206 protein-coding genes and 2 tRNA genes (2 of these 208 only partly in view) are annotated in these 230,686 nt (G+C 33.9%); 114 read left to right on the forward strand and 94 right to left on the reverse strand.

Translation table 11 applies throughout. The annotated features are described in order from the left end of the window. From AAYQ19_RS17895 to AAYQ19_RS17915, 5 genes are all read left to right on the forward strand, one after another. Positions 1 to 878, forward strand: the 3' portion of a protein-coding gene (locus tag AAYQ19_RS17895) for a GH39 family glycosyl hydrolase (protein ID WP_343538132.1). It extends 688 nt beyond the left edge of the window; only the last 878 of its 1,566 coding nucleotides appear in the window; its start codon lies beyond the left edge, outside the window; the stop codon is at positions 876 to 878. 277 nt (positions 879 to 1,155) lie between these two features. After that, complete coding sequence (locus AAYQ19_RS17900; protein ID WP_343538133.1) at positions 1,156 to 3,393, forward strand: glycoside hydrolase family 3 C-terminal domain-containing protein; 2,238 nt, start codon at positions 1,156 to 1,158, stop codon at positions 3,391 to 3,393. Between the two features lie 90 nt (positions 3,394 to 3,483). Further along, complete coding sequence (locus tag AAYQ19_RS17905) at positions 3,484 to 4,986, forward strand: cellulase family glycosylhydrolase (protein WP_343538135.1); 1,503 nt, start codon at positions 3,484 to 3,486, stop codon at positions 4,984 to 4,986. 110 nt (positions 4,987 to 5,096) lie between these two features. After that, the gene (locus AAYQ19_RS17910) at positions 5,097 to 7,043 is read left to right on the forward strand and encodes a sialate O-acetylesterase (protein ID WP_343538136.1); all 1,947 of its coding nucleotides are present in this window, start codon (positions 5,097 to 5,099) and stop codon (positions 7,041 to 7,043) included. Between the two features lie 114 nt (positions 7,044 to 7,157). After that, on the forward strand, positions 7,158 to 9,566 hold the full coding sequence (locus AAYQ19_RS17915) for a glycoside hydrolase family 95 protein (RefSeq protein ID WP_343538138.1): 2,409 nt from the start codon (positions 7,158 to 7,160) through the stop codon (positions 9,564 to 9,566). A gap of 299 nt (positions 9,567 to 9,865) precedes the next feature. On the opposite strand, the gene AAYQ19_RS17920 is transcribed toward AAYQ19_RS17915, so the two are convergent. From AAYQ19_RS17920 to AAYQ19_RS17930, 3 genes are all read right to left on the reverse strand, one after another. Beyond that, positions 9,866 to 10,540, reverse strand: a complete 675-nt coding sequence (locus AAYQ19_RS17920; protein ID WP_343538139.1) for a hypothetical protein — start codon at positions 10,538 to 10,540, stop codon at positions 9,866 to 9,868. 7 nt (positions 10,541 to 10,547) lie between these two features. After that, the gene (locus AAYQ19_RS17925) at positions 10,548 to 11,534 is read right to left on the reverse strand and encodes an alpha/beta fold hydrolase (RefSeq protein ID WP_343538141.1); all 987 of its coding nucleotides are present in this window, start codon (positions 11,532 to 11,534) and stop codon (positions 10,548 to 10,550) included. Between the two features lie 189 nt (positions 11,535 to 11,723). Next, complete coding sequence (locus tag AAYQ19_RS17930; protein WP_343538143.1) at positions 11,724 to 12,824, reverse strand: helix-turn-helix domain-containing protein; 1,101 nt, start codon at positions 12,822 to 12,824, stop codon at positions 11,724 to 11,726. A gap of 199 nt (positions 12,825 to 13,023) precedes the next feature. Here AAYQ19_RS17930 and AAYQ19_RS17935 point away from each other — a divergent pair, with 199 nt between their 5' ends. After that, complete coding sequence (locus AAYQ19_RS17935) at positions 13,024 to 13,482, forward strand: Panacea domain-containing protein (RefSeq protein WP_343538146.1); 459 nt, start codon at positions 13,024 to 13,026, stop codon at positions 13,480 to 13,482. Between the two features lies 1 nt (position 13,483). Then, positions 13,484 to 13,843: a hypothetical protein gene (locus AAYQ19_RS17940; protein WP_343538148.1), complete on the forward strand. Its 360-nt coding sequence runs from the start codon at positions 13,484 to 13,486 to the stop codon at positions 13,841 to 13,843. A gap of 10 nt (positions 13,844 to 13,853) precedes the next feature. Here the strand turns inward: AAYQ19_RS17940 and AAYQ19_RS17945 are convergent, their stop codons facing one another. After that, on the reverse strand, positions 13,854 to 14,396 hold the full coding sequence (locus AAYQ19_RS17945; protein WP_343538149.1) for a CvpA family protein: 543 nt from the start codon (positions 14,394 to 14,396) through the stop codon (positions 13,854 to 13,856). A gap of 201 nt (positions 14,397 to 14,597) precedes the next feature. On the opposite strand from AAYQ19_RS17945, the gene AAYQ19_RS17950 reads away from it, so the two are divergent. The 3 genes from AAYQ19_RS17950 (at position 14,598) to AAYQ19_RS17960 (ending at position 16,596) form a co-directional block, all read left to right on the forward strand. Next, on the forward strand, positions 14,598 to 14,954 hold the full coding sequence (locus tag AAYQ19_RS17950) for a hypothetical protein (protein ID WP_343538151.1): 357 nt from the start codon (positions 14,598 to 14,600) through the stop codon (positions 14,952 to 14,954). Positions 14,955 to 15,087: 133 nt separating this feature from the next. Further along, the gene (gene pheS / locus AAYQ19_RS17955; RefSeq protein ID WP_035652981.1) at positions 15,088 to 16,107 is read left to right on the forward strand and encodes a phenylalanine--tRNA ligase subunit alpha; all 1,020 of its coding nucleotides are present in this window, start codon (positions 15,088 to 15,090) and stop codon (positions 16,105 to 16,107) included. An 81-nt stretch (positions 16,108 to 16,188) separates the two neighbouring features. After that, the gene (locus AAYQ19_RS17960; RefSeq protein ID WP_343538156.1) at positions 16,189 to 16,596 is read left to right on the forward strand and encodes a hypothetical protein; all 408 of its coding nucleotides are present in this window, start codon (positions 16,189 to 16,191) and stop codon (positions 16,594 to 16,596) included. Between the two features lie 151 nt (positions 16,597 to 16,747). On the opposite strand, the gene AAYQ19_RS17965 is transcribed toward AAYQ19_RS17960, so the two are convergent. The 3 genes from AAYQ19_RS17965 to AAYQ19_RS17975 form a co-directional block, all read right to left on the reverse strand. Further along, positions 16,748 to 17,743 (reverse strand): NAD(P)H-dependent glycerol-3-phosphate dehydrogenase, encoded by a 996-nt coding sequence (locus AAYQ19_RS17965; RefSeq protein ID WP_343538157.1) that lies wholly within the window; start codon positions 17,741 to 17,743, stop codon positions 16,748 to 16,750. A gap of 334 nt (positions 17,744 to 18,077) precedes the next feature. Next, positions 18,078 to 19,235 (reverse strand): iron-containing alcohol dehydrogenase, encoded by a 1,158-nt coding sequence (locus AAYQ19_RS17970; protein ID WP_343538159.1) that lies wholly within the window; start codon positions 19,233 to 19,235, stop codon positions 18,078 to 18,080. 182 nt (positions 19,236 to 19,417) lie between these two features. Further along, positions 19,418 to 20,179 carry a type 1 glutamine amidotransferase domain-containing protein gene (locus tag AAYQ19_RS17975; RefSeq protein ID WP_343538161.1) on the reverse strand — a complete coding sequence of 254 codons (762 nt, stop codon included), beginning with the start codon at positions 20,177 to 20,179 and terminating at the stop codon, positions 19,418 to 19,420. Positions 20,180 to 20,264: 85 nt separating this feature from the next. Here AAYQ19_RS17975 and AAYQ19_RS17980 point away from each other — a divergent pair, with 85 nt between their 5' ends. Further along, entirely contained in the window at positions 20,265 to 21,170 is a 906-nt protein-coding gene (locus tag AAYQ19_RS17980) for a LysR family transcriptional regulator (protein ID WP_343538162.1), read from the forward strand. Between the two features lie 96 nt (positions 21,171 to 21,266). On the opposite strand, the gene nadD is transcribed toward AAYQ19_RS17980, so the two are convergent. The 5 genes from nadD to AAYQ19_RS18005 form a co-directional block, all read right to left on the reverse strand. Continuing rightward, on the reverse strand, positions 21,267 to 21,848 hold the full coding sequence (gene nadD, locus AAYQ19_RS17985) for a nicotinate (nicotinamide) nucleotide adenylyltransferase (RefSeq protein WP_343538163.1): 582 nt from the start codon (positions 21,846 to 21,848) through the stop codon (positions 21,267 to 21,269). Positions 21,849 to 21,958: 110 nt separating this feature from the next. Continuing rightward, positions 21,959 to 22,531: a guanylate kinase gene (gmk, locus tag AAYQ19_RS17990; RefSeq protein WP_343538164.1), complete on the reverse strand. Its 573-nt coding sequence runs from the start codon at positions 22,529 to 22,531 to the stop codon at positions 21,959 to 21,961. 15 nt (positions 22,532 to 22,546) lie between these two features. Continuing rightward, positions 22,547 to 23,152 (reverse strand): hypothetical protein, encoded by a 606-nt coding sequence (locus AAYQ19_RS17995; protein ID WP_343538165.1) that lies wholly within the window; start codon positions 23,150 to 23,152, stop codon positions 22,547 to 22,549. Between the two features lie 2 nt (positions 23,153 to 23,154). Further along, positions 23,155 to 24,015 (reverse strand): YicC/YloC family endoribonuclease, encoded by an 861-nt coding sequence (locus tag AAYQ19_RS18000; RefSeq protein ID WP_343538167.1) that lies wholly within the window; start codon positions 24,013 to 24,015, stop codon positions 23,155 to 23,157. 93 nt (positions 24,016 to 24,108) lie between these two features. Next, positions 24,109 to 24,456 (reverse strand): arsenate reductase family protein, encoded by a 348-nt coding sequence (locus AAYQ19_RS18005; protein WP_343538169.1) that lies wholly within the window; start codon positions 24,454 to 24,456, stop codon positions 24,109 to 24,111. A gap of 80 nt (positions 24,457 to 24,536) precedes the next feature. Between AAYQ19_RS18005 and AAYQ19_RS18010 the strand changes: the two genes are divergently transcribed. After that, positions 24,537 to 24,992 (forward strand): DinB family protein, encoded by a 456-nt coding sequence (locus AAYQ19_RS18010; RefSeq protein ID WP_343538171.1) that lies wholly within the window; start codon positions 24,537 to 24,539, stop codon positions 24,990 to 24,992. A 30-nt stretch (positions 24,993 to 25,022) separates the two neighbouring features. On the opposite strand, the gene AAYQ19_RS18015 is transcribed toward AAYQ19_RS18010, so the two are convergent. From AAYQ19_RS18015 to uvrC, 16 genes are all read right to left on the reverse strand, one after another. Beyond that, positions 25,023 to 25,505: a septal ring lytic transglycosylase RlpA family protein gene (locus AAYQ19_RS18015; protein WP_343538173.1), complete on the reverse strand. Its 483-nt coding sequence runs from the start codon at positions 25,503 to 25,505 to the stop codon at positions 25,023 to 25,025. Between the two features lie 83 nt (positions 25,506 to 25,588). Further along, positions 25,589 to 26,011: a hypothetical protein gene (locus AAYQ19_RS18020; RefSeq protein ID WP_343538175.1), complete on the reverse strand. Its 423-nt coding sequence runs from the start codon at positions 26,009 to 26,011 to the stop codon at positions 25,589 to 25,591. 105 nt (positions 26,012 to 26,116) lie between these two features. Further along, a complete protein-coding gene (locus AAYQ19_RS18025) occupies positions 26,117 to 28,951 on the reverse strand; it encodes a TonB-dependent receptor (RefSeq protein ID WP_343538177.1) in 2,835 nt (944 codons plus the stop codon). Positions 28,952 to 29,263: 312 nt separating this feature from the next. Then, positions 29,264 to 30,907, reverse strand: a complete 1,644-nt coding sequence (gene pgi, locus AAYQ19_RS18030) for a glucose-6-phosphate isomerase (protein WP_343538179.1) — start codon at positions 30,905 to 30,907, stop codon at positions 29,264 to 29,266. 130 nt (positions 30,908 to 31,037) lie between these two features. Continuing rightward, the gene (locus tag AAYQ19_RS18035; RefSeq protein WP_343538181.1) at positions 31,038 to 31,796 is read right to left on the reverse strand and encodes a hypothetical protein; all 759 of its coding nucleotides are present in this window, start codon (positions 31,794 to 31,796) and stop codon (positions 31,038 to 31,040) included. Positions 31,797 to 31,902: 106 nt separating this feature from the next. Then, positions 31,903 to 32,421 carry a hypothetical protein gene (locus AAYQ19_RS18040; RefSeq protein ID WP_343538183.1) on the reverse strand — a complete coding sequence of 173 codons (519 nt, stop codon included), beginning with the start codon at positions 32,419 to 32,421 and terminating at the stop codon, positions 31,903 to 31,905. Further along, entirely contained in the window at positions 32,400 to 32,564 is a 165-nt protein-coding gene (locus tag AAYQ19_RS18045) for a hypothetical protein (protein WP_343538185.1), read from the reverse strand. Before AAYQ19_RS18045 ends, AAYQ19_RS18040 begins: the two co-directional genes overlap by 22 nt. A 51-nt stretch (positions 32,565 to 32,615) precedes the next feature. After that, a complete protein-coding gene (locus AAYQ19_RS18050) occupies positions 32,616 to 33,236 on the reverse strand; it encodes a hypothetical protein (protein ID WP_343538188.1) in 621 nt (206 codons plus the stop codon). Positions 33,237 to 33,271: 35 nt separating this feature from the next. Next, entirely contained in the window at positions 33,272 to 34,492 is a 1,221-nt protein-coding gene (locus tag AAYQ19_RS18055) for a M23 family metallopeptidase (RefSeq protein WP_343538190.1), read from the reverse strand. 35 nt (positions 34,493 to 34,527) lie between these two features. Further along, positions 34,528 to 35,460: a tryptophan 2,3-dioxygenase family protein gene (locus AAYQ19_RS18060; RefSeq protein WP_343538192.1), complete on the reverse strand. Its 933-nt coding sequence runs from the start codon at positions 35,458 to 35,460 to the stop codon at positions 34,528 to 34,530. Further along, positions 35,460 to 36,230: a DUF3108 domain-containing protein gene (locus AAYQ19_RS18065; protein WP_343538193.1), complete on the reverse strand. Its 771-nt coding sequence runs from the start codon at positions 36,228 to 36,230 to the stop codon at positions 35,460 to 35,462. The genes AAYQ19_RS18060 and AAYQ19_RS18065 overlap by 1 nt, the downstream gene beginning before the upstream one ends. 294 nt (positions 36,231 to 36,524) lie before the next feature. Next, entirely contained in the window at positions 36,525 to 37,685 is a 1,161-nt protein-coding gene (hppD, locus tag AAYQ19_RS18070) for a 4-hydroxyphenylpyruvate dioxygenase (RefSeq protein WP_343538194.1), read from the reverse strand. A 189-nt stretch (positions 37,686 to 37,874) separates the two neighbouring features. Beyond that, the gene (locus AAYQ19_RS18075; RefSeq protein ID WP_160783022.1) at positions 37,875 to 39,032 is read right to left on the reverse strand and encodes a homogentisate 1,2-dioxygenase; all 1,158 of its coding nucleotides are present in this window, start codon (positions 39,030 to 39,032) and stop codon (positions 37,875 to 37,877) included. Between the two features lie 314 nt (positions 39,033 to 39,346). Beyond that, positions 39,347 to 41,629, reverse strand: coding sequence for a patatin-like phospholipase family protein (locus AAYQ19_RS18080; protein WP_343538197.1), 2,283 nt, complete (start codon positions 41,627 to 41,629; stop codon positions 39,347 to 39,349). Between the two features lie 51 nt (positions 41,630 to 41,680). Then, complete coding sequence (locus AAYQ19_RS18085; protein WP_343538198.1) at positions 41,681 to 42,118, reverse strand: XAC2610-related protein; 438 nt, start codon at positions 42,116 to 42,118, stop codon at positions 41,681 to 41,683. Positions 42,119 to 42,199: 81 nt separating this feature from the next. Beyond that, the gene (gene uvrC / locus AAYQ19_RS18090; protein ID WP_343538199.1) at positions 42,200 to 43,999 is read right to left on the reverse strand and encodes an excinuclease ABC subunit UvrC; all 1,800 of its coding nucleotides are present in this window, start codon (positions 43,997 to 43,999) and stop codon (positions 42,200 to 42,202) included. A gap of 133 nt (positions 44,000 to 44,132) precedes the next feature. Here uvrC and AAYQ19_RS18095 point away from each other — a divergent pair, with 133 nt between their 5' ends. Beyond that, complete coding sequence (locus tag AAYQ19_RS18095; protein WP_343538201.1) at positions 44,133 to 45,110, forward strand: succinylglutamate desuccinylase/aspartoacylase family protein; 978 nt, start codon at positions 44,133 to 44,135, stop codon at positions 45,108 to 45,110. Further along, positions 45,097 to 45,666 (forward strand): 5-formyltetrahydrofolate cyclo-ligase, encoded by a 570-nt coding sequence (locus tag AAYQ19_RS18100; protein ID WP_343538203.1) that lies wholly within the window; start codon positions 45,097 to 45,099, stop codon positions 45,664 to 45,666. Before AAYQ19_RS18095 ends, AAYQ19_RS18100 begins: the two co-directional genes overlap by 14 nt. A 180-nt stretch (positions 45,667 to 45,846) precedes the next feature. Here the strand turns inward: AAYQ19_RS18100 and AAYQ19_RS18105 are convergent, their stop codons facing one another. The 8 genes from AAYQ19_RS18105 to AAYQ19_RS18140 all read right to left on the reverse strand — a co-directional run bounded on the left by AAYQ19_RS18105 (position 45,847) and on the right by AAYQ19_RS18140 (position 55,263). Continuing rightward, positions 45,847 to 46,590: a tetratricopeptide repeat protein gene (locus AAYQ19_RS18105; RefSeq protein ID WP_343538205.1), complete on the reverse strand. Its 744-nt coding sequence runs from the start codon at positions 46,588 to 46,590 to the stop codon at positions 45,847 to 45,849. 15 nt (positions 46,591 to 46,605) lie between these two features. Then, positions 46,606 to 48,360, reverse strand: a complete 1,755-nt coding sequence (locus AAYQ19_RS18110; RefSeq protein ID WP_343538206.1) for a BatD family protein — start codon at positions 48,358 to 48,360, stop codon at positions 46,606 to 46,608. Between the two features lie 108 nt (positions 48,361 to 48,468). After that, complete coding sequence (locus AAYQ19_RS18115; RefSeq protein ID WP_343538207.1) at positions 48,469 to 49,242, reverse strand: tetratricopeptide repeat protein; 774 nt, start codon at positions 49,240 to 49,242, stop codon at positions 48,469 to 48,471. A gap of 129 nt (positions 49,243 to 49,371) precedes the next feature. Then, positions 49,372 to 50,406 (reverse strand): vWA domain-containing protein, encoded by a 1,035-nt coding sequence (locus tag AAYQ19_RS18120; RefSeq protein WP_343538208.1) that lies wholly within the window; start codon positions 50,404 to 50,406, stop codon positions 49,372 to 49,374. Positions 50,407 to 50,541: 135 nt separating this feature from the next. Next, positions 50,542 to 51,543 carry a vWA domain-containing protein gene (locus tag AAYQ19_RS18125; protein WP_343538209.1) on the reverse strand — a complete coding sequence of 334 codons (1,002 nt, stop codon included), beginning with the start codon at positions 51,541 to 51,543 and terminating at the stop codon, positions 50,542 to 50,544. Continuing rightward, positions 51,543 to 53,174, reverse strand: a complete 1,632-nt coding sequence (locus tag AAYQ19_RS18130) for a phenylalanine--tRNA ligase subunit alpha (RefSeq protein ID WP_343538211.1) — start codon at positions 53,172 to 53,174, stop codon at positions 51,543 to 51,545. The genes AAYQ19_RS18125 and AAYQ19_RS18130 overlap by 1 nt, the downstream gene beginning before the upstream one ends. A gap of 134 nt (positions 53,175 to 53,308) precedes the next feature. Beyond that, on the reverse strand, positions 53,309 to 54,172 hold the full coding sequence (locus AAYQ19_RS18135) for a DUF58 domain-containing protein (protein ID WP_343538213.1): 864 nt from the start codon (positions 54,170 to 54,172) through the stop codon (positions 53,309 to 53,311). Positions 54,173 to 54,258: 86 nt separating this feature from the next. Next, positions 54,259 to 55,263 carry an AAA family ATPase gene (locus tag AAYQ19_RS18140; protein WP_026728274.1) on the reverse strand — a complete coding sequence of 335 codons (1,005 nt, stop codon included), beginning with the start codon at positions 55,261 to 55,263 and terminating at the stop codon, positions 54,259 to 54,261. A gap of 224 nt (positions 55,264 to 55,487) precedes the next feature. On the opposite strand from AAYQ19_RS18140, the gene AAYQ19_RS18145 reads away from it, so the two are divergent. The 3 genes from AAYQ19_RS18145 (at position 55,488) to AAYQ19_RS18155 (ending at position 58,472) form a co-directional block, all read left to right on the forward strand. Further along, positions 55,488 to 56,360, forward strand: coding sequence for an aldo/keto reductase (locus AAYQ19_RS18145; protein ID WP_343538216.1), 873 nt, complete (start codon positions 55,488 to 55,490; stop codon positions 56,358 to 56,360). Between the two features lie 105 nt (positions 56,361 to 56,465). Further along, the gene (locus AAYQ19_RS18150) at positions 56,466 to 57,221 is read left to right on the forward strand and encodes an SDR family NAD(P)-dependent oxidoreductase (RefSeq protein WP_343538218.1); all 756 of its coding nucleotides are present in this window, start codon (positions 56,466 to 56,468) and stop codon (positions 57,219 to 57,221) included. Between the two features lie 105 nt (positions 57,222 to 57,326). Beyond that, positions 57,327 to 58,472: an ATP-binding protein gene (locus AAYQ19_RS18155; RefSeq protein ID WP_343538219.1), complete on the forward strand. Its 1,146-nt coding sequence runs from the start codon at positions 57,327 to 57,329 to the stop codon at positions 58,470 to 58,472. Between the two features lie 91 nt (positions 58,473 to 58,563). Here the strand turns inward: AAYQ19_RS18155 and AAYQ19_RS18160 are convergent, their stop codons facing one another. Then, the gene (locus tag AAYQ19_RS18160) at positions 58,564 to 59,307 is read right to left on the reverse strand and encodes a PdaC/RsiV family protein (RefSeq protein WP_343538220.1); all 744 of its coding nucleotides are present in this window, start codon (positions 59,305 to 59,307) and stop codon (positions 58,564 to 58,566) included. Between the two features lie 199 nt (positions 59,308 to 59,506). Between AAYQ19_RS18160 and AAYQ19_RS18165 the strand changes: the two genes are divergently transcribed. Beyond that, positions 59,507 to 60,649, forward strand: a complete 1,143-nt coding sequence (locus AAYQ19_RS18165; RefSeq protein WP_343538222.1) for a cystathionine gamma-synthase — start codon at positions 59,507 to 59,509, stop codon at positions 60,647 to 60,649. 86 nt (positions 60,650 to 60,735) lie between these two features. Here AAYQ19_RS18165 and AAYQ19_RS18170 read toward each other — a convergent pair whose 3' ends face one another. Then, complete coding sequence (locus AAYQ19_RS18170; RefSeq protein WP_343538223.1) at positions 60,736 to 61,527, reverse strand: THC0290_0291 family protein; 792 nt, start codon at positions 61,525 to 61,527, stop codon at positions 60,736 to 60,738. A 326-nt stretch (positions 61,528 to 61,853) separates the two neighbouring features. On the opposite strand from AAYQ19_RS18170, the gene gdhA reads away from it, so the two are divergent. The 5 genes from gdhA to AAYQ19_RS18195 all read left to right on the forward strand — a co-directional run bounded on the left by gdhA (position 61,854) and on the right by AAYQ19_RS18195 (position 70,382). Beyond that, the gene (gene gdhA / locus AAYQ19_RS18175) at positions 61,854 to 63,197 is read left to right on the forward strand and encodes an NADP-specific glutamate dehydrogenase (protein WP_343538225.1); all 1,344 of its coding nucleotides are present in this window, start codon (positions 61,854 to 61,856) and stop codon (positions 63,195 to 63,197) included. Positions 63,198 to 63,327: 130 nt separating this feature from the next. Further along, on the forward strand, positions 63,328 to 65,610 hold the full coding sequence (porZ, locus tag AAYQ19_RS18180; protein WP_343538227.1) for a type IX secretion system anionic LPS delivery protein PorZ: 2,283 nt from the start codon (positions 63,328 to 63,330) through the stop codon (positions 65,608 to 65,610). Between the two features lie 135 nt (positions 65,611 to 65,745). After that, positions 65,746 to 66,459, forward strand: coding sequence for a DNA repair protein RecO (recO, locus tag AAYQ19_RS18185; RefSeq protein WP_343538228.1), 714 nt, complete (start codon positions 65,746 to 65,748; stop codon positions 66,457 to 66,459). A 130-nt stretch (positions 66,460 to 66,589) separates the two neighbouring features. Beyond that, positions 66,590 to 69,991, forward strand: coding sequence for an isoleucine--tRNA ligase (ileS, locus tag AAYQ19_RS18190; RefSeq protein WP_343538229.1), 3,402 nt, complete (start codon positions 66,590 to 66,592; stop codon positions 69,989 to 69,991). A 10-nt stretch (positions 69,992 to 70,001) separates the two neighbouring features. After that, the gene (locus tag AAYQ19_RS18195) at positions 70,002 to 70,382 is read left to right on the forward strand and encodes a TraR/DksA family transcriptional regulator (protein ID WP_012022792.1); all 381 of its coding nucleotides are present in this window, start codon (positions 70,002 to 70,004) and stop codon (positions 70,380 to 70,382) included. 249 nt (positions 70,383 to 70,631) lie between these two features. Here AAYQ19_RS18195 and AAYQ19_RS18200 read toward each other — a convergent pair whose 3' ends face one another. Both AAYQ19_RS18200 and AAYQ19_RS18205 read right to left on the reverse strand, forming a co-directional pair. Then, positions 70,632 to 71,012 (reverse strand): hypothetical protein, encoded by a 381-nt coding sequence (locus AAYQ19_RS18200; protein ID WP_343538237.1) that lies wholly within the window; start codon positions 71,010 to 71,012, stop codon positions 70,632 to 70,634. 34 nt (positions 71,013 to 71,046) lie between these two features. After that, positions 71,047 to 71,403 (reverse strand): roadblock/LC7 domain-containing protein, encoded by a 357-nt coding sequence (locus AAYQ19_RS18205; protein ID WP_343538238.1) that lies wholly within the window; start codon positions 71,401 to 71,403, stop codon positions 71,047 to 71,049. A gap of 177 nt (positions 71,404 to 71,580) precedes the next feature. Between AAYQ19_RS18205 and AAYQ19_RS18210 the strand changes: the two genes are divergently transcribed. The 6 genes from AAYQ19_RS18210 (at position 71,581) to AAYQ19_RS18235 (ending at position 81,523) form a co-directional block, all read left to right on the forward strand. Next, positions 71,581 to 71,796, forward strand: a complete 216-nt coding sequence (locus AAYQ19_RS18210; RefSeq protein WP_343538240.1) for a hypothetical protein — start codon at positions 71,581 to 71,583, stop codon at positions 71,794 to 71,796. 123 nt (positions 71,797 to 71,919) lie between these two features. Beyond that, positions 71,920 to 72,525 carry a lipoprotein signal peptidase gene (locus AAYQ19_RS18215; protein ID WP_343538242.1) on the forward strand — a complete coding sequence of 202 codons (606 nt, stop codon included), beginning with the start codon at positions 71,920 to 71,922 and terminating at the stop codon, positions 72,523 to 72,525. Positions 72,526 to 72,685: 160 nt separating this feature from the next. Beyond that, complete coding sequence (locus tag AAYQ19_RS18220) at positions 72,686 to 75,844, forward strand: UvrD-helicase domain-containing protein (RefSeq protein ID WP_343538244.1); 3,159 nt, start codon at positions 72,686 to 72,688, stop codon at positions 75,842 to 75,844. A 79-nt stretch (positions 75,845 to 75,923) separates the two neighbouring features. Continuing rightward, on the forward strand, positions 75,924 to 77,117 hold the full coding sequence (gene kbl / locus AAYQ19_RS18225) for a glycine C-acetyltransferase (protein ID WP_343538245.1): 1,194 nt from the start codon (positions 75,924 to 75,926) through the stop codon (positions 77,115 to 77,117). 113 nt (positions 77,118 to 77,230) lie between these two features. Continuing rightward, positions 77,231 to 78,694 carry an OmpA family protein gene (locus AAYQ19_RS18230; protein WP_343538247.1) on the forward strand — a complete coding sequence of 488 codons (1,464 nt, stop codon included), beginning with the start codon at positions 77,231 to 77,233 and terminating at the stop codon, positions 78,692 to 78,694. A 63-nt stretch (positions 78,695 to 78,757) separates the two neighbouring features. Next, positions 78,758 to 81,523, forward strand: a complete 2,766-nt coding sequence (locus AAYQ19_RS18235; protein ID WP_343538248.1) for a PD-(D/E)XK nuclease family protein — start codon at positions 78,758 to 78,760, stop codon at positions 81,521 to 81,523. 485 nt (positions 81,524 to 82,008) lie between these two features. Here AAYQ19_RS18235 and AAYQ19_RS18240 read toward each other — a convergent pair whose 3' ends face one another. Together AAYQ19_RS18240 and AAYQ19_RS18245 are read right to left on the reverse strand one after the other, a co-directional pair. After that, positions 82,009 to 82,785: an alpha/beta fold hydrolase gene (locus AAYQ19_RS18240; RefSeq protein WP_343538250.1), complete on the reverse strand. Its 777-nt coding sequence runs from the start codon at positions 82,783 to 82,785 to the stop codon at positions 82,009 to 82,011. Positions 82,786 to 82,965: 180 nt separating this feature from the next. After that, positions 82,966 to 83,772 carry a TIGR00266 family protein gene (locus AAYQ19_RS18245; RefSeq protein ID WP_343538492.1) on the reverse strand — a complete coding sequence of 269 codons (807 nt, stop codon included), beginning with the start codon at positions 83,770 to 83,772 and terminating at the stop codon, positions 82,966 to 82,968. A 123-nt stretch (positions 83,773 to 83,895) separates the two neighbouring features. Here AAYQ19_RS18245 and AAYQ19_RS18250 point away from each other — a divergent pair, with 123 nt between their 5' ends. Both AAYQ19_RS18250 and AAYQ19_RS18255 read left to right on the forward strand, forming a co-directional pair. Further along, positions 83,896 to 84,306, forward strand: coding sequence for a hypothetical protein (locus tag AAYQ19_RS18250; RefSeq protein ID WP_343538251.1), 411 nt, complete (start codon positions 83,896 to 83,898; stop codon positions 84,304 to 84,306). A gap of 89 nt (positions 84,307 to 84,395) precedes the next feature. Beyond that, positions 84,396 to 84,914 carry a ferritin gene (locus AAYQ19_RS18255; protein ID WP_343538252.1) on the forward strand — a complete coding sequence of 173 codons (519 nt, stop codon included), beginning with the start codon at positions 84,396 to 84,398 and terminating at the stop codon, positions 84,912 to 84,914. A gap of 62 nt (positions 84,915 to 84,976) precedes the next feature. On the opposite strand, the gene AAYQ19_RS18260 is transcribed toward AAYQ19_RS18255, so the two are convergent. Next, the gene (locus tag AAYQ19_RS18260) at positions 84,977 to 86,269 is read right to left on the reverse strand and encodes an aminopeptidase P family protein (protein WP_343538253.1); all 1,293 of its coding nucleotides are present in this window, start codon (positions 86,267 to 86,269) and stop codon (positions 84,977 to 84,979) included. A 493-nt stretch (positions 86,270 to 86,762) separates the two neighbouring features. Here AAYQ19_RS18260 and AAYQ19_RS18265 point away from each other — a divergent pair, with 493 nt between their 5' ends. The 6 genes from AAYQ19_RS18265 to AAYQ19_RS18290 all read left to right on the forward strand — a co-directional run bounded on the left by AAYQ19_RS18265 (position 86,763) and on the right by AAYQ19_RS18290 (position 90,303). Further along, entirely contained in the window at positions 86,763 to 87,614 is an 852-nt protein-coding gene (locus AAYQ19_RS18265; RefSeq protein ID WP_343538255.1) for a tetratricopeptide repeat protein, read from the forward strand. A 24-nt stretch (positions 87,615 to 87,638) separates the two neighbouring features. Next, on the forward strand, positions 87,639 to 88,076 hold the full coding sequence (locus tag AAYQ19_RS18270; protein ID WP_343538257.1) for a GNAT family N-acetyltransferase: 438 nt from the start codon (positions 87,639 to 87,641) through the stop codon (positions 88,074 to 88,076). A gap of 143 nt (positions 88,077 to 88,219) precedes the next feature. Next, positions 88,220 to 88,960: a LytTR family transcriptional regulator DNA-binding domain-containing protein gene (locus AAYQ19_RS18275; RefSeq protein WP_343538259.1), complete on the forward strand. Its 741-nt coding sequence runs from the start codon at positions 88,220 to 88,222 to the stop codon at positions 88,958 to 88,960. Positions 88,961 to 89,082: 122 nt separating this feature from the next. Then, entirely contained in the window at positions 89,083 to 89,613 is a 531-nt protein-coding gene (locus tag AAYQ19_RS18280) for a hypothetical protein (RefSeq protein WP_343538261.1), read from the forward strand. A 61-nt stretch (positions 89,614 to 89,674) separates the two neighbouring features. Beyond that, positions 89,675 to 90,046 (forward strand): hypothetical protein, encoded by a 372-nt coding sequence (locus AAYQ19_RS18285; RefSeq protein WP_343538263.1) that lies wholly within the window; start codon positions 89,675 to 89,677, stop codon positions 90,044 to 90,046. Positions 90,047 to 90,123: 77 nt separating this feature from the next. After that, entirely contained in the window at positions 90,124 to 90,303 is a 180-nt protein-coding gene (locus AAYQ19_RS18290; protein WP_343538264.1) for a hypothetical protein, read from the forward strand. 298 nt (positions 90,304 to 90,601) lie between these two features. Here AAYQ19_RS18290 and AAYQ19_RS18295 read toward each other — a convergent pair whose 3' ends face one another. Continuing rightward, the gene (locus AAYQ19_RS18295) at positions 90,602 to 91,963 is read right to left on the reverse strand and encodes a hydroxymethylglutaryl-CoA synthase family protein (RefSeq protein WP_343538266.1); all 1,362 of its coding nucleotides are present in this window, start codon (positions 91,961 to 91,963) and stop codon (positions 90,602 to 90,604) included. Between the two features lie 335 nt (positions 91,964 to 92,298). Here AAYQ19_RS18295 and AAYQ19_RS18300 point away from each other — a divergent pair, with 335 nt between their 5' ends. The 4 genes from AAYQ19_RS18300 (at position 92,299) to AAYQ19_RS18315 (ending at position 96,943) form a co-directional block, all read left to right on the forward strand. Next, complete coding sequence (locus AAYQ19_RS18300; protein WP_343538494.1) at positions 92,299 to 92,964, forward strand: succinate dehydrogenase cytochrome b subunit; 666 nt, start codon at positions 92,299 to 92,301, stop codon at positions 92,962 to 92,964. 15 nt (positions 92,965 to 92,979) lie between these two features. Then, positions 92,980 to 94,980 carry a fumarate reductase/succinate dehydrogenase flavoprotein subunit gene (locus AAYQ19_RS18305; RefSeq protein WP_343538268.1) on the forward strand — a complete coding sequence of 667 codons (2,001 nt, stop codon included), beginning with the start codon at positions 92,980 to 92,982 and terminating at the stop codon, positions 94,978 to 94,980. Between the two features lie 94 nt (positions 94,981 to 95,074). Next, the gene (locus AAYQ19_RS18310; RefSeq protein WP_343538269.1) at positions 95,075 to 95,821 is read left to right on the forward strand and encodes a succinate dehydrogenase/fumarate reductase iron-sulfur subunit; all 747 of its coding nucleotides are present in this window, start codon (positions 95,075 to 95,077) and stop codon (positions 95,819 to 95,821) included. Between the two features lie 105 nt (positions 95,822 to 95,926). Continuing rightward, a complete protein-coding gene (locus AAYQ19_RS18315) occupies positions 95,927 to 96,943 on the forward strand; it encodes a hypothetical protein (protein ID WP_343538271.1) in 1,017 nt (338 codons plus the stop codon). A 60-nt stretch (positions 96,944 to 97,003) separates the two neighbouring features. Here the strand turns inward: AAYQ19_RS18315 and AAYQ19_RS18320 are convergent, their stop codons facing one another. Then, positions 97,004 to 99,298, reverse strand: coding sequence for a family 20 glycosylhydrolase (locus tag AAYQ19_RS18320; RefSeq protein WP_343538273.1), 2,295 nt, complete (start codon positions 99,296 to 99,298; stop codon positions 97,004 to 97,006). A 157-nt stretch (positions 99,299 to 99,455) separates the two neighbouring features. Here AAYQ19_RS18320 and AAYQ19_RS18325 point away from each other — a divergent pair, with 157 nt between their 5' ends. Together AAYQ19_RS18325 and AAYQ19_RS18330 are read left to right on the forward strand one after the other, a co-directional pair. Beyond that, positions 99,456 to 100,232 carry a DeoR/GlpR family DNA-binding transcription regulator gene (locus tag AAYQ19_RS18325; RefSeq protein WP_343538275.1) on the forward strand — a complete coding sequence of 259 codons (777 nt, stop codon included), beginning with the start codon at positions 99,456 to 99,458 and terminating at the stop codon, positions 100,230 to 100,232. Between the two features lie 37 nt (positions 100,233 to 100,269). Beyond that, the gene (locus AAYQ19_RS18330; RefSeq protein ID WP_343538276.1) at positions 100,270 to 101,040 is read left to right on the forward strand and encodes a nitrilase family protein; all 771 of its coding nucleotides are present in this window, start codon (positions 100,270 to 100,272) and stop codon (positions 101,038 to 101,040) included. 5 nt (positions 101,041 to 101,045) lie between these two features. On the opposite strand, the gene AAYQ19_RS18335 is transcribed toward AAYQ19_RS18330, so the two are convergent. Both AAYQ19_RS18335 and AAYQ19_RS18340 read right to left on the reverse strand, forming a co-directional pair. Beyond that, positions 101,046 to 101,483 carry a cytochrome c oxidase assembly factor Coa1 family protein gene (locus AAYQ19_RS18335; RefSeq protein WP_343538278.1) on the reverse strand — a complete coding sequence of 146 codons (438 nt, stop codon included), beginning with the start codon at positions 101,481 to 101,483 and terminating at the stop codon, positions 101,046 to 101,048. Between the two features lie 14 nt (positions 101,484 to 101,497). Next, positions 101,498 to 103,186, reverse strand: coding sequence for an Ig-like domain-containing domain (locus AAYQ19_RS18340; RefSeq protein WP_343538280.1), 1,689 nt, complete (start codon positions 103,184 to 103,186; stop codon positions 101,498 to 101,500). A 253-nt stretch (positions 103,187 to 103,439) separates the two neighbouring features. Between AAYQ19_RS18340 and AAYQ19_RS18345 the strand changes: the two genes are divergently transcribed. From AAYQ19_RS18345 to AAYQ19_RS18365, 5 genes are all read left to right on the forward strand, one after another. Beyond that, positions 103,440 to 104,345, forward strand: a complete 906-nt coding sequence (locus AAYQ19_RS18345; protein WP_343538282.1) for a hypothetical protein — start codon at positions 103,440 to 103,442, stop codon at positions 104,343 to 104,345. Continuing rightward, positions 104,305 to 106,662: a hypothetical protein gene (locus AAYQ19_RS18350; RefSeq protein ID WP_343538284.1), complete on the forward strand. Its 2,358-nt coding sequence runs from the start codon at positions 104,305 to 104,307 to the stop codon at positions 106,660 to 106,662. The genes AAYQ19_RS18345 and AAYQ19_RS18350 overlap by 41 nt, the downstream gene beginning before the upstream one ends. 10 nt (positions 106,663 to 106,672) lie before the next feature. Beyond that, positions 106,673 to 107,077, forward strand: coding sequence for a methylmalonyl-CoA epimerase (gene mce / locus AAYQ19_RS18355; protein ID WP_343538286.1), 405 nt, complete (start codon positions 106,673 to 106,675; stop codon positions 107,075 to 107,077). 148 nt (positions 107,078 to 107,225) lie between these two features. Continuing rightward, positions 107,226 to 107,299 (forward strand) — tRNA-Ile (locus AAYQ19_RS18360). A 177-nt stretch (positions 107,300 to 107,476) separates the two neighbouring features. Further along, positions 107,477 to 107,695, forward strand: coding sequence for an Fjoh_0651 family PID-CTERM protein (locus AAYQ19_RS18365; RefSeq protein ID WP_343538288.1), 219 nt, complete (start codon positions 107,477 to 107,479; stop codon positions 107,693 to 107,695). 29 nt (positions 107,696 to 107,724) lie between these two features. Here AAYQ19_RS18365 and AAYQ19_RS18370 read toward each other — a convergent pair whose 3' ends face one another. After that, positions 107,725 to 108,315 (reverse strand): riboflavin synthase, encoded by a 591-nt coding sequence (locus AAYQ19_RS18370; RefSeq protein ID WP_343538289.1) that lies wholly within the window; start codon positions 108,313 to 108,315, stop codon positions 107,725 to 107,727. A gap of 57 nt (positions 108,316 to 108,372) precedes the next feature. Here AAYQ19_RS18370 and pdxA point away from each other — a divergent pair, with 57 nt between their 5' ends. The 13 genes from pdxA (at position 108,373) to AAYQ19_RS18435 (ending at position 117,099) form a co-directional block, all read left to right on the forward strand. Further along, a complete protein-coding gene (pdxA, locus tag AAYQ19_RS18375; protein ID WP_343538291.1) occupies positions 108,373 to 109,422 on the forward strand; it encodes a 4-hydroxythreonine-4-phosphate dehydrogenase PdxA in 1,050 nt (349 codons plus the stop codon). Positions 109,423 to 109,527: 105 nt separating this feature from the next. Beyond that, a complete protein-coding gene (locus AAYQ19_RS18380; RefSeq protein ID WP_343538292.1) occupies positions 109,528 to 110,070 on the forward strand; it encodes a YceD family protein in 543 nt (180 codons plus the stop codon). Between the two features lie 9 nt (positions 110,071 to 110,079). Further along, positions 110,080 to 110,274 carry a 50S ribosomal protein L32 gene (rpmF, locus tag AAYQ19_RS18385; RefSeq protein WP_008465217.1) on the forward strand — a complete coding sequence of 65 codons (195 nt, stop codon included), beginning with the start codon at positions 110,080 to 110,082 and terminating at the stop codon, positions 110,272 to 110,274. 173 nt (positions 110,275 to 110,447) lie between these two features. After that, the gene (locus tag AAYQ19_RS18390; protein WP_343538304.1) at positions 110,448 to 111,446 is read left to right on the forward strand and encodes a beta-ketoacyl-ACP synthase III; all 999 of its coding nucleotides are present in this window, start codon (positions 110,448 to 110,450) and stop codon (positions 111,444 to 111,446) included. Between the two features lie 23 nt (positions 111,447 to 111,469). Next, positions 111,470 to 111,955, forward strand: coding sequence for an acetyl-CoA carboxylase biotin carboxyl carrier protein (accB, locus tag AAYQ19_RS18395; protein WP_026728324.1), 486 nt, complete (start codon positions 111,470 to 111,472; stop codon positions 111,953 to 111,955). Positions 111,956 to 112,040: 85 nt separating this feature from the next. Then, positions 112,041 to 113,387, forward strand: a complete 1,347-nt coding sequence (gene accC, locus AAYQ19_RS18400; RefSeq protein ID WP_026728325.1) for an acetyl-CoA carboxylase biotin carboxylase subunit — start codon at positions 112,041 to 112,043, stop codon at positions 113,385 to 113,387. Between the two features lie 289 nt (positions 113,388 to 113,676). Continuing rightward, positions 113,677 to 113,973 carry a hypothetical protein gene (locus AAYQ19_RS18405; protein ID WP_343538309.1) on the forward strand — a complete coding sequence of 99 codons (297 nt, stop codon included), beginning with the start codon at positions 113,677 to 113,679 and terminating at the stop codon, positions 113,971 to 113,973. A 50-nt stretch (positions 113,974 to 114,023) separates the two neighbouring features. Beyond that, complete coding sequence (locus AAYQ19_RS18410; protein ID WP_343538311.1) at positions 114,024 to 114,320, forward strand: hypothetical protein; 297 nt, start codon at positions 114,024 to 114,026, stop codon at positions 114,318 to 114,320. 49 nt (positions 114,321 to 114,369) lie between these two features. After that, positions 114,370 to 114,669 (forward strand): hypothetical protein, encoded by a 300-nt coding sequence (locus tag AAYQ19_RS18415; protein ID WP_343538312.1) that lies wholly within the window; start codon positions 114,370 to 114,372, stop codon positions 114,667 to 114,669. A 23-nt stretch (positions 114,670 to 114,692) separates the two neighbouring features. Further along, positions 114,693 to 114,980 (forward strand): hypothetical protein, encoded by a 288-nt coding sequence (locus AAYQ19_RS18420; protein ID WP_343538313.1) that lies wholly within the window; start codon positions 114,693 to 114,695, stop codon positions 114,978 to 114,980. A gap of 20 nt (positions 114,981 to 115,000) precedes the next feature. After that, positions 115,001 to 115,297, forward strand: a complete 297-nt coding sequence (locus AAYQ19_RS18425) for a hypothetical protein (RefSeq protein WP_343538314.1) — start codon at positions 115,001 to 115,003, stop codon at positions 115,295 to 115,297. Positions 115,298 to 115,315: 18 nt separating this feature from the next. Continuing rightward, positions 115,316 to 115,609 carry a PepSY-like domain-containing protein gene (locus AAYQ19_RS18430; RefSeq protein ID WP_343538315.1) on the forward strand — a complete coding sequence of 98 codons (294 nt, stop codon included), beginning with the start codon at positions 115,316 to 115,318 and terminating at the stop codon, positions 115,607 to 115,609. Between the two features lie 137 nt (positions 115,610 to 115,746). Continuing rightward, on the forward strand, positions 115,747 to 117,099 hold the full coding sequence (locus tag AAYQ19_RS18435; RefSeq protein WP_343538316.1) for a sigma-54-dependent transcriptional regulator: 1,353 nt from the start codon (positions 115,747 to 115,749) through the stop codon (positions 117,097 to 117,099). Here the strand turns inward: AAYQ19_RS18435 and AAYQ19_RS18440 are convergent. Next, entirely contained in the window at positions 117,096 to 119,537 is a 2,442-nt protein-coding gene (locus tag AAYQ19_RS18440; protein ID WP_343538318.1) for a hybrid sensor histidine kinase/response regulator, read from the reverse strand. The genes AAYQ19_RS18435 and AAYQ19_RS18440 overlap by 4 nt on opposite strands. 179 nt (positions 119,538 to 119,716) lie before the next feature. Next, positions 119,717 to 121,618 (reverse strand): S9 family peptidase, encoded by a 1,902-nt coding sequence (locus AAYQ19_RS18445; RefSeq protein WP_343538319.1) that lies wholly within the window; start codon positions 121,616 to 121,618, stop codon positions 119,717 to 119,719. 295 nt (positions 121,619 to 121,913) lie between these two features. Here AAYQ19_RS18445 and AAYQ19_RS18450 point away from each other — a divergent pair, with 295 nt between their 5' ends. The 4 genes from AAYQ19_RS18450 to AAYQ19_RS18465 all read left to right on the forward strand — a co-directional run bounded on the left by AAYQ19_RS18450 (position 121,914) and on the right by AAYQ19_RS18465 (position 125,374). Then, positions 121,914 to 123,026, forward strand: coding sequence for an NAD(P)/FAD-dependent oxidoreductase (locus AAYQ19_RS18450; protein WP_343538321.1), 1,113 nt, complete (start codon positions 121,914 to 121,916; stop codon positions 123,024 to 123,026). Beyond that, entirely contained in the window at positions 123,026 to 123,799 is a 774-nt protein-coding gene (gene mtgA, locus AAYQ19_RS18455; RefSeq protein ID WP_343538323.1) for a monofunctional biosynthetic peptidoglycan transglycosylase, read from the forward strand. Before AAYQ19_RS18450 ends, mtgA begins: the two co-directional genes overlap by 1 nt. Then, entirely contained in the window at positions 123,786 to 124,745 is a 960-nt protein-coding gene (locus tag AAYQ19_RS18460; protein WP_343538324.1) for a lipid A deacylase LpxR family protein, read from the forward strand. Before mtgA ends, AAYQ19_RS18460 begins: the two co-directional genes overlap by 14 nt. A 452-nt stretch (positions 124,746 to 125,197) precedes the next feature. Beyond that, a complete protein-coding gene (locus AAYQ19_RS18465; protein ID WP_343538326.1) occupies positions 125,198 to 125,374 on the forward strand; it encodes a hypothetical protein in 177 nt (58 codons plus the stop codon). Positions 125,375 to 125,515: 141 nt separating this feature from the next. On the opposite strand, the gene AAYQ19_RS22050 is transcribed toward AAYQ19_RS18465, so the two are convergent. Together AAYQ19_RS22050 and AAYQ19_RS18470 are read right to left on the reverse strand one after the other, a co-directional pair. Further along, positions 125,516 to 125,719, reverse strand: a complete 204-nt coding sequence (locus AAYQ19_RS22050; protein ID WP_445709702.1) for a GIY-YIG nuclease family protein — start codon at positions 125,717 to 125,719, stop codon at positions 125,516 to 125,518. 117 nt (positions 125,720 to 125,836) lie between these two features. Further along, positions 125,837 to 125,910: transfer RNA gene (locus AAYQ19_RS18470), tRNA-Ala, on the reverse strand. Positions 125,911 to 126,014: 104 nt separating this feature from the next. Here AAYQ19_RS18470 and AAYQ19_RS18475 point away from each other — a divergent pair. The 4 genes from AAYQ19_RS18475 (at position 126,015) to AAYQ19_RS18490 (ending at position 128,357) form a co-directional block, all read left to right on the forward strand. Beyond that, complete coding sequence (locus AAYQ19_RS18475) at positions 126,015 to 126,779, forward strand: enoyl-CoA hydratase/isomerase family protein (protein WP_343538328.1); 765 nt, start codon at positions 126,015 to 126,017, stop codon at positions 126,777 to 126,779. An 81-nt stretch (positions 126,780 to 126,860) separates the two neighbouring features. Continuing rightward, the gene (locus AAYQ19_RS18480; protein WP_343538329.1) at positions 126,861 to 127,037 is read left to right on the forward strand and encodes a hypothetical protein; all 177 of its coding nucleotides are present in this window, start codon (positions 126,861 to 126,863) and stop codon (positions 127,035 to 127,037) included. Positions 127,038 to 127,070: 33 nt separating this feature from the next. Beyond that, positions 127,071 to 127,523, forward strand: coding sequence for a 6-pyruvoyl trahydropterin synthase family protein (locus tag AAYQ19_RS18485; RefSeq protein WP_276171901.1), 453 nt, complete (start codon positions 127,071 to 127,073; stop codon positions 127,521 to 127,523). 90 nt (positions 127,524 to 127,613) lie between these two features. Continuing rightward, the gene (locus tag AAYQ19_RS18490; RefSeq protein WP_343538332.1) at positions 127,614 to 128,357 is read left to right on the forward strand and encodes a UDP-2,3-diacylglucosamine diphosphatase; all 744 of its coding nucleotides are present in this window, start codon (positions 127,614 to 127,616) and stop codon (positions 128,355 to 128,357) included. 6 nt (positions 128,358 to 128,363) lie between these two features. On the opposite strand, the gene AAYQ19_RS18495 is transcribed toward AAYQ19_RS18490, so the two are convergent. The 8 genes from AAYQ19_RS18495 to AAYQ19_RS18530 all read right to left on the reverse strand — a co-directional run bounded on the left by AAYQ19_RS18495 (position 128,364) and on the right by AAYQ19_RS18530 (position 136,648). Further along, positions 128,364 to 129,569, reverse strand: a complete 1,206-nt coding sequence (locus AAYQ19_RS18495) for a cytochrome c3 family protein (RefSeq protein WP_343538334.1) — start codon at positions 129,567 to 129,569, stop codon at positions 128,364 to 128,366. A gap of 83 nt (positions 129,570 to 129,652) precedes the next feature. After that, the gene (locus AAYQ19_RS18500) at positions 129,653 to 130,009 is read right to left on the reverse strand and encodes a hypothetical protein (RefSeq protein WP_343538335.1); all 357 of its coding nucleotides are present in this window, start codon (positions 130,007 to 130,009) and stop codon (positions 129,653 to 129,655) included. Positions 130,010 to 130,175: 166 nt separating this feature from the next. Continuing rightward, positions 130,176 to 130,532 carry a hypothetical protein gene (locus AAYQ19_RS18505; protein WP_343538336.1) on the reverse strand — a complete coding sequence of 119 codons (357 nt, stop codon included), beginning with the start codon at positions 130,530 to 130,532 and terminating at the stop codon, positions 130,176 to 130,178. A gap of 727 nt (positions 130,533 to 131,259) precedes the next feature. Next, the gene (locus AAYQ19_RS18510; protein ID WP_343538338.1) at positions 131,260 to 132,543 is read right to left on the reverse strand and encodes an MFS transporter; all 1,284 of its coding nucleotides are present in this window, start codon (positions 132,541 to 132,543) and stop codon (positions 131,260 to 131,262) included. Next, on the reverse strand, positions 132,530 to 134,233 hold the full coding sequence (gene recJ, locus AAYQ19_RS18515; RefSeq protein WP_343538340.1) for a single-stranded-DNA-specific exonuclease RecJ: 1,704 nt from the start codon (positions 134,231 to 134,233) through the stop codon (positions 132,530 to 132,532). The genes AAYQ19_RS18510 and recJ overlap by 14 nt, the downstream gene beginning before the upstream one ends. Before the next feature lie 223 nt (positions 134,234 to 134,456). Then, on the reverse strand, positions 134,457 to 134,801 hold the full coding sequence (locus AAYQ19_RS18520) for a HopJ type III effector protein (protein ID WP_113676677.1): 345 nt from the start codon (positions 134,799 to 134,801) through the stop codon (positions 134,457 to 134,459). 91 nt (positions 134,802 to 134,892) lie between these two features. After that, positions 134,893 to 135,612 carry a 16S rRNA (cytidine(1402)-2'-O)-methyltransferase gene (gene rsmI / locus AAYQ19_RS18525; protein ID WP_343538342.1) on the reverse strand — a complete coding sequence of 240 codons (720 nt, stop codon included), beginning with the start codon at positions 135,610 to 135,612 and terminating at the stop codon, positions 134,893 to 134,895. 49 nt (positions 135,613 to 135,661) lie between these two features. Next, positions 135,662 to 136,648: a DUF8457 domain-containing protein gene (locus AAYQ19_RS18530; RefSeq protein WP_343538343.1), complete on the reverse strand. Its 987-nt coding sequence runs from the start codon at positions 136,646 to 136,648 to the stop codon at positions 135,662 to 135,664. 245 nt (positions 136,649 to 136,893) lie between these two features. Between AAYQ19_RS18530 and AAYQ19_RS18535 the strand changes: the two genes are divergently transcribed. Together AAYQ19_RS18535 and AAYQ19_RS18540 are read left to right on the forward strand one after the other, a co-directional pair. Next, entirely contained in the window at positions 136,894 to 137,493 is a 600-nt protein-coding gene (locus tag AAYQ19_RS18535; protein ID WP_320570076.1) for a thymidine kinase, read from the forward strand. Between the two features lie 22 nt (positions 137,494 to 137,515). Then, positions 137,516 to 137,953 (forward strand): DUF8479 domain-containing protein, encoded by a 438-nt coding sequence (locus AAYQ19_RS18540; protein ID WP_343538346.1) that lies wholly within the window; start codon positions 137,516 to 137,518, stop codon positions 137,951 to 137,953. A gap of 296 nt (positions 137,954 to 138,249) precedes the next feature. Here the strand turns inward: AAYQ19_RS18540 and rpoN are convergent, their stop codons facing one another. The 4 genes from rpoN to AAYQ19_RS18560 all read right to left on the reverse strand — a co-directional run bounded on the left by rpoN (position 138,250) and on the right by AAYQ19_RS18560 (position 144,578). Next, positions 138,250 to 139,710, reverse strand: coding sequence for an RNA polymerase factor sigma-54 (rpoN, locus tag AAYQ19_RS18545; protein WP_343538348.1), 1,461 nt, complete (start codon positions 139,708 to 139,710; stop codon positions 138,250 to 138,252). A 137-nt stretch (positions 139,711 to 139,847) separates the two neighbouring features. Beyond that, a complete protein-coding gene (gene asnS / locus AAYQ19_RS18550; protein ID WP_343538350.1) occupies positions 139,848 to 141,293 on the reverse strand; it encodes an asparagine--tRNA ligase in 1,446 nt (481 codons plus the stop codon). Positions 141,294 to 141,531: 238 nt separating this feature from the next. Continuing rightward, positions 141,532 to 141,951 carry an FEKKY domain-containing protein gene (locus AAYQ19_RS18555; protein WP_343538352.1) on the reverse strand — a complete coding sequence of 140 codons (420 nt, stop codon included), beginning with the start codon at positions 141,949 to 141,951 and terminating at the stop codon, positions 141,532 to 141,534. A gap of 260 nt (positions 141,952 to 142,211) precedes the next feature. Further along, positions 142,212 to 144,578 (reverse strand): efflux RND transporter permease subunit, encoded by a 2,367-nt coding sequence (locus tag AAYQ19_RS18560; protein ID WP_343538354.1) that lies wholly within the window; start codon positions 144,576 to 144,578, stop codon positions 142,212 to 142,214. A 241-nt stretch (positions 144,579 to 144,819) separates the two neighbouring features. Here AAYQ19_RS18560 and AAYQ19_RS18565 point away from each other — a divergent pair, with 241 nt between their 5' ends. The 4 genes from AAYQ19_RS18565 (at position 144,820) to AAYQ19_RS18580 (ending at position 149,425) form a co-directional block, all read left to right on the forward strand. Beyond that, the gene (locus AAYQ19_RS18565) at positions 144,820 to 145,512 is read left to right on the forward strand and encodes a hypothetical protein (RefSeq protein WP_343538356.1); all 693 of its coding nucleotides are present in this window, start codon (positions 144,820 to 144,822) and stop codon (positions 145,510 to 145,512) included. A gap of 19 nt (positions 145,513 to 145,531) precedes the next feature. After that, on the forward strand, positions 145,532 to 146,293 hold the full coding sequence (locus AAYQ19_RS18570; protein WP_343538358.1) for a sensor histidine kinase: 762 nt from the start codon (positions 145,532 to 145,534) through the stop codon (positions 146,291 to 146,293). Next, positions 146,256 to 146,975: a LytR/AlgR family response regulator transcription factor gene (locus tag AAYQ19_RS18575; protein ID WP_343538360.1), complete on the forward strand. Its 720-nt coding sequence runs from the start codon at positions 146,256 to 146,258 to the stop codon at positions 146,973 to 146,975. Before AAYQ19_RS18570 ends, AAYQ19_RS18575 begins: the two co-directional genes overlap by 38 nt. A gap of 179 nt (positions 146,976 to 147,154) precedes the next feature. Then, complete coding sequence (locus tag AAYQ19_RS18580) at positions 147,155 to 149,425, forward strand: cation:proton antiporter (RefSeq protein ID WP_343538362.1); 2,271 nt, start codon at positions 147,155 to 147,157, stop codon at positions 149,423 to 149,425. Between the two features lie 181 nt (positions 149,426 to 149,606). Here AAYQ19_RS18580 and AAYQ19_RS18585 read toward each other — a convergent pair whose 3' ends face one another. The 3 genes from AAYQ19_RS18585 to pyrH all read right to left on the reverse strand — a co-directional run bounded on the left by AAYQ19_RS18585 (position 149,607) and on the right by pyrH (position 153,561). After that, positions 149,607 to 152,102, reverse strand: a complete 2,496-nt coding sequence (locus AAYQ19_RS18585) for a DUF5686 family protein (protein WP_343538364.1) — start codon at positions 152,100 to 152,102, stop codon at positions 149,607 to 149,609. Between the two features lie 119 nt (positions 152,103 to 152,221). Then, positions 152,222 to 152,785: a ribosome recycling factor gene (gene frr, locus AAYQ19_RS18590; protein WP_026728365.1), complete on the reverse strand. Its 564-nt coding sequence runs from the start codon at positions 152,783 to 152,785 to the stop codon at positions 152,222 to 152,224. Positions 152,786 to 152,853: 68 nt separating this feature from the next. After that, positions 152,854 to 153,561 carry a UMP kinase gene (gene pyrH / locus AAYQ19_RS18595; RefSeq protein ID WP_142451631.1) on the reverse strand — a complete coding sequence of 236 codons (708 nt, stop codon included), beginning with the start codon at positions 153,559 to 153,561 and terminating at the stop codon, positions 152,854 to 152,856. 190 nt (positions 153,562 to 153,751) lie between these two features. Between pyrH and AAYQ19_RS18600 the strand changes: the two genes are divergently transcribed. Beyond that, positions 153,752 to 154,369, forward strand: coding sequence for a thioredoxin family protein (locus AAYQ19_RS18600; RefSeq protein ID WP_343538371.1), 618 nt, complete (start codon positions 153,752 to 153,754; stop codon positions 154,367 to 154,369). 370 nt (positions 154,370 to 154,739) lie between these two features. Here AAYQ19_RS18600 and truB read toward each other — a convergent pair whose 3' ends face one another. The 8 genes from truB to AAYQ19_RS18640 all read right to left on the reverse strand — a co-directional run bounded on the left by truB (position 154,740) and on the right by AAYQ19_RS18640 (position 163,536). Next, entirely contained in the window at positions 154,740 to 155,429 is a 690-nt protein-coding gene (gene truB / locus AAYQ19_RS18605; protein ID WP_343538373.1) for a tRNA pseudouridine(55) synthase TruB, read from the reverse strand. Further along, positions 155,429 to 156,226 carry an undecaprenyl-diphosphate phosphatase gene (locus AAYQ19_RS18610; RefSeq protein ID WP_343538375.1) on the reverse strand — a complete coding sequence of 266 codons (798 nt, stop codon included), beginning with the start codon at positions 156,224 to 156,226 and terminating at the stop codon, positions 155,429 to 155,431. The genes truB and AAYQ19_RS18610 overlap by 1 nt, the downstream gene beginning before the upstream one ends. Before the next feature lie 109 nt (positions 156,227 to 156,335). Further along, a complete protein-coding gene (locus AAYQ19_RS18615) occupies positions 156,336 to 156,587 on the reverse strand; it encodes a DUF3098 domain-containing protein (RefSeq protein WP_343538377.1) in 252 nt (83 codons plus the stop codon). 89 nt (positions 156,588 to 156,676) lie between these two features. Beyond that, entirely contained in the window at positions 156,677 to 157,552 is an 876-nt protein-coding gene (locus AAYQ19_RS18620) for a cell division protein FtsX (protein WP_343538378.1), read from the reverse strand. 261 nt (positions 157,553 to 157,813) lie between these two features. Next, positions 157,814 to 158,407 (reverse strand): molybdopterin-dependent oxidoreductase, encoded by a 594-nt coding sequence (locus AAYQ19_RS18625; protein WP_343538380.1) that lies wholly within the window; start codon positions 158,405 to 158,407, stop codon positions 157,814 to 157,816. Positions 158,408 to 158,425: 18 nt separating this feature from the next. Continuing rightward, positions 158,426 to 160,429 (reverse strand): TonB-dependent receptor plug domain-containing protein, encoded by a 2,004-nt coding sequence (locus AAYQ19_RS18630; RefSeq protein WP_343538382.1) that lies wholly within the window; start codon positions 160,427 to 160,429, stop codon positions 158,426 to 158,428. Between the two features lie 88 nt (positions 160,430 to 160,517). Beyond that, positions 160,518 to 163,073, reverse strand: coding sequence for a TonB-dependent receptor (locus tag AAYQ19_RS18635; protein WP_343538383.1), 2,556 nt, complete (start codon positions 163,071 to 163,073; stop codon positions 160,518 to 160,520). Between the two features lie 115 nt (positions 163,074 to 163,188). Further along, the gene (locus AAYQ19_RS18640) at positions 163,189 to 163,536 is read right to left on the reverse strand and encodes a winged helix-turn-helix domain-containing protein (protein ID WP_343538384.1); all 348 of its coding nucleotides are present in this window, start codon (positions 163,534 to 163,536) and stop codon (positions 163,189 to 163,191) included. A gap of 228 nt (positions 163,537 to 163,764) precedes the next feature. On the opposite strand from AAYQ19_RS18640, the gene AAYQ19_RS18645 reads away from it, so the two are divergent. The 7 genes from AAYQ19_RS18645 (at position 163,765) to AAYQ19_RS18675 (ending at position 173,020) form a co-directional block, all read left to right on the forward strand. Continuing rightward, positions 163,765 to 165,405, forward strand: a complete 1,641-nt coding sequence (locus AAYQ19_RS18645) for a WG repeat-containing protein (RefSeq protein WP_343538385.1) — start codon at positions 163,765 to 163,767, stop codon at positions 165,403 to 165,405. A 5-nt stretch (positions 165,406 to 165,410) separates the two neighbouring features. Further along, a complete protein-coding gene (locus tag AAYQ19_RS18650) occupies positions 165,411 to 166,919 on the forward strand; it encodes a toxin-antitoxin system YwqK family antitoxin (RefSeq protein ID WP_343538386.1) in 1,509 nt (502 codons plus the stop codon). Between the two features lie 153 nt (positions 166,920 to 167,072). Then, the gene (leuS, locus tag AAYQ19_RS18655; protein ID WP_343538387.1) at positions 167,073 to 169,937 is read left to right on the forward strand and encodes a leucine--tRNA ligase; all 2,865 of its coding nucleotides are present in this window, start codon (positions 167,073 to 167,075) and stop codon (positions 169,935 to 169,937) included. 363 nt (positions 169,938 to 170,300) lie between these two features. Further along, a complete protein-coding gene (locus AAYQ19_RS18660; protein WP_343538388.1) occupies positions 170,301 to 171,146 on the forward strand; it encodes an alpha/beta fold hydrolase in 846 nt (281 codons plus the stop codon). 5 nt (positions 171,147 to 171,151) lie between these two features. Next, complete coding sequence (locus AAYQ19_RS18665; RefSeq protein ID WP_320569014.1) at positions 171,152 to 171,625, forward strand: RNA polymerase sigma factor; 474 nt, start codon at positions 171,152 to 171,154, stop codon at positions 171,623 to 171,625. Beyond that, entirely contained in the window at positions 171,612 to 172,205 is a 594-nt protein-coding gene (locus tag AAYQ19_RS18670) for a hypothetical protein (protein ID WP_343538391.1), read from the forward strand. The genes AAYQ19_RS18665 and AAYQ19_RS18670 overlap by 14 nt, the downstream gene beginning before the upstream one ends. A gap of 128 nt (positions 172,206 to 172,333) precedes the next feature. Next, positions 172,334 to 173,020 (forward strand): zinc metallopeptidase, encoded by a 687-nt coding sequence (locus AAYQ19_RS18675; protein ID WP_343538495.1) that lies wholly within the window; start codon positions 172,334 to 172,336, stop codon positions 173,018 to 173,020. Positions 173,021 to 173,429: 409 nt separating this feature from the next. On the opposite strand, the gene AAYQ19_RS18680 is transcribed toward AAYQ19_RS18675, so the two are convergent. From AAYQ19_RS18680 to AAYQ19_RS18690, 3 genes are all read right to left on the reverse strand, one after another. Then, complete coding sequence (locus tag AAYQ19_RS18680; RefSeq protein WP_026728380.1) at positions 173,430 to 173,900, reverse strand: Lrp/AsnC family transcriptional regulator; 471 nt, start codon at positions 173,898 to 173,900, stop codon at positions 173,430 to 173,432. A gap of 174 nt (positions 173,901 to 174,074) precedes the next feature. Further along, positions 174,075 to 174,824, reverse strand: a complete 750-nt coding sequence (locus AAYQ19_RS18685) for a uroporphyrinogen-III synthase (protein WP_343538393.1) — start codon at positions 174,822 to 174,824, stop codon at positions 174,075 to 174,077. A 14-nt stretch (positions 174,825 to 174,838) separates the two neighbouring features. Next, the gene (locus tag AAYQ19_RS18690) at positions 174,839 to 175,528 is read right to left on the reverse strand and encodes a DUF4271 domain-containing protein (protein WP_343538394.1); all 690 of its coding nucleotides are present in this window, start codon (positions 175,526 to 175,528) and stop codon (positions 174,839 to 174,841) included. Positions 175,529 to 175,635: 107 nt separating this feature from the next. On the opposite strand from AAYQ19_RS18690, the gene AAYQ19_RS18695 reads away from it, so the two are divergent. From AAYQ19_RS18695 to AAYQ19_RS18705, 3 genes are read left to right on the forward strand one after another with little or no spacing between them, the layout of a single operon-like run. After that, the gene (locus AAYQ19_RS18695) at positions 175,636 to 176,361 is read left to right on the forward strand and encodes a polyprenol monophosphomannose synthase (protein WP_343538395.1); all 726 of its coding nucleotides are present in this window, start codon (positions 175,636 to 175,638) and stop codon (positions 176,359 to 176,361) included. Between the two features lie 10 nt (positions 176,362 to 176,371). Beyond that, positions 176,372 to 177,712: a dihydroorotase gene (locus AAYQ19_RS18700; RefSeq protein WP_343538396.1), complete on the forward strand. Its 1,341-nt coding sequence runs from the start codon at positions 176,372 to 176,374 to the stop codon at positions 177,710 to 177,712. 9 nt (positions 177,713 to 177,721) lie between these two features. After that, on the forward strand, positions 177,722 to 178,192 hold the full coding sequence (locus AAYQ19_RS18705) for a DUF4296 domain-containing protein (RefSeq protein WP_343538398.1): 471 nt from the start codon (positions 177,722 to 177,724) through the stop codon (positions 178,190 to 178,192). On the opposite strand, the gene AAYQ19_RS18710 is transcribed toward AAYQ19_RS18705, so the two are convergent. Beyond that, positions 178,186 to 179,193, reverse strand: a complete 1,008-nt coding sequence (locus tag AAYQ19_RS18710) for an NAD-dependent epimerase/dehydratase family protein (protein WP_343538399.1) — start codon at positions 179,191 to 179,193, stop codon at positions 178,186 to 178,188. The genes AAYQ19_RS18705 and AAYQ19_RS18710 overlap by 7 nt on opposite strands. Positions 179,194 to 179,330: 137 nt before the next feature. Beyond that, a complete protein-coding gene (locus tag AAYQ19_RS18715; protein ID WP_343538400.1) occupies positions 179,331 to 180,566 on the reverse strand; it encodes a porin family protein in 1,236 nt (411 codons plus the stop codon). A gap of 198 nt (positions 180,567 to 180,764) precedes the next feature. Between AAYQ19_RS18715 and tyrS the strand changes: the two genes are divergently transcribed. Next, positions 180,765 to 182,060 (forward strand): tyrosine--tRNA ligase, encoded by a 1,296-nt coding sequence (tyrS, locus tag AAYQ19_RS18720; protein WP_343538401.1) that lies wholly within the window; start codon positions 180,765 to 180,767, stop codon positions 182,058 to 182,060. Between the two features lie 131 nt (positions 182,061 to 182,191). Here tyrS and AAYQ19_RS18725 read toward each other — a convergent pair whose 3' ends face one another. The 4 genes from AAYQ19_RS18725 to AAYQ19_RS18740 all read right to left on the reverse strand — a co-directional run bounded on the left by AAYQ19_RS18725 (position 182,192) and on the right by AAYQ19_RS18740 (position 187,951). After that, positions 182,192 to 183,172 (reverse strand): LuxE/PaaK family acyltransferase, encoded by a 981-nt coding sequence (locus AAYQ19_RS18725; RefSeq protein ID WP_343538497.1) that lies wholly within the window; start codon positions 183,170 to 183,172, stop codon positions 182,192 to 182,194. Between the two features lie 136 nt (positions 183,173 to 183,308). Next, positions 183,309 to 183,647: a T9SS type A sorting domain-containing protein gene (locus AAYQ19_RS18730; RefSeq protein ID WP_026728389.1), complete on the reverse strand. Its 339-nt coding sequence runs from the start codon at positions 183,645 to 183,647 to the stop codon at positions 183,309 to 183,311. Between the two features lie 106 nt (positions 183,648 to 183,753). Further along, entirely contained in the window at positions 183,754 to 184,947 is a 1,194-nt protein-coding gene (locus tag AAYQ19_RS18735; protein WP_343538402.1) for a beta-helix domain-containing protein, read from the reverse strand. A 199-nt stretch (positions 184,948 to 185,146) separates the two neighbouring features. Then, a complete protein-coding gene (locus tag AAYQ19_RS18740; RefSeq protein ID WP_343538403.1) occupies positions 185,147 to 187,951 on the reverse strand; it encodes a TonB-dependent receptor in 2,805 nt (934 codons plus the stop codon). 233 nt (positions 187,952 to 188,184) lie between these two features. Here AAYQ19_RS18740 and AAYQ19_RS18745 point away from each other — a divergent pair, with 233 nt between their 5' ends. The 3 genes from AAYQ19_RS18745 (at position 188,185) to AAYQ19_RS18755 (ending at position 191,656) form a co-directional block, all read left to right on the forward strand. Beyond that, entirely contained in the window at positions 188,185 to 188,868 is a 684-nt protein-coding gene (locus AAYQ19_RS18745) for a response regulator transcription factor (protein WP_155103223.1), read from the forward strand. A gap of 246 nt (positions 188,869 to 189,114) precedes the next feature. After that, positions 189,115 to 190,194 carry a sensor histidine kinase gene (locus AAYQ19_RS18750; RefSeq protein ID WP_343538405.1) on the forward strand — a complete coding sequence of 360 codons (1,080 nt, stop codon included), beginning with the start codon at positions 189,115 to 189,117 and terminating at the stop codon, positions 190,192 to 190,194. A 166-nt stretch (positions 190,195 to 190,360) separates the two neighbouring features. Further along, entirely contained in the window at positions 190,361 to 191,656 is a 1,296-nt protein-coding gene (locus tag AAYQ19_RS18755; protein WP_343538406.1) for a porin, read from the forward strand. A 66-nt stretch (positions 191,657 to 191,722) separates the two neighbouring features. Here AAYQ19_RS18755 and AAYQ19_RS18760 read toward each other — a convergent pair whose 3' ends face one another. The 6 genes from AAYQ19_RS18760 to AAYQ19_RS18785 all read right to left on the reverse strand — a co-directional run bounded on the left by AAYQ19_RS18760 (position 191,723) and on the right by AAYQ19_RS18785 (position 199,367). Continuing rightward, positions 191,723 to 192,805, reverse strand: coding sequence for a glycosyltransferase (locus AAYQ19_RS18760; RefSeq protein ID WP_343538407.1), 1,083 nt, complete (start codon positions 192,803 to 192,805; stop codon positions 191,723 to 191,725). Positions 192,806 to 193,028: 223 nt separating this feature from the next. Beyond that, positions 193,029 to 193,607, reverse strand: coding sequence for a hypothetical protein (locus AAYQ19_RS18765; RefSeq protein ID WP_343538408.1), 579 nt, complete (start codon positions 193,605 to 193,607; stop codon positions 193,029 to 193,031). A 63-nt stretch (positions 193,608 to 193,670) separates the two neighbouring features. Beyond that, on the reverse strand, positions 193,671 to 197,102 hold the full coding sequence (locus AAYQ19_RS18770) for a DUF8818 domain-containing protein (RefSeq protein WP_343538409.1): 3,432 nt from the start codon (positions 197,100 to 197,102) through the stop codon (positions 193,671 to 193,673). An 84-nt stretch (positions 197,103 to 197,186) separates the two neighbouring features. Further along, a complete protein-coding gene (locus AAYQ19_RS18775; RefSeq protein ID WP_343538410.1) occupies positions 197,187 to 197,444 on the reverse strand; it encodes a DUF5808 domain-containing protein in 258 nt (85 codons plus the stop codon). Positions 197,445 to 197,556: 112 nt separating this feature from the next. Continuing rightward, the gene (locus AAYQ19_RS18780; RefSeq protein ID WP_343538411.1) at positions 197,557 to 198,816 is read right to left on the reverse strand and encodes an aspartate kinase; all 1,260 of its coding nucleotides are present in this window, start codon (positions 198,814 to 198,816) and stop codon (positions 197,557 to 197,559) included. Between the two features lie 62 nt (positions 198,817 to 198,878). Then, positions 198,879 to 199,367, reverse strand: a complete 489-nt coding sequence (locus AAYQ19_RS18785; RefSeq protein ID WP_343538412.1) for a GNAT family N-acetyltransferase — start codon at positions 199,365 to 199,367, stop codon at positions 198,879 to 198,881. Positions 199,368 to 199,538: 171 nt separating this feature from the next. On the opposite strand from AAYQ19_RS18785, the gene fbp reads away from it, so the two are divergent. After that, entirely contained in the window at positions 199,539 to 200,543 is a 1,005-nt protein-coding gene (gene fbp / locus AAYQ19_RS18790) for a class 1 fructose-bisphosphatase (RefSeq protein WP_132987485.1), read from the forward strand. A 68-nt stretch (positions 200,544 to 200,611) separates the two neighbouring features. Continuing rightward, the gene (locus AAYQ19_RS18795) at positions 200,612 to 200,986 is read left to right on the forward strand and encodes a hypothetical protein (protein WP_343538415.1); all 375 of its coding nucleotides are present in this window, start codon (positions 200,612 to 200,614) and stop codon (positions 200,984 to 200,986) included. 123 nt (positions 200,987 to 201,109) lie between these two features. Here the strand turns inward: AAYQ19_RS18795 and AAYQ19_RS18800 are convergent, their stop codons facing one another. Beyond that, the gene (locus AAYQ19_RS18800) at positions 201,110 to 201,541 is read right to left on the reverse strand and encodes a TerB family tellurite resistance protein (RefSeq protein WP_026728403.1); all 432 of its coding nucleotides are present in this window, start codon (positions 201,539 to 201,541) and stop codon (positions 201,110 to 201,112) included. Positions 201,542 to 201,710: 169 nt separating this feature from the next. On the opposite strand from AAYQ19_RS18800, the gene AAYQ19_RS18805 reads away from it, so the two are divergent. The 5 genes from AAYQ19_RS18805 (at position 201,711) to AAYQ19_RS18825 (ending at position 205,104) form a co-directional block, all read left to right on the forward strand. Further along, positions 201,711 to 202,304: a HupE/UreJ family protein gene (locus AAYQ19_RS18805; RefSeq protein WP_343538419.1), complete on the forward strand. Its 594-nt coding sequence runs from the start codon at positions 201,711 to 201,713 to the stop codon at positions 202,302 to 202,304. A 5-nt stretch (positions 202,305 to 202,309) separates the two neighbouring features. Continuing rightward, positions 202,310 to 202,741, forward strand: coding sequence for a deoxycytidylate deaminase (locus AAYQ19_RS18810; protein WP_132987561.1), 432 nt, complete (start codon positions 202,310 to 202,312; stop codon positions 202,739 to 202,741). Then, the gene (locus AAYQ19_RS18815) at positions 202,742 to 204,325 is read left to right on the forward strand and encodes a S41 family peptidase (protein ID WP_343538423.1); all 1,584 of its coding nucleotides are present in this window, start codon (positions 202,742 to 202,744) and stop codon (positions 204,323 to 204,325) included. It begins immediately after the preceding gene. 11 nt (positions 204,326 to 204,336) lie between these two features. Continuing rightward, positions 204,337 to 204,702 (forward strand): nuclear transport factor 2 family protein, encoded by a 366-nt coding sequence (locus AAYQ19_RS18820; RefSeq protein ID WP_343538425.1) that lies wholly within the window; start codon positions 204,337 to 204,339, stop codon positions 204,700 to 204,702. Positions 204,703 to 204,789: 87 nt separating this feature from the next. Beyond that, positions 204,790 to 205,104: a hypothetical protein gene (locus AAYQ19_RS18825; RefSeq protein WP_343538427.1), complete on the forward strand. Its 315-nt coding sequence runs from the start codon at positions 204,790 to 204,792 to the stop codon at positions 205,102 to 205,104. A 107-nt stretch (positions 205,105 to 205,211) separates the two neighbouring features. Here AAYQ19_RS18825 and AAYQ19_RS18830 read toward each other — a convergent pair whose 3' ends face one another. From AAYQ19_RS18830 to AAYQ19_RS18840, 3 genes are all read right to left on the reverse strand, one after another. Continuing rightward, positions 205,212 to 205,817 carry an FAD-dependent oxidoreductase gene (locus tag AAYQ19_RS18830; RefSeq protein WP_343538428.1) on the reverse strand — a complete coding sequence of 202 codons (606 nt, stop codon included), beginning with the start codon at positions 205,815 to 205,817 and terminating at the stop codon, positions 205,212 to 205,214. A gap of 2 nt (positions 205,818 to 205,819) precedes the next feature. Further along, the gene (locus AAYQ19_RS18835; RefSeq protein ID WP_132987565.1) at positions 205,820 to 206,023 is read right to left on the reverse strand and encodes a hypothetical protein; all 204 of its coding nucleotides are present in this window, start codon (positions 206,021 to 206,023) and stop codon (positions 205,820 to 205,822) included. A 100-nt stretch (positions 206,024 to 206,123) separates the two neighbouring features. Next, positions 206,124 to 206,702, reverse strand: a complete 579-nt coding sequence (locus tag AAYQ19_RS18840; RefSeq protein ID WP_320568975.1) for a MarC family protein — start codon at positions 206,700 to 206,702, stop codon at positions 206,124 to 206,126. A 294-nt stretch (positions 206,703 to 206,996) separates the two neighbouring features. Here AAYQ19_RS18840 and AAYQ19_RS18845 point away from each other — a divergent pair, with 294 nt between their 5' ends. The 17 genes from AAYQ19_RS18845 to AAYQ19_RS18925 form a co-directional block, all read left to right on the forward strand. Next, positions 206,997 to 207,782 carry a hypothetical protein gene (locus AAYQ19_RS18845; RefSeq protein WP_343538430.1) on the forward strand — a complete coding sequence of 262 codons (786 nt, stop codon included), beginning with the start codon at positions 206,997 to 206,999 and terminating at the stop codon, positions 207,780 to 207,782. A gap of 88 nt (positions 207,783 to 207,870) precedes the next feature. Then, positions 207,871 to 208,440, forward strand: a complete 570-nt coding sequence (locus AAYQ19_RS18850; protein WP_026728413.1) for a DUF3109 family protein — start codon at positions 207,871 to 207,873, stop codon at positions 208,438 to 208,440. A 336-nt stretch (positions 208,441 to 208,776) separates the two neighbouring features. Further along, on the forward strand, positions 208,777 to 209,754 hold the full coding sequence (locus tag AAYQ19_RS18855; protein ID WP_343538431.1) for a ribonucleotide-diphosphate reductase subunit beta: 978 nt from the start codon (positions 208,777 to 208,779) through the stop codon (positions 209,752 to 209,754). A 265-nt stretch (positions 209,755 to 210,019) separates the two neighbouring features. Further along, positions 210,020 to 212,410: a ribonucleoside-diphosphate reductase subunit alpha gene (locus AAYQ19_RS18860; protein ID WP_343538432.1), complete on the forward strand. Its 2,391-nt coding sequence runs from the start codon at positions 210,020 to 210,022 to the stop codon at positions 212,408 to 212,410. Positions 212,411 to 212,498: 88 nt separating this feature from the next. Beyond that, positions 212,499 to 213,422 carry an AbiTii domain-containing protein gene (locus AAYQ19_RS18865; RefSeq protein WP_343538434.1) on the forward strand — a complete coding sequence of 308 codons (924 nt, stop codon included), beginning with the start codon at positions 212,499 to 212,501 and terminating at the stop codon, positions 213,420 to 213,422. Positions 213,423 to 213,735: 313 nt separating this feature from the next. Next, positions 213,736 to 215,133, forward strand: coding sequence for a DUF1800 domain-containing protein (locus AAYQ19_RS18870; RefSeq protein ID WP_343538436.1), 1,398 nt, complete (start codon positions 213,736 to 213,738; stop codon positions 215,131 to 215,133). A 13-nt stretch (positions 215,134 to 215,146) separates the two neighbouring features. Next, the gene (locus tag AAYQ19_RS18875) at positions 215,147 to 216,310 is read left to right on the forward strand and encodes a DUF1501 domain-containing protein (protein ID WP_343538438.1); all 1,164 of its coding nucleotides are present in this window, start codon (positions 215,147 to 215,149) and stop codon (positions 216,308 to 216,310) included. A gap of 580 nt (positions 216,311 to 216,890) precedes the next feature. Then, on the forward strand, positions 216,891 to 217,718 hold the full coding sequence (locus AAYQ19_RS18880; RefSeq protein WP_343538439.1) for a prephenate dehydratase: 828 nt from the start codon (positions 216,891 to 216,893) through the stop codon (positions 217,716 to 217,718). Positions 217,719 to 217,811: 93 nt separating this feature from the next. After that, on the forward strand, positions 217,812 to 218,957 hold the full coding sequence (locus AAYQ19_RS18885) for a pyridoxal phosphate-dependent aminotransferase (RefSeq protein ID WP_343538441.1): 1,146 nt from the start codon (positions 217,812 to 217,814) through the stop codon (positions 218,955 to 218,957). Between the two features lie 45 nt (positions 218,958 to 219,002). Further along, positions 219,003 to 219,860, forward strand: a complete 858-nt coding sequence (locus tag AAYQ19_RS18890) for a prephenate dehydrogenase (protein WP_343538442.1) — start codon at positions 219,003 to 219,005, stop codon at positions 219,858 to 219,860. Between the two features lie 12 nt (positions 219,861 to 219,872). After that, positions 219,873 to 220,955 (forward strand): chorismate mutase, encoded by a 1,083-nt coding sequence (locus AAYQ19_RS18895; protein WP_343538443.1) that lies wholly within the window; start codon positions 219,873 to 219,875, stop codon positions 220,953 to 220,955. Positions 220,956 to 221,272: 317 nt separating this feature from the next. Next, entirely contained in the window at positions 221,273 to 224,626 is a 3,354-nt protein-coding gene (locus AAYQ19_RS18900) for a DUF2135 domain-containing protein (protein ID WP_343538444.1), read from the forward strand. Between the two features lie 143 nt (positions 224,627 to 224,769). Further along, positions 224,770 to 225,747, forward strand: a complete 978-nt coding sequence (rsgA, locus tag AAYQ19_RS18905; RefSeq protein WP_343538445.1) for a ribosome small subunit-dependent GTPase A — start codon at positions 224,770 to 224,772, stop codon at positions 225,745 to 225,747. Positions 225,748 to 225,887: 140 nt separating this feature from the next. Next, positions 225,888 to 226,340, forward strand: a complete 453-nt coding sequence (gene dtd, locus AAYQ19_RS18910; protein ID WP_343538446.1) for a D-aminoacyl-tRNA deacylase — start codon at positions 225,888 to 225,890, stop codon at positions 226,338 to 226,340. A gap of 63 nt (positions 226,341 to 226,403) precedes the next feature. Continuing rightward, a complete protein-coding gene (locus AAYQ19_RS18915) occupies positions 226,404 to 228,311 on the forward strand; it encodes a DUF3858 domain-containing protein (RefSeq protein ID WP_343538447.1) in 1,908 nt (635 codons plus the stop codon). 26 nt (positions 228,312 to 228,337) lie between these two features. Further along, positions 228,338 to 230,347 carry a DUF3858 domain-containing protein gene (locus AAYQ19_RS18920; RefSeq protein ID WP_343538448.1) on the forward strand — a complete coding sequence of 670 codons (2,010 nt, stop codon included), beginning with the start codon at positions 228,338 to 228,340 and terminating at the stop codon, positions 230,345 to 230,347. A gap of 1 nt (position 230,348) precedes the next feature. Next, positions 230,349 to 230,686, forward strand: partial view of a DUF3858 domain-containing protein gene (locus tag AAYQ19_RS18925; protein ID WP_343538449.1) — the beginning only. 1,654 nt of this gene lie beyond the right edge of the window; 338 of the gene's 1,992 nt are visible here — the first part of the coding sequence; the start codon lies at positions 230,349 to 230,351; the stop codon falls past the right edge of the window.

The following is a 230,686-nucleotide window of genomic DNA, read 5'->3' on the forward strand; positions in this document are numbered from 1 at the left end:
TAGATTTTTGTGCAAAAAATAAGGTTCCAATGGATTTTGTTTCTACACATACCTACGGAGTGAAACAAGGATATTTGGATGAATTCGGTACTTCGGGAACGGTTTTAAATCAGGATGAATGGAGCGTAAGCGGTGAAATTATCAATTCAAGAAAATTAATTACCAATTCGGCTAAACCCAATTTGGAATTGCATTACACGGAATGGAGTTCATCATACACGCCAGCAGACCCAATTCACGACAGTTATCATTCGGCAGCGTATATTTTGCAGAAAATAAAACAAGTTGGAAATGCAGCAAATTCCATGTCATATTGGGTTTTCACTGATATTTTTGAAGAAGCTGGACCAAGATTTACGCCTTTTCATGGCGGTTTCGGATTGTTGAATACGCAGGGAATAAAAAAACCAGCTTATTTCTCTTATTATTTAATGAATAAATTGGGAGAAACAGAACTTCAAAATTCTGATAAAGCTTCGTGGACTTCAAAAAATGCAAAAGGCGATGTTCAGGTTTTATTGTGGGATTTTACGAATACACATCCTGGCGATAAAGTATGGAATCAAACCTATTATGTTCAGGATTTGCCTTCTAAAGAAAAAGGAAAAGTCAAAATTGAAGTAGACGGAATGCAGAAAGGAAAATATGTATTAGAAATTTATAAAGTGGGCTATAAAGTGAATGACGCTTACGCGGATTATCTGGCGATGAATAAGCCAAATCAATTAACACGTGAGCAAGTAAATTCGATAAAAGAGAAAAATAACGGAGCACCGATTTCGACAGAAAAAATTACAATTGACGGAAAAGGAATTTTCAGCAGAGAATTCAAAATCAATGAAAATGATGTTGTAATGCTGAATTTAATCAAACAATAACAGAATTAAATTAACACATAGAAACATAGGTTTTATTGCTTCTGTTTAAGATTACAGAAAAAGCAAGCTTTAACACATAGTTCTATGTTTATTATTCTAAGTGAAACGCCTTTAGTAAATTTCTAAAAGCTATGTTTCTATGTGTTAGAAATAATTTCACACAGTGGATAAAACAATAATTTTAGATAAAAACCACAAAAAACAATAAATATTAACCGCATTTAAAGAGCTGTTGTGAGGAACAAAATCTTTAAATCCAAAAAACAACTAACTATCTATGAAAAACAAAATGATATTCTTGTCGGCGGCACTGGCTTTTGTATTATTTGCTTCTTGTAAAAATGATGCAAAATCTGAGGTTTCAGGAACGGCACAGACAGAAGAATACAAAGGAAAAGAAATCGGTTCCGAGTTTGACGGTGAGATCGATAAACTGGTTTCTCAAATGACTGTTGAGGAAAAAATCGGTATGCTGCACGGAAACAGTATGTTCAGTACAGGAGCAGTAGAACGTTTAGGAATTCCAGAATTAAAAATGGCTGATGGACCGCTTGGAGTTCGTGAGGAAATTTCGCGCGACAGTTGGGCACCAGCCGGATTGACAAATGATTTTGCAACCTATTATCCAGCGGGTGGCGGTTTAGCAGCAACTTGGAATGCTGAAATGGCACATACTTTCGGAAATAGTTTAGGAGAAGAATTGCGTGCACGCGATAAAGACATGTTGCTTTCGCCAGCAATTAACATGGTGAGAACACCACTTGGAGGAAGAACTTACGAATACATGTCTGAAGATCCTTTTTTAAATAAAAAAATTGCAGTGCCTTTGATTGTTGGTTTACAAGAAAAAGATGTAATGGCTTGTGTAAAACATTACGCGGCAAACAATCAAGAAACAAATCGTGATTTTGTAGATGTGCAAATTGACGAGCGTACGCTTCGCGAAATTTATCTTCCAGCATTTGAAGCTTCGGTAAAAGAAGCGAAATCATATGCGATAATGGGCGCTTACAATAAATTTAGAGGCGAATATTTATGTGAAAATGATTATATGCTGAATAAAATTCTTCGTGACGAATGGGGATTTAAAGGTGTTGTAGTTTCAGATTGGGCCGCGGTTCATTCAACAGTAAAATCACTAAAAAGCGGATTAGATATTGAAATGGGAACTCCAAAACCATTCAATGAATTTTTCTTGGCCGATAAATTAATCGCTGCAGTAAAAGCAGGGGAAATTTCGGAATCAGAAATCGATTTGCATGTAAAACGCATTTTAAGAGTATTGTTCCAAGTAAAAGCGATGGGCGGAAAAGCGCGTGAAAAAGGAAGCATTGCTACCGAAGCGCATTATCAAGATGCTTATAAAATTGCAACGGAAGACATTGTTTTGCTTAAAAATGACAACAATGCTTTGCCATTAAAATTGGATGGAGTTAAATCTATTGCGGTTATTGGAAACAATGCAATGAAGAAAAATTCGCTTGGTGGATTTGGTGCTGGAGTGAAAACAAAAAGAGAAGTTACACCACTTGAAGGCTTGAAAAACCGACTTCCATCTTCAATAAAAATTAATTATGCCGAAGGGTATTTAGAGCGTTACGATGAGAAGAATAAAGGAAAACTCGGCGATATTACTTTAAATGGCCCAGTAACTATTGACGAATTAGATCCGGCAAAAGTTCAGGAAGCAGTAGATGCAGCTAAAAAATCGGATGTTGCGGTGATTTTTGCAGGTTCAAATCGTGATTATGAAACCGAAGCTTCTGATAGAAGAGATTTGCATTTGCCATTCGGACAAGAGGAATTAATCAAAAAAGTTTTGGCAGTAAACCCGAGAACAATTGTGGTGTTTATCGCTGGAGCGCCTTTTGATATTGGAGAAATTACTCAAAAATCACCTGCTGTTGTTTGGAGCTGGTTTAACGGATCTGAAGGCGGAAATGCTTTGGCTGATGTCATTTTAGGAAAAGTAAATCCGTCAGGAAAATTGCCTTGGACAATGCCTAAAAATATTATGGATTCACCTGCGCATGCTACAAAAAGTTTCCCAGGAGGAAAATCGGTTAATTATGCTGAAGGTCTTTTGATTGGTTATCGTTGGTTTGATACTAAAAATATTGCACCATTATATCCTTTTGGTTACGGATTGTCATACACGACTTTTGCTTTGGAAAATGGCAAAACAGATAAAACTTCTTATGCGTCAAACGAAACAATTTCGGTTTCTGTTGAGGTGAAAAACACAGGAAAAGTCGATGGAAAAGAAGTTGTACAAGTATATGCTTCAAAATCCGATTCAAAAGTTGCCCGTGCATCAAAAGAATTAAAAGGTTTCAAAAAAGTATTAGTGAAATCGGGCAATTCAGAGACTGTGACGATTCAGATTCCGGTTAAAGAATTGGCTTATTATGATGTTTCGGCTAAAAAATGGACCGTTGAACCTGGAAAATATACCTTGAAAATAGGAAACTCATCAAGAGATATCAAAAAAGAGATTGCCATAACAATTCAGTAATAAGATTGTTATTTTTTATAATAAGTTGAATAATGAATGAAGTGAATTGAAAGTCAATTTGCTGTTGCTTAATTTTTTAAATTATTTGAAATGAAAAAAACAATACAGAATTATATCATTAGCATGTTGTCATGCATAACTTTTTTTGGAGTTTTGGCTTGTAGTGCCGATAAAGAAACACCGCAGAATACAACTATAAATTCATTAGCTGTAAATAAAACAAGTATTGAAGCTAATAATATGGAAACAACAACCGATATAATCATCAATACAGATGTTACAGCGTGGTTGATGAACAGTGATAATGCAAGCTGGATAAAATTCAGTCAAGCTGGAGGAACTGCAGGTTCTACAACAGTTAAAATAACAGTTTTAGAAAATACAGGTGTTGCAAGAACAGGGAAAATTACCTTGACTTCTGGTCAGGCAGAACCGGTTGAAATTGCAATTTCACAAAAAGCGGCTCCTGTAGAAACTGGATTTCCAAGTTACAACAAAAATCCACTTCCGGCAGATGCTTCTGGAATGGGAAGCACGGCAGTTCAATTGGCAGCAAAAATAAAATTGGGTTGGAATATTGGAAACACAATGGAAGCAACAGGTGGTGAAACAGCTTGGGGAAATCCAAAAATCACCAAACAGCTTATTGATTTAGTTAAAGCAAATGGTTTCAATGCGATCAGAATTCCGTGTTCTTGGAATCAGTATTTGGCAAACGCAAAAACGGCTGAGTTAAAAGCAGAATGGCTGAACAGAGTTAAAGAAGTGGTTCAATATTGCGTGGACAACGACATGTATGTTTTGGTAAATATTCACTGGGACGGCGGTTGGCTGGAAAACAATGTTACTGAAGCCAAAAAAGATGAAAACAATATGAAGCAAAAAGCATTCTGGGAACAGATTGCAACAACTTTGCGTGGTTTCGATGAGCATGTTTTATTTGCAAGTGCCAATGAACCAAATGTAGAAAATGCGACACAAATGGCCGTTTTGAATTCGTATCATGAAACTTTTATTGATGCTGTTCGTTCGACTGGAGGTAAAAATGCGTATCGTGTATTGGTGGTTCAAGGACCATCGACAGATATTGAAAAAACGAATAAATTGATGTTGACTTTGCCTACAGATAAAGTAGCAAACAGAATGATGGCTGAGGTGCATTTTTACACGCCGTATCAATTTTGTTTGATGGATAAAGATGCAGATTGGGGAAAAATGTTCTACTATTGGGGAAGCAGTTTTCACTCAACAACTGATGCTTCGAGAAATGCAACTTGGGGAGAAGAAGCTGATGTAGATAAACTTTTCAAATCAATGAAAACACAATTTGTTGATAAAGGAATTCCAGTTTTATTGGGAGAATTTGGGGCAATCAGAAGAACAACATTGACAGGTGCCGATTTGACTTTGCATTTGGCATCAAGAGCGTACTTTTTGAAATATGTGGTAAAACAAGCTACTGCAAACGGAATTTTACCATTCTACTGGGATGCTGGAAATACAGGAAACAACGGATCAGCTATTTTTGACCGATCAAATAATACTGTTTTTGATACGCAAGCTCTAAATGCAATGAAAGAAGGATTGCAGTAAAAAAACTTTTAAAATCATATAAGTGATATAAGTTAAAATAAGTTTTCATACATTGGGGCTTAAATTTACTTATATCACTTTTGTCGTTTTAACTATCTAAAATTAAAATAATGAAAAAATATTTAGCCTTACTCTTTTTGCTTTTTGCTTTGATTTCCAATGCAAATGTCAAAATGCCGTTGCTGTTTTCAGACGGAATGGTTTTGCAACGAAACAAAGCAATTCCGGTTTGGGGTTTCGCTGACGCCAATGAAAAAGTAGAAATTCATTTTAACAAACAAATCAAAAAAACACAAGCTGATAAAAACGGAAAATGGACTGTAAATTTAGATGCTGAAAAAGCTGGTGGGCCTTTTGAATTACAAATTATCGGAAAAAATAAAATTACGATTAAAAATGTTTTGGTTGGTGAAGTTTGGATTTGCAGCGGACAATCAAATATGGAATTTCAGGTTTTCAAAACGATGAATGCTGATAAAGAAATGAACAATGCCGATTATCCGATGATTCGTCATTTTGGTGTTGCGCAAGATTTAAGCGGAAAACCAAAAGACGATTTAAAAGCTGGGAAATGGGAAGTTTCAAGCAAAGAAACTGTTGGAAATTTCACTGCTGTTGGATTTTATTTTGCACGAAAATTATATTCAGAATTAAAAATTCCAATTGGAATTATCAATACATCTTGGGGTGGAACCAATGTCGAAACCTGGACAAGTCGTGAAGCTTTTCAAAATAGTGCTGAATTCAAAAATATGATTGCCGATGTTCCGGTAATGAATGTCGATTCTATTTCTGTTTTATACGCAAAGCGAATGAAAGAAAGAGTCGAAAAAATTCAAGGAACTTCGGTAAGTACTGCAAATGAAAATACGTTCAAAGATTTTTCTTTTGATGATACTTCTTGGGGTGAATTAAATACGCCAAGTTTATGGGAAAACCAACCTTTAGGCGATTTAGATGGTGTGGTTTGGATGCGAAAAACCATTACGCTTTCTGCAGAAGATATTAAAAACAAAGCCATTTTAAGTTTGGCAAAAATTGACGACGAAGATATTACTTATGTAAACGGAGTTGAAGTGGGTAAAAACACGCTTTACGATGTGAGAAGGATTTATCAAGTTCCAGACGGAATTTTAAAAGAAGGTAAAAATGTCATTGCAGTCAGAATTGTTGATAATACTGGAGGTGGCGGAATTTATGGAGAAGCCGAAGATTTAAAACTAACTGTAGGAAGCAAAGTTATTCCGCTTGACGGGAAATGGAAATTTAGAGTAATTGTGGTAAAAACATCTTTATCGCCAAACAGTTATCCGTCATTATTGTACAATGCAATGGTGAATCCGTTGGTTCCTTATGCAATCGAAGGCGTTTTGTGGTATCAGGGTGAAGCAAATGTTTGGAGAGCAAATCAATACAAAAAAGCTTTTCCTTTGATGATTACAGATTGGAGAAATAAATTCAAACAAAGTGATTTCCCTTTTTATTTCGTGCAATTATCCACTTTTGATGAAACGGGAGGAAACAGCAAAAAAGGAAGTCGTTGGGCAGAACTTCGTGAAGCACAATCTGAAACTTTAAAATTGAAAAATACAGGAATGGCCGTTACCACAGATATTGGAAATGCAAAAGACATTCATCCAACCAATAAACAAGATGTTGGTTTGCGTTTGGCGGCAATTGCACTAAACAATGTTTATGGCAAAAAACAAGTTTTCAGTGGGCCAACTTATAAATCTCAAGAAATAAAAGGAAATCAGATTATTTTAACTTTCGATAATATTGGTAGTGGATTATCAACGCCAAATAACGATGAATTAAAAGGCTTTGAAATCGCCGGCGCCGACAAAGTTTTTCATTCGGCGAAAGCCATAGTAAAAGACAACAAAGTAATTGTTTCAAGCGATCAAGTTCAAAATCCAGTTGCTGTGCATTACGGTTGGGCGGATGACGACACGCAGATTAATCTTTATAATAAAGAAAAATTCCCTGCATCGCCGTTTAGAACTGATAATTGGGAAATGATTACGGCAAACGAATTTTATAAGGTAAGTAAATAGTGAAATGTAAAATGTTCCGGTCAGAGCAAAATATCGGCAGCAACAGATTTTAATCCGTTGAAAATAGGAACATCAGATTGTTTAAATTAGCATCAAATAAAAAAATAACCGCCCATGAATTCAAATTTCATAAGAAAAACATTTTTCATCTTACTTCTCACCTTTTATGGAGTAAACATTTCAGCACAATCGAATCATGTTTTATGGTACAAACAACCTGCAGAATTTTTTGAAGAAAGCTTAGTTTTAGGAAATGGAAAAATGGGGGCAACGGTTTATGGAGGCGTAAATTCCGAGAAAATTGATCTGAATGATATTACGCTTTGGTCAGGTGAGCCTGTAAACGCTAATATGAATCCGGAAGCGTACAAAAATATTCCAGCGATTCGTGAAGCATTGAAAAATGAAAACTATAAACTTGCTGAGGAGTTAAATAAAAAAGTTCAGGGGAAAAATTCTGAAAAATATGCCCCTCTAGGAACTTTAGAAATTAATAATTCTGAAAAAGGAAAAGCAACGAATTATCATAGGGAACTTGACCTGTCAAATGCAATTTCAAAAGTAAGTTACGAATTGGATGGAGTTAAATACACGAGAGAATATTTTGTATCGGCACCAGACCAAATTATGATTATTAAATTGACAAGCAGTGAAAAAGGAGCTTTGAATTTTGATGTTAGTTTAAAAAGTCTGCTAAATTCAGAAGTGGTAGTCAGAAACAATATGCTGATGTTGAATGGTGCTGCGCCAATTAATGAACAAGCGGGTTATGTTGCTCCTTCAAAATATTTACAAATAAAAGAAAGAGGTACAAAATTTACGGCTTTACTTCAAATCAAAAAAACAGATGGACAATTAACGAGTGTTGGTTCGACGTTGACGGTTAAAAATGCATCTGAAGTTTATATTTATGTTTCAACGGCGACGAGTTTCAATGGATTTGATCGAAATCCAGCGACAGAAGGTATTGATGATATCGCTCTCGCAGTACAAAACTTAAATAAGGCCGTTGCAAAATCATTCGATAAATTAAAAGAAAATCACATCGCTGATTATCAGAAATTCTACAATCGCGTCGATTTGAATTTAGGAAAAACCACTGCACCAGATTTACCAACAGACGAACGATTATTACGCTACGCTGATGGAAAAGAAGACAAAAATCTGGAAATCCTTTATTTTAATTTCGGACGTTATTTATTGATTAGTTCTTCAAGAACAATTGGTGTTCCTGCGAACTTGCAAGGGATTTGGAATCCGTATGTGAATCCGCCTTGGAGCAGTAATTATACCATGAATATTAATTTGGAAGAAAATTACTGGCTGGCAGAAAATACCAATCTTTCAGAAATGCATTTGCCTTTGTTGAGTTTTATAAAAAACCTTTCGGTAACAGGAAAAGTGACGGCAAAGACTTTTTACGGTATTAATGAAGGTTGGGCTGCGGCGCATAATTCAGATATTTGGGCCATGACAAATCCGGTTGGGCAATTTGGAAAAGAGGAACCAATGTGGGCGTGCTGGCCAATGGCAGGTGCGTGGCTGAGTACGCATATTTGGGAACATTATACCTTCACTCAAGATGTTTCTTATCTAAAAAAAGAAGGTTATCCATTAATGAAAGGTGCAGCCGAATTTTGCTTAGGCTGGTTGGTAACTGATAAAAACGGAAATTTAATTACTTCACCTTCAACATCACCAGAAAATCAATATAAACTGGCTGATGGTTTTGTTGGCGCGACACTTTATGGAGGAACAGCTGATTTGGCAATGATTCGTGAATGTTTTGATAAAACCATAAAAGCATCAAAAGTCCTGAATACAGATGCTGCTTTCAGAGATAAATTAGAAAAAGCATTAGCTAAACTTCGTCCCTATCAAATTGGCAAAAAAGGAAATCTTCAAGAATGGTATTTTGATTGGGATGATTTGGATGCAAAGCACCGCCACCAATCGCATTTATTCGGACTTTTTCCGGGAAATCATATTACACCATTAAAAACACCAGATTTGGCCGAAGCTTCGAGAAAAACGCTTGAAATAAAAGGCGATGAAACAACAGGCTGGTCAAAAGGTTGGAGAATCAATCTTTGGGCAAGGCTTTGGGATGGAAATCGCGCTTATAAAATGTATCGCGAGTTATTGCGCTACGTAGATCCAGACAAAAAGAAAACCGATAAACCAAGACGAGGAGGAGGAACATACCCGAATTTATTCGACGCACATCCTCCGTTTCAAATTGATGGAAATTTTGGTGGTGCCGCAGCAGTTGCTGAAATGTTGGTACAATCTGATGAAAATGAAATTCGTTTGCTTCCTGCTTTGCCAGATGCTTGGGAAGAAGGCTCTGTAAAAGGAATTTGTGCCAGAGGCGGATTTGAAATTGAAATGAATTGGGCGAATAAAATGATTCAAAAACTGATAATTTCATCTAAAATTGGAGGAAAAACAACGTTGATTTTTGGCGATAAAAAACAGGAAATTGTTTTGAAAAAAGGAGAAAAGAAAGAATTAAGCTGGTAATTTTAAATCTTGCTTCTGAAAACGAATGTCGCCCTGAGCGAAGTCGAAGGCTAGATTTACGTTAAAGGACTTCGACTCCGATCAGCCTGACAACGCATAGTAAACCCGACAGGTTTTTAAAACCTGTCGGGTTTATCTTTATCTGTAAAATTTTAACACATAGTAACATAGTTTTCTTGCGTCTAAAAAAAGGCATTTCATTTGTTTTAATAAACATAGCTATGTGTGAAAATATAATTTTCCTAAGCTTTCTAGGAATACATAAAATAAAAATTCTATGTCTCTATGTGTTTAAAATATCAATCCAATTTATAACTATATCCAATCTGCAAATAAAACGGAATCAGTGGTTCTGTTTTAAAATCTTCTGTAATTACTTTTCCGGCTCTTAAAGTCAAATCGCTTTTGATAAAAGAATAACCGCCTTGAATTCCGAAATTGACATTTCCTCCTGTTGTGGGTTCAAACCAGCCGTTTTTAACATCGGGGTAAACCTCTTTATAAATTTCGCTGTGTTTAAAATGCGTTACAATGGCTTGGTCAAAACCAAATTCTCCAGCAACAAACCATTTTGGCTTATAATAACCAATTGTCGTTGAAGCATCGGTACCAAAATTCTGCAATGTCACAAGCGGATTTGCATAACGCCTATAAATGGCGTGAATGGCTGCATTAAAACGAAAATCTTGAATTTGATATAAACTAATTTGTGCACCAATTTTGGTTTTAAAATCATCAAAAACAACTTCGCCAGAGGCAATTGAAAAGGAACTTTCCAAAATAATCGGCAATTTGGTTTTTAGATGATAACCGTAACCTAAGCCATAAACAAAACTGTATTCCCAGCCTGTATTTGCATTTAAAATGTGTTTTTCTTCAGGTTTTAGATTTTGCCAATTGAGGGTTTGAGATTGTAAAATGTTAGATGTGAAAAGTGAAATCAGAAAAGTGATAAAGACTATTATTGCTTTCATGGTTGTATTATTTTAGGTTATTTAAATAATTCAACACTAGCGGATGCACATTTTCCCATTTGAAATAAATCATTTCATGGCCAGTTCCTTTCACTTCGGCGATTTCTGAATTTGGAAAATAAGCGGCTTCTTTCTGGGCAAAACTCAAACCATAGGATTCGTTCAATTCTCCATACAAAAACAAAACTTTTGTATGATATTGATTAAGATTTGTGGTAAAATCAAAACCATCATTTTCGGCAATATTAGTAAAACTTTCCAAAACAGTTGTTCCAATTCTCCAAAATGGTGAAGGTCCGGGAATGCCTTCTTTATTTCCTTTGGCATAGGAAAAACTGGAAGAAATACCATATTTATAATCGAGAATTTCATGTTGATTTTCTTTTCCCGTTAAAAATTGATCAACATATAACAGATTGCTGGTCACTTCAGAAAAGATGTTGATTTTTCGGCTCATTTCGCCGTAGTCATCTAAAAGTTGTTTGTTGAGTCCGCCCGGTTCTGCGAGAATCAATCCATCGATTTTATCGGGATATGAATTGACGTAAGCCGTTCCTAACATGGCACCCCAAGAATGTCCGAAAAGGAAAACTTTTTGATTGGCAGAAGTGCGGTAGTATTTAATAACTTCCGTAAGATCATCTAAAACCAATTGAATCGAATAACTGTTTTTGTCGTGCCTTTTTGATAATCCAGAGCCACGTTGATCATAAAAAATGACATAATAACCTTCGTTGGCAAGTTGCTGTACATTTAATCCGTTTCGATAATCAGAACCGGGACCGCCGTGCAGAAAGACCAACATCGGGTTATTTGAATTTCCGAATGTTTCTGCGTGCAATTGTGTTCCGTTTACAAAAATGGATGGAAGCGATGCATCTTGATCGACCGTTTTTGGAACTAAGTTTCCGACTCCGTCAATTTCATTATCATTTTCACATCCAAGAAAAAAGAAAATTGAAATTAAAGCCGAATATAACATCTTATTTTTCATTGCATAATTTTTAAAAGTTTATGCAAAGATGTTGTTCAGACTAATGGTAATCGCCCCAACTTGTAAGGTGGGTCTTTTTTTTAAAGAGGCTAAGGTACTAAGTTTTTTCTGCCACAGATTTATAAGATTAAAAATGATTAAAAAAAAATCTGTTTAAATCTGCTAAATCTGCGAGAAACAAAAAAAAACTTACCTCAAATACTCAGAAGGAGAAAGCCCAGTCGCTTTTTTGAAATTTCGATTGAACGCGGTTTTCGAATTAAAGCCGCATTCAAAAGCAATCGAAAGCAAAGTGAATTTTTCGTTTTCGGGCAAAAGAATCAGTTTTTTAAATTCATCTACTCGTTGCGAATTGATATAATCGTAAAAGTTTTTTCCTTCGGCCGAATTGATAACCTGAGAAAGAACATTAGAATGAATATTTAGCTTTTGCGATAAGTCAGCTAAAGTCAAATCTGGATTTTTATACAGTTTTTCATCCACCATAATTTCGGTCAATTTTTGATGAAGAAGATTCAGATCGGAATTGGTTAAAGCTGATTTTTCGTATTTGATTTTTTCAGAAGAATTAGGTGTTTCGGTATTTTCACCAGAAGAAATTTCAGCAATTTTGTTTTCAGAAAGAGTTTGATTTGTAAAAATCCCAACTTGTTTGATCCCGAAATATCCAATGAAAATAACGTAAAAAACCACAAACGTAAAAATGTATTCGTCATTAAATAAAATAACAACAATCCAAATAATACTAGAACCCAAAATCAAATATTGAAGCCAGCGCAGATTGATTTTTTCGGTAGAAGAAAATGCTTCTGAAATGTTTTTTCGATGTTTTGAAAGTTTTCGAAGCGAAAGCAAAGCATACGATATTCCTGAAATTAAAATGGCACTGTATAAAATCAGAATTATATTTTCATAACCTTTTCCTTCATTCTGAAAAACGTTTAATTTTTCTTCGAAAGAAAGACTGAAAAACGGAATCAGAATTACAAAAGCCAAAACAAAAGGCAAAAAATGCAAAAGATTGAATTTCCTGTTCTGATTTTGATTTGTCAAAGCCGAAGTGTACAAAAACAAAAACGGACCTTGAAGCAAAGGCATCGGAAGCTCAAAGCCTAATAAATATGGAAACGAAGCAAAGTCTTTTTTATAGTGCAGATAATACAAAAACAAATGAAATCCGGTAAAAAATAGCCAAAATGCTAGAATTTTATCAGCTTCGCTTTTGTCTTTTTTGCTTGCTAGAATAACAACCAGAAAAAAGGTAATTATTATGCCAATCAAGTACAACATACGGTTTTGATTTTTGGTTAAATCGGTTGTTGAAAATAGAAGGCAAGATAATTTATTTTGATCAATTTTTTATAGCTGGTTTATTGCTAAAAAGTAAAGTTTTTAAAGTAAAATCATTCATTTACACTAGAATAACTTTTCTGAAATTTTGATGGGAAATTATTTTAAGTAACTTTGGAAAAACAATAATTCTAAGACAATGGCTTATAATCCTACGACAGTAGCGAATTATTTTATTGGGAAATATTCCAAAACAGGAAATTTGACGCCGATGAAAATAATTAAACTGACCTACATTGCTTATGGCTGGTATCTTGCGCTTACGAATAAAGAAGAACGATTAATTGACGAAAAACCGATTGCCTGGGATTTTGGGCCCGTTTTTCCGTCCTTATATTACAGCATCAAGCAATACAAAAAGAATATTATTACAGAACGAATTCCAAATCCGGTTAAAAATGAAAAAATTTCGACCGATGATGAGAAATTTTTGGACAAAATCTGGGATTTATATGGAAGATTTGACGGAATTTATTTGAGCGCTTTAACGCATGCAGAAGGCGCACCTTGGACGAAAGTCTATCAAAAAGACACGAATGCCGTGATTTCTGACGATGATATTTACGACCATTACAAAACCAAACTTAAACCGATTTAAGATGGCCCTAGATCTTAACCGAATTTCAATTGACAGTTATTCAGCCCTAACTCCCGAAGATTTAACCAATGCCAGAACCCAAAATCAGATTTTGGAAGATCGTTTGGGAAATGCTAAAGTGGGCCGATTTTTAGAAGACACAAAGTTGAGAAGACATCTGACTTATATTTTCTCGTTTATCATTTTTTTGTGGCTGGCTTCGGTAATTTCGATTTTATATTTTAATGGACATTTGCTGCATCTTAATCTTTCTGAAAATGTTTTGATCACTTTGCTGACAACATCATCTGTAAATGTAATTGGAATGATGCTGATTATTTTGAAGAATTTATTTCCAAAACCAATCGGTGATTCCGAATAAAATTTTACAATTATTCTTTTTCAGTTTCTGAGTTTTCAGGCTTTTTTGTGTGATCTTTTTTGAAAGAATCGTACCATTTTTCAATAGAAGGATATACAAAAGCAGCAACTTTTTTCACCGGATTATAAAAAATCGATTTGTCTAAAGTTTCTTGTTTGGCGAAAGTATTATTGAAGTTTATTTTTTCGAACAAAGCAATAAAAATGCTCAAGATCAAAATGGTTTTTAAAACTCTGAAAAACCCGCCACCAAGTTTATTCATCCAACCCAACATGGCAAAATCTGCGATTCCGGTCAATATTTTGGCTAGAAAATAAACGCCAATTACGACCAAAATAAAAGTCAGGATAAAAGCCGTAATCTGAATATTTGTCGGGTTCCAAGAAACATGTTTTGAGATCATTCCGGTCATTAAAGATGAAAATTTAATTGCCAGATAAATTCCTAATAGCAACGAAATAAAAGAAGCCACTTCTACAAAAAGTCCGTTTTTAATACCCTTATACAAACTATATCCTAAAAGTGCGCCAACAATAATATCAAAAAAACTCATGTTTTGGTTTTGTGTTAAAATGAGGCGCAAAGATAGGTCTTTTTTTAGGTTCAAAGTAGCAAAGTAACAAAGGGACAAAGGTTTTATCTTGTAGGTGTTTAATATTTTTAGGCGCATTGAATTTGAAGTGCGTATCTTTGCGAACTAAAATTTATGTTTTGAAATTTATAATTTACAATTCATAATTCACAATTATAAAAAATGTCCAGAGATACACAACTTAAAGAGCGATGGGAAAAGCTCGTTGATATACTTTCAAATCAGTTTTCGCAAGGTGAAGATTTAGATTTGGATGCCATAATTTACCTTATTGGCGTTCAGGAATACGGAAAAGTACACCGCGAATACAAAAAAGATGAAAAACTGAATTTAATGCACATCGCAATCTGCCGATTGTTAGAGCCTTACGGATTTTACGAATTCGAATATTTTGACGAAGAAGGATGGCCACATTATAAAGTAAAAGAACAATTACCATCATTAAAAGCAGGAGAACAATCTGTATTGATGAAAGAAGCAATTGTAAGTTATTTTTTAGAAAGAAAGCTGATTGACTAAAAATTTCAGATTTAAGGGTGTAGATTTTAGATTTTGGAACGAATTTCTTCTTGACTTTTGAAATACTTCTCGCATCTCACTGGTCACATCTCACTTTTTTATTTAAATTTGTATTCTCAAGAACCGAAGGAAAATGATAGACAAGATAAAAGTACATATAGAGGAAGCAAAAGCCTTTAATGAGAAAAATAAAGAATCTTTAGAACAATTCCGAATTAAATATTTAGGAAGTAAGGGGTTATTAAAAGAACTTTTTACTGAGTTTAAAAATATTCCAAATGATCAGAAAAAAGATTTTGGACAAGTAATCAATACCTTAAAAGCTGTTGCTGAAGAAAAAGTTAGAGTTATTCAGGAAGAGCTTGAAAGCAAAGAAGAAGTTAAAGGTGCATTTGGTGATTTGACTCGTGCTGCTGAGCCAGTAATCGTAGGATCTCGTCACCCTATTTCAATTGTTAAAAATCAGATTATAGATATTTTTGCTAATATCGGATTCAACGTTTCTGAAGGTCCAGAAATTGAAGACGATTGGCATAACTTTACTGCATTGAACTTGCCAGAATACCATCCGGCGCGTGATATGCAGGATACATTTTTCATTCAAACAAATCCTGATGTGTTATTGCGTACGCATACATCATCGGTTCAGGTGCGTTACATGGAAAATCATAAGCCGCCAATCCGTACGATTTCTCCTGGACGTGTTTTCCGTAATGAAGCAATTTCATCTCGTTCACACTGTATTTTCCATCAAGTGGAAGGATTGTACATTGACAAAGATGTTTCTTTCGCCGATTTGAAGCAAACATTGCTTTATTTCACAAAAGAAATGTTCGGAAAATCAAAAATCCGTCTTCGCCCTTCTTATTTCCCATTTACAGAGCCAAGTGCTGAGATTGATATCTATTGGGGATTAAAAACAGAAACCGATTACAGAATCACAAAAGGAACAGGTTGGTTAGAAATTGGAGGTTGCGGAATGGTAGATCCAAACGTTCTTAAAAATTGTGATATCAACCCAGATGAATACAACGGATTTGCTTTCGGAATGGGAGTAGAGCGTATCGCAATGCTTTTATACCAAATTGGAGATATTCGTATGTTCTATGAAAACGATGTTCGTTTCTTAGAGCAGTTCAAATCAAATATTTAAAAAAAAAGTTATTTAATGAATAGTGATTAGTGAGAAGCTTTCTTTCTAATCACTATTTACTTTTTACTAATTACTAAAAAAATGAAAAAAGATATAGTAATTCCAGAAGTTGAAAACGTATTTCTTGCCGCAGTGCAGGAATGGAGCGACGATTTTATGGAAAAAGTGTGGTACGCTTATTTAGTTAATGACAGTGATTTTAACTTAGACAGCGTAATGGTAGTTTCGAAAGCATTTGGAACTATTGATGGCGAAATGAAAAAAACTTCGATTTTACGCCATGCTTTTGTTGAAGTGCCTTCTGTTTCTGTTGTAAAGATAGAATTAGTAGAGAAAAGCCTTTTAGCGCTTAATAACGAGTTTATGGTGACTTTCTTCATCGGAAATACTTTGTACGATAAGAAATTCATTTTTAAAGCCAATTCAATCAATGAAAATGACACAGAAGAAGTGCCGATTTTGTTTGTTGAAGGGATAATGGTGAAGTAGATTTTTAAGAAGAAAGAAGCAAGAGGAAAGACTTTTAGAAATAGAATAAAACAGAAAGAGCCAAGACTGAATTTCAGTTTGGCTCTTTTTTTATTTCATTACAATAGAAAATCTTTCCTCTTGCTTCTTTCTTTATATTTGGTCTAAAAGATTAATCCAAAGACTCCGTCAATTTTTTGAAAACCGTTTTAGCATCTTTTCCATCATACAAAACAGCGTAGACAGCGTCAATAATTGGCGTTTTAGCACCGTAACCTTGATTTAGTTTATACGCGCTTTTTGTTGCATAATAACCTTCGGCAACCATGCTCATTTCCATCATAGCGCTTTTTACAGTGTATCCTTTTCCAATCATATTTCCGAACATTCTATTTCTTGAGAAAACGGAATATCCTGTAACTAATAAATCGCCCAAATAAGCAGAATCATTAATGTTACGTTTCATTTTATGCACTTTTCTGATGAATTTCTTCATCTCGCGAATCGCATTACTCATTAAAACTGATTGGAAGTTGTCGCCATAACCTAAACCATGAGCAATTCCGGCAGCAATAGAATAAATGTTTTTCAGCATTGCAGCATATTCAGTTCCGATAATATCGTCTGAGATTTTTGCTTTGATGTAGTTTCCAGAAAGAGATTTTGCAACATTGCACGCTTTTTCAGGATCACCACAAGCAATTGTCAAATACGAAAGTCTTTCAAGAGCAACTTCCTCTGCGTGGCAAGGCCCAGTAATTACACCAATATTGTAATATGGAATATCATATTGAATATGGAAATGCTCTCCAACAATTAAGCTTGTTTCAGGAACGATACCCTTAATTGCCGAGAAAATAATTTTATTTGACAAAGAAACCGTCATGTTTTTCATTTCGGCATCTAAAAAAGCAGATGGGATAGCGAAGATCAAATAATCTGCATATTCAATTGCTTCATTGATATTGTTGGTCAATTTAAGTTTTTTGGTGTCAAATTCCACCGAACTTAAATAGTTTGGGTTGTGTTTGTATTTCTGAATGTGCTCTATTGCAGCGTCATTGCGCATATACCACGCAATTTCAGATTGATTAACGCATAACATTTTTGCAATTGCCGTTGCCCAGCTTCCTCCTCCAATTACTGCAAATTTCAAATTTTCGCTCATTATTTTAATAATTTAAAACAAAAGTACTTAATAATGTGCTAATAAAGCAAAATCTCATTTAAGAAATTTGTAAAACTCCCTTAAAAACAGCGGTTTTCAGGAGGTTAGAAAAAGAAATAAAAAAATATTTTGCGTTACACACAATAAAATTACAAACCCGACGTTGTAACTGATTATAAATTAAAATTTTAATGAATTTAATAAAAATTGAGTTAGTTAGTTTTGTTTTAGTATTGTGAAAAGGCGTTCCTAAATAGTTTAAGAACGCCTTTTTTATTAAATTCCAATTTAATTGAGAAAAGGATTTATATAAGATTGGAATTTGGAATTTTATTTAGTATGAAAGTTCAACAATTGACTTCACTTTGTCTAAAGTAACCAATTGATTTTCGCCTAAACCTTTCCAGCCTCTTTCATCAAAACGTTTTATGATAAAATCTGCTGTTTCGGCGTAGTCATTTGTGTATTGCGAAAGTTTAGTGTCCATTCCCATTGTGTGGAAAAATTCAACTGTTTTATTGATGGCTTCTTTTGCCACTTCTTCATCTGAACCTGTTAAGTTGAAGATTCTTCTTCCGTATTGAGCCAATTTGCCTTTTTTGGTTTCAAACATTACTTTGTATAAGCTTGGACCAATAATAGCCAAAGTTCTGGCATGATCAATTTCGTAAAGTGCTGTCAATTCATGGCCGATCATGTGCGTTGCCCAATCACTCGGAACACCTTTTTGAATCAATCCATTTAAAGCCATTGTACAGCTCCACATAAAGTTGGAAGCCAAAGTATAATCAGTTGGGTTTTTGACAACACCTGGACCAACTTCAATTAGAGTTTGTAAAATTCCCTCAGCAATTCGGTCTTGTAGAAAAGCATCGTGCGGGTATGTCAAGTATTGCTCCATAACATGTGTGTAAGCATCTACGACTCCATTTTCGATTTGTCTTTTTGGCAAAGAGGAAATTACTGTTGGGTCACAAATAGAAAATTTAGGAAATAAAGCACTTCCGCCAGAAGCTAGTTTTTCTTGAGTTGCTTCTATGGTTACCACATATCCCGAATTCATTTCGCTTCCTGTTGCCGGAAGCGTCAAAATGGTTCCGAAAGGCATTGCATTTTCTTTAATCAAGATTCTTTTTTGAAGAATATCCATCGGGTTTCCTTCAAAATTTACTGCAGCAGAAATAAATTTCACGCCGTCGATAACAGAGCCTCCACCGACAGCAAGAATAAAGTCTATTTTTTCTGCTTTAATCACATCAACAGCTTTCATCAAAGTTTCAAATCTTGGATTTGGCTCAATTCCGCCAAATTCTACGATTTCAAAACCTTTCAAATTTTGGATTACTTGATCGTAAATTCCATTTTTGAAAATACTTCCACCACCATAAGCCAATAGAATTTTAGCATCTTTTGGCACTAACGTCGAAAGTTTTTCAATTTGTCCTTTTCCGAAAATTAAATTCGTCGGATTGTATAATTCAAAGTTTAGCATTTTTTTTAAGGTTCTAAGATGCTAAGCTACTAAGGTTCTGAGTTTTTTTTCTTTGAACTTAATTAGAAGACTTAGCATGGTTGTTTTTAATTTTTTTATTCAATTAGTAAGTGGGCATGAAGCGTTCAGTTGCCAAGATCAAAAGCTTAGAACCTTAGCAACTTAGAACCTCAGTCCCTTTTTTACTTAATTTTTTGCAATAACTTTCCAGCTACCAATTTAGATGATGCTGGGTTTTGGCCTGTAATTAAAAGTCCGTCTTCAACTGCATAAGGTTGCCAGTTTGGTCCTTTAGAGAAAATTCCGCCGTTTGAAGCTAAAGCATCTTCTAATAAAAACGGAACTACTTTTGTCAAACCAACTGCTTCTTCCTCTTCATTTGTAAAACCTGTGATCTTTTTGCCTTTCACTAAATATTGACCGTTTACTTTTACGTTTTTCAAAACTGCTGGGGCGTGACAAACAAAAGCTACTGGTTTGTTATGCGTATAAAATGATTCGATCAATGCGATTGAACTTTGGTCCTGAACCAAATCCCAAAGCGGACCGTGACCTCCCGGATAAAATACAGCATCATAATCTTTTTGATTAACGGTCGAAAGTTTCAATGTATGTTTTAATTTTTCTTGTAAAACTTTATCTGCGTCAAAACGTTTTGTGTCTTCGGTTGCTGATGAAGGATCAGCACTTTTTGGGTCAATAGGCGGCTGACCTCCAAGTGGAGATGCAATTGTGATTTCAACACCTTGATCTAATAATTCGTAATATGGTGCAGCAAATTCTTCAGACCAAAATCCTGTTTTTTCTCCTGTGTTGCCCAGTTTATCATTGCTGGTCACAACAAATAATACTTTTTTCATACTTTTTTTATTTGATTTTTGAGCCAAAGCTGATGTGCTAACAGCTGCAAATGCAATTATTGCGAGTAATGCTATTTTCTTCATAAGATTAAATTTTCAACAAATTTACGGCTTAGATGATATCAGTAAAAATAAAATAAACTATGTTTGTTATAAATAAATTTATGTCATGGTCAATTTAGAATGGTACAGAACATTTAAAGCGGTTTATAAAAACGGAAATTTTTCAGTTGCCGCCAAAGAGTTATATATGAGCCAGCCAGCTGTTAGTCAGCAAATTTCTATGCTTGAAGCTCATGTTGGAAATAAATTATTTATTAGGAAGTCAAAGGGCGTTGAACCAACAGAATATGCTAAGTTACTGAATAATTTGATTATAGATGCGCTTGAACGTCTTGAAAATGTGGAAACTAGCTTTAGGACAAAAGCTGAAGATGCTAATCGACTGATATCAGTCGGGATTTCAAAGCATCTTTTCGATTGTATTGGCGATCTTTTGATTTCTAAATTCGATTTAATCGATTTTACTTTTGCCGAAAATGACGAACTTTTTGCATTGGTAGATGCCAAAAAACTTGATTTTGCTATTACGACAAAAAGATTTGATACGTTTGATACGACTTATGAAATTGTTGGAAAAATCAAATTGATTCTCGTTGCTCCAACAAGTTTGGATATAACAGAATTCCGCCAGCGATTAAAATCGGATAATTTTACGGAAATAGAGCAATGGTTGAACGGACAAAAATGGTACAGCCATGATGCGCGCATTCCGCATATAAAATTATTCTGGTTGCATGCTTTCAACAAAAAACGACCATCGATGGTTCCGAATTATATTATTCCTTCAGAATCAGAAATGCTTCGACTTTTAGCTAAACATGAAGGAATCGCTGCAACATGGAATTGCAATGCTCGAAAACTGATTAAAGAAGATAAATTACAATTGGTTTGGAACAGTTTTCATGTACCAGAAGAATTTGTTTATTTATTGGTGCCCAAAAACAATAATTTGAATTCGTTTTTTGAGATTATTGCCAAAGAATTGAAGCTGTTTTTTGGAAATAGAATGTAAGTTTTGTTTTATTCGTTTTAATTTGAATTGAAATCCCATTCGGCTCCGCTCGAGCTATTGATAAAAAAAGCCTGAATTTTAAATTCAGGCTTTTTTTTATTTCTTATAAAAATTATTATGATCGATATATTCCCAAACTTTTGGAGGAAGTAAAGGTTGTATATTTTTCCCTTCTTTGATATTGTTTCGAATAAAAGTCGAAGAAATTTCTACAATCGGTGCATCGATCACATGAATTTTTGGATGCGATTTTAATTCCGCATTTTCTGGTTCATCTGAAATTCTTGGGTACACATAAATATCATGGTTTTCTAGAATTGTATAATAGTTTCTCCATTTATGAAACGTTTTCAGATTGTCCTCACCCATAATTAACGAAAACTCATTGTTTGGATATTTTTCTTGTAAATGAGCGAGCGTGATAACCGTATAACTCGGTTGAGGTAATTTAAACTCGATATCAGACGGTTTTATTTTCGGATAATCTTCTGTTGCCAGAAAAACCATTTGCAAGCGTTGCTGATCGTCTAAAAGCGTTGCTTTTTTCTTCAATGGATTATGTGGAGTAACCACCATCCAAATTTGATCTAAACCGGCATATTCTGCCATATGATTGGCAATAATTAAATGACCAACGTGAATGGGATTATAAGTTCCGAAATAAAGACCTATTTTCATTTTGTACAGTTTCGTAGAGAGTCGCTAAGATAGCACAAAGATTCGCAGAGTTTAAAAAAAGCTTTGCGAATCTCGGTGTTTTTTTTGTGGGTATCTCTGTGGAATAAAAATTATTTACTTATGAAATCTTTCACTAACTGATGTGCTTCTTCTAAAGCTACAGGCAGATCATAATTTTTGATGATCACATCGAACTGAGGCGCTGTTGCCAATTCTACAGATGCTTTTGCAATACGCATATTGATTTTGTCATCACTTTCTGTAGAGCGTTCTTTTAGTCTTCGTTTCAATTCGTCAACACTTGGTGGTTTTACGAAAACCGCTAAAGTTTGTTCTGGAAATTTGTGTTTGATTCTTAATCCGCCTGCAACATCAATGTCAAAAATCACGTTTTTTCCTAAAGCCCAGATTCTTTCGATTTCTGATTTCAAAGTTCCGTAGAAGTTATCACGATAAACTTCTTCCCATTCCAAGAAATCCTCTGCTTTAATGTGCTTTTTGAATTCTTCCAACGAAATGAAATAATAATCCTTTCCGTGAACTTCTTCACCACGGGGGTCACGCGATGCTGCTGAGATTGAAAATTCCAGATTTAAGTCTTCTTGTCCTAATAAGTGTTTTACGATAGTTGTTTTTCCCGATCCTGATGGTGCCGAAAAAACAATTAATTTTCCTTTGTTCATTTTGTATGTGTGTGATCAGTCATTTTCAAGATTAAACTCTTTATTTATGACTGATAATAATTCATTGTATGCGATTAATTCATCAACTGTTGGATAATGTTTTAGATAAGATTCTGGATTGTCAAATTCAAAACTGTTTTTGATTTTTCCGTTTCTAATATAGATTTTGTATCCAACTCCATCTAAAATGTATTTCACATTTTTGACAATTCCTCGTTCACCTCTGTCGAAATCAATTTTAGGCTTGCCAAATTTGTATTTTATCTTTTCCATGTCAGGAAGAAATTCAATATTTGTAATAAGTAAATTAAGCCAAATTAATTCTGCATCTTTTGGTTTTAATTTTCCACTAGTTTCTTTTGGAAAACGGATCTCATCAATTTTAGTCACACTTTTGAAATTCTTAGAATACCAAAATTTATAAACAATCCACTCATTGTTCTCATTTTTAAACATTCTAAAAAAGACTATTTTATTTCCAATAGAATAATCTTTATAAATGCGAACCTCTTGTTGATACTGTAAAGAATCTGGTATTCTTAAAACTTTATTTAATTCAGATACTTCTTGACCAAAACAGTTGAATACAGTTAGAAAGAAGAAAATGTAATAAAATTTCATTTTTACAGTACATTCAATACCTGCTCCTTAATTTTCTCCAATTCATCCTTCATCATCACAACCAATTTTTGCATTTGCGCATGATTCGATTTCGATCCCATTGTGTTGATTTCGCGCCCCATTTCTTGTGTGATAAAACCAAGTTTTCTTCCATTAGCTTCAGTTCCGTTTAAAGTTTCAAGGAAATAATCCAAGTGATTCGTTAAACGAACTTTCTCTTCGGTGATATCTAATTTCTCTAAATAATAGATTAATTCTTGCTCAAAACGATTTTCATCAACATTAACCTGCAATTCTGAAATCGCAGCTTGTAAACGGTCTTTTATTGCTTGAATACGTTCAGAATCCAAAGCCAAAGTGTCATTCATATATTGACGAATGTTCGAAATTCGAAGGTTGAATTCTTTTTCTAGAGCTTCGCCTTCATCTTTTCTGAAGCCTAAAATATTTTGCAGCGCTTCATCTATGGCTGTCTGAATTTGATCCCAATCATTTTCATCAATTTCTTCGCGTTCTGTTTTTAATGTGTCAGGCATACGAACGGCCATTTTCATTAATTCAGTTACGTCGGCATCTGGATAAACTTCTTGCAATTGTGCGATATAATTTTTTACGACAGGAACATTTACTTTAGTTGAAGTCTGTTCAGCGGTACTTTCAATATAAATGCCGAAATCAATTTTTCCTCTTTCAAGTTTAGTCGAAATTAATGTTCGTAAACCTAATTCCATTTCACGGTAAAGTGACGGCATTCTCACATTCAAATCTAAACCTTTGCTGTTTAGCGATTTTACTTCAACCGTAATTTTTTTTGTAGGCAATTGCAAAGAAGCTTTGCCAAACCCTGTCATAGATTGTATCATATAATTGAGTATAAAGGCGCAAAGATAACTAAAAGTTTGCTGCTTTGTGTTGTAAATTGTTAATCAGTTTCGTACAGCAAGATTTTTATTTTCTTACGATAATGCTTTGATCACTTCTGCTACATTTTTTTGGCTGTTGCCAATATAGATTTTGCCGTCAATAATAAAAACCGGACGGCTTAAGAATGTATAATGTTCCAAAATGTATTTTTTAAAATCGGCCTCAGTCAGATTTTTGTTTTTTAAATCCATCGACTTATACAATTGTGCCTTTTTACTAAATAAAGCCTCATAGCTTCCAGAAAGCTTGTACATTTCTTCTAGTTCTGTTTCTGTTATCGGATTTTGTCTGATATCTTGAAAAACCAAATTGTTTTCAGGTAAACTTTTAATGATTTTGCGACACGTATCACAAGATGCTAAATAATATATTTTGTTCATTTTTTATCTATTTTGTTCAGAATACAAAGAAAATTCATTTGAAGCTTAAAATTGCCTAATTTTAGAAAAAAAATAGAAATATGAATTCAGTTTTTGAAGTACAAAAAACCATTAGGGAGATTCTTTTGAAGGTTTTAGATAATCATTCATTAGAACAATTGAATAAAATTCCAGAAGGATTTAGCAATAACCTGATTTGGAACATCGGACATTGTGTGTCATCACAGCAAGTTTTGATTTATAAATTATCTGGTTTGCCAACATTAGTTTCAGAAGAATTTATTGCAAAATATAGAAAAGGCACAAAACCTGAAGGCGATGTTTCACAAGCCGAAGTCGACGAAATCAGAAATCTGCTTACATCAACATTAGTGCAAGTTGAAAAAGATTTTGAAGCAGGTATTTTTGTCAATTATAATGAGTATACGACTAGTTTAGGTTTTACTTTGAAAAACATACACGGCGCTTTGGATTTCAATAATTATCACGAAGGAATTCATACCGGAATAGTAATGAGCATTAGAAAGTTCGTATAAATAAAAAATCCCGCTCAAAGCGGGATTTTTTTATTCTATAATAGTCTCGATGGTCACTTTCATTGCGCCGGCACCTTTGCTTTTTGTGATTTCCATAAAAGCTCTTTTCGAAAGATCTATTTCGCGAGTTTTTACAAATGGGCCTCGGTCGGTGATTTTTACAATTACAAATTTTCCATTAGCTTCATTGGTTACTTTAACACGTGTTCCAAAAGGGAGCTTTTTGTGAGCTGCAGTGTATTTGCTATTGCTGAAACGGCTTCCATCAGCAGTTTTTTTTCCATTAAAACGATCGGCATAGTAGGAGGCGTGAGCGTTTTTTTTGTAAACTTTTAATTTTAATCCTTTATCTGTAAAGACCGAATCTGTAGGTAAAGGAATAATTGTCGGTTTTGTTATAGTGTCTTGAGTTTTTGGCTCAATAACGGGCTTTGTTTGGCTTATAACGTAGGTAAAGCAACATATAAAGGTTGCTGTAAGCATTGTGAGTATAAAGTTTTTTTTGTTTCTCATGGGTTATTTTTTTCAGACTTGGGGAGTTTGTACAAATAATATGCCATTATAAAAAAAGTCCTACAAAATTAGGACTCTTTTATTTAGAACCAAAGGTTCCAAGGAATTCTGCTTAAAATAAGCAATAATCCTAAACCGTAAAAAATAGCAAAGGTTTTGAATTTTGCTTCGCTGTTTATTAGTTTTTTATGTTTAGACCACCCAATTGTGATTAAGGTGATGGCAATAATGTTAATAAGCGGGTGCTCTAGAGAGGTAAGTCTCAACTCAGCATTACTCATTTCTCCAAAAGCAGCTTTCCCAAGTGGAGAGACAAAATAAAGAATAAGACCAACTAATAATTGCGTGTGAGTTCCGATAAGAGCAAATAATGAAATTTTGCGGTCTTTGGCTGTAAATTCTTTTTTAGAGTTTAATCCTATCAAAGCATTTATAACTGCAACTAACAGAAGCAATAAAGCTAAATAAGCCCAGCCAGAATGAAATTTTTGTAGAAAATGATACATAAATTGTGTTTTTTGTTTAAAACAAATATAGCAAAAAAGGGTATAAAAAAACGGCATTAAACTAAAAGTCAATGCCGTTTTTATTATTTATTAAGATTCTAAATTTTAGAAATCATAACGTAATGAGAAGTTCCAAGTTCTTCCGAATCCAAAGAATACTTGGTTAGCATCAGCTACTCCTTTGTATAATCTGTTATTAGAAGCATAAGTTCCTAAAGCTGGGTTTGTTGAGCTTACATTATCATCAGCGAAAATGTTTGTTCTAGACTCAGCGATGTAAGTTCTGTCAAATACGTTGTTGATGTTTAATCTGAAGTTTACAGATTTGTCTTTGTTTTCACCAACTAACATTTTGTATGACCAACCAGCATCTACTAAACCATAAGCAGGTAATTGTAATGAACCTTTGTTTGTTGGAGAAGTAAAGTTAATTGGGTTGATTCCAGCATATAAATTGTCATTATAGTTGAAGTTAGCATCTAAAAAGAATCTTGTTAAAACTTCGTAAGAAGCTCCTAAAGATGCTGTCATTTGAGCTGCGTCACCAACTTTTACTCCATCCATATAGATTTGAGTTGCAGTGTATCCAGCAACTGGAGTGTTGTCAGCTGTATAATAAGCATTTACAGTAGCATTTCCTTTGTATTCCCAGATTCCGTAAGAGAACATACCTGTAATTTTTAATTTGTCAGTAATGTTTGAACTACCTTCAAATTCAAATCCTGAGTGAACCTCGTTAAGACCTACATACTCTGTATAAGTTGTGTTAGCAGGAAGACCAGGAACTGCGTTAGCTGGAAGAGCGTTACCTCTTAAGTATCTGTCATCCCAGTTTGTGTTGTAAAGGTTTACGTTTGCAGTAAAGTATTTAGAACGGAATCCGTAACCAGCTTCAAATCCTAAGATTTTCTCGTTAGTTAAGTTAGGGTTGACTGTAGATCTGTTGTTAGGGTAAACTGAGTTAAAGAAAGGTTGTTTTGAGTAGTAACCAGCATTAACAAAAACATTGTGTTTTTCGTTGATGTTATAGTTTGTACCTGCTTTAACGTTTCCTCCTAATACATTTTCGTATGGAGTTGATCTTAATGGATCTCCTGTTTTGTATACGAAATCATCTTCTCTTTTGTAACCTTGATTAGAGATAGCTCCTTGTACAAAAGCACTTAAGTTATCTTTAGAGTACTCCAATTGAGTAAATAAACCGTACCATTTTACGTTACCTGTACTATTGAAAGCAATTTTTTCATAGTTTTTGTCTTGGAAAGGATTCCATTGAACATTTGTATTGTAAGTTGTAGTAAGGTGTCTTCCGTTTGGTTTTAAATCAGCGATAGTATTATCGAAATACTCTCCACCACCTAATAGGTCATTTAAAACTGTATAGTGGTATCCTTTGTAAGTTCTTCCGTCAAAACCGAAATCTAAAGTTAAAGTATTAGATAGTTTTTTGTTTAAGTTGATTACAGCACCATACCAGTCATGAGAGTTGATAGATGAAGTTTGAGAAATACCTGATGTATTTGTAGAAGTACTTGCGTTGTAATCAGCATTAGATCCACTGAAATAAGCACTGTTTTGGTAAACTCCTCCAATTTGTGTTCTTGTCTGAGGACCAGTAAGACCTCCAATTGTAACAGTTTTTCCTGAGTTGTAAGCGTAGATTTTATCGTAGTCTACTAAACCGTCAGGTCTTCTAAAAGCCAATAAGTCATTGTATGCTTTTCCTTTGATACCTCCAGTTGCACTAGCTCCAGCACCACGTCCCCAAGAAGCGTACAATACTGTAGAAAGTTTTGTAGTCTCGTTGATTGCGTAATCCCAGTTAAGAGATGCGATTGGTTTGTGGTAGTAGTTTTTTCTGATGTTGTATTCTTCACCATTCAAATATCCTGTATCAGCATTGTATCTTGTGTTTGGATCTTCTTTAGTTCCATACTGTTGGTAAGTTGCAATTGTTGATGCAGTAGATCTTTGGTTGTGCCATTGTGGAGCACCAGTTACAGTTAACTGAATATCGTGTTTGTTGTTTTTAGTAGTATATCCTAAAGCAGCGAAGTAATTTGATCCTTCAAATTGTGTACCTTGGATGTATCCATCTCCCATTGTTTGAGATAACAAAATAGATGCAGAAAATCCATTGCTTAATTTTCCTGTACTGTATGAACCTTGAATTTTGAAGTTTCTAGCATTTCCAAATCCAGAAGAGAAAGATCCTCCTTCTTTTCTGTCAGAAGTTCTAGTGATTACGTTGATTGTTCCTCCAACAGAAGGTGTAGCAAGTTTAGAAGCTCCTAAACCTCTTTGAACTTGAATAACAGATGCAACATCTGATAAACCAGCCCAGTTACTCCAGTAAACAGAACCATTTTCCATGTCGTTAACTGGCATACCGTTAATCATAACAGCGATGTTGTTTTGGTTGAAACCACGAATGTTAACTCTAGCATCTCCAAAACCACCACCTGATTTAGTTGCATAAACTGAAGGAGTGTTTTTTAAGATCTCTGGAAACTCTTGAGTTCCAAGTTTTTGCTGAATTTCAGCAGCTTTAATTGTAGATACAGCAACCGGAGTTTTTCTGTCTTTAGCAACGTCAATTACAGTGCTTTTTACTACAATTTCGCTTAATTCATTTGAGTTAGATGTTAAAACAATCTCTCCCAAATTTGTAGTTGATCCATTTGTTACTGTAAATTTTACAGTTTTACTGTCGTAACCTAAGAAAGATACAACGATCTCTCCTGAACCTGATGCATTAAGGGTAAATTTACCATCAAAATCAGTTGAAGTAGCTGTAGACGTTCCTTTAATCGCTACGTTTGCTCCTGGTAATGAGCCCGATCCGTCGGTAACTGTACCAGTAACTTTTCCTTGAGAAAATACGGTTGAAACTATCATAAAAAATAGTCCAGTAAGTAACCAATTTTTCATTTTCTTCATTTGTTATTTAGTTTATTGTTTTTGGCAAAATTATAACAATAAAATCAGATAATGTTATCAAAATGTTAAGAAAAATTAGTTTTACGTTTTCTGCTGCGCATTAAAATGATTTTTTCTTTTTTCATTAAAAAAAATAACGTTTTTTTTAATTTAGAATAGTGTTTTTTGTTAAAACGGCAAGGAATTTCGTAATCGTGTAGCGGGAAACTTGCAAAACACATCCTTTTTTGATTGTTTTTGTGCTCTTTTATACGAAAAAACGCCTTAATTTTCATTAAATCAAGGCGTTCCAGTTTGTTATAAAATTGTGAATTATTTGTTTTTCAAAAAGTGATTCAATAAAAATGTCGTCGAGCTATCGTGGCTCTTAACAGTTTTAGAATTTATTTCGTCTAAGATTGAATTTGCTAACTGTTTTCCTAATTCTACTCCCCATTGGTCAAAACTGAATATGTTCCAGATGATTCCTTGAACAAAAATTTTGTGCTCATATAATGCAATTAATGATCCTAAACTTTTTGGGGTAAGTTTGTCAATCAAGATTGTATTAGTCGGTTTGTTTCCTGTGAAAACTTTAAAAGGCAATAAATAAGATGCCTTTTCTGCAGAAAGTCCTTGTTTGTCAAATTCAGCTTGAACTTGAGCTGGAGTTTTTCCATTCATCAAAGCTTCAGTCTGTGCGAAGAAGTTTGACATCAATTTATCATGATGATCTTGGTTTCCGTAAAGTGGTTTTACAAATCCAATGAAATCTGTAGGGATTCTTTTTGTTCCTTGGTGAATTAATTGGAAGAAGGCATGTTGCGAATTTGTTCCTGGCTCTCCCCAAATAATTGTTCCTGTTTGGTAATTAACTGGTTTTCCGTCGCGACCTACACTTTTTCCGTTACTTTCCATAGTGGCTTGTTGCAAGTAAGGAGCCAATTTTGATAAATATTGTGTGTACGGAATTAAAGCTTCGCTTTCTGCACCATAAAAATTATTGTACCAAACGCTCAACAAAGCTAGAATCACTGGGATGTTTTGGTCAAATTCTGCCGATATGAAATGGTTGTCCATATCATGAGCTCCAACTAATAATTGGTTGTAATTATCAAAACCAATTGCTAAAGCAATACTCAAACCAACAGCACTCCAAAGAGAAAATCTTCCTCCAACCCAGTCCCACATTGGGAAAACATTGTCAGGATTGATTCCGAATTCAGTTACTTTTTGAATGTTTGTTGAAACTGCCACAAAATGTTTTGCGATATCTTCTTGAGAAGCTGATTTCAAAAACCATTCTTTAATAGTTTCAGAGTTTGAAAGTGTTTCCTGAGTTGTAAAAGTTTTAGAAACAATTAGAAATAAAGTCGTTTCTGGATTCAGTTTTTTGATGATTTCGTTTACGTGATCACCGTCAACGTTTGAAACGAAATACAAATTCAAATGATTTTTGTAAAACTGCAAAGCTTCAACAGCCATAACAGGTCCAAGATCAGAGCCTCCAATTCCGATATTTACAATATCAGTAAAAGCTTTTCCAGTGTATCCTTTTCTTTCTCCCGTAATTACTTCGTTCGTAAAGTTTTTGATTTTATTTTTTACTTCGTAAACTTCTGGAATTACGTTTTCTCCATCAACAGTAATAATTGCCGATTCTGGTGCGCGCAATGCTGTATGCAAAACAGCGCGATTTTCTGTTTTATTGATTAATTCTCCTCCAAAATAATCAGCAATTGCATTTTTTAAACCGATAGAATTTGCTAATTCTAATAAAAGAGAAAGCGTTTCTTGTGAAATATTATTTTTTGAATAATCAACTAAAAAGTCATTCCATTGCAAGTTGAATTTTTCAGCACGAGCATTGTCTTGTTGAAATAATTCTTGTATCGTAGTTTCGTGAATTGCATTATAGTGGTTTTGCAGATTTTTCCACGCCTCAGTCCCAGTTGGGTTTGTAGTGTTTAAAGCCATTTGTATTTTATTATGTGGTTTGTTTTTTTTAGAAACACAAAAATACTGAAATAACTTGTAATACCTTAATGGTTCACGATTATATAACAATTAGTTACGAAAACGTTTTATAGGATATTTATAGAAAACTTTATTCTATTTTTAGTTTCTTCCACGAAGCAATTATTTTTCCTTCGGCATCAATATCACTTATCTCAAAATATTTTAAATTGTTTTTGGATATTTTTTTAAATAATTTTTTAAAGTCTCTATCAATGTAATATTCATCATTTAGAGCAAATGGAATAGTTTTTATTTCTTTCCATTTGTTGTTTTTTAAGCTGTAAATTGTAATGGATTTAAATCTGCTTGCGCAAGACGAATAATATTCGGCAATTTCTGCTTGTCCATCTTCATCAATATCGCCAATATTTAGAATGTTTGATGAATGGCAACAATTAGAATCGGTTAGGATTCTTGTAATAGAGTTGTCTGTAAAATAGTAAGAGTCACCTTCTTCGCAATAATTCAAAGCATGGAGAACAAATACGAAGTCGTCTTTTTTATCTCCATTTAAATCGCCTAAATTGTTGAAACCTTCGTTGTAAAATTCATTAAACATTTTTTTTGGGAGTCTAATTGGAAAACATTCTTTCTTTTTGCTTTCTGCTTCATACTTTGAAATGTCTAATTTAAATTTTCCTTTAAGAATAGAATCATTAATAAATTGAATATCATTTGACAAAATTGAATCTTTCGATGTTCCTTTTTTAATCGCTTCTAATTGCTCATCAAATGAAAGTTTTTGAGTCTGAGGTTTTATATTTATTTCTTTTGGCTCAGTTTTTTCGATTTCTTTTTTGCAAGAGATCAGATTGAAAAGAAGCAATAGAATGATTATTTTTTTCATTTAAATTCTATTTGTTGAAGTTTAGTTTACCATATTTTTCACCAAGGCTTTTTATTGATTGAGATGATTTTCTTTGATATGTCAACATCAATGCGATTTAAGATTCTTATAATTTATCTGCACTTAAAATTCTGATTAAAAGTGCCACTGGAAAAACGATCGCTCCTATAATAAAGATGGTTTTTCCGTGTTTTCGATCGGCTTCATTATAAGAATAAATGCGTTGGCCGTTTGGCAATGTTTTTTTGGAAGTCCAAAGAAGGTAGCCAATTACGATTCCCAATGCGCCTCCTAAAAAGGAGAATATGTAGCCAATATTGATCCAAGATTTTTGAGGTTCTTCTGGTTTTGCCAAAGTTTGCAGACGCTCTTTTTTTAAAAATGCCAACATTTCAGAATCAATGTTTTTGCCTCTTTCTTTTAAAATTTTTTGAGCTAGTTTATAATCAAAAACGTTCCATTCATCTGATTTTAAAAGAACATCATAAAGTTCATCATCTGAAAAACTTAAAAGATAATAATCGCTATCCACTTCCGTCAGAATATTTTCAGTCGCTTTTTCCAAAATTGCTTCTGCCTTTTCAAAATTAATTGGATCAATCTTTATTTCGTATTGATTTTGCAAAGTGCTTCCTGAAAAGTAATGTCAACTGGAGCAATATTGTCCCCTAAAACCGATTTTATATTATTTTCTGCTAATAATATTTCAAGTTCTTTGGCTTGAATTCGAGTCGGAAACTTTTTGAAAGTGATAAAATGTTCGGTCATTTTTAGAGGTATGTTTTGGGGTTGGTTAGTTCAAAAGATGAAAATCGGGTTTTACCAAAATTTCCACCAAGGTTTTTTGTTAATCGCTATAATTTTCTTGGTTATATCAACATCAATTCTTTTTGGCGATTCAATTTTGATTTTAGAATCATCAAAAAATAATATTCCGTTCTCGTCCATTCCGAGTGGAAGTTTGGTTCTTTCTTTCCATTCTTCGGTTTGTAATTCTGGAATTAAGACGGCATCGATTTTTTCGCGAAAGCGTTTTTGCGCTTTTTCTATAATTTCTTCTTCTAAATTTGAAGATGAATTTTTGAAAAGCGAAATCGAATTGTCTGGAATATTTAAAAGAAAAATTTGTGTTTTGTCCTCAATTTTTTGAATGTCCAATACTTTGAAATAAGCAATTGAATCTAAAAGAAAATGACCAATTTTTGCTGAATCAGGATTGAATTTTGACAAATCCTTTGCGTGAGAACTTGCAATTAAATATCGAAGATTTCCTGAGATTCCTCCGCTAAGCGAACTCATATCGGTAAAACCTTTTTCTTGGATGATCTGTCCGACTTTATAATTTAAAATTAAGTTTTCAGAAAGATTAGTGTCCCTGTAAAATAATTTTAAGCCAGAAAAAGTTTCATTGTAAAGGGTTCGTAAACGTTCATTTTTCATGATTTCAATTCAAAATGATTTCAAAATGGGGTTATTTACAGATTGCCAATGCTATCCAATTCTCTTTTCAAAGGCTCTATTTGTTTGGCAAAACGAGTTTTGTCATTTCCAGTCAAGGATTCTCCGGTTGGTAAATTCAAACGAAGCGCATCAACTTGAACGCCGTTTTTCCAAAAACGATAACAAACGTGAGGCCCAGAAGCTAAACCTGTACTTCCAACTAATCCAATAGTTTGTCCTTGCGTAACGCGCTGCCCGCGACGAACCAAGATTTTAGACATGTGTAAATATTGAGTAGAGTAGGTTCCGTTGTGTTTTACTTTTACAAAGTTTCCGTTTCCTGCGGTATATCCAGTAGCTTCCACAACTCCAGATGCAGTCGTAGAAATTGGTGTTCCGGTTGGAGCAGCATAATCGGTTCCTTTATGCGCTTTCCAAGTATGTTGAACCGGGTGAAAACGATTCATGGTAAATCGTGAAGTGATTCGGCTGAACTTAATCGGAGTTTTTAAGAAAAAGTTTTTAAGCGTTCGTCCTTGATCATCATAATATTCCACTTTTCCAGAAAGTGTGTCTTTTTCAAAAGGAAAAGCATAAACGATTTTTCCTTTATATTCAAAAAATGCCGCTTCAAGTTCTTCAACTCCGTCATATGTTTTTCCGTTGATGAATCTTTCTGTGAAAATTAATCCGTAGCGATCGCCTTTTTTAAGTTTGAAGAAGTCAATTGACCATGAAAAAACTTTTGTGATTCGACTCGCCAAAGCAGTTTCGACACTTTCGTTTCCTAAAGTTTCAGATAAAGAGCTTTTTAGGACACCACCAATAATTTTTCTTTTTAGAGTTACCGGTTTTATTTTTTTATATGCTTTTGCAATGCTGTCTCTCAAATCAACAACATAATAAGTTAGCGCGTCTGGCTGATAAATGAAAACCTCAAGATTGTTGGTTTTGTTTTTTGCGCGAAGCAATGTAAAAGGTTTGCCGTAGCGAATGGTTCTAACATTAAAAGAATCTTTGACTTGCTCCACAATGTCAAATACTTTTTTGTCGCCAATATTTTGACTTTGAACAATTGATCCAAAAGAATCTCCTTTTGAGATAGTGTCATTTACAACATTAAAGTCTGCGTAATTAAATCCGAATTCTACTTTTTTGGTTTTAGGTTTGGTAATTTTGTTTTCAACTACTTCCTCTTTTTTGTTACAAGAGAAAACAGAAAACAAGACTATTAAAATTACGACTGCTTTTTTCAAACTTTTTAAATTTTTCTGGGAAAGTAAATTTTGGATTATTCATTTCCCCAATTGGACAATTCTTCTTCGGTCCACAATTTAGGAAAAAAGATGCGTCTTTGGTATTTTGGATGCATATATTTTTGCCAATCACTTCCTCCAGTCGCTTCTCCGTTGCCTTTTCCGCTTTCTAAAATGTATTTTCGTGCAGTATTAAGGTGTTGCATTACCCACGTAATGTTTACTGTTTTGTCATAATGACGCATTGCATCAACTAATTCTGCGTTTTGTTGATCTTCAAGAGGCAATTGAATAAATTTTTGCCAAAGGTTTTTTGTCTTAAACGATGACATTTGTCTTAAAAACTGCTCTTTGTATTTTTTCTCAAATTCATTTAGCAAATATGATTTTTCGCCAGTTTGATAATCTTTTCCGGCAGCTTGCCAATATAAATGTTCGAAACTTGTTTCTAAATCGGTGTTTTCGTCAAAATTTGCTTTGTATCTTCTGTCTGTTAAATTGATGACATCTGTTGATGCAAATTCGATCATTCTATATTGTGCACTCTGGAAACCGCTTGCAGGTGTAAGCGTATTTCTGAACTTCATATATTGATCAACGTCCATTCCGTTTTCCATAATGCTGAATGAATTCGTCAGCATGTCAAAATATCGGGTGATTCTTGAAAGTCTTTCGCTGAAAAATTCAACTTGAATGTTTTCAGTTTCAGCAATTTGATCAATTTCCCACAAAATCATTTTGAAAATCAATTCATTGACTTGATGGTACATAATAAAAACCATTTCGTCAGGAAGTGTGGTACGTTGTATTTGTAGATTTAAAAGTGCATCGGTTTGAATGTAATCCCAGTATGTAATTGGTTTAGACCAAAGCAATCCTTCTAACTGAACCTCAGTTTTTTGATTTATAGCTTGGAATTTTTGATCAATTTCGTTTAAAATTGATTCAGAATGATCAGTAAGGTTCATTATTTTTTTGCTTTAAATGGATTTTTTAATCCTTTATATTCATCAAGATCTGCTTTCAGTGATCCAACCGCAAGTTCTGCTTTAATTCTGATTGGAACTTTATTGTCGTCGTCTGTTATCCAAAGTGTTAAGCTTTCTTGTTCTTTAAAAACTCTTCCGGTTTGCACAAGAGGCCTGAAAACCATCGTAGAAACGGTTCCAAATTTAGTCGTAATATCTTGACGGCCTATATATTTTAACTTAAATTTTGTGATTTCATCATCAAAAAACATGTCGATTGTGATGGCTTCTCCAGATTTTAATTTGTCAATATTTGGATGGTTTCTTAAAAAGTAAAACGAAGAAACGATATCTTGCACATTGTCAGTGGTTACAATGGTTTTTTCAGATTTTCGTTTGTAATCTTTTACTAAAACCCGATTTTCAGCTTGATTAAAAAAACCTTCTTGATTTTTGGTATAACCGCCTTCGTCAATTTTACGAACATAACGATAAGGGCTTCCCGTTTCTTTGTCAAAATAACTTTCGTACAAATCTTCTACTTTGAAGAAAAACTTTGACATTCCGGTTGTGTAACCTTTACCCACCGCATGATAGACTTTTTTGTTGTTTATTGTTGCATCTTTTACTTCAAGTGTCGCGTATCCGGCGTTTATGATTCCGTAATGAATTCGGAACTTAAAAAACTCTCCCGTATCGAAAGCGTCTTCTTTTTGTGAGTCAAAACTAAAGGCTGTGAGGATGAATATAGTGAGGATGAATTTTTTCATAGTACTGTTTTACAAATATTTATGAGGATAATTGCAAATTCTATTCCAAATGTACCAAAACAAAAAAACTCAGTCAAGGAATGACTGAGTTTTTATGCTATTAACTAACCAAAAAACTATAAATTATGAAATTTATATCAATTCAGAAGGAAACCACCCCTTCTTGATTTGCGAGTGCAAAGATATATAGAAAGTTCAAAAAATAAATAGCAAAAGGCAAGTTTAACATAACATTTGCATAAAAATCAACGTTTTACAGAGAATTTTTCTGCATAATGTAAAAATTCAGCGTTTTTATAATGTTCCTCTCAATTCTTGCTCTCTTTCTATTGACTCAAAAAGAGCTTTAAAGTTCCCTGCACCGAATCCTTTTGCACCCATTCTTTGGATAATTTCGAAAAACAATGTTGGTCTGTCCTGAACTGGTTTGGTAAATATTTGTAATAAATAACCATCTTCATCGGCATCAACCATAATGGCTAATTTTTCAATTTCATTTATATCTTCTTTCATCATATTCATGTGAACACCCAATCTTTCTGGGATTGCTTCATAATAAGTATGAGGAGGAGCTGATAAAAATTCAACGCCACGAGCTCTTAGTTGCGATACGGTTTTAATAATGTCATCTGTTGCAATGGCAATATGCTGAATTCCAGGTCCGCCATAGAAATCTAAATATTCTTCAATTTGAGATTTTTTCTTTCCTTCCGCTGGCTCATTAATTGGGAATTTAATTCTGCCGTTTCCGTTAGACATTACTTTACTCATTAAAGCCGAATATTCTGTAGTAATTTGTTTGTCATCAAAAGATAAGAAGTTTACAAATCCCATAACGTCTTCGTAGAATTTTACCCAAGTATTCATTTCATTCCAACCTACATTTCCAACCATATGATCAATGTATTTTAATCCAGTTGGTTCTGGATTGTAGTCAGATTTCCATTCCTTATAACCTGGAAGGAAAACCCCATTGTAGTTTTTTCTTTCTACGAAAATGTGAACAGTTTCTCCGTAAGTGTAAATTCCAGAACGAACTACTTGACCAAATTCATCTTCTTCAACAGTCGGTTCCATGAAAGAACGTGCGCCACGTTTCATAGTTTCTTCGTAAGATTTTGTTGCATCTTCAACCCAAAGTGCCGCAACTTTTACTCCGTCGCCATGTTTTTTCAAATGTTCGTTGATTGGAGAATTTGCTGTTAAAGGCGTTGTCAACACAATTCTTATTTTGTCTTGTTTTAAAACATAAGAGGCTTTGTCTTTTACTCCAGTTTCCAATCCCGCGTAAGCTAAAGATTGATAACCAAAAGCAGTCTTATAATAATGTGCAGATTGTTTTGCATTTCCAACATAGAATTCTACATAATCTGTTCCTAATAATGGAAGGAAATCTTGTGCTCCTTCAAATATTTTCTCTAATCCGTATTCTACTGATTTTACTTCTTTTGACATGATGTTTATTTGTTTAATCGGTTGATCGTTTAATTGATTGAAACCGAAGTGTTAGTGTTGTGTTTATTTTTTTAACCGCAAAGAGCGCAAAGGTAAAACGCAATCCCGATTGCTATCGGGAGCAAAGTTTTTCATAGCGATCTTTGCGTAAAATCCTTGCGGACTTTGCGGTTAGATCGAAAAGTGGATTTACTCAGTCCAAGATTTATAGTACTGACCATCATCCAATCCCATAGCTTCTTCGGTAACCATTAATGGACGGAAAGTATCCACCATAACGGCTAATTCTTGAGTTTCTTTGTGACCGATGCTGCGTTCCATTGCGCCTGGCGCTGGTCCGTGCGGAATTCCTTTTGGGTGTAAAGTGATGTGACCTTGTTCGATATTGTTACGGCTCATAAAATCGCCATCAACATAATATAGAACTTCGTCAGAATCGATATTGCTGTGGTTGTACGGCGCTGGAATCGCTTTTGGGTGATAATCGTAAAGTCTTGGGCAGAATGAACAAACAACAAAAGTTGCTGTTTCAAAAGTTTGGTGAACTGGAGGTGGTTGGTGTACACGACCAGTTATAGGTTCAAAATTGTGAATTGAAAATCCGTATGGAAAATTGTAGCCATCCCAGCCCACAACGTCAAATGGATGTGTGGCATAAACCACTTCGTGCATCATTCCTTCTTTTTTGATTTTAATTAAAAAATCACCTTTTTCGTCATGCGTTTCCAATTCGTTCGGTAAAATAAAATCACGCTCACAAAATGGAGAATGTTCTAAATGCTGACCTGATTGGTTTTTATAACGTTTTGGCGTATAAAAAGGAGAATACGATTCTACATAAAAAAGTCTATTGTCTTCTGTTTCGAAATCAATTTGGTAAATAATGCCTCGCGGAATAATTAGATAATCGCCATATTCAAAGGGAATATTTCCCAACATGGTTCTTAATTTCCCTTTTCCTCTGTGAATGAAAAGCATTTCATCGGCATCGGCATTTTTGTAGAAATAATTTCGAAGCGATTCTTTCGGCGCAGCCAAACCGATAATGCAGTCTTTATTGACAAGCATTGCTTTTCGGCTGTCCAAAAAGTCGTTTTCTGGTTTTAATTCAAAACCTTTAAAGAGTAATGATTTTATGTTTTTTCCGATTGCAATTTTTGGTTCAACCGAATAAGAGTTTAAAATTTCTTTAACCTGCGTAGGTCTGTGTACATGATACGACAATGACGAATGCCCATGAAAACCTTCGGTTCCAAACAATTGTTCGTAATAAAAACCTCCGTTTGGTTTTTCGAATTGGGTGTGTCTTTTTTGCGGAAAATCTCCAAGTTTATGATATAATGGCATGGCTTTTCAATTAGATAATTTATGAATTAGATAATTCGAAAATTTGAATTGCGTGAACAGACAATTAGCTCAATTTTAGTATTGACTAATTATCTCAATTCGATAGCTTCACTCAGGATTTCTCTTGATGAGGAATTGAAGATACTCTAATAAACCTGTCCAATTTGTTTTCATTATAACAAATGTCGTAATTTTTGCCGAGTAAAATTATAAATTATATTATTTATAACACTAATTATTTTAATTTTTTTCGAGATAAATTTTTGAAAGCAAAAAAATAGCGCGATTTTATTGAAGAATTCTTTGTTTAAACGCTAAAATAAAAACCCAATGCTAAACCATGTAAAGCTTTTTGACATTTCTGGAGACCAAGATTGTTTGACTTCAATTGGGCCAATAATGGTTTCTAATCCATAACCTAATGCATAACCAGTATATTTTGGCATTGAAATCCAATCCACTGTTGTGAAAATATCATCGCCCAGATTAGCAAAGTTAGCAGAAAAGTTAATGTGATTTTTTTTGAAAATTTCGTAGTCCAACGTAATATCAGTTTTGATGTAGCTGTTGCCAGAAATACTTAGAAAATCATAACCATAGAAATAATTGAAATTATTGATTTTGCTATAACCGTAACCTCCTAAGATATAATCGAAAAATGGTACGCTGTCACTTCCAATATTAAATCCGGCATCGGCGCCAATTTTCAAAGTTGCTCGTCTGAATAGTGTTTTTGCAAATCCAATTTCGGCTTTCGCCATCGAAAACGGTTTGAATGAATTGGTATAATCTGACGATGCTAAATAGGTTTGTACGTCGCCAGAAAAATATAATCCTGAACGCGGAAAAGTTTTCTTGTCTAAAGAATCGTATTTCAAATATCCAAAAACACTGAAATAATTACTTTTGTCAATGATGTTGCCTTCGTTTGCAAGCGTTGGCGTGTTGATTTTTAAATATTTATATTCTAAACCACCGCCCATCAGGAATTTTTGGACAAATATGGTTTGAAAATAAGCCTGGTTGCTAAGGTCAAGAAAATCAACATTGATAAGATTGACATCAGGATTTGATTGCTCGAGTTTGCTGATGCTTGTCGTTACATTTCGATTGAACTGATTTAGTCTTGAACGAAAACCAAAACTGATATTGAATCCGTTTTCGATATAATAATTAAAGTCGTATCTGAAGTTGTCTCCTAAAATAATATCCAAGGAGGTAACGTCATTTTTCATGAAAGTCTTTTTGTGCGTCAAATTTAATAAGATCGCACTTTTGTAAAGACCGTCATAATGCAGGCCAAGTTTTAAATATGTCTGCGTTGGATTTTCTTTTAGTACAAGATCTAAATTGTCTTTGTTTTCGTCACCCGGTTGAAGGCAATATGAAATGGTACTGAAGTTTTGAGTAGCATCCAAATTATTCATTCCCGTTTTCAAATCATCATACGTGATCGTGCTTCCAGGTTTGAAACGCAGTTTTCCGTTAATATATTCTTTGGTATAATTGTCTAATTTGTCAACGTTGATTTTTTGAATTTCTAAAGTATCACTGTCGACTTTTAGTTTTGGCTTTTTGTAAAACGTCTCTTCAGTTACTAATGTTTTGATTTTTTCATAAACGGCAAAAGTTGCTTCTTCACCTTTTCGGATGATCTCCTCGCCACGGTCAAATGAAATTACGCCAAAATCGCGAATATCTGGTTTGATGTAAATGTCGGTTTCCTTTCTTTTGGTTTTCATTTTCTCGATCGACTGCAGATTGGTAATCTGAACCAAAATTCGGGTTGCATTTTTCAAGCCTTTTCTATTCTGCAAATCATCTTGTACATCTACGCCAATAATAAGGTCTGCGCCAAGATTGCGCACTTCTTGAATCGGATAATTATTTACTACACCACCATCAACTAAAAGTTTCCCATCAATTTCAACTGGAGTAAATAACGACGGAAATGCGGCACTTGCCATCATGGCTTGAACCAAATTTCCTTTGTTGAGCAAAACTTCTTCGCCGGTTTCAATATTGGTTGCCATACATAAAAATGGAGTTGGCAAATTGTTGAAATCTCTAACATGACGCACATTTCTGGTCAAACTGCTTAAAAGATTGTAATTGTACATTCCTTTTGAAAGTGCTTCTGGAATTCCGATTCTGAAATTACTGAAAGGCAGTGTAACGGCATATAGTTCGTCATTCTTTTTGCCATAAAAGTTTTTTGATGAACGCGGAATGTAATCGTTGATTAATTCATCAAAATTGGTTTTTTTGAAAATAGAATCAATTTGTGTCGCGTTATAACCTGTAGCATAAAGTCCACCAATTACAGCTCCCATACTAGTTCCTCCAATATAGTCGATTTTGATTCCAGCTTCTTCCAAAACTTTCAAAACGCCAATATGCGCAAAACCCTTAGCGCCACCGCCACTTAAAACCAAACCAATTTTTGGTCTTTTAACACTGTCTTGTTTTATGTCCTGTGAAAATGATTTTTCGGGAAGAAAAAGGAATGCAAAAAGTACGAGCGCTGCGTTCCAAATAAAATTGGAAATAAATCTTTTTGACCGAGTATTTGAAATGTACAGCTTTTTTAGGCACATATACTATTTGCTAATTGGTTATGTAAAAGTCGGCAATTTTTTGGGTTTATACTAATATGATTTTGTTTGAAAAAGGATTAATTTCTTGTTTTTGTCATATTTCCAGATATCCGTATGATTTCGTGCGCCACCCCTGCAATTTGATTCAAGCGTTTTTTTGATTTTATCAATTTTTACATCGCAAAACATATCGCATTTAGGATTAAAGTTTGATGGAAATTCTAATGTTTTAAATTGTTTAGTATTTGGATTAAAAATAAAAATCTGATAAATCGAGTAAACTCCCATGCCATCGTCTATATGATATAAAGCGAAGTCTGCAAAACCATCAAAATTATAATCGTTTATTTCCAGATGGGAAGGTTTGTCAGTGATAGAAACTTCTAGATTGTTGATCGTCTGAATATGTTTTGTTCGGGAATTCTTTATTTTTAATGTCTCAAAGCCATCTGCAAAACTTATTTTGAATTCACTTTTGTCTTTTTGCATAACAGTGATTTCATTTTGGCTATAGGAAATAGAAAAAATGAATAACAGGAAAATATGTAAAAAGTGTTTTTTCAAAATGAATTAGTTTTCTTTCGCATGATAAAATTCAACAATTTTTTTTGCTTTCGAAACTCCAATAACCGCAGAAATTTCACTTTCGGTTGCTAATTTTAATCTTTTAACACTTTTAAAATGCTGAATTAGAGTCGTCATGGTTTTTTCTCCAATTCCAGGAATGCTCTCAACAGATGAATTCAGCGCGGCTTTGCTACGTTTGTCACGATGAAATGTGATTCCGAATCTATGCGCCTCGTTACGCAATTGCTGAATCACTTTTAAAGTTTCAGATTTTTTATCCAAATATAACGGAATCGAATCTCCTGGATAAAAAAGCTCTTCAAGACGTTTTGCAATTCCAATAATGGCAATTTTTCCGCGCAAACCTAATTCGTCTATACTTTTTAATGCAGCCGAAAGTTGTCCTTTTCCACCATCAATAATTATAAGTTGTGGCAAAGGCTCATTTTCTTCTAATAATCTTTTATAGCGTCGGCCAACGATTTCAGTCATCGAAGCAAAATCATCAGGACCTTCAACCGTTTTTACATTAAAATGTCGGTAATCTTTTTTGCTTGGTTTTCCATCCTTAAAAACCACACAAGCCGCCACCGGATTTGTTCCTTGAATATTCGAGTTATCGAAACATTCTATATGACGCGGCTCGACTGGCAAACGCAAATCTTTTTGCATTTGGGCCATGATTCGGTTCGTATGTCTATCTGGATCTACAATTTGCAATTGCTTCAATTGTTCAATTCTGTAGAATTTTGCATTTCGAATCGATAAATCTAGAATCTGTTTTTTGTCGCCAAGTTGCGGAACAGTAGTTTTGATGTTTTCGCCCAAATCAATTTCAAACGGAACAATGATTTCTTTTGATAATAATTCAAAACGTTCACGAAGTTCAATAATCGCTAATTCCAATAACTCCTCATCGCTTTCATCCAACTTTTTCTTCATTTCTAAAGTATGCGAACGAATAATTGATCCATGAGAAATCTGCAGAAAGTTTACATAAGCGGCACTTTCGTCAGAAACAATTGAGAAAACATCAATATTGGTAATCTTCGGATTGATGATCGTAGATTTGGATTGGTAATTCTCCAAAACTTCAATCTTTTCTTTGATTTTCTGCGCCTCTTCAAATTGGAGATTCTGCGCATAATTATTCATTATTTTTTTGAAATCTTTCAAACTTTCTTTGAAGTTTCCTTTTAAGATTTCACGAATCGCATTGACTTGTCTTTGATATTCTTCAAGCGGTTCTAAACCTTCGCATGGCCCCTTGCAATTGCCAATGTGATATTCCAAGCAAACTTTGAATTTGCCAGAATTAATATTCGATTCGCTCAAATCATAATTGCAAGTTCGCAATGGGTACAATTCTTTAATCAATTCCAAAATCGTATGAACCGTTTTGAAATTGGTGTAAGGACCAAAATACTCAGAACCGTCTTTGACCATTCTTCGAGTTGAAAATATTCTCGAAAAAGGTTCTTTTTTAATACAAATCCAAGGATAACTTTTATCATCACGCAATAATACATTATAACGTGGCTGTAAAGTTTTGATTAGATTGTTTTCGAGTAAAAGTGCATCGGTTTCAGTAGGAACGACGATATGCTTTATGGTTACGATTTTTTTAACCAAAACATTCGTCTTGGCGGTATCGTGAATTTTATTGAAATAGGAGGAAACCCTTTTTTTAAGATTTTTGGCTTTCCCAACGTATAAGATCTTCCCATCTTTATCGTAATATTGATAAACGCCCGGATTGTCAGGCAAGGTAATAATTTGAAGATCTAAGGACGATTTTTGCATTCTGTTTTGTTTCTGAAGATTGTGAAAAACGTTTCAAAATCACTTCAGATTCTGAAAAAAGCTTAACACTGATTTAGAATCAAATTTACGAAATCAAAAGAATAATTTCTATATTTAGCTTTTATAATTCTACATGAAAAATAGTAAGCCCTTAGTTATTTTCGACGAAACAATTTTGCCGGGAGAAAGCAGAACGATAAACGTTGAAATTGCAAGATTGCACACCACAACAAAACTCAATATTCCGGTAATTGTACGCCGTTCAAAAATTGAAGGCCCAGTCGTTTTATTTTCAGCCGGAATTCACGGCGACGAAATAAACGGAGTTGAAATCGTAAGGCAAATTATCAGCAAAAAAATAAATAAACCGGCTAAAGGAACTATTATTTGTATTCCAATTATCAACATGTACGGTTTTGTAAACAAGTCGCGCGAGTTTCCTGACGGGCGTGATTTAAACCGAGTTTTTCCAGGAAGCAAAAAAGGTTCGCTTGCAAGTCGTTTTGCCTATCATATTGTGGAAGAGATTTTGCCGATTCTGGATTATGCAGTTGATTTTCATGCCGGAGGCGCCAGCCGATTCAACGCACCGCAAATTAGAATTACTGAGAATAATCCCGAATTAAGAGTTTTGGCAGATGTTTTTAATGCGCCTTTTACATTGTATTCTAAAAACATCAATGGTTCGTTTCGAAATACTTCAGAAAAAGCAAATGTAAAAATGTTGCTTTTTGAAGGCGGAAAATCTTTGGATATCAATAACGATATTGCCAATGAAGGCGTTATGGGCACAAAACGATTGTTGAATTATTTGGGAATGTTGGATTCAAAACAACTTGTTGAAGCAGCGCCGATGCCTTCAATTTATATAAAAAATTCAGTTTGGCTTCGTGCAAAATGCTCTGGTTTGTTGCATGATTTTAATTTGATTGGGAGATTTGTAACCAAAGGAACTATTTTAGCAATTATTACAGATCCATTTGGGAAATTTGAGCAAAAAGTAAAAGCACCTCATGATGGATTTGTAATCAATGCCAATCATTCGCCGATTGTTTACGAAGGCGATGCAATTTATCATATATCAAAAAGTCCTGAGAATGCCGACGAATAAAAAAGAAATACGAATTCATTATAAAAACCTTCGAAAAGAGCTTTCTGAAGAAGCTATTGAAGAAAAAAGTTTGGCTATAGCCAATAATTTAATTCAGCTACCAGTTTGGGATAAAACCTATTTCCACGTTTTTCTTCCCATTGTTGAACACAAAGAAGTGGACACCGAATTTATTTTACATCTGCTTTCTGGAAAAGACAAAGAAATTGTGATTTCGAAAAGCGATTTTGAAACACGAACAATGACTCATTTTCTTTTGACCGATAATACAAAAATCAAAAAAAACGAATTTAATATTCCGGAACCTGTAAACGGACTCCAAGTTCAGAGTTCAAATATTGATGTGGTTTTTGTGCCACTTTTGGCTTTTGATAATTTTGGAAATCGCGTGGGTTACGGAAAAGGCTTTTATGATAAATTCCTAGCGGAATGCCGACCAGAAACAATAAAAATCGGACTTTCTTTTTTCGAATCCGTAAATCAGATTGATGATGTTTTTGAATCGGATGTAAAATTGAATTATTGCGTGACGCCTTTAAAAACATATACTTTTTAAAATTTAACAACATAAGTGATATAAAGATAATTTAACTTACTGCTTTTTTGAAATAAATTTTTATTATATCAGTGCTCCATAATTTGAAAAAAAACCGACTAAAACAACATCAAAAAAAATCCCAGACTCCAGCTTGAAAATTGGAATTTGGGATTTTTGTATTTTAATATTTTAAGAACTTTATTTTACTTCTTTTATAGTCGAAGCATCAAGCCAACCTTCAGTGCCATCTGTTAATTCTACTTTTTTCCAAGTTCCTAGCGTTTCAGTTACATAAACTTTTGCACCTTCATGCAATAAGAAAATTGCTGCTCCGCCTTTTTGTGGTTCACTACGAACTTCGCTTATTTCTGAGAAAACAATTGCTGGACGGTCATTGTCAAAATGACTTTTTTCAGACATTCCTGCTGAAATGCTTAAAGCCAAAGCCACAAGAAGTATAAACATTCCAACGAAATAAATTCTTTTTGAGAGTGTAAGCTGTGAAAAGTAGTATCCTATAAAACTCAACAAGAAAAGAAACGCAATTGCAACCGAAATTTTAGCCCAAGTATTGTAATCAAAAATGCCTGTGAAATTTTGAATCAATTTTGCAAAACCAACTTTTGGAACTTCTTTGATTTCGTCGATGGTCAGTTTTTTGGCAAATTTTAAATTGTTCAGCGTTTCCGGATCATGAGGTTTTAAAACTAAAGCTTTCTCATAATTGTAAATTGCCGGAGCGACTTTATTCAGTTTATAATAACTATTTGCCAAATTAAAATATAATTCAGCCGATTCTTGTTTGTTTTCTTTTATAACACCTTCATAAGCCTGAATAGCTTCCTGGTAATTGCCTCTTTGGTACATGGCATTTCCTTTTTCAAAGCTTTGAGCAAAGAAAACCTGTGTGATGAATAAAAAGGTATATACTATGTTTTTCATTATGTTTTCTTTAAACTAAACAATCTGTTTTTCTAATTCTGAAATAATCAAAACAGCCTTATCAAAATCTTGCTGAATCGAAGCACTTGATGCCGGCGCATATCGCGCAAATTCGCAGTTTTCAGTCAAATTAATAAAACTTTGAACGGATTCTGGATTTGCATTTCTAGACAACAACAATTCGCGAATATTGTCTTTGCTCATTTCTGAGGTTTCAATATGCAGTTTTGCTTTCAAGAAATTGTGCATTGCTTTTTCTAGTGCAATATAAAATGCCTCTTTATTGTTTAGCTGTTTTTTAGCCTCAGATAAATATTTCTTCGCCAGCTTATTGTTCATTTTGATTCGGTTTCCAGCTACATCGCCATCGATTGCTTCTTTTTTCTTCTTAGCAATAATAATAATTGGCAAAATGATGAAAGGCGCAAACAATAATGCATAGTACAAGTCAGAACCATAAAAATCATTTTTAGCAATCGAAACCAAAGTAGTTTTTGGTTTGATATATTTAAATTGATCTGTTTTCGAAATCACATTTTTAGCTGCATTTGCCGTACTATTTGCTTCAGCTTGCATTGGTCCGTCTAAAACATCAATCGCAATTTCTTGCGAAGTAATTGTTTTGTATGAACCTGTACCTAAATCGAAATACGAAAACTGCATTGGTTTAATAATGTATTTTCCTTTGTATTGAGGCACAATAGTGTATTTGTCCGATATTCTTCCAGACATTCCAGTTAACGAAGTTGTCACTTTTTCGTCGTGAACAGGATCGTACATTTCTAATGCATTTGGTACAACTGGTTTTGGCAATGTAAACAATTTCATGTTTCCAGATCCGGAAGCGCTTACGATCAAATCTAAACCTTCTCCGCTTTTCACGCTTGTTTTAGATGGTGTTACAATAAAGTTGAATTTTCCAACAGCGCCACTGAAATCTGCTGGTTTTCCAGTTTCAGGAAGTGGCCTTACGTTTATCGTTTTGGCTCCAGCCGAAACTACTTTATTGTCCATCGTCGTGATCATTTGACCAAACATATTACGACGATCTGTTGGCAACTCAACACCGATGTCTAATGAAAGAGGTTCGATAGTTAATTTGCCTGATTTTTGTGGATAAAGAATTGTCTTTTTCAAGATCACAAAATAGCATCTTTGACCCTGAAAACTTCCTTCTTCGATTGACAATTGTTTGATGTCAATGTTCTGATTCCAGAAATCATTATATTTTGGTTTTGCCAATTCTTTAAATCCAGTAACGCCAATATTGTTGAAATACAGTTTATAAACCACGGTAATTGGTTCGTTCAAATACGGATTTGTTTTTGAAATTTCAGCAACAAGATTCAGTGTTTCACTGCCTTGACCTCCTTGTTGTTGTCTGTCACTTGGATCTCTTTCTTGAGCAACAGCATTTGTAACCACAACTTTTATAGGTGATGTTTTGTAAATCTGTCCGTTGAACTCAATAGCGGCCTGTTTGATGACAACATTTCCTTTTTGAACGGGTTGCAGTATATAAGAATAGATTTTTTGAAAAGAACTACGTCCGTTTATCCAAGATTGGCTTATTTGCTGACTTGGCCCAGCTACAACTTTAAATCCATCAAAATTAGGCTGTTCAAAGTTGTCTCCATCAACGTTCATGATGAAGTCAATTCGAATTCGCTCATTAAGCCCAAGAGTATTTTTGCTGACTCTGGCTTCAAATTGAACTTGAGCCAAAAGTCCTTGAAAAGTGAATAGAAATAAAATTAAATATCTTTTCATTAAATTGTTTAATCGTTGTTAATGTTTAATCGTTTAACCATTTTTTGTTTAATCGTATTTTTTTGAATCAAATAAACAAATTAACGATTAAACGATTAACCAAAATTTTTACCAGTCTTTTTCTGTTTTTTTCGGACTTCCTTTTACTTTTTGCGCGTTTACTTTGTCTTGAATTTTTTTCTCTTCATTGTTAACGGCATCTAGTAAATTCTGAACACGTTCTTTTGAGATTCCTCCAGGCTGTGGCTTTGGTTGTCCATTATTATCCGATTTGTCGTCTTTTTTAGGATCCTTGTTGCCATCTTTTTTATCCTTGTCTGGATCGCCTTTGTCGTCTTTTTTATCTTTGTCTTTGTCCTTGTCCTTGTTTTTATCCTTGTCTTTGTCCTTATCTTTATTTTTATCCTTGTCCTTGTCTTTATCCTTGTTTTTGTCTTTGTTGTCGTTTTTAGGAGGATTTTCTTTTAGCTTTTGTTTGGCCAAAGCATAATTGTATCGTGTTTCATCATCGGTTGGATCATTTCGCAATGCTTGTTTGTAGGCTTCGACAGCTTGCGTATAATCTTTCTCTTTCATAAAAACATTCCCTAAATTATGATAAGCTTTGTGTTTTTCAGGTCTTGTTTTCGCGTTTTTTATCGCTTTCGCGTAAGCAAATTTGGCTTCTGCAATTTGGTTTTGTTTGTAAATTGTATTTCCTAAATTATATGAAGCGGTTGCTTTTTTTGGAAATTTTGATTGCGAAATTCTATAGTTCGCTTCAGCATCAACAAATTTATTCTGTTTATATTCTTCGTTCCCGTTCGGCAATGCTTTGTCTTTTTCCTGAGCAGAAACTGCTAAAGAAAACGTTAGTAAAATATAAAGAAGTAAATTTTTCATTCTAAATTTTTGTTTTTTTATTTGCCACGAATGGCGCTAATTATCACTAATTAATTGTCTTTGATGGTTGAATTTTGCGTCTTTTATTAAATATAATTCGTGTCAATTTGTGTAATTAGTGGCAACTTTTTATTTCTTTTCGTTAAATAAATTCAACTCTTTTATCCAATTTGTTTTTCTTTCCAAAAGGAAAATATCTACGAATAGCAATAGAAAAGCAAAACCAAGGAACCATTGAAATTGTGATTGAAATTCAGCCATTTGCGTAGCTTCAAATTCTGTTTTTTGAATGTTGTTTAAGGCATTTTTTATGTATTCCAAAACTTCTTTCGTATTTCCGCCGTAAACATAGCCTCCTTTTGTTGCTTTTGCAATTGTTTTTAGGCCTTCTTGATTCAGTTTCGTGATAACAATTTCTCCGTTTTGATCTTTCTGATGATTTCTAACAATGCCATTTTCTTTTAAAGGAATTGTACCTCCTTTTTCAGTTCCAATACCAATGGTAATGATTTTCATTCCAATTTTGTTTGCTTCTTCGGCAGCAGCGGTTGCGCCTTCCGAGTGATCTTCTCCATCAGAAATCAAGATAAGCAATTTGCTTGTTTTGCTTTTTTCGTCAAAATAAGTCGATGATAATCGGATTGCTTCATCAAGTGAAGTTCCTTGAGAAGAAACCATATCTGGACTCATGCTTTGCAAGAACATTTTTGCAACGCTGTAATCAGAAGTAATTGGCAAAACTGGGAAAGCGCTTCCTGCGTAAGCTACAATTCCAATTCTGTCGCTTCCTAACTGATTGATGATTTGCGAAACGATTTGCTTGCTTTTTTCCAAACGACTTGGTGCAACATCTTCGGCAAGCATACTTTTTGAAACGTCGACAGCAAAAACGATATCAATACCTTCACGTTTTACCGTTTCCATTTTTGTTCCAATCTTCGGATTCACTAATCCGATAATCAAACAAGCAAGCGCTAAAAGTATAATTGATAATTTTAAAATTGGCTTGAAAACAGAACTTTCTGGGCTCAGTTTTTTGACCATTTCCAAATCACCAAACTCGCGTTGTTTTTTTCTTTTCCAATATACATTGAAAAGAAAAATACACACCACGATTGGCAGCAAGAATAAAAGGTATAAATATTTTTTTTCGTCTAATTCCATAAATGTTTTAAAATTCCAATCCCATCTTTGAGAGGATAAATTCCAAATTCCAAATTTTGCTTTTTTGAAATTCCAATATTAAAATTCCAAATTCCAATTCTTTGCTTTCGTGCTAATTTTTTGATTTTGAAAAAATCAAATAAAGCTTCTATAAACTGTATTTCTTAAACCAACTTCCAGTAACAATAAAAAGACTGCCAATGCTACGAACATTCTGTATTTTTCGTCGTAATCGTAGAATTTCAATTCTTGGATTTCTGTTGTTTCTAATTTATTGATTGAGTTGTAAATCTGAGCTAATCGGTCATTGCTTGTTGCTCTAAAATACGTTCCGTCCGTTTTACGGGCAATGCTTTTCATTAACTGCTCATCGATTTCTACTTTTTGCATTTTAAACAAGAAACCTCCATTTGGTCCGTATGCATAAGGTGATTCAGCCATTCCGTTTGTTCCTAAACCAATAGTGTAAACTTTGATTCCGTATTGTTTTGCAATATCTGCGGCAGTTTCAGGCTCAATAAATCCTGCATTATTTACACCATCTGTCAATAAAATAATAACACGGCTTTTTGCTTTACTGTCTTTTAAACGGTTTACGGCAGTTGCCAATCCCATTCCAATTCCAGTTCCGTCTTGTAAAGCGGTGTCGTATTTGATTTCCTTAATTGCTTCTAAAATAATCGCTTTATCACTTGTAACGGGCGTTTTTGTATACGCTTCTGATGCATATAAAACCAAACCAATTCGGTCATTTGGTCTTTCTCCAACAAAATCTGCGGCAACTCTTTTTAAAGCTTCCATACGGTTTGGCTTTAAATCTTTTGCCAGCATACTTCCAGAAACGTCAATTGCCATTACAATGTCAATTCCTTTTGTTGTTTTGGTTTGATTGCTGATATCTACCGTTCTTGGTCTCGCTAAAGCAATAATCAAAGAACATAAGGCAATAATTCTAAAAACGTATAAACAAGGTTTTAATTTCGTCAACAGGGATTCACTGTTTTTGAAACCTTGCGTCGAACTCATTTTTAAAGTAGCTGACTGCTGGTTGCGTTTCCAGAAATACCAAGCAATTACAACTGGAATCAGTAGAAAAAGCCAAAAGAATTCTGGATTTAAAAAAGTGATCTTTCCCATTAGTTGCTTGCTTTTTTAAGTTCAACCGAATTTAAAATTCGATCTGTAATTGTGTTGGCATACGTGTCACCTTCTTCATGCATAATAACAATCTGTTGTAAACCTTGTTCTTGCTTGAAAATAAGAATTTCATAGTACACTCGTGAACTGGTTTTTGTAGCAGGATTTATCACCGTCATTGTGCCGTATCCTTTTATACCTTGTACGCCTTCATTTGTCTGATAATCCTCCTGCTTTACAATAATATTTTGACCGCCTTGCGATTCAATAACTTTTAATGAACCTTCTAAAGCTTTTGATAAATCAATTTCGGTTGGTGTTTTAAATTTACTGGTTGAAACCGCTACATAGAAATTTTCAATCATACTTCCATAAACAAAAAGCTGCATTTCTTTAATTAAAGCCATAGCATCTTTCGGAAGTACTTTTTGAGTATCCATACGTTTTAAAACTTCCGGTGTTTCGATTAAAACACCTGGGTTTCCATACTCACTTTTTATCCATTCGCGCTCTAAAAGACGCTTAGTTGGATGCATTAAAACAGTATCTTTTACATTTTTAAAGCCTTTAACAGCAATCAAGACAGCTGTTGTTGCAATTAGTAATCCAAAAACAGATCCAGTAGCAATTGCAATTCTTCTGTTTTTTTGTTTTTTCAATTGAAGCTTGATTTGCTTTTGTCTTTGTGCTTCGTTCAACAATTGATCTTCTTCAGATGGAACTTCTGTCGGAATTGCATTGTCCAATGTTAAAATTACTTTCTGAATTTTGTTTCTGTCTTCAGTAATTTCAAAATCAAGAGGTTTTGATTTCGCAAATTTTACCAAATCCGCTTGACGCAAAACACGCTCTAAATGCTCAACCGTTTCTGGCGTCAAAGTCATTTTCTTCTTCGTTGATGCCGTTTTGATTGCTGCAATCAACTCCGATGTTGTGCTTTCCATTGCTGGAATATGAATTGCCTCTTCAATATAATTTCGGGCAATATCAGTCAATTCACTATAATATTCTTTGATTTCACCTTTTTGAATCAACTCTTTTGATTCTAAGCTATTCAGTAAACTTGTTGCTTTTTCAATAGGTGTTTTATAAACTTCTTCTTCAATTTTTTTCTTCTGACGTTTTTTAGTGTCCCAATAAACGTAGGTGCCGATTCCAAGAATAAGTATCAGAAGTACTGCATATAACCACCAATTTCCAAAACTACTTTCTGCTGTAGAAATGTCTTTGATGTCGTACATTTTTTGTTGCAAAGTATCCACTTTTACAGCTGCAACTTCAACTTTGATCGAATCTGAGAAATACGGTTTTTTGTCAATTAAAATTTGAACTGGCGAAATCGTATATTTTCCCGAATCAAATTGCGTTAAACCATATTTCTTAATCAATTCATACGTGTCATTTTTCTTAACTGTATCAATTGGATAAGATTGAATAACCTCTAGAGAACCAATTGTTTTTGGCTGAGGGAAAACAACTTTCGATTTTGAGCTTACAACTGTTTTAAGCGTAAGTTTAAACTCAGCACCAATTTTGTTTTTTGTAGTATCAATACTTGTTTCTACCTGTTTTTGCTGCGCAAAAACCGCCGATGTAAGCAAAAATAGAAATATGTAAAATTTTAATTTCATTTGATTTTTGATTTCAGATTCTAGTCTAAAATTATTGCTTAAAAATGGAACACAGATAACGCAGATTTAAGCGGATTTTTATTTTTGGATTATTTAAAATCTAATATTCTAATGATCTAAGAAGTCTAAAAATCTTAGCGTGATTTGAAATAGCCTAACAATTTCGTTACATAATTTTCATCGACTCTGGTATTTACAACGCCAGCGCCAGATTTGCTGAAAGTTTCTTTGAAATAATTTACTCTTTCGTGATAATGTTTTTCGTAATTCATTCGAACCGCTTTTGAACCCGTATCAACCAACATTGTTCTTCCGGTTTCGGCATCAAGCATATTGACTATTCCAAGATTCGGAATTTTTTCTTCGCGAATGTCATACACGCGAACTCCAGTCAAATCATGTTTTTTGGAAGCAATTTTCAAGGTTTGCTCATAATTTTCAGACATGAAATCTGAAATCATAAAAACAATGGCTTTCTTTTTTTGAGTTCCCGATAAAAATTTCAAAGCTTCAGAAATATCGGTTTTATGGCTTTTTGGTTCAAATTCGATCAATTCTCGAATGATTCTTAAAACGTGTGAACGTCCTTTTTTTGGCGGAATGTACAATTCGACATTATCCGAAAATAAGATCAATCCGATTTTGTCATTGTTTTGTGTAGCCGAAAAAGCCATCGTTGCCGCAATTTCGGTTACGATGTCTTTCTTAAATTGGCTTTTTGATCCAAAACCTTCTGAACCCGAAATATCAACCATCAAAACCATGGTCAGTTCGCGTTCTTCTTCAAAAACCTTAACGTGAGCTTCGTTATAGCGTGCGGTTACGTTCCAATCGATGTTACGAATATCATCTCCGTATTGGTATTGACGCACCTCGCTAAACGTCATTCCTCGTCCTTTAAATGAAGAGTGGTATTCTCCCGAAAAGATATGATTGCTCAATCTTTTGGTCTTGATTTCTATTTTCCGTACTTTTTTTAAAAGCTCTTTTGTGTCCATTTCTTTAAGGCTGTAGGCTTTAGGCTTTAAGCTTTAGGCAATAACAAGGCTTGCGCCTATTGCATAAAGCTTACGGCATAAAGCTTTTAAGGTACTTCAATCTCGTTAACGATTTTGTTGATAATGTCTACAGAAGTGATGTTTTCAGCTTCGGCCTCATAAGTAATTCCAACTCTGTGGCGTAATACATCGTGAACAACTGCACGAACGTCTTCTGGAATTACATAACCGCGACGTTTGATGAAAGCGTAGCATTTTGCAGCATTAGCCAAGTTGATACTTCCACGTGGAGAAGCCCCAAAACTGATAAGCGGTTTTAGATCGGCTAATTTGTATTTCTCTGGGTAACGAGTCGCAAAAATGATATCTAAGATGTATTTTTCGATTTTTTCATCCATATAAACTTCACGAACCGCTTCTTGCGCGCGCAAAATTTGATCTACAGAAACTACTGGATTTACTTTTTCGTAAGTTCCTTTTAAGTTTTGACGAATTACAAAACGCTCTTCATCAATTTTTGGATAATCAATTACAGTTTTAAGCATGAAACGGTCAACTTGCGCTTCAGGCAATTGATATGTTCCTTCTTGTTCAACTGGGTTTTGTGTTGCCAATACTAAAAACGGACGATCTAATTTGAAAGTCGTGTCGCCAATTGTTACTTGTTTTTCCTGCATCGCTTCCAAAAGTGCAGATTGTACTTTTGCAGGAGCACGGTTGATCTCATCGGCAAGTACGAAATTGGCAAAGATTGGTCCTTTTTTTATTGAGAATTCGTTTGCTTTAATATTGTAAATCATTGTTCCGATAACATCGGCAGGCAATAAGTCGGGTGTAAACTGAATACGGCTGAAAGAACCTTGAACCGCTTGAGAAAGCGTGTTGATTGCTAAAGTTTTGGCTAAACCAGGAACTCCTTCAAGCAAAATGTGTCCTTGTCCTAATAAACCAATTAATAAACGTTCGACCATGTGTTTCTGGCCCACAATAACTTTGTTCATTTCCATTGTAAGAAGGTCTATAAAAGCACTTTCTCTTTCAATTTTTTCATTGATCGCTCTAATGTCTAAAGTCGTTGTATTTTCTTCCATATAAATGTTTTTAAAAGCTTTTTTAAACTCTTGATTTTTACGCCCGGTTTTTGAGAGTGCAAATTGAATATTTTTTGAGAAGTAAGATGTTAAAGAATGGTTAAAACTTCGACCAATCACCTAATTTTAAGGACGAATTGTGAATCTATTTTTATATTTTTAAGAACTTTGATGTGCATGTTTTTAAAAAGCATATTTATTACCAAAAATAACGCAATATAACCATGAGCAAAACAACATTATCGCCTATTATTTCGGGCACTATGAATTGGGGAGTATGGGACAAAAACCTTTCAACTAAAGAAATGGAAAACTTGATACAAATCAGTATCGAAAATAAAATTACCACTTTTGATCATGCCGATATTTACGGCGACTATACTACCGAAGCTGAATTTGGAAATGCATTTAAAGCAACTAAAATTTCCCGCGAAAAAATACAGTTAATCACAAAATGCGGTATTCAGCTAGTTAATGAAAGTCGTAAAACAAAAATCAAACATTATGATTATTCTAAGGAGTACATAATTTGGTCGGCAGAAGAATCATTGAAGAAACTCAAAACAGATTATATTGATGTTTTTTTGTTGCACAGGCCAAGTCCGTTGATGCAAGCGGATGAAATTGCAGAAGCAGTTGAAAAATTAAAATCAGAGGGAAAAATTATAGATTTCGGACTTTCGAATTTCACAAGTTCTCAAACTGAATTAATTCGCCAAAAAACAGAAGTAAGTTTTAATCAAGTGCAATTTTCGGCAACGCATTTTGAACCAATGATTGATGGCAGTTTGGATTATATGCAAACTCACGGAATTCGTCCATTATCATGGAATCCTCTTGGAACTGTTTTTAGAGAAGATACCAAAAAAACACGCCGATTGAAAAAGCTGTTTTCAACTTTATTAGAGAAATATCATCTTGGTGCTGACACACTTTTGTTGGCATGGATTTTAAAACATCCTGCAGGTGTTATTCCAATTGCAGGAACGGTGAATGTTGCCAGAATTCAGGCATTGTTAAAAGCAGTTGAATTGGATATGGACAAAGAAGATTGGTTCGCCATCTGGACAGAAAGTATGGGAGACGACGTTGCTTAAATAAAAATATTGGCGCACAGATTTTACGGATTAAACAGGTTTGAAAAATTACAGTGTAAATCTTTTTAATCTGTAAAATTCGTGGGCAAAAACAAATACTTAATAATGAAAAAAACAGCTTTAATTACTGGAGCCACGAGCGGAATTGGAAAAGCAACCGCTCAAATATTAGCAAAAAATAATTATAAGGTGATTCTTTGCGGAAGAAGAAAAGACCGTTTAGAAGAACTTGAAAAAGAACTTTCAGTTTTTACAGAAGTACATTCTTTGTCTTTTGATGTTAGAGATAGGGATGAAGTCTTTGCAAACATTAATGCATTGCCAGCCGATTTTTCGGTTATTGATGTTTTGATCAACAATGCAGGAAATGCGCATGGTTTAGATCCAATTCAAAATGGAGATATTGACGATTGGGATGCAATGATTGATATTAATGTAAAAGGACTTTTGTACGTTTCAAAAGCGATAATACCACAGATGATTGAAAGAAAATCAGGTCATATTATCAATATTGGATCAATTGCTGGAAAAGAAGTTTATCCAAACGGAAATGTGTATTGTGCTTCAAAACATGCAGTTGATGCCATCAATAATGGAATGCGAATGGATTTGAATCCGTATGGAATCAGAGTTGGGGCAATTCATCCAGGAATGGTTGAAACCGAATTCAGCGAAGTTCGTTTTAAAGGCGATGCTGACAGAGCTTCGAATGTGTATAAAGGTTTAGATGCGTTGCAAGCTGAAGATATTGCTGACATTATTCATTTTGTGGTTTCAAGAAAATACCATGTGAATATTGCAGATTTGATTGTTTACCCGACTGCACAAGCATCGGCGACAATTGTCAATAAGAATATTTAAAAATTAGATAGTTGGACTTCTTAGATTTATGATCTTTAGATTATCTTAGGAATCTGAAAATCATAAATCTAAGAAGTCTAAATTTCTAACCAAGCCCTAAAGAAGATGATTAATAAGCGCCTTTTAATTAAAAATCTCCTCGCTCATAATGACGAAAGCAGTTTTTATGACAAAAAAAGGCAGTTGAATCTTCATTCGCGCGAAGGGAAAGGGAAGTTCTTAAAACATATTTGCGCGTTATCCAATTCCAATCCAAATAATAATTCTTATATCGTCGTTGGTGTAGAAGACCAAGACAACGAAATTGTTGGCGATGATTTTTTTGATGACAGCCGAATTCAAAATCTTGTCAATGCTTTTTTGGAAAATCCTCCAAAAATTCAATACGAAAATGTCCCTTTTCCAAATCTTCCAAAAGACAAAGTAATCGGTCTGGTAACCATAAAGCCTAAAAGTAAAATCTCATATTTTAAAAAAGGAATTCATACCATTCTTGCCAATAGTATCTTTGTGAGGCGTGGCAGTAATTCTACGCCTTTAGAAGAGCACGAGGAAATTGAAAAAAACAATCAGAATACAGAAACAGTAATCGGAATTGAAAATAGTTCTCGAAACAGTATTCAATATACTTTAGACGGTGTTATTGATTTTATGAATTTTAGGCATAAAGATATGTCGCCAAAATATCGAGTCTTTAAAGAATTATTTGTGATTTGCTGGGCAGGAGTTGCTAAAAAATCTCGTGATAAAACGTTTCTTTCCAGAGTAGATATTGAATTGATCAATGAACAAATTAAGCTGTTTTATTCTGCGCAAGATGTTGTTACTATTGAATATAACGATGACACTTTTACCATTACAGAATATGTTCCGTTAGGATTAAATGACAAAACAAGTTTTTATCCTTTGGAAAAGCAAACCATACATTTTTTTGATAATGGATATTATAAGATTGATCGCGAAATGCTTTTTCACCCACCAGAGTTTAATCGAAAAATGTTATACCATATTTACAATTCAAATATGGCTTTGCTTCAAAAACTACAAAAAGGATTTGCTTTGTCTCCAAGAGAATTAGCAGATCTTGAAAACCTTCCTTCAACTTTTATGATTTGTTATTTGAACGGTTTTGATGAGGCCAAGCAAAAGTTAATTGATTCAAAATTATTGCTGAAGCCTTTTCCTGCTGTTTATTTATCTTTTAAAGAAGCACTCCGAGTTTTGAGAAAGATGAAGTATGATGTTCAATAAAAGGGACAAAGTTACATAGGGACAAAGGGCAAAGGTTTTCTTTTGAAACCTATTTTGTAGAGATGCACTGCTGTGTATCAATTTTGTCGTTTTAATGAAATTTCAAATATTTATTTACTTCATCATACGGAAATAGGATTTCTTTTGGGCCATCGGCATAAGATGCAGCTTCATAGGAGTTGTAATATAAAAGCAAACCATCTTCTGTGTAAAAAATATTCTGTGACAATTGGAATTTGTCATTTTCAAACATTAATCCTGTTGCATTAATATTGGCTTTAGCTGGGATTTTATATTTTTCTCGGAATTTTTTTTCGGCGAAAGCCTTAAATTCTTTTTCATTAGTGAACAATTGATCCATAAAAATTGTTTTTCCAGTTTTAGGATTAAATAATAATGATTTAAAACCTTGATAACCGTGCGCGCCTCCGGTAAAAGTATAATGATCGATTTTTATGTTCAAAATTTCATCAGACTGAAATTCTACATTTCCAATAATTTTCCCTTCCCAACCAAAAGTCTCAGTGGGAAATTTTTTGTGCATTTCTTCATATGATTCAATAAATGATTGTGCCAGAATATTGTAATCTGTTGCTTTTTTAGGGTCTTCGCCAAAATAGACAATTTCTTTTATGACCGAGAAAACCTTTTTATTAATGCTGTCTGCGGTAATTTTTGCATTTTTAGCAATTGGGATTTCAAGAGTAATTTTTGGGCAATCGCTTTTGCAAGGGATGGCAGATTCTTTTTCAAATGTTTCATTATCAAATGAGAGCTCTTTGTTGCAACTTGTGAATATTAAAAACAAAAAGACTAAAAAAGTATAATGTTTCATATATGTAAAGTTATTTGTTAATGATTGAATGTAGGATCGCAATTTATTTGTGAGGTTTTGCTTTTGCAAAGTTCTAGCCAGTAGCGATTTCAGATCAAAAAAGTGTTAATTATATACAAAGGTAAGAACTTGTGTCAGGATTAGAATAAATTAAACGGTAAATTTGTACAAGATTTAAGGATTTAAAATTTGTAACTATATGAAATTCAATACAAAAGTAATACATGGTGGCCAACATCATGATCCAAGTACTGGAGCAGTAATGCCTCCGGTTTATCAAACTTCAACATTTATTCAAACAAGTCCGGGGAAACCTTTGGCAGATTATGAGTATAGCCGTGCGTCGAATCCAACTCGTACAGCTTTAGAAAATGCTTTGGCAAGTATTGAAAATGGTACAAGAGGATTGGCTTTTTCGTCTGGATTAGCAGCGACAGATTGTATTTTAAGATCTTTTAAGGCCGGTGATGAAATCATCGCAATGGATGATTTATATGGAGGAACTTATAGAATGTTCTCTAGAATTTACAAAGATTCTGGAATTAAGTTTCATTTTGTTGATATGACTGATATCGAAAAATTGAAATCATTAATCAATGAAAATACTAAATTGATTTGGGTGGAAACCCCAACAAATCCATTAATGAAATTGGCGGATATTGAAGAAGTGGCTAAAATCACAAAAGCAAATAATATTTTATTCGCTGTTGATAATACTTTTGCAACGCCATATTTGCAAAAACCTTTGGACTTAGGAGCTGATATCGTAATGCACTCTGCAACAAAATATTTAGGCGGACATTCTGATGTTATTGCTGGCGCTTTAATTGTAAAAGATGAAGCATTAGGCGATCAATTGCATTTTCAGCAATTTGCAACAGGGGCGACATTAGGACCAATGGACAGTTTTTTAGTTTTAAGAGGAATTAAAACACTTGCATTACGCGTTCAAAGACATTGCGAAAACGGAGAAAAAGTAGTGGAGTTTTTAAGTAACCACCCAAAGATTGATACGGTTTACTATCCAGGATTGCCAAACCATCCTTTTCATGAAATTGCTAAAAAGCAAATGAAGGCTTTTGGCGGAATGGTTTCTTTCACTTTCAAATCTGGAAAAAAAGAAGATTCGATTGCATTTTTAGAGAAATTAAAAGTGTTTACTTTGGCAGAATCTTTAGGCGGAGTTGAATCTTTGGCAAATCACCCGGCTTTGATGACGCATGCATCGATTCCTGCTGATAAAAGAGCTGAAGTTGGTATTACTGATGATTTGGTTCGATTAAGTGTGGGTATCGAAGATGCATCAGATTTAATAGCCGATTTAGAACAAGCTCTTTCTTAACGAAAGAAATTCCAATAAAAAAATCCCAAATTCCAGTTTTAAGCATCTTGGAATTTGGGATTTTTTATATTGTGGCCTTTCTGGTTTTAGAATTCTAAATAGTAGATATATCCAAAGTTAAACCATACTTGCCAGTCGTTCGACTTGTTTTCCTTATAAATATCTTTATTCGGATTTAGACCATCAATCCAGTCATTGCTATACATCTGAAAACGAGTTTCAAACATCAAATCGTCCATTTTTGTCAGTTTGTAATGCACTCCTAGACCTCCTGTTGCTGATACAACAATTCCGTCTTCTGTAGAAAATCCGTGAGGTCTTCCATCTGAAGGAGTCAAGTATTTTCCGATTGTTACGTTTGGAAGCGTGATGTCTCCTAAGTGGGAACCAACTTTTGCAGAATAATAATTTACCTGAAATCCTAAACTAAGATACGGGCTTAAACTACCAACTGAGTTTTCAAAATCATGTATTTTAATAAATGAAAACTCTAATTGAGATCCTAATCCTACTGTAGTTGAACTAGCATTCATGTTTTTAAGCATCGTGACAAAAGGAGTTTCTGGCTTTTTGTCAACCCATCTTCCATAATGTTTTAATTGAGTATGACTAAATGAAAGTTCAGATCGTACTTTGAAATGTTCTGTAAAAAAACTTTCATGATTGTTGGCGGCTGAAAAGTTGATAAAATGCATAAGACCAACTCCAAATCCAGTGTTCCCGACATTGGTATCAAAATTGTTTCTTTGTCCAAAATCTGACTGCAGTGTTACAGGTCCTGCGAATATTCCTATTTCTTGTGCAAGATCAGATTGAGCGTTTGCAACAGAGCTAATTCCAAGAATGGCAAATAGCGTGATAATTACGGGTTTGAGCATAGTATTTGGGCTTTGAAATCTAGGCAAATATATAAAAAACCTAGTCTAAACAAAATATTAAATACTGCTATTAAAAAATTAGTAACAAAACACTTAATTTTCTGACTTTAAGTGTTGTGATTTGACCTAAAATCGGAGGCTTAAAATCCTATTTTTATTTTTGTTTAAAAATAACACAATTCTTCTCGAAAAACGAAAAAAAATAACAATTCATGATTGTTTTGCCTTATCTTTGCTTGTTGATACGAAAACGTTTTCTTAGAAGATTTTTGCGTACTTTAATTTGATTTTAAGCTAAAACTATTATTTGAATAATTTATTTAAAAATGGAACAAAAAATAAATGAATTTATGGCTCTGGTTGAGTCAAAAAATCCAAACGAGCCAGAATTTCTTCAAGCTGTTAGAGAATTTGCAGAAACAGTTATTCCGTTTATTGCAGAAAGAAAAAAATACGATGGGAAAAATTTACTTCTTAGAATAGCTGAACCAGAAAGATCTGTAATTTTTAGAGTTCCGTGGGTAGATGACAAAGGAGAAATTATTGTAAACAGAGGATTTAGAATTCAAATGAACTCTGCAATTGGACCATATAAAGGAGGGATTAGATTTCATCATACAGTAAACTTATCAGTTTTAAAATTCTTGGCTTTCGAGCAAGTTTTCAAAAACAGTTTGACAACACTTCCAATGGGTGGAGGAAAAGGTGGTTCTGATTTTGATCCAGAAGGAAAATCAGATGGTGAAATTATGCGTTTCTGTCAATCGTTTATGACCGAATTGTGCCGCCATATTGGACCAGATCTTGACGTTCCTGCTGGAGATATTGGAGTAGGTGCAAGAGAGATTGGTTATTTATTCGGACAATACAAAAGAATTAGAAATGAATTTACGGGAGTTTTGACTGGAAAAGGTTTGGCTTACGGAGGTTCATTAATCAGACCAGAAGCTACAGGTTATGGTGTAGTGTATTTTACAGATCAAATGCTTCGTACTATTGGGCATGAAATCAAAGGAAAAAGAGTTGCAATTTCTGGATTTGGAAACGTAGCTTGGGGAGTTGCCTTGAAAGTGAATGAATTAGGAGGGAAAGTAGTTACTTTATCTGGTCCTGACGGTTATATTTATGATGAAGAAGGAATTTCTGGAGAAAAAATCGACCATATGCTTGAAATGAGAGCAACTGGAGATAACAGAGCAGAAAGATATTTAGAGAAATATCCTAATGCTGTTTTCCACAAAGGAAAAAGCCCATGGGAAGTAAAAGTTGATATTGCAATTCCATGTGCTACTCAAAATGAATTAAACGGCGAAGATGCTAAGAAATTAATTGAGAACGGTGTTTTATGTGTAACAGAAGCAGCAAATATGCCTTCTACATTAGATGCTATTAAGCTTTTCTTAGATAATAAAGTGCTTTTCGCTCCTGGAAAAGCAGCTAATGCTGGTGGTGTTGCTGCATCTGGATTAGAAATGACACAAAACTCTATCCGTTTAAACTGGACGAGTGAAGAGGTTGATTTGAGATTAAAAGACATTATGGTTGGAATTCACAACCAATGTAAAAAATATGGTGCTGAAGAAGATGGTTATGTAAACTACGTAAAAGGAGCTAACATTGCCGGATTTGTTAAAGTTGCCGATGCTATGCTTGCTCAAGGTGTAGTGTAATTTTTAGTTATAGTTTTTTTGAAATGTCTTCATTTGTTTCTGACAATTGAAGGCATTTTTTTATTTATAAAAAGAACAAAAAACAAATACTTCCGTTTGTAGTATATTTGTTATCTGAATATATAAAATAATGAAGGGAAAGTTTCTGTATATTTTGTTTTTACTCCTGTTTCAATTTAGTTTTTCACAAAATAAATTGTCATGGCAAGGTTATTTTTCATTTAACGAAATAAAAGATATTTCAGAATCGTCAACAACCGTTTATGCCGCTTCAGAGAATGCTTTGTTTTCTAAAAATGCTGCATCAAATGCGGTTAAAACAACAACTACAATTGACGGGCTTTCGGGACAAACTATTTCAGCGGTTTATTACAGCGAGACATTCAAAAAAACAATTATTGGCTATGAAAACGGTTTGATGATTGTTGTTAATGAAACCGATGGCAGTATGCTAAAAGTGGTAGATATTATCAACAAGCAATTGGCGCCGAATCTTAAAAAGATCAATCATTTTATGGAGTATAATGGTTTGGTTTATGTTTCCTGCGATTTCGGAATTGTTCAATTTAATTTAACGACTTCGCAATTTGGTGACACCTATTTTATTGGCGATAATGGTGCCGAAATTAGTGTCAAACAAACGGCCTTTTTTAACGGATTTATTTATGCAGCAACTTCCAGCGGTATCAGAAAAGCTGATATTGCAAATGCTAACCTAAATGATTTTAAGCAATGGTCTGTCGTAAATTCAGGAGATTGGTATGGCGTAGAGGCCTTAGATGCTGAATTGATTGCGGTAAATAATTCTGGATATCTACATCGCTTCAATTCAAGTGTATTTATTGGCTTTTCTCAATTGCCACAAACAGCCGTTGATTTAAGAGCAAAAAATCATAATTTGTTTGTTACGACTGCAAATACAGTATATGTTTATAGTAATCAAATGATTTTGATTCGACAAATTACAAATACGCAGGTTTTAGATAATACAATTAGTTTTACTTCTGCAACTGCTGTTGGAAATTCAATTTATATCGGAACAAAAGAAAAAGGTTTGTTTTCATCATCACTTTCAAGTAGCGCCGCTTTTACTAATGACACGCCTTCTGGTCCGGCTCGAAATAATATTTTTTCTATGGATGTAACTCCAAGTGTGCTTTGGGCAGTTTATGGAGATTATGATACGTATTATAATCCGTATGATTTGGATAGTTATGGAGTTAGCAAATACAATACTTCAGGTTGGCTGAATATTCCGTATTCAGATGTTTATAATGCAAAGTCAATGACCCGAGTTATTGTCAATCCAAAAAATGAAAAACAAGTTTATGCGAGTTCTTTTTTTTCGGGTTTGTTGCGAATAGAAAATGATGTTCCGAATCTTTTGTATAACGAAAAAAATAGTGGTTTAGAATCGATTACTACTGAGGGGCCAAATTATATAGATGTTCGTATCAATGCAACTGCTTTTGATAAAACAGGAAATTTATGGGTGACGAATAGCCGAATTAAAAATGGTCTCAAAGTTTTAAAAACTAACGGGCAATGGGGAAGTTACGCGATGACTTCAATTTTAGATGATGCTCAAGCCAGCAGTTATGGTGCAATTCTAGTCGATAGAAATAATGTAAAATGGATTGCAACCAATAGAGATGGAGTTGTTGGTTTTAACGAAACAACAAATACATTCAAAAAAATGACTTTTGGTTCTGATGCTGGAAATCTACCAATCGCTGATGTTAGAGCTTTGGCAATTGACAATAAAAATCAGCTTTGGATTGGGACAACTAAAGGATTGCGAGTTTTGTCGAATGTGAGTAATTTTCAGAATGAAAGTCAGCTAAAAGCAAATGCGATTATTATTATGGAAGATAATTTGGCTCAGGAACTTCTTTACGAACAATTCATCACTTCCATTGCTGTTGATGGTGCAAACAATAAATGGATTGGAACAAGCGATTCTGGTGTTTTTATGGTTTCGCCAAACGGACAAGAAACCAAATATCATTTTACAAACAGCAATTCTCCTTTGCCAAGTAATGCGATAAACGATATCAAGATCAATAGTACAACGGGCGAAGTTTTTATAGCAACCAATAAAGGAATGATTTCTTTTGGTGGCATTGCGACGGAAGCCAATGAAGATTTGAATAATGTTTATGTGTATCCAAATCCAGTTCGCCCAACTTATTCTGGAACCGTAAAAGTTGCCGGACTTTTGGATAAAGCCAATGTGAAAATTACCGATATTGAAGGCAATCTCGTTTATGAAATTACTTCAGAAGGCGGAACAATCGAATGGGATACAACAGCTTTTGGAAAATATAAAGTATCTTCGGGTGTTTATATGATTTTTATTTCCGCGCAAGACGGTAGTGAGACAAAAGTCAAAAAAGTGATGATAATTAGATAATGTGAGAATTAGAAAATCAGATAATTTTTTTTTCTAAATAATTTAAAAATCGAATAATAAGTTTAGTATTTGTAAAATCTAACATTCTGAAGTCTGAAAATCTAAAATCTGCAATCTAAAATCTAAAATTAGTTCGTGCAAGTTAAAACCAAAGCCATAGTAATCTCCTCTTTAAAATTTCAGGAAAAAAGCTTGATTGTAAAATGCTTTACACTATCAAGCGGTTTGAAATCTTACTTTGTTCGTGATGCTTTTTCAAGTCGGAAAGCAAGTCAAAAGATTGCTTATTTTCAGCCTTTGTCAATTTTAGAGATTGAAGCAGTTCATAAAAACAAAGGTACTTTGGAGAATTTCAAAGAGTTAAAAACTGCCGTTCCTTTTCAAACCATTCATACTGATATTTTCAAAAGTACGATGGTGATATTTTTGTCTGAAATGCTTCATCATTCCATTCAAGAAGAAGAAAAAAACGAACAGCTTTTTTTGTTTTTAGAAACCGCTTTGACTTGGCTGGATCATCATGACGAAATTTCAAATTTTCATTTAATTTTACTTTTAGAAATAACAAAATATTTAGGTTTTTATCCTGATATTTCAGAAATTAATCTGCCTCATTTTGAAATGAATGACGGTGTTTTTACACTCTTTCAAGGTGCAAGCATTTTATCGGAACATGAAACCAATTTGTTTAAAAAGTTGATTGATTTAAAATTCGATAACGATCAAAAAGTTTTTCATGTTGTGGAAAGGCAAATTCTTTTAAAAATCTTAATTGATTACTACAGTTTTCATTTGGAAGGATTCAAAAAACCTAAATCTTTAGAGATTTTAAAGGAAGTTTTCTCTTAAATCGACCAAAATAACAATATTTGTTGCGGAATCTACCTGAAATTTCCCGAAATCGGTCTTTTTTCCTTCATCTTTTCTCTATTTCACTCAAAATTCCTTACTTTCGCACCTCGTTAAAGAAAAGGATAAAATGAGTACAAAATTTACTGAATACAAAGGACTTGACTTGCCAACTGTAGCTTCTGAAGTTCTTGATTTTTGGAAGAAAGAAAATATATTTGAAAAGAGTGTAACAACTCGCGAAGGTGCTGAACCTTTCGTATTTTTTGAAGGTCCGCCTTCAGCAAACGGATTGCCTGGAATTCACCACGTAATGGCACGTGCGATTAAAGATATTTTTTGCAGATATAAAACTCAAAAAGGTTTTCAAGTAAAAAGAAAAGCTGGATGGGATACTCACGGTTTACCTGTTGAATTAGGTACCGAAAAAGAATTAGGAATTACAAAAGAAGATATTGGTAAAACAATTTCAATCGAAGAATATAACGAAGCGTGTAAAAAAACCGTTATGCGTTATACTGATGTATGGAATGATTTGACCGAAAAAATGGGCTATTGGGTTGATATGGAAGATCCGTATGTGACTTATAAACCAAAATATATGGAGTCTGTTTGGTGGCTTTTGAAACAAATCTACGATAAAGGTTTGTTGTACAAAGGATATACAATTCAGCCTTATTCTCCAAAAGCAGGAACTGGATTGTCTTCTCACGAAGTAAACCAGCCAGGAGCTTACCGCGATGTGACTGATACTACAATTGTAGCGCAGTTTAAAACACTTCCAGAAACGTTACCTTCATTCTTGCAAGGTTTTGGAGATATCCACATTTTAGCTTGGACGACAACTCCTTGGACACTGCCGTCAAATACCGCTTTGACTGTTGGTCCAAAAATCGATTATGTTTTAGTTAAAACTTTCAATCAATATACTTTTGAGCCAATTAATGTGATTTTGGCTAAAAACTTAGTTGGAAAACAATTCGGAAAAGGATTTTTCTTAAGTGAAGATGATGCTGATTTTGACAATGTTAAAAACGGCGACAAAAAACTTCCGTACAAAATCTTAACTGAAGCAAAAGGAGCAGATTTAGTAGAAATCCGTTATGAGCAATTATTACCTTATGTATTGCCTTATGAAAATGCTGAAAACGCATTTAGAGTAATCTCTGGTGATTTCGTTACAACCGAAGACGGAACCGGAATTGTGCATACAGCTCCGACTTTTGGTGCAGATGATGCTAAAGTGGCAAAAGAAGCAAAACCAGAAGTGCCGCCAATGTTGGTTTTGGACGAAAACGGAACTCCGGTTCCATTAGTAGATTTACAAGGAAAATTCACTTCTCATTTAGGTGATTTGGCCGGTAAATATGTTAAAAACGAATATTACGATGCAGGACAGGCTCCAGAGAAATCTGTAGATGTTGAAATCGCTATTCGTTTAAAAGAAGAAAACAAAGCTTTTAAAGTTGAAAAATACGTGCACAGTTATCCACACAGTTGGAGAACAGACGAGCCGTTATTATACTATCCTCTAGATTCATGGTTCATCAAAGTAACCGATGTAAAAGATAGAATGTTCGACCTGAACGAAACTATCAATTGGAAGCCTAAATCTACTGGTGAAGGACGTTTTGGAAATTGGCTTAAAAATGCCAACGATTGGAACTTATCTCGTTCTAGATATTGGGGAATTCCGTTGCCAATTTGGAGAACAGAAGATAAAACAGAAGAAGTTATTATCGGTTCTGTTGAAGAATTGTACAATGCAATCGAAAAATCGATCGAAGCAGGTTTCCAAAAAGAAAATCCGTTTAAAGGATTTGAAATCGGAAATATGTCTGAGTCCAATTATGATTTAATCGATTTACACAAAAATGTAGTTGATGGACTTACTTTAGTTTCGGCTTCTGGGAAACCAATGAAGCGCGAAAGTGATCTAATCGACGTTTGGTTTGATTCTGGAGCAATGCCTTATGCACAATGGCATTATCCTTTTGAGAACAAAGAAAAAATTGATGACAACAAAGATTTTCCAGCAAATTTCATTGCAGAAGGAGTAGACCAAACTCGTGGATGGTTCTATACTTTACATGCAATCGGAACTTTGGTTTTTGATAAAATTGCTTACAAAAACGTAGTTTCAAACGGTCTAGTTTTGGATAAAAATGGAATTAAAATGTCTAAGAGTAAAGGAAATACGATAGACCCATTTAAAACCATTGCAGAAAACGGTCCAGATGCTACGCGTTGGTACATGATTATGAATGCAAATCCGTGGGACAACTTGAAGTTTGACCTTGAAGGAATTGCTGAGGTTAAACGTAAATTCTTCGGAACACTTTACAATACCTATTCATTCTTCTCGTTATATGCTAACATCGACGGATTTAAATACGAAGAAGGTGAAATTCCGTTAAACGAAAGACCTGAAATCGATCAGTGGATTATTTCTGAATTACATTCGTTAATCAAATTTGTTGACGAATGCTACGAAGATTACGAGCCTACGAAAGCAACAAGAGCGATTTCTGACTTCGTTCAAGAGAATTTAAGTAACTGGTACGTTCGTTTATGCCGTCGTCGTTTCTGGAAAGGGGAATATGCAAAAGATAAAATTGCAGCTTACCAAACGCTTTATACTTGTTTGCTTACAATCAGTAAATTGAGCGCTCCAGTAGCTCCATTTTTTATGGACAAATTGTATCGCGATTTAACAACTTCGACGGGAAGTGAGGATTTTGCTAGTGTTCACTTGGCTGAATTCCCGAAATTTGTCGAAAACTTTGTTAATAAAACGTTAGAGAGCAAAATGCAGAAGGCGCAAACAATCTCTTCTTTGGTGTTGTCACTACGTAAAAAGGAGATGATTAAAGTTCGTCAACCTCTGCAAAAGGTAATGATTCCGGTACTTGACGACAATCAGCGTGCTGAAATAGAAGCTATTTCTGACCTTGTAAAGGCTGAGGTAAATGTTAAAGAAATCGAACTTTTAGACGATGCTTCAGGTATTTTGGTAAAACAAATTAAGCCTAATTTTAAGGCTCTTGGACCACGCTTTGGAAAAGATATGGGTCTGATTTCTAAAGAGATACAAGGTTTTTCTGCAGATCAGATCAATCAGTTGGACAAGCAAGGAACGCTTGATATTGTTATTTCTGGAAATAATGTAACTTTATCATTAGAAGACGTCGAAATAACATCGCAGGATATTGAAGGTTGGTTGGTTGCAAATTCAAACGGAATTACAGTTGCACTTGACATTACAATATCTGAAGAGTTGAAAAATGAAGGTATCGCGAGAGAATTGGTAAACAGAATTCAGAATATCCGTAAAGATTCAGGATTTGAAGTTACTGATAAGATCAAAGTACAGATAAAAAGAGATGGCATTTTAGAAGATGCTGTTTCAAAAAATGAAGACTATATTAAGTCTGAGACATTAACTGATGATTTGGTTTTTGTGGATGCTTTAGAAAACGGCACAGAAATTGAGTTTGATGATATTAGAACAATGATATTAATTTCAAAATAAGTATAATACCATGATAGATGAAATTACAAGATACTCAGACGCTGACTTAGCGGAGTTCAAAGAAATAATCCAAGCAAAAATTAAAAAAGCACAAGAAGATCTTGATTTGATCAAAAGTGCCTATATGAACGATTTGAATAACGGAACTGACGATACTTCTCCAACTTTTAAAGCTTTTGAAGAAGGTAGTGAGACCATGTCAAAAGAAGCAAACTCTCAGTTGGCTATCAGACAAGAGAAATTCATTCGTGACTTAAAAAACGCTTTATTCCGTGTTGAAAACAAAACATACGGTATTTGCAAAGTAACAGGTAAATTAATCAGCAAAGAAAGGCTTAAAATCGTTCCTCATGCAACAATGAGTATCGAAGCTAAAAACTTGCAACGATAAACACGTAGAAATACGTAAGAGAAAAGCGCTCCTTTAAGGAGCGCTTTTTTGTTTAATGTTTTGTCTATTCAATATTTGCGATAATCTTCATGATTTGAAAGAAATTATTTATAATTATTCAAAATTAATCGATGTTTAAAAACTTTATTTTTTGTAGGAATTGTAATTGCAGATCGCTTTCGGTTTTGCAATGGGTTTAAATAAAAAAAAACCGCCTTGTTACTGGCGGCTTTTCAAAGAATAAAATTATTACGCTAGATTTTTTTCAACATCACCTTTGTGTTTTTTCAAGATAGCTCTTGTCATTCCAAGATTTGCTTTAGAGGAATCTGCAGCAAGATAGATCATGAATTTTTTGTTTGGAGAAATGTCAATAATGTGAATTTGATTTGAAAGCGTAATCAAAATGTCTTCGATGTTTTGCTCCAAACCTAAGGCTTTTACGGCATTCAATTTAGCTTTTACAACTTCGAGGTTGTAAGCGGCTGCCAATTCAGGGTCAAAAGCCGGATCAATAGTTAAGTTTCCAAAGCTTAATCCGGATTCAATTTCAGTTACAGCTACTGCTATAAAGCCATTTACGTTGGTTTTCATTTCGTTTAAAAACACGTTTAAAAAATCGTTACTCATAATTTAGTGGTTTGTTGGGTTAATAGATTTATTGTTATTTCAATAGTGAATTCTTGCTCAACTCGGTTGATAATTCTTCTGTTGAACGCATTAATAAAGCCAGATTACTTCCTTCTTTCGAAAAAGCAACTACGAAATTGCTGCCGCTTATTTTGTTTCCAACAACAACTCCGTCTGAAGTTTTTAGCAGAAGTTGTTTTAAAGCGCCTTTGTCTAAATCACTCAAAAACTTTTCGCTCATCGATAAAATGGCCGCGCTCATTGCTGCAACGCTGTCACTGTAATCAACATGCAGTGAAGTAATCATTTTTCCTTTTTCGTTTAAAATTAATGCTGAGGTAGATTTGGTATTAACTAAAAAGTCGTTTAAAGTAGAAGTTATTTCATTCATGTTTTGTAGGATTTAGAAATATTGTTCAACCATTTTGGCGCTAACAGCTGTTTCGGGGCTTTTCTGTGGGTTTTGAATAAACAACTGTTAAAATTTGTTAACAAATATAAATTAAATTATGTATCATTGTAGTACCAAAGTGTTAATTATTTCATTTTTAATATAAAAACTTATATTATGGCTAAAGTGTTAAAATTCAAAGAGGTAAATTCTGATGTGGAGCATCGAATGAAGGATTTTGAGCAGATGCGTTTAAAATTGAAAGCAGCTATGAAAAAGGATGAAGCAAAAAAGACAAAGACAGAAAAAGAAAGCAAAGGCTTGCTAAAATCTATTTCTGTCTTTTTTGCTGATACTCCACAAGCTTCAGCAAACGGCACAGTTAAGAAATAAGCTTTTTTAGAAGCTTAAAATTAATGCAATGTTGCAATTCCTATTATTGTAAAAGAATTAACGCTCCTTATGGGGCGTTTTTTTTGATTTAATTGTTATTTTTGCCCATCAAAATTTTATAAAATGTCATTACGAAAAGCGTATTTCCTTATATTTTTAGTTTTAATTGTAGATCAATTGTCAAAAATTTATGTAAAAACAAACTTTATTCTTGGAGAAGAAGTAAAAGTGATGGGAACTGAGTGGTTTAAAATTCATTTTATTGAAAATGAAGGAATGGCTTGGGGAACAAAAATTCCTGGAGAATATGGAAAACTAATTTTGACAGTTTTTAGAATTTTTGCAGTTTTCGGAATTGGATGGTGGCTTTCAGATGCTATTAAAAAACGACATTCTACTTATCTAGTAGTGGCAATTGCTTTGATTTTTGCCGGAGCCGCTGGAAATATTATAGATTCTGTTTTCTACGGAGTTATTTTTGATGATAGCACGCATAATTTAGCGACTCTTTTTTCTCCTCGCCCTTACGGAAGTTGGTTTCATGGTTTAGTAGTTGATATGTTTTATTTCCCAATTTGGGAAGGAAATCTTCCAACTTGGTTGCCTGTTTTTGGAGGAAAACATTTTGCCTTCTTTAACGCAATTTTTAATGTTGCCGATGTCGCGATTTCTACCGGAGTTGGTATTTTATTAGTTTTCAATAAAAGAGCTTTCCCTAAGCACGCATAAATAATTTAAATTTTTTCAAATTCCAAATTTCAATATTCTATGCAATAAAAGTTGTAAAGATTGGAATTTGGAATTTTTGTTTTTTTTTGGAATTTGAAAATTTCACAGCATTGGGTTTTAATATTTATTGTACTATTTTTACAAGACAAAAAAACAAGCTATGCAAAGTCCGTCTTTCTCTATTTATGATGCTTCTGCAGGATCTGGAAAGACCTATACTTTGGTTAAGGAATATCTTAAAATTATTCTTTCTTCCCCTAAAAATGACGCTTACCGAAATATTCTAGCGATAACCTTTACCAATAAGGCGGTTCATGAAATGAAAAGTCGTATTGTTGGAAGTTTGTCTGAATTTGCAAAAGATGAACCTTCAGAAAAAGCAGTTGCTTTGATGGAAGACTTGTCTCGGGAAACGGGACTTTCAATTATTAAAATCAAAACAAAATCTCAAAATATTATAAAGCATCTTATTCATAATTATGCTGCTTTTGATATTTCGACTATTGATAAATTCACTCATAAAGTTATACGCGCTTTTGCTCATGATTTGAATCTTCCGATGACTTTTGAAGTTACATTGGATACTGAAAATTTATTGGTTGAAGCGGTTGATGCAATTATTGCTCAAGCCGGTCAAGATGAAACTTTGACAAAATTGCTCATCGATTTTACGATGGAAAAAACGGATGACGATAAAAGTTGGGATGTTTCTCGTGAAATCTTGGAAACAGGAAGATTGGTTTTGAATGAAAATAATCGGAATGAAATTTTGCATTTTCATGATAAATCGATCGAAGAATTTATTGAGATTAAAAAGAAAATGCTTGCGCTTTGTAAAGATTTAGAATCCGAAAATGAAAATTGGGCAAAAGAAGCGCTTGAATTAATTGATAAAAACGGAATTGATTTAAAATCATTTTCTCGTGGCACTTTTCCGAATCATTTAGAAAATATTCGCGACGGAAAATTCAATCCAAGAAATAAGACTTTTCATGAATTTGATGATATAGCGATTAATAAAACTGCGAAAGACAGAGCTTTAATTGAAAATATTATTCCAGAATTACTTCAGATTTTAAGCAAGATTTACAAGAATTTTGAAAAAAGGGATTTTTACAAAGCCTTTCTTAAAAATATAACCCCGCTTTCGCTGTTGAATACGGTAAGCAATGAGTTGGCAAAAATTCAATCGGAACAAAATATTTTGTCGATTTCAGAATTCAATGCGATTATTCATCGCGAAATTCAAAACCAGCCTGCGCCTTTTATTTATGAGCGTTTGGGTGAGCGTTATCGTCATTTTTTTATTGATGAATTTCAGGATACTTCTGAAATGCAATGGCAAAATTTGATTCCGCTTATTGATAATTCGCTTTCAGGTTTAGACGATTTGGGAAATAAAGGAACCCTGATGATTGTGGGAGATCCAAAACAATCTATTTACCGCTGGCGCGGAGGAAAAGCAGAACAGTTTATCGAACTTAGCAAAAACACAAATCCATTTAATAATCCCGATAAGGAAATCCGACACTTAAATACTAATTATAGAAGTTACAGTGAAGTCATTGATTTCAACAATAGGTTCTTCAAATTGATTTCCTCAGAGTTTTCAAATGAAGATTATAAAGATTTATATGAAAATCATAGTTTTCAGAATGCGAATTCAAAAAAAGGAGGCTATGTAAATATCTCATTTCTTCCGATTATTGAAAAAACAGATTCGGATGATGAAGATGAAACCCTTGAAAAGTCAGATTTGTATGTTTTGGCAACTTTAAACACTATTTTGAAAGTTGTTCAAGAAGGATTTCAGTATAGAGATATTGTTGTGCTGACTCGAAAAAGAGATCAAGGAATTGCAATAGCGAATTATTTGACAGAACAAAATATTCCGCTTTTGTCGTCAGAAACTTTGATGATTCAAAATGCGACAGAAGTCCGACTTATAATTCATCTTCTAAAATATTTGAACAACAGCGCTGATTTAGAATCGAAAGCAAATTTTCTTCATTTTATGGCTTCAAATGTGAATTCTGAAATGCCAATACATGATTTTATTGCGCAAGGAATGTCTAATAAAACAGAAGCTGATTTTGAAAAATGGCTTTTGACTTTTGATGTGTCGTTGTCTTTTGAAGATGTGCGAAAAAAGTCGCTATATGAAGCTGTAGAAATTATTATTTCTAAATTTATTTTGCCTTCTGAAGGAAATGCCTATGTCCAGTTTTTTATGGATATTGTTTTGGAGCGAGATATTCGAAATCAAGCAGGTGTCGCTGATTTTTTGGTTTACTGGGAAAAAAATGCGGAAAAATTCAGTATTCCGTCGCCAGAAGGGAATAACGCAGTTCGAATTATGACAATTCATAAATCGAAAGGTTTGGAGTTTCCAGTTGTGATTATGCCTTTTGCTGAAGAAGATTATAATCGAAAACCAAAAGATAAATTGTGGCTTGATACCGAAGATGCCGATTTAAATGTTCCTAAAGCTTTGATTGACAACAGCAGTGCGGTTGAGGGTTTTGGCGAAAGCGCTTCGGCTGTTTTTAATTTGAAAAAGCAGGAAGAGCTTTTGGACAATATTAATGTTTTGTATGTGGCTTTGACGCGTGCAGAAGAGCAGTTGTATGTTATCTCGCAGTCTTTCAAGGAAAGAAAAGATGGAGAATTCCCTAATAACATGGCCTCTTTTTTTATTAAATATTTGATTGGCCAAAATGTTTATGATCCCGAAAAATTAGAATATGAGTTTGGAAATCCTATTAAATTATCAGCTTCAGTTGAAGTGATTGATTCTGTAAAAGAAATCCCGATAGTAAAAGAAGTTTTGGATCCTAAAAATATAAAAATTGCCCAGCGCGAAGCTTTAATGTGGGGCACACATCAGCAGGAGGCAATATCTTATGGAAATATTATTCATGAGATTATGGCTTTTATTAAGGATAAGTCTGATCTTGATTTGGCTATTACGAAAGCAATTGAAGAGGGTTTGATTAAGTTTGATCAGAAAGATCAGGTTTTTAAAACACTGCAAGAAATTGTAAATCATTCGGAATTGAGTATTTGTTTTGAGGGTAAAAATAAAATTTTGAACGAACAAACCATTGTTCAAAAAGAAGGAAAAATCCTCAAGCCGGACCGAGTTGTGCTGACTTCGGATAAAAATGCTTATTTGTTGGATTACAAAACTGGTGCGATAAACTCGAAATACAAGCAACAAATTCAAGAATATCAAGATGCAATTGAAGATTTAGGATACAAAGTGTTAAAAAAGGCTTTGGTGTATATAGGAACCGAAATCGATGTAGTAAATTTGTGAAAAAATTAATCAGAAGTTAAGAAATTTGTGGCTTTTTGAAAATTAAGCTGTTAATTTTTAACGTTTTAAATAATAGGAAATGTACGGTAAAATTAAAGAACATCTGCAAAATGAATTGCAGACTATTGAAGAAAATGGAATTTTCAAAAAGGAGCGTATCATAACTTCGGCTCAAGGAGCTGAAATTACAATTTCAACAGGAGACACTGTTTTAAATTTTTGTGCGAACAATTATTTGGGGCTTTCTTCTCACCCAGAGGTAGTTCAGGCTGCAAAAGACGCCATGGATACTCATGGATTTGGAATGTCTTCAGTTCGTTTTATTTGTGGAACGCAGGATATTCACAAAACTTTAGAAAAAAAGATTGCCGATTTTTATGGAACGGAAGACACTATATTGTATGCGGCTGCTTTTGATGCAAATGGAGGTGTTTTTGAGCCATTATTAGGAGAAAACGATGCAATTATTTCGGACAGTTTAAATCATGCTTCAATTATAGATGGAGTTCGTCTATGTAAAGCAGCTCGCTATCGTTATGAAAATAGCAATATGGAAGACTTGGAGCAACAGTTGATTAAAGCTACAGAGGCAGGTTCTCGTTTCAAATTAATTGTTACCGATGGTGTTTTTTCAATGGACGGCTTGGTTGCTCCTCTTGACAAGATTTGTGACTTAGCTGACAAATACGATGCAATGGTAATGGTTGATGAATGTCATGCTGCTGGATTTATTGGTGCAACAGGAAAAGGAACTCTTGAGGCAAAAGGGGTAATGGGACGTGTTGATATTATTACTGGGACATTAGGTAAAGCTTTAGGTGGAGCGATGGGAGGTTACACTACAGCTAAAAAAGAAATTATTGAAATCTTGCGTCAGCGTTCTAGACCATATTTGTTTTCGAATTCATTGGCTCCTGCTATTGTGGGCGCTTCTATAAAGGTTTTCGAATTATTGGAAAAAGATACTACGTTACGAGATAAATTAGAGTGGAATACCAATTATTTTAAAGAGGGCATGAAAAAAGCCGGTTTTGACATCATTGATGGTGATTCTGCAATTGTGCCTGTTATGCTGTATGATGCAAAATTGTCTCAAACAATGGCTAATGAATTGCTGAAAGAAGGAATTTACGTAATCGGATTCTTCTTTCCAGTTGTTCCAAAAGATAAAGCAAGAATCCGAGTGCAACTTTCGGCGGCGCACACTAAAGAGCACTTGGACAAGGCGATAGCTGCATTTACATTAACAGGTAAAATGTTAAAAGTTATATAATTACCATATTCTGTAAATTTTTGTAGGTTTTTTTTAACATTTCATTTTGTATTTAAAAAATTTGGTGTTACTTTTGCTTGTAATTAACTAAATTGTAATTAAAAAAATTAAGTATGAAACATCTTAACAAACTTTTAGTTGCTGTGATGATGGTGATGGGTTTAAGTTCTCACGCACAAGACAGCAACAATCCATGGGCGATCTCATTTGGGGTTAATGCAGTGGATACTAGAACAAGTTCTGGAGCAGGAAATGGCTGGTTCGACCAACATTTTTCTCAGCCATTTGACGTAAAAGACAACTGGAACATTTTACCTTCTTTATCTTACATCGGTGTGTCTAGATATGTAGGTAGCGGATTCTCTGTAGGTCTAACAGGTTCTGTAAATAAGATTGATAAATTCGTTATTTTTGAACCAAACAATCCTGCAAATGACGGAAGAGGAAATGTAGTTGTTAATCCTGGTGATTTAATGTACTACGGAATTGATGCTACTATCAAATACAGCTTCCAAGAATTAATCAAATCTAAAGTGGTTGATCCTTCGTTATCTGTTGGTGGTGGATACACATTCTTCGGAGATAGCAGCTACGGAACTGTTAACCCAGGTGCTGGTTTAACTTTCTGGTTTACTGATGCTATTGGTCTTGAATTATCTACAAGATACAAATGGGCTGTTAGTGGTGATAGACAAGATGCTTCTGGAACTCCAGATGCTGTTTCTCACTTCCAACACATGGCTGGTTTGGTTTTCAAATTCGGAGGTAAAGATACTGACGGAGACGGAATCTACGATAAAGACGATGCTTGTCCAGATGTTGCTGGTTTAAAACAATTCAACGGATGTCCTGATACTGACGGAGACGGAATCGTTGATGCTTCTGACGCTTGTCCAGATGTATTTGGTTTAGCTGCATTAAACGGATGTCCTGATACAGACGGAGACGGAATTGCTGATAAAGATGATGCTTGTCCAGATGTTGCTGGTTTAGCTGCTTTAAAAGGTTGTCCTGATACAGACGGTGACGGAATCGCTGATAAAGATGACAAATGTCCTACAGTTGCTGGTCCAAAAGAAAACGGTGGTTGTCCAGTATTAGACGCTGACAAAGATGGTGTTGCTGATAAAGATGACGATTGTCCTACAGTATACGGACCTGCTAGTAACAGAGGTTGTCCAGAAGTTACTTCTGAGGCTTTAGAAGATCTTAAAGTTCAAGCAAGAGCGGTTTACTTCAACACAGGTAAAGCTACTTTCAAAACTGGAGATAAAGAAACTCAAGCTAGATTAGATGCTATTAAGCAAATCCTTATCAACTATCCAAACGCGAAATTCTCTATTGAAGGACACACAGATAGTACAGGTTCTGCTAAAGTAAACCAAAAACTTTCTGAAGACAGAGCTGCTGCTGTAATGAACGCTTTAATTGAAAGAGGTGTTAGCGCAGATAACTTAGTTTCTAAAGGATTTGGATCTTCTCAACCAGTTGCAAGTAACAAAACTGCTGCAGGTAAAGCACAAAACAGAAGAACTGAAATTAGACACATTGGTTCTAAATACGAAGGTAAACTATAATTTACTTTCTAAATAATACTGAAAAGCCATTCTTAATTGAATGGCTTTTTTTATTTTTATAAAATGATAAATACATCTTTTCTACAAAAAATTGCAGCTGTAGTAATCCAGAATTATGGAGATAAGCTTTCAGAAACAACGATTATACTTCCTAATAAAAGGGCAAAAGTTTTTTTGATTGAAGCGCTGAAAAATGAAACTCAAAAAACAATTCTTTCGCCTGAAATAATTAGTATTGAAGATTTTGTTCAAGATGTGGCTTCAATTCGCTCAGTAGATTCAATTGAACTTTTATTTGAATTTTATGAAGTATATTTATCTGTTACCGAAAAACAGCATCAGCAATCTTTTGAATTGTTTGCTAATTGGGCAAAAACATTGTTGCAGGATTTTAATGAAATTGATCGTTATCTTCTGGATCCACAGCATGTTTTGTCTTATTTGAAAGATATCGAGGATATAAAAAAATGGGGTATAGAGGTTGAAAATAAAACCAAACTTCTCGAAAATTATATTGATTTTTGGAAACTTCTGCCATTGTACTATGATTCATTGTATAATCACTTGCTTAATAAGGGAATTGGGTATCAAGGTTTGATTTATCGTGAGGCTGTAAATAATCTTAATCATTTTTCTAATACGGTTTCTGATCGATCATTTGTTTTTGCAGGTTTTAATGCTTTAAACGCGGCAGAAGAAAAAATTGTACAACATTTATTGGCTTTAGATCAAGCGAAAATATATTGGGATGCAGATCAGACCTTTTTGAATGATCCTTATCACGATGCGGGCCTTTTTTTAAGACGTTTTAAAGACAGTTGGAAACACTATAAATTTCATCCTTTTGAATGGATTGTTGATGATTTTTCCAAATCTAAAAACATTCAAGTAATCGGATCTCCAAAAACTATTGGCCAGGCAAAGATTGCGGGAAGCATCATAGAAAAACTAATTGACGAAAATCCTTTGGGATCACTTGACAAAGTTGCGGTTGTTTTAGGGGAAGAAAACTTGTTGATTCCTGTTTTGTATTCTCTGCCTTCGTCGGTGGGTGCTTTGAATATTACAATGGGGTATTCAGGAAAAAATAATCCATCTCAGATCTTAATTGCAAAATTGTTTAAAATGCATACTAATGCTCTCTCACGCAAAGGAGAAAGTTATGTGTTTTATTATAAAGATGTTTTGGATATTTTGACTCATCCTTTTGTAGCGCCATACGCAAATGCTAGCCATTTGGTCAAAATCATTAAAGAGAATAACTATACGTTTATTACGCAAAACAGGATAGTTGAGCTGTATGGTAAGTCATCTAACCTATTTGATTTGTTATTTAGTAAATGGGACAATGGTTCAGTAGCGGTTCTTGAAAGTATTTCCGAGCTCTTGCTTTTGATCAAAAAGAATTTTGACAATGATAATGAAGCAGAAAAAATTGCAAAATCCTTTGTTTATGCTGTTTTTAAAGTCATAAACAAACTGATTAATTACTATTCGAATCATAATCATATTGATAATATTGATACGCTTCATGCGATTTACAAACAAATTATCGATGTTGCTGAAGTCTCATTCGAAGGGGAGCCTTTACGTGGTCTCCAGATAATGGGAGTTCTTGAAAGTCGTGTGCTGGATTTTGAGACGGTAATAATTACATCTATGAATGAAGGGAAGTTTCCGGCAGGGAAATCTCAAAATTCGTTTATTCCATATGATGTGAAGAAGGAATTGGGATTGCCAACTTTTAAGGAAAAAGACGCGATTTATACCTACCATTTTTATCATTTGTTGCAAAGAGCAAAAAATATCTATCTGATTTACAATACTGAAAATGATGGGCTAGACGCTGGTGAGCGAAGCCGCTTTATTACACAGTTGGAAGTTGAAAAACAAATCAAACATAATTTGACTTTTGACATTTACAATCCGGTTTTGCCTTCTACAGCTTATGTTCCTATGGTTGTTCCGAAATCGGAGGAAGTTATGACTCGTTTGAAAGAAATTGCCACGGCAGGTTTTTCTCCATCGGCATTGACTAGTTATATTCGAAATCCAATTGATTTTTATTTCCAAAAAATACTTCGCATTCGAGAGGTTGAAGAAGTAGAGGAAAATATTGCCTTGAATACACTTGGAACTATTATTCATGAAACTTTAAAAGGGCTTTACGAACCTTTTATTGGACGATTTATTTCAGAAGAAGATATTGTAAAATGTTTTACGCTTCTTGATGAGGAAGTTTTAAAGCAGTTTAAAGCAGTTTATAAAGAAGGTGAGATTAAAAAAGGCCGAAATCTTTTGGCTTTTGAAGTGGCGAAACGAAATGTTTTTAATTTTCTTAAAATGGAAATGGAAGCAATTAAAAACGGAGATGTGATTAAGATTGTTGCTTTGGAACAAACGTATCAACGCGAATTAATACATCCTAGTTTGCCATTTCCTGTACTTATAAAAGGAAATGTTGACCGTATTGAGCAACGAAACGGTAAAATAAGAATTATTGATTATAAGACCGGAAAAGTTGAAAAGACCAATGTGGTCCTGAAAACATGGAATGGACTGACAAAGGAGCTTAAAAACGATAAAATTATTCAGGTTTTGGCTTATGCATTCATGTTTGAAAAAGAGGCTGGCCAAATGCCAATAGAAGTGGGGATTATTTCATTTAAAAATCTTAAATCGGGATTTCTGCCTTTTGCATTCAAAGAAGATAGAGATTTAGATATGATTGTATCGAATCAGATTTTGAATTCTTATTTAGAAGAGATCGTTTTGCTTTTAAATGAAATTTTTGATGTCTCAATTCCTTTTGAAGAAAAAATAAATTAATCATTTTACTTCTAGATTTTAATTCAAAATCGATGCGCTCCTGACGTTTTTATTTTGTCATTTTTCTGAAAAATCAAAATTAAAAACTTCATTTACTGTTATTTACGGGAAATTGCGAATTTTTAAAATGAATTTTATGAAAGAAAATGTTGCGTTTTTAAACAAATCTCTTTTTCTTGTTGGATTTTTTTATACATCTTCTTTTAATAAATGCGAATTATTATGCTATAGATAAAAGTGATTTAAAGGCCATTTTTGGATGAATTTTTAACAAGTGTTTATCGCCCAATAATGTTAATTAAAATATCTTTGACGCTTCTTAAAAAGAAATTAGGAATTGAATTAACGACAGCAGTTTTGACAAAATTTTAGAAGACAAGATTGCTTTATTATAATTTTTTGCCCCCACAAAAGAAGAAAAGGCTGTTTCGATGTTTTATTCGAAATGGCCTTTTCTGATTTGTAAAGATTCGGTTTGATTTTTTTTAATTAAAAAAATTAGATAGAATATTTTTGAGTTCTTCCTTGTTCTCAATGTGACTCATGTGGCCATCTTCAAAAGAAACTAATTCTACAGTCGTATCTTCAATTTGTGAAAGACTATCTTCATAATTTAAAACGGGATCTTTTTTGCCTAAGATCAGCAAAACCGGAAAACGGTTTTCGTGTAAAAGAGTTTCCCTGTCTTTTCTGATTTTCATGCCTTCGAGTGACGCAATAATTCCTTGCAAAGGCGTTTTTAAAGCCTGTTCTTTTACTTTTTCAATTTCATTGGCTAAACGGATTCTGTTGTTTTCGCTGAATAAATTCGCAATAGCTAAACTTACAAAACTTACATAATTCTGCTTTACCGCTTTAATAGCGCGTGTTCTATTTAATTTTTTTTCTGCGCTGTCTTCTTTTGAAGTTGAATTCAGCAAAACTAATTTTTTGATTTTATCTGGGTATAATTCGGAGAAAGCCAAACCAACATAGCCACCCATTGAATGGCCAAGAATAATCGCTTTTTCAATTTGTAAATATTCCAAAACCTCATTGACAACATTTGCGTTATCTTCCATTTCATGAACATAACCCAGACATTCGGTTTCGCCATGACCTAGTAAATCAATTGTAATAACACGATTTGTTTTTGCAAAAAGATCAACATATTCTTGCCACATTTGTTTGTTTTCCAAAAAGCCGTGCAGCAACACAATTGCATTTCCTTCGCCTGAATCTGTAAAAGAGATATTGGTATTTTTATATAGGATATTTTTCAAAATGTTGTTTTAAAAGGTAAAGTGCAAAGGTACTAATTGAAAAGCCATATCAGTCATATAAGTTCGTTTCAGTTAAGATTATTCATCGTTTGAAGTAATATTAAATGAGCTTATATAACTTATATGATAAAAAAAAACGGCTTCCATTTCTGAAAGCCATCAATTCTATATTTATGAAAATTAAAAACGATTATCGCCATCTAAAAGATTTCCTAATCCGCCAAGTAGACTTCCTTCTTCACGACTATTGCCACCTGATCTTGGTGCTGATGCAATAATTCTGTCTGCTAATCTGCTGAAAGGCAGAGATTGAATGTAAACTGTTCCAGGACCGCGAAGTGTAGCATAGAATAAACCTTCGCCACCAAAAAGTGAGTTTTTGATACCACCAATAAATTCAATATCATAATCGACATCTTTAGTGAAACCTATAATACAACCCGTATCCACTTTTAATACTTCTCCATGAGCCAATTCTTTTTTAGCCATTGTTCCTCCAGAATGTACAAAAGCCATTCCGTCTCCCTCTATTTTTTGCATGATAAAACCTTCACCACCAAAAAGACCTCTGCCTAATTTCTGAGAAAATTCAATTCCAACCGAAACGCCTTTAGCAGCGCATAAAAAGGAACTTTTTTGGCAAATAAATTTCCCTTGAAACTGAGTTAAATCAATCGGAAGGATTTTTCCTGGATAAGGCGATGCGAAAGAAACTTTGCTTTTAGTGTTTCCTTGGTTTAAAAATGCGGTCATAAAAAGACTTTCGCCCGTAAGAACCCTTTTTCCGGCATTCAAAAGTTGGCCAAACAATCCCGAACTAGCTTGTTGATTTGATCCATCACCAAAAATAGTTTCCATTTTGATATTGTTTTCCATCATCATAAAACTGCCTGCCTCAGCAATTACAATTTCCTGTGGATCTAACTCGATCTCGACATATTGCATTTCTTCTCCAAAAATCTGGTAATCTATTTCGTGTGCTTGCATGATTTCTAATTGATTTGTTTTCAAAATTAGTCGAAAGATGCTTTAGAACGTTACAGTTTTTGGTGCTTTTAAGATGTTTTTAAAAATATATTAAGAATTTGTTATTTTAAATTAGTCTTAATTATGTATTTAATTGAGGTAAATTATATATTTTTGCATCGTTATAATTTTATCAGAATGGCATTAGTTAGCGATTTGACTACCAAAGTATTATTTGAAACCGAAAAAGGATACAGTTACCAATGTGATTTGACCAATAGCATAATCATCAATTTTGTTGATACCGTGTCAAGTTATAAAATTCAAGATTTTTTGATTTTTCAAAGAAAAGTCAATAGCGTTGACATTCTTAACATGCTTTATGATTTGTCTGACCAATCAGATGCACAGTTGATCGAAACTACTAAAAGAAACTTTTCTAGAAATCTTACTATCTGTGAAATAATACAGTTAAGAGATTTATTAAACGGAACAAAATTTACGCTTACTTTACATTCTATGCTTTGTAGCGTAGCTAATGTTGAGCTTATTTAGATTCTTACTTAGATTAAATCCAAATTTTCAGGCGTTTAGGCTTGCGTCCTTTAATTTTTGTAATTTTACAAGTACTAAAATTTAAGGTTATGAAAGATTTACTAAGAACGCACACGTCATTAACTGAAGGCGTAGAAAATATATTGAATTTACAGGCAAAATTAGAAAGCGACGCTTCAAACAAATATCTAGCTATGGCTGCATGGTTGGATAGAAACGGTTATGCACATACAGCAGAGTATTTGTATAAGCAAGCTGAAGAAGAAAGAGAGCATTTTCTAAAAATCTTCAAATTCATTACAGATATGGGAGGGATTGCAATTACGCCATCGGTTCCTGAAGTACAGCAAGAATTTGCTTCTTTTAGAGAAGTATTTGAAATCGCTTTGCAAAATGAAATTGCAGTTACTATGGCAATTAATAAAGTAATTGCAAAATGTAGAGCTGAAAACGACTATGCTACAGAAGATTTTATGATGTGGTATGTAGCGGAACAAAGAGAAGAAGAGAAAAATGCCAGAAGAGCATTAGAACTTTTCGAACTAATCAACGGAAACGAAGCTGACGGAAAATTCCAATTAGACGTTCAGATTTCAAAAATCGGATAATTAAAAACCGATTTATAAATTAAAAAAGCCCTTAATAATTACTATTAAGGGCTTTAGTTTTTTTATTCATTCATCAAAGTTTCGATTTCATCAACTTCAACTGGAATATTTCTCATCAAGTTAAAAGGTTCTCCTTTTTCCTGAACCACAACGTTGTCTTCTAAACGGATACCGAATTTTTCTGCTGGAATGTAGATTCCTGGCTCAACAGTGAAAACCATGTTTGGTTTCATTGGTTCGTGTAGCAAACCGTAATCGTGCGTGTCAAGTCCTAAGTGGTGAGACGTTCCGTGCATGAAATATTTTTTGTATGCTGGCCATTCTGGATTTTCGTTTTGAACATCAGCTTTGTCGATTAATCTTAAACCTAATAATTCAGATGTCATGATTTTACCCACTTCAACATGATATTGTTTCCAAAGTGTTCCTGGCGTAAGCATTTTTGTCGCTTCATTTTTAACTCTTAAAACCGCATTGTAAACCGCTTTTTGACGATCTGAAAAACGTCCTGAAACCGGAATTGTTCTGGTCATGTCGCTTGAGTAATTTGCATATTCAGCGGCAACGTCAAGTAAAATCAAATCACCTTCTTTACATTGCTGGTTGTTTTCGATATAGTGTAAAACATTGGCATTGTTTCCAGAAGCGATAATAGGCGTATAAGCAAAACCTTTAGAGCGGTTACGGATGAATTCGTGAGCTAATTCAGCTTCGATTTCATATTCGGTAACATTTGGTTTTACGAATCCTAATAATCTGCGGAAACCTTTTTCTGTAATATCACAAGCATGCTGAATCAAATCGATTTCTTCGCTTTCTTTTACAGAACGGATTCTTTGCAAAATCGGGTTACTTTTTGCAACATTGTGTGCTGGATAACGCTCTTTCCACCATTTTACAAAACGAGCTTCGCGAGTTTCTGTTTCAACAGTTGCACGGTAATGTTCATTGGTGTTGATGTACATCGTATCTGCGTATGTCATCATTTCGTTCAAAATTTTATGAAAATCTTGTAACCAATAAACCGTTCTAATTCCAGAAACTTGAAAAGCTCGTTCTTTAGTCAATTTTTCACCTTCCCAAACTGCGATATGATCGTTTGTTTCTCTTAAGAAAAGAATTTCTCTTTGGTGCTCATAAGGCGCATCCGGAAACAAAAGCAAAACACTTTCTTCCTGGTCAACACCGCTCAGATAAAAAATATCTCTGTGCTGTGCAAAAGGTAAAGTACTGTCGGCACTGATTGGGTAAATGTCATTTGAATTGAACACGGCAACCGAATTAGGTTTCATTTCTGCCATGAATTTTCTGCGGTTTTTTACAAAAAGACCACTGTTTATTTGATGATATTTCATAATTATTTCGTTTTTGAACTTCGAATTTCAAAATTACGTATTTTAAATATATCGCGTGAAATTGATTTATTAAAGTTTTCTTATTTATTGTTTTTGCCACCAAGACGCGAAGGCTCAAAGTTGTGTTTTGTTTTCCTGAGCGAAGTCGAGGGATCAGGGTAAAGTTTTTTCTCAATCATGTCATTTCGAAGAAGGAGAGATTACACTCGTAATTCTACAGAGTTTAGCGATTTCGTTTCATGTAGATTTTACGATTTTTATTAATCTTAGCAACTTAGAATCTCAGGACCTTAGCATCTTTTAAAAATAATGGCGTGCCCCTCCGGGTCGGGCTTTCGGCTATACCTTTTATTCCGCTATCGATTCATAAAAGGATACCGCCTCTATCCCTCACGCATTCCGTTTTCATAAGAGGTTTTTCGGATTTTTAATTTTTGTAAGAATGATTCTTTTAATTAGTATTTTCGTACAGCCAAAACCTAAAAACAAAATCATGAATAAATTTTTTACGTTGTCTTTTTTTATTTTGTCTTTGATTGTTTCTGCGCAGAACTCGCTTCAATTTGATAAAAAATTTGTTCAAAGTGAAGATAGGTGGGTTGCTTTTTCAGCAGATAGTATCGGGAATCATCCTTATGGGTTTATTTATATCGATTCACAAGCAGGATTAACTTTTGATTATGAAGGAACTTTTAAAATAGACGAAAAGGGAAAATTTATATCTACGAAAAAAGAACTTCAGGGAGCTATGAAATATAGATTAGAGCCCAATAATAATTTGGTCGCATTTATTCCTGAATCAAAATTTACAGAATTGCAAATTCAGAAATTGCCGGACTGGCTTAAAGGCTATAAAACAGATGAAGGCTCAATTGATAGACTTTACAAATGGGGTTATATGTATAATGGATGGAATGAATGTGAAAAAGCTTTGGAATTTTTGGAAAAAGCGAATAAAATTAATTCTGATTATAAAGGTCTACAGGTCGAATTAGCTTTTTCATACAATTGTCTTAAGCGTTATAATGATGCAATTACTGTGCTGAACAAAGCGGTAAAACAAAATCCTCTTGATAGTTATACCAATAAGGAGTTGATTTATGCACTGGTAAAAAATGGTGATTTGGAAGAAGCAAAAAATGTGTATCGTAAGGTTTTGAAAGAGGTTAAAGATAAAACCTATAATAGTGAAAATGCTTATAATATTTTGCAAGCTTATTTTTTGAAAAAAGATATCAAAAACTTTGATAGCTGGCTTTCGGAGGCGAATTCAGAATTAATGAGCCAGTCGAATTTCAAGAATTTGGTAGGGCAAATGAAAACGGAATTAAATTTGAAAAATTAAGGATTCTGAATTTTTACATAAATCATGAACTTAAACATCAACATAAGAACAATCCAAAATAGCGACCTAAATTTCGTCTACAAATCAATTTGCGAACTCGAAAATAAAATTTTAGATTTTGAAGTTTTCGCAAGAATATTTAATGAAAATATCTCAAATCCAAATAACGTTTATTTGATTGCAGAAGATGAAAACGAAAGTTTAGGTTTTATTAGTTTTCACACTCAAAATTTACTGCATCATTGTGGTTTAGTTGGCGAAATTCAAGAGTTTTGGATTGATAAAAGCCACCGTGGAAAAGGAGTTGGAAGAAAATTGGTTGATGAAATTCTAAAATACGCAGAAGAAAATAATCTGAAAAGCATAGAAGTAACAACAAACAAAAGACGAGTAGAAAACGTGGCGATTTATGAAAATCTAGGTTTTGTTTTGAGTCATAATAAATTTACAATTTCTAGATAGATAACCATAAAGTTTGTCATTCTGAGGAACGAAGAATCTTCGCTAGTAGCTCGCCAAAGATTGTCGATTTGTTTGCGGAGCCACTTATGAAGATTCTTCGTTCCTCAGAATGACAAAAATGAGAGAAATAGCTAAACTAAAAAATGAACAAACTAAATCCGTCAATAAAACATCATTTAATAATTGCGAGTTTTATAAGCATGTGGCTTTTTATATTCGCTTTTATCATAAAACCTTTTGACGATGGAACCATAAACTTAAAATCGTGGCTTTTAATCAGTATCGGTTTTAGCGGATTAGCTTTTGTTTGTTATGCCATTCTCGCTTTTCTTCAAAAAAAGATTTACGATAAAACTCAAAAGTGGAATGTAAAACTTGAACTGTTAAGTCTTTTCTTTTATTATTTCATTTATTTAATTGGAATTTACGCCTACTACAAAAGCCCAATTTTAAATGGAGGTTATACCTTTGGACAGTTTTTTAATATCATATTCGTAAAAGTTGCGTTGATTTTAACTCCAGTAATTATTTTTGCTAGAACTTATTTGATAAAACTCATTCCTGTAAAAGAAGATATTTTGGTAATTAAAGGCGAAAACAGATTAGATATTTTAAAAATCAAAAAAGCCGATTTGGTTTGCATTTCGAATGCGCAAAATTATGTTGAGATTTTTTATATCGAAAATGGAAAACTTCAATCAAAACTAATTCGTTCTTCGCTCAAAAAAGTTCAAGATGACTTTGATTTTTTAATGCAAATTCATCGTTCACATTTAATAAATCAGTCGCATTTTAAATCTTGGAGAAATTCGAATACTATTATTTTGACTCAAATCGAACTTCCGGTTTCTAAAAACTACAAAGAAGTTTTATTGGCTTTGTAAATTTCGTACCTAAAACAATGCATTTTGTACCCAAGTGAGTAAAATTGGGGTTTTAGAAAAGGTTTCGTTTTAGTTTTGCTTCATCAATTTTAAAACAAATTATGAAAACAAAACATTTTTGCATGATCGGAGTAGTACTTTTTTTAGTTAGTTATTTATTTTTTTCAGGTCTTATACCAAGTTTAAGCGAATCGATCGATTTTGCACATTGGTTTAATTTAATCGGAGTTTGTTTTTTACTTTCGTTTAATGATGTTTTTCCTAAAACAAAGATTAGTAAAGTTGCTTCTGTTTTGACAACTTTAGGCGTTATTGCGCATATTGGTCTTTGCACAATCGATTTTATAATATCAAGTTATGGAAATAATGAAACCGCAAAAGAAGCATTAAGTCATCAAATTACAATTTCACCATTTATTTTTTATCCGTTTATAGCTGTTGGTCCGTCTTTACTTTTTCTTGGTTTGGCGTTGCATGCATTTACTTTTATAAAAACAGAAACGTTAAAATCTTTGATGGTAATTGTTGGTTCAATTACTGTTGGATTTTCTTTTTTTGTCTTGAAAGATGGAATTTGGATGCTTTTGAGTTGCGTAGTTTTTGTTTTAGGATTGGCATTGTTGATTTTGGATGAGAAAAACATTAAAAGTTGATTCGTAATTAAAAACAAAGAGCTAATATTGTAAAGAAATACTTTAAAAATTGAAATAGATTTTGAAAAACCATATAAAATACCTGCTTTCTCTTTTTGTGGCGTTGGTCGTAATGGCAGGCGATGGTATTTTATATTCTCAATCTAATTCTCCTGAGTATTATCAATCTTCTTTTGTTGTTTCAAGAAAAGAAATAGATCTTAAAAATCTTCGAGTTTATGTTTTTAATCAAGTAAAAAGATCTGAAAAAACTTCATTCCCGGTACTTTTAACTCGTTTTAGATTAACAGAAGTTTTGAGTTTGCATACTCGAATAGTTTTTCAGTTACATAAAAATCTGCATCAAAATATAATTTCATTTATAAAGCAATCGGTTTTTATAAATGAAATAAGTACTTCAAGCAACTTCCAGAAAAGTTTATACACGGTTTAAGAAATTCTATTTCTGCGCCAATATGCTATTTCATGGCATAAGATGATTCATAATGTCTAATCATTTATCATTTTAAGATGTATAAACAAACTCATAAAAAAGGTTTAGAGCAATCTAAGCCGCGACTTCATTGGTTAAAACGAAAAGTAATTCTGATTATGACCGCTTTCATGCTCGGAATGGCAAATGGAATGCATACGGAAGATACGCGTCTTAAAGGCAATCAAAATTATACCGAACAGCATAAAAAGGATTGAGTTTAATTAGATAATGTGGCAATTTGATAATTAGAAAATTCTTAATACTTGAAACTATGCGATTTTACCTTTGTCAAAGTTTTAAACTTTGACAAAGGTTTTTTGCGTTAAGTGTGTCTTCCTGAGCGAAGTCGAAGGACGCGTTAGCAGCTCTACAAAGATTGTCGATTTTGCATCTGGAATTACTTGCGTGTCCTTCGACTTCGCTCAGGATGACAAACTGTTTGTAAACAAAAAAGCCGAAGCTATTTAAAACTTCGGCTTTTTATTTGGAATTTGGGTTTTTAAAAATTGGAATTTAATCTACCCATTTATAATAACGAGCTCCAATCAAAACCGGAATCTCTTTTTCGATTCTGTCTAAAACCCATTCGTTTTTCGGAGTTCTTACACTTTGTTTTTGTTCTTTTTTGTGAAGACTTTCGTAAGTGTTGAAGTCAATTTCTACACTTTCTGCTAAATTTTCAAAAAGCTTCACATTTGCCAAAGCCGATTGCCATTCTGGTTGAATTGTTCCTTCAAAAACTTTCGATTTAGAGCCGCTTCCGTAAGCTAAGAAACCGAATTTAGTTCCTGCAACTTCTTTCTTTGTATCGTAAAAATGAGCCAAAGTCGATAATAATCCCATGAAAATAGAACCAGTATAAAGGTTTCCAATTAAAGAAGAAGCTAATTCAGCAGGTTGTAATTTTTCAGTTACAAATGTTTTGTAATCATCAGATTTTGCTACTTCTTTAATTTTTGTCTGATAATCTGCAGGTGCGATATCATCAGCAATAATTTTTTCAGCACTGTCTAAAGCATAAATTTCAGATAACATTCGACGTCCTTGGAAAGAATACGGCAAGTGCATGATAATACTCGTCCAAGTATTGTATAAAGTCTCGGTAGTATTTTTTAATTTTTTGAATGAAAAGTAAGCATTACGCGTACGATCCATATAACATTGGTTAGAATACTGACCATCAAAAACCGGCTGATCTTTGTGAATTTCGATTTCAGCTTCTAAGTTGTCAAACCAAGAATCGTTGTTTGAGTTTTTTGTAATTTCTTCTTTAGAAATAGTTCTGTATGGTTTGAAGAAATCAAAAACGCCTTTTGTGCTTGTTGCCCAATTGTCATCAAAAGCAATGATTTTTGGGTTAGCTGTAATCAGCATCGCAACCGCTCCAGCGCCTTGAGTGTACTCTCCGCCAGAATTTAAATCGTATTTTGCAAAATCACTTGTTACGACAATCGCTTTTTTCGTCGGATTCAATTTTACAAAATCCAAACAGTTTTGCATCGCGTCAACACCGCCGATACATGCAAAAGTAAAGTCAACAACGTCACATTCAGCCAAAGCGTCTTCACCAAATTTTTGCTCCATTAAACTAATTAAATATGAAGCAATTGGTTTCGAACTGTCAACACCGCTTTCGGTACCAACATAAATTCGGCTTATTTCATTTAGGTTGATTTTATTGTCAAGGATAAGTTTTGTCAAGGCGTTTGCTCCAAAAACTACAGCGTCCTGATGAACGTCTGGGAAAGTCATTTTCAGTAATCCAAGACCTTTTTCTAGTTTTTCTGGTTCAATATTTCTGGCAACAGCCAAAGTTTTTATGGGTAAATGTATGTTTGCTACATCAAATGAGATAGCATCAATTCCTGTTTTCATTCTTAATTTTTTGAGCCGCTAAAGGTAAAACTATGTTATGGAATGACAATTTTTTGCTTGGATAAAATTAGGAGTAGAGAGCACTTTTAAAGAAATCAAACCAAAAGTTTGAATAAAATAACAATATGATAAATTTTTAGTAATCTGAATACGTATTGAAAATGAGGTGAAAAGACAGATATGTCATTTTTTGGATTTTTCTATACTAAATTTATACGTAAAAATACGTATACGTAGTCTATTTTAAAATGATTATAAATAACAACGAAATGGTTGTAGTTCTTTTGTATTTGAGTTATTTTTGTGTAATTTTTAAAACAAACTACTTAACACTTATGGCACAATCTGCACAGTTGAATGCTTCCATCTTAAAGAAAGTGGCTATGGCTCTTTCGGGAATATTCTTAATCACGTTTTTAGCGCTGCATGTTTCCTTAAATTTTATTTCTATTATTAGTGAAGACGTTTTCAACGAGGCTTCTCACTTTATGGGTTACAATCCGCTGATTCAGTATGTAATGCAACCAATTTTGGCATTCGGGGTAATTTTCCATTTCGTAATGGGATTTGTACTTACGGCACAAAACAGCGCTGCAAGGCCAATTGCTTATGCAAAATACAATGGAGCTGCTAATGCTTCTTGGAGTTCTAGAAATATGATTATTTCTGGATTGGTTATTTTGGCTTTCTTAGGATTGCATTTTTATGATTTTTGGTTTCCTGAAGTTGCTTACAAGTACATAGCAGGGACAGCACCAGATGCAACAAGGTATTATGGCGAGTTAGTTCATAAATTCCATGATCCAATCCGTACAGGATTATATTGTGTGGCTTTCGTACTTTTAGGTTTCCACCTTTGGCACGGATTTGCATCTTCTCTTCAATCAATGGGAATGCACAACAAATACTCTAGATTTTTAAGTAAAGTAGGTTACTGGTTTGCAGTTGTAGTACCAGCGCTTTTCATAATTATCGCTTTATTTCATCATTTCAAACAATAATTAATATCAATTATAATGGCATTAGATTCAAAAATTCCAAATGGTCCTATAGCGGACAAATGGACAAATTATAAAGATCATATTAATTTAGTAAACCCAGCTAACAAACGTAATTTAGATATTATCGTTGTTGGTACAGGTTTGGCTGGAGGTTCGGCTGCGGCTACTTTGGCTGAGTTAGGATATAACGTAAAAGCATTCTGCTTCCAAGATTCTCCACGTCGTGCGCACTCTATCGCAGCACAAGGAGGTATCAACGCGGCAAAAAACTATAAAGGTGACGGTGACTCTGTTTACAGATTATTTTACGATACTGTAAAAGGAGGAGATTACCGTGCACGTGAGGCAAACGTTCACCGTTTAGCTGAAGTTTCTGCTAACATTATTGACCAATGTGTGGCTCAAGGGGTGCCATTGGCTCGTGAATACGGCGGATTATTAGATAACCGTTCTTTTGGAGGAACTTTAGTTTCTCGTACATTCTACGCACAAGGACAAACTGGACAACAATTATTGTTAGGAGCTTATTCTGCAATGAACCGTCAGATTGGTCGTGGTAAAATTAAAATGTACAACCGTCACGAAATGTTAGACATTGTAATCGTGAACGGAAAAGCGAGAGGTATTATCGCTCGTAACTTAATCACTGGAGAAATCGAAAGACATTCTGCTCATGCGGTAGTAATTGGTTCTGGAGGATACGGAAACGTATTTTTCCTTTCTACAAATGCTATGGGAAGTAACGCAACAGCAGCTTGGAAAATTCATAAAAAAGGAGCGTTTTTCGCAAATCCTTGCTACACACAAATTCACCCAACATGTATTCCAGTTTCAGGAGATCACCAGTCTAAATTGACTTTGATGTCTGAGTCTTTACGTAATGACGGTCGTATTTGGGTACCGAAAAACTTAGAAGATGCTAAAGCAATCCGCGAAGGAAAGAAAAAAGCAACTGATTTATCTGAAGACGAAAGAGATTATTTCTTAGAAAGAAGATATCCAGCTTTTGGTAATTTAGTACCTCGTGACGTTGCATCTCGTGCAGCTAAAGAAAGATGTGATGCTGGTTTTGGAGTTAACAAAACTGGAGAAGCAGTTTACTTGGATTTCGCAGCAGCGATCAAACGTTACGGAACTGAAGAAGCTTACGTAAAAGGTTTAGATGCTAATGATTCAGCTTTAGTAACTAAATTAGGAACTGCAATCGTAAAAAGTAAATACGGAAACTTGTTCCAAATGTACTTGAAAATCGTTGACGAAGATCCTTATGTAACGCCAATGATGATTTACCCAGCGGTTCACTACACAATGGGTGGAACTTGGGTTGATTATAACTTAATGACTACAATTCCAGGATGTTTCTCAATTGGAGAATCTAACTTCTCTGATCACGGAGCAAACAGACTTGGAGCTTCTGCTTTAATGCAAGGTTTAGCTGATGGATATTTCGTATTACCTTATACTATCGGAGATTATTTAGCTCCAGATATTAAAATGGGTGAAATTTCTACAGATTTACCAGAATTCGTTGAAGCTGAAAAAGCGGTAAAAGATCAAATCGAGAAATTTATCAATAATAATGGTAAACACTCTGTAGATTACTTCCACAAAAAATTAGGAAAAATTATGTGGGATAAAGTAGGTATGGCTCGTAACGCTAAAGGTTTAACTGAAGCTATCGAAGAAATTGCTGCTTTACGTGAAGAGTTTTATAAAGATGTAAAAGTGCCAGGAAGCGCTAACGAATTTAATCAGGAATTAGAAAAAGCGACTCGTGTTGCCGATTTCTTAGAATTAGGAGAATTGTTCGCGAAAGATGCTTTGCACCGTAACGAATCTTGTGGAGGTCACTTCCGTGAGGAATACCAAACAGAAGAAGGAGAGGCACTTCGTGACGATGATAACTTTGCATACGTTGCAGCTTGGGAATACAAAGGAAAACCAAGTGATGCAGTGTTACACAAAGAACCTCTGAATTACGAAAACATTAAATTAGTTCAAAGAAGTTATAAATAAGAATTTGGTCGAAAGCCAAAGTCTTAAAGTCAAAAGGCAGAATGTGCCAAGCGACTTTCGACTTTCGACTTTATGACTTTCAAACGAAAAAGGTATGAAACTTACATTAAAAATATGGCGTCAAAAAAACGCACAAGATAAAGGAGGGATTGTAGAATATCCTATCGATGGAATCGAACCAGATATGTCTTTCCTTGAAATGCTTGATGTTCTTAACGAAGAATTAATCAACAAAGGAGAAGAGCCAGTAGCATTTGACCACGATTGTCGTGAGGGAATCTGCGGAATGTGTTCTTTATTCATCAACGGTGAAGCACACGGACCAGACAGAGGTGTTACAACTTGTCAATTACACATGCGTATGTTTAAAGATGGTGATACGATTTTCATCGAGCCATTTAGAGCAAAAGCTTTCCCAGTAATTAAAGACTTAGTTGTTGACAGAAGTTCTTTTGACAGAATTCAACATGCAGGAGGATTTATCTCTGTAAATACTTCAGGAAATACAATTGATGCGAATACTATTCCAATTCCAAAAGATGATGCAGATAAATCATTTGATGCTGCTGCTTGTATTGGTTGTGGAGCTTGTGTTGCAACTTGTAAAAACTCTTCAGCGATGTTATTCGTTTCTGCAAAAGTTTCTCAATATGCATTATTGCCACAAGGTAAAGTTGAAGCAACTGACCGTGTATTGAACATGGTTCACCAAATGGATTTGGAAGGTTTTGGAAACTGTACAAACACTGGAGCTTGCGAAGTTGAATGTCCAAAAGGAATTTCTCTTGAAAATATCGCACGTATGAACCGTGAGTATTTAGCAGCAAGTTTGAAAGGATAATATATATCTTTTAAATAAATAAAAAAGCATCTGTCATTTGGCGGATGCTTTTTTTTTGTACTATTTTTATTTCATAAAATAACAACCAAAAACAAAACATCAAGAATGAAAAGAATTTTACTGATTGCAATGCTTGCTTTAAGTTTTCAAAATTATGCTCAAGTAGCGATAACATCTTCATATAGGGGAGCAAATGAAGCTTTTGAAAAAGGAGAGTTGGATAAATTTAAAGCAACAACTACCGTTTTTATATTGCCTCAATTGGATAAGAAAGAAGATTATGAAAAAATTTTAAAAGAGGTTTGGACCGTTACGCCATTTAAAGTGATCGGATACAACGATTTTAAAATATTAGATTATGCTGATGGAAAGTATTCTATTGCAAAATTTATTGGTGATATAATGGTGAGTTCAAAAGGTACAACTTTCGTTCATACTAATTTTGCAATACGTGTTTTAGATAAGGAGAAATTTGACAAAGGTTTTGCTAAGCTTAAAACTGATGATAAAAAATACAGCAAAAAACTAAATGAGCTTTTTGATGAAAATTTATCTTATATAGCACGAGCACCGTTAAGCGTCAACAATAAGTTTTTAGCAGATGCAATGGTTGCCAGATCTGACGAAAAGAGAAGTGTTCTTTATGAAAGAATGTATACTGAGGAGAGTTTTACAAATACTAATTTAGGTATGTTGAAAAACTATTTCCAACAAATTAACCAGATTATCAGCAAAGGAGAGCATATTGGCCTTTATGACGATTTTGTGAAACCAGAAGTAAAGAATTTGAAAGAAGCGACATTGTATATTCCGGAAGCGTATTTAATGGAATATAATGCGTGGAAAATAACTGAAAAACTTAGAGATGAAAAGGAAATTAAAAAGCTTTTGGAAGATTATAAATATAAGTATCAGTTTATAAAAGATGAAGATTTGAAAAAGAAAATTTTAAATAATGAAGAGATTTATTATTTGAGATATGTAAGTATGAATGCAAATAAATACTTGGAAGTTGTAAATGCAAAATCAGGAGATCCTGTATATTACTTTTATGGTGCAGGATTGTACAACTTAAAAGATGATGACTTTGAAGATCTTAGTAAAGCAATTACTGGGAAGTAAATTTTTTAAACTGTTAAAAGCAAAAAAAGCATCAGCCAACGGCAGATGCTTTTTTGTTTTCTATTCATAATATAATTGCGAGGCGCTAATTTCTTGTTTTTCTTTTCCTTCCTGCTTTATAAAACAATTTAAAATCGTGCCACCGGTCAAATCAAAATAACTGATGCTTAGTTGATGAAATCCTTTTTCTAGTTTAATGGCTCCATAAGCTTCATTTGCCCAATGAATGTCATCATTATTTACGATGAGTTCATTATCTATAAAAAGCTTAGATCCGTCGTCTGAAAGCGTCGAAAAAGTATAATTTCCAGTTTCTGGGATAAAGATGTATCCGTCGAATTTTAAGCCGATATAGCGCTCTAATTTCGTTTTCCATTTTTCAGCGCTGATTTTGCCTTCAAAAATTCCAGAGGAAACAGGTTTTGAAAGCTTTAAATCTTGAACTTGAGAAAAGTTTCCGGTAAAATATTCATATTTCAAACCATTTTTCTTTAGTTGAATTGCCAAAGCTGGTTTTATATCAGGATTTCGAACAATGATTTTATTGATGGAACTTCTTTTGCCGCTTTCGCTAATTTGAATTGTTTTGATAATTCGGAATTCTCCTTTTGGAACATTTATCGTCACTGGATTTTGATACAAATTTGTCGTTTCATCGGGATTATAACCATCAATCGTGTAGAATATTTTTCCGTTTTTGATGGTTGGTTTTAAATCCAAAATATATTTTGATGCAATTAGTGCGGTTTCATCGGCACCAAAAGGCGTTGGAACTTTATATAATCGATTTTGCAGTTCCAGTTTTTCTAAATGATAGGGAAGTTGATTTTGAATAAAATGATCGTAATTTTTGTTTTGAGGTGCTGTCCATGCAATTTCTGCCAAAGCAAACAGTCGTGGATAAAGCATATAATTCAATTTGGCAGAATTCGTCAAATATTCCGACCAAAGATTGGCTTGAACGCCAATGATATATTTTTGTTCTTCAACCGATAAACTGTCAACTGGAGTTGGGTTATAATGATATACTTTTTCTAAAGTGCTCAATCTTCCAACTGTAAGTGGTTCATTTGGTGAATAACCTTGATTGTAATCAAAATAAACTGTTCCTTCTGGTGTCATTACAACGGGATGTTTCAGTTTTGCCGCGTGAATGCCACCTGATTCTCCTCTCCAAGACATAACCACAGCGTTCGGAGCTAGTCCGCCTTCAAGAATTTCATCCCAACCAAAAATCTGTCTTCCGTTGGCATTCAAAAACTTTTCAATTCTTTTAATAAAATAACTCTGCAATTCATGTTCATCTTTCAAACCTAAATCCTTGATTCTTTTTTGACAATTCGGACAAACTTTCCATCGTGTTTTTGGGCATTCATCACCGCCGACATGAATATTTTTACTTGGAAATAAAGCCATAACTTCTGTCAAAACATCTTCCAGAAATGTAAAAGTTTCATCTTTTCCTCCACAGAAAACATCTTCAAAAACGCCCCAAGATTCTGCTACTTTATAATTTCGATCAGGAAAACAAGCCAAATTTGGATAAGCCGTAACCGCCGCCGAAGCATGCCCCGACATTTCGATTTCCGGAATAATATTTACATAATTGTCTGCAGCAAATTTTACAATTTCTCTAATTTCTTCCTGAGTGTAAAATCCTCCGTACGGATTTCCATCAAAGAAAAAGGGTGTTCTCTCGAATTTATTTCCGACTAAAGTTTGATTTCTTTTTGAACCAATTTCGGTCAGTTTTGGGTATTTTTTTATCTCAATTCTCCAACCTTGATCGTCTGTTAAGTGCCAATGAAAGTTGTTTAACTTATAACTGGACATTTGTGTGATAAAATCTTTTATAACATCAATTGAGAAAAAATGACGGCAGGCGTCTAAATGCAAGCCTCGGTACGAATATCGGGGTTGGTCTTCGATGATTAGGCACGGAATTTTAATTTCTGTTCCTGAAAGTTTGTTCGGAAGAAGTTGCAACAAAGATTGAACGGCATAAAAAAGCCCTTCTTCTTGTCCTTCGATCATAATTTTGTTTGAAGTGATTTCAATTTTATAAACTTCTTTTGAAGAAAGATTTTTGCTTGAATCAAATTCAATTTTAAGATTCGATTTTTTTGAAGAAGCAGAAATGTTCAAAGCCGATTCTAAAATTTTGGCCGATTTTAATTCCTTTTCACTGTAATTTTTGTTTTTAAAAGTAACTTGAATTTTTCCATTTATCTGAATGCTGTCTCCAGTCAGTTTGTAAAAATTTGGTGCAGGAATAATAGAAATGTTCTGCTGAAAATTTTGAGAATTTCCGATGAAACAAAAGAGAATAAAAAATAAAAAAAGGAATTTTTTCATAAGAGAAAAACTTTAGATTTTTATTTAAAAAAGAGATTTAAAGATATGGAAATGGTTTTAAAACTAGTCTATTGAAAATTTTTATTGGCAATACAAGTTTCAGTTTGCAGGAATTGTTTCTTGAAATGCTTATTTTTGTAAGTAAAAAATAAATGGCATGAGTACTGAAAATGAAGTTTTAAATTACAGCAAAGAAGAACGTAAAAATCATATTTTGAAAGAAATCAACCTGCACACGCGTGTAAGTTTTGAAACTCTTTCAGCAAAACTTGGCGTTTCTGAAGATACTGTTCGACGTGATATTAACGAATTGGATGCTGACTCGCTTTTGATAAAAGTAAAAGGCGGTGCAATGACTAAAGGATATCACTATTCTTCATCGAATCAGACTTATGCGGTTGAGGCAAAACAGGTGATTGCGCAAAAAGCGGTTGGTCTTCTTCATGACGGAATGGTTTTGGTTGTGGATGGCGGAACGACTATTCGGGAATTTATTCGTTTGATCCCGAATGATCTTAATTTGACTGTTTTTACAATTACGGCTTTAACGGCAGTGCAGCTTTTGGACAAGCCAAATATCAAAACCATTATGATTGGCGGAAGTATTTCTTCTTATAGCCAAATGTGTATAAGCGGAGAAACTTTTCATCAGTTAGCCAATATAAAAGCCGATCTTTTGGTTTTAGGAACAAATGCTTTAGATGTTGACGGTGGTTATTCTGATTCTGATTGGGAAACCGTTCAGGTGAAAAAAGCAATGATTCAGGCTTCTAAAAAAACAGCAGTTTTAACTATTACAGAAAAATTAAATACAGTTCTTAAAATGAAAATTGCGAGTTTGTCTGACGTGAGTTATGTAATTACTGAAGAAGAGCCAACGCACGAAAAATTGCAACCTTATAAAAAGGCTGTTCCGAGCCTGGTTGTAATCTAATTTTAAATTGTTTTTGATTTCATATCCATTATAAAAAATGAAAATTGCATTAATCCAAACCGATCTCTTTTGGGAAAACCCTTCTAAAAACCGAGAAAACTTTGATTTGAAAATCAATGAAATTACTTCGGAAGTGAATCTGATTGTGCTTCCTGAAATGTTTTCGACCGGATTTACAATGAATGCTTCGGCTGTTGCAGAAACAATGCAAGGCGAAACTATTTCTTGGATGAAATTGAAAGCAAAACAAAAAAATGCTGCCATAACAGGAAGTGTTGTTATTACAGAAAATGGCAAATTCTACAATCGAATGTTGTTTGTTTTTCCATCAGGAGAAGCGCAATATTATAACAAACGCCATTTGTTTACATTGGCTGGAGAAAATCAATCGTATACATCGGGAACTGAAAAAGTAATCGTAAATTATTTAGATTGGAAAATTTGTCTTCAGGTTTGTTATGATTTGAGATTTCCAGTTTTTGCCCGGAATGTCGAAAATTATGATTTGCTTATTTATGTTGCCAATTGGCCAAAAGTACGCACAAATGCGTGGGATGCTTTGCTAAAAGCACGTGCAATTGAAAATTTAAGCTATGCGATTGGTGTAAACAGACTTGGCTTTGATGCTAATAATTATGAGCATATCGGTCATACGCAGGCAATTGATTTTTTAGGACATTACATCCTAGAGCCACAAGAAACAGCTGGTGTTTTTGTGGTTGAACTAGACAAAGAAAAAATGATTGAAACTCGAAAAAAACTTGATTTTTTAAGTGATCAAGATGTTTTTGAGATTAAGCTTAAATAGTTTTTTCAAGGTTTTGCTAAAACAGCAATTTCTTGGTTTGGATTTTTAGTTCGGATCACAATTTTTTGATAATTCCATTCCGTACCATTTTTATTCGCCTGAATATCTAATTTAGCTTGCTTTTCGTTGCCTTTTATTCGAATCGATAAATGGACAGATTTATTATCGTTTGTGTAAGAAGTAGTGCCTTCTAAAATGGCTAATTTGTCGATTGGTTCAATTTTTCCAATTGTTTTTAAAACATTAGGATCGTTGTTTGCAATTTGTATTGCTTTCTCATAAAGAATATCTTCGTTTAAAGCAGTTACGGTGTCGGCTAAACCATTTTTGGAATTGGCATTTAATAAAACTATGAAAAGGAATATTGCTAAAAAAAGAAAAATACCGGTCCATGTCCAATTTCTTTTGAACCAACTTTTTTCAATAATCAGATCGTTATCCATTTTTTTAAGTTAAATTAGAATGCTTTCCGTTTCTTTTCGGCTTCTTTTTGCTTTTTCTTGTCTGTTTTTTTCTCGACTTCTGGACTAAACGGAATGCTTAAATCAATAGGCTGATCGACATCCCAATTGGATCGGACATCAACTTCTTTTTGAAAATAAAAGACTTCTTCAGCATATGTTTTGGTCAGGAAATTTCCAGTGTCGTACATTTTGTTTTTATTGTCATCATAAATAACACGTACGGCAAATGCTTCGGGTTCTACTAAGTTGAACTCGATTTTGGTTTGGCCCTCAGAATAAGCGCTGGCTAAAACTTTGTCGCCTTTTTTGTTTGTGATTTCAACAATAATCGGGAAGCGTTTTACATTTTGAAGATTTAAAACCAAATTTCCATAATCCTCCAATTCTTTAGTTGTTAATTTATAAGACAAAGTATCATTTGTTTTGTCATAAAAATCGGTTAATGCTCCTGGCAATAAAGTAAAACGGTATTTTTCTAAAGGCTCTTTTTTGAAATCGAAATATAATTTCTGTTCAAATTCATCATATTCAGTAGTGAATTTTACAGCAACAGAATCTTTATTGACTAATGCGATTTTGGTACTATCAAATTTTACTAAAGGTGTTTCTGATTCAAGTGTAAATCGTTCTCTGAAATTAAGTACGCCACTTTGCACTGGTTTGATGCTCAGCGTATCTTTTTTCAGATCTTTAATTTTGAAAGCGAATTTCTTGTTGTATTTTTCGGCGCTGACTTCTAAAGAAAGCGAATCTGTTTTTATTGGTTTGTACCAAATTTGCAGTGAATCTTTTTTAGGAAATTGCGTTACAATCGTTTCTAGAGTTTCAGTATGATTTTTCAGGGTAATTTTTGGTTTCAGAACCTTGAAATTCTGCTTTCCGTCATACGGAAGATATAATCTGTTTCCAGATGCTTGAATTGGTTTGAATGTTTTTAGAGGCAAAGTTTCCTTGAATAATTCCAATTCAAAAATAGTGTCATTCGGAATCGTAATTGGATGTTTTATAAAACCAATTTTGTCATCTTTTGGATTGAATTTATTGTTGTTTGATTTGTCTTTCATGGCAACCAAAAGATATTTTCCAGCCTTTAAATTTTCTAATTGAAAGGTGCGCAAACTGTCTAGCGTGTTTGTAATATATCTCGGTAATTCTTTGTAAACAGTTGAATCTTTGTATTTGTCGTTTACTTCATAAAGCATAACAGAAACAAAATTGTCTACATATTTTTCATAAGAATCTTTGATGATTCCTTTAACGGAAAGTGAATCAATATATGGCCCCGTCGAAAAAACATATTTAAACTGATTGATCGCATTTCCCTCATTATTGTCTGCAAGACTTTGACCAAAGTTGATGCTGTAAGTCGTATTTGGTTGTAAAGTATCTTTGATTTTTATCGTAATAAATTTGCTCGCATTTGTTGGAAGAATAACCGGTTCATGCTTCATCGGAGGCGAAACGATTAGCTGTTTGTTTAAGTTTTTCAGTTTTACATATTCATCAAATACCAATTTGATTTCGGTCTCTTTGAAATCAGTACTGAAATTTTTAGGTGAACTTGAAATCAATACTGGAGGAATTGTGTCTTTTAACCCGCCTGTAATACTGCCTCTTTTGGCACAGCTCATCATTAAAAATACCAATAAAAGTGAAATGTATTTCAGAGTGTTTTTCAACATAATCGTTTTTGAATTTGATTGCACAAAATAACGATTATTATTGCTTTAATTGAAATTTTTTATCTATTTATTAGGATTTACAAATTTTGCTTTGCTTTCTTTTTTATGGTAATATTTTCTTACTTTTGATTTCAAAATATAATATCGCTTAGTTTTGCTAAAAAGGTTTTTTTGGATTTCATTCTTTCTTTTACTGACAGCCTGCAGTAAAAATGACCCGCCCACAATCGCTTTTTATTATTGGAAAACCAATTTGAAATTTTCAGAAACAGAAAAAGAAGTTTTGAAAGACAATAACGTTCACAAACTTTATATTCGGTATTTTGATATTGGATTGCATCCAGAAAAGAAAATTCCGTTTCCTATAAGCCCAATTCATTTTGAGGAAAATATACAACGTTTTGAAGTTGTTCCAGTAGTTTTTATTCAAAACAAAGTAATGCTTGAACCGAATCTTGATGTTGAAGATTTGGCAAAAAAGACCATTCATTTGATTGATGAAATTAGTTCAAAAAATAAAATCACCTGCGCACAAATTCAGATTGACTGTGATTGGACTTTAAAAAGCAAAGAGCATTATCTTGAATTTATTGAACAAATTAAGAAGCTTTCGCAGAAAAAACTTTCGGCTACAATTCGGTTGCATCAAGTAAAGTATTTCAAGAAAACGAAAATACCAAATGTAGATTCAGGCGTTTTGATGTTTTATAATATGGGAAGTATTGCTCCTGATTCTCTCAACTCTATTTATAGTAAGGAGATTTCGAAAAAATACCTGAAAAGCTTAAAAAGATATCCGCTTCATCTGGATTATGCGCTTCCAATTTATTCTTGGGCAATTCATATTCGGGACAAAAAAGTCTTAGGACTTCGTTCAAAATTAAATTTCACAGCGCTCGAAAAAGACAAAAACTTTCAAAAGATAACTCCGATTTTTTTTAAAGTCAGACAATCTAATTACAAAAATGGGGTTTATTACGAAGAAAATGACTTGCTCAAAGTTGAAGCAATTTCACCAAAAGATTTAAAAGAAATGGCTGAAGATTTAAGCAACAATAGCATGGAACCTCCAAAAGAAATTATATTTTACGATTTAGACGAATTCAATTTAAATAATTATGAAAAGAATATTTTCAAAGAAACTGTTTCTTACTTTTAGTCTTGGCCTTCTTTCGATTTATGGCGTAATTTATGCTTGCGCCGGTGGCGACGACTGGGATTTTTTTGGAGAAAATTCCAATTTTACGCCAGAAGCTTTTGCTGACAAATCGTATTCTCCATTGTTTTTATCGGGCGATGTTTTTTACAGAATTGGTTTTGATACAGAACATAATTCTAGATTCAATAAAAATATAAAATTAGATTGGGCCTCTTATTTAAAAGGAAAAGCTGACACTACAGCGGTGAATTATTTTTTAATTGGAGATGAAAAGCCAAGATATTATTCTGATGATAAAAGTGGAATTAAAAACAAAGAAGAAATTGCAGATCTTCATGTTTTCTACAAGAACAAAAAAGAGAATAAGACTTCTCAAAAATGGGGTAAAAAGCTAAATCTGAAAGATGGGAAAGTAAAGAGTTTTATTGAATTTTTATATTTGGCACAAAAAATAGAAACCGTTTCAATTGGTGAAGATTATTGGGGTTATGATCCTGTTGTGGCAAAAACTTTTAATGATGCAAAAATGATTCAGTCAATTGAAAATGTTTATAACACTAATGCTGATCCGTTTTTGAAAAACCGTTATTGGTTTTTGACAATGAAAGCTCGTTTCTATAGCAATGACAAACAAAAAGCGATCGACTTTTTTAATAAAACCGAAAGTTCAGTTCCAAAGAATATTCTGTATTACAGAGCGCTTTCGTATGTTGCGGGAATTAATTACAAGCAGAAAAAATATGCGGTTTCCAATTACTTGTATGCGCAGGTTTTTGATAAATGTCCGGAATTGCGCGTGGTAACTGCATATAGTTTTCATCCAAAAAATGAATCGGATTGGAATAAGTCTTTGGCAATGGCAAAAGACAACAAACAAAAAGCGGCGCTTTGGGCAATTCATGGTTATTACAAAGATGAAAAACAAGCTATTGAAAAGATTTACGAATTGGATCCAAAAAGTGAGCATTTAAATTATCTCGCAACGCGATTGGTAAATAGGCAAGAACAGGCGCTAAATAATTCATTTAAGAAAGATGCAGGAGAAAATGCTCCAATGAAAGTTCAGACGGTTGCTGAAAATAAAACAGAAAATCAAGCTAAACTTAATAATGATGCGTTTGCTTTGATTGCAAAAATCTCGAATGCTGGAAATACGCAGAAACCGTATTTGTGGGATTTGTCGTTAGGCTATCTTCAAACTTTGAAAGGCGAATATGCCAATGCAGACAAAAGTTTTGACAAAGCAGAAAAGACACTTCCTAAAACAGAATTGGCTGGGTTTCAAATTCGAATTCTTCGTTTTGTAAACAATTTGAGTAAAATTGATAAATTGACAGATTCAAATGTCAAAACAGTTTTAGCCGACTTGAATTGGCTTTATTATGAATTGCCAAAAACGTACAAAGGTCAGGAATTCCGTTATGGGAATGCGTCTGCGTGGAGCAGAAGTTATTTGTCTACACTTTATAGAGAAAAGGGAAATTTAGTAATGGCTGAAATTTTTGGCGAATCTCGATATAGTTATTGGAATGATGGAAATTCCTTTTATGATAATGAGAAAAATTTACTTGGCATAAAGTCATTTTTAGAAAAATCAAATAAAACAGAAATTGAAAAAATAGGAGCAGGGATTTACAGTTTGAAACTGAAGGATATTAATAATTTCCAAGCAGTTCAAGCTACTTTCAATAATAAAATTCCAGAGGCAATTGAATTTATGCAGAAAACGGATTCGGTTCAATATTTTAAATTTTTAGGAAATCCATTTAACGGAAATATAAAAGATTGTCATGATTGCGAACATGCGGCATATCAAAAAAAGAAATATACGTATATGGATTTCTTGACTACAATAAAAGCAATGCAAGATAAATTGGTTCAAAAAGAAGATGTTTATACGAATAGTCTTTTGTTGGGAAATGCGTTTTATAATATTTCGCATTTTGGAAATGGCAGAACTTTTTATGAGAATAATATTGTAGGTTATGGTTCAAGTCCATATTCTTTCAGAAATACTATGAAAGAAATGATTACCAATAATTCGGTTTCAAAAATGTATTATCAAAAAGCTTTTGAAGCAGCGGCGAACAAAGAGCAAAAAGCAAAATGTTTGTATCTGATTTCGAAATGCGAACGAAATGATTATTACAATAAAAAATACAATAACATTAATAGTTATTGGGAAATTCAGGATGATAAAATTAATTTTATCGCTTGGAATTCATTTAAGACTTTAAGAAAAGAGTATTCGGATACCCAATATTATAAAGACGTAATTGCAGAATGTGGTTACTTTAACACGTATGTGAATCAATAAATTTGAAAAGATGGTAAATAAAATAGAGCATATTGGAATAGCGGTGAAAAATATGGACGATGCAAATGTTTTGTTCGAAAAAATGCTAGGTGTTCCATCTTATAAAATGGAAGCAGTAGAAAGCGAAGGTGTTTTGACTTCGTTTTTTCAAACCGGAAATAATAAAATTGAACTTTTGGTGGCGACAAATCCAGAAAGCCCGATTGCTAAATTTTTAGAGAAAAAAGGAGAGGGAATTCATCATATCGCTTTTGATGTCGATGATATCGAAGCTGAAATTATCCGTTTAAAAAGTGAAGGTTTTGTGCTCATAAATGAAATTCCGAAGAAAGGTGCCGACAATAAATTGGTGGTTTTTCTCCATCCGAAGAACACAAATGGTGTTTTAGTTGAGCTTTGTCAAGAAATTAGATAAAAAAAATGTCATTTTAATTTTTAAATAAGATGTTGAAAATCAAATTCGTTTTTACGAATAGAAGAAAGTTTTGAGAATTAAATACAAATGATGTCTTAAAATATTTGGAGTGAATGAAAAATAGTAGTAATATTGCATCCTCTAAACCGGTCCTATAGCTCAGCTGGTTAGAGCACCTGACTCATAATCAGGTGGTCCCTGGTTCGAGCCCAGGTGGGACCACAAGAGATAAAAGCTTCATAAATTTTTTATGAAGCTTTTTTTGTTTTTAGGGTTGTATTTTTGTAAAAATCTTCTACATTTGTCGGGTAAAAGTCTTTAGCGATAAGGCTTTGTACGAAATTTCATAAAAGACCCCAAGTCTAATTTAAAACCGCTTGTCTAGGCAAGTTTAAACTTATGAAGATAACGAAAACTATTTTTTTTGCATGTTGCATTACTTTAATGACTGTGTCAAATGTTTTAGCAGCTCCAGCACCGTCTGCTCCTGCTACTACGCCACCGCCACCGCCAGGAGGACCTATTGATCAGAATTTGGCAGTTTTGGCTGGATGTGCCGTATTGTTTGGTGTTTATGCAATTCGCAGATATAATTTAACAAAAAAAGCTTCAATATAAATTGAAGCTTTTTTTGTGGGTGATTTTTTCTACTTGTTAATGGCGTATAGCCTTGAAATGTACTTGCCGACAACGTCAAATTCTAAATTTATTTTAGTTCCAACTTTGAAATCTTTGAAGTTCGTGTTTTCAAAAGTGTACGGAATTATCGAAACGCTAAATTCGTTTGTTTTTGAATTTACAACGGTAAGGCTTACTCCGTTGACTGTAATAGAGCCTTTTTCAATGGTAATATTGTTTAGGTTTTTGTCATACTCAAACGTGTAGTTCCAGCTTCCATTAGCTTCTTCGATTTTGATGCAGGTTCCTGTCTGGTCTACATGGCCTTGTACAATATGTCCATCTAAGCGATCTCCTAGTTTCATTCCTCTTTCTAGATTTACGATATCGCCAGTTTTCCAATCGCCAATATTGGTTTTTAAAATAGTTTCGTCAATTGCTGTTACAGTATAAAGCGAGTCCTTTATATTGACAACGGTTAGGCAGATTCCATTGTGAGAAACACTTTGGTCAATTTTTAATTCGTTGGTAAAAGAGGAGTCGATTGTAATATGGAGATTGTTTTGATCTTTTTGTATTTCATGAACCCTTCCTAGGGTTTCTATAATTCCTGTGAACATTGTTGTTTTATTTTACTAAATTTGCACATCAAAATTAGTAATAAATAAGCTGAGCTCATGAATAAAAAAGCAGAAAATATAATTGTTGGAATTTCAGTAGGAGATTTAAACGGTATTGGAAGCGAAGTTATATTGAAAACATTCGAGGATTCTCGTATGCTGGAGTTATGTACGCCGGTTATTTTTGCAAATGCGAAAATATTGTCTTTTGTAAAAAAGAGTTTTACTTCTTCGGTTCAATTTCATGGCGTAGACAAATTAGAGCAAGTTTTGCCTGGGAAAGTAAATGTTTTTAATCTTTGGAAAGAAGGGGTTGACATTAATTTTGGGAAAAATGATGAGCGAATAGGCGAATATGCAATTAAATCTTTTGTAGCAGCAACAAAAGCTTTGAAAGAAGGCTTTATTGATGTTTTGGTCACTGCGCCAATTAATAAGTACAATATTCAGTCAGAAGAATTTAAATTTCCAGGACATACAGATTATTTAGATAAGGAGTTGGAAGGGAATGCACTTATGATGATGGTACAAGATAATTTAAGAGTAGGTCTTTTGACAGATCATGTGCCATTAAATGAAGTTTCATCTCATTTGACGGAAGAATTGATTACAAGAAAAATAGAAACAATAAGAAAATCATTGATTCAGGATTTTAGCATCGTTAAGCCGAAAATTGCAGTTTTAGGATTAAATCCGCATGCTGGAGATGGTGGAGTGATTGGAAAAGAAGATGATTTGGTTTTGAAACCGGTTTTGAAGAAATTATTTGAAGCAGGAACAATGGTTTTTGGTCCATTTCCGGCAGATGGTTTTTTTGGAAGCGGTCAATATGAGAAATATGATGCTATTGTGGCAACCTATCACGATCAAGGATTGATTCCTTTTAAGACCTTGTCTTTTGGAAAAGGAGTAAATTATACAGCTGGTCTTAATAAAGTAAGGACTTCGCCAGATCATGGTACTGCTTATGATATTGCTGGAAAAGATATGGCAGATTTTAATTCGTTTAAAGAAGCGGTTTATCTTGCGATCGATATTTTTCGCTCGCGTAATCAGTATGAGGAGATTAGCCAAAAACCTCTAAAAATAAAAGAAAAACAGTTATAAACAAAAAAAGGTCAATAAGATTATTAGATTTGTAATAATTTTATATCTTTGCACCCCAATTCAGATATCTGTTTACAGATTTGAATTGATCAAATTGATGTTGAAATGAGCAAAACAAAAGAATTTTTAATTCCTTTCGTAGGATTAAAACTAGGAAAACACCATTTTGAGTATCAAATAAATAACACGTTCTTTAAGAACTTTGAGTACGATGAGTTTCAAAGTTCAGATATTAAAGTCAATTTACTTTTCGATAAGAAAAGTAATATGTTAGAGTTAGAATTCAAACACAAGGGTACTGTAAACGTGCCTTGCGATGTAACAGGCGAAGATTTTGATTTACCGATAAAAGGGAAAATGAAATTAATTGTTCGCTTTGGAGAAGAATTCAATGATGATAATGAAGAGTTGTTGATTTTACCACATGGTGAGCATGAGATTGATGTGGCGCAATATATTTATGAAATGATCGCGCTTTCTGTACCTCAAAAAAGAATTCATCCAGGTGTTAAAGACGGAAGTCTGCAAACAGAAGCTTTAACAAAACTGAATGAATTAAGTGTAAAAGAACAAAAGGAAGAGAGTAATAAAGAAGAAGATATTGACCCGCGTTGGGAAAAATTAAAGAAACTATTAACGGATAAATAATATAGTAAAATGGCACATCCTAAGAGAAAAACCTCGAAAACAAGAAGAGATAAGAGAAGAACACATTATAAAGCTACTGTAGCTCAAATCGCTACATGTCCTATTACAGGTGAGGCGCATTTATACCACAGAGCTTACTGGCATGAAGGTAAAATGTACTACAGAGGGCAAGTTGTTATCGATAAATCTGAAGCGGTTGCTTAATACGTTTTTGTAAATTATACTAGAACTCTCACATAGTGAGAGTTTTTTTTGTTGGTTATAATTTTCGTTTTTTAGGAAAATATAGACAAATTCGTTACGTTTTTTTTTGTAATTTTCAAGTCTTTTAAAAATTTTTCAAATACCCCGTATTTGAAAGGAAATAATAGAATATAATGAATACAATCACAGCCGCAATTACCGCTGTTGGAGGCTATGTTCCAGATTTTGTTCTTTCGAACAAAGTATTGGAAACCATGGTAGATACCAATGACGAATGGATTACCACTCGTACAGGAATTAAAGAAAGAAGAATCCTGAAAGATGCTGATAAAGGAACATCATATCTTGCTATAAAAGCAGCTCAGGATTTAATTGCAAAAGCAAATATTGATCCGCTTGAGATTGATATGGTTATAATGGCGACAGCAACACCAGATATGATGGTGGCTTCTACAGGAGTTTATGTTGCTACAGAAATTGGAGCAACAAATGCATTTGCATACGATTTGCAAGCAGCATGTTCAAGTTTCTTATACGGAATGTCAACTGCTGCGGCTTATGTACAGTCTGGACGTTATAAAAAAGTACTTTTAATTGGTGCAGACAAAATGTCGTCAATTGTAGATTATAAAGACAGAGCGACTTGTATTATTTTTGGTGACGGAGCTGGTGCAGTTCTTTTCGAACCAAATTATGAAGGCTTAGGTTTGCAGGATGAATATTTAAGAAGTGATGGTGTTGGGCGTGATTTCCTTAAAATCCCAGCTGGAGGTTCTTTGATTCCACCTTCTGAAGAAACTGTAAAAAACAGACAGCACAATATTATGCAAGACGGTAAAACTGTTTTCAAATATGCTGTTACAAATATGGCTGATGCAAGCGAATTGATTTTGCAAAGAAATAATTTGACAAATGAAGATGTTGACTGGTTGGTGCCACATCAAGCTAATAAACGTATCATTGATGCTACGGCTGGAAGATTAGAACTAGAAGATTCTAAAGTTTTGGTAAACATTGAAAGATACGGTAATACTACTTCTGGGACTTTGCCATTAGTATTAGCTGATTTTGAAGACAAGCTTAAAAAAGGAGATAATGTAATCTTTGCTGCTTTTGGTGGTGGATTCACTTGGGGATCTATCTATTTAAAGTGGGCTTACGATAAGAAATAAATTAAAACTAAAAACGAATCATTATGGATTTAAAAGAAATTCAAAACCTAATCAAATTTGTAGCAAATTCGGGAGTTGCTGAAGTAAAGTTAGAAATGGATGATGTAAAAATCACTATTAGAACAACTTTAGAAACAAATGTTACTGAGGCTACTTATGTACAGCAATTGCCAGCTCAAGCTGCATTGCCACAAGCTGCTGCTCCACAAGTTGCTGCGCCAGTTGTTGTAAATGTAACTCCAGAGGCACCAGCTGCTAACGATTCTAAATATGTTACTATAAAATCTCCAATCATTGGAACATTCTATAGAAAACCATCTCCAGACAAACCTGTTTTCACTGAAGTTGGAAGTACTGTATCTAAAGGAGATGTTCTTTGCGTAATTGAAGCAATGAAATTATTCAACGAAATCGAATCTGAAGTATCAGGAAAAATTGTTAAAATTCTTGTTGACGATATGTCTCCAGTTGAATTTGATCAACCTTTATTCTTAGTAGATCCATCATAATTTTTAAAAATTCCAATAGAGAAATCACAAAATCCAATGAGTTGGAATTTGGAGATTGGAATTTGTAATTTTTAATTTAAATAAGATGTTTAAAAAAATATTAATTGCGAATAGAGGAGAAATTGCACTTCGTGTAATTCGTACATGTAAGGAAATGGGAATTAAGACGGTTGCCGTTTACTCTACAGCCGATGCAGAAAGCTTGCATGTTAAGTTTGCTGATGAAGCGGTTTGTATTGGTCCCCCGCCAAGTAACTTATCGTACTTAAAAATGTCAAATATCATTGCAGCTGCAGAAATTACAAATGCAGATGCAATACACCCAGGATACGGTTTTCTTTCTGAGAATGCTAAATTCTCAAAAATTTGTCAAGAGCATGGAATCAAATTTATTGGTGCTGCTCCTGAAATGATCGATAGAATGGGAGATAAAGCTTCTGCTAAAGCTACAATGAAAGCAGCAGGAGTTCCTTGTGTGCCAGGTTCAGATGGATTATTAGAATCTTATGAGCATGCACAAAAAATTGCCAAAGAAATTGGTTACCCAGTAATGATGAAAGCTACTGCTGGTGGTGGTGGAAAAGGAATGCGTGCCATCTGGAAAGAAGAAGATCTTTTGAAAGCTTGGGAAAGCGCACGTCAAGAAGCTGCTGCAGCATTTGGAAATGACGGAATGTACATGGAAAAACTTATTGAAGAGCCACGTCATATCGAAATTCAAGTTGTTGGAGATTCTTACGGAAAAGCATGTCACCTTTCTGAAAGAGATTGTTCTGTTCAACGTCGTCACCAAAAACTTACTGAAGAAACTCCTTCACCTTTCATGACAGACGAACTTCGTACAAGAATGGGAGAAGCTGCTGTAAAAGCTGCTGAATTCATTAAATATGAAGGAGCTGGAACTGTAGAATTCTTGGTTGACAAACACAGAAATTTCTACTTCATGGAAATGAATACTCGTATTCAAGTTGAGCACCCAATTACTGAACAAGTAATTGATTACGATTTGATCCGCGAGCAAATTATGGTAGCAGCTGGTATTCCAATCTCAGGAAAAAATTACTTGCCACAATTACACGCTATCGAAGTTCGTATTAATGCTGAAGATCCTTATAACGATTTTCGTCCTTCACCAGGAAAAATTACTACACTTCATATGCCAGGAGGACACGGAGTTCGCTTAGATACTCACGTTTATTCTGGTTACAGTATTCCGCCAAACTATGATTCTATGATTGCTAAGTTGATTACAACTGCACAATCTCGTGAAGAAGCTATCAGTAAAATGAGAAGAGCTCTTGACGAATTCGTAATTGAAGGTGTGAAAACTACAATACCTTTCCACAGACAATTAATGGATGATCCTAAATATATAGAAGGAGATTATACAACTGCTTTTATGGAGACATTCAAAATGAATAGTCCAGAATAATTTTAAAAGCTGTCGATTTTCGGCAGCTTTTTTTGTTTTATATAAACCCAACGAGTTTTAGTTCTCGTTGGGTTTTGTTGTTTTCGGGTATTAGGAAACACTAAAAGTGTATAAAAATTACACACTTCTTAAACAGATTACACACTTTTATTAAATGTAAATTTTTGGCACAACAATCGAAACTTCTTTGTTTATAGGGGTTTATGTGGTATGGAAGCCAACTTTTAGTTTACGGCATAATAATTTCATTATCTAAAGCGTAAACAACAACAAAACTAAAATTTACATTATGAAAAAGCTATTCTTATCAGCCGCTATTGTTTTGGGAAGTTTAACTTCATTCGCAGCAAATTCTTCAATTGAAGATTCTATTATAAAAACGATTTCTATTCAAGATGAATATACTGAAATCAAATTAGAAGAACTGCCAGCTCCAATAACAGAGGCGTTAAAAAAATCATTTCCAAATGCAGTGCTTACTAAAGCATACAAAAATGCAAAGTCTGAATACAAATTAGATGTTACTGTTGGTGAAAAAACAGGAAATCTTTTTGCTAACGCTGACGGAAGCTGGATTCAAAAATAAGTTTGAATAACATTAAATAAAATTAATTAACTCTCTTAAATATATACATCATGAAAAATTTATTCTTATCAGCCGCAATCGTTTTGGGAAGTTTAACATCATTTGCTTCAACTTCGCCAATCGCAAATACAACCGTAAAAACAATTTCTATTCAAGATGAATATACAGAAATTAAATTAGAAGAAGTTCCTTCTGCAGTGACAGATGCTCTTAAAAAAGCATATCCAGATGCAGTTCTAAACAAAGCCTACAAAAACACTGCATCACAATATAAATTAGAAGTAGCAGTAGGAGATAAAGTAGGAGCTCTTTATGCTAATGCAGATGGAACTTGGATTAAAAAATAATCCCTTTTTGTTCCAAACAAATTAATTAACGCTATTAAAAATTACTATCATGAAAAAATTATTTATATCAGCCGCAATCCTTTTGGGAAGTTTAACATCATTTGCTTCAACTTCGCCAATCGTGAATACAACCGTAAAATCAATTTCAATCCAAGATGAATTTACAGAAATCAAAAATGAAGAAGTTCCAACTGCAGTAACAAATGCGCTTAAAAAAGCGTATCCAGATGCAGTTTTGAACAAAGCATACAAAAATGCTGCTGCTTCTCAATATAAATTAGAGATTACTGTAGGCGACAAAGTAGGTTCTTTGTATGCTAACGCCGATGGATCTTGGGTGAAAAAATAATCCCTAACTAAAAAACTATCATTATGAAAAAGATATTATTATCGGCAGCGATCCTGTTAGGAGGACTGTCAATACAAGCCACACCAATTGTTGTTTCGTCAACAACAGAATTAGTAAAATTTCAAGATGAGTACAAAGAAGTTGACGCTGTTCCGGCAGCCATAAAAACAGCTTTAGATAATGCTTATCCTGGTGTTAAACTTGAAAAAGCTTACGTAAACGATAAAAAAGAATACAAAATTGATATTATCGTGCGTGATGTGAAATCAACAGTTTACACAGACGCAAAAGGAAACATTCTTAAAAAGTAACTAACTAAATTATCCCCACTATGAAAAAGTTAATCTTATCGGCTGCGGTTCTTTTAGGAGCTATGTCAATGCAGGCAACGAATACTGTTGTTACTAATGAAAATTTGAAATCAATAAGTATTCAGGATGAATTTACTGAAGTCACTGCAGACGCTTTACCGGCAGCAGTAAAATCTACAATTGAAAAATCATTTGTAGGTTCTAAACTGGAAAAAGCATGGAAAAATGCTAAAGACGAGTACAAACTTGAAATTTCTAAAGAAGGTAAGAAATATACTTTTTTCACAGATGCTTCGGGTAATATTATTAAAAAATAATTCTAAATCTTGAGCAACATGAAAAAGTTAGCCCTAGCAGCAGTTGTTATTCTGGCAAGTTTGTCTGTTCCTGCACAAGCATCTACTCCAAATAAAACAGCAATGTCAGTTTCAGTTCAAACAGAATATACAGAAGTAACTGTAGACGCTGTTCCGGCGGCTGTAAAAACTGCTCTACAAACTGCTTATCCAAATGCAAAATTGGATAAAGCATATGTAAACGAGAAAAAAGAATACAAATTAGAAATATCAGTTAAGGACCAAAAGGCTACTGTTTACTCAGATGTCAATGGCAATTGGCTGAAGATATAATAAATATAATTAGGTGAATTAGATTTATGTTTTTGGTGAAAAAGGGATTGCTCGTAGCAATCTCTTTTTTTTTGCATAATTTTGTGAGAATACAACTTTAATAGTGTTATTTTAGCAAAAAAAGTCCTTAAAAACAGATGTCAAAAATATTATTGATAGAAGATGATATTTCGTTTTGTAAATTATTAGAGAAATTTCTAATAAAAAAAGCATACGATGTAACTATAGCTTTCTCTGCGGCAGAAGCAAGAGCAGCAATCAAAAACGAATCGTTTGATTTGATTTTGACAGATCTTCGTTTGCCAGATTCTGATGGTATAGGACTAATGACCGAGTTTAAAAATTCTCATCCGCATATTCCTGTTATTATGATGACAGGCTACTCTGATGTGAATACAGCAGTAAAAGCAATCAAAAATGGCGCAGCTGATTATATTTCGAAACCATTCAATCCTGATGAGGTTTTATTGGTAATCACAAATGCACTACAAAATAATAATGAAGTTGAAGAAGTTGTTTCGAAAGAAAAGAAACCAGCAAAAAAGCCAGCTTCTTCAGAAAATGAATTTGTAAAAGGAATTTCTGTTGCATCGCGAAAATTATTAGATCATATTCAATTGGTAAGTCCAACGGATATGTCGGTTTTGATTATTGGCGAAAGTGGCACGGGAAAAGAAATTATAGCCAAAAGCATTCACCAACAAAGTACGCGTCAAAAGAATAATTTTATTGCTGTTGATTGCGGTGCAATTCCGAAAGAATTGGCGGCAAGCGAATTCTTTGGGCATTTAAAAGGATCTTTTACTGGTGCGATAAGTGACAAAATGGGTTATTTTGAAGCAGCTAATGGAGGAACTCTTTTCTTAGATGAAATTGGAAATCTTTCGTACGAAAATCAAATCCAGCTTTTGAGAGCGCTTCAGGAACGAAAAATAAAACCTGTTGGAAGCAATAAGGAAATTAACGTCGATATCCGAATCATAACAGCGACAAATGAAGATTTGCGCGAGGCAGTAAAGAACGGCGATTTTAGAGAGGATTTATACCATAGAATAAACGAATTTTCAATTCTTTCTCCATCATTAAAAGATCGTGAAGAAGATTTGATGGTTTTTGCCGATTATTTTCTAGAAAAAGCCAATCAACAACTGAATAAAGATGTAATTGGATTTTCGCCAGAAGTTGTGGCGATTTTTCAAAAATACAATTGGCCTGGAAACTTGCGTGAATTGCAAAATTGCGTAAAACGTGCCACGCTTTTAACACGCGGTGATTATATCGAAAGTGAAGTGCTGCCGGCAGAATTTTTTCAAATTCAAAATCAAAATACGGCAGAAACAACAAGTAGTTTTTCTCTGTCAGAAAATGAAAAGGAAACGATTATACATGCCTTGTCAAAAACCCAGAATAATAAGTCTGAGGCGGCAAAACTGCTTAAGATTACCAGAAAGACACTTTATAATAAATTGAAGCAGTACAACATCGATTAATCAATTTCGTTTACTAGGATTGCAAAAAGTGATGTAATCTTGGCTTTTAGATCGGTGTAGATGTCTTTTATTGCAGCAATTTCAAAATCATTTTTTTCTAAGTTTAATAGAATGCCTGCAATTTCAGTTGCTTCAATTTGCTTGAACATTGGAGCGATTCGATGCGCAATTGCATTTATTTCGGCTTTGTTTTCATCCTTTATTGCAATTTCTAAATAAGCCAAATTTTCATTGGTGCTTTCGATAAAAGACTTTAAAACATCATTTAAAGCATTTTTGTCATTTGCCAGAAATTCTTTCAGCGTGTCTAAAGAATATAATTGAGCAACCGATCTTTCCTCTTTTTCGTTTACAATCTCGTTTGGCAAAATATCATTTTCAGCAATTATTCTGATTGTATCCAATAATATCCTTGGAGAATATGGTTTTTTGACTACAGTTGTAAAACCGGCATCGGCATAAACTGAAGTTTCTAAATCGGTTCTTCCGGTCAAAGCAATGATAGGCTGATTCTGATAAAACGAAGTACTTCTAAGTTTTTTCAAAAACATAAAACCATCCATTTCTGGCATTTGAATATCGGTAATTACAAAATCGAAGTTGGTTTTTTCAATTGATTCTAAAGCTTTGTTGGCGCTGTTAAAAGAAAAAACTTGATGTTTTTCTTGTCTTAAAACGCCACTTGTCAAATTCAGTAAATTGATATCATCATCAATAACAATAAAAGTTTGTGGCTTTATATTTTGATGTTGGATTATAGGTTTTTGAATTTCTTCAATTGTATTTATGCTCGTGTCAAATAATAATGGGAGCTGAATTTCAAAAGTGCTTCCTTGGCCAAAAACACTTTCAAGCTGTAAACTTCCACCCAGAATCGAAATTATTTTCTGGCAGATGGAAAGCCCTAAGCCTGTTCCTCCATATTTTTTTTCAATGTTTTCATTCGCTTGTGCAAATTCTTCGAAGACTAATTTTTGATTTCCTTTTTCAATTCCAATTCCGGTGTCTTCAATTGTAATGGCAAAAAAATCTTTGTTTTCAGTCAAAAATGCGCTGATTCTGATATAGCCTTCTTCGGTAAATTTATAGGCGTTTCCAATTATATTGGTCAAAATCTGTTTTAAGCGAAAAGGATCGCCAACAATTTTTGCATTTAGTTTTTCATCAACATTAATTATTAAATCAATGTTTTTTTGTTTGTAAACCGTTTGAATGCTTTTTGCAACTTCATCAATGATTTGAGGTAACGAAAACGGAACTTTTTCAATCGTAATTTTCCCAGCTTCAATTTGTGAAAAGTCCAATAAATCCTGAACTAATTGCGTAATATATTCAGATGAATTTTTGATGTTATTGATGAAATAGGACTGCTTTGTATTGACATCTGAATTGCCCAAAAGTTCTGAATATCCCACAATCGTGCTCAATGGCGTTTTTAAATCATGACTTACGGTTGAGATCAATTGTTCGCGACTTTTGAGAAGATTTTTGGTTTTGAAATTCGCGATTTCAAGTTGTTTTTTATACAACTGTGATTTTGAATAATCACTTACAATCAAAATCGAAAAGAAAATAGTCAACACTAAACCAATAATAGCCGATGCAGTAACAATTTCATTGACTTTTTTAAGTGATTTTTCTTTTAAGGAATTGTTTTTTATCGAATTAATGATTATTTCTCGCTCGATAATTCGAAGTACTTTTCGGAGTTGTTCTGAAATGGCGATTTCGTTTTTCAGCAATTTATTCTCTTCAAAATTTAAAGATTCTTTTTTCTTTTCGGCTCTTAATTTTACAGAACTCAAAAGTTTTTTGGAATTAGCCAAAATCGAATCTGAAGCTTGTTTGCTTAACGTATTGGTACTGTCATCTGGAATATTTTGATTAAGATAATCAACATATTTTTGAAGTACATTTTTTTGATAAGCGCCTAACTGATTTGGATTTTTAGTAAAATCCTGAAGTTCTAATTTTCGGAGTTTGAACTCCATTTTGGTAATTTCGTCAATTGCCGAATTTACCGAAACTTCATCGTCGGCCTTGTTTTTTATGGTTTTAAGCTGTTGAATATTTTTGGTTTTTTCAGCCAATAAATACGTCACACTATCGAGAAGGACTTTTTGATAGTCAGTAGTGACAATTTGTTTCAAAGTATCAATTCGTGCACGCAACGAATCACTTTCAATTACATAACTTTTAAAGTCTTTATCTGAGTTGGTTTGAATTGTTTTTCGCGCCAAACTTTCAGTTTTATATACATTCGAGAAAAGTTTGCTGACTCTTAAAATTTTTGTTTTTTCAAATGCAATTTTATCTTCTAATTTATTGTAAACAACATTTTCAGAATATAGAAACCAACCTACGGTTACAACTAATGCCAATAATGCAACATAGCTAAAAAGCACTTTAATGGCTGTGTAACTTTTTTTGCTTTCCATAAATGAAGTCGTTGAGATTGGGTTTTTTAAAATTAGAATTCACTGCAATTTATTTAAAATATTCTGTTTTAAAAAGGGAAATCAGAGTGAAAGTGTTACATAATTCAAAGTTTTCAAAAAGAAAACAGCCTCAGATTATATAAATAAATCTGAGGCTGTTTTTAATTTTTATGATTAAATTATAGCGTTTCGTTTAACCATTTAAAAAATTCTGCTTGCCAAACTTGAGCGTTTTGAGGTTTTAAAACCCAGTGATTTTCATCTGGGAAATAAACAAATCGGCTTTTGATTCCTCTTAATTGCGCGGCTTGAAAAGCTTCTTGTCCTTGTCCAATCGGCACGCGGTAATCTTTTCCTCCTTGGAAGATCAAAATTGGTTTGTTCCAGTTTTGTACCAAAGTTGCAGGGTTAAAAGTAGTATACGATTTTTGAGCTACTGCATTGTCTTTTTCCCAGTACGCACCACCAAAATCCCAATTGTTAAAGAATACTTCTTCTGTTGTCCCTAACATTGAAACGGTGTTGAAAACTCCGTCGTGAGCGATAAAAGTCTTGAAACGGTTTTTGTGAATTCCAGCCAAATAAAACACTGAATATCCTCCATAACTCGCGCCAACACATCCTAAACGGCTTTTGTCTACATAGCTTTCTTTGGCAACATCATCAATTGCAGAAAGGTAATCATCCATAACTTGTCCTCCCCAATCTTTACTGATTTGTTCATTCCAAGCAACGCCATGTCCTGGCATTCCACGACGGTTTGGCGCAACCACTACATAACCTTTAGCGGCCATTAGAGAGAAATTCCAACGATAAGAATACGATTGTGTCAACGCACTTTGTGGTCCGCCTTGGCAATATAAAAGCGTTGGATATTTTTTTGAAGCATCAAAATTTGGAGGAAGAATTACCCAAACCAACATTTTTTTGCCATCGGTCGTAGTAACATAACGTCTTTCGGTTTTGCTCAATGTTAATGTTTTATAAGTATCTGTATTTACATTTGAAATTTGTTTCCAAGTGTTTTTCTTCAAGTTATAAGAATAAATTTCAGCCGCATGATTCATGTCTGTTCTTGTAACAATGATTTCATCGCCAACAAAACCAACTAAGTCGTTAACATCAAAATCGCCGTTTGTAATTTGGCGAACGTTGATTGCCATTTTAGTCAAACCAGGAAAATTAACTGTAAAAAGTTGTTTTGTTCCGTCAACCGCAGCAACAAAAAATACATTTTTTCCGTCTTTGCTCCAGATAAAATGATCTACAGTTCCGTCCCAGTTTGCAGTCAAATTCGTTTTGATTCCTTTGAACTCAACAATAATATCGTTTTTATCAGCTTCATAACCGTCGCGTTTCATTTGCAACCAAGTCAAATTTCCCGTTGGAGAAAATTGTGGAGCAGTATCGTAACCGAGATTATCTTCAGTTCTGTTGATTGTTTTTTGAGTATCTAGATTGTACTCATAAATGTTTGTATTGGTAGAAATTGCATATTCAGTTCCTGCTTTTTTCTTGCATACATACAAAATGCTTTTTCCGTCTGGTGACCAGATGTAATCTTCGTCACCACCAAAAGGTTTTTGAGGAGAATCAAAAGTTTCACCTTTTAAAATGTCGATTCCTTTAGCGCCATCTTTGTTTTCTTTGTAAAAAACGTGGTTGAATTTCCCTTCGTTCCAAGTATCCCAATGACGATAATCTAATCCATCATAAATTTGAGCGTCTGATTTGTCAAGGTTTGGATAGAAATCTTTTCCATGAACTTTTTCGATTTTTACTTCTTCGTTATAAACAACAAACTTTCCGTCAGGCGAAATATTTTTGTCTTTTAAAACATCTTTTGTGTCTTTGATTTCAGTTGCTGTTCCTCCGTTAACCGGAATGATATACAATTTTGAAGTCGATTTGTTATCCGCTACTGATGGCGTTGAAACTTTAAAAACAATATTTTTCTCATCTTTAGAAAGTCCAAGTGGAGTAACTCGGCCTAATTTCCATAACAATTCCGGAGACATTACATTCTGCCCGATAACGTTTAAACTCATCATTATTAAGGTTGTTAATAATACTTTTTTCATAATAAAAATTCTAATATTCGTGGGGCTAAAAATACAACATTTAAATTCCAATAAATTGTTAAAAATTCCAATGTTTGGAAATGCCAAATCCCAAACTATTTCTTGTTACTGTGAACCTAGGCGAAGTCGAAGGCGCAACGTAAAGAGGTTTCGTCTCCGCTCAGCCTGACAATTTGGAAAATTTTCATTCCAAATGTTTTGGAATTTGGAATTTTTAGAATTGAAATTTCATTTAGTTTTGTAATTTAACCAAAGATTGGAATTCGGAATTTTAACATTGGAATTTATTAAAAAGATGGAACTAAGTTATTGGGAGCTCAAAAATTGGTTTACAAATGTTGATTACACTATAGTAGGAAGCGGTATTGTTGGTTTGCATACGGCATTGCGCCTGCGCGAAAGATTTCCTGCGTCTAAAATTTTAGTTTTAGAAAGAGGAATGTTGCCACAAGGAGCGAGTACAAAAAATGCAGGTTTTGCTTGCTTCGGAAGCCTTTCAGAAATAATGGATGATCTAAAAACGCATTCAGAAGATGACGTGGTGAATTTGATAGAAAAGCGTTGGAAAGGTTTGCAGTTGCTTCGAAAAAGACTAGGAGATTCGGCAATTGATTTTAAGCCTCATGGGGGTTATGAATTGTTTTTGAAAGAAGATGAATTGGGTTACAACGAATGCATTTCAAAAATTCCTTTTATAAATGAAGTTTTAAAGCCACTATTCAAAGCCGATGTTTTTTCTAAAGAAGTCGATCGTTTTGGTTTTCAAAATATTCATGAATATTTGATTTTTAATCCGTTTGAAGCTCAAATTGATACCGGAAATATGATGCAGGAATTGTTGAAACAAGCAATTTCGGCTGATATTTTGATTTTAAATCAGCAAACAGTGACATCGTATCAAGATACGGGAAATCATGTCGAAGTTGTTTTGAATGATTTTAGTTTTAAAACTCAAAAATTGCTTTTTGCCACAAATGGTTTTGCCGGTTCTTTGACCAATGGTGCTGTAAAACCTGCAAGAGCGCAAGTTTTAATTACAGAACCGATTCACAATTTAGATATCAAAGGAACGTTTCATTTAGATCGTGGGTATTATTATTTCAGAAATATAGGCGACCGAATTTTATTTGGTGGAGGCAGAAATTTGGATTTTGAAGGGGAAACCACAACCGAATTTGGTAACACTAAAATTATTCAAAATAAATTGGAAGATTTGCTGAAAAATGTAATTTTACCAAATCAGGATTTTCAGATAGCGCATCGTTGGAGCGGTATCATGGGAATTGGAAACAGCAAAAATCCTGTCGTGTCACAACTTTCTGACAACGTGTTTTGTGGAGTGCGTTTAGGCGGAATGGGAGTGGCGATAGGCAGTTTAATAGGAACAGAATTAGCAGATTTAATATAATGGCAGCAACCAAAAAACCAGCACCAAAAAAGCCGGCAACAAATAAACCAAAACCAGCAGCAAAAAAGAAAGGCAATCGAACGTTTGGCGAAAAAGTCAAATGGTTTTTTATCAAAGCAATGTTGTGGTTTTTTGGCTTGTCAATTGGCTCAGTGATCTTTTTTAAATATGTGCCGGTACCTTTCACGCCATTGATGCTGATTCGCGCCATCGAAAATAAAATGGACGGAAAAGAAGTGTACTTCGATCACGATTGGGAACCAATTGATAAAATTTCGAAAAATCTTCAGAAAGCCGTTATCGCCAGTGAAGATGGAACTTTTTTAACACATAACGGATTTGATTTTAAAGCCCTTCAAAAAGCCTATAAAAGCAACGAACGCGGACGTAGAATTCGAGGTGGAAGTACGATATCGCAACAAACGGCTAAAAACGTTTTTTTATGGCAAGGAAAAAGTTACTTGCGTAAAGGTTTAGAAGCTTATTTTACCGTTTTAATCGAAATAATTTGGGGCAAGGAAAGAATTATGGAAGTGTATTTGAACAGTATCGAAATGGGTGACGGCGTTTATGGCGCTTATGCGGCAACAGAACATTGGTACAGACGTGATGCCTCAAGCTTAACGCCGATGCAAGCTGCAGGAATTGCCGCAATTCTTCCAAATCCGAGAAAATTTAAAGCTACAGGTTCTTCAAGCTACATCAACAGACGAAAAGAGCGAATTGTTCGCGAAATGCGTTATGTTGGCAAACTAAATTATGATGGGAAATAAAAACTTCTTTTTTGCCATTTTTCTGTTAGGAACAGCATTTGTTTTCGGGCAGGGAAACACAAAAGAATTCGGTTTTATCTCGGATAACGATTTATATACTTCGTCAAAAAATGACATGTATTATACCAATGGGTTGGAGATTTTCTTTCGCTATTTGTCCAAAAACGAAAACGTAAAAATCAATAAAAAAATAACTGAATTTCGTCTAGGGCAATACATTTACAATCCGAGGTTTATTAATGAAACGGCTGTAGATATTAACGATCGCCCTTTTACGGGTTATCTTTTTGCCGAAGCGGGTCGAAGTTTTTTCTATCAGAGCGAATCGGTTTTAAAAACGGATTTTCAGTTGGGTTATATGGGGCCAAATGCATTTGGACGTCAAACTCAAGAAAGTTTTCATCATCTTATTGGCTACAAAAAAGTGTACGGTTGGGAAAATCAATTGCATAATGCATTTGCAGTACAGGCGCATGCGATTTATTCTAAAAAAATGTTTCCAGGTTGGCACAATGATTATATCGATCTTCATTTCCAGTCGGAAGGAAATTTGGGAACTATTTTTACGGGTGTTTCAACAGGATTTCTAACCCGAATTGGTTTTAAAAAACTTTTACCAATTTATGATTCCAATTTGCATGATGCCTCAGTAAGCGCTCAACCACAATACGACATCAGAGAATTTTATTTTTACGCGATGCCGATGGTCAATTATCAGTTTTATGATGCGACAATTCAAGGAAGCCGATTCAGCGATACAAGTCCCGTAACTTTTGAATTAGAACCACTTCGTTTCAACGCCGAAGCTGGTATAAAATACCGCCACAATAAATTCAATATTTCATATTCTTTCCTATACCGCGGCAGAGAATTGAAAGATCCCGGAATTGACACGAATTCGGGATATTTTTATGGGTCGATTCGAATGGGTTTTTTGATTCGATAGTTTTTTTAATAAAAAAGCCATAACAAAAGTTATAGCTCTTTTTGGTATTTATCTATAATATGAATTTCATATCTTATAATTTCGGGGTACTAATTCAGAAATATTTAAAAATGATACTTAATTCAAAAACAGATACTTATTGTTTTCTTAAAAACTTAAATATGCCTCATTCTTCTTGAGATCGATACAGTTCCTAATTTTTTTGCAAAAGTACAAACAACATATTGATTAATTCTCAATTTAAGGTTAAATTTTTGTTTTTTATTTAAAATGTAACTATGAAACCATGTCAAAATTGCTTAATACTTAATTTTAAGGCGAAAAGAGTTTTTTGATTAATGCTTTCAAATTGTTTTGTAACAATAGAAGTGCTCTTTTTAAATCGCAGACTTAACTTTTTGATAATATGTTAAATGCATTAAATTCTTTATATTTAATTAAAAATTAGCATTATGGATATCAATTGGAATATAATAGGAGTTGTGGCAATCTTGGTAGTGATTTTGGTTGTGTTGACAATCAGAAAAAATCTTAAGGAGAAAAAGAAATTAGAAAATTTGCTGAACAACGATTTCAAAAAAGCAGAAAAAGACAGAGTAGATGCTGAAGATTCGGCGAATGAGAAATAAACGAAATGCGATCTAAACCTGACAGGTTTTAAAATTAATTCTGAAAACATAAAAAAAAGCCGTATTACACAATTGTAATACGGCTTTTTTGTGGAGAATACCGGATTCGAACCGGTCACCCTCCCGATGCATCGGGATACTCTAGACTTTCGTTTTTATAAGGTCTTCAATATATTTTCTGCTTTTCATTTTTTTGATTTGTAATTCTCTTTTACAAGCTTCACTTCGAGTTAGAAAAGTTTCGAAATATTTTATTTCCCAATCTTTGGCTGATTTTGTGAATTTACTTCTACTGTTTAAATGATCATCAATTCGTTTATTTGATGTCTTGACAAGAACCAACATAATATTTGTTAAGTGTTTTCGAATATATAATGTAAGTGTAAAACATATTTGTAATAAATAATTATAAAAAAAATACCCAAACAAGAGTTGTTTGGGTATTTTTTTGTGAAAAATTAGTGGAGAATATCGGATTCGAACCGATCGCCTCTACGCTGCCAGCGTAGCGCTCTAGCCAAATGAGCTAATCCCCCAAAGCGTTAACAAATAAAGCCAATTAATTTTCAAAAAACAAATTTCGTGGTGTTTCCGATTAATTATTTTTCAAAAGCGTAACTTTACCTTTAAATCGATTTTTATGAGTTTAGAAAATGCAAACGGAAGTCTTGAAACTTCCTTTCAAAATACTATTGCAACCATTCAATTTGGACATCCTGCCAGCAATTCTTTTCCACGTCAATTATTGGATCGCCTTACGGCAGAAATTAATTCACTGAGTCGAAATGAAAACGTTTCGGTTATTATTTTAAAAAGTGAAGGAACGAGAGTTTTTTGCTCGGGTGCTTCGTTTGATGAGCTTTTGGAGGTTGAAAATGAAGAACAAGGAACAGAATTTTTCTCAGGTTTTGCTCATTTATTGAATGCGATGCGTAATTGCAATAAATTGATTATTGGTCGCGTTCAAGGAAAAGCTGTTGGAGGAGGAGTCGGAATTATTTCGGCTTGTGATTATGTTTTCGCGACTCCAGAAAGTGCCATAAAATTATCTGAACTTGCTATCGGAATTGGACCTTTTGTAATTGAGCCGGCTGTTTCGCGTAAAATTGGAAAACGCGCCATGACCGAAATGACTTTGGCAGCGCACGAATGGAAATCGGCGGAATGGGCACTTCAAAATGGACTTTATGCATCGCTTTATCCTTTGGAAGAATTGGATACAGAAGTCGAGAGCTTTGCGATAAGATTGAGTTCTTACAATCCAGAAGCGCTACAGGAAATGAAAAAAATCATTTGGGAAGGTACTGAGCAATGGGAATCACTTTTGTTTGAACGTGCCAAAATTACTGGAAAATTGGTTTTGTCTGATTTTGCTAAAAAGGCTTTGACGCAATTTAAAAAGTAACAAGTAAAACACGAATAACTTTGCCAAAGTTTCAAAGTTTGACAAAGTTGAAATTGACTAAATACTAAATAAAATAATCTCATGAAAGTGATTTCATTGTTCCAAAATGTCGATGTTGCGGAGAAAATTAAAAACGCGCCAGACAACAGTTATCAAATTGGTGTTGTGATTGGATCATTTATTCCGTTCATAATTTTGATCGGAATTGCGTATTGGATGTATAACCGTGCTAAAAAAAGAGATGAAAACGGTTATTAATTTGTAAATTTGCAAGCTTAAAATTAAACATCGATGAGTAATATCAGAATTACAAAACAATTTAGTTTCGAAACCGGGCACGCTTTGTACGGTTATGATGGAAAATGCAAGAACGTTCACGGACACAGTTATAAATTGTCGGTAACCGTTATTGGTTCACCAATTACGGATCGATCGAATGTGAAATTCGGAATGGTAATTGATTTTTCTGACTTAAAGAAAATTGTAAAAGAAGAAATCGTCGATCAATTTGACCACGCAACTGTTTTCAATCAGACAACACCTCATGTTGAATTGGCTGCGGAATTGAAAAATCGTGGGCATCATGTTATTTTAGTAGATTATCAGCCAACAAGCGAAAATATGGTAGTTGATTTTGCAGAAAGAATCATTGCAAGACTTCCTGCAGGAATTTCATTGTTTTCTCTTAAACTTCAAGAAACCGAATCTTCATTTGCTGAATGGTACGCTTCGGACAATCTTTAAAATTCAAATTCCAAATTCCAAAACTTTTCGACTTCGAGCAGAGACACAAAAGTCTAAAATTCTAAGAAGTCTAGTAATCTTAAAATCTAAATGAAAAAAATATATTTTGCTTCAGACCAGCATTTTGGTGCGCCAACTCCCGAATTGAGTTTGCCACGCGAAAAGAAATTTGTGGCTTGGCTTGATGAGGTTAAAGAAGATGCAGAAGCTATTTTTCTTTTAGGCGATTTATTTGATTTTTGGTTTGAATACAAAACGGTTGTACCGAAAGGTTTTGTTCGAATTTTAGGCAAACTGGCTGAAATTCGTGACAGCGGTATTCCGATTTATTTTTTTGTTGGAAACCATGATTTGTGGATGAATGATTATTTTGAAACCGAATTGAATATTCCGGTGTATCACGATAATAAAGAATTTACTTTTAACGGAAAAACCTTTTTAATTGGCCACGGCGATGGAAAAGGTCCTGGCGACAAAGGCTATAAAAGAATGAAAAAGGTATTTACAAATCCGTTTTCAAAATGGCTTTTTCGCTGGCTTCATCCAGATGTAGGTGTGAGCTTGGCGCAATATCTTTCGGTTAAAAATAAATTGATTTCTGGTGATGAAGATGTGAAGTTTCTTGGCGAAGAAAACGAGTGGCTTGTGTTATATGCCAAACGTAAACTAGAAACTAAGCACTATAATTATTTTATTTTCGGACACCGTCATTTACCAATGATTATTCCAGTTGGCGAAGATGCAAATTATGTTAATCTAGGCGATTGGATTGGTTATTTTACATATGGCGTTTTTGACGGCGAGAATTTCGAACTTAAAAAATTCGAAAAATAAGCTGTTTTATTTCGCTGGATATATTCCGATTTTATGCGTTCTCAAAATATATTCTGAAAGCTGTTTGCTGTCAGAAAGCTGAAATTTAATCGAATTTGAAGATTTTTTCGGCATGTGACATTCCACACAATTTGACGCCATTAGTTTTTCGGGCATTATTTTTTGTGTTTTTTCATTGTGCTTCAAGCCTTGGTGACAGCTCATACAGATTTTCGAGTATGAAGCCATATTCTTAGATGCATTTTCATGCGGATTGTGACATGTTATACAATCCATTTTTTCACTTTTAATGAAGCATTTGCTTTGCGCCATCAAACGAAATTGATTTCCATGAACGTCAAATTTTGCGGTATCGTTTATGCTTCGCGTATCTCTGTAAAAATCAGATAAATTATCGCCAGGTTTAAAATCAAAGCGAGATTTCATTTTCATTCCGTCATTTCCTGCGTGACATAACGCGCAGGCGTCTAATCGCTGTTGTCTGTTTAATCCTTTGATGCTCGTAATGCTGTTGGCAACTTTTACATTCGGGTTTTTCAAGTGAAATTCAACATGTTTTTTTGCTGGACCGTGGCAACGCTCGCAATCAATTCCGTAAACAATGGTTCTTTTGTCAATAATATCCTCGACATCCATTGACATCATATTTCGCTCTTGAGAGTTTTGATTTACCATTCTGCTGCTCGCATTTGACGCGTGACAAGCATAACAGTCTTTAACCACCATACGGTCAAAATATGGTTTGTCAGCAGGGAATCCCGGACTTGTTGCCCAATTGTGAATAGAGCTGTAATAAGAAAGAGGAAGTTCGTAAGTGTTGTTTGCGCGCCAATAAACAGAAGTTTGCGCGTGTTTTATTCCAAAAACAATTTCAAATTTATGCGCTTCAACTTCTTTTCCGTTTTTATATAAAACCTGAAAAAGACTATCGCCACGTTTTTCCATGACTAATTTTGTGTTTTTGTCATAAATAAAAGTATGATTGCCTTTGTCAAAATCTCCTAAAACATTTTCTGAAGTCGCTAGTGCTGTTGCTTTAAAATGTGAGCTTTTCAAAGCCATGTTATATTGTGTTTGGTGGCATTGAATACAACTTTCAGATCCAGCATAATCAGTACCGCGTGGATCAATATAATCGTCAGACGAATTTTTGCAGCTGGTTAAACATACTGCCAAAAGTAATAGGACAAAGAGAATGCGTGTTTTTTTCATTGCCGTAAATATACTTTTTTTTGAAGCAAATCAAAATATATTTCAATAATGAAAAAATGATGTTAAAATATTTAGAATAATTCTTAATTCATACCTGCGCCGTAAACATATTCATCGAGTTCAATTTTGAATAAAGAACCTTCAACTAAATCTTTAATCGATTTTAATTCGGTCATATTTACAGCTAAATCTATTGAATTGCATGGTGTTTTCAATAAAAATTTATGGCAAGCATATTTCATTTCGCAGGCTTCGCAACAAGCGTTTTCGATCATGCTGTCTTCGATTAAATCACAAAACTGATTCAGTTCTGGTACGGTAAAATAGAAACCTGTTTCTTTAAAAACCAACTGTACTTTATCATGAATGGTTTGACTGTTTTGTTTCCAGTAAAAAGCTATTCCAAAATTGTTATGATAGATTTGTTCTATTTCTCTCATCGTAAATCCTTTTATTTCAACAAATATAAATATTATTTATATTAATTCTAAATAAAAAAATCATAAAAAGAAGATAAATTTTAATAGTAATGAATATTTGCTATAAAAAAAAGCCTCCAGTTAAAACAAGAGGCCTTCTAATTATAAAGTTTTAAATAATTAAATTCTAATTCATTCCAGAACCAAAAACATATTCGTTAAGATGAAGTCGGAATAATGAACCGTCAACTAAGTCTCTTATCGAATTTAACTCCACTGGTGATATTTCTAAATCTATAGCAACATAGGGTGTTTTCAATAAAAATTTATCGAAGGCACGTTTTACACCATGTGTATCATTTTCTTTATGGTCAGTTACGCACTCTTCAATTAAATCGTGAAATTCATTTAATTCTTGAACTGAAAAATAGAATCCCATTTGTTTAAAAAGCAACTGAATTTTATCTGATACAATTTCGTTGCCTTCTTTCCAATAAAATGAAATTCCAAAATCGTTTCGGTAAATCTGTTCGATGTCCTTCATGACAATTTTTTTAGGCCACAAAGATACATCCATTTTGTATTAACACTTGATTAATGAAAACATAAAAAAATGCTAAAAAATATTGTTAATTATTGGTTTTGAGTTCGTTATGCTGATGTTTTTGAGTTCGATTTTAAAGTTTTGAATTTTATTTCAATAAAGTGTAGATCGTTGTGTCTTTTGCAAAGTAGTGACCTTCTTTTTCGTTATAAGATTTTAAGACAAGATCCATTTTTAAAGTGTCATTATGAATTTTAACATCATTTTTTTTAAAATATAGATTCTCTTCAAATTGAAATTCTGATCGTTTCTTTTCAAACAAAAAGTATTTCTTTTCAATTACTTTGTAGTTGCAACAATTGCCCAACAAGCCTACTGAATTAGTCTGTATTTGAATTTGATCATTTTCAAATCTAACATCGTTTGGAGTGTTGAAGAAAAAAAGAAAAATAGATGCTAAAAGGCTTCCAAAAATACCATCGGCCAACCAGCTAAAAAAGATTAAAATAGGCCAGAAGATATATAGTCCAAAATAGAATGCTTTCTTTTTGAATGGTTTTACATAGTGAAAGAAAAGAATGCAGGCTGATATATAAAATAGAATTTTCAGAATAAATTTTAAATTCGAAATTATATCAATATTAAAAATTTGATTGAAAATAAAACTGGTAAGTAATATTATCAATGTTCCTAAATGAATTCTTAAAAGTATCTTTTTGAAATTCATTTACTCCAATTTATGATGTTCATCCATATCTCTTTTCAGATCTAGATTTCTAAATGTCGGAGATTTTAATGCAGTAAAAATTACAGTCAGAAGCGTAATACTTCCTCCAAAAACAACAGAAGTTACTGTTCCCATTAATTGGGCAGTTGCGCCACTTTCAAAAGCGCCAAGTTCATTTGAAGATCCTACAAAAATGGAGTTTACTGCACCAACACGTCCACGCATATGATCTGGAGTTTTAAGCTGTAAAATGGTTTGACGGATTACGACAGAAATTCCGTCTGCCAATCCGCTTAAAAATAAAGCAAAAACAGAAAGCCAAAAATAGGTTGATAACCCAAATAAGATAATCGATAGCCCAAAAACAAATATGGCGACTAAAAGTTTTTTTCCTGCATTTTTATTTAGTGGTACATAAGCAGAAACGAGTACTGTAATAAAAGATCCTACTGCAGGAGCAGCTCTTAAAAGGCCAAAACCTTCAGATCCTACTTTCAAAATGTCCTGAGCAAAAACGGGTAATAGCGCTACAGCACCCCCAAAAAGTACTGCAATCATATCAAGCGATAAAGCACCTAGAATAATTTGGTTTTTAAAAACAAAAGTCAGACCTTCAGTAAGACTATCTTTTATAGATTCTCCAATTTTTGGATTTAAGATTGGTTTTTTACTGATTTGTGATAAGGCAATTAAAGAAAGAATGGAGAATCCGAATACCAGACACATTGACCAATGAACGCCAATCCAGTTGATTGAAAATCCAGCCAGCGCCGGTCCCATTACAGCGCCGACCTGCCAAACCGAACTGCTCCAAGTTGCGGCATTTGGATATACTTTTTTAGGAATAATCAACGATAGAAGTGAAAAAATAGTTGGGCCGAGAAAGGCGCGGACCAAACCTCCAAAAAAGACTAAAGCGTAAATAGAATACAAGATTACATCTGAAGATAAACCACCAACTATTTTGGGCCAAGTCAGTAAAAATAAACCAAAACTAACTATTGAAAAGCCTAAAATACATTTTATCAATAATCCTTTTTTTTCTCTTTGATCTACAATATGTCCGGCAAACAAAGCCATTCCGATGGCTGGAATAACTTCCATTAAACCGATAATTCCTAAAGAAAGCTTGCTTTTAGTTAAACTGTAAACTTCCCATTCAATTACAATAAACTGCATTGACCAGGCAAAAACCATTGCAAAACGAAGTATTAAAAAAATATTGAATTCTCTATAGCGAAGCGCCTGATAAGGATCTGGTTTGTTTGATTTAATTTCTTCCATTTGTTCTAATGTCTTTCAGCATAAGCTGTGTTGAAACTGTTCCTTTCCATTCATTTTCGGCAATTGTGTAGGCAAGTTGAAACAGATTTTGATTTTGTGCAATATTTAATTTTTTTCCGAGTCCAAAGCCAATTGCAGCGATTCCGTCGGAGTTGATTTGTTTTGCAAAAAGCCTTAAATGTTCGTCTTCGGAACCTAAGGTTTTAGCATAACCGGTATCTTTGACATCAGTCGTCATAAAAACCGGTGTCATATTTTGTGGGCCAAAAGGTTCGAATTGTTTTAAAATCCGAATCAATTTTGGTGTTATATCTGAGAAATTGATTTCAGCATCGATCTCGATTTCAGGAGTCAGCATTTCGGGTAAAATGGTTTCTGAAACCTGTTTTTCAAAAGCATCTTTGAAAGTTTGATAGTTTTCTGCTTTTAAAGTCATTCCCGCAGCGTACATATGGCCACCAAATTGTTCCAAATGTTCCGCACAAGCGTCCAAAGCATTATAAACATCAAATCCTTTTACAGATCGGGCAGAGGCTGCATATTTGTCTCCACTTTTAGTGAAAACTAAAGTCGGGCGATAATAGGTTTCAATTAATCTTGAAGCAACAATTCCGATAACGCCTTTGTGCCAGTCTTCTTGAAAGACTACTGTCGAGAAACGCTCCTCTTCGTTGTTTTCTAAAATCTGCTGAAAAGCTTCTTTGGTTATTTTTTTATCTAAATCTTTCCGGTCTGCGTTGTATTGTTCGATTTCTGAAGCAAATTGTTGTGCTTGCTCCAAATCAAATTCTGTTAAAAGCTCAACGGCATGATTTCCGTGCTTGATTCTTCCTGCAGCGTTTATTCTTGGTGAAATAATAAAAACGACATCGGTAATGTCGAGAACTTTCTTTTTTACTTGATGAACCAAAGCTTTGATTCCCGGTCTTGGCTCACTGTTGATTACTTTCAATCCAAAATAAGCTAAAACACGATTTTCTCCCGTAATCGGAACAATATCGGCGGCAATTGCAGTGGCCACTAAATCTAGATACGGAATTAAATCTTCTGTCGTTTCATTTCGGTTTTGACCTAAAGCCTGAATCAGTTTAAATCCAACGCCACAACCACATAATTCGTCGTAAGGATAAGAACAATCTTCTCTTTTAGGGTCTAAAACGGCAACCGCGTCGGGAAGAAATTCTCCAGGGCGGTGGTGATCACAAACAATAAAATCGATATTTTTTGCTTTCGCGTAAGCAATATGATCAATTGATTTGATACCGCAGTCGAGAGCGATAATTAAAGAAATTCCGTTGTCGTCTGCGTAGTCAATTCCTTTGTATGAGATTCCGTAACCTTCGTCATATCGATCCGGAATGTAAGTAGCAATATTTGGGTAATGAGATTTTAAATACGAAGAAACTAAAGAAACTGCGGTTGTTCCGTCAACATCATAATCGCCAAAAACTAGAATGTTTTCTTGATTTTCAATTGCCGATTCAATTCGGGCAACGGCTTTGTCCATATCTTTCATTAAATACGGATCATGCAGATGTTCCAAAGACGGACGAAAGAAATTCTTCGCCTCATCAAAAGTTTCAATTCCTCGCTGAATCAAAAGCGTTGCTACAAAATCTTCTACATTTAAAGCTTGTGCCAAATGTTTGACTTTTTCTTCAGAAGGTTTTGGTTTTAAAGTCCAGCGCATTTTTTAATTGTAGATTTTAGATGTTAGATTTCAGATTTTGGAAATCGTTTAATCTAAATTGGTAATTTTTTGTTTTGCCACTCCCGATAGCTATCGGGATAAAATGATTCGAAAGGATTTTTTAATCTGTGTTAATCATTTTAATCTGTGGCAAAAATATTTTGTTTTGAAAAGGCTTCGACTTCGCTCAGCCTGACAAATGAATAACTAAAAAGTTATTGAATTATTTCGCTTCTAAAGCATTTCCTTCAAACTGAATTCCGTCCCAACCTAAGTTGATGAAATTTCTAATGTTTTGGTGATTTGTTCCGTTTGGATCGCCTAAAACTTCTTCAAAATAAAAAGCTCCAAAACAAGCTAAAGTTTCTTCTTTGTTTAAATTTTGCAGTTTTGCGAAAGAAAACAATTTGCAAGAACCTGAATTTTCACCTGCGGCGTTATGTTGTGTTCCGTTTTGAAAAGCAGTAGGAGTAAAGTTGTAGTTTTCTTCAATTACTGCAATAGTTTCAGGAAATGTGATTTGTGTTGGTGTTTGTTTTACTTTTTCTAAAAAGGCTTGAATGCTCATATTATGGGTTTGTTTTTTTTTGCCACGAATTACACGAATTACACGAATTGAATTCGTGGAAATTTGTGTAATTCGTGGCTGAAATAATTATTTATTCTTCTTCATCCTTAGAAAATTTATTTTTCTTCGGTTCTTTTGTTATTGTTTTTCCTGCAACGACCACGACAATTTCTCCTCTTGGAGCTGTTTTTTCAAAATGCGCTAAAACTTCTTTGGCAGTTCCACGAACGTTTTCTTCGTGCATTTTTGATAATTCGCGAGAAACGCAAACTTGTCTGTCTTCTCCAAAATACTGAACAAATTCACTTAAAGTCTTAACGAGTTTATGTGGAGAAACGTATAAAATCATCGTTCTTGTTTCTTCGGCTAAAGCCAAAAAACGAGTTTGACGTCCTTTTTTGTCAGGAAGAAAACCTTCAAAAACAAATTTGTCATTTGGGAGTCCGCTGTTTACTAGAGCGGGAACAAAAGCTGTTGCTCCAGGAAGACATTCTACTTCGATTTTATTTTCAACGCAAGCGCGCGTTAATAAAAATCCAGGATCTGAAATAGCCGGAGTTCCAGCGTCTGAAATCAAAGCGATGGTTTCGCCAGCTTTCAAACGCGCAATTAAGTTTTCAGTTGTTTTATGTTCGTTGTGCATGTGATGGCTGTGCATGTGCGTGCCAATTTCAAAATGCTTCAACAATTTTCCGCTGGTGCGGGTGTCTTCAGCCAAAATCAAATCGACTTCTTTCAAAACCCGAATGGCTCTGAAAGTCATGTCTTCAAGATTGCCAATTGGCGTTGGAACGATGTATAATTTTGACATATTTTTTTATTCGTGAAAATGTGAAATGTAAATTCTGAAAGCTGAAATGTTATGAGAATTTTTTCTCGATAATTCCAAGAAAACGCTCCGCGTAATCATCTTTTCCTTCCCAATTGTTATAATCTGGTTTTACCATGTTTTCAATAAATTCTTTCACTTCCGCGTAAGAATCAAAAGTTAAAAGCTGATTTAAAACGCGGCTGTAATCTTCAGTACTGTTCCCGAAAAGGTTTTTGGTAAAAGCAAGTCGGTCATTTAAATCAATGTGGAAACCTTTCGCTAGTTTTTCATTTAAAGTAACTGCTTTTGGTTCTGATGGAGTTTCTAAAACTGCTGTTTCAACTTTTGTTTCTTTAAATTCATTAATTGAAGGGGTAGGAGCAGCGGCTTCAAAACTATCTACTTTTACAAATTGCGCATCGGCATAATTAATTCCGAAATCTTCAAATGCAATTGTAGGTTTTGATGAAGTTTCAATTTTTGGCTCTTCTTTTTCTTCGATTTTCTCTTCAGGTTTTTCTAATTCAAAAAGAGGTTTGAAATCTGGAATCGGATTTGACTCATTTATAGTCGTAAACGAAAGTTCCTCAATTTTGCTTTTTGGTTCTTCAGCAGTTTCTATTTCTTTTTCAGTTTCCGGTTCTGCAATTTCAGTTGTAATTGTTTCTTCTACTGTTTCTTCAATTGGTTCTGGAGCAGTTTCTTCTGGAATTTCAGCAACTATTTCTTCAACAATTTTTGGTTCTGGAGCTTCTTCTACTTTAATTTCTTCAACTGGAGCTGGAGTTTCAGCAATAACTTCAACTGGAGTTAGTTCTTCTTCTTTATCAAAAATGGTTTCGATTTCGGAGCTGATTTCGCTATGGCTGATTGTTGGTTTTGCTTCATCGAAATTCTCTTCAACAAATTTTAAGATCGCCAGTTTTTCATATAATTTCTGTGTTTCAAGGTACAATTGATTGATATCGGATTTATTTTTAAGCTTTAAAATTCGATGTGCAATGCTGATTAAATCAGCTTCCAATTTTTTTTTCATAACTGTTGAAATTATAGTGAATAAGGTATTTTAGTGTATTTGATGCCTGAATGTCTTTAATCCTGAATAAAACCGAAAGATATATTAAAGATGTTTTTTATTTCTGTTAATAAACATTTCCCAATCTCCCGTTTGATAAAAATTTTCTACTTTTGAAAAAATGTAAAACAGCACATTTTTACGTCGATTTATTACCAGTACAAAGTAATAAAAACTATTCATTTTTAAAGGCAGAAAAATACAAAATGTTTCTCGAAAATACAGTAAATCACAAAGAACAATTTGGGTGGATTGAAGTTATTTGTGGATCAATGTTTTCGGGTAAAACCGAAGAATTAATCCGCAGATTAAAGCGCGCGCAATTTGCCAAACAAAGAGTCGAAATCTTCAAACCCGCTATTGATACCCGTTATCATGACGAAATGGTAGTATCTCACGATGCTAATGAAATCCGTTCAACACCAGTTCCAGCGGCGGCTAACATTTTGATTTTAGCTCAAGGTTGCGATGTGATTGGTATTGATGAAGCGCAGTTTTTTGATGACGAAATTATCACCGTTTGCAATGATTTGGCAAATCAAGGAATCCGTGTAATTGTGGCTGGATTGGATATGGATTTTAAAGGAAATCCGTTTGGGCCAATGCCTGGACTTATGGCAACTGCCGAATATGTTACTAAGGTTCATGCGGTTTGTACGAGAACAGGAAATCTTGCAAATTATAGTTTCAGAAAAACAGATAATGATAAGTTGGTTATGTTAGGTGAAACAGAAGAATATGAGCCACTTAGCCGTGCAGCGTATTTTAATGCAATGAAGAAACTTCAGGAAAAAGAAAATAAATAAGCACAATAAATTTTATTAAACGATGGAGGAAAAGAAAGATAGAAAAAAGCAGAATGTTTTATTATTAGTCTTAATCGGAATTGCGATAGCTTTGACTGCTTATTTCCAATTTTATCTTTCTGAAAATGCAAGTGAAGTCACGACTGAAGTGAGTGAATTAGTTCAGAAGTATAATAAAAACTGTCCGCTGGATATTCAAGAAGGAATTCGTTTAGACAGTGTGAATTTACCTCAAAAAGAATTGGTTCAATATAATTTGACTTTGCTGAATGTAGAAAAGCAAGTGGCTGAGGTTGATGTGATTCAAAAAGAAATTGAAAAAAGTTTGGTAAGTACGGCTAAAGCAAATCCGGGACTTCAAGTTTTTAGAGACAATGATTTTACTTTGGTTTATCATTATACGGATAAAAAGAAAGCATTTTTATTTGATGTGAAGATTTTACCAGATCAATACAAATAAAATATTATCGATATTAGAATCAAACCCGACAGGTTTTTAAAACCTGTCGGGTTTTTTGTTGATTGTAAAATTTAAACCGGACTGAAGTCCGGCCCTACAACATAGGTCGAGCCGAAGGCTCTTTTTTAGTTCCGAAGGAACATATTATTTTGTAGGGCTGGACTTCAGTCCAGTTCAAATGCGTAATGCGTAAATGTTCAAATGTGAAAAGCAAAAAAAAGCCCGTCAAATATAAATTTGACGGGCTATAAATTTTAAATGAACTTATATTTCTTATATGGTTTATAAAAGAAAGTTTAAATTTTCTTTCTCATTCTCGCCACCGGAATATCAAGCTGTTCACGGTATTTAGCAATCGTTCTCCTTGCAATTGGATATCCTTTTTCTTTTAGGATTTCTGCCAATTGATCGTCTGGAAGCGGTTTTCTTTTATCTTCTTCTTCAATTGTGTTTTGAAGAATTTTTTTGATTTCAAGAGTCGAAACATCTTCTCCTTGATCGTTTTTCATTGCTTCAGAGAAGAATTCTTTGATTAGTTTTGTTCCGTAAGGCGTTTCAACATATTTGCTGTTTGCTACACGCGAAATCGTCGAAATATCCAAACCAACCATATCTGCAATATCTTTCAAGATCATTGGTTTTAGTTTGGTTTCGTCGCCGTCTAAGAAATATTCTTCTTGATAATGCATAATCGCATTCATCGTTACAAAAAGCGTTTCTTGACGTTGTCTGATCGCATCGATAAACCATTTAGCCGAATCCAGCTTTTGTTTGATGAATTGAACCGCATCTTTCTGAGCAGTCGATTTATCACGAGATTCCTTATACGTCTGCATCATTTCCTGATAATCTTTAGAAACGTGCAGAGAAGGAGCGTTACGTCCGTTTAAAGTTAGTTCAAGTTCGCCGTCAACAATTCTGATAGCGAAATCTGGAACAACATTTTCAGTAACTTTATTATTTCCTGTAAAAGAACCGCCTGGTTTTGGGTTCAGTCTTTCGATTTCGTGAATCGCTTTCTTAAGCTGTTCGTTTGAAACTCCGTATTTCTGTAAAAGTTTATCGTAATGTTTCTTCGTAAAAGCATCAAACTGATTTTCGATAATGTCAATCGCTAAATCAACATATTCCGTTGGGGTTTTATGTTTTAATTGAAGCAACAAGCATTCTTGCAAATCACGCGCGCCGACTCCCGAAGGTTCCAATTCATGAATCACGGTCATCATTTTTTCGACCATTGCTTCGTCAGTGTAAATTCCCTGAGTAAAAGCCATGTCGTCAACAATATCCGGAATACTTCTGCGGATGTAGCCCATATCATCAATACTTCCAACTAAGAATTCAGCAATTTCACGTTCCTGATCATTCAAAATAAAAGTATTCAACTGATTGATTAAATCTTGATGAAAACTAATCGGAGCTGCAAAAGGTGTTTCGCGTTCCTCGTCGTCACTGTAATTGTTTACCTGCGTTTTGTAGTCAGGCGTATCATCGTCGCTTAAATATTCGTCAATATTAATGTCGTCTGCTTCGATTCTGTCTGATTCTGCATCATCATAATCGTCGTAGTCTTCATTAGCATAGTCGTCAGCTTCGTATTCTTCTTCTTTTCCAGCTTCAAGCGCCGGATTTTCGTTCATTTCTTCTAATAAACGTTGTTCAAAAGCTTGCGTAGGCAATTGAATTAACTTCATCAGCTGAATTTGCTGTGGAGATAATTTTTGGGATAATTTTAAATTTAAAAATTGCTTTAGCATAGAAAAAGGTGCTAAGGTACTAAGGCGCTAAGGCGCTAAGTAACTTATGTTGACGAATTGAATTCGTATTTAAATTATTTTTTATTTATATTTCAAAACCTTAGAATCTTAGTACCTCAGTACCTTAGAACCTTAGATTAAAATTCTGCACTTCCAGGAGTTCTTGGGAAAGGAATTACGTCTCTAATGTTTGTCATTCCTGTTACAAACAATACCAAACGCTCAAATCCTAAACCGAAACCTGCGTGTGTTGCAGAACCAAATCTTCTTGTGTCTAAATACCAGTATAATTCTTCTTTGTCAATTCCAAGCGCTTCCATTTTCTGTACTAAAACGTCGTAACGCTCTTCTCTTTCAGAACCACCAACGATTTCTCCAATTCCAGGGAATAGGATATCCATTGCGCGAACCGTTTCTCTTCCTGGTTCTGTGTTGTCGTTCAAACGCATGTAAAACGCTTTAATGTTTGCTGGGTAATCGTATAAGATTACTGGGCATTTAAAGTGTTTTTCTACTAAATAACGCTCGTGCTCTGATTGTAAATCAGCTCCCCATTCTGTGATAAGGTATTGGAATTTCTTCTTTTTATTTGGAGTTGAATCTCTTAAAATGTCGATTGCCTCAGTATAAGAAACACGTTTGAAGTTGTTTTCTAAAACGAAGTTTAGTTTTTCTAACAACGCCATTTCGCTTCTTTCTGCCTGTGGTTTTGATTTTTCTTCTTCTAAAAGTCTTCCTTCCAAGAAAGCCAAATCGTCTTTACAGTTGTCCAAAGCATATTTAATTACATACTGAATAAAATCTTCAGCCAAATCCATGTTGTCGTCAAGGTCGTTGAAAGCAACTTCAGGCTCGATCATCCAGAATTCTGCCAAGTGACGAGAAGTGTTTGAGTTTTCTGCTCTAAACGTTGGTCCAAAAGTATAAATCTGACCCAAAGCCATTGCAAAAGTTTCTCCTTCTAATTGTCCAGAAACTGTAAGGTTTGTATGTTTTCCAAAGAAATCTTTTTTGAAATCGATGTTTCCTTCTTCATTTTTTGGCAAGTTGTCAAGTGGCAAAGATGTTACTTGGAACATTTCTCCAGCACCTTCAGCATCAGCTCCAGTGATAATTGGCGTGTTTACATACACGAAACCTTTTTGTTGGAAATAGCTGTGAACTGCATAAGACAATACCGAACGCACACGCATAATGGCACCGAAAGCATTTGTACGCACGCGTAAGTGAGCGTTTTCACGTAAAAATTCCAAAGAGTGTTTTTTAGGTTGCATTGGGAATTTTTCAGCATCAGAATCTCCAAGGATTTCCAATTTAGAAACCTGAATTTCATATTTCTGACCAGCACCCTGACTTTCAACCAAAGTTCCAATTACAGAAACTGCAGCTCCAGTAGTGATTCTTTTTAAAGTTTCTTCTGGTGTATTTTCAAAATCAACAACACATTGAATATTATTAATTGTAGAACCGTCATTTAAAGCGATGAACTGATTATTTCTAAAAGTTCTCACCCATCCTTTTGCATTCACTTCCTGTAACGTCGTCGTACTGTTTAATAAGTCTCTAACTTTTGTGTGTTTCATTTTTATATATAATTGATATTAAGTAATATTCATTTTGAACAACTGCAAATATAATCGATAATAATTAATTTTTGAAGCTGTTTCCCGCTATCCGCTATATCTTTCTATTTTTAAAGAAAAAATAGAAAGGATGCCGCTTCTATCGGGGCTAGGGCATTCGGTTTCAAAAGAAGCTTTTTTACTTCTTATTTTTATGTGTTTTTTTGTCATTCCTGGGAATAGCAAACTTTGTAATTTTTTATTTTAAGATTCTTTTTCCTTTTTTAAATTCTTTAAACCCTGGAATGTCTTTCCTGATTTGCGTTATCCAAATTTTTCCAAATTTGGAATATAGATAATCGAAAATTACTTTGTTGTAAGTGCTTTCAACAATTTCGCTGGGTGCGGAACAGCCATAGTTAAAAAAATAAACGTTAAACTTCTTTTCAAATTCACAATCTGATGAGGTAATCAATTGATTTATTCCTCCTTGTAAAAGTAAAAATGGAGTTTGATTTTTTATATCTTCTTTTGCCAATTTTTGAATTTCGAATTCTCCATCTGCAAACTCAACCCTGTTTGCGCCACTTGAATTTAGAATCTCATCACTTAATGAATTTTCTTGTCCGTATGATACAACAGAAAGCATAAATAAAATAAAAGTTATTGTGCTTCTCATATTACATAACTAATAATTCAACGTTCCAAATGAAGTTTTTACGTCTCATTTTGTTTTAAGCGCATTTTTGTCATTTCGACGAAGGAGAAATCGCACTAGTAAATCCGCAATGAAATTCGCCAATCTTTGTCGAGTTTCGAGTGTGATTTCTCCTTCGTCGAAATGACAAGATTGTGGTAAATCTTTGTCAAAGTTTTAAACTTTGACAAAGATCAGTATTTTTAATTTGTGTCAATTCGTGAAATTAGTGGCATATAAAATTACTTCTCCAAATTCTCCAATTCCTCTTTCTTAGTTTTCTTCTTCTCAAAAGTCAAAACCAAAGAAGGTAAAACAACCAAGTTAGCAAACATCGCAAAAGCCAAAGTACAAGAAATTAATCCTCCCAAAGCAATCGTTCCGCTGAAGCTTGATAATGTAAAAGTTGCAAAACCTAAAATCAAAACGACAGAAGTATAAAAAGTACTGATTCCAGTTTCTCTTAAAGCACTGAAAACCGATTTTTTTACTTTTCCGCCACTTTGAAGGAAGTCGTGTCGATATTTCGCCATAAACTGAATCGCATTATCAACCGAGATTCCGAATGCAATACTAAATACTAAAATCGTTGAAGGTTTTAACGGAATTCCGAAATAACCCATTAATCCAGACGTAATGCAAAGCGGTAAAATATTTGTAATTACCGAAGCCATTACCATTTTGAAAGATCTAAATAAATACAGCATCAAAATAGCAATTACAGCAATCGCAAAAATCAAAGATTCAATCAAGTTGTCTACTAAATATGATGTTCCTTTTTGGAAAACCAATGCTTTTCCGGTAACGGTAACTTCATAACGGTCTTTTGGGAAAATCTCAGCAATTTTTGAGTTTAATTTTTTCTCCACTTTCGCCATTTCATCCGTTCCAATATCTTTCATGAAAGTGGTGATTCTCGCGTATTGTCCAGTCGAATCAACATAAGCTTTCATTAAGTTTTCTTTGCTGTTTTTCGTTGCATTTTTGGCGTAGCTCAAAATAAAAGCTTGCTCTTGCGACGTTGGCAATTGGTAATATTCTGGGTTTCCATTATAGAAAGCTTGTTTCGAATATTTAACCAAATTCACCACAGAAACCGGTTTTGCCAATTCTGGAATTTCAGCAATTGTATTTTGCAATTCATCCATTTTACGAATGGTTGAAGCTTTCATAACACCTTTTTTCTTTTTGGTGTCAATCATGATTTCCAATGGCATTACGCCGTTGAATTCTTTTTCGTAGAATAAAATATCTTTAAAGAAAGAAGCGCTTTTTGGCATTTCACCAATCAAACTTCCTGAAACTTTCATTTGAGCAACTCCAATTACACTGAAAACCAAAAGCAAAGCGTAAACGATATAAACGATTTTACGTTTTGTTTTTACCAAATCTTCAACAACGTTCAATAAAGTTGAAATGTAAGTTTTCGTCAAATGGTATAAATGCTTTTCTTTTGGAAGAGGCATGAAACTGTAGATAATTGGCACAATAAACAGTGTCAATAAATAAACAGAAATAACATTAATTGAAGTAACTAATCCAAACTCAAAAAGCAAGTCGTTTTGTGTGATCATAAAGGTTGCAAAACCAATCGCCGTTGTCAAATTCGTCATCAAAGTCGAAACTCCAATTTTAGAAATAACACGTTGTAAAGCTTTTGCCTGATTGTTGTGCAATTTGATTTCTTGCTGATATTTATTGATCAAGAAAATACAGTTTGTAATTCCGATTACGATAATCAGCGGTGGAATAATCGCGGTTAAAATCGTGATTTTATAACCAAATAATCCAAGAGTTCCGAATGACCAGATTACGCCGACAATTAAAATGCAAATTGAAATAAAAGTCGCTCTGAACGAACGGAAAAAGAAAAAGAAAATCAATGAAACCGTTAATAAAGCAGCGCCGATGAAAAGTCCGATTTCGCCTTTCATATCATCAGCATTGATGGTTCTGATGTATGGCATTCCCGAAACTTTCAAATCGATTCCAGTTGTTTTTTCGAATTTATCGATTTTCGGAACAAGATTTTCTAAAATGAAAGTTTTTCTTTCTGGCGTATTTACTAAAGCTTTGTTGATGTAAACTGCCGAACGAACGCTTCCGCTTTCTTTGTTGAATAAAAGTCCTTCGTAAAAAGGCAAATTATGAAACAAATCATATTGAACGCTTTTTAAATAGGCAGGATCAAGCGCTTTGCTTTGGTCAATAAACGGACTTAAAACGAATTTTTCGTTTATCGTATCTTTTTCTAGTTTTTTTAAATCGTTTAATGAAACTACTAAATCAACTTCTTTTGATTTTTTCAAACCTGTCATCAATTCGTTCCAAGCAGCGTAGTTTTTTGGAGTAAAGAATTTCGGGTCTTTAAAACCTATGACAATAAGATTTCCTTCTTCCCCAAATTTGTCAAGGAATTTTTGATAGTCTTTATTGGCAATATGATCTTTTGGAAGCAAGTTTGCTTCGGTATAAGTCATAGAAAGGTTTTTCCACTGAAAACCAAGAAAAATAGTTAATGCAGAAAGCAAAACCAGAATTGTTATTCTGTTTTTAAGTATAATTCGGGCCAATTTCTCCCAGAACCCAACTTGAATAGCGTTTTTCATAAATTCTTTAAAAATGGTTGCAAATGTAGTGAAAATGCCTCAAAATCATAAACAATCGATTGTATTTTACGCAATGTTAACACAATTTTGCAAGTTTTTCAATTGTGATGATTTTCTTGTTTTTTGCTGTTTAATCATTAGCTTTTCGCATATTTGTAGCTAATTTTACATGTGAAAAAGCAAATTGAATGTCGAGTTTATTTGAAATTCGTCTTTAGTTATTGAAAAACTAAAAGTGATAATGATAGAAAAAGTAATTTTGATTTTAAATGAAACTAGAAGATTTGGAAATAGTTCTTCAAGTCAGGAATCAAGTATTGTTTATAATTATTTACTTGGCAATCAAACAAAAGTAACCCTTCTTGAGGATGATTTTAGTTCAAGTTTGATCATTAGTTTTAAAGAAGTTTTCAAAGGTGATATACTTGAATACACCATTAATCTCAAAAAGATTGATAACCAGTTATTGATGCGGTTTTTGAAAATGAATTTTAGAGGAGATTATATCGCCGAAAAAACAGATGATTTTGATTTGTTAAAAGAAATTATGGATTACTTGAATTCTGAATTTAGTAAAGCTGTGATTTCCGAAAAAATTGAAGTTAAGATTATAGATCATTTTAAAAAATCGTTATCTGAACTTGATGTGTTTTTTACGAATGAAAAAAAGTCTTTTTCATTTTTGAAAAATAATGAATTCTCTATGAAAGATTTGTCTAATAATCCGATTCATCTGAAATGGATTAATTTAGATTTCATTCAAAATTACGGTTTCAATAATTCTTTTAGGTTAATGGAATTTTTATCTGCAACACAGATTTTTCAAGAGTATAAAATGAAATTTTATCAAAAGAATAAAGACTATGAATTAGTTTTGTTTGTGTCCGAAGGTAAAATTTGTTGCGGTTCAAAAAGAATCGTGTTTTCTAGTTAGTTATTTTATTTAGGCCATTATGCAGCAAAACAACACCACAACTTTTATTTTTCTGGCAATTCTTTTATTGCTTGTTGTCATAATTTGTTTTATGATTTACCAATTGGTGCAGGCAAAAAAAGCAAAAGAAGATGCTGAAAAAAGTTTTTATGCACTTGAAGTAAAAGTAAATGACTTGCAATTGGAAACTTTAGAATCTAAACTGAATCCGCATTTGTTCAAGAATATTCTAAATTCAATTCAGTCGCATGCATATCAAACATATTTTGCACTGGATAAATTGGCAAACGTGTTGGATTATATCTTATATGAAAGCAAAAAGAAATTTGTGACTGCAAAAGAAGAAATTGATTTTGCATTGAATTTAATCGAAATCAATAAAATCAAAATCAGTCCGCTTTTTGAATTGAAAATAAAAACTAATATCAATAAAGAAGATAAGCTTTATGATCAGCCTCTATTAGCGCCTTTAATTTCCATCGATTTGATCGAAAATGCTTTTAAACATGCCGATCTTCAAAGTGCTGATGCTTTTATTTCGGTTGTTTTTGAGTTTAGAGATAATGCTTTTTTTATGACGGTTTCTAATAAAATTTCGGATAAAAAAGTATTGAAAAAAGAACGAAGCGGTTTTGGTCATGCAACTTTGGAACACCGCTTGCGAATCATCTACAAGAATAATTTCAAATTGGATAAGTTTGTAGAAAACGACGTTTATATTGCTCATTTAAAAATAGATTTACTTGGATACAAAACTGAAATGCTTGCTTCTGGACGATGAGCTTCCGGGATTGACGTACTTGAAAATGCTTTGTGAGCAAATTCCAGAATTGGAAATTGTAAAAACATGCAATGACCCTGAAAAACTTTTATCGGATTATGCTGATCTTGATTTTGATTTGCTGATTTCGGATATCGAAATGCCAGGAATCGACGGATTGCATTTGGCAGAAATGCTTCAAGATAAATTAGTGATTTTTTGCACGGCGTACAAAGAATATGCAGCTGATGCTTTTAATATCGATGCTGTCGATTATATCACAAAACCTGTAAAATTGGAGCGTCTGCAAAAAGCGATTTCGAAAGCAATTGAACGATTTGAAAAACCAGATACGAAGAAAAAATTCATTCAGCTTAATACAGACAAAGGCAAAACCTTGCTTTATTTTAACCAAATTCAATACATCAAAACAGCTTTGAGTGATAGTCGTGACAAAACAGTTTTACTGACCGACGGCAGTTTTTTGAATTTGAAAAACATAAAATTCGACACGCTTTTAAAAGAGCTTCCTGAAGCTGATTTTTGTCGTGTAAATAAAAAAGAAATTATTGCCGTAAAAGCCATAAAATTCTTCAATCACAACGAAATTGTATTGCATCATCTGGAAGAAAATAATAAAAACGCAACTATGATTTTGAGCGAAACCTATCGCGCAGACTTTTTGAAAAAAGTGAAATTATAAGTTTTAGGTGGTGTAAGGCTGAGCGAAGTCGAAGCCCACTAAAGTGAAGTTTTGTTAAAAAAATTAACTTATTACAAAGTTTTGCAGACTTATTACATACATTGAAAATTAGCAGGAAAATTGCTTTTTCAAGTAAAATGGACTTCTGATATTTGTTTCATAATTTTAAAAAATGAGTTATGAATAACTTTAAAAACTCCTTATTTTACATTACTGTTATTGGTGGTTTTACTACTCTAATTTATTGGATTATTTCTCAAGGTGCATCGCTTGAAGTTGGTCGAAATGTTTTAGAGAAAAAAATAGAAAGCAATCATTGGAATGATTTCTTGCATTCCATGGTTGAAAATTTACAGCATCCGCTTGCCATTCTATTAGCGCAGATCGTGACGATTATTTTAGTTGCACGTTTGTTTGGATGGTTTTTTAGAAAAATCGGACAGCCATCTGTAATTGGTGAAATGATTGCCGGGATTGTTTTAGGGCCGTCTTTGGTGGGAATGTATTTTCCGGAGTTTTCAGCAGCTTTATTCCCAAAAGAATCCTTAGGGAATCTTCAGTTTTTAAGCCAGATTGGTTTGATTCTTTTCATGTTCGTAATCGGAATGGAATTGGATTTGAAAGTTTTAAAAAATAAAGCACACGATGCTGTTGTAATCAGTCACGCGAGTATTGTTATTCCGTTTGCACTAGGATTGGTTTTGGCTTATTTTATTTATGGAACTTTTGCTCCTGAGGGAGTTGCTTTTTCTTCTTTCGGATTATTTATGGGAATCGCCATGAGTATTACGGCTTTTCCGGTTTTAGCCCGAATAGTGCAGGAGCGAGGTCTTCAAAAAACCAAATTAGGAACTATTGCCATCACTTGCGCCGCTGCAGATGATATCACGGCTTGGTGTATTCTAGCGGTTGTAATTGCTATTGTAAAAGCAGGTTCATTAGCAAGTTCATTATATGTAATTGGTCTGGCAATTTTGTACGTGATTATCATGTTGAAAATTGTTCGCCCGTTCTTGAAACGTGTTGGAGATTTGAATTCAACTCGCGAAAGTTTGAATAAACCAGTGGTTGCAATTTTCTTTTTGACGCTTTTATTTTCTGCTTATGCAGCAGAATTAATCGGAATTCATGCTTTATTTGGTGCTTTTTTGGCTGGAGCAATTATGCCGGAAAACAGTAAATTCAGAAATATTTTTATTGAAAAAGTTGAAGACGTTTCGATTATTGTACTTCTTCCATTGTTTTTCGTGTTCACAGGTTTGCGTACGCAAATCGGATTGTTGAATGATCCAGCATTATGGGAAATCACAGGAATTATAATTGTGGTGGCAGTTGCTGGGAAATTTTTTGGAAGTGCTTTAGCGGCAAAATTCGTCGGACAAAACTGGAAAGACAGTTTGGCAATTGGAGCTTTGATGAATACCCGAGGTTTGATGGAATTGGTGGTATTGAATATTGGTTATGATTTAGGTGTCTTATCGACCGAGATTTTTACAATGATGGTAATCATGGCGCTTATTACAACCTTTATGACTGGCCCAGCTTTAGATTTTATCAATTTTGTTTTTAAAGATAAAGCGACTGTTGTTCCGGAAGAAATTGGAAGCAAAAGCAAATACAAGATTTTACTCTCGTTTGCAACTCCAGAAAGAGGGAAGAAATTGTTGAAAATTGCAAATAGTTTAGTTAAAAAACAAGGAGACAATTCAGTGGTTACAGCCATGCACTTGTCATTGAGTACCGAAATACACTCATTTGATGTAAAGGATCATGAAAGAAAAATGTTGGTTCCCGTCATTGAAGAGTCAAAGAGCTTGAATCAAAATATAAATAGTGTTTTTAAAGTGACCAATGATATCGATGCTGATATTATTGACACAGCAAATCAAGGCGAATATGATTTATTGTTGGTTGGTTTGGGGCAATCTATTTTTGAAGGAACTTTGCTTGGAAAAATTCTTGGCTTTACAACCCGAATTGTAAATCCAGATCGTTTGATCGATAAGTTTACAGGAAAAGAAGGCTTGTTTGAAAATAATCCTTTTGATGAGAGAACACGTCATATTATTACAAAAAGCAAAATGCCAGTTGGGATTTTTATTGATAAAGATTTAGAAGAAGTCGATCGTGTTTTTATGCCGGTTTTTAGTAAAGAAGATGCTTTCCTTATTGAATATGCGAAAAAACTAATCAATAATAATGGTTCGCAAATTACAGTTTTAGATGCCAGCGGAGAAGTAAAAAATACACGTGATATTCAAGAAACGATTCGTTCGATCGAACAAATTGCACCAAATCATATTATGATTATGCATGATAGAACCATCAAAAAAGAGTTTTTAGAAAGCCAGAATTTAATGATTATAAGTTTGGACAGCTGGAAAAAACTTATTGAGTCGCAGAGCACTTGGCTGAACAATACACCTTCTGTTTTGATTCTTAAACCTTAAAGGGTTAAATTTCAATAAATAAAAATCCCAAATTCTAATTGCAGTGCGATTGGAATTTGGGGTTTTTATTTTTGATATTTCTAGAACTTTGTCAAAGTTTCAAACTTTACAAAGTTTTTTATGTTCAAAGACTAGATTGGAATTTGGAATTTAAAATTTGGAGTTTAAAAGGTATTGGAATTTAGAGCCCCAAGTCAATAACATAAGAAATCTTAACCGCAATATTATCTTCAAATTTCAATAACTGATTGGGTCCGTAGCGATAAAATCCGCCTAAACCGAAACCTTTGAAAATGCGATTTAATTCAATTCCCGATTCAAAATAACCTTTGTCAAGTGTCTTGTAAGCTGGACCGACATGTTGTTCCGGTTTTTCCATATTTCCCCATGCCATTCTCGTCACTAATACTAAAGAAGGACGAACTTTTCTCATAATTCTGATTCGGTCAAAACCATGTTTTACTTGAAAAAATACATATTGGCTAGAGAAAAATTCATTAAAATACATCGTTTCAAAACTGTTTCTTCCAGCAAAAGTAATACGCTGCATAACAGTTTCTTTAGTCAAGTTATTTGGCATTGTATTGTACAAATGCGTAATAGGAACATCACCCATTGCGTAACCTCCCTGCAAGAGCAAGCTGGTTTTCTGCTTGTTCAGGTATTTTTTTTCATATTCAGCTTTAAAATCTATTTTGCTGAAGGTAAAATCGTTTTCTAAAACATTTGGCAAGGATTGCGTGAATTGAAAAGTAAATCTAGGAAAACGTTTGTCAGATTCGGTTCTTCCAGTCGGCGTTTGCATAAAATCACTGAATGGCGCCCAAACGATTGAAGCCATTGCAGTGGTCATAACATAATTCGAATACAATTGCCCATTATAGTTGAAAAGATAATCAAATTTTGGCTCAACATAAGTTCGTGCAAGCTCAAAAACAGCTTCTGTTTTCGGAATAAATTTGGTTTGAATATTCGCTTTCCAACTATTATAATGATAAAAAGTACTAATGTTGATTGGCCTCGGATCATAAATTTTAAAAACGCGTTTATCAACAGCAAAAACGGTACTCGCAATCTCGCGTACATCATCAGTATACGAGCCATTCAGCCAAGTATTGGTGTTTTTATCCAATAAAACGCCAGCGCCTAAATTGTATTTAAAAACGCCGTCTTTTGTTCCGTATGCGCCATAACCTTCAATTCTGAAGAATTTAGAAAAACGATCATTTGTAATGCCTCCAAGCCCTAAACGGAAACCTTCGTAATTGTTATAGCTGATGATTTTCTTTAAATCAAGGTCAATTGGTCCAAGAGGAAGATAGCCATTAATGATTTTTCGGCCTAATCCTAAGCGTTTTTCAATTCTTCGACTTACCGATAAACTGTCTAACAATTGATATGTTTTTTGTCCTTTAAGATCCAACGGAGTTTTTCGGTACTCATTCCAGAAATCTTCTGGTTTTTTGCTGGCATCATCTTTAATTTCAATATAAAGAGAAGGATTTTTTATTGGCTGATTTGTATTGTAATGAATATCAAAATTATTGCTTTCCGAAATTAAATAAGTGAAATCTGAAGCAACTTTTTTTCTCTGTTCGTAATTATCTTCGACATCACCATCAAATTGAATTGTACCACCCAAAATTTTGATATCGTCATCATTTTTTCCTTTCACAATTTTGAAAGTAGTATTGCTTTGAAACCAGATTTTTTCTTCTGGAACATACTCAAATTCGTGAATGCCACTGATGTCCAAAACCCCTTTAATTCGCATTACGGCTTTAGCGACAGCAAAATTTTCTTTGTCAATATACAAGACGCCTTCTAGACCAGAAGCTCTTCTTTTTTGTTTGTTTTTAAAGTAAATCATAAAAGTTTCGCGTCCTTTTATGTTCACAGTGTCCAATAATTTGTAATTGTAGTTTGAAGGTGCCGTGTTTGAAATCGGATTTTCGTATTTGGTTTCAAACAGTTCATATTTGTTGTCGTAAATAGAAATAGATTGCAGATTAAAAGCAATGACTTCATAAATTGGATTTTTGAAACCAGCGATTTTTGTTCCTAAAACAGTTTCTTTCAATTTGTTGTTTCCAAATTGATATTGCGAAATTTTCTCGGTTTGAAATAAATGTTGTTTGCTAATGATTTCTTTGAATTTGTAATCAGAAGAATCGATGTTTATTTCCTTTTTATTGAAATCTTTATACGCCGCAGAAGAATCGATTCGGCCGTCAATCGAATCTGGATTTGCTGTAACAATCAGTTTGTTGTAGGTTTTGAATTCAAAACTGCTTAATTTTTTCTGCGGATTGTTTTTGTTTTTTTCTGCTATAACTTTTTTGATAATGGTTAAAGCTGGATTTTCATTTGAAATAACAACTTCTTTCAGGTCATCTGTTTTTTGTGAAAGCGAAATGGCGTAGAATTTTTTATTCTCGATTACAGCAATAATTTTAGTTTGAAAACCAATATAAGAAACAGCGATTGTAGCAGTTTTTGAATTGGTCTTTAGCTCAAATTTCCCATCAACATCCGTAATAGTATTATTGTTGTCTGGTGTTGTTATGGTCGCAAAAGGAAGGGGTTTGTTGTTTGAATCTGTAACAATTCCGTTTATTTGAAATTGCGCTTGAATAGTAAGCGTGAAAAACAATGTCAATAAACAAAATAGCTTCATACAGAGGGTTATAGTTTCAAAAACGGAAAGATTGCGATTTTGGTATGCAAAAATAAGAATAAAAAAATCCGTCTGGACATTTTGCCAAACGGATTTTTTTCATTTTGTGCCAAATAAAATTACACTTTCATGATTTCAGCTTCTTTTGCAGCCAATAACTCATCAATTTTTTTAGTGTAAGCATTTGTTAAGTTTTGAACTTCTTCTTCAGCAGATTTGCAGATGTCTTCAGAAGTTCCTTCTTTTTCTAATTTTTTAATGTCAGTATTGGCATCTTTACGAGAGTTGCGAATACCAATTTTAGCATCTTCAGCCTCAGATTTTGCTTGTTTTGCCAAATCACGACGACGTTCTTCTGTCAAAGGCGGTACGCTGATGATGATAACATCGCCATTATTCATTGGGTTGAAACCAATGTTGGCAACCATAATTGCTTTTTCAATTGCTGACAACATGTTTTTTTCAAACGGTTGCAAAGTAATTGTTCTTGCATCTGGAACACTGATTTTAGATACTTGAGAAAGTGGCGTAGCAGCTCCGTAGTAATCAACAAAAACACCTCCAAGCATTGCTGGAGAAGCTTTTCCTGCACGAATATTTAGAAATTCTTTTTCTAAATGCGCAATAGAACCATTCATTGATTCTTCTGTACTTTCTAATATGAAATCTATTTCTTCACTCATTTTTTTTGATTTTCAGTTTTATTCTCAGTTCTCAATTTAGTCTTGTGACTTGTAAACTGTAACTGCGACTATATATTAACTACAGTTCCAATATTTTCGCCTGCGCAGATTTTCAAAAGGTTTCCAATTTTGTTCATATCAAAAACAACGATTGGCAATTTGTTTTCTTGGCTCAATGTAAAAGCGGTCGTATCCATTACATTTAATCCTTTTTTCAATACATCATCAAAAGAGATGAAGTCGAATTTTACTGCTGAAGCATTTTTTTCTGGATCAGAATCATAAACTCCATCAACACGTGTTCCTTTAAGGATAACGTCAGCATTGATTTCGATTCCTCTTAAAACTGCTGCCGTATCTGTTGTGAAATATGGATTTCCAGTTCCTGCACCAAAAATTACGATTCTTCCTTTTTCAAGGTGACGATCTGCCCTTCTTTTGATGTATGGTTCTGCAATAGATTCCATTTTCAAAGCAGTCTGCAAACGCGTTTTCATTCCTTTGTCTTCAAGTGCGCCTTGCAAAGCCATTCCGTTGATAACAGTTGCAAGCATTCCCATATAGTCACCTTGCACTCTGTCCATTCCTGAACTTGCTCCAGCAACGCCTCTAAAAATATTTCCTCCTCCAATAACAATGGCAATTTCTACTCCTTTATCGTGAATCTGCTTGATTTCATCTGCATATTCGCCTAATCTTTTCGGGTCAATTCCGTATTGTAAATCACCCATTAAGGCCTCGCCGCTAAGTTTCAGAAGAATTCTTTTATATTTCATGTTTGTGTTGCGTTAATTTGTGCAAATATAGACATATTCTGATTTTTAAAAATAATGTTTACAAAAAAATAATTGGGCGGTAAATTTAAATTTATAAAGAATTTTATGGGCTTTTTATGTCAAATCTGATAAAAGTCATATCTCGGTCTGAAGAAAATCCGTAAATTTATGCTAAGCAAAATAAAGATCTATGAAAAGCATTGTCGCCAAAGCGTTGTTCAATAGCCACTCCTATATTGAATATCGAAAAATAGTAACCGATTTATTGTCTGAAGGAAAATCAACTGGAAACGAGCAATCTGACAGTTTGACCAATTATTCAAAACTGAATGAAGCCCGAATGAATCGACTGGAAAAAACGATTCAAGTTTCTGAAGATATAGAATCAAAATTGCAACATTTAGACAATCATTATATCTGGCTCGTAATTTCTGAAGGTTGGTGTGGCGATGCAGCTCAAATTCTTCCTATTTTAAATAAAATGGCGCACGCTTCTGATAAAAAAATTGATTTGCGAATTGTGTTTCGAGATGAAAATGACGATTTGATGAATCATTATTTGACAAATGGCGGAAGAGCGATTCCAAAAGTAATTGTAATTTGTAAAGAAGCTGGAATTGTGCGTGCTGATTGGGGGCCAAGACCCAAAGGCGCAACCGAATTAATGGCAAAACACAAACGAGAAGTTGGTCCAATTGATGAAAAAATCAAGACCGATTTGCAATTATGGTATTTGGCAGATAAAGGAATTTCGGTTCAGGAAGAGCTTGTAGAGATTATGGAAAACATCAAATATAACCGCTTATAATAGTCTTCTTTCGAAATAAACGAACGAAATAATTGTTGATAACGTGTTGATAATAAACTAAATATGATGTTAAATAATGCGCCTAAAATTTTTGCTTTATTTAAAATTTCGTATCTTAGTAAAACTATCCCACTTCTATTATTAATTTTCTGATTTACTCTTTTTATTGGTGTTTATTTAATGTTTAATTATTAAAAAATGCACTATTATGAAAAAGTTATTCGAAAGATTTTATGATTTCTTTTCTACATTTTTATTCGGAGGGAAGAATGTGCCACACTATTAACTGAAAATAAGTATGAGATAAGATTACTTATTTACAAAAGAACTTGGGCACATTACTGAATAAAAAAAGTAATGTGCTTTTTTTTTATTGTAAACTTTCTTCAAATAAAGTAATATCAATCGCATTTTTAACGTCATAATCACCAATTTTAGTGCGGCGTAAAACAGTTAAATGTGAGCCAGAATTCATTGCTTTTCCAAAATCGTAAGCCAGGGAACGAATATAAGTTCCTTTAGAACAAACTACTCTAAAATCTACTTCTGGTAATTCGATTCGCGTAATTTCAAATTCGTGAATCGTTGTTTTTCTGCTTTCAATTTCTATAGATTCTCCTGCGCGTGCGTGTTCATATAAACGAACGCCGTCTTTTTTAATTGCTGAGAAAATAGGCGGTTTTTGATCAATTTCGCCTAAAAATTGCTTTACCGTTTCATGAATCAAATCGTCATTGATATGGTCAGTTGGAAAAGTTTGATCGATTTCAGTTTCTAAATCGTATGATGGAGTAGTGGCTCCAATGTAAAAAGTTCCTGTATATTCTTTTGCTTGACCTTGAAGTTCAGAAATCTTTTTTGTGAATTTTCCTGTGCAGATTAATAAAAGTCCAGTCGCCAACGGATCTAAAGTTCCTGCGTGACCAATTTTGAACTTCTTTGGAAGTCCAACTTTATTAATTAAAAGGTATTTTAATTTATTGACAGCTTGAAACGAACTCCATTTTAATGGTTTGTCAATCAATAAAACTTGTCCGTTTAAATATTCTTCAGGTGTCATTATATAATCGTAAGCGGGTGAATGAAAAAGTGAATCACTAATAAAATGATTCCAGCAAGAATTCGGTAATAACCAAAAACTTTAAATCCGTTTTTAGTCAAAAATCCGATGAAAGTTTTGATTGCTAAAAGTGCTACAGCAAAAGCGACAATATTTCCAATAACCAACATGTTTACTTGGTCGTGAGATAATTCAAAACCGGCTTTGTAATAATCGTAGCATTTTTTTGCCGTTGCACCCAACATTGTTGGAACGGCTAGGAAAAATGAAAATTCAGCAGCAGAAGTTCTAGTCAATTTTTGAGACATACCACCAACGATACTTGCACCACTTCTTGAAACCCCAGGGATCATCGCTAAGCATTGAAATAATCCAATTTTTAAAGCTTTTGCATAAGTGATTTCAGTTGAAACTTCTGGATCGTTTGGTTTGTTGAACCATTCGTCTACTTTCAATAAAATGATTCCTCCTAATAATAGCGAAACAGCAACGGTTACTGGATTTTCTAGCAAGCCATCAATAAAATCGCTTAATAATAACCCTAAAACAACTGCAGGAATAAATGCAACTAAAAGTTTGAAATAAAAATCAAATGTTTGAAAGAAACGTTTGAAGTATAAAATTACAACCGAAAGTATTGCGCCAAGCTGAATTACAATGGTGAAAAGTTTAGTGAAATCGTCATGTGCAATTCCAAAGAAAGAAGAGGCAATAATCATGTGGCCTGTTGAAGAAACAGGTAAGAATTCTGTAATTCCTTCAATAATGGCAAGAACGATAGCTTGTAATGTATCCATTTAATAAGATTGTTAGATGATTAGACTTTTTAGAAAGTTAGATTGTTGCGTATTTTAGATTTTTGAGATTGATCTAAAGTGTCTAAATTCTCTAAGATGTTTAAGGAGTCTATTTAGATTTTTTGAAAATAGAATAAATCGTAATTCCAAAACCAATTAAAACAGTTGTTGGAGCTAAACGAATACGTCTGAAACTGAAAATATCTTCGTTAAAAACATTTGGATCAGTACTTCCTCCGCCAGACATCAAGATAAATCCTAAGGCGATAACGGCAATTCCAATCAATAAGATTTTGTAATTGATTCCGTCAAAAAGGAATTCCTGTTTGTTTTGTTGCTCTTCTTTATTAATATTTTTCATTTTTATTTTTTTTGCTTGGACAAGCTCGCCAAGTGTTTTTATTTAGTTGTCAGCCTGAGCGAAGTCGAAGGCAATTTCAATCTGAAATTTTAGTATAGATCGTCAGTTCTTAAATTCAAGAAACGTTGTGTTGCAAAGTGCGTACTTACCCAAGTAATCAAAACTCCAAATCCGAAAACGCCTAATAAAACTAATCCGATTAAAGCTTTGTCTTCTAAAATTCCTAATCCAGGGAAGTTCGTTTCTACATAAATTAAAAGAGCAATCAATGCAATAATTGCTAAAACTGCACCTAGCATTCCTAATTTTACACTACGCATTACAAAAGGTTTACGGATGAAAGATTTTGTAGCCCCAACCATTTGCATCGTTTTGATGATAAAACGATTTGAATGTATAGAAAGTCGTAGTGAACTGTTGATTAGTAAAACCGCAATTACAGCAAGGAAACCGCTGATAATTAAAATCCACATACTTACTTTTTTGATATTGTCATTTACTAGGTTTATCAATTGTTTGTCGTAAACAATATCCTCAATCATAGTATTTTGACGCAATTTGCTTTCAATTTTAGAAATACTGTCTCTTTCAACATAATCCGCTTTTAAGTGGATGTCATACGAGTTCAATAACGGATTTTCTCCTAAGAAAGTCAGGAAATCCTCTCCAATGATATCGGTATGCTCTTTTGCTGCTTTTTCTTTCGAAACATAAACATACGATTTTGCAAAAGGCGCTCTTTTTAATTCGGCATCAAATGCTTTGACAACACTATCATTAGCCTCATTTTTGAAGAAAACAGTCATTGCGATTTTTTCTTTAAAATCGTTAGCCAGTTTTTTAGAATTAATAATGAATAATCCCAGTACTCCTAAAAGGAATAAAACCAAGAAAACACTTAATACTACCGAAAAATAAGAGGAAATTAACCTGCGCTTTTGAAATTTATCAAAGTTAGAACTCATAGTCTGCTTAAATTATGTGGTAAAAATAATAAAGAATTTCTTTATTTAAAGTTATTAACGAACTTTTATACTATAAAAGTACAATTCCATATTGAATAAAACTTGTTATTTAACCGCAAAAAATAATTTAACCGCAAAGCACGCTAAAAAATTTTAATATTCTGAATCGTTTATAAACCGCAAAGTTCGCAAAGCTTATATTGATAAAGCTTTGCGAACTTTGTTTCTTTGTCACTTTGTAGCTATGAACTAAAAAAGAAATTATTTCACTTTATAGACTTCGATGCTTTTTAGCCAGTAAACATGTCGTGGTCCGGTTTTGATATCGTTTTTGCAGATGGCAATCATTTCGCCATTTTTAACTGGTTTTCCGTTTTCTTCAAATAAAATATAAGCGTTGTCTCCCGTTGGATTATTGAAAATTTCTGCCCATGAAAAAGTGGCTTTATAATCGTCTGAAGCTCTGGCTACGATATAAAAGTTTCTATCTTTATGTCCGTTTTGTTTGATTTTGGCTTTTTCCAGAATATCTCTTAAAAGAACTCCTTTGCAGACTTTATCATCTTTTTTGACTTCGCCGGTTTGACAAACCACTTTAAAGTCGCCAATTGTTGCCACTTTCATTTTTTTCAAAGAATCGACAGTTAGGTTTAATGTATGTTCCACATCGCCTTTTACTTCAATCGAATGATTGACCATTTTTAAACTGTCTGCGGCAGAAAGAGCTGGATGTTTGTCATTGTCTGCTTTTGAAGTTTTTTCTGCAACAATTTCTTCTTTCTCTTTTTTCGGAGAATTACACATTACGCTTGAAAATGCAATCAATAAAACAAGAATGTAGTTTTGTGTTTTCATATAAAATTTGTTTTTAAATTAGTTTGAACTGAAAAATCGAAGTGTCACAAAAAAGTTTCGTCCTTCCTCTGGATAACCTTCTACTAGACTGTAATTTTTGTCGAAAATATTATTTAAACCTGCGTCAACGCTGAAGTTTTTAGAAACTTTTCCTGAAGCATAAAAGTTCAAAAGTGTATAATCTGGCACTCGCGCGCCGTAACTTGTACTGAAGCGTGAAGAATTAAATTCAGAATTGGCAATCAATCTCAAAATCGTAATCGGACTGTATTCTAATGTTCCCATTACTTTTGTGTTTGGAACATCTGTGAAATGAATTGTTGGGTTGGTGATGTTTTTTCTTTCGATATAAGTATAGTTCACATTAAAAGATAAATTTTCTAAAATCGAATAATTCAACTGTGCTTCAATTCCTTTATAATCGGCTTCGCCAAAATTCTGCATTTGCGATTTTCCAGGCTGTACATTACTTACGCTTAAGATTGCATCTGAAAGAGAACTGTAGAAAAGCGCTGTTTGAAAAGTGATTTTTTCAAAAAGATTTGCTGTATAATTTAATTCATAATTCGTTGCTTTTTCAGGTTTTAAATCCGGATTCGGAATTGCAGTTCCCATTCTGTATGAATAGCGGTCTTTGATGGTTGCAAATCTTGTTTTTTGCGAAACAGTCGCGCCTAATTTTTGTTCCTTATTTAATTGATAGAAAAATCCAATTTGCGCATTAAAAGCATCGCTCGCATCGGCTTCAGGAAAATCTGAAATTACTTTTGTGGTACTGTTGTAATCTTCGGCTTCAATATTTTTTCGGATGTTATAACTTATACCCGGAATTACAGTAAATTTTGAACTTACTTTGTAAATATCTTCAATTCCAACCAAAACGGTATTGTCTATAAAATGTCGAACGGGTTCGCCAAGATTGTTTTCGCGGTGAACATCTTCTTTAAAATGGAAAGCAATTTTTAAATCATTTTTCGGAATAAATTTGGTGTTGTATTCCAAATTTCCTCCAAAAGTATAATCGTTATAAATGCTTTCAAAAGCATAAGGTTTTGTCATTGTAGAATATGTTGCATCGTCGTAACTGTCTAAAGTATTTTTGAATCGATCATAATACAATCGAGTTTTAAAGCTGTTTTTATCATCGAAAGCAGAATTCGAAATAAAGTAAAAACTTTCTTTATCCCAATTTGGCCATTGCCAATAACGAGGTTTTAGCAAAAGCGAATTTTGTGTGTCGTAACCTGTGTAAACCGGATTTCCTTTTTCGCCTTGCTGATTGATGTAACCAATAGCGTACTCGCTTTTTTCAGTCGGCGTCCAGCCAATTTTAAAACTGATTTTTTGATCAGTTCGGTATGAATTATCTCGTTGTCCGCCATTTTCATTTGCTGTCGGAATAAAATTAGAAGACATTCGGAATGAATTTCTGTCCAAATAAGAAAATCCGCCCTGAACATAAAATTTTCCGAGATTTGAACCAATATTAATATTTCCTTTATAACCGTTTTCATTAATCATTCCTAAAGAGCCATCGTATTCCAGTTTTTTAGAAGGTTTTCTGGAAACAAGGTTTATCGCACCTCCAAGCGAATTCGGCCCATAAAGTACAGATGAAAATCCTTTTGAAACATCAACGGCGGCCAAATCAAAAGTGGTGAATCTAGCCAAATCAACATAACCATCATACGGTACATAAACCGGAATTCCATCCATATAAACCGGAACCTGGCGTAAATCAAAACCACGAACCGAAACCATAGATTCATTTCTTGGTCCGGAAGCCGTCAAATTAACTCCCGGAAGCATATTAAGTGCTCTTGAAACTTCCATTTTATTCTGAGATTCCATTTTTTGTGATGTCAATCTGTTTAAAGTATCTTTATTCTGATGGTTGGTTATGATAACTTCCCCGAGCATAAAAATGTTCGATTTTTTGACAGAATCTGCTGCTGTCGTATTGTTTTGTTGTGCAAATCCAATTAATGGAAGAAGCAAAAAGGCGAATAATTTTAGTCTCATAAATTTAGTATTTTTCAGTATGTTTTTAAATGAATACTGATGATTAAGAAAAATGATTTTTAATATTGCTTTTTTTTAAATCGTGTTTTTAGATTTTATTGGTTTCCCAAACCAGTGACAAATAATACAATCCGCCAATTGAAGGTCCGCCAAGAATTGAAGTATAAGGTTTATTCAGAATATTTGTTCCTCCCAATTTTGCTGAAATGCCTTTTTTGAAAGTATAATTCACTTGAGCATCCATTGACCAATAGGCCGGAACAGTTCCGCTGACCAAGAAAGAAACATAATCGAAATTATTTTGATAACGTGCCGTCACGCTCGCACCGAGATTTTTCCAGATATTTTGCGCAATCAAAGTTCCGTTTACATTGAATTCTGGTGTGTTGAATCCGTCTTCTAAACCATCTTTGTCGTCTGTTCGGTCAAGTTTCGTATAAGTAAGATTTGTTAAGGCACTGAAAGTATTGTCAAAACGATATTTCAATCCTAGACTTCCTCCGTAATTGTAAATTTTACTTTTTGAATTTGTCCAAAGTCTGTAACGGCTTTGTGTATTTTTTGAATATAATGCAGTCGGAATCTGGTTTGGGTCTGAAGTATTTGGAATACTGGCTTCAACCTGAGCAATGAAATTTTTATAAGAGTTGTAATAGAAATCGGCATCGATAAAAAGATTTCGGTTTAAAGTAATTCCTCTAAAACCAACTTCAAACGATTTTACAAATTCAGGTTCCAAGTAGGTGTACGGATTCTTCTGAATCATATTTTTGTTTTTCTCGATGGCCTGCGCCTGAGTCAAACCTGCGGTATTTACATCGCTATTTACTTGCGCTTGAAATTTATCGATTGAAGCTTTGGTATAGGAGTTTTCGAAAATCCCGTCAGACATAATTCGAAGCCCGCCCACACGTTTTACGCCACCTGAATTCACATTCGAAAAACCTTCAAAAATACTCGGGAAACGGTAACCATTTTGGTACGAAGCTCTAAAATTCAGGCTTTCTTTCGGAGAATAAACTGCTGTGAATTGTGGAGTAAATTTCGCTTCAAAATAATCAGCTTTGTCCATTCTGATTGTTGCGCCTAAACGTAATTTATGAGCGAAAAAATCTTTTGTCACTTGCGTGAAAGCGCCTGTTTTTTGATACGTCAAATTTTCGTCGGCATGTACAGGATTGATGAAATAATTTCCGTCGGGAACAATAATATAGTTTCTGTAATCAACACCGCTTAATAGTTTTGCATCGATTTTTTCGAAGAAAGAAGCAAAAGCTTTGTCCCAATTTAGTAATCCTTCGCCATGAACCAAAGTCGATTTTACGCGCAAAGCCGCACCAATATCCCAATTGTTGATATTGATTAATTCTTCTTTTTTGGTTTCGTAAGCTTCAGTTCCAGGCAAAAATCGTCCGGCATCAGATTGTGTTCGGGCAATTTTGTGTGCATCGGCAACGCTGGCTCCGCCTGCAACGGCAGTTTTATATGCTGCGCTATAATCGGCAAACCATTTATCATCCGATTTGAAGGCACGATCCATATTTTCTGCCAAAGAGCGCATATTGTATGAATCTCCGGTATTTTCAGTTGTTGCATAGGCTTTTACCTGAAAAACTGGTGTATGATAATCAAGAACAAATTGATTTAAGGTATAATTGTCTAATCGAAAACGATTGGAACGCTGATAAATGGTATTAATCAAGGCTGTTTTATAATTTACCACTAGTTCATGTCCTTGTTTTGGTCGAAAATAAAGTCCAAGATCAGCTTTGTAATTTTGAATTCCGTAGTCAGAAATATCAGTTTCGCGATAACCAGTTCTGGCCACAACGTAATTTTTGCCATTTAAGTTTAAGGTTTTTCGGTTTGCCGATTCATTCCCGTAACCGTTTACTTCGTCATACGCCGGATTGTCTGCGCCAAATAAACCGGTCGAAGCATTTGCGTTTGGAGCCAAATCAGTTCTGTCGTCAGCAACCCAATCTGTTCCGCCGGTTGTCGAGGCATTTACTTTAAAAGCAAATTTTTCACTTAATACTTTGGCAAATCTCATATTGAATTGGGAATATACTTTCGGAGAAAATCTGTCAACATTCCCGACATGATTTACACCAGTCAATTGCTGAATGCTTACGCCTTCATATTCAAAAGGATTTTTAGTTTGAATATTCGCCAAACCATTAATGGCGTTCATTCCGTACAGCGCAGCCGCGGTTCCCGGAATAATTTCGATTTTATCAATATCCAAATCATTTGCTCCAAGTGCATTCGCAATTGGTGCGCCCAAATGTGGCGCTTGATTGTCAATTCCGTCAACTAATTGGGCAAATCTCACGTTTGTAGAATTGGCAAAACCTCTTGTATTGATAACTTTAAAACCCAAACTTGGCGTAATAATTTGAACGCCTTTTACATTTTCAAGTGCTTCGTAAATACTTGGCGATCCCATTTTTTTGGCTTCCGCCGATTTTAGCTGCTCGATACTAATGGGCGAATGCAATAATTTCTCCGAACGACGAGAAGCTGTAATGACAATTTCGTTTAATTCTTCTTTTTTAATGCTGTCTTGTGTTTTTGAATTTTGAACTTGAGAAAAACTTTTCAGGCTTATAAAAACAAAAAATAAATATAGTTTTTGGTTCATGGTTTGGGTAGTTGATTTCAGTATGTTTGAAAATGAATACTGATAGTTGAAAAATTGGTTTTTGGGTTAATTGGTTTTTGGGTTAATTGGTTTTAAAAAAAATAGAATGGATGGTTTAAAATTTTAAATTCTGAGTTTCTTTTTGAGCAAAATCTTTGATTCGTTTTTCAACTTCATAAAAAACGGCAATTGCCCGTTCACCGGCTTCTGTTAATTTTGCACCGCCACCGCCTTTTCCGCCGAGAAGTTTTTCAACTAAAGGACTTTCGGCACGCTGATTCATTTCTTCAACCAGTTGCCAAGCTTGACGATAAGCCATTTTCATCTCTTTTGCAGCATTCGTGATTGAGCCGGTTTTTTGGATGTTTTCCAATAACCAAATCTTCCCGATTCCGAGAAAAGCGCCTTCGGCTTCTTCGATCCAAACACGGACTTCAACATTGTATTTCTTATTGCTGCTCATTTATTTTTTACTTATTTGTAAAAATAGCTATTTTATGTAAATCGATTCTCTCATTAGAATGAAAGTTAAACGAAAAATAATTTAAAACTAAGTAATTTTAATGCAAACATAAGTATTTTTACTTAATAAAAAATACGTAATCTATTATTTTATTTGTTTGTCAATGAAATAGCTTTGGAACGCGCTTTAATAAATGTAGTTTTGCTCGAGATTATTTATTTTTTAAGTATGAAAAGAAAATTACAATTTATTTTTTTATTGATTATCAATGTAAGTTTTGCTCAAGATATTGCAATTCCTTATCGCGACGGAAAAAAGTGGGGAATTTGTAATGCAGAATCAAAATTGTTAATAGAGCCAAAGTTCGACAAGGTTGAGTTTTATGCTTTTTGGGGAGATTACAGAGTTATGCTTTCTTCATTTAAAAACCTTAGAGGTTTAATCATTGATGGAAAAGAAATTTTGCCTCCAGTTTATGAATCTATTTCCCGAAAAGGAAATTTATACATTGCCGTAAAATTCGAGAATGGACAAAAAAGAACGGAGGTGATTTTGTCAGATGGTAAATCGATTTTGGCAAAGCCTATAGTCAAAATAATTGTAAATGAAAAATTTGATAACAAATTCTATTTTTTTCATGTTTTGAATTTAGATTTTACAGAAAGTGTCTTTATTTATGATTCTTCGTCTAATACTATTTCGCAATGGTTATATGAAGATTTTTATTCTCTTGATTTAGTAAGGATAAAGGATATAAAACAAGTGCATTTCAAAGTTAAAAAGAAACAAAACGATGCGGTTGCACTTGAAACTTGGGATTTTTCTGAATTGCCAAAAAATATTTCCAGATCAAAAATATATTCCAAAAGTGAAGAAGACCTGATGTTGTTTTTTATGAAGAAGAACCCAAGAGATTATGAAAGTGGTAGTGGAGGTGGAAGCGGAAGCGGAGGCGATTATGCAGATTATGGAGTAATCAAGGGAGATACTGGTGATATGCTAACAATTGATGAGCCAGTAGGACCTGGGGAAAGCAAGAAAACGATTGTCAAGGAACCTGTCTATATGTCGAATGAATTTAAAATAGAAAACAATAAACTGGTTTTAGTGTCACAAAATGATAGAAAGAATGGTCCAAAGAAAACAATTCCTGTATCATTAAAGGTTCCGATTGAAGATATGGAATTGCTAAACAATACAACTCTTAATAGAGAAAATGACACCATCAATTACTTTAAAAATATTGTTTTCTACAAAAAGAAGAATAAGGTAGGAATATTGTTTTCGTCTAAAACTAAAAACTTAGTAGAATTTGATACTATTGTAAAGAAAGGAACTTGGATTTATGACGATCAGCAAAATAATAAAGTAATTTTTAAGGTCGGAAACAAAGATTCAAAAACAAATAAATTCAAGTATAGTTTTTACAGTAGTGACCAAAAACTTTTATTTCCTGTTCAGTTCGATGATTTGAAACAATCTAGTTTGGTTCATGACAATAGTGTCAAAGTTTTAATTAGCACTATTGGCAATAAATACGGAATTGTTCAAAATAATGGAGTTGAAATTCTCAAAGCAGAATATGACGAAATTGTAGAATTTCAAAGTATGAATTCGACACTTAAAATTGTTCAGTTAAAAAAAGACAATAAATATCGTTTCATAACGCAGCATTACAGTGATAAATTAAATCAAAAACCAGCAATATTTGATTATCCTTTGAAAGATGTTTTTTCAAATTACCCGAAAAAAGATTACGAAGACGCTACAGGAATTACGCAGACCATAAATTTATTAGAACTTGTTGATCAAAATAAAGTACTAGTTGGATATGCAAATGAGAATGGAACTTTATATTTTAAAAATTAATTAAAATGAAAAAGCTACTAAATATATTTTTTATCCTGTTGCATACTTTGGTTTTTTCGCAAACAAGATATTCTACACATAACGTACGTTTTGGAAGTGAAATGCCGGAATTAAAAGAAGCTGATGTTTTTTTCTATTCAGAATGGGAAGCTAATCCAGCCGATTTTCCAAATAAACTTTCTGATATAGTAAATCTTCAAAAATTAAATAAGAAGGCCAATGTCAAATATCTTATAAACAAAGAGAAAGAAAGTACCGTTGTTGAAATTTTGATTAATGGTCAAAAGTTTTCAGAATCTCACTATAAAAATGGTTTGTTAGATGGTTTTAAAACCATTTATCGAGAAAAAGGCTTGATTTTTCAGCAAATAGAATTTAAAAACGGAAAAGCAAACGGAATTGCGAAAGTTTATAATGAAAGAGGAAATCTTATTTTAGAAACCAATTATAAAAACAATCTCAAAGACGGTTTGCGCAGATTTATTATTCCAAGACGTAAGGATATTACAATTGAAGGAAATTATACGGAAGGAAACATAAAAGGAGATCTAAAAGTTTCTTGTGAAAATGAGGTGTACTTTTATCCAAATGATTTGAAAAAAGGACTTGTAAAGCGATTTGTGGATGATAAGTTGGTTTCTGAATTTTCTATTTCACAGGAAAAAGTATTCAATGGTGAATTCAAAGAATATAATCCGATTACAGGAAAATTAATTAGGAAAACTCCATATTATTTGGGTGATATAAACGGTTTTGTTGAATATTATAAATTGAATGGAGAATTTCATTTTAAAAATGAATATCGTTTTGGTAATAGAGTAGGTGCACACAAGTATTATGGAGAAGATAATACACTTTTTTCTGAAGAATATTATGATCAGGAAGGATTGAAAACCGGTGTATGGAAAGATTACGAAAGATCAGGAGTTTTAAGTGATGAAAAGCAATATGTAAATGATAAATTGGAAGGAACGGCTAAAGAGTTTAGAAATGGAATTCTTACCGGATCGACAGAATATCATGAGGGTAAAAGAAACGGGATATCAAAGTATTTTGAGCAAAAAACTGGAGTCTTAAAGACAGAAGCCTTGTATGAAGATGATATCAGAAAAAATGAAAAACAATATTATCCGGAAGGAATGGTGTTTAAAGAAACTGATTTTAGAAAAGATGGTAGAAGAATTGCCGTTCGCTATTACGATAAGGAGAAAAAATTACTTTGCGAGAATAAGTGGGGAGAGAATGGAAATCCAAAAGGAACTCATAAGACCTATAATACAAGCAGGGATAATAAATTATATCTTGACACAGAAATAGAATATAATGAAAAAGGAGAGCAAGTAATTAATGCTAATTATAATGCTGATGGCGGCTATGTGATAAAACATCTAAAAGAAGGAAAATGGCATGGATTAACAACCGTCTACAGCAGTAAAACAAATATGAAAGAAGAGATCTATTATTTTCAAAGTAAAAAAGTAACCAAAGAAGAATTCGAAAAACTAAATAAATAGGAAATAAAACAATTTTAATTGCAATTTTTATTTATTAAAGTTAATAAGGCCTAAAGTTTTATGTTTCATACAATAAATGTAAATTTGCGCCATAATTCATAAAGTGAGAAAACCTTTGAACCTTTGTCACTTTGCAACTTTGAACCTTTAAAAATGAAATACAATCCAAACGAAATAGACGCCAAATGGCAGAAGTATTGGGCAGAAAATCAAACTTTTGCTGCCAAAAACAATTCTGAAAAACCGAAGCATTATGTTTTAGACATGTTTCCTTATCCGTCAGGAGCAGGACTGCACGTTGGGCATCCGCTGGGTTATATTGCTTCAGATGTTTATTCTCGTTTTAAAAGACATCAAGGATTCAATGTTTTGCATCCAATGGGATACGATAGTTTCGGATTACCAGCAGAACAATATGCAATTCAAACAGGTCAGCGTCCAGAAGATACCACTCTTGTAAACATTGACGGTGGCGTTGATAAAGAAGGAAAACAAATTGCTGGTTACAGAAAACAATTAGATAAAATCGGATTTTCATTTGACTGGGCACGTGAAGTACGTACATCAAATCCTGATTATTACAAACATACGCAATGGATTTTTATCCAATTATTCAATTCGTGGTATTGCAGAAAAGAAGGAAAAGCATTTGATATTTCAGAACTTGTAAAAGTTTTTGAAGAGGAAGGAAATGCTTTAGTAGAAGCGGTTTGCGATGATAATGTAGAAATTTTCACAGCGGAGCAATGGAAATCGTATTCTAAAGAACAAAAAGAAAAAATCCTTTTACAATACAGATTGACTTATTTGGCTGAGACAGAAGTGAACTGGTGTCCCGGCTTAGGAACTGTTTTGGCAAATGACGAAATCGTAAACGGAGTTTCTGAGCGTGGAGGATTTCCAGTTGTTCGTAAAAAAATGACACAATGGAGCATGCGAATTTCTGCTTATGCAGAGCGTTTGCTTCAAGGTTTAAATGATATTGATTGGAGCGAATCAATCAAAGAATCGCAAAGAAACTGGATTGGAAAATCAGTTGGGGCGATGGTTACTTTTAAAGTGAAAAATCACGATGAAGTAATTGATGTATTTACGACAAGACCTGATACTATTTTTGGAGTAACATTTATGACTTTGGCGCCAGAGCATGATTTGGTTGCTAAAATTACAACTCCAGAGCAAAAAGCAGAAGTTGAAGCGTATATCGAAAAAACCTCTAAACGTTCTGAGCGCGAGCGTATGGCCGACGTAAAAACCATTTCGGGTGTATTTACAGGAGCTTATGCAGAACATCCATTCACAAAAGAACCTATTCCGGTTTGGATTGGGGATTATGTTTTGGCAGGTTACGGAACAGGAGCAGTTATGGCAGTCCCTTGCGGAGACGAAAGAGATTATGCTTTTGCTAATTTCTTTAAAGGTCAAAACGGAATGCAGGAAATCAAAAATATCTTCGCAAATGTGGATATTTCTGAAGCGGCTTACGGATCAAAAGACAACGTTGAAATCGCAAATTCTGATTTCGTAAACGGATTAAATTATAAAGAAGGAACTCAGGCTGTAATTACGGCTTTGGAGAAAATTGGTCAAGGTAGCGGAAAAACAAATTACCGTTTGCGTGATGCGGTTTTCTCTCGTCAGCGTTATTGGGGTGAACCATTCCCGGTTTATTATGTGAATGGACTTCCAAAAATGATCGACTCTCAACATTTACCAATTATTTTGCCAGAAGTTGAGAAATATTTACCAACTGAAGACGGATTGCCACCATTAGGAAACGCTGCAGTTTGGGCTTGGGATACCAAACAAAATAAAGTTGTCAATACAGATTTAGTTGACAATGTTGCTGTTTTTCCTTTGGAACTAAACACCATGCCAGGTTGGGCGGGAAGTTCATGGTACTGGATGCGTTATATGGATGCGCATAATGAAAATGAATTTGCTAGCAAAGAAGCTTTGGCTTACTGGGAAAGTGTAGATTTATACATTGGTGGAAGCGAACACGCGACTGGGCATTTATTGTATTCTCGTTTTTGGAACAAATTCTTAAAAGACAAAGGTTTTGCTCCAACCGAAGAACCATTCAAAAAACTGATTAATCAGGGAATGATTTTGGGAACTAGTGCTTTTGTTTATAGAATCGAAGGAACGAATAGTTTTGTTTCTAAAAATAAAATTGGAGATCAAAAAGTACAACCAATTCATGCTGATGTTTCAATGGTAAATTCTTCGGATGAATTAGATGTTGAAAAATTCAAAGCTTGGAGAGAAGATTACGCTGGAGCAGAATTCATCTTAGACGATAGCGGAAAATACATTGTAGGCCGCGAGGTTGAGAAAATGTCAAAATCGAAATACAATGTGGTTACGCCAGATGATATTTGCGCGGAATATGGAGCTGATACATTGCGTTTATACGAAATGTTCTTAGGGCCTTTAGAGCAAGCTAAACCATGGAATACTGCTGGTATTTCAGGAGTTTTTGGTTTCCTTAAAAAATTATGGAGATTGTATTTTGATGACAATGGGTTAATCGTAAACAACGACGAACCAACAAAAGACAACTTGAAATCGTTGCATAAAACAATCAAAAAAGTAGCTGATGATATCGAGAATTTCTCTTTCAATACTTCGGTTTCTCAATTTATGATTTGTGTAAACGAATTGTCTTCTCAAAATTGTCATTCAAGAGCGATTTTAGAGCCATTAGCAATTTTGGTTTCGCCTTACGCGCCACATATTGCTGAGGAATTATGGTCACAATTAGGACACACAACTTCAATTTCTGATGTTGCATTCCCAATTTTTGAAGAAAAACATTTGGTTGAAACCAATAAAGAATATCCAGTTTCTTTCAACGGAAAAATGCGTTTTACAATTGAATTGCCTTTGGATTTAACGGCAGCACAAATCGAAGAAATCGTAATGAAAGATGAAAGAACTCAAAAACACTTAGACGGAAGAACGCCAAATAAAGTGATTATTGTTCCTGGAAAAATTATCAATTTGGTTGGATAACCAAATAAATTCCAAATATGAAAATCCCAAATTCCAATTGTTGGAGTTTGGGATTTTTTGTTTTTAGCAATCAGCTTATTTTACGTCATTGCGAGGATCGAAACAATCTCACGTCGTATATTGTAGTGTGGTTGCTTCGTTCCTCGCAATGACTAACTTTGCGCACTTGCGCCTTTGCGAGCAAAAAACTTTGCGTTCTTAGCGTAAATCTTTGCGCACTTTGCGGTTAAAAATACCCCGAAAACATTGGGATTTGGAATTTTTTCATTAAAATTTTAAAAAAAGGTTGTAACATTTTAATAGTTGCCGTATCAAAAGCACGGATCCGATTAAATTAACAGTAACAACTTAAAACTATTAAAAATGAAAAAGTATATCATCTTAATTATCGCATTCTTATTCTCAGCATTATGTCTAAATGTTTTTGCACAAACAAAACAATATCCGTTTGAAGTTTTAAAAACTGGAAAAGGGAAACAATCTATACTATTTATTCCTGGTTTCGCCTCTTCTGGTGATGTTTGGAATGAAACCAAAACTGCATTCGAAAAAGATTTCACTTGTTATACGCTCACAATGGCAGGTTTTGCTGGAGTAAAACCGCAACCAAATGCTTCGTTTGAAAATTGGAAAACTGGAATAGCTAACTTCATTAAAGAAAATAAAATTGAAAAACCAATCTTAATTGGTCATAGTATGGGCGGTGGATTAGCACTTGCAATCGCTGCTGATTATCCAGATTTGGTTGGGAAAATTGTAGTTGTCGATGCAATTCCGTGTTTGGCGGCTTTGAGTGATCCTTCTTTTAAATCAAAAGAAAATAATGATTGTTCTGCAGCTGTGACTCAATTAACGTCAATGACAGATGCTCAATTTTTGGATATGCAAAAGAAAACAATGCCAAGACTTTTAGCCGATGCTTCGAAAATGGACATGGTTGTAGATTGGAGCGTAAAATCAGATAGAGCAACTTTTGGACAAATGTTCTGTGATTTTTCGAATACTGATTTAAGAGAAAAAATCTCACAGATTAAATGTCCGGCACTAATTTTATTAGAATCTTATTTTATAAATTTAAAACCGGCTATCGAAGGTCAGTATAAGAATTTAAAGGCTGCTAATTTTCAATATGCTACAAAGGGTTTGCATTTTATTATGTATGATGATACAGCTTGGTATATAGGGCAATTAAGCACTTTTTTAAAATAGTTAGAATGGAATTTGAACAGATTTACAAAACGTATTGGGATCGAATATTCAGACTTTGTATGGGTTTTGTCAATGACTATGACATTGCACAGGATTTAGCTCAGGAAACTTTTATAATTGTCTGGCAAAAGTTGGATACATTTAGAAACGAGTCGGCTATTGGAACTTGGATTTTTAGAATTGCCTCTAATAATTGTTTGAGACAGATTGAAAAGCAAAAGCGTTTCCCGAAATCAGAATTGCCGATTCATCTTTCTGAAGAAAAGCAACAATCGATCGAACCGCAGATTCAGTTTTTATATAAATGCATCGCCGAATTGCCCGAAACCGATCGTATTATAATTTCGCTGGAATTAGAAGAAGTAAAGCAAGCTGAAATTGCTAAAATTGTTGGTCTTTCAGAAGCAAATGTAAGAGTGAAAATTCACAGGATAAAAGAAAAACTGACTCAAAAATTTAAAGAAAATGGAAAACAATAATATAGACTTCAAAGATTTATGGAAAAAACAATCCGTGAATCAGCCTGATATGGAGGATTTGCTTCAGCGTGTAGGCCAATTTAAAAAAGCTTCGTTGCGTAGTTTATGGAAAACAAATATTATGCTTTTGGCGACTAGTGCTTTCATCATTTTTATTTGGATTTATTATCAGCCACAATTTATTTCAACTAAAATAGGAATCGTTTTGGTTGTGCTTGGAATGGTTATTTATCTTTTTGCATCCAATAAATTGTTTGGAAATTATAAAGATATTGATGCAACGCAAGACAATCATGAATATCTTCAAAAATTGGTTTCAATTCAAAAGAAACAGCAATTTTTACAAACGAATATGATGAGTTTGTACTTTTTGATGTTGACCGCTGGAATCTGTCTTTATATGTATGAGTACGCAAGCAGAATGACTATTCTAGGGGCGAGTTTGACATACGGAATCACTTTGCTGTGGATTTTGTTCAATTGGTTCTATGTTCGTCCAAAACAAATCAAAAAACAGCAATCAAAAATAAACAGCCTGATTGAAAAGTTTGAAGAAGTAAATCATCAATTAGAATCATAAATCGGAAAGCTTTGCAGTATTGTAAAGCTTTTTTTGTGCCAAAAAATGTCAAAATGTCATTTTGTTAAAATGGTTCAGAAATTGTGATTGATTTTGTAACTTTAAAAATCAATCAAAAAAATACAAATATGGGAGGTGGATATTTATTACTTGCCGGAGCTATAATGCTTTTTAGCTGGATGGTAAGTTCAAAACTGAAAAGTAAATTCGAATTATATTCAAGATTACAATTGCAAAATGGAATGAGCGGTAAAGAAATTGCTGAAAAAATGTTGGCTGATAACGGGATAACTGATGTTCGTGTTATTTCGACTCCAGGACAATTGACTGATCATTATAATCCGTCAGACAAAACAGTAAATTTAAGTGAAGCGGTTTACAATCATCGAAATGCGGCAGCCGCTGCGGTTGCGGCGCACGAATGTGGACATGCGGTACAGCATTCTGTTGGATATGAATGGCTAACAATGCGTTCAAAGTTGGTTCCGATTGTAAATGTTGCGTCAAATTTCATGCAATGGATTTTGCTTGCTGGAATCTTGATGATTAAGGCTTTTCCGCAGTTATTGTTAGTCGGAATTATACTTTTTGCTGCAACAACTTTATTTTCGATTATTACATTGCCGGTTGAATATGATGCGAGCAACAGAGCTTTGGCCTGGCTTGAAAATAAACATATGTTAACGCAACAAGAACAAGCTGGAGCAAAAGATGCTTTAAAATGGGCTGCAAGAACTTATGTAGTTGCGGCGATTGGATCAATTGCAACGCTGTTGTACTATATCTCGATTTATTCGGGAAACAGGAGAAACTAATTTAATGTGACAATTGAGATAATTAGTCAATTAGATAATTTATAGCAAACCCGACAGGTTTTTAAAACCTGTCGGGTTTTTCGTTTTATAATATCGGTATCTTAATATTTTAAAATGACAAATAGTAAGATCCATATTCCGGTTAAAATAAAAATACTATTTTGAAACTCTTTGTCTCCGAATTTATATAGTTTGTAAATTAATACAAGAGCGTAAATCAGGCTTATGGGAATTGAAAGTAAAAATAATACCCCACCCATTCCTGCTGTGCACGGCCCGCCTCGGTCTATTTTATCAAAGATGAAGGCAATAGTAAAATAGATGCCGTAGAATAGTAAAGTTTTGTATTCAGTTCGAAGATTTATCATCTGTTAAATTGTCTAATTTTCAAATTGACACAATTTTCTAATTAAAGTTGAATTTGTCTGTCAATTTGCTGATCCAGTGAGATAAAAGTCTCCGTTCTTGAAACTCCTTCAATTGCTTGGATTTTATTGTTTAAAAGGGACATTAAATGTTCGTTGTCGCGGCAAATGATTTTAATCAAAACCGACCAGTTTCCGGTAGTGTAATGACATTCTAAAACTTCGGGGATTTTTCTCAATTCTTTTACGGCTTCGGAGTTTCGCGAAGCTTTGTCAAGATAAACTCCAATAAAAGCCATGGTGTTATAGCCTAAAACTTTTGGATTTACGGTAAATTTTGATCCTGAAATAACGCCAGATTGCTCAAGTTTTTTTAATCGCTGATGAATCGCAGCGCCAGAAATTCCAATTTTGTTGGCAATTTGTAATATGGGTTTTCGGGCATCGTCCATTAAGTAACGAAGGATTTCTTTGTCGATACCGTCAATTTCAATTAAGAGGGAATTAATTTTCATAACTTAAAATTTGAAACTATTTTTTGTGATTTGGGTTTAGAATAGAAATCAAATGTAGTTAAATTGCTGAAGAAAAGAAAATTCCAAAATTGAGGAATTGTTATAAAAGAAAAATTCCAAATCCCAAGTGATTAAGTTGGAATTTGGAATTTAAATATTTTTCGGTTTGTCGATTTATTTCGCTTTGTTTGCTTCGGCTATATATTTTTCTAAAGCCATTGTCATAGAAGGCGTTTCAGGCGTTGGAGCAAGAATATCGATTCTTAATCCGTGATCTAGAGCTTCCTTTTGCGTTGTGCTTCCAAATACAGCGATTCTGGTATTGTTTTGTTTAAAATCAGGGAAGTTTTTAAACAAAGATTTAATTCCTGTTGGACTAAAAAATGCTAAAACATCATAGTAAACATCTGCTAAATCAGACAAGTCGCTCATTACAGTTCTGTAAAAAATAGCTTGTGCCCAATCTACTTTTAGATTGTTTAATGTAACAGGTGCATCAGCGTTTAATTGGTCAGATGCAGGAAGCAAAAACTTCTCGTCTTTGTACTTTTTGATTAGCGGAGACAAGTCTGCAAAATCTTTTGCCCCAACGTAAATTTTACGTTTTCTGTATACAACATACTTTTGAAGATAAAATGCTACAGCTTCAGATTGACAAAAATATTTCAATCCTTCTGGAACTTTGTAACGCATTTCATCAGCCACTCTAAAAAAATGATCTACAGCATTTCGACTTGTTAAAATGATCGCAGTGTAATGATTAAGATCGATTTTTTGTAATCGAATCTCTTTTGCGCTAACCCCTTCCACATGAATAAATGGTCTGAAATCAATTTTTATTTTGTGTTTTTGTTGGAGCTCAAAGTAAGGAGAATTCTCCACTTTAGGTTCAGGCTGTGACACCAAAATTGTTTTCACTTTCATATTATAAACATTTTCTAAGCACTCCCTTTTGTTAACCAATAATAAAGAAAATAATAAGGGGCTATTTCAAGAGCGCAAAGATATAAAATAAAATAAAATAACTTACTGATTATTGCATTTTGATACGTTTTAATTGAAATAAAATAGGAGTACAGACTAATACACAGCGAAATACCTATGATTGCTAAGGGAACAATCGTTGGGATATTGTCATAATAAAATAAAACAGCATTGATCGGAAGCAATAAAACGCCTATATAAGTTCTGTAAGTGACTTTTTGTAAGTTAAAAAGATCGACAAATTCTTCAATATTGAAAGAAGTTGCAACAATTTTCTCGATTAAATATTTTGCCAAAATGAAGTAAAGCAAAAATGTGGCAATCTGAATAAATAAAATCCAGTCGGTTTTTAATACAACTTCTGAGGCTTTTGAATTTTGTGAAAAAATATGCATTGCCAGCTGGATAAAAAAAGCAAACGAGATCACTTGTACAAAAAATAATCCAACAGTGAAACTGCTTTTCATGTGGCTGTTATCACGATAGATTTTGGCATATTTATCAGAAAAAATTAGCTTGCTGAATTCCGAAAATCGAGTCTCATAAGCTGATTTTGTAATGGCAACAACAGCAAAGGTTAGGACAAATAAGGCAGTTGCCCAGTCTTTGTTTTCAATAATTCGAGGATGAAGGTGTTCAATCATAGTGTCACAAAATTAGTAATTTTTTATATCAATACTTTTATTATGTATTTATTATGAAGCAAATGCTATAAAAAGTTTACTTTTGCGGTGAAATTACCGAGAAAAAAATGAGTGATAGTATTGTCATAATTCCTACTTATAACGAAATTGAGAACGTAGAAAGTATAGTAAGAGCTGTTCTTTCGCAACATAAGTCTTTTCATCTTTTAATTATTGATGATAATTCTCCAGATCATACCGCGAATAAAGTAATTGCTTTGCAGGAAGAATTTCCTGAAAGATTGTTTTTGGAAAAAAGAGCAAAAAAATCAGGTTTAGGAACTGCATACGTGCATGGTTTTAAATGGGCATTGGAGCGTGAATATGATTTTATTTTTGAAATGGATGCCGATTTTTCGCATAACCCAAATGATCTTGAAAAATTGTACGATGCTTGCCATTTTGGAGGTGCTGACTTAGCAATTGGATCTCGTTATGTAAAAGGCGTAAATGTTGTAAACTGGCCTTTGAGCCGTGTTTTAATGTCGTATTTTGCTTCGGTATATGTTAAGTTTATCACCGGAATGAAAATTCACGATGCTACTGCAGGTTTTGTTTGTTATAAAAGACAGGTTTTAGAGAAGATAAATCTGAACAAAATCAAATTTGTTGGATATGCTTTTCAAATTGAGATGAAATATCGAACTTATTGTGGTAAATTTGAGATTACTGAAGTGCCGATTATTTTCACGGACCGAACAAAAGGAGTTTCTAAAATGAGCAATGCCATTATTAAAGAAGCTATTCTTGGAGTGATTTCTCTTCGATTAAAAAAATTATTCAATACATTATAAAAAAAAGGCGATGAACAGGATTTTAATCAAAAATGCTAAAATTGTAAACGAAGGATCAATTTTTGAAGGCGATGTGCTAATCGAAAATGATTTAATTGTTGAGGTTTCAGACAGCATCAGCCTAAAAACTTCTGATTGCAAAGTGATCGATGCAGAAGGCAATTATTTGATTCCAGGTGCGATTGACGATCAAGTCCATTTTAGAGAACCAGGATTGACACACAAAGGCGATATCGAATCTGAATCTAGAGCGGCTGTTGCGGGAGGAATTACCTCTTTTATAGAACAGCCAAACACAGTTCCGAATGCGGTTACACAAGAAATTTTAGAAGATAAATATCAGATTGCGTCTCAAAAATCATTTGCGAATTATTCGTTTATGATGGGAGCAACTAACGATAATTTGGAAGAAGTTTTAAAAACGAATCCAAAGAATGTTGCTGGAATTAAGATTTTCCTTGGTTCATCAACTGGAAATATGTTGGTGGATAACGAAGCGACTTTAGAAAGGATTTTTTCAAGTACGCCAATGTTGATCGCGGTTCACTGCGAAGATGAAACTACAATTCAAAATAATCTTGCAGCTTTTAAAGAACAATATGGGGAAGATATTCCGGTCACAGCGCACAACTTGATCAGAAGTGCCGAGGCTTGTTATATTTCATCTTCAAAAGCTGTGGCTTTGGCTAAAAAAACTGGAGCAAGACTTCATATTTTTCATCTTTCAACTGCAAAAGAAATGGAATTGTTTACGAACAAAATTCCGTTAGAAGAGAAAAAAATTACTGCTGAGGTTTGTGTGCATCACCTTTGGTTTACGGATGAAGATTACAAAACAAAAGGGAATTTCATCAAATGGAATCCTGCAGTAAAAACGGCTGAAGATCGTGCTGAACTTTGGAAAGCTTTAAATGATGGACGCATAGATGTTATTGCAACAGATCATGCACCTCATACCAAAGAAGAAAAACAGCAGTCATATTTGAAAGCGCCTTCAGGAGGTCCGCTTGTGCAACATGCTGTTGTAGCAATGTTCGAAGCGCATCATCAAGGAAAAATTAGTGTGGAGAAAATTGTGGAGAAAATGTGCCATAATCCAGCTAAAATTTTCAAAATCGAAAAAAGAGGATTTATTAAAGAAGGTTATTACGCCGATTTGGTAATTGTCAATCCGAGCCTGCCTTGGAGTGTAAATTCTGATAACATTTTGTATAAATGTGGATGGTCTCCTTTTGAAAATATGGCATTCAAATCGAGAATCACGCATACTTTTGTAAACGGAGAAATGGTTTACAACAATTTCAAAGTAAAAGATGTGCGCGCCGGAAAAAGATTGTTGTTTGATAGATAAAAAACTGAAATGAAGAATTTTGTATTTATAGTATTGGTTTTGTTTCTTTCTGTAAGTTGTAAAAAAGAGATTGTAAAAGAGCCAAAAGGACTTATTGAAAGAGGAAAAATGATTGATATTATGTACGATTTGTCTCTTTTAGAGGCAATGAAATATCAAAATCCGTTGTCTTTAGATTCTGTTGAATCAGATCCTAAGAAATTTATTTTCAAGAAATACAAAGTCGATAGTCTGCAGTTTGCTCAAAGCAATATTTACTACGCTTCCGATTATGAAACGTATAAAGATTTATATGATGAGTTAGGGAAACGATTGCAAGTAAAACAACGAGCAACAGATTCGATTCTTAAAATTGAGGAGAAAAAAGCGGCGAAAGAAGCTAAAAAGAAAGCGTCTGAAAAACCAAAAGATTCTATAAAAAGTCCAGAGAATCCAGCAAACGTTAATCCGCGAGGAAGAGAGAAACTTTTAGATCAATAATTAAATTTTGAAATATTTATAATGTACTCATGTACATCCTGAAAAACCGTTCCTAGAGCGGTTTTTATTTTTTCATTAGAATATAAATCTTTGGTATAAGAAGATTTTGCTGTTGCTCGCGTTAGGCGTCTTTTTTGGAAAAAGAGCGTCGCAAAAACAGAATCGGCCATCCATAGGAAATTCATCAGAAATGGTTTTGCGTGAATGTATGGTTTTTTCACTTTCAAAACTGTTGCAATGGTGTCGAGAATATCTTTAAAAACGACATTTTCTGTTATCAAAGTGAAGCGCTCGTTTTTAATGTCGCTTTTCATTAATTGAAATGCTGTTTTTACAACATCATCAACAGAAATAAAGCCAGTACTTCCGAGTGTGTAAAATGATAATCCGTTAGCGACTTTTGTGTACAATTCGGCGCTTCCTTGTTGCCGTTCTTTCGTTTTCGGAATTGGTCCCAGAATTACACCCGGATTTACAATTACGATATCCAAACCTTCTTGAACAGCGCGCCAAACTTCCATTTCGGCACCATATTTCGAAATAGCATAATCGCTGTGCGGTTTTTCAGGATTCCAATCAGTTTCTTCAGTGATATAGGTTTCGTGTGAAGCTAAATCTCCTAAAGCGGCAATTGAGCTTACAAAGCAGAATTTTTTTATTTCTCGCGCAATCGAAAAATTAACCATATTGGCAGTTCCTTCAATATTGGTCTTTCGAAGCGCATCTTCATCTTTGGGATCAAATGAAATTAATGCAGCACAATGGTAGACATAATCGATGTTGTTAAAAGCAATTTCGAGTGAAGGAACATCTAAAATATCGGCTTCAAGCCATTCTATTTTTTCAAATAAATCGCCTTTTTTATAAAGCTCAAAAACCGATTTTGTTTTTTGAATGCCATTTTGGTTTCGGTAGATAGCCCGAACCTTTTCTCCATTTTCAATTAAATGAAGCAATAAATGTGAACCTACTAAACCTGTACCTCCAGTTACTAATACCATTTTGTAAAGATAAGTTTTTGGTTGAAAGGTGCAAAGTTAGAGAGGTGCAAAGTTGAAAAGGTTTTATAGAAAAAAGCAATTATATAAGATCAAGTCTGATCTCATATAATTGCTTTTAGTGTAAAGTATAAACTTTTTTATAAAATAGTATAAGAAAATAGTAAGTCTACACTGCTGAAATTTGTAGAAAAAGGCATGTAATTGTTCAATAAATTTTTGCCAGCATTGTATCTGATTTCGGCGCTAATTTTATTTTTAAAATTGTAACCAGCACCAACACCAAAGTTGCCTTGAGCTTCTCCATCCAAATTTACATATTTAGATTCATAAGTAAATTTCCCGTTAAGGGTAATAGCATAAAGCGCATTTATAAATATTTTCGAATTTTGGTTTAAAAAGAAATAATGGCGCACACCTATTGGCAGACTTAATCCAGAATATTCTACTGATGATGGATGTTCAACATGTTTGGCGTCGTTAACGCTATAAAGCACACCATAATCTTGACTGGCTTTGTATTTTTGATAAAATAATCCCAAGAATACACTCCATTTGTTTTTGTTGAATGGAAAAATATATTCTCCTTCCAAGCCAAATGTTGGTTCGGTTTTGTTGTCATATTTGACATTTTGGTATCCAGCACTTTCAGCTCCGTCTACTGTTAAAGAATTAAAGCTTGCACCTGCAGATACTTTCAAAGAAAAAATGCCTTTGTTTTTAGTGCTTGTTGCTTTTTCAATTGCGCTGGCATCGGCATTGTTGTATTTTAGGAAATGCTTAACCAATGGTTCAGTTTTGTATGTCAGCTTTTTGATTTCGTTTTCGCTGATATTTTCATTTTTTACATTATTGAACAATTGTTGTTTGAAATAATTGTTTTCTTCTGTTGTTTGAGCTCCTGTTTGGTCATTTACTAAAAGAAACTCTTTATAAACAAGTTGTTCAGTTGGAACGTTGGCTGTTTCGTAAAAGAATCTTGCTACATCCTTATTAAGATAGTAGTATAAAGTGGCTTTTCCTTCTACTAATATTTTTAAAAAGATTGTGTCTTCTTTCCAAACAGGATTCTTTGTTGTCGAGATGTTTTCTAGTCGATTATCTGAGATATCAATTTTTACTTTTGCTCTTTTAAATGTTGCGCCGTTTTCTACGCCAAATTCTTTTGCAGTAGCAATGGTTTCTGTTTTAATATCGGTATCATTAATCGAAATCTTGTACTTGAAGTCGATAGGATTGTTGTACCAGTCAATATTTTTAATGTAACATTCGGTTTTTGTTCCGTCGTTTGAAATAAAATAACCTTTTTCGAAAGAAATTTGCGCGTTAAGCGCTGAGAAATAAAGGCATAATACAAGTAGTAATAGTTTTTTCATATAAGTGATTTAGGTTGCCGAAACTAAATAAAATAATTTATGCTTTTTTACGGTTTTCCACATTTTGTTTTTTTTAAAAGATTCAAAGCTTTTATGGGCTGTTCTTGAAATCTATTTTTAGAATTGTTTTTTTGATATTGCCATTGCTTTTTGATATTGCCAATGGCATTGATTATATTTGCGCAAAATATTATAAAAATGAAGAATCTAGTTGAAGAATTAAAGTGGCGCGGTTTGTACCATGATAGCATGCCAGGAACGGAAGAACAATTGCTAAAAGAGGTTACATCGGCTTATATTGGTTTTGATCCAACGGCAGATTCACTGCATATTGGCAGTATGGTTCAGATTATTTTATTGGTTCATTTAAAGAATTTTGGTCATCAGCCAGTTGCTCTTGTGGGTGGTGCGACCGGAATGATTGGTGATCCTTCTGGAAAATCTGATGAAAGAAATCTGTTGAACGAAGAAACTTTGGCTAAAAATGTTGCCGGAATCAAAAGTGTTCTGTCTCGCTTCTTAGACTTTAATTCAAATGAACCAAATGGTCCAATTATGGTAAACAACTATGACTGGATGAAGGAATTCTCGTTTATTGATTTTGCACGTGAGGTTGGAAAACGAATCACGGTAAATTACATGATGGCGAAGGACTCGGTTAAAAAGAGAATTAACGGAGAAGGTGAAGGAATGTCTTTTACAGAATTTACCTATCAATTAATTCAAGGATACGATTTTTATCATTTATATAAAAACAATAACTGCCTTTTGCAAATGGGAGGTTCTGACCAATGGGGAAATATTACCACAGGTACAGAATTGGTGCGTAGAATGGGAGGCGAAAATGCCAAAGCTTTTGCGTTGACAACTCCATTAATCACAAAAGCAGACGGATCTAAATTTGGAAAATCTGAAGGAGGAAATGTTTGGTTAGACGCTGATAAAACTTCGGTTTACAAATTTTACCAATTTTGGGTAAATGCGACTGATGCAGATGCTGAAAAATATATCAAAATCTTTACTTTCTTAGATAAGGAAACAATTGATGCTTTGATTGCTGAGCACCAAGCGGCACCTCATTTGAGAGTTTTACAGAAAAAATTAGCGGAAGAAATCACGATTTTTGTTCATAGTAAAGAAGAATTAGAAAAAGCGATTCAAGCTTCAAATATTTTGTTTGGAAATTCTACAGCAGAAGATCTAAAGAAATTGGACGAGAAAACTTTCTTAGAAGTTTTTGACGGAGTGCCACAAGCGGAAATTGCAAAAGCTGATTTAGAAAACGGATTGGATATTATTACAGTTTTAAATGAAAAAACAGGTTTCTTTAAATCAAACGGAGAAGCAAGACGTGCATTGACTGCAAATTCTATTTCGGTAAACAGAGAAAAAATAAAAGAAGATTTTGTTTTGACTGCAAATGATTTGATCAACAATCAATTTGTGTTATTGCAAAGCGGAAAGAAAAATTATTTCGTGATTCGTGTAGTTTAATCGATACTAAAGCGTTTTTAAGCTAAATATATTAAAGCCCAATGTTCAAATGAATATTGGGCTTTTTATTAAGTTTTTTACGATTGGATTTTTTGATTAAACGATTATACAAATTAACGATTAAACCTTTTTTAAAGAACCATCAAATTACAACCGCGGATATCAGAATTATCAAAACGTCCCAATACTTCAAAAGAATTGTTGGGATATTTTTTGCCTAAATCTTGTGTCGCTATAAAAGAACATGAATTGATATTGGCCAAATCAATAACATTTATTCCGCCAGTTTTTCCATCGTTGATATAAGTTAGTGCATCTTCTGGATCACGAATCAAGATATTCATCCACGACGGACATTCGAAAATGCCATCTCCTAAAGAATAGGCTTGCGCCAAAAGTTCAGTCATTCCATATTCGGAGTGAATGGAAGTAACGCCAAAACCTTTGCAAAGGATTTCATGAAGTTCTTCGCGAATCATTTCTTTGCGTTTTCCTTTCATTCCTCCAGTTTCCATGATAATGGTATTTTGAAGTTGAAATTGGTGTTTTTCGATTAAGTCTAATAAAGCATAAGTTACTCCAATCAAAATTATATTTTGTCCAGCTTGATCTAACTCAATCAGCTTTTGGGTAAGTTCTCCGTAGTTGTGTAAATAAAACCCACTTTCAGGCTGATTTGAGCGTTTTATTAAATCTTCTACCATATAAATTAGCGAAGAGCCGTCGCGCTCTAAATATGACGGCAAAATGGCTAAAACAACGTAATCTTCTATGTTTCCATAAAATTGCGCAAATCCTTGACGATAACTTTCTTCATAAAGCGAAACATCGGTAACTAAATGGCGACTTGTAACCATTCCGGTTGTGCCACTGCTAGTAAAAGTAACTTGAGGAAAATCAGAATTCGAAACCACTTCGTGGGATTTGAAGAACTGAATTGGCAAAAACGGAATTTGTTTCAATGTTTTTACCTGTTGCGGATTTACATTCAAAAAATCACAGAAATCACGATATACCTTATTGTTTTCGTGTTGAAAACGAAACACTTTTAGTGCTATTTTTTCAAATTGTTTCTGACTTGAAATGGTAAATATATCGTTGGCTGTGATCAAAACTTTTTTTTGCAAAGATATTGTTTTTAGCTTTTAGTAGTGGTTTTCAGTCGTAGTTTTCAATCTCAACTTAGACCTATGAACTAGTAACTGAGGCTGTAGACTAAAAAAAGCTCCTGTTGGAGCTTTTTATATTTTATCTGATGATTAATTTTCGGGTTGCGGAGGCATTTTCTTCACTTATCTTGATGATATAAACACCTGGAACTAAATCTGCAACGCTTAATTCTCGTGAAGTCAAATGCGTTTGTAATACTTTTTTACCTAGAAGATCAAAGATGATGATTTCTTTTTCCAAATCATTTTTGGTCGAAATATATACTTTTCCGTTAGTGACTGGGTTAGGGTACAAGCTTAGACCCTCAATAGAAGTAGATTCTTGAGGTTTTGGTAATTGTTTACTGTCTTGTGCCGAGACACTTACAGTAAAGAAAAAAGCCAATAAGAATGTAATATAAAAGTAGTTTTTTGCCATCGCATTTATTTGATACGTAAATATACAAAAAAAATTACAAAAATTACGCCAAAAAAAAACATCCTAAATATTTAGGATGTTTTTAACAATTTATGTTCGAAGTAAATTATTTGATCAAACTTACACCGTCAACTGTAGCCCAAGCTCCAGCAGTTAATGAAGCTCCAGTTGCTGTAGAACTTGGCGTGAAAGTTCCAGTTGGGAAAGCAACTGTGAAACCTGTAGCACCAGCGATTGGGATGATGTTTGTTGTGTTAGAAATTTTAATATTTAAAATTTTAATTTTTCCAGTATTTACTTGGTGTGTGTTAGTTGCAGCATCTAAGATACTAACTACTGCACCTTGGTAAGTAGTTGTGCTATTTGGAACTGTAAAGTTTCCGTAACCATCAACAACGATGTTGCTGTATTCTCCGTTACCTTCTCTTTTGAATTGGAAAGCATCAACTTGGTTGTCTGCACCTTCAGGAACGTTAGTAGATTCTCTTTTTAAAGTAATGTTAGAAACTTTAGGTCCGAAAGCATTGTCATTTGCAGATGCTTCGATTTCCATTCCGTAGTTTCCTTTTCCAGTTTGGTAAGCATACCAGTTAGTATTAGCTTGACCTTGCCATCCATCTTGCCAGTCAAAAGAGTCATCAGTATTTCCGTAAGAAATAGCATTTGTCATACTTGCAGTTCCTCCGAAGAATTCGAATCCGTCATCAGCACCTTTGTAAGCTACTAAGTGATCTAAAGTTGTTCCAGAACCTACAGAGTAGAATGTGAAAGCGTTGTTTTCTTTGTTACCGTCTGCTAATTTAGAACCAGCGTACTCAACTCTTACATAGTTTAATGAACCACCATTGTGAGTTGCGTTAGATCCTCCGTAAGAGATATTGTTTCCGTCCTCAGATGTAGAAGAAGTTCCTCCTCCAGCAACTTTTGCAGGTGCATCACCGTACATGATGATACCTCCCCAAGAACCTGGAACTTTAGATTTTTCTGTAAACACAACTGGTTTATCAGCAGTTCCGTTGATGATTAATTTTCCTCCGTTTAAAACAACTAAAGCGTTGTCTCCGGTAGCTTTGTCTATAGTGATTGTAGATCCTGCGTCAAAAGTTACAGTTACACCTGAATTGATTTTTACAATTCCTTTTAAAGTGTAGTTTCCGTAAGCATAAGTTTTGTTTGCAGTGATAGGACCTGTAATTTCGCCTGTAGCAGGAGGTGTAACAGGAGTTGAGTCATCGCTGCTTGAGCAAGAATTAAAAAATAAACCTGCAGCAAGTGCTAAAGCAAGAATTTTAGTTTTCATAGTTTTTGTGTTGTATTATTCGTTTTTATTTTTGTCAAAATTAGGATGTTAATCTCTTTGAGGTGTTATCTGAACATTACATTACAGTTACCAAAAATTGATTAAAATGTGAAGGGAATGTTAAGTGAATCTTTGCAAATTGTAGCCATAAAAAAAGCTCCAGATATCTGGAGCTTTCTTATTTGTTATGTTCTTAATATTAGAATGTGTATCCAACTTTAACTGAGAATCCTACACCTTTTTTGTAGCTGTTTGCTAATAAAGATGGTTCATCAACTTTTACAGTTCCGTTGTTTCCAAATTCCAATTGTCTTGCAGGGTTTAGTAAGTTGTCTGCTGTAAATTTCACATCAAAATGTTCTGAAATTTTACTTCCCCAAACAAAGTCCAATTGAGAAACTGGTAATTCATAAGTATTATCCTGACCGTTTGTTCCTACTGCATAAATTCTTTTTCCGAATACACCATAAACAAGAGACATAGTGTTTGTCCAATCTTTACCTAAATTGAATTCGTATTTCAAATCAGAGTTTACTAACCAATCTGATGCACCTTGTAATGATCTTGTTTGGTGCGTTTCGATAGAATTTTTAACAGTCACAACTCCGTCCTCATCTTGAGATTCGTATGTTTTAGCAACATTTACTTTTGTTGACATTAATGAAGCGTTCAATCCAAAAGAGAAATGCTCTAGTTTGTCACTAATTCTATTTAGCCCTAAAAGGAACTCAACTTCTGCTCCATATAAAGTTGCATTGTCTGAATTTAAGAAAGTAGTTACAGTTCCCGATGTAGCGTTTGCAATAAACGTTCTTTCGATTGGATTGTCAATATATTTTCCAAAAACACCAAAAGCTAACATTTCTTTAGATGTTGGGAATATTTCATATTTCAAATCAACATTATAGTTGTCGCTATTTTTCAATAATGAGTTACCTTGTGTAGAAGTATTATCCGCATTGATGTATGAAATCGGGAAAGCTTCCATTACAACTGGTTTTGTATACGTTTTACTTGCTGCGAAACGAATATTAGATGTTTCTGTCATTAAGTATTTCAAGTTTACAGAAGGTAAAACATAAAGATTGTTGTATGTTTTTACTTTGAATGGATCATCAAAAGAACCTAAAGTTCTGAAATGTGTTTCTTTGATCGTGTTTTCAACTCTTAAACCTCCATTAAGTTCAAACTTATCAGCGAATTTCCAGAATAAGTTTGCATAACCTGCATTAGCGCTTTCGTTAAGTTTTACTTTGTAAGTTGCGTTTGAGCTTTCAGCAAAATATACAGAACCATTGCTGATGTCAGTTCTAATTTTAGTATCAATATTATTTATGTCATTTGATGAAAATGCACTACCATAACTTGCAACAAATCGGTAAGAAGATTCCATTTTAGAAAAGTTTCCGTTATAACCAACAGTCAATTTGTTTTGTTTTTCTTTTCCAAATTTTAAGTTGTATTCTAACAATCCTGAAACATACACATTGCCATCAACACTTAAATATTGACGTAAGAAATTGTTTGCTCCGTAAGAAGTGTTGATTTGATTTTCAGTTTCCTGAGTACCAGTATAGAATTTTCTGTCTGGTTGACCATATTTTGTATTTGCATAAGATACACCACCTTTTAAAGTTTGGTTTTTATCTTCTGTCAAATTGTATTCTCCTAATAATTGCGCATTTAAATAATCTGTTTTATCCAATTGATTCGTACGGATAAAGTTGTTGTTGATACCATTGTTGCTTAAAACTCCGTACTGATCTAAGATCGAGTTTAATGTTGTTTTTAAGTATATAGTATTGAAAGATAATTTGTATCGTTCAGCTGAATAGTTTACACCTACTAAAGCAGAAGTACTAGTTTTGAAACGGTATTCCGTATTGATGAAATCATTGTTGTATTTATCACCAAGAGTTTGTAGTGTTCTGTTAACACCTTCTCTAACTGCAAAGTTATTATCGAAATTAAGAGATAATAAATATGAAACATTACGGTTGTTGCTTAAGTCAAATTTTTCTGCGTGTAAAAAATTGAAGCTTGAGTTAAGCGGGCTTTTGCTTTTACTTACGTTAAAACCTTTATCACCGCTTACAGAGTTTAATGCTTGATCTTGTGTGAAAGTTGTTCTTCCAGCAGTTTCACCTAAGAAACTTGGCAATTCTCGGTCTTTTCCATTAAATCCAAAGAAACCTGCAGCAGTATCTGCATCTCCAGAAAGCAAGAAATCTTTAAAGCTGTTTCCAGTTGTATATCCTGCTCCAAGATTGATTTTAGTAATGTTTTTTGTTGGTTTTGAAGTTTGGATATTGAAAGTTCCTCCAGCAAAATCTCCGTAAATGTTCGGGTTGAAAGTTTTGTAAACGTCAATTACACCTACGATATTTGTTGGAAACAAATCAAGCGGAACAATTTTAGAATATGGGCTGTTTGAAGGAGCAGCAAGATCATTGATCAATAAGTTGTTGTAACGATCTTCAAGACCACGAACAAATATTCCTCTTGAACCTACTTTTGAAATTCCGGTTACTTTTGTCAAACCTTCTTCAACATCGCTTACACCTTTTCTAGACATTTCCTGCGCACCAATACTTTGTTTGATTACTACAGCATTTTTTTGGTCTAAAAGTAAAGCAGTTTCTTTTTCTTTATTAGCTGTTGATTTTACAACAACATCTTTAAGAGTATAACTTCCTGATGAAAGTATTTGGTTAACAGTAACTGTTTCTCCAGCTTTTACAGTAACAGGTTTTTCTACAGATTCATATCCTACGAAACTAAAAACAATAGTGTATGTTCCAGGATTTACACTTAACGAATATTTTCCGTCAATGTCAGTGTTGGCACTAATGTTTGTTCCTTTTATTAAAACATTTGCAAAAGGAAGTGATGCATTATTAGATTCCTTGTCGGTTAATACGCCAGAAATCGTACCTTTGTTTTGCGCGATCGAAATCGAACAGATAAATAATGTGATTAATAGAAATTTTAAATTGAATTTCATTTCAGTGTTGTGTTTGATTTATTTTTGTGCAAAGAAAGAACCGCATTGTAAAGTTCATGTTAGCCACTTGTTATGTTTTTGTGTTGCTAAGATTATCAAATTGTTACCAGATTAAATTACCGTTAACCGTAATTTTTAACGGTTGTTTTATTGTTATATTTACGCTGTGAAATAAAAAACATCGAATATATATTAATGAAAATTTGATGTTAAAATCTCAATTTTTGCTATTTATGAAAAAAACACAAACTAAGATTTTATTAGTTGACGATGAACCAGATATCTTAGAAATCGTTGGCTATAACCTTGCTCAAGAAGGCTATCAAATTGTAACAGCTTCAAACGGAAAAGAGGCTATAGCAAAGGCTCAGAAAGAATTGCCAGAATTAATCATTATGGACGTAATGATGGCCGAAATGGACGGGATGGAAGCTTGTGAACACATCAGAAAAATTCCAGAATTAAATAATGTTATCATAACATTCTTAACCGCAAGAAGTGAAGATTATTCGCAAGTGGCTGGTTTCGATGCAGGTGCTGATGACTACATTACAAAGCCAATAAAACCAAAATTATTGGTGAGCAAAGTAAAGGCTTTGTTAAGAAGGTTAAAAGAACAAGAAGTCGTTACAGATACTATAAATGTTGGGGGCATCGAGATTAACCGTGAAGAATACAAAATCATAAAAGGCAATGTCGAAATTGCTTTGCCAAGAAAAGAATTTGAATTGTTCTATTTATTGGCTTCTAAACCAGGAAAAGTTTTCAAAAGAGACGAAATCCTAGATAAAGTTTGGGGCAATGAAGTAGTAGTTGGAGGAAGAACAATCGATGTTCACATCAGAAAGCTTCGTGAAAAAATTGGCGAAGATCTTTTCAAAACTATTAAAGGTGTGGGGTATAAATTTGAAGTTTAGTTTTGTAAGATACTAAGTTGCTAAGATACTAAGGCGCTAAGTGTTTTAATCAAGATTAAAACAGATTCTTTTTTTTCAGCATCAAATAAAATAAACCATATAGGAAGTTAGGTTCATGATGAACTTTAATTTCTTATATGGTTTTTGAGTTAACTTTGTTTTGAGTTCAAATGATGATTTTATTGAAAAGACAATAACTCATAACAAAACTTAATTTTCTTAATCTCTTAATGGTTAAAACTATAAATGAAAATCAATTTTAAAAAAACATACAAATTTGCCATTAAATCGGCATTATATATAAGTCTGTTTTCAACAGGATTTGTGCTGATGCTGATGACTTTGTTTTATAAAAACCAATTAAAACATCAAATTGCTTTTGGAATAATTTTCATTATTTCAATTTATATTTTCTCTTTTTTGGTTTTACAATATCGTGTAGAGCGCTTTATTTACAGAAGAGTAAAGAAAATTTATGATGAGGTTTCTTTATTAGAATCGACGCCACTGATCAATCAACCGATAACAACTGACATGGAAACGCTTTCGCGAGAAGTGAAAAAGTTTGCAACCGATAAAAAGCTCGAAATTGAAATGCTTGAAATTCGTGAGCAATACCGTAGAGAGTTTCTTGGAAATGTTTCACACGAATTAAAAACGCCTTTGTTTACTGTTCAGGGTTATGTTTCGACTTTGCTTGATGGTGCGATGGACGACAAGAATATTCGAAAAAAATATTTAAAACGTGCTGAAAAAGGTGTGGAGCGTCTTATCTATATAGTAGAAGATTTGGATATGATTACCAAATTAGAATCAGGCGATTTAGATTTGAATATGACCGATTTTGATATTGTGGAATTGATTCAGAATGTTTTCGATTTGCTAGAAATGAAAGCGGATAAGAAGAAAATCAAATTGGCTTTTGAAAGTAAAAATGTTCAATCGGTTATTATTCGTGGAGATCAGGACAGAATACAGCAGGTTTTAGAAAACTTGATTGTGAATTCAATCAAATATGGAAAAGAAGGCGGGCTAACGGAAGTTGGCGTTGTAAATCTTACCAAGAAAAAAGTCTTGATCCGAATTAGTGATAACGGAGAAGGTGTTGAAAAACAGAATATTTCAAGACTTTTTGAACGTTTTTATCGAGTAGACAAAAGCGGAACAAGATCAGAAGGTGGTTCTGGTTTAGGACTTGCCATTGTAAAGCATATTATTGAAGCGCATAAAGAAAAAGTGTATGTAGAAAGTGAATTCGGAATTGGTTCAGAATTCTCTTTTACGCTTGAAAAAGCGAATAAAACGCAAAAAACTGAAGTTAAATAATTGTAATCTGGGTTTTTGTAAAAGGCGTAAAACAAGGATTTTAACAATAAATCAACATTAGGCTTCGTCGCCTAACATTAAATTTTTATTATAGTAACATCTGGTTAATGATTTGTTAACATAGGTGATACATCTTTGCATCCTGAAACTAAGGGCAAAAGAAAAAATGATAAAAAAAATAGTAATTGCAGTTTTATTACTGCTTGCTTTCGGAGCCAATGCTCAGGAATTAAATAAACAAGACGTAAAAAATGAAGTAATGCGTCTTTTGGATTCGATCAACAAATCAAAACTTCCAGAAACTAAATCTGGAGGAGGAGTTGAGGAACATTGGTACGATAAAATCTCTTTAAGAGGTTATGCACAAATCAGGTACAATGGTTTGTTTTCGACAAACGACAAAGTTGCCTGTGAGCAATGTGACAGATCTTGGGGGACAACTTCAACTGCTCCAGACGCAAAAGCAAACAATGGACTATTTATTCGTCGTGCTCGTTTAGTGTTTTCGGGACAAGTTCATCCAAATGTTTTCTTCTATTTCCAACCGGATTTTGCTAGTTCGCCAGTTACTGGAATACAAAATTTTGTTCAAGTTCGTGATTTGTATTTTGATCTTTCTTTTGATAAGAAAAGAGAATATCGTGTTCGTGTAGGACAAAGTAAAATTCCGTATGGATTCATCAACATGCAATCGAGTTCACAACGTTTAACATTGGATCGTCCAGATGCTATAAACAGTTCAATAGCAAATGAACGTGATTTAGGAATCATTTTTTATTGGGCGCCTGCCGAAATCAGAGAGCGTTTTGCAATGTTGGTAAAAGATGGCTACAAAGGTTCAGGTGATTTTGGTGTATTTGCATTTGGGGTTTATAATGGACAAATCGCCAATAAAATAGATGCAAACAGAGATTTGAATGTCGTAGCCAGAGTTAGTTATCCTTTTGTAATTGGAAGTCAGATTATCGAACCTGGAATTCAGGCTTACGATGGAAAGTGGGCTTTTACAGACGAAATTTCAACAGGTGTAATTGTTAACGATCCTAAATATGTGAAAGATGAAAGAGTAGGTGCGACTTTTGTTTTATATCCAAAACCTTTCGGAATCCAAACAGAATATAATATTGGTAAAGGACCGCGTTACAATCCAGTAACCAATACAGTTGACCAAACCAATTTGAATGGAGGTTATGTTTTGCTGAATTATAAATGGGATTTCAAAAAACAACATATCTATCCTTACGCTCAATTTCAATATTATGATGGAGGGAAGAAATATGAAAAAGATGCCAGAAGTTATGTCGTAAGAGATTACCAATTTGGTATCGAATGGCAACCAATCAAAGCATTTGAATTAACAGCAGAATATGTGGTAGCCGATAGAACTTTTGTAGACAGCGCCCGCCCAATTAATAGACAAGAGGGAAATTTATTGCGTTTACAAGCACAGTTTAACTTCTAAAAACACAATAGAAATCTGTATTAATCAGTGGTTTTTGAACCCGATTAATACAGATTTTTTTAATTTTTACTGTGCCGAATTGTCTTCAAAAACTGAAAATAAAGCGTCCCAGTCAATATCACTTTTAAATTGTGTCAATCCTTTATACGACTTTACTTTTGAAAGATCTTCAATAGAAAAGTCATCCTGCAATGCATAAGGCACTAAATTTTCATTTTGAAGTTTTATAGCCAAATATTCTTGCTCATATTGTCCAGGAGTTGGAATAAAAAATGCTTTCTTGCCCAATTTTGCCAAATCCATAACAGTCGTATAACCAGAACGACAAAGCACAAATTCACTTTCGTTGAAGGTTTGTTCTAGCTGTTTTGAATTCATGAAATTGTAATATGTGACATTTCCTGCCTGCCATTTGTTTTGCACTTTCTCCACAATACCTTGCACAAAGACCACTTTCCCTTTAAAATTAGCCACTTCTTTTTGAAGTTTTTGATCCAAGAATGTTCTTTGTGGTTCAGGGCCTGATAAAATAATCATCAAATCATAAACTATTGGCGTTTCCTTTTTCTTCATTCTGCTCAAAGGGCCAATGTATTTTAAATTCAGATCGTTTGTTTTCAAATGTCCTAAATCTCCAGTAAGATTTGTTTCTTCATTTGAATCAGGAACCCAGCATTCTGTATATTTTTTTATAATATGTTGATGGCATTTACTGGTAAACCAAGTAGTGTTTCCTGTCATGACATTTAATTGATGCGTCATAAAAACAGAAGGAACTTTTTTGCTGTAAACCCCCAAACGATTATCTGAAATAATACCATCAATTCCATGCTTTTTTATCCAGGAATTAACAATCTTTTTTTCGTCTAAAATGGCCGTAATCATCTTTGGAAGATTCTTAATCAATTTCCATTTGAAGTTTTTGCCGTTTTTAGCATATTCAATATGATAAGAAGGCAATTCTAGTGTCTGTATGTACGGGAATTCTTTTCGTAGTAAAGCCAGCGCAACTCCATCAGAAGCGATAATCGGAATAAATTTGTTTTCCTGAAGCGCTTTAATAATCGGGATGCATCTAGTGGCGTGGCCTAATCCCCAGTTTAGTGGAGCAACTAAAATTGTTTTGTTAGCAGAATAGTCAATGCTCATAAGTTTGTACGCTTTTTAAAAAACGAAGATAAAGAAATATGTTTTTTATGATATTTCGGACATATTACTAAATTATTAACTCTATAAAGCCATTCAGGCTTTATATTTCGTTAAAAAGAAAGTAAAATCGTGATGATTTAAAAAGCAAAGTTACTTCTATGTTAAGCACAAAAAAAAGGAACTAGCAATGAGTTCCTTTTTGTTTGATCGCAATAAAATGGTCTTAATCTTGGATATAAGTCTTATTTCCATTTTTGTTGATGTAATACTTGCCACCTTTTGGACCTGTATATACTTTTTTTCCATTGTACTCTCCAGTAACTTTGTCCGGTACTTTTGGAGCTTTTTCGTTCGTTTCTTTTACAGTTTTAGTAGCAGATTTTTTTGCGGCTGTAGCATCTTTTGTCGCAGACTTGCTTGCAGCATCAGCTTTTGCGGCTGACTTTTTAGCTTTGTCAGCTTCGGTTTTTGCTTTTGCACTTTCTTTGTCTGCTGTTTTCTTAGCATCGTTAGCAGCATCTTTTTTTGCTTTTGCAGCGGTTGCGGTTGCGTCGTCTGCTGCTTTTTTAGATTTGTCTGCAGCTTTTTTAGCATCGCTTGCTGATTGTTTTTTAGCTTTTGATGCCGCAGCTGTTGCGTCATCTGCAGCTTTTTTCGATTTATCAGCTTCTTTTTTTGCGTCAGCTTTTGCTTTTTTTGCAGCGGCTTCTGTTTGGCTTTTAGTAGCTTTTGTTGTGGCATCTTGTGCGTAAAAATTAGATGAGAAAACCACTAAAAAGCAAAGCAATAATAATTTTTTCATAAGGCTACATGTTTAAATTTCAATTAAAATTACGCAATTTATTGTCATCTTTTTCGCATCCCATTAAAAATATGCGCGAAGCTGTACATTTCCTGTGTGCACGGTATTTCCGGTCTCACTTTTGCGGCCTTGATAGTTCAAATTGACATCTAAAAATGACGTGATGTTTTTTTGCAAAAGCAGTTTCCAAACCAAGTTTTGTCCAGCTTGAAGTCCTTCCAACATTTGAAATCCGACAGATGAAAATTCGTTTCCATCAAATTTGTTTTGATAAAATGAAAATTCGCCATTTAGAGTCACTTTTTTTTCTCCCGCAAATGAAAATGAAGTGCCAAGCCTGTTTTGAACCAAAGTTTCTAAATTGCCAATCTGGTTTTCTTTATTCTGAAATTCATAAAAGAAATCCAAACTGGTGTTTTTTGAGAATAGATAACTGATTTTCGGTGCAATTTGATATCCTCTTAAGTCATAGTTTTTCTCGGCAAAATCTTCTGAAACTAAATTGGTTTTTATGGTTTTGGTGAAAAAATTGAAAAGCCATGTTTTTTGATACAAATGCGTGTATTGCAACTGATGTGAATTGTTCGTCACATTTTGTGAACCTACAGAAAGTAAATTTTTTCCTTTGTTAACCAGATAAGAATACGTTACAGAGTGTTTTTGTTTTCCTCTATTAAAGTATAGACTGTTTCTTAAACTCGAATTTAGTCCCAAAATATTTTCTTCTGATGAATCAAACGGATTCAATTCCAAACGTTGGCCTTGGCTTTTCACTTTTCGATCCATAATAAACGATGTTTGATTATAGAAATAGGAAGCAAATTTTTTAAGTCCTTTCTCATTTTGCCATTGCGTCGGATTTAATGTCAGTGATTGCGAAAACTTATTCTGATTGGTTTTGATGTAAATCTGGTTCGGCAAAAAGATTCTGATAAATCGTGCTTGATCTGAATATTGAGCAATTTCAAATTCTTCCAATTCCTGAATTCCATTGCCATTATAATCGTTCCAAGTATAAACTCCTTGTCCAGTCGGAACTTCAATATACGTATATTCCTGCTGTGCGATTGTTCCCGAACTGGTTTCATAAGCGGTTCCAATTTGCATCAGTTGATTAAAAAATCGGTCATTATATAGAATTCGAGAATTTAAAGAGGGTTCATTGCCTCGATTTGGATCGGTAAAATCCAGATTACGATAACTCATGTAAACCGCCAGATTTGTTTTTTTGTTCTGAATCAGTTTTGATTTTAAATAATAGGTTTGTGAATTGTTTACATGTTGCAACAATCCGTTTTGCAAACTATCATTTCGGCGTTGTAAAAAACCTATTTCGGCAAAAACTTTTGTACTGTCGCCACGACCAATGAAAGCACCATATTCTGAAAATCTTTGGCTCAAGGCCGAAAACTGATTAGTGGTTTTGTCTTTTTCTTGATTGTCTTCGAGTTGCATGCTCGCGCCAACCCAATTTTTGCCAAAATGATATTTAGTTCGGGTTTGATTTCTAATGAATTTTGATGTCGAAATCGTTGCGTCAGAATTTAAAAAGCTTCCTTGATTCTCAAAAGTCCATTTTTTTATTTTAAAAAATGCCGATGTCGTATGGCGAGTTCCATTATAGCTTTCGCTGAAATCTAATTTTTCAAATTGGTAAGTCAGCAAGCCAACATTTGAAGTTTTCTTTTTGGCAAATAAATCAAAATTGATCCCCGTTGTCAGCAGACTTTGATTTCCCAAAAGCGTCGAATTTAAATTCCAGTCACGACTAAATTCAATATTGTATAATCGCTCTACCGATTTGAAATTTTCCGCAACATATTGATAATTTGCAAAGGCATCCAATGTCCAAGTTTTGGTAAAAAGCCGTTTTTTAAGATTGGTCTTAAAAGCAATTCCTTCATTGTTTCCGTCGTCAATTCCCGAGAATAAATTTTTATCATTGTTGCTTACGGCAAGTTCAAAATCGGCCAATGTTTTTTCATTCGGATTATATTTTCCTAAAAAGGTAGCAACCTGAAGTTTTATCGGCGGAACCAATTGCACAATAGGCTCGTAATTTCCTTGAAGAATTCCATTTACAGGAGGCGCGTATTCGTAAATTCTTTCAACGGAATTATTGTTTTGAATGATATAATTTCCAGCATTATTTCCAACCAAACTGAATTTTACATTGTATAAAACATCGGCCGGATTATTTGAGTATTCATATACTTCAACCGAATTGATCAATGTTTTTTTGTACAAAATTTTATTGTCAGCATATTTATCTTCGTAAGCAGAAGGCGCTTTCATTAAGTCCGGATTATCTCCAGCATCTTTCAAAACTTGAACTTGATCTGCAGAAAGGTTTTGCTGCAACGGTTGATTTTTGAAATCGCTTTCAGAATAAATGTAACCGCCAAAACTCCAATTTTTGTTTTCATGTGTGCCGCCAGCGTAAGTTACAAGGCGGTTGTAATTTCGCTCAGAATATTGGTATTCGATATTGATACGCATTTCAGAAGTAATCGTAAAAAGTGACGTAAACACAATTTCGCCTGCATTATAATCAATTACATAATCATTGTTTTCGCCACGTTTCAGCAAAACGCCATTTACATAAACACGTTCTGAACCCGAAATAACCAAGACATACAATTCGCCATTTTGACCTTTTAGCTTATACGGACCTTGATTTCCTTCCTGACCTGTAAAAGTACTTTTTGCATATTGTCCTTTTACAAAAGCGACTGAAGCAAAAACATTGGTCTTGCTTTCTTCTGTATCAAAATTAAAACTCGCCGAAAGTCCTTGGACTTTTTTGTCGAAATTTAGAAATTGAGTTTTATGATTTTCCAGAAAGACATCGCCTGCGCGAATGTTCCAATCGTTGCTGAAAAGCTCCATAAAAATATTGTCAAATTGATCCAATTTTTGAGAATAACCACCATTTTGTAACGGAATATTATTGTCTTGGAGCGATGCCCGAAGGCTGACTTTGTCTGAGATTTTTCCTGTAATCTGTAAATCTAGATTTGAATTTAAAACCGTGTTTTGATTGTTTCCAACAGTAACGCCACGGGTGATGCTACCAGAAGTAGTTAATCCATCAAAAGGAACGACTTTTTTGGTGTTGGCGTTGTCAATTTTGTATAGTTTTTCAGATCCAGCTTCGTTGCTTACCACTTGATCGGATTTGTAAAGACTGTATTCTTTTGTAATAAAATCGGGATATTTTAAATAATTGACGATTAAAGTATCCGAAAGCGAGGTGAATTTTTCGTTTAAAAGCAGTGTTCCTTTTTCGAAATTGATTTTGTAAAAACTCGAATCAATGGGTTGGTTTTTAGTATTTAAAAGCTGAAAAAAACTCGAATTTATGCTGACGTTTTCTAAACGAATTGTGTCGCGAACTGCAATGATTTTTTTGGTTTTGTACGCTGATTCTGTTTCCTGTGCATGAAGCCCAGAAAACCAGATGAAAACCGTTAAAAACAGTAATTTTTTCAGCATAAATACTTTAACTCTAAAAAGTCAAAAGTAGTATTTATAATTGGGAAAATCAGATGCTGAAATTTTGAGTTTTGCAAAGCTGCATTAGCGAGCAAGAAATATGATAATCAACGGTGGAGCAATAATTAGCAATAATGCTAATACCGATTTTGGATTGGCAAAGTTGGTCGTCCAGCCTAGCTCTTTGAATTTTTTTGGCGGAAACAATCTTGGATCTTCCGGATTATAGTAAAACATTCCCCAAACCCAATTGTTTGGATCATTCTGCCATCTGTTTTTTTGTTCTTCGGAAGGTTCTCTATAATCCATAATTCTAGAATTAAGTCGGTTTTTGGTAAACATAAATTTAGTGAAATCATTTGAATTGGATAGGACTAAAAACAAAAAAGCTTCACAATTAAGTGAAGCCTTTTTCTATAAATTGAATTGATAATTACCTGTTTTTAAAACAATATTAATTTAATTCTTTAGTCACAATTTGCATGGTTTCGCGGCTAACTTGTTTCAATAAAACTTCTTTGTTTGTTTCAACAGTTTGCGCTGCTTCTTCCGTAAAGTGACGAATCGTGTATAAAGTTACATTTTCGCTGTATTCTACTTTGAATTTTTTAGAAAGGATAGCATTCAATTCTGGGAAATTTCCAAATTTATCTTCCACACAAACAGAGAAACTAATTGCAGAGTTCTGAATCAAGTTTACTTTGATTTTAAATTCATGGAATAATCCGAAAATCTCGCTGATGTTTTCTTCCATAATGAAAGAGAAATCAATTGAAGAAAGCGAAATCAAAAGTTGCTCTCTCTTTACGATAAAACATGGATATTGTGGTTCTAAATCAACACCTTTAGAAACGCAAGTTCCTTTCAATAAAGGATTCACGAATGATTTTACGTATAACGGAATTTCTTTTTTCTGTAATGGTTGCAATGTTTTTGGGTGAATAACCGTTGCTCCGTAAAACGCTAACTCGATTGCTTCACGATATGAAATTTGGTTTAACAAACTTGCATTTTCAAAATAACGCGGATCTGCATTCATAACTCCAGGAACATCTTTCCAGATTGTTACACTTTCAGCATTTAAGCAGTAAGCAAAAATTCCCGCAGTGTAATCAGAACCTTCACGACCTAAAGTTGTAGTGAAGTTGTTTTCGTCTGCACCTAAAAATCCTTGTGTGATATTTAGTTGTTTTCTTGGAACATTTTTGCTGATGTTTTGTTGCGTCGTTTCCCAGTCCACTTCTGCATCTCTGTAATTTGCATTAGTTTTGATGAAGTTACGAACATCAAGCCATTGTGTTTGAATGCCGCGGAAATTCATGTAATGGCTTAAGATATTGGTAGAAATCAATTCTCCAAAACTTACGATTTGATCGTAAACAAAGTTGTAATTTGGAGATTTGTTGTGCGCTAAGAAATATTCAAGTTCTGCAAATTGCTCGTTAACAGCTGCAAAAACTTGGTGTTTCTCGTCTTCAAATAAATCCAATAAGATTTGATTGTGGTATTTTTTTATTTCCTGTACTGAAGAATTCAGCTCAGGCGATTTGTCAAAATAATTTTTGATTACAACTTCAAGAGCATTTGTGGTTTTTCCCATTGCCGAAACAACCAAAATCACATCTTCGTAACCCACTTTTTGCAAAACGTCGTAAACGTTTTTAATTCCATCTGCATCTTTTACAGATGCTCCTCCAAATTTAAATACTCTCATTATTAATTTATAGATTTTAGATTTTAGATTTCAGTTTGGGGCGAAATCTTACTGTTTTTATATTATAATTTTTCTAGAAATGAATTTAGTCCTGCTTCATCCATTTGAACAACTCTCCATTCGTCAAGAATTCTTGCGCCCGAATTCTCGTAAAATTTAACTGCGGGAGTGTTCCAATCCAAGACATTCCATTCGACTCTTCTTACATTATCTCTTTTTCCTTGTTTCATGATTTCAGAATAAAGTGCCGAACCTAATCCAGTACCGCGCATTTTTTCTTTTACAATCAAATCTTCAAGATGTATTGTTTTTCCTTTCCAGGTAGAATAGCGATAATAATATAGTGCAATTCCAACAATTTCTTTTTGCTTTTCTTCGTTTTCGATCTCTGCTACAAAAACATGAAACAATGGTTTTTCGCCAAAACCGTCACGAATCAAATCTTCTTCCGTAACAACGACCGCTTCGGGTTCTTTTTCGAATATCGCCAGCTCCTGAATTAGCCCTAACACCGATTTCATGTCTTCAGGATTTCCTTTTCTAATATTCATATATTCGTATTATTAAGTGTTTATTAGCTAAAAAAGCGTTTTTTTACTAGGTACTTTTTGCTGATAATTAGCAAATATACAATAGTAGCAAACTAACAACATAATTTTTAAATCATTCTCACAAAATAAACGATATTTGTGACTTAAAAATAAAACTACAACGATATAGTAATGGAAGAACGCAATAAAACACTGGGAGAGTTTATTATTGAGAACCAAAAAGCATTTCAGTATTCGTCGGGAGAGCTTTCCCGTATTATCAACTCTATACGTTTGGCAGCAAAAGTTGTCAACTATAAAGTAAACCAAGCCGGATTAGTGGACATCATCGGCGCCGCAGGCGAGCAGAATGTTCAAGGAGAAGACCAGCAAAAATTAGATGTCTATGCAAACGAAGTATTTATCCAGACGTTAATAAACCGTGAGATTGTCTGTGGTATTGCTTCTGAAGAAAACGACGATTTTATAACTGTTCAGGGGAGCGACAACAGTCATAATAATAAGTACGTGATCTTAATGGATCCGCTTGACGGATCTTCAAACATTGATGTAAATGTTTCTGTGGGAACTATTTTTTCTGTTTTCAGAAGAATTACCCCAATAGGAACTCCGGTAACAAGCGAGGATTTTTTACAACCGGGAATCAATCAAGTTGCAGCAGGCTATGTAATTTATGGAACTTCGACTATGTTGGTTTATACCACAGGTCATGGTGTAAACGGATTTACATTAAATCCAGCAATTGGTACATTTTATCTTTCACATCCAAATATGAGGTTTCCGGAGAACGGAAACATCTATTCGGTAAACGAAGGAAATTATGTTCATTTTCCGCAAGGAGTAAAAAATTACATCAAATATTGTCAACGCGAAGAAGAAGACAGACCTTATACTTCTAGATATATAGGAAGTTTGGTTGCCGATTTTCATCGAAATATGATTAAAGGCGGTGTTTATATTTATCCGACAAGCTCAAAAGCACCAAAAGGAAAGTTACGTTTATTATATGAATGTAATCCAATGGCGTTTATCGCAGAACAGGCTGGCGGAAAAGCAACAGATGGTTTTGGAAGAATTATGGAAATTCAGCCGACCGAATTACACCAAAGAGTTCCGTTTTTCTGCGGAAGCAAAAACATGGTCGAAAAAGCGGAAGAATTTATGGCAGAAGTATAATAGCTGTACTATTTTTTTCTGAACGCAACCTTTTTGCATTTTGAGCATCTTTTAATAAAAATAGACTTATGAAAAATATATTTAGTATTGTTGTCATAGCTTTAGCTTTATTTGGATGTTCTAATGACGATTCGTCTGAATTAAAAATTCGATTGTCGAATGCGAGTAAATTTAATTTTCAAAATATTACAGTGAATACTTCGACGGGAAATGTGAATTTTGAGAATTTAAATTCAGGACAGAAGTCGACCTATAAAGTTTTCTCGCTGGCCTATCGCTATGCATTTGTTGAATTGCAAATAGACGGGAAGACCTATACTTTGCAACCTATTGATTATGTTGGAGAAGTACCTTTGGAAAAAGGGAATTACACTTACGAGATTACAGCAAACGATTCTCAAAATCAGCATGGAAAATTGGGTTTGCAATTAATTAAGGATTGATCCGCAATTTAGTTTATGAAAAAACCCGACAGATTTCAAAAATCTGTCGGGTTTATAATTTAAAATGGATTTCAATTTTCGATTCAGTTAAATTATAAACTGCAATCGGAAAATGAAAAACTATTATTTATGCATGTGTTGCATTTCGTAAATAAAAGTATCTCCGTCAACTTTCTTGTCAACTAATGATAATGCTTTTGCAATAATATAATCTACGTTGCTTGGCGTGAAACCAAGAGCGACACTTATCTTTTTTAGAAGTACTTCTTGTTTGTCTTCTAGATGATGGTCAACATGTACCATACGTGTTAGGTCATACAAACGCTCCAAACGCTGTACATAAGAGTATGGCGGATTAATAGGATATTTTAAAGGATCACTAAGAATTTCTTCATATTCTGACTCTGTTATTTCTAAACGAGAAGCCAATTTATCTAAGAACTCTTTTTCTTCTGGATACACAACTCCGTCTGCTAATGCTACGCGTACGATAGCTGAAAAGTGCCCTTTATTTCTTTGTTTGAATTCGCTATCAAATAATTCTGAAAATGACATAATTGTAAAGTTTTATTAACACAAATATAAACCTTATTTTAATTTAACGATTTTAAATTTCTCATAAAATTTAACGCAACTTTTTACGTTGTTTTACAGATGGGCTTCACGAAATTTTCAAAATAAGTCGTAAGTTTACATCCCCTAATCATTTAATAGAAATACCCCTATGTCAGAATTTTGGATTTATTTTCAGATAGGATTAAAACACGTTTTAGATATCCACGCCTACGATCACGTTCTTTTTTTAATCGCACTAACGATTCCTTATACTTTTAAGGATTGGAAACGAATTTTGCTTTTGGTTTCGGTTTTTACAATCGGCCACACAGTAGCATTAATTCTTTCTGTTTTCGGAATAATTGCAGTAAAAGTAAATCTTGTGGAGTTTTTAATTCCGATTACGATTTTGATAACTGCCTTATATCATTTGTTTACAGCTGGAAAAGCTACTAAAAATGAAGGCGTGAATTTGATCTTCATCGTAACGTTGTTTTTTGGATTAATTCATGGACTTGGATTCTCGAATTATTTTAAAACAATTTTAGGAGGCACTGCAACGTCAAAATTATTACCTTTAGGGGAATTTGCGTTAGGAATCGAAGCAGCACAATTAGTTGTAGTTTTTGTAGCTTTGATACTGTCATATATAGTGCAAACCGTATTTCGTTTTTCAAAACGCGATTGGGCACTTGTAATGTCGGCTTTTATTGTTGGAGTTGTGATTCCAATGATTATTGAAAGCCCAATTTGGAACAGATAAAATAAATGGAGATAAAAAAATTAAACAAATACGATAAAGCGTACTTGAGAATAGCAAAAGAATGGAGTTTGCTTTCGTATTGCAAACGCAAACAAGTAGGCGCCATTATCGTAAAAGACCGAATGATTATTTCTGATGGATACAATGGAACACCATCTGGATTTGAAAATTGCTGCGAAGACGAAGAAGGACTAACTCGTTGGGATGTACTTCATGCCGAAGCAAATGCGATTTTAAAAGTCGCTCGGTCAACACAATCTTGTGAAGGTGCGACTTTGTATATTACACTTTCGCCTTGTAAAGAATGCAGTAAATTGATACACCAATCCGGAATAAAAAGAGTGGTGTACAAAGATGGATATCGTGATGATTCTGGAATTCAATTTTTAATAAAAGCAGGCATTGAAGTCGAACATATTCCTGTTTTAGAAGAGTAAATGAAATTCAATTCGAAATATTTGCCAATTGTTATCGGGGCGACTTTTGCTCTTGGAATCGTACTCGGAAGCTTGATGAATGCTCCCGCAGATGAGCAGCTTTTGGCCAAAAATTACTCTAAAACCAAGCTCAACAAACTGATTGACTTCATTAATAATGAGTATGTCGATAGCATCAATACAGATTCAATCGTAAATCTTACGGTTGATAATATTCTTTCCAAATTAGATCCGCATTCTGTATATATTCCGCCAAGCGAACAAGCCGAAGTTGCTGAAAGCATGAAAGGTGATTTCGTTGGAATTGGAATTAATTTTTATATGTATAAAGATTCAGTTGCGATCATCAAGCCAATTGAAAACGGGCCTTCGGCGAAAGCCGGAATAAAATCAGGCGACCGAATTTTATTTGCAGGAAAAACGAAATTGTTTGGAAGAAAATTGCCTTCAGACAGTTTGTTTTCCAAATTAAAAGGACTTCAAGGCTCTGAAATTGAATTAACGGTTTTTAGAAAATCGGAACAAAAGAAACTGAAATTTAAAGTTAGAAGAGATGTTATCCCGATAAAAAGTGTTGACGCAGCTGTTTTGCTCGGAAATAATACGGGTTATATCAAAATAAACCGATTTGCGGAAACAACTTATAAGGAATTCAAAAGCGGTTTAACAAGACTGAAACAAAGTGGTATTCAATCGCTTGTAATTGATCTTCGTGACAACGGTGGAGGTTATATGGAAGAAGCAGTAGCCATTGCCGACGAATTTTTGAAAGACAAACAATTGATTGTTTTTACAAAAAATAAAAATGGAGAAACCGAAAAAACGTATGCTACAAAAGCCGGAAGTTTTGAAACTGGAAAAGTTTATGTTTTAATCAATGAAAATAGCGCTTCTGCAAGTGAAATTCTAGCTGGGGCTATTCAGGATAATGATCGCGGCATTATTGTTGGGCGCCGTTCTTTCGGGAAAGGTTTGGTACAGCGTGAAATGGATTTCAATGATGGATCAGCAGTGCGTTTGACTGTTGCACGTTATTACACACCAACAGGAAGATCGATTCAAAAGCCTTATAAAAAAGGAAACGAAGAATATTTTAAAGAATCTGAAAGCAGAATTAAATCAGGAGAGCTTTATGCAAAAGACAGCATTAAAGTAGCTGATTCGTTAAAATTCAAAACGCCAAAAGGCAAAATCGTTTACGGCGGTGGTGGAATCGTTCCGGATGTTTTTGTTCCGATGGAAGCTGAACACGGAAATGAAAATGTTGCCTATTTGTTGCAAACTGGAATCGTGGGGCATTTTGTTTTTGAAGAATTGGATAAAAACCGAAAAGCATTTGCGGGTCTGCATTTTAATGAGTTTTTGAATGAAATGAAAACTTCAGATGTTTATTTCAAAAAGTTTAAAAACTATGTGGCAATAACAGGTTTGGATTTGAAATTAGATAAAACCAAAGCTTTGGTAAATCGCTATATCACAGCCGAATTTGCTCGACAATTATTTGGGGAAGTATATTACTACAATGTGGTCTTGAAAGACGACGCGATGATAAAGTCAATTGTGAGTCCGAAAAAACAATCTTAAAGTGTTTAAAAATGAAAGTAGAAGACGTTGTAAATGCTGAAATCGAACTTTTAACTGCGATTAAAAAAGCAGATGTTCCAATTTTAGAAAAAATCCTTCACGACGATTTGCTTTTCAACTTACCTGATGGAAACACAATTACAAAAGAATTTGATTTAGATTCGTATCGCTCCGGAAAGATGAAAATCGATTCCTTAGAAGCTTCAGATCAAATTATTAATATTATCGGAGATGCTGCAGTTGTTGCAGTGACAGTTTCGTTAAAAGGAGCTTTTGGAGATTATCCGATTAACGGTGCTTTTCGTTATATAAGAGTCTGGAAACAATTTGACGGATTGCTAAAAGTGATTGCTGGAAGTTGTTTGAAATTGGCATAAATCTTGAAAAGAAATTAATACTAACTTAAAATAAAACTTGGCAAAGTTGGCATGATTATCATGTAATTTGCGGGTTAAAATAACTATATGAAAAATTTAAAGAAAATTGGTTTTCTGGTACTTTTAATGACGTTTATGATTTCTTGCGCTGGTGCGAAAGATGCTACCAGAACAGTTACAGGAAAAGTTGAGTCTATTGAAGGAGGAAAAGACGGCTACACAGCAAAAATAAATACAGATCAAAAAGAAGTATATTTTGCTACAATCAGTATTGTAAATGTAGGTGGACCGCAAAATTATAAACAAGTAAAAATTGGTGACGTTGTTTCAGTAAAAGGAGAATTCTGGAAAAGTGATGACGAAAACCATATTAAAGTAACGCAGATTGTTTCTGTGAAATAGAAGCGAAAAAAAAAGAAACCATATAAGTTGTATAAGTTCATTTAGTTTATGCTCAAAAGCATATATGAACTTATATAACTTATATGGTTTAATATTTTAGGTAGTTGTTATCGAATACTATCGTGCGCATGAGTTTGCACGCCGTTATTCCATAAAGTAAGAATATCTGTTGCAACGGCAGCGCCACTTCCGGCAGCAATAGCCAATTGGCTTCTCCAGCCCGCTAAAGTTCCAGTAACATAAATGCCGTCAGCAACTTTGTGGTCTTCATTTTTTAATTGAATACGCTGTTTTTCTGGGAGCGCTTTTTTGTGAGGTTCAACAAATTGCATTAAACCTTCGATGTCGAAAGTATTGGCAGAACCAATTCCAACTACGATATTTTTTGTTTTGTATGAGTTTTTATTCGTTACAATAGTAAATTCAGGATAAGTACCCTCGATTTTCATTACTTTTTCATTCGGAATTTGAGTAATGTGTGGGTATGTTGTTGCCAAATCCTGAGTGCTTTCTGTAAGTAGTTCAGAACCTAATTTGCCTGGAGTTATGCCATAAGCATTGTAGAAAATTGCTTCTTGTAATGAAGAATTCTTTTGATGGGTAAAAATTCCGATTTTTTTATCGGTAACAAAAGCTTTATTTTTTGCAGAACCTAAGACTAAAGCACAAGACATGCCTGATACGCCTCCGCCAATAATAAGAACATCAAACATGTTTATCTGTTTTCATTCATTTTTTCTTCAATTCTTTTTGATATTCTAAAAATCAAAAGAATCAATACGGCGCAGAAAGAAGCTGCTATTCCAATAAAAGCCACCATACTATCGCCCTGAAATGGGTTTTTGAAGTCTAATAGCGTAATATTAAAAACGATTAAAGCTAATGCCAAAAGCACTAATATTGAAGTGAAAATTTTCATATGGTTGTTTTTTGTCCGAAATAATCAAAGTAAAACTTAAAAAAATGGCTTAAAGTTTTGCTTTTAGAAATTTTATGGGGTAAAAGTATAAAAATAAATGTTAGACGAACAAACCTTTAACATTAGCGGCGAATAATTTAACAGCAATTGCTAAAAGTATGACTCCAAATGTCTTGCGGACTACTCCAAGACCGTTTTCGCCCAAAAGATTTTCAATTTTCTTAGATGATTTTAAAACAATGTAAACCAAGATGATATTCAATAGAATAGCTATAATAATATTAATGGTATGAAATTGGGATCGCAGCGACAATAATGTAGTCATAGTTCCCGCTCCGGCAATTAGCGGAAAAGCTAAAGGAACAATAGAAGCTGATCCAGGCTCTTCATCACGATAAATTCGGATTCCTAAAATCATTTCCAAAGCAAGGAAAAATAACACGAATGAACCGGCAACAGCAAATGAATGAACATCAATACCGATTAAGTTCAGCAAACCTTCTCCAACAAAAAGAAAAACAATCATAATGGCTCCGGCGACAATTGAAGCTTTTTCAGAGTCAATATGTCCGACTTTTGCTCGTAAATTCACAATGATCGGAATTGAACCAACAATATCAATTACGGCAAAAAGTACCATCCCAACAGTAATGATTTCTTTAAAATTAATTTCTAACATATCGCTTTGATTTTTAGGGTTTAAAAAACTGCTGCAAAAGTAGTTAATAAAGTTAGGTGTTTTTTCGTTACCCTGTATTTTTGTTATAAAAATATGTTTTAATGGTTTAAAAAGTGATATTTATAACATTTTGATGTTTAGATTGCTAATTTGGAGAAAAAAGCGCCGTTTAATTTTGAACTTAATTTATTTTGCTTCTAGTTTTGAAATAAGGACTTAGAAATCAAAAGTTAAAAATTGTAACTTACTGAAAATCAATTATTAAATTTGTGTTTAATTTTAAATGAAGAGGTGATGAAAAAGATTTGGTTTGTGGGAGTGTTCTTGGTTCTGTTGTTTTCATTCAATAGTTCGCAAGCTCAGATTTTGAAAAAAGCAATGGAGAAGTTTTCAAAAAAGGATGAGGCTGGTGTTGATAAAGCAACTGGGCAAAATGTGAATATGGAAAGTGCGATGATGGGTTTTGGGAAAAATAAAGTCGATCCTTCGGTCGTGCCAAATTCATACGCATTTAGTTGGAAATATATTATGGAAATTACGGCAAATGAAGGGAAACCCATGAATGCAGAATATTTTCTAGAGCCAAACAAATCATATGTTGCGATGAATATGGCGCAAGGGCAAGGGCAGAACATGTTGATGATTATGGATTCTGGAAATAATATTACAGTGACTTGTTTTGGAAATGGGAATGAAAAAATGGCCACTGCTTCAAAAATGCCAGACTATACCGATATAGCTAAAAAAGAAGGCGAAAAGTCGAAATTCACCATTAAGACATTACCGAATAAAACGTTTTTAGGATACAATTGCAAAGGTGTGCAAATGACAAATGATCAGTATGACATTATTTGTTATTACACCAGCGAGGCCAAAGTGAGTTTTGGAGATATGTTCAAAAATCAAAAAAACTGGAAAATGCCTGAAGAGTTGTCGTCTTATTTTAAACCTGAAGAAAGAACTTTGCTGATGGATATGACAATGAAAGATATGAAGAGCCGAAAAGTAACCACGATGAAATGCAAAAGTTTGGAGAAAAGTGCTTATACATTCAATAAAACAGATTATAAGTTTATGTAAAAAGAACTGAATCTGTTAATTTTTGAGTTTCAGTAAAGTATATGTGTTGGCGGTTTTTATTTCCTGAATCTTTGGTTACCTTTGCAAAATGTTTCAATTAGGAAAAACCATAGTATCAGAGGATATCCTCGAAAAAGAATTTGTTTGTAATTTATCAGCTTGCAAAGGGGCTTGTTGCGTCGATGGAGATGCTGGCGCGCCTTTGAATGAAGCTGAAACTAAAATCTTGGAAGAAATTTACCCGAAAGTGAAGCCTTTTTTAAGAAAAGAAGGGATTGCTGCTATCGAAGCGCAAGGAACTTGGGTAAAAGGAACCGACGGCGATCTTGAAACGCCGCTTATTGACAATAAGGATTGCGCTTATGTAATTTTTGACGGAAAAACTGCGCTTTGCGGTATCGAGCAAGCTTACAATCAAGGAATCGTTGACTGGAAAAAACCAGTTTCTTGTCATTTATATCCAATCCGTGTAAAAGACTTTACAGAATTTGCTGCGGTGAATTATGATAAATGGGATATTTGTGATGATGCCTGTTCGTTGGGTAAAGAATTAGAAGTTCCGGTTTACAAATTTGTCAAAGAAGCTTTGATTCGCCGCTTTGGTGAAGATTGGTATTTGGAGTTAGAAAAAGTAGCTGAGGAGCTTAAAAATTCGTAAGAAATAAAGTGTATAAAATACCTTTTTGCGAAGGCTTGTTTTAACTCAGAAAAATTAAGTTTTAACTCAAAAAAAACTTTTTAAAACTATTTAAATTTTCTTGCTTTTTATATTAAAAAGTCTATATTCTACGGGCTTTAACAAGGTGTTTGTGAGGTTTAATTTGTTCATTTGCAATAAATTAAATATTGTCTGAAAAATATCTCATTTTTCGTCCGTTGTTAAAAACTACACCGAATTGTGAATAAGTTTGACTTTCATTTTTGGCTACAATTAACAATCTTTGTAGTCTACTGAAATAGCAAAAAAATCGGTAAAAAAATAAACAAAATTGTCATGTCGCAAATAGAGCCAATCTTACAAGAAAATAAAAATCGTTTCGTTATTTTTCCTATCAAACATCATGATATTTGGGAATGGTATAAAAAAATGGAAGCTAGTTTCTGGACTGCTGAAGAAATCGATTTGCACCAAGATTTGACAGATTGGAATAATAGACTTAATGATGACGAAAGATATTTCATTAAGCACATTTTAGCATTCTTTGCGGCTTCTGATGGAATCGTGAATGAAAACCTTGCTGAGAACTTTGTAAACGAAGTTCAATATGCTGAAGCTAAATTTTTCTATGGTTTCCAGATCATGATGGAAAACATTCACAGTGAAACGTATTCTTTATTAATTGATACTTACGTTAAAGACGAAGCAGAAAAAACAGAATTGTTTAATGCTTTGGAAGTATTCCCTGCAATTGCTAAAAAAGGAGAATGGGCTTTAAAATGGATCGAGTCTGATTCGTTTGCTGAAAGACTTATTGCTTTTGCTGCAGTTGAAGGAATCTTTTTCTCAGGAGCATTCTGTTCAATTTATTGGTTGAAAAAACGTGGTTTGATGCCAGGTTTGACTTTCTCTAATGAGCTGATTTCTCGTGACGAAGGCGTACATTGTGATTTTGCAGTTCACTTGCATAATCACCATTTAGTAAACAAAGTTCCAAAAGACAGAATTAAAGAAATCATTGTTGATGCTTTAGATATCGAAAGACAATTTGTTACAGAATCTCTTCCGGTAAGTTTAATTGGAATGAATGCAACTTTAATGACGCAATATTTAGAATTTGTTGCTGATAGATTATTAGTAGAATTAGGTTGCGAGCGTGTGTATGGATCAGCGAATCCGTTTGATTTCATGGACATGATTTCTCTTCAAGGAAAAACTAATTTCTTTGAAAAACGTGTTGCAGAGTATCAAAAATCTGGTGTAATGAACACTGATAGTGATGCTCAAAAAATTTCATTTGATGCAGATTTTTAGACAACAAAAATACTTTTAGCGTTTGCTCTTCTTCAAGAGGTGCTAAAAAAAGATTACAGAATATTTTAAGGTTGAATCTCTTTCCCAAATCGCAGATTCAATAGCAATTTTTGACGTATTTAAGTTCGATTTTCGAATTTGAAACGGGTAACTATTGAGAATTTCACAATTCTCTAAAATTAATTTTAAAACACGCAATGTTTAAGTGCTGGAGTTCGTTCTCTAGGTACTTTCATTTTTTCAATAACTATTAAATAGTAAGCTTATGTATGTAGTAAAAAGAGATGGCCACAGAGAGCCCGTAATGTTTGATAAGATTACAGAAAGAATCAAAAAATTGTGTTACGGCTTGAATGAGCTCGTAGATCCAGTAAAGGTAGCCATGAGAGTTATCGAGGGATTGTATGATGGGGTTTCTACTTCTGAACTAGATAATCTTGCAGCAGAAACGGCGGCTTCTATGACTATTGCGCATCCTGATTATGCTCAATTGGCAGCGCGTGTGGCAATTTCGAATCTACATTCAAATACTAAAAAATCTTTCTCTGAAACGATGAAAGATATGTACAATTACGTAAATCCAAGAAACGGACAAGATGCGCCGTTAATTGCTGATGACGTATTTAAAGTAATTCAAGAAAATGCTGCTTTTTTAGATTCTCATATTATTTATACAAGAGATTTTAATTACGATTACTTTGGTTTCAAAACATTAGAGCGTTCTTATCTTCTTAAAATAAACGGAAAAATCGTTGAGCGTCCGCAGCACATGTTAATGCGTGTTTCTGTTGGTATTCACTTAGACGATTTAAAATCAGTTATTGAAACTTACGATTTAATGTCTAAAAAGTTCTTTACGCATGCAACGCCAACGTTGTTCAATGCAGGAACTCCAAAACCTCAAATGTCTTCTTGTTTCCTTTTGGCAATGCAAGATGATAGTATTGATGGTATTTATGATACATTAAAACAAACAGCAAAAATCTCGCAATCAGCGGGAGGAATCGGACTTTCTATTCATAATGTTCGTGCGACTGGATCTTACATTCGTGGTACAAACGGAACTTCAAACGGAATTGTTCCGATGTTGAGAGTTTTCAACGATACGGCTCGTTACGTAGATCAAGGTGGTGGAAAACGTAAAGGAAGTTTTGCGATTTACATCGAAACTTGGCATGCTGATATTTTTGATTTCTTGGATTTAAAGAAAAATACAGGAAAAGAAGAAATGCGTGCAAGAGATTTATTTTTCGCAATGTGGACTTCAGATTTATTCATGAAACGTGTTCAGGAAGATTCAACTTGGACTTTAATGTGTCCAAACGAATGTCCAGGATTATATGACGTTTATGGAGATGAATTCGAAGCATTATATACTGATTACGAATTCCAAGGAAAAGGAAGAAAAACGATCCGCGCTCGTGAGTTATGGGAGAAAATCCTAGAATCTCAAATCGAGACTGGAACTCCATATATGTTATACAAAGATGCAGCAAACCGTAAATCGAATCACAAGAATTTAGGAACAATTCGTTCTTCTAACTTGTGTACAGAGATTATGGAGTTTACATCTAAAGACGAAATTGCAGTTTGTAACTTAGCTTCGATCTCATTGCCGATGTTCATTGAAAACGGACAATTCGATCACCAAGCGCTTTACAATGTTACAAAACGTGTAACTCGTAACTTGAACAAAGTAATCGACAGAAACTACTATCCAGTTAAAGAAGCTGAAAACTCTAACATGCGTCATCGTCCAGTTGGATTAGGAGTACAAGGTTTAGCAGATGCTTTCATCATGTTGCGTATGCCTTTTACAAGTGATGAGGCTAAAAAGTTAAACCAAGAAATTTTCGAAACATTATACTTCGCTGCTGTAACCGCTTCTATGGAAATGGCAAAAGAAGAAGGACCATATTCAACTTTCGAAGGTTCTCCAATGTCACAAGGGGAATTCCAACACAATATGTGGGGAATGAAAGATGAGGAATTATCTGGCCGTTGGGACTGGGCTTCTTTAAGAAAAGAAGTTATGGAGCACGGAGTTCGTAACTCATTATTAGTTGCTCCGATGCCAACTGCTTCAACTTCTCAAATTCTTGGAAACAACGAAGCTTTCGAGCCTTATACTTCAAACATTTACACGCGTCGTGTATTGTCTGGAGAGTTCATTGTAGTAAACAAACATTTACTAGAGGACTTAGTGAAATTAGGTTTATGGAACGAGTCATTGAAACAAGAAATTATGCGTCATAATGGATCTGTTCAAAATATTGACATTATTCCACAAGACTTAAAAGATCTTTACAAAACCGTTTGGGAAATGTCGATGAAAGATATTATTGATATGTCTCGCCAAAGAGGTTACTTCATTGACCAATCTCAATCGTTGAACTTGTTCATGCAAGATGCAAACTATTCTAAACTGACGTCAATGCACTTCTACGCTTGGCAATCTGGTTTAAAAACAGGAATGTATTACTTAAGAACAAAAGCAGCTGTAGATGCGATTAAGTTCACATTAAACAACGATAAAAAAGAAGAAACTCCATCTTTAGTTCAAGAAAGTGAATCAATCAGCGTTGAAGATTATAAAGCAATGTTGTTAAAAGCACAAGCAGCAGATCCAGAGGATTGTGAAATGTGTGGGTCTTAATAATTGTAGATTTTAGATCTAAGATTTTTAAATTAATATAGAAAGCAGTTATCGTTTTGATAGCTGCTTTTTTTACAATAAATGTATTATGAAATTAATCAATGATATAATTAATGAATTAATTGATACGGATAAATCAATAAGTTCTCCACTTTTAAAGACTAAAGTTTTAGCTAGTAGACTTCAAAACGAAATACTTTTGAAATGGGTTACCAATGAACTAAAAGGATATGAGGATTCAGATGTTTTGCCAGATTACAGAAAGTTTAAAGGAAGTATAGCTGGTACTTATATTGTAGGATATCAAAAGTATAATAATCAGCCAGTTCCATTAGATGGTTTGGATGAAAAGTTTCAAAATAGTTTAACTAATATGAATTTTTTTGAGAGTGTTTCAAGTTTAGAAAATCTAAAGAGAGATGATGGAAGAGGGAAACTAGAGTATGTTTTTCCTGCTGAAGTAACTGGTTATATTGAAGAAAACTGGATTAATATGGGAAATCCTTATTTACGATTGATCAATTGTAAAAGATGGGTTTCGGGGAATGTAATTTTAGGAATTCTTGCATGTGTTAGGAATAACTTATTAGATTTTATGTTGAAAATTGATTCAGAGTTTGGGAATATTACAGAGATAGAGGAGTTGAAAACTAAAAAAGAAGAAATTACAACAATTATGAATCAAACAATTATAAATAATACAGGAGATGGTAATGTTTTAAATACCGGTGAAAAAGCAAAAATTACAGCAAAAATTAATATTACAAAAGGCAGTAAGGATGAGCTTTCAGCACGTCTGAAAGAAGGTGGGATTAAAGAAGAAGATATTGCTGAGCTTGTGGAAATAATAGATGAAGAAGAGCCGGATTTTGTTAATCAAACGTTTGGAGGGAAAGTAAATACTTGGACTCAAAAAATGTTAGGAAAATCTCTCGATGGTTCTTGGAATATTGCATTAGCTGTAGCGGGAAATTTAATTACAGAAGTAGTAAAAGCTTATTATGGTATGTAGAGAACTCCGTATAGAAAAAGCAGTTGTCATTTTGATAACTGCTTTTTTGGGTTTTTAATGACATTGAATTTAAACATAGCCCATGGTTTCAACCGTGGGAACGCAAAAAGGAGCATCATACGTTTTCTACGATTGAAATCGTGGGCTATATTTGAGTATGATTGTTTAATTTTGCAAACAATATCCCCAAAATTTCTCCGTTTAAATAACTACCAAAGATTTTAAAACTTAGTCTCTTTAATAACTAAGAATCAATGCCTTTCGATTAAACCTTTTTCGAAAGCAAAAGTCTTATTGTAATAATTTCTGAATTATGAAAAAAAGCAATCTTTGGTCACTGCGATTGGGTTTTTCTGGAAAAGAATCCGATAAAATTGAAAAACTAGGATTAGAGAAATTTCTAAAGCATTCCTATGATTCAAAATTCGACAAGCAACTTCCTGCTTTTTTAAACGATGATCCCAAAACGCTTCTTGAATTAAAAGAATTTAAGCAAACTATAAAAGATGCTGATTCTGATGCCAAAAAGAAGATTCTCAAAAAAGAAGTTTATTCAGCCATTGAATTAAGAAGATGGTGGATTAATAAAATGCGAACAGATGAATTTCCGCTTCGGGAAAACATGGTTTGTTTTTGGCATAATCACTTCGTATCGACTTCTCAAAAAGTAAAAGTAAATTATTGGATTTATCAGCATAATATGATTTTGCGCGAAAATGCTTTTGGAAACTTCAAAGAGTTGACAAAGCAAATCGTAAAATCAAATGCGATGATAAAGTATTTGGACAATGTCGATAATAAAAAAGGAAAGTACAACGAGAATCTAAGTCGGGAATTGCTGGAATTATTCACCATCGGGATTGGAAATTATACCGAAAGCGACATCAAAAATGGAGCAAAAGCACTGGCGGGTTTAAATTATGGCGATGATGGCGGTGCGTACAGAAAAATGCCAGAAGACAACAGCGATAAAACCTATTTTGGGAAAACTGGAAACTGGAAGGCAGATGATTTGGTAGATATTATTTTTGAACAGAAAAATATGCCTTATCTCATTACTAGAAAAATTCTGAAATGGTTTATTTATGATAATCCGCCAGAAGATTTGGTGGTTTATTATGGAGATTATTTCCGAAAGAAAAACTTCGAAATCCAACCTTTGCTGACGAAGATTTTTACTGAAGAATATAAAAAAGAGAATTCGGGAAACAAAATCAAAGATCCGTTGGTCTATATCATTCAGTTGATTGATGAATTGGAGGTGAAAGATTTTGATGATGCGATGATCGCACTTTTCCTGCGTCAACAAGGAATGGATTTGTACAATCAGGTAAATGTGAAAGGTTGGGACGGCGGAAATTCTTGGCTGACTTCTCAAATTTATTTACAGCGAAATAATACGTCTGATTTGCTTTGTAGCGGAAGAAGTATTTCAAGAAAAGTTTTTAATAACATGACTGGAGAAGAGGAGAAGCCAAAAACCGAATTTGAAAAAATCGATGTGAAAATTGATTTTGACTCCAATGGAAACAATAAAACAATCATTGCTGAATTGTCAAACCGATTATTATTTGACGTAAACGAGTCGATGCAAAAAGATATGGAAAATTTGCTGAAATACGATTTTGATCCAAAAGAAGAACATGCAAATTTCGCTGTAATTCGATTGTTTAATTACATTACAAAATTGCCCGAATATCAATTAATTTAGAAAATAAGAAATCATGAACAGAAGAAGTTTTCTAACATTGACAGGAACTTTTACAGGCGGAATGCTTGTATTGCCTGATTTTTTACATGCTTTTGGTTCGCAAACGAATTTAGTTGTTGGCGAACAATGCATCGTTTTTGTTCAATTGAATGGCGGAAACGACGGTTTGAATACTTTTATTCCGTATGATGATCCGTTGTATTATGATTTTCGGACTAAAATTGCTTTAAATAAAGATGCTGTTATTGGGAAAAATAAAGGAATGGCATTTCATCCTTCTTTAAAAGATTTTGCCCAAATGCAACAAAACGGAGATTTGACTGTGATTCAGAATGTCGGTTATCCAGAACCAATTCGCTCGCATTTTAGAAGTCAGGAAATTTGGCAAACCGCAACCGATTCTAATAAATATATTAACGAAGGCTGGCTCGGAAGATTCTTGGATTTGCAATGCAACGGACATCAGGCGACAGCCGGAATCAATTTAGATTCGATTGATAATTTGGCTTTAAAAGGAATAGAACCAAATTTTATCACCATAAAAGATCCAAACCGATTTAAAGTAAAATCGAAAGAAGAGAATGTGACTTTGTCTCAGAATCCGCATTTAGATTTTGTTCGAAAAATTGCCAATTCGGTTACCGAAGGTTCCGATGAAATTCAGAAAGCATTGGCCAAATCAAAAAATGAAATCACTTATCCAAAAACAGAATTGTCTAAAAATTTAGAATGGATTTCAAGATTGATAAAAGGAAATCTAAATTCAAAAGTTTATTACACTTCTCTGGGCGGATTCGACACGCACGATAATCAGCTTACAATTCAAGAAAGAAAATTAGCAGATTTAAATGATGCGCTTTATAGTTTTTACAGCGATTTAAAACAAGCGCAATTACTTCAAAACGTTACAATAGTAGTTTTCTCAGAATTTGGACGACGAGTAAAAGACAACGGAAACGGAACCGATCACGGAACTGCTGCGCCAATGTTTATAATCGGAGGAAATAATAAAGGAACTGTTTTAGGAAAAAATCCAAACTTAGCCGACTTAGACAACGGAGATTTAAAATACGAAATAGATTTTAGAAGTGTGTACGCCTCATTATTAAAACAAAAAATGGATTTTGATTATTCTGAAATAGGTATTACAAATAAACCAGTTTCTGGATTGTTTTAGGAATAAGAAAGTCATCCCATTTTTGTCATTCCGACGAAGGAGGAATCTCAGCAAAGTAATTCCATAAAGTATATAACCAATCTTTGTCGAGCTACTTGCGGAGATTCCTCCTTCGTCGGAATGACAAGTTAGTGGAGTATTATTTGTGAAATTTGAATTAAATAACCACAAAGATTTGCATTAATTCGTGAATTGCTTCGCCTGTTCGCTATCGCTCGGGTCGTGGCAAAAAAAACTCAGTCCCTTAGCATCTCAGAACCTTAGAACCTCAATTCAATATTCTCATTTTAAGCCGATTTTTTTATATTATCATACAAAACCTGCTAAATTTGTTAAGAAATCCTTTTTTGTTTCATAAAATGCAATCTTTTTTTTGGCGCACTAAAAATAATTTATACATTCGCAGAGAATTTAAATAATAACACAAACAAAATGGCATCTAACCGTTTTTATTTTAGCAACAATTTTTATTTCTTCTTTAGTAGAAGTCAGGATTGTGCTATGGTTATTTGAGATAAAATTTGAGACAAATAAAACTAATATACAATCCTGATGCAAATCAGGATTTTTTTTTGACTATATGACAACGAAAATTGCAATACAAGGTATTAAAGGATCATTTCATCATCAGGTTGTGAAGGAGTATTTCTCTGAAAATGTGGATATTGATGAATGCTTATCTTTTGAAGAATTGATCGACAGCCTTATTGCCGGAAAATCTGATCAAGCTGTAATGGCGATCGAAAATTCAATTGCAGGTCCGATTATTCCAAATTATGCCTTGATCGACAAGAATAATTTGCACATTATTGGAGAGCATTATTTAAATATCCAGCAGAATTTAATGGCTTTAAAAGGTCAGAAAATAGAAGATATTAGAGAAGTTCATTCGCACCCAATGGCACTTTTGCAGTGTATGGATTTCTTGAAACAATATCCAAATATCAAATTGGTTGAGGATAAAGATACAGCAGAAACAGCAAGAAGAATTCAGGAAAAACAATTAACCGGAATTGCTGCAATTGCAAGTGAAACAGCAGCTGAAATGTACGATCTTGATATTATTGTATCATCGATTCAAACGATCAAAAATAATATGACACGTTTCGTAATCATCAAAAAGCAAAATTCATTTTTGCCAGAAAGCGAAATCAACAGAGCTTCTGTCAAATTTGAATTAGATCATAAAAGAGGAAGCTTAGCAGCAGTTTTGAATGTAATGAGCGACTGCAAACTGAATTTGACAAAAATCCAGTCGCTTCCAAAAATAGAAACACCTTGGAAATATTCCTTCTTCGTAGACGTAACATTTGAGAAATACGAAGATTTTGCAAAAGCAAAAGCATTATTAACCATAATGGCTGAATATTTTAAAGTGTTGGGAGAATATAAAAACACAAAACCTTAAAGGAGTTATAAATTATAAGTTAAGAGTTATAAGTTAGAAAGCTTAAAGCTTATGGCCTAAAGCCTTAAGCAAAAAATTAAAAGCAAATAAAAAATGATTACAACAGCAAAACGATTAGACACAGTTGAAGAATACTACTTCTCATCAAAACTAAGAGAAGTGAGACAACTGATGTCTGAAGGAAAATCGATCATCAATATGGGAATTGGAAGCCCTGATTTGAGTCCGTCGAAAGCAGTAATTGAGGCAGTAGCTTCAGCAATTCAGGACGAGAATGGGCATGGTTATCAGAGTTATCAGGGATTACCAGAAATGAGGCAGGCAATGGCAGATTTTTATCAAAATCAGTTTGGTGTTGAAGTGAATCCAAATAATGAGATTTTACCTCTTATGGGTTCAAAAGAAGGAATAATGCATATTTCGCTTGCATTTTTAAATCCAGGCGATCACGTTTTAATTCCGAATCCAGGTTATCCAACTTATACTTCGGTAACCAATTTGGTAGAAGCAGTTCCGGTTTATTATGATTTGAAAGAAGAAAATGCATGGGAACCAGACTTCGAAGCTTTAGAAAAATTAGATCTTTCGAAAGTAAAATTAATGTGGCTGGGATATCCGCACATGCCAACAGGAGCTAGAGGAAGTTTAGCGTTATTTGAAAAATTGGTTGCTTTTGCTAAAAAACACAACATATTATTGATCAATGATAATCCGTATAGTTTTGTTTTGAATGATAATCCGATGAGTTTATTGCAAGTTGAAGGTGCGAAAGATGTGGCTTTAGAATTAAACTCTTTAAGTAAAACATTCAACATGGCAGGCTGGAGAGTCGGTATGGTTTTAGGAAATCCTGAAATTATCGATGCGGTTCTAAAAGTAAAAAGCAATATGGACAGCGGGATGTTCTACGGAATTCAGAAAGGAGCAATTGCAGCTTTAAAATGTGATAAATCTTGGTTTGAAGATCAAAACAAAATTTACAAACGCCGTAGAGAATTGACTGAAAAACTAGCAGAAAAATTAAACTGCAAAGTATATAAAGAAGGAGTTGGGCTTTTTGTCTGGGCCAAACTTCCAGAAGGAATAGCATCAGCAGAGAAGTTCATTGACGAAATATTATATGAGAAACATATTTTCATTACACCGGGAACCATTTTTGGAAGCAATGGAGAAGGTTATATCAGATTCTCATTGTGTGTAAAAGAAGAAAAAGTACAAGAAGCGATTGATCGATTTTAGAAGCAAGAGGCAAGACTTTTTCAAAACTTGGAATTTTAAAAAATTATGAAAGTATACGTAATAGGAATAGGATTAATAGGCGGTTCGATGGTGCTGGACATCAAGGAAAAGCATCCGAATGCGACTATTTTCGGAATTGACAGTAACGAACAGCATTTGCAGCAAGCAATTGACTTAGGCGTTATTGACGAAGCAGGAAGCTTTGAAGATTTACAAAAAGCAGATTTTGTAATCGTATCAGTTCCGGTAGATGTTGCGCTGACAGTTTTGCCGAAAGTTCTGGATGCCGTTGGAGACAAAACGATTGTCTTTGAAGTAGGATCAACTAAAAAGCCAATATGTGATGTAGTGGCAAATCATCCGAAAAGAAGAAATTTTATTGCCACGCATCCAATTGCAGGAACAGAGTTTTCTGGACCTTCAGCAGCAATAAAAGGTTTGTTTAACGGAAAAACAAACATTATTTGTGAAGTGGAAAAAACCGCTTTCAAATTGCAAGAAAAAGCGTTACAGCTTTTCAGCGAAATCGGAATGAGAATTCGATATATGGATCCCGTTTCACACGACAAACACATTGCTTACGTTTCGCATTTATCGCACATTAGTTCGTTTATGCTCGGAAAAACAGTAATGATTAAAGAAAAAGACGAACAGGATATTTTTGATATGGCGGGAAGTGGATTTGAAAGCACCGTTCGTTTGGCAAAAAGTTCACCAGCAATGTGGACACCGATTTTTAAACAAAACAAAGAATACGTTCTGGAAACCTTAGAAGGTTATATTGCAAATCTGACTCAGTTTAGAGATTTGCTGGCAGACGACAATTACAACGCCATTTTTGAAGAAATGGAAAGTGTAAATAAAATTAGAGAAATATTAAACGGAATAACTATAAAAAAGTAAACTATAAAAACGATGGAAAATAAAAAAGAAATGAGAAAGTGGTTAGAGGATTTCAATTTAAATCACCCACTTGTGATAGCTGGACCTTGTAGTGCAGAAACTGAAGATCAAGTTTTGAAAATCGCTCACGAATTAAAAGATTCAAAAGTTAGCGTATTCAGAGCTGGAATCTGGAAACCAAGAACTCGTCCAGGAGGATTTGAGGGTGTTGGTGAAATTGGATTAAAATGGTTACAAAAAGCAAAAGCTGAAACTGGTTTATTAATGGGGACTGAAGTTGCAACTGCGGCTCACTGTAAACTAGCTTTAGAACACGATATCGACGTATTATGGGTTGGAGCACGTACAACTGCAAACCCTTTCGCAGTTCAAGAAATTGCTGATACATTAAAAGGAACTGATAAAATTGTTTTGGTAAAAAACCCTGTAAACCCAGATTTAGCTTTATGGTTAGGTGGTGTTGAGCGTTTACACATGGCAGGTATCGAGAAATTAGGTGTGATCCACAGAGGTTTCTCTACTTACGAAAAAACAAAATACAGAAATATTCCAGAGTGGCAGATTGCTATCGAATTGCAAAATAAATTCCCTGATTTACCATTAATCATCGATCCATCTCACATTACAGGAAACCGTAATATGATTTTCGAAGTAACTCAAGAGGCTTTAGACTTGAACTACGATGGTATGATCATTGAAACGCACTTTGATCCAGACAATGCTTGGTCTGATGCTGCGCAACAAGTAACTCCAGATGCTTTGAAACAAATCATTAAAGATTTGACGATCAGAAAAACGGATGATACTACAGACGAGTACAGCCAAAAAATGAAAAAACTAAGAGCTAACATCGACGTTCTTGATGCTAACTTATTAGAGTTGTTAGGAAAACGTATGAAAGTGGCTGACGAAATTGGTCAAGTGAAAAAAGATGCAAACGTTGCGATTCTTCAAAACAACCGTTGGAACGAAATCTTAGGAAAAATGATTTTGGAAGGTGAGAAAAAAGGTCTTACTGAAGAATTCGTTTTGAGAATGTTCAAAGCAATTCACCAAGAAAGTATTGGTCACCAAGAGAAAATTTTCAACGCATAATTTTCTTTAAAATATAATTATGATATAAGTTAGTTTGGAATCTTTTGAACTTTGTTTCTAAGTTTTCTTATAGCATAATTTACATTAGATTGTTTTTTGTAAAATCTCCATCACTTAAGTAAGAAGTGGTGGAGATTTTTTTTGGAAATAATTGACGCAAGTTTTACATAGAAAATGAATCTGTTAATCTGCAAAATCTATCAGAAAAAACAATTGCCTACGGATTTTGCAGATTAAACTGATAAAAAAATAATTATCTTCCCAACCTTTTAACCTTTTTTGTTCTCTATACAATTATAACTTTAAATTTCTAAGCCATGAAACTGAAACAGCTTTTGCAAATGCAAGCGATTTCTCAAAGAAGAATTAATTTATTTCTTTGCTTTTTGTTGTTTTTTGGAACAAAAACTTTTGCGCAAAGTCCAGAATTGACAGTCAAAGGAGAGGAAGCTGAAAAAGTCAGAATGAGTCAGTTAAAGGTTAATGTGAAAATTGTGGGCAATATTGCTTACACGACAGCTGAAATGCATTTTTTTAATTCGGGAACTCGCCAGATGGAAGCAGAGCTTATTTTTCCATTGCCTGAAAATGTTTCGGTTTCAAGATATGCCATTGACATCAACGGGAAATTGCGAGAAGCTGTTCCAGTAAACAAAAATAAAGGAAAACAGGTTTTCGAAGCTATTGAGCATCGTCGTGTCGATCCAGGTTTATTGGAAAAAGTCGATGGAAATAATTTTAAAACCAGAATTTATCCGTTAATGCCAAACGGCGAACGAATTGTTGTCATTGGTTATGAAGAAGAGCTTTCGGCCTCTGATAAAGATAATTTGGTATATCAGCTTTTGAGCCGTTATCCTAAGAAGTTGGATAAATTCGAAATCAACGTTTCAGTTTTGGGCGCTGCTGCGAAGCCAGTCGTAAGTGGAGAATCTGAAAAAGAAATTGTTTTCTCAAAATGGAATCAATCTTTTGAGGCTTCTGAAAAGAAAGATAACTATCAACCTGCTGAAAAAATACGTATTAAAATTCCGATTCAGCAAGATATTCCGGGTATTGTCATGCAGAATGTGGGTGGGCAATACTATTTCTACGGAAATACTTTTGTTGAAGGAGCAAAAGCGGCAAAGAAAACTCCAGCTACAATTGGTTTGATTTGGGATAATTCCTTAAGCTGTCAAAACCGTGATTTGAAAAAAGAATTGGATTTGTTGGATGCTTATTTTCAAAAAATAAAAAACACAAAAGTGACTTTGTACTTTCTGAATTACACTTTTGAAAAACAAAGAGAGTTTGTAATTTCAAACGGAAATTGGTCAGAATTAAAAGTGCTTTTGGAAAAAACAAGATACGATGGTGGCACTCGCTTCTCACAGATCAATTTCGAAAATCAGGATGAATATTTATTCTTTTCAGACGGATTGTCTTCTTTAAGTGACAATGTTCTTCCAAAAACAAAAAAGCCAATTTACGCGATCACCTCTTCTGTTTCTGCTGATTTTGCTTTTCTGAATTTTTCGTCAACAAAAACAGGCGGAAATTTCATCAATTTGAATCAGACAAATGCTGAAACGGCTTTGGATAAATTGACCAACACAAGTTTAAAATTTCTTGGTACAAAAGAAAATCTTACGTTGACGGATTTATTTCCAATGGAAGGAAGTTCAGTTTCTGGAAATTTCAGTTTTTCAGGAATTTCTTTGAATCCAAAAAATGAAATTACATTGCTTTTTGGTTATGGAAATGAGGCAGTTTTAGAGCGAAAAATAACCTTAGATGCAACACTTCAAAATACAACTGATATCAATGTCGAGAAACTTTGGGCGCAGAAAAAGATCGCCAACTTGGAATTGCAATACACTAAAAATGCAGATGAAATTGAGCTTTTAGGAAAGAAATTCGGAATCGTAACCAAAAACACTTCGTTGATTGTGTTGGAAAATGTTCGCGATTATATTATGTATGATATTTTACCTCCAGCTGAATTGCGTGCCCAGTTCGACCAAATTAAAAAACAAGAGCACGATGCAACATTGGCGCAACAAAAAAATAATTGGGAAAGTATTGACAGTTATTTCAATAGCATAAATGGATGGTGGAAAAAAGATATCAAATATAAAGGGCAAAAAATTGCATCTAAATATAAATCTAAGAATGAGGTTCAACCAGGAATAGCTTATGGACGTGAAACGATAAAAGGAGATCCTGATGCCACATTAACAATTGATGAGCCTATTGGAGCAGGTAATGCAGCAACTATTGTGGAAGAAGATAATACCGTTCCTGCACCGCCACCTGCACCAAAAGCTGATCAAGTCAAATTTGTTACTCCTGTTGTAGCAAAAGCGGAAGAAATTACAATAGATCCTCCAAAAATTGTTGATATAAAAGATAAAAAAGTGGGAAGTGAACAATCAGAGGCAGTCGTTGTTGTAGGATATGGAACTCAAAAGAGAAGTGATGTAACTGGTGCGGTCGGAAGTGTTTCACAAAGAGATATTTCAAAAGCACTTGAAAGTAAAGTTCCCGGAGTGCAAGTTGATGAAAATGTGACAGATTTAAATAGAGGTTATTTGTCAAATGTTTCGAGAAAGCCTTTGTTAATCGTTGATGGTCAGTTTTATGAGGGAGAATTAACCGATTTAAATTCAGATGATATCGAATCAACTGAAGTTTTGAAAGATGCAGCAAGAATTGCTACTTATGGAAGCAGGGCAGCAAATGGAGTTATAATTATAACAACAAAAAAGAAATCTTCAAATAGTATCGTCCAAACAAAAAGTTGGAATCCAGATCGATTGTATTTAAAAGCATTGGCATCGGCACCAAAAGAAAAACAATATGATTTGTATTTTGAATTGCGAAAAGCAAATGAAAGAAACCCAAGTTTTTATTTTGATGTGGCACACTTTTTCTACAATCAAGGCGACGTGAAAAAGGCATTACTAATTGTGAGTAATATTGCCGATTTAGGTTTAGAAAATCATCAGCTTTACAAAACGCTTACGTATACTTTGCGTGAGTGGAAAGATTATCAAGATGCCGTTTTTACAGCCAAACAAGTCGTAAAATGGAGAGAACATGAACCACAAAGTTTAAGAGATTATGCATTGACTCTTGAAGATGCAGGAAAATATCAAGAAGCTTTTGATGAATTGATAAAATCGCTTGAGGTGAATTATTACGGAGAAATGAGCGGACAATACGAAGGAGTTGAAGATATTATTTTGATGGATATCAACCGCTTGATCACTGGACATCCAAATTTGAAAACAGGTAAACTAGACAAAAAATATCTTGCAAAAATGCCTGTAGATATCAGAATTATCATGAATTGGAATTTGATGGATGTTGATTTAGATTTGCATGTGATTGAACCAACGGGTGAAGAGTGTTATTATAGCCACACCGACACTGAAATTGGCGGAAGATTTTCAAAAGATTTTACGCAAGGTTATGGTCCAGAACAATATTTGATCAGAAATGCAGTAAAAGGAAAATATCAAATCGAAACGAATTTCTTTGGCGAAAGTGCATTGACAGAAGATGGTCCTGCAACTGTAATGATAGAAATTTATACTACCAAAGCAGGAAAAGTGTCAAGAACTTTGAAAACCATTCAAATAGGAAAATTGAAAGAAAATGAGGTTTTAGCCGAAATTGTTTGGTAAGATTCCGAATTTCCTAAGCTTAGATTTAAATTTAAAAGGTGAAATTGCGTTCTTCAATTCAAAAAACGTAATTTTGCCTTTTAAAATTTTTAGATTTCTCAATAGTAAATTCAGAAATCTAAAATCTTCAATCTAAAATTTGAATGACAGGAACCGTTTATAAATCTACAGGAAGTTGGTATACCGTAAAATCTGAAAATGGAGATTTTGTCGAATGCCGTATGAAAGGGAAATTCAGAATAAAAGGTATAAAAAGTACCAACCCAATTGCTGTAGGTGATATTGTTGATTATGAATTAGAAAAAACTTCAGATGCCGTTACGGGACTGATTCATAATATCCACGAAAGAAAAAACTATATCGTTCGTAAGTCGGTTAATTTGTCTAAGCAGATTCATATTATTGCTTCCAATATCGATCAGGTTTTTTTATTGGTGACAATTGATAATCCGCCAACGACTACAAGTTTTATCGATCGTTTTTTGGTTACTGCCGAAGCATACGGAATTGAAGCGATTTTAATTTTTAATAAAATTGATACTTTAAATGATCAGACTTTAGACGATCAGCTTTACTTACAACATATTTATCAGGAAATTGGATATAAATGCCTCCGAATTTCATCCACAGAAAACAAAGGCGTTGACAAGCTGAAAGAAATGATGATTGGTAAAGTAAGTATGTTTTCAGGACATTCTGGAGTTGGAAAATCAACTTTGGTAAATGCTATGGAACCGAGCCTCCATTTAAAAACTTCGGTAATTTCAGAACAAAGCAAACAAGGACAGCATACTACTACCTTTGCCGAAATGTATGATTTGTCATTTGACGCGCGAATTATCGATACGCCAGGAATCAAAGGTTTCGGAATTGTGGATATGGAGCCGTCAGAAATCAGCGGTTATTTTCCAGAATTCTTCAGACTGAAAGATCAATGCAAGTTTAACAATTGTTTACATAAGGAAGAACCACATTGCGCCATAAAAGCAGCTCTTGAAAAAGATGAAATCGCTTGGTCACGTTACAACAGTTATTTAAAAATCCTTGAAGGTGACGAAGAACATTATCGTACGGATATGTACGGTGAAGATCGCGCCGCGAGTGATGAAACAAGAAAATAAAAATTAAATTCCAATTTTCTAAATTCCAAATTCCAATTGATTAACGCAACGTTTAGATTGTAGAGATGCACTGCAGTGCATCTAGCGCATAGTATAAAAAACCGTTAATCTGTGGCATTAACCGCAATTCAGCATTTATAATGAGAGTAATAATTCAGAGAGTTTCAGAGGCATCAGTAACCGTAGAAGGAAATAAAGTTGCAAACATTAAAAAAGGTTTATTGGTTTTAGTTGGGATTGAAGATGCCGATACTCAGGAAGATATTGATTGGCTTGCTGGGAAAATCGTAAAAATGAGAATTTTTGGAGACGAAAATGATGTTATGAACTGCTCGGTTCAAGATGTTGATGGCGATATCATTGCAGTCAGCCAATTTACACTTCACGCTTCAACAAAAAAGGGAAACCGTCCTTCTTACATAAAAGCGGCCAAACCAGATTTTGCTATTCCGATGTATGAAAACTTCGTAAAAACATTAGAAAAGGAATTTGGTAAAAAAATCCAAACCGGAATTTTTGGTGCCGACATGAAAGTCAGCTTGTTAAATGACGGACCCGTAACAATTGTCATGGACAGCAAAAACAGAGAGTAAAAAAATATAAACAAATGTTAAGAATTTCTAAAAATAATATATATTTGGAGAAATTACTTACTAATGAAAACCCCCTTTTTTGCGTTACTTTTATTCTTAACTACCCTTAATTTTTATGCTCAAAAAGCAAATTATGCTATTGCTACAATTCCAGATAGTTTAAAGCAAAATGCAAATGCGGTCGTTCGATTAGACCAAATGGATGTGAACATTGTTTCGCAACGAAGCATGATTATCAAAAAACAAAGAATTGTAACGGTCTTAAACGACAAGGGACTTTCTGATATTGAAGCTTATGAACACTACGACAAAACAACTTCGATAAACAGCATTGAAGCAATTGTTTATGACCTAGCTGGCAATGAAATCAAAAAAATAAGACGAAAAGATTTTAGAGATCAAAGTGCAGTGGGTGGCAGTACGCTTTTTTCTGATAGCCGAGTGGTTTATCTAAATTATACACCAATTTCATATCCGTTTACAGTTGTTTATACCTGTGAAACTGAAACCTCAAACACCGCTTTTTTACCACGATGGTATTTTTTAGGAGGTTATAATGTAAGCGTTGAAAAATGTATTCTAAATGTCACTTTTCCAAGTGATTTAGGTTTCAAGAAAAAAGAATTTCAATTTGCTGGATTTAATATAAAAAAGACAGAAGAAACCGCTACAAAATTGAGTTATGTTGCATCAAATATTTTGGCACAAAAAGCAGAAGATTTGAGTCCGTCGCCAGGCGATTTATTTCCAAAAATCATAATGGGCTTAGAGAAATTTCATTTAGAAGGTGTTGATGGAACTGCAACAACTTGGGAAGCATTTGGAAAATGGTATGGCGATAAAATTCTTACTGGAACGACGACTTTGCCAGAAGAAACCAAAGCCAAAATGAAAGCGCTTGTAGGTGATGAAAAAGATCCAATCAAGAAAGCAAAAATCATTTATGATTATGTACAGAAAAAATCACGTTACGTAAACATCGCAATTGGTATTGGCGGATGGAAGCCGATGTTGGCGAGTGATGTCGATCGTTTGGGGTATGGAGATTGTAAAGCTTTGTCAAATTACACAAAAGCACTTTTGCAGGCTGTTGATGTTCCTTCATACAATACAATTTTATTTGGTGATCCATACAAATTTAATATTCAATCTGATTTTGTTTCGATGCAGGGAAATCACATGATATTGGCAATTCCAAATGGTGATAATTATACTTGGTTGGAATGTACAAGTCAAGACATTCCGTTTGGTTATCAAGGAACTTTTACTGATGACCGTGACGTTTTGGTAGTAAAACCAGAAGGTGGCCAAATCGTTCGAACAAAAGTGTATGATGACAAAGGAAATACTCAAAAAGATAAAGGAGTATATACTATAGATGAAAACGGACATTTTTCCGGCTCAATTTCAATCGTGTCTGAAGGTTCTCAATACAATGAAAAGTACAGAATCGAAACATATCAGCCAACAGAAAAAGAAGCGCATTACAAAGAGTATTGGGACAATATCAATAATCTTAAATTAGGAAAAATTGCTTTTGCAAACGATAAAGAGAACATTCGTTTTACCGAAGATGTCCAACTTAGCGCGATTAATTATGCTTCAATTTCGGCAAACAAAATGATTTTTGTTATTGATGTTTTCAATCAAAATAATCATAGTGTGAAGCGCATCAGAAATAGAAAAAATCCGTTCCAAATTCAGCGAGGCTATTTAGATTCTGATGAAATTGAAGTCAATCTTCCTGCTGGTTTTTCAATCGAATTTCTTCCTGCGAATTATGAATTGAAAGGGAAATTTGGCGAATATAAAACCGAAATCATCAAAAAAGACACTAATAAGCTCATCTACAAACGAAGCATGTTTTTGAACAAAGGAAAATATTCAAATAAAGAATATGATGAATATCGCCTTTTTATGGAACAGGTTTCAAAAAATGATAACGCCAAAATTATACTTACCAAAAATTAATACTAAACTAACCACGAACTACCAAAATGAAACTAATTAAACTTTTAAGTCTTTCAGTCACACTGTTGTTTTTTTCAAAAATAACAGCTCAAGAATTTAAACTCGGAAAAGTATCTATTGCTGAATTAGAGCAAAAAGTACATCCTAAAGATTCAACAGCTCCGGCGGCTATTTTGTATGAAAAAGGAAAAGCGAGAATTGAGTTCGATCAAACGGAGGGTTTTATTACTGTCACCGATGTAGAAGCAAGAATTAAAATTTACAAAAAAGAAGGTTATGATTGGGCGAATCAGGAAGTTTGGTATTATAAGCAGGCTAATTTTAATGAAAAAGTAACCTTTTCAGATGCATGTACTTACAATTTGGTTAATGGAAAGATTGAAAAAACGAAACTAAAAACAGAAGGAACATTTGATGAAGTTTTGAATAAATTCAGATCTCAAAAGAAAATTACGATGCCTAACGTAAAAGAAGGTTCTGTAATTGAATATAAATATACAATCAAAAGCCCAAGCCGCTCAATTCGAGAATGGCAATTTCAAGAAACTATTCCAGTAAATTATTCTGAATTTGTAACCTGTATCCCAGAGTATTATATCTTTAATTCTGTAGGGAAAGGATATCTTACGCCAAAAGTTTCTACAACTAGAAATAATAAATCATTTATTATTACGAGTAAAGAAAGAAGTGGCTTTTATGTGTCAAAAACTGACTTTTCAACAGATAAGATAGAATATTTTGAAAATCAAACGACCTATATTGCCGAAAATTTTCCGGCAATGAAAGAGGAAGCTTTTGTGAATAATATGGATAATTATGTTTCAAGCATTCAGCATGAATTATCAATGACAAAGTTTCCAAATGAACCTATGAAGTCATATTCTACAGATTGGAATTCGGTAGTGAAAACAATATACGATTATGATAGTTTTGGTGCAGAATTAAACAAAACGGGTTATTATGAAGATGATTTAAAAGTACTTCTTGCTGGGAAAAATACACCAGAAGAAAAAATTTGGGTGATTTTAAATCATGTAAAATCCAATGTGAAATGGAATGGATACAGTGGTTACGATTGTGACAACGGAGTTAGAAAAGCCTACAAAGAAAAAACAGGAAACATTGGCGACATTAATTTAATGCTTACTTCGATGCTTCGATATGCTGGTTTGACTGCAAATCCAGTTTTGGTAAGTACGCGTGAGAACGGAATTGCTTTGTTTCCTAATAGAACTGCTTTTGACTATGTAATCGCGGCCGTTGAAACACCAAATGGCAATTTATTATTAGATGCTTCAGATAAATTTTCGACACCAAATATTCTTCCTTTTAGAACATTGAACTGGTCTGGAAGATTAATCCGTAAAGACGGAACATCGGAAGAAATTGAACTGACTCCAAAAAAGCTATCAAATGATGCGGTCTTTTTGAATTATAGTGTCAATGCCGACGGAAAAATATCTGGTAAAACTAGAAGACAATGTACAGATCATATTGCACTTCTAACAAGAGAAAGAATTGATGGTATTAAACAAGAAGATTACCTTGAAAAATTAGAAAACAAAAACGGAAAAATCGAAATTAACGATTACACTCGAACAAACGAAAAAGATATTTTACTGCCGACAATAGAAACCTATACATTCACAGGGAATGATTTGTGCGAAATCATTGGAGGAAAAATCTATATCAGCCCAATGTTATTTTTTACGAATGATAAAAATCCGTTTAAGCAGGAAGTAAGAGAATATCCTGTAGATTTTGGATTTCCACAAGTGGAGCGATACAATATCAATATCCAAATTCCAGAAGGTTTTGAGGTTGAAACTTTGCCAACTTCAGCAGCGATAAATATGGAAGATAATGCAGGAAGTTTTAAATTCACTGTTGCTCAAAACGGAAATAATGTACAATTGGTTATTGCAAGTCAAATTAATGACGCCATTTTTTCGGCAGAAAAATATGAAATGCTGAAAGAGTATTATAAAGGCATGATTGCTAAAGAAACTGAAAAAATTGTTTTAAAACGTATCTAATATGAAAGTTCAAAGCCTGGCGATAATCTTTTTTTTATGTTTTGGTTTTTCAAAGATCAATGCTCAAAATTATGAACTCGGAAAAGTGACAATTGCTGAATTGCAAGAAAAAGCAAATCCGAAAGATACTAGTGCGCCGGCGACCATTTTATTTAAAAGAGGACGAACTTTTTTTACGTACAGCAAAGATGTTGGTTTTTCGGCCAATCATGTTTATGAATTTAAAATCAAAATTTACAAAAAAGAAGGACTTAAATGGGCTGATCAAAAAGTGCGTTTTTATGTAGGTTATGAAAACTTGCATGAAGATCGTTTGGAGTTTTCAAATGCGATTACTTA

The sequence above is a fragment of the Flavobacterium mesophilum genome, from assembly GCF_039581405.1.
Classification (GTDB): domain Bacteria; phylum Bacteroidota; class Bacteroidia; order Flavobacteriales; family Flavobacteriaceae; genus Flavobacterium.

Bases quoted from the DNA above. Each gene is read 5' to 3' on its own strand.
- leuS (WP_343538387.1), top strand. From the start codon at position 167,073: ATGAAATACAATCCAAACGAAATAGACGCCAAATGGCAGAAGTATTGG.
- AAYQ19_RS18630 (WP_343538382.1), bottom strand. From the start codon at position 160,429: ATGAGACTAAAATTATTCGCCTTTTTGCTTCTTCCATTAATTGGATTT.
- AAYQ19_RS18350 (WP_343538284.1), top strand. From the start codon at position 104,305: ATGAAAAGAATATTTTCAAAGAAACTGTTTCTTACTTTTAGTCTTGGC.
- mtgA (WP_343538323.1), top strand. From the start codon at position 123,026: ATGGCAGCAACCAAAAAACCAGCACCAAAAAAGCCGGCAACAAATAAA.
- frr (WP_026728365.1), bottom strand. From the start codon at position 152,785: ATGAGTGAAGAAATAGATTTCATATTAGAAAGTACAGAAGAATCAATG.
- AAYQ19_RS18335 (WP_343538278.1), bottom strand. From the start codon at position 101,483: ATGGATAACGATCTGATTATTGAAAAAAGTTGGTTCAAAAGAAATTGG.
- AAYQ19_RS18330 (WP_343538276.1), top strand. From the start codon at position 100,270: ATGAAAATTGCATTAATCCAAACCGATCTCTTTTGGGAAAACCCTTCT.
- AAYQ19_RS18340 (WP_343538280.1), bottom strand. From the start codon at position 103,186: ATGTTGAAAAACACTCTGAAATACATTTCACTTTTATTGGTATTTTTA.
- AAYQ19_RS18145 (WP_343538216.1), top strand. From the start codon at position 55,488: ATGAGCAAAACAACATTATCGCCTATTATTTCGGGCACTATGAATTGG.
- gmk (WP_343538164.1), bottom strand. From the start codon at position 22,531: ATGAACAAAGGAAAATTAATTGTTTTTTCGGCACCATCAGGATCGGGA.
- AAYQ19_RS18275 (WP_343538259.1), top strand. From the start codon at position 88,220: ATGAACAAACTAAATCCGTCAATAAAACATCATTTAATAATTGCGAGT.
- AAYQ19_RS18600 (WP_343538371.1), top strand. From the start codon at position 153,752: ATGAAAAGCATTGTCGCCAAAGCGTTGTTCAATAGCCACTCCTATATT.
- AAYQ19_RS18465 (WP_343538326.1), top strand. From the start codon at position 125,198: ATGGATATCAATTGGAATATAATAGGAGTTGTGGCAATCTTGGTAGTG.
- AAYQ19_RS17960 (WP_343538156.1), top strand. From the start codon at position 16,189: ATGAAAAAAGATATAGTAATTCCAGAAGTTGAAAACGTATTTCTTGCC.
- AAYQ19_RS18870 (WP_343538436.1), top strand. From the start codon at position 213,736: ATGAAAAAAAGCAATCTTTGGTCACTGCGATTGGGTTTTTCTGGAAAA.
- AAYQ19_RS18860 (WP_343538432.1), top strand. From the start codon at position 210,020: ATGTATGTAGTAAAAAGAGATGGCCACAGAGAGCCCGTAATGTTTGAT.
- pyrH (WP_142451631.1), bottom strand. From the start codon at position 153,561: ATGAAATATAAAAGAATTCTTCTGAAACTTAGCGGCGAGGCCTTAATG.
- tyrS (WP_343538401.1), top strand. From the start codon at position 180,765: ATGAAGAATCTAGTTGAAGAATTAAAGTGGCGCGGTTTGTACCATGAT.
- AAYQ19_RS18795 (WP_343538415.1), top strand. From the start codon at position 200,612: ATGAAAAATATATTTAGTATTGTTGTCATAGCTTTAGCTTTATTTGGA.
- kbl (WP_343538245.1), top strand. From the start codon at position 75,924: ATGTACGGTAAAATTAAAGAACATCTGCAAAATGAATTGCAGACTATT.
- gdhA (WP_343538225.1), top strand. From the start codon at position 61,854: ATGGAACAAAAAATAAATGAATTTATGGCTCTGGTTGAGTCAAAAAAT.
- AAYQ19_RS18165 (WP_343538222.1), top strand. From the start codon at position 59,507: ATGAAATTCAATACAAAAGTAATACATGGTGGCCAACATCATGATCCA.
- fbp (WP_132987485.1), top strand. From the start codon at position 199,539: ATGGAAGAACGCAATAAAACACTGGGAGAGTTTATTATTGAGAACCAA.
- AAYQ19_RS18540 (WP_343538346.1), top strand. From the start codon at position 137,516: ATGGAGGAAAAGAAAGATAGAAAAAAGCAGAATGTTTTATTATTAGTC.
- AAYQ19_RS18295 (WP_343538266.1), bottom strand. From the start codon at position 91,963: ATGAAAACAGGAATTGATGCTATCTCATTTGATGTAGCAAACATACAT.
- AAYQ19_RS18895 (WP_343538443.1), top strand. From the start codon at position 219,873: ATGGAAAATAAAAAAGAAATGAGAAAGTGGTTAGAGGATTTCAATTTA.
- AAYQ19_RS18445 (WP_343538319.1), bottom strand. From the start codon at position 121,618: ATGAAAAAAGTATTATTAACAACCTTAATAATGATGAGTTTAAACGTT.
- AAYQ19_RS18810 (WP_132987561.1), top strand. From the start codon at position 202,310: ATGGAGATAAAAAAATTAAACAAATACGATAAAGCGTACTTGAGAATA.
- AAYQ19_RS17970 (WP_343538159.1), bottom strand. From the start codon at position 19,235: ATGCTAAACTTTGAATTATACAATCCGACGAATTTAATTTTCGGAAAA.
- AAYQ19_RS18010 (WP_343538171.1), top strand. From the start codon at position 24,537: ATGAATTCAGTTTTTGAAGTACAAAAAACCATTAGGGAGATTCTTTTG.
- AAYQ19_RS18900 (WP_343538444.1), top strand. From the start codon at position 221,273: ATGAAACTGAAACAGCTTTTGCAAATGCAAGCGATTTCTCAAAGAAGA.
- pheS (WP_035652981.1), top strand. From the start codon at position 15,088: ATGATAGACAAGATAAAAGTACATATAGAGGAAGCAAAAGCCTTTAAT.
- AAYQ19_RS18675 (WP_343538495.1), top strand. From the start codon at position 172,334: ATGGGAGGTGGATATTTATTACTTGCCGGAGCTATAATGCTTTTTAGC.
- rpoN (WP_343538348.1), bottom strand. From the start codon at position 139,710: ATGCTAAAGCAATTTTTAAATTTAAAATTATCCCAAAAATTATCTCCA.
- AAYQ19_RS18855 (WP_343538431.1), top strand. From the start codon at position 208,777: ATGTCGCAAATAGAGCCAATCTTACAAGAAAATAAAAATCGTTTCGTT.
- AAYQ19_RS18800 (WP_026728403.1), bottom strand. From the start codon at position 201,541: ATGTCATTTTCAGAATTATTTGATAGCGAATTCAAACAAAGAAATAAA.
- AAYQ19_RS18440 (WP_343538318.1), bottom strand. From the start codon at position 119,537: ATGGAAAGCAAAAAAAGTTACACAGCCATTAAAGTGCTTTTTAGCTAT.
- pdxA (WP_343538291.1), top strand. From the start codon at position 108,373: ATGAATAAAAAAGCAGAAAATATAATTGTTGGAATTTCAGTAGGAGAT.
- rsgA (WP_343538445.1), top strand. From the start codon at position 224,770: ATGACAGGAACCGTTTATAAATCTACAGGAAGTTGGTATACCGTAAAA.
- AAYQ19_RS18830 (WP_343538428.1), bottom strand. From the start codon at position 205,817: ATGTTTGATGTTCTTATTATTGGCGGAGGCGTATCAGGCATGTCTTGT.
- AAYQ19_RS18435 (WP_343538316.1), top strand. From the start codon at position 115,747: ATGTCAAAAATATTATTGATAGAAGATGATATTTCGTTTTGTAAATTA.
- AAYQ19_RS18280 (WP_343538261.1), top strand. From the start codon at position 89,083: ATGATCGGAGTAGTACTTTTTTTAGTTAGTTATTTATTTTTTTCAGGT.
- AAYQ19_RS18300 (WP_343538494.1), top strand. From the start codon at position 92,299: ATGGCACAATCTGCACAGTTGAATGCTTCCATCTTAAAGAAAGTGGCT.
- AAYQ19_RS18690 (WP_343538394.1), bottom strand. From the start codon at position 175,528: ATGATTGAACACCTTCATCCTCGAATTATTGAAAACAAAGACTGGGCA.
- ileS (WP_343538229.1), top strand. From the start codon at position 66,590: ATGAGTACAAAATTTACTGAATACAAAGGACTTGACTTGCCAACTGTA.
- AAYQ19_RS18750 (WP_343538405.1), top strand. From the start codon at position 189,115: ATGAAAATCAATTTTAAAAAAACATACAAATTTGCCATTAAATCGGCA.
- AAYQ19_RS18000 (WP_343538167.1), bottom strand. From the start codon at position 24,015: ATGATACAATCTATGACAGGGTTTGGCAAAGCTTCTTTGCAATTGCCT.
- AAYQ19_RS18075 (WP_160783022.1), bottom strand. From the start codon at position 39,032: ATGCCATTATATCATAAACTTGGAGATTTTCCGCAAAAAAGACACACC.
- AAYQ19_RS17950 (WP_343538151.1), top strand. From the start codon at position 14,598: ATGTCCAGAGATACACAACTTAAAGAGCGATGGGAAAAGCTCGTTGAT.
- AAYQ19_RS17945 (WP_343538149.1), bottom strand. From the start codon at position 14,396: ATGAGTTTTTTTGATATTATTGTTGGCGCACTTTTAGGATATAGTTTG.
- AAYQ19_RS18195 (WP_012022792.1), top strand. From the start codon at position 70,002: ATGATAGATGAAATTACAAGATACTCAGACGCTGACTTAGCGGAGTTC.
- AAYQ19_RS18095 (WP_343538201.1), top strand. From the start codon at position 44,133: ATGAAAAATAGTAAGCCCTTAGTTATTTTCGACGAAACAATTTTGCCG.
- AAYQ19_RS18840 (WP_320568975.1), bottom strand. From the start codon at position 206,702: ATGTTAGAAATTAATTTTAAAGAAATCATTACTGTTGGGATGGTACTT.
- dtd (WP_343538446.1), top strand. From the start codon at position 225,888: ATGAGAGTAATAATTCAGAGAGTTTCAGAGGCATCAGTAACCGTAGAA.
- AAYQ19_RS18035 (WP_343538181.1), bottom strand. From the start codon at position 31,796: ATGAAAAAAATAATCATTCTATTGCTTCTTTTCAATCTGATCTCTTGC.
- nadD (WP_343538163.1), bottom strand. From the start codon at position 21,848: ATGAAAATAGGTCTTTATTTCGGAACTTATAATCCCATTCACGTTGGT.
- AAYQ19_RS18080 (WP_343538197.1), bottom strand. From the start codon at position 41,629: ATGTGCCTAAAAAAGCTGTACATTTCAAATACTCGGTCAAAAAGATTT.
- AAYQ19_RS18255 (WP_343538252.1), top strand. From the start codon at position 84,396: ATGAAAGATTTACTAAGAACGCACACGTCATTAACTGAAGGCGTAGAA.
- AAYQ19_RS18065 (WP_343538193.1), bottom strand. From the start codon at position 36,230: ATGAAAAAATTCATCCTCACTATATTCATCCTCACAGCCTTTAGTTTT.
- AAYQ19_RS18215 (WP_343538242.1), top strand. From the start codon at position 71,920: ATGTCATTACGAAAAGCGTATTTCCTTATATTTTTAGTTTTAATTGTA.
- AAYQ19_RS18420 (WP_343538313.1), top strand. From the start codon at position 114,693: ATGAAAAAGATATTATTATCGGCAGCGATCCTGTTAGGAGGACTGTCA.
- AAYQ19_RS17965 (WP_343538157.1), bottom strand. From the start codon at position 17,743: ATGAGCGAAAATTTGAAATTTGCAGTAATTGGAGGAGGAAGCTGGGCA.
- AAYQ19_RS18815 (WP_343538423.1), top strand. From the start codon at position 202,742: ATGAAATTCAATTCGAAATATTTGCCAATTGTTATCGGGGCGACTTTT.
- AAYQ19_RS18825 (WP_343538427.1), top strand. From the start codon at position 204,790: ATGAAAAATTTAAAGAAAATTGGTTTTCTGGTACTTTTAATGACGTTT.
- AAYQ19_RS18640 (WP_343538384.1), bottom strand. From the start codon at position 163,536: ATGAGCAGCAATAAGAAATACAATGTTGAAGTCCGTGTTTGGATCGAA.
- AAYQ19_RS18500 (WP_343538335.1), bottom strand. From the start codon at position 130,009: ATGAGAGAAATAGAACAAATCTATCATAACAATTTTGGAATAGCTTTT.
- AAYQ19_RS18120 (WP_343538208.1), bottom strand. From the start codon at position 50,406: ATGGAATTAGACGAAAAAAAATATTTATACCTTTTATTCTTGCTGCCA.
- truB (WP_343538373.1), bottom strand. From the start codon at position 155,429: ATGACACCTGAAGAATATTTAAACGGACAAGTTTTATTGATTGACAAA.
- AAYQ19_RS18915 (WP_343538447.1), top strand. From the start codon at position 226,404: ATGAAAACCCCCTTTTTTGCGTTACTTTTATTCTTAACTACCCTTAAT.
- AAYQ19_RS18615 (WP_343538377.1), bottom strand. From the start codon at position 156,587: ATGAAAAATATTAATAAAGAAGAGCAACAAAACAAACAGGAATTCCTT.
- AAYQ19_RS17980 (WP_343538162.1), top strand. From the start codon at position 20,265: ATGGTCAATTTAGAATGGTACAGAACATTTAAAGCGGTTTATAAAAAC.
- AAYQ19_RS18660 (WP_343538388.1), top strand. From the start codon at position 170,301: ATGAAAAAGTATATCATCTTAATTATCGCATTCTTATTCTCAGCATTA.
- AAYQ19_RS18495 (WP_343538334.1), bottom strand. From the start codon at position 129,569: ATGAAAAAAACACGCATTCTCTTTGTCCTATTACTTTTGGCAGTATGT.
- AAYQ19_RS18410 (WP_343538311.1), top strand. From the start codon at position 114,024: ATGAAAAATTTATTCTTATCAGCCGCAATCGTTTTGGGAAGTTTAACA.
- AAYQ19_RS18760 (WP_343538407.1), bottom strand. From the start codon at position 192,805: ATGAGCATTGACTATTCTGCTAACAAAACAATTTTAGTTGCTCCACTA.
- AAYQ19_RS18555 (WP_343538352.1), bottom strand. From the start codon at position 141,951: ATGAGAAGCACAATAACTTTTATTTTATTTATGCTTTCTGTTGTATCA.
- AAYQ19_RS18485 (WP_276171901.1), top strand. From the start codon at position 127,071: ATGAGTAATATCAGAATTACAAAACAATTTAGTTTCGAAACCGGGCAC.
- asnS (WP_343538350.1), bottom strand. From the start codon at position 141,293: ATGAAACACACAAAAGTTAGAGACTTATTAAACAGTACGACGACGTTA.
- AAYQ19_RS18560 (WP_343538354.1), bottom strand. From the start codon at position 144,578: ATGAAAAACGCTATTCAAGTTGGGTTCTGGGAGAAATTGGCCCGAATT.
- AAYQ19_RS18200 (WP_343538237.1), bottom strand. From the start codon at position 71,012: ATGAGTAACGATTTTTTAAACGTGTTTTTAAACGAAATGAAAACCAAC.
- AAYQ19_RS18920 (WP_343538448.1), top strand. From the start codon at position 228,338: ATGAAACTAATTAAACTTTTAAGTCTTTCAGTCACACTGTTGTTTTTT.
- AAYQ19_RS18170 (WP_343538223.1), bottom strand. From the start codon at position 61,527: ATGCTCAAACCCGTAATTATCACGCTATTTGCCATTCTTGGAATTAGC.
- AAYQ19_RS18730 (WP_026728389.1), bottom strand. From the start codon at position 183,647: ATGGCAAAAAACTACTTTTATATTACATTCTTATTGGCTTTTTTCTTT.
- AAYQ19_RS18105 (WP_343538205.1), bottom strand. From the start codon at position 46,590: ATGAAAAACATAGTATATACCTTTTTATTCATCACACAGGTTTTCTTT.
- AAYQ19_RS18150 (WP_343538218.1), top strand. From the start codon at position 56,466: ATGAAAAAAACAGCTTTAATTACTGGAGCCACGAGCGGAATTGGAAAA.
- AAYQ19_RS18585 (WP_343538364.1), bottom strand. From the start codon at position 152,102: ATGAAGCTATTTTGTTTATTGACATTGTTTTTCACGCTTACTATTCAA.
- AAYQ19_RS18380 (WP_343538292.1), top strand. From the start codon at position 109,528: ATGAGCAAAACAAAAGAATTTTTAATTCCTTTCGTAGGATTAAAACTA.
- AAYQ19_RS18835 (WP_132987565.1), bottom strand. From the start codon at position 206,023: ATGAAAATTTTCACTTCAATATTAGTGCTTTTGGCATTAGCTTTAATC.
- AAYQ19_RS18520 (WP_113676677.1), bottom strand. From the start codon at position 134,801: ATGAGCATTCAAGCCTTTTTAGAAAAAGTAAAACAAACACCAACACAA.
- AAYQ19_RS17930 (WP_343538143.1), bottom strand. From the start codon at position 12,824: ATGTTGTACTTGATTGGCATAATAATTACCTTTTTTCTGGTTGTTATT.
- AAYQ19_RS18645 (WP_343538385.1), top strand. From the start codon at position 163,765: ATGAAAAGAAAATTACAATTTATTTTTTTATTGATTATCAATGTAAGT.
- AAYQ19_RS18820 (WP_343538425.1), top strand. From the start codon at position 204,337: ATGAAAGTAGAAGACGTTGTAAATGCTGAAATCGAACTTTTAACTGCG.
- AAYQ19_RS17940 (WP_343538148.1), top strand. From the start codon at position 13,484: ATGGCCCTAGATCTTAACCGAATTTCAATTGACAGTTATTCAGCCCTA.
- AAYQ19_RS18370 (WP_343538289.1), bottom strand. From the start codon at position 108,315: ATGTTCACAGGAATTATAGAAACCCTAGGAAGGGTTCATGAAATACAA.
- AAYQ19_RS18050 (WP_343538188.1), bottom strand. From the start codon at position 33,236: ATGAAAAATGAACGTTTACGAACCCTTTACAATGAAACTTTTTCTGGC.
- AAYQ19_RS18365 (WP_343538288.1), top strand. From the start codon at position 107,477: ATGAAGATAACGAAAACTATTTTTTTTGCATGTTGCATTACTTTAATG.
- pgi (WP_343538179.1), bottom strand. From the start codon at position 30,907: ATGGCTTTAAACACTACAAACCCAACTGGGACTGAGGCGTGGAAAAAT.
- AAYQ19_RS17900 (WP_343538133.1), top strand. From the start codon at position 1,156: ATGAAAAACAAAATGATATTCTTGTCGGCGGCACTGGCTTTTGTATTA.
- AAYQ19_RS18060 (WP_343538192.1), bottom strand. From the start codon at position 35,460: ATGAACCTTACTGATCATTCTGAATCAATTTTAAACGAAATTGATCAA.
- AAYQ19_RS18530 (WP_343538343.1), bottom strand. From the start codon at position 136,648: ATGAAAAAAAAATTGGAAGCTGATTTAATCAGCATTGCACATCGAATT.
- AAYQ19_RS18695 (WP_343538395.1), top strand. From the start codon at position 175,636: ATGAGTGATAGTATTGTCATAATTCCTACTTATAACGAAATTGAGAAC.
- uvrC (WP_343538199.1), bottom strand. From the start codon at position 43,999: ATGCAAAAATCGTCCTTAGATCTTCAAATTATTACCTTGCCTGACAAT.
- AAYQ19_RS18325 (WP_343538275.1), top strand. From the start codon at position 99,456: ATGAGTACTGAAAATGAAGTTTTAAATTACAGCAAAGAAGAACGTAAA.
- AAYQ19_RS18405 (WP_343538309.1), top strand. From the start codon at position 113,677: ATGAAAAAGCTATTCTTATCAGCCGCTATTGTTTTGGGAAGTTTAACT.
- AAYQ19_RS18315 (WP_343538271.1), top strand. From the start codon at position 95,927: ATGAAAAGAATTTTACTGATTGCAATGCTTGCTTTAAGTTTTCAAAAT.
- AAYQ19_RS18705 (WP_343538398.1), top strand. From the start codon at position 177,722: ATGAAGAATTTTGTATTTATAGTATTGGTTTTGTTTCTTTCTGTAAGT.
- AAYQ19_RS18265 (WP_343538255.1), top strand. From the start codon at position 86,763: ATGAATAAATTTTTTACGTTGTCTTTTTTTATTTTGTCTTTGATTGTT.
- AAYQ19_RS18045 (WP_343538185.1), bottom strand. From the start codon at position 32,564: ATGACCGAACATTTTATCACTTTCAAAAAGTTTCCGACTCGAATTCAA.
- AAYQ19_RS18235 (WP_343538248.1), top strand. From the start codon at position 78,758: ATGATAAATACATCTTTTCTACAAAAAATTGCAGCTGTAGTAATCCAG.
- AAYQ19_RS18310 (WP_343538269.1), top strand. From the start codon at position 95,075: ATGAAACTTACATTAAAAATATGGCGTCAAAAAAACGCACAAGATAAA.
- AAYQ19_RS18805 (WP_343538419.1), top strand. From the start codon at position 201,711: ATGTCAGAATTTTGGATTTATTTTCAGATAGGATTAAAACACGTTTTA.
- AAYQ19_RS18450 (WP_343538321.1), top strand. From the start codon at position 121,914: ATGGAACTAAGTTATTGGGAGCTCAAAAATTGGTTTACAAATGTTGAT.
- AAYQ19_RS18250 (WP_343538251.1), top strand. From the start codon at position 83,896: ATGTATTTAATTGAGGTAAATTATATATTTTTGCATCGTTATAATTTT.
- AAYQ19_RS18220 (WP_343538244.1), top strand. From the start codon at position 72,686: ATGCAAAGTCCGTCTTTCTCTATTTATGATGCTTCTGCAGGATCTGGA.
- AAYQ19_RS17910 (WP_343538136.1), top strand. From the start codon at position 5,097: ATGAAAAAATATTTAGCCTTACTCTTTTTGCTTTTTGCTTTGATTTCC.
- AAYQ19_RS18785 (WP_343538412.1), bottom strand. From the start codon at position 199,367: ATGAATATTAGAAAAGGAAATCCTGAAGACATGAAATCGGTGTTAGGG.
- AAYQ19_RS18580 (WP_343538362.1), top strand. From the start codon at position 147,155: ATGAATAACTTTAAAAACTCCTTATTTTACATTACTGTTATTGGTGGT.
- AAYQ19_RS18130 (WP_343538211.1), bottom strand. From the start codon at position 53,174: ATGAAATTAAAATTTTACATATTTCTATTTTTGCTTACATCGGCGGTT.
- AAYQ19_RS18210 (WP_343538240.1), top strand. From the start codon at position 71,581: ATGGCTAAAGTGTTAAAATTCAAAGAGGTAAATTCTGATGTGGAGCAT.
- AAYQ19_RS18850 (WP_026728413.1), top strand. From the start codon at position 207,871: ATGTTTCAATTAGGAAAAACCATAGTATCAGAGGATATCCTCGAAAAA.
- AAYQ19_RS18115 (WP_343538207.1), bottom strand. From the start codon at position 49,242: ATGAAAAATTTACTTCTTTATATTTTACTAACGTTTTCTTTAGCAGTT.
- AAYQ19_RS18025 (WP_343538177.1), bottom strand. From the start codon at position 28,951: ATGAAGAAAATGAAAAATTGGTTACTTACTGGACTATTTTTTATGATA.
- AAYQ19_RS18100 (WP_343538203.1), top strand. From the start codon at position 45,097: ATGCCGACGAATAAAAAAGAAATACGAATTCATTATAAAAACCTTCGA.
- AAYQ19_RS17995 (WP_343538165.1), bottom strand. From the start codon at position 23,152: ATGAAATTTTATTACATTTTCTTCTTTCTAACTGTATTCAACTGTTTT.
- AAYQ19_RS17925 (WP_343538141.1), bottom strand. From the start codon at position 11,534: ATGAAAAATAAGATGTTATATTCGGCTTTAATTTCAATTTTCTTTTTT.
- AAYQ19_RS18755 (WP_343538406.1), top strand. From the start codon at position 190,361: ATGATAAAAAAAATAGTAATTGCAGTTTTATTACTGCTTGCTTTCGGA.
- AAYQ19_RS18715 (WP_343538400.1), bottom strand. From the start codon at position 180,566: ATGAAAAAACTATTACTACTTGTATTATGCCTTTATTTCTCAGCGCTT.
- AAYQ19_RS17920 (WP_343538139.1), bottom strand. From the start codon at position 10,540: ATGAAAGCAATAATAGTCTTTATCACTTTTCTGATTTCACTTTTCACA.
- AAYQ19_RS18625 (WP_343538380.1), bottom strand. From the start codon at position 158,407: ATGAAAACACAAAACTACATTCTTGTTTTATTGATTGCATTTTCAAGC.
- AAYQ19_RS18635 (WP_343538383.1), bottom strand. From the start codon at position 163,073: ATGAACCAAAAACTATATTTATTTTTTGTTTTTATAAGCCTGAAAAGT.
- AAYQ19_RS18885 (WP_343538441.1), top strand. From the start codon at position 217,812: ATGATTACAACAGCAAAACGATTAGACACAGTTGAAGAATACTACTTC.
- AAYQ19_RS18155 (WP_343538219.1), top strand. From the start codon at position 57,327: ATGATTAATAAGCGCCTTTTAATTAAAAATCTCCTCGCTCATAATGAC.
- AAYQ19_RS18320 (WP_343538273.1), bottom strand. From the start codon at position 99,298: ATGAAAAAATTCCTTTTTTTATTTTTTATTCTCTTTTGTTTCATCGGA.
- AAYQ19_RS18745 (WP_155103223.1), top strand. From the start codon at position 188,185: ATGAAAAAAACACAAACTAAGATTTTATTAGTTGACGATGAACCAGAT.
- AAYQ19_RS18845 (WP_343538430.1), top strand. From the start codon at position 206,997: ATGAAAAAGATTTGGTTTGTGGGAGTGTTCTTGGTTCTGTTGTTTTCA.
- AAYQ19_RS18270 (WP_343538257.1), top strand. From the start codon at position 87,639: ATGAACTTAAACATCAACATAAGAACAATCCAAAATAGCGACCTAAAT.
- AAYQ19_RS18610 (WP_343538375.1), bottom strand. From the start codon at position 156,226: ATGGATACATTACAAGCTATCGTTCTTGCCATTATTGAAGGAATTACA.
- AAYQ19_RS18775 (WP_343538410.1), bottom strand. From the start codon at position 197,444: ATGTTTACCAAAAACCGACTTAATTCTAGAATTATGGATTATAGAGAA.
- AAYQ19_RS18710 (WP_343538399.1), bottom strand. From the start codon at position 179,193: ATGGTATTAGTAACTGGAGGTACAGGTTTAGTAGGTTCACATTTATTG.
- mce (WP_343538286.1), top strand. From the start codon at position 106,673: ATGGTAAATAAAATAGAGCATATTGGAATAGCGGTGAAAAATATGGAC.
- AAYQ19_RS18460 (WP_343538324.1), top strand. From the start codon at position 123,786: ATGATGGGAAATAAAAACTTCTTTTTTGCCATTTTTCTGTTAGGAACA.
- AAYQ19_RS18475 (WP_343538328.1), top strand. From the start codon at position 126,015: ATGAGTTTAGAAAATGCAAACGGAAGTCTTGAAACTTCCTTTCAAAAT.
- AAYQ19_RS18505 (WP_343538336.1), bottom strand. From the start codon at position 130,532: ATGAAGGACATCGAACAGATTTACCGAAACGATTTTGGAATTTCATTT.
- AAYQ19_RS18620 (WP_343538378.1), bottom strand. From the start codon at position 157,552: ATGAGTTCTAACTTTGATAAATTTCAAAAGCGCAGGTTAATTTCCTCT.
- AAYQ19_RS18260 (WP_343538253.1), bottom strand. From the start codon at position 86,269: ATGAAATATCATCAAATAAACAGTGGTCTTTTTGTAAAAAACCGCAGA.
- AAYQ19_RS17935 (WP_343538146.1), top strand. From the start codon at position 13,024: ATGGCTTATAATCCTACGACAGTAGCGAATTATTTTATTGGGAAATAT.
- AAYQ19_RS18085 (WP_343538198.1), bottom strand. From the start codon at position 42,118: ATGCAAAAAGACAAAAGTGAATTCAAAATAAGTTTTGCAGATGGCTTT.
- accC (WP_026728325.1), top strand. From the start codon at position 112,041: ATGTTTAAAAAAATATTAATTGCGAATAGAGGAGAAATTGCACTTCGT.
- AAYQ19_RS18230 (WP_343538247.1), top strand. From the start codon at position 77,231: ATGAAACATCTTAACAAACTTTTAGTTGCTGTGATGATGGTGATGGGT.
- AAYQ19_RS18875 (WP_343538438.1), top strand. From the start codon at position 215,147: ATGAACAGAAGAAGTTTTCTAACATTGACAGGAACTTTTACAGGCGGA.
- AAYQ19_RS18535 (WP_320570076.1), top strand. From the start codon at position 136,894: ATGTTTCTCGAAAATACAGTAAATCACAAAGAACAATTTGGGTGGATT.
- AAYQ19_RS18425 (WP_343538314.1), top strand. From the start codon at position 115,001: ATGAAAAAGTTAATCTTATCGGCTGCGGTTCTTTTAGGAGCTATGTCA.
- AAYQ19_RS18305 (WP_343538268.1), top strand. From the start codon at position 92,980: ATGGCATTAGATTCAAAAATTCCAAATGGTCCTATAGCGGACAAATGG.
- AAYQ19_RS18415 (WP_343538312.1), top strand. From the start codon at position 114,370: ATGAAAAAATTATTTATATCAGCCGCAATCCTTTTGGGAAGTTTAACA.
- hppD (WP_343538194.1), bottom strand. From the start codon at position 37,685: ATGTCAAAAGAAGTAAAATCAGTAGAATACGGATTAGAGAAAATATTT.
- AAYQ19_RS18015 (WP_343538173.1), bottom strand. From the start codon at position 25,505: ATGAGAAACAAAAAAAACTTTATACTCACAATGCTTACAGCAACCTTT.
- porZ (WP_343538227.1), top strand. From the start codon at position 63,328: ATGAAGGGAAAGTTTCTGTATATTTTGTTTTTACTCCTGTTTCAATTT.
- AAYQ19_RS18735 (WP_343538402.1), bottom strand. From the start codon at position 184,947: ATGAAAACTAAAATTCTTGCTTTAGCACTTGCTGCAGGTTTATTTTTT.
- AAYQ19_RS18890 (WP_343538442.1), top strand. From the start codon at position 219,003: ATGAAAGTATACGTAATAGGAATAGGATTAATAGGCGGTTCGATGGTG.
- AAYQ19_RS18290 (WP_343538264.1), top strand. From the start codon at position 90,124: ATGTATAAACAAACTCATAAAAAAGGTTTAGAGCAATCTAAGCCGCGA.
- AAYQ19_RS18565 (WP_343538356.1), top strand. From the start codon at position 144,820: ATGATAGAAAAAGTAATTTTGATTTTAAATGAAACTAGAAGATTTGGA.
- rpmF (WP_008465217.1), top strand. From the start codon at position 110,080: ATGGCACATCCTAAGAGAAAAACCTCGAAAACAAGAAGAGATAAGAGA.
- AAYQ19_RS18110 (WP_343538206.1), bottom strand. From the start codon at position 48,360: ATGAAAAGATATTTAATTTTATTTCTATTCACTTTTCAAGGACTTTTG.
- AAYQ19_RS18020 (WP_343538175.1), bottom strand. From the start codon at position 26,011: ATGTATCATTTTCTACAAAAATTTCATTCTGGCTGGGCTTATTTAGCT.
- accB (WP_026728324.1), top strand. From the start codon at position 111,470: ATGGATTTAAAAGAAATTCAAAACCTAATCAAATTTGTAGCAAATTCG.
- AAYQ19_RS18205 (WP_343538238.1), bottom strand. From the start codon at position 71,403: ATGAATGAAATAACTTCTACTTTAAACGACTTTTTAGTTAATACCAAA.
- AAYQ19_RS18880 (WP_343538439.1), top strand. From the start codon at position 216,891: ATGACAACGAAAATTGCAATACAAGGTATTAAAGGATCATTTCATCAT.
- AAYQ19_RS18770 (WP_343538409.1), bottom strand. From the start codon at position 197,102: ATGCTGAAAAAATTACTGTTTTTAACGGTTTTCATCTGGTTTTCTGGG.
- AAYQ19_RS17905 (WP_343538135.1), top strand. From the start codon at position 3,484: ATGAAAAAAACAATACAGAATTATATCATTAGCATGTTGTCATGCATA.
- AAYQ19_RS18665 (WP_320569014.1), top strand. From the start codon at position 171,152: ATGGAATTTGAACAGATTTACAAAACGTATTGGGATCGAATATTCAGA.
- AAYQ19_RS22050 (WP_445709702.1), bottom strand. From the start codon at position 125,719: ATGTTGGTTCTTGTCAAGACATCAAATAAACGAATTGATGATCATTTA.
- AAYQ19_RS18765 (WP_343538408.1), bottom strand. From the start codon at position 193,607: ATGAAAAAATTATTATTGCTTTGCTTTTTAGTGGTTTTCTCATCTAAT.
- AAYQ19_RS18650 (WP_343538386.1), top strand. From the start codon at position 165,411: ATGAAAAAGCTACTAAATATATTTTTTATCCTGTTGCATACTTTGGTT.
- AAYQ19_RS18740 (WP_343538403.1), bottom strand. From the start codon at position 187,951: ATGAAATTCAATTTAAAATTTCTATTAATCACATTATTTATCTGTTCG.
- AAYQ19_RS18245 (WP_343538492.1), bottom strand. From the start codon at position 83,772: ATGCAAGCACACGAAATAGATTACCAGATTTTTGGAGAAGAAATGCAA.
- AAYQ19_RS18490 (WP_343538332.1), top strand. From the start codon at position 127,614: ATGAAAAAAATATATTTTGCTTCAGACCAGCATTTTGGTGCGCCAACT.
- AAYQ19_RS17915 (WP_343538138.1), top strand. From the start codon at position 7,158: ATGAATTCAAATTTCATAAGAAAAACATTTTTCATCTTACTTCTCACC.
- AAYQ19_RS18005 (WP_343538169.1), bottom strand. From the start codon at position 24,456: ATGAACAAAATATATTATTTAGCATCTTGTGATACGTGTCGCAAAATC.
- rsmI (WP_343538342.1), bottom strand. From the start codon at position 135,612: ATGTCAAAATTATACATCGTTCCAACGCCAATTGGCAATCTTGAAGAC.
- AAYQ19_RS18390 (WP_343538304.1), top strand. From the start codon at position 110,448: ATGAATACAATCACAGCCGCAATTACCGCTGTTGGAGGCTATGTTCCA.
- AAYQ19_RS18125 (WP_343538209.1), bottom strand. From the start codon at position 51,543: ATGGGAAAGATCACTTTTTTAAATCCAGAATTCTTTTGGCTTTTTCTA.
- AAYQ19_RS18140 (WP_026728274.1), bottom strand. From the start codon at position 55,263: ATGGAAGAAAATACAACGACTTTAGACATTAGAGCGATCAATGAAAAA.
- AAYQ19_RS18135 (WP_343538213.1), bottom strand. From the start codon at position 54,172: ATGGACACAAAAGAGCTTTTAAAAAAAGTACGGAAAATAGAAATCAAG.
- AAYQ19_RS18680 (WP_026728380.1), bottom strand. From the start codon at position 173,900: ATGAAAATTAATTCCCTCTTAATTGAAATTGACGGTATCGACAAAGAA.
- AAYQ19_RS18670 (WP_343538391.1), top strand. From the start codon at position 171,612: ATGGAAAACAATAATATAGACTTCAAAGATTTATGGAAAAAACAATCC.
- AAYQ19_RS18160 (WP_343538220.1), bottom strand. From the start codon at position 59,307: ATGAAACATTATACTTTTTTAGTCTTTTTGTTTTTAATATTCACAAGT.
- AAYQ19_RS17975 (WP_343538161.1), bottom strand. From the start codon at position 20,179: ATGAAGAAAATAGCATTACTCGCAATAATTGCATTTGCAGCTGTTAGC.
- AAYQ19_RS18685 (WP_343538393.1), bottom strand. From the start codon at position 174,824: ATGAAAGTGAAAACAATTTTGGTGTCACAGCCTGAACCTAAAGTGGAG.
- AAYQ19_RS18510 (WP_343538338.1), bottom strand. From the start codon at position 132,543: ATGGAAGAAATTAAATCAAACAAACCAGATCCTTATCAGGCGCTTCGC.
- AAYQ19_RS18430 (WP_343538315.1), top strand. From the start codon at position 115,316: ATGAAAAAGTTAGCCCTAGCAGCAGTTGTTATTCTGGCAAGTTTGTCT.
- AAYQ19_RS18780 (WP_343538411.1), bottom strand. From the start codon at position 198,816: ATGAGAGTATTTAAATTTGGAGGAGCATCTGTAAAAGATGCAGATGGA.
- AAYQ19_RS18570 (WP_343538358.1), top strand. From the start codon at position 145,532: ATGCAGCAAAACAACACCACAACTTTTATTTTTCTGGCAATTCTTTTA.
- AAYQ19_RS18480 (WP_343538329.1), top strand. From the start codon at position 126,861: ATGAAAGTGATTTCATTGTTCCAAAATGTCGATGTTGCGGAGAAAATT.
- recJ (WP_343538340.1), bottom strand. From the start codon at position 134,233: ATGCGCTGGACTTTAAAACCAAAACCTTCTGAAGAAAAAGTCAAACAT.
- AAYQ19_RS18865 (WP_343538434.1), top strand. From the start codon at position 212,499: ATGAAATTAATCAATGATATAATTAATGAATTAATTGATACGGATAAA.
- AAYQ19_RS18700 (WP_343538396.1), top strand. From the start codon at position 176,372: ATGAACAGGATTTTAATCAAAAATGCTAAAATTGTAAACGAAGGATCA.